At 54.3% G+C, this 230,686-nt stretch carries 204 protein-coding genes, 1 tRNA gene, 2 other RNA genes, 2 pseudogenes, 1 riboswitch and 2 other annotated features (1 of these 212 cut by a window edge); of the genes and pseudogenes, 108 read left to right on the forward strand and 101 right to left on the reverse strand.

Annotated features, from left to right (window positions below; genetic code table 11):
• Positions 1-69: 69 nt before the first annotated feature.
• Positions 70-1,169 (forward strand): IS3 family transposase gene (locus SB13_RS17000; protein WP_152545924.1). Its coding sequence is split into 2 segments (ribosomal slippage): positions 70-325 and positions 325-1,169, totalling 1,101 coding nucleotides; the frame shifts between segments, so codons are not numbered across the junction.
• A gap of 168 nt (positions 1,170-1,337) precedes the next feature.
• Here SB13_RS17000 and SB13_RS05075 read toward each other — a convergent pair.
• A complete protein-coding gene (locus SB13_RS05075) occupies positions 1,338-1,568 on the reverse strand; it encodes a DNA polymerase III subunit theta (protein ID WP_026739311.1) in 231 nt (76 codons plus the stop codon).
• A 317-nt stretch (positions 1,569-1,885) separates the two neighbouring features.
• On the opposite strand from SB13_RS05075, the gene ftnA reads away from it, so the two are divergent.
• The 4 genes from ftnA (at position 1,886) to SB13_RS05100 (ending at position 4,943) form a co-directional block, all read left to right on the forward strand.
• Positions 1,886-2,395, forward strand: a complete 510-nt coding sequence (ftnA, locus tag SB13_RS05085) for a non-heme ferritin (RefSeq protein ID WP_026739313.1) — start codon at positions 1,886-1,888, stop codon at positions 2,393-2,395.
• 172 nt (positions 2,396-2,567) lie between these two features.
• Complete coding sequence (locus SB13_RS05090) at positions 2,568-2,906, forward strand: YebY family protein (RefSeq protein ID WP_026739314.1); 339 nt, start codon at positions 2,568-2,570, stop codon at positions 2,904-2,906.
• Between the two features lie 996 nt (positions 2,907-3,902).
• A complete protein-coding gene (locus SB13_RS05095) occupies positions 3,903-4,598 on the forward strand; it encodes a hypothetical protein (protein ID WP_152545804.1) in 696 nt (231 codons plus the stop codon).
• 15 nt (positions 4,599-4,613) lie between these two features.
• Positions 4,614-4,943, forward strand: a complete 330-nt coding sequence (locus SB13_RS05100; RefSeq protein ID WP_026739315.1) for a zinc ribbon domain-containing protein — start codon at positions 4,614-4,616, stop codon at positions 4,941-4,943.
• A gap of 271 nt (positions 4,944-5,214) precedes the next feature.
• Here SB13_RS05100 and SB13_RS05105 read toward each other — a convergent pair whose 3' ends face one another.
• Both SB13_RS05105 and SB13_RS05110 read right to left on the reverse strand, forming a co-directional pair.
• A complete protein-coding gene (locus SB13_RS05105) occupies positions 5,215-5,592 on the reverse strand; it encodes a helix-turn-helix domain-containing protein (protein WP_026739316.1) in 378 nt (125 codons plus the stop codon).
• 570 nt (positions 5,593-6,162) lie between these two features.
• Entirely contained in the window at positions 6,163-6,342 is a 180-nt protein-coding gene (locus tag SB13_RS05110) for a DUF2158 domain-containing protein (protein WP_026739317.1), read from the reverse strand.
• A 255-nt stretch (positions 6,343-6,597) separates the two neighbouring features.
• Between SB13_RS05110 and SB13_RS17995 the strand changes: the two are divergent.
• Positions 6,598-6,862: pseudogene (locus SB13_RS17995) on the forward strand (hypothetical protein).
• Between the two features lie 41 nt (positions 6,863-6,903).
• Here SB13_RS17995 and SB13_RS05120 read toward each other — a convergent pair.
• The 5 genes from SB13_RS05120 to SB13_RS05140 all read right to left on the reverse strand — a co-directional run bounded on the left by SB13_RS05120 (position 6,904) and on the right by SB13_RS05140 (position 12,259).
• Positions 6,904-7,137: a hypothetical protein gene (locus SB13_RS05120; protein WP_026739318.1), complete on the reverse strand. Its 234-nt coding sequence runs from the start codon at positions 7,135-7,137 to the stop codon at positions 6,904-6,906.
• A 313-nt stretch (positions 7,138-7,450) separates the two neighbouring features.
• Positions 7,451-7,771 (reverse strand): phage holin family protein, encoded by a 321-nt coding sequence (locus SB13_RS05125; RefSeq protein WP_026739319.1) that lies wholly within the window; start codon positions 7,769-7,771, stop codon positions 7,451-7,453.
• 369 nt (positions 7,772-8,140) lie between these two features.
• Positions 8,141-9,991 (reverse strand): diguanylate cyclase domain-containing protein, encoded by a 1,851-nt coding sequence (locus SB13_RS05130; protein ID WP_051616436.1) that lies wholly within the window; start codon positions 9,989-9,991, stop codon positions 8,141-8,143.
• Positions 9,992-10,409: 418 nt separating this feature from the next.
• The gene (gene guaD, locus SB13_RS05135; RefSeq protein WP_026739320.1) at positions 10,410-11,720 is read right to left on the reverse strand and encodes a guanine deaminase; all 1,311 of its coding nucleotides are present in this window, start codon (positions 11,718-11,720) and stop codon (positions 10,410-10,412) included.
• 335 nt (positions 11,721-12,055) lie between these two features.
• Positions 12,056-12,259, reverse strand: a complete 204-nt coding sequence (locus SB13_RS05140) for an ogr/Delta-like zinc finger family protein (RefSeq protein ID WP_026739321.1) — start codon at positions 12,257-12,259, stop codon at positions 12,056-12,058.
• A 422-nt stretch (positions 12,260-12,681) separates the two neighbouring features.
• Between SB13_RS05140 and SB13_RS05145 the strand changes: the two genes are divergently transcribed.
• Positions 12,682-14,025 carry an MFS transporter gene (locus SB13_RS05145; protein WP_026739322.1) on the forward strand — a complete coding sequence of 448 codons (1,344 nt, stop codon included), beginning with the start codon at positions 12,682-12,684 and terminating at the stop codon, positions 14,023-14,025.
• A gap of 47 nt (positions 14,026-14,072) precedes the next feature.
• On the opposite strand, the gene smrA is transcribed toward SB13_RS05145, so the two are convergent.
• Both smrA and SB13_RS05155 read right to left on the reverse strand, forming a co-directional pair.
• Entirely contained in the window at positions 14,073-14,639 is a 567-nt protein-coding gene (gene smrA, locus SB13_RS05150) for a DNA endonuclease SmrA (RefSeq protein ID WP_026739323.1), read from the reverse strand.
• Positions 14,640-15,822: 1,183 nt separating this feature from the next.
• Positions 15,823-15,987, reverse strand: a complete 165-nt coding sequence (locus SB13_RS05155; protein WP_235202368.1) for a hypothetical protein — start codon at positions 15,985-15,987, stop codon at positions 15,823-15,825.
• A gap of 460 nt (positions 15,988-16,447) precedes the next feature.
• On the opposite strand from SB13_RS05155, the gene SB13_RS05160 reads away from it, so the two are divergent.
• Positions 16,448-17,317, forward strand: coding sequence for a phage repressor protein CI (locus SB13_RS05160; RefSeq protein ID WP_026739325.1), 870 nt, complete (start codon positions 16,448-16,450; stop codon positions 17,315-17,317).
• Positions 17,318-17,506: 189 nt separating this feature from the next.
• Here SB13_RS05160 and SB13_RS05165 read toward each other — a convergent pair whose 3' ends face one another.
• A complete protein-coding gene (locus SB13_RS05165) occupies positions 17,507-17,701 on the reverse strand; it encodes a YdfD/YebW family protein (protein ID WP_026739326.1) in 195 nt (64 codons plus the stop codon).
• Between the two features lie 117 nt (positions 17,702-17,818).
• Positions 17,819-19,267 carry a 16S rRNA (cytosine(1407)-C(5))-methyltransferase RsmF gene (rsmF, locus tag SB13_RS05170; protein ID WP_026739327.1) on the reverse strand — a complete coding sequence of 483 codons (1,449 nt, stop codon included), beginning with the start codon at positions 19,265-19,267 and terminating at the stop codon, positions 17,819-17,821.
• Between the two features lie 270 nt (positions 19,268-19,537).
• Here rsmF and SB13_RS05175 point away from each other — a divergent pair, with 270 nt between their 5' ends.
• From SB13_RS05175 to pepT, 8 genes are all read left to right on the forward strand, one after another.
• Positions 19,538-20,032, forward strand: a complete 495-nt coding sequence (locus SB13_RS05175; RefSeq protein WP_026739328.1) for a GAF domain-containing protein — start codon at positions 19,538-19,540, stop codon at positions 20,030-20,032.
• Positions 20,033-20,127: 95 nt separating this feature from the next.
• Positions 20,128-20,850 carry an RNA chaperone ProQ gene (gene proQ, locus SB13_RS05180; RefSeq protein WP_026739329.1) on the forward strand — a complete coding sequence of 241 codons (723 nt, stop codon included), beginning with the start codon at positions 20,128-20,130 and terminating at the stop codon, positions 20,848-20,850.
• 19 nt (positions 20,851-20,869) lie between these two features.
• Entirely contained in the window at positions 20,870-22,888 is a 2,019-nt protein-coding gene (prc, locus tag SB13_RS05185) for a carboxy terminal-processing peptidase (protein WP_026739330.1), read from the forward strand.
• 288 nt (positions 22,889-23,176) lie between these two features.
• Entirely contained in the window at positions 23,177-23,431 is a 255-nt protein-coding gene (locus SB13_RS05190) for a FeoA family protein (RefSeq protein ID WP_026739331.1), read from the forward strand.
• Position 23,432: 1 nt separating this feature from the next.
• Complete coding sequence (locus tag SB13_RS05195) at positions 23,433-23,660, forward strand: FeoA family protein (RefSeq protein WP_026739332.1); 228 nt, start codon at positions 23,433-23,435, stop codon at positions 23,658-23,660.
• Between the two features lie 24 nt (positions 23,661-23,684).
• A complete protein-coding gene (gene feoB, locus SB13_RS05200) occupies positions 23,685-26,006 on the forward strand; it encodes a Fe(2+) transporter permease subunit FeoB (RefSeq protein WP_026739333.1) in 2,322 nt (773 codons plus the stop codon).
• 36 nt (positions 26,007-26,042) lie between these two features.
• Entirely contained in the window at positions 26,043-26,291 is a 249-nt protein-coding gene (locus SB13_RS05205) for a FeoC-like transcriptional regulator (protein ID WP_026739334.1), read from the forward strand.
• 275 nt (positions 26,292-26,566) lie between these two features.
• On the forward strand, positions 26,567-27,835 hold the full coding sequence (gene pepT / locus SB13_RS05210) for a peptidase T (RefSeq protein ID WP_051616432.1): 1,269 nt from the start codon (positions 26,567-26,569) through the stop codon (positions 27,833-27,835).
• A gap of 101 nt (positions 27,836-27,936) precedes the next feature.
• Here the strand turns inward: pepT and SB13_RS05215 are convergent, their stop codons facing one another.
• The 8 genes from SB13_RS05215 to rluE form a co-directional block, all read right to left on the reverse strand.
• Positions 27,937-29,058 carry a ribosomal protein uL16 3-hydroxylase gene (locus SB13_RS05215; RefSeq protein WP_026739335.1) on the reverse strand — a complete coding sequence of 374 codons (1,122 nt, stop codon included), beginning with the start codon at positions 29,056-29,058 and terminating at the stop codon, positions 27,937-27,939.
• 66 nt (positions 29,059-29,124) lie between these two features.
• Positions 29,125-30,576 carry a two-component system sensor histidine kinase PhoQ gene (gene phoQ, locus SB13_RS05220; protein ID WP_026739336.1) on the reverse strand — a complete coding sequence of 484 codons (1,452 nt, stop codon included), beginning with the start codon at positions 30,574-30,576 and terminating at the stop codon, positions 29,125-29,127.
• 3 nt (positions 30,577-30,579) lie between these two features.
• Entirely contained in the window at positions 30,580-31,263 is a 684-nt protein-coding gene (gene phoP / locus SB13_RS05225) for a two-component system response regulator PhoP (protein ID WP_026739337.1), read from the reverse strand.
• A 187-nt stretch (positions 31,264-31,450) separates the two neighbouring features.
• Complete coding sequence (purB, locus tag SB13_RS05230; RefSeq protein WP_026739338.1) at positions 31,451-32,821, reverse strand: adenylosuccinate lyase; 1,371 nt, start codon at positions 32,819-32,821, stop codon at positions 31,451-31,453.
• A gap of 99 nt (positions 32,822-32,920) precedes the next feature.
• Positions 32,921-33,559 carry a high frequency lysogenization protein HflD gene (gene hflD / locus SB13_RS05235; protein ID WP_026739339.1) on the reverse strand — a complete coding sequence of 213 codons (639 nt, stop codon included), beginning with the start codon at positions 33,557-33,559 and terminating at the stop codon, positions 32,921-32,923.
• 137 nt (positions 33,560-33,696) lie between these two features.
• Positions 33,697-34,821, reverse strand: coding sequence for a tRNA 2-thiouridine(34) synthase MnmA (gene mnmA, locus SB13_RS05240; protein ID WP_268748136.1), 1,125 nt, complete (start codon positions 34,819-34,821; stop codon positions 33,697-33,699).
• Between the two features lie 88 nt (positions 34,822-34,909).
• Complete coding sequence (locus SB13_RS05245; RefSeq protein ID WP_026739341.1) at positions 34,910-35,362, reverse strand: NUDIX hydrolase; 453 nt, start codon at positions 35,360-35,362, stop codon at positions 34,910-34,912.
• Positions 35,355-35,981 carry a 23S rRNA pseudouridine(2457) synthase RluE gene (rluE, locus tag SB13_RS05250; RefSeq protein ID WP_152545803.1) on the reverse strand — a complete coding sequence of 209 codons (627 nt, stop codon included), beginning with the start codon at positions 35,979-35,981 and terminating at the stop codon, positions 35,355-35,357. The genes SB13_RS05245 and rluE overlap by 8 nt, the downstream gene beginning before the upstream one ends.
• 129 nt (positions 35,982-36,110) lie before the next feature.
• Here rluE and icd point away from each other — a divergent pair, with 129 nt between their 5' ends.
• The 12 genes from icd to ihfA all read left to right on the forward strand — a co-directional run bounded on the left by icd (position 36,111) and on the right by ihfA (position 49,657).
• Positions 36,111-37,364 carry an NADP-dependent isocitrate dehydrogenase gene (gene icd / locus SB13_RS05255; protein WP_026739343.1) on the forward strand — a complete coding sequence of 418 codons (1,254 nt, stop codon included), beginning with the start codon at positions 36,111-36,113 and terminating at the stop codon, positions 37,362-37,364.
• Positions 37,365-38,132: 768 nt separating this feature from the next.
• Positions 38,133-40,298, forward strand: a complete 2,166-nt coding sequence (locus SB13_RS05260) for a sensor domain-containing phosphodiesterase (protein WP_026739344.1) — start codon at positions 38,133-38,135, stop codon at positions 40,296-40,298.
• A 360-nt stretch (positions 40,299-40,658) separates the two neighbouring features.
• Positions 40,659-41,540 (forward strand): protease HtpX, encoded by an 882-nt coding sequence (gene htpX / locus SB13_RS05265; protein WP_026739345.1) that lies wholly within the window; start codon positions 40,659-40,661, stop codon positions 41,538-41,540.
• A gap of 221 nt (positions 41,541-41,761) precedes the next feature.
• Complete coding sequence (locus tag SB13_RS05270; RefSeq protein ID WP_026739346.1) at positions 41,762-42,034, forward strand: YebO family protein; 273 nt, start codon at positions 41,762-41,764, stop codon at positions 42,032-42,034.
• Positions 42,035-42,440: 406 nt separating this feature from the next.
• A complete protein-coding gene (gene thrS / locus SB13_RS05275) occupies positions 42,441-44,369 on the forward strand; it encodes a threonine--tRNA ligase (RefSeq protein WP_026739347.1) in 1,929 nt (642 codons plus the stop codon).
• Positions 44,370-44,372: 3 nt separating this feature from the next.
• On the forward strand, positions 44,373-44,915 hold the full coding sequence (infC, locus tag SB13_RS17195) for a translation initiation factor IF-3 (protein ID WP_072000210.1): 543 nt from the start codon (positions 44,373-44,375) through the stop codon (positions 44,913-44,915).
• 96 nt (positions 44,916-45,011) lie between these two features.
• On the forward strand, positions 45,012-45,209 hold the full coding sequence (gene rpmI, locus SB13_RS05285; RefSeq protein WP_026739348.1) for a 50S ribosomal protein L35: 198 nt from the start codon (positions 45,012-45,014) through the stop codon (positions 45,207-45,209).
• A 40-nt stretch (positions 45,210-45,249) separates the two neighbouring features.
• Complete coding sequence (gene rplT / locus SB13_RS05290; RefSeq protein WP_026739349.1) at positions 45,250-45,606, forward strand: 50S ribosomal protein L20; 357 nt, start codon at positions 45,250-45,252, stop codon at positions 45,604-45,606.
• A gap of 132 nt (positions 45,607-45,738) precedes the next feature.
• Positions 45,739-45,862, forward strand: a sequence feature (Phe leader region).
• Positions 45,744-45,788, forward strand: a complete 45-nt coding sequence (gene pheM, locus SB13_RS17730; RefSeq protein ID WP_123225455.1) for a pheST operon leader peptide PheM — start codon at positions 45,744-45,746, stop codon at positions 45,786-45,788. Its footprint overlaps the feature before it by 45 nt.
• 107 nt (positions 45,863-45,969) lie before the next feature.
• Positions 45,970-46,953 (forward strand): phenylalanine--tRNA ligase subunit alpha, encoded by a 984-nt coding sequence (gene pheS, locus SB13_RS05295; RefSeq protein WP_026739350.1) that lies wholly within the window; start codon positions 45,970-45,972, stop codon positions 46,951-46,953.
• Between the two features lie 15 nt (positions 46,954-46,968).
• A complete protein-coding gene (gene pheT, locus SB13_RS05300; RefSeq protein ID WP_026739351.1) occupies positions 46,969-49,356 on the forward strand; it encodes a phenylalanine--tRNA ligase subunit beta in 2,388 nt (795 codons plus the stop codon).
• Positions 49,357-49,360: 4 nt separating this feature from the next.
• Positions 49,361-49,657 carry an integration host factor subunit alpha gene (gene ihfA, locus SB13_RS05305; RefSeq protein WP_026739352.1) on the forward strand — a complete coding sequence of 99 codons (297 nt, stop codon included), beginning with the start codon at positions 49,361-49,363 and terminating at the stop codon, positions 49,655-49,657.
• 29 nt (positions 49,658-49,686) lie between these two features.
• Here the strand turns inward: ihfA and SB13_RS05310 are convergent, their stop codons facing one another.
• Both SB13_RS05310 and nadE read right to left on the reverse strand, forming a co-directional pair.
• On the reverse strand, positions 49,687-50,088 hold the full coding sequence (locus SB13_RS05310) for a nitrous oxide-stimulated promoter family protein (RefSeq protein WP_026739353.1): 402 nt from the start codon (positions 50,086-50,088) through the stop codon (positions 49,687-49,689).
• A 149-nt stretch (positions 50,089-50,237) separates the two neighbouring features.
• Positions 50,238-51,062 carry an ammonia-dependent NAD(+) synthetase gene (nadE, locus tag SB13_RS05315; RefSeq protein ID WP_026739354.1) on the reverse strand — a complete coding sequence of 275 codons (825 nt, stop codon included), beginning with the start codon at positions 51,060-51,062 and terminating at the stop codon, positions 50,238-50,240.
• A gap of 221 nt (positions 51,063-51,283) precedes the next feature.
• Here nadE and osmE point away from each other — a divergent pair, with 221 nt between their 5' ends.
• Positions 51,284-51,613: an osmotically-inducible lipoprotein OsmE gene (gene osmE / locus SB13_RS05320; RefSeq protein WP_026739355.1), complete on the forward strand. Its 330-nt coding sequence runs from the start codon at positions 51,284-51,286 to the stop codon at positions 51,611-51,613.
• 71 nt (positions 51,614-51,684) lie between these two features.
• Here the strand turns inward: osmE and SB13_RS05325 are convergent, their stop codons facing one another.
• From SB13_RS05325 to hxpB, 4 genes are all read right to left on the reverse strand, one after another.
• The gene (locus tag SB13_RS05325; RefSeq protein WP_026739356.1) at positions 51,685-53,076 is read right to left on the reverse strand and encodes an L-cystine transporter; all 1,392 of its coding nucleotides are present in this window, start codon (positions 53,074-53,076) and stop codon (positions 51,685-51,687) included.
• A gap of 114 nt (positions 53,077-53,190) precedes the next feature.
• On the reverse strand, positions 53,191-53,793 hold the full coding sequence (locus SB13_RS05330; RefSeq protein ID WP_026739357.1) for a metal-dependent hydrolase: 603 nt from the start codon (positions 53,791-53,793) through the stop codon (positions 53,191-53,193).
• A 206-nt stretch (positions 53,794-53,999) separates the two neighbouring features.
• Positions 54,000-55,016, reverse strand: a complete 1,017-nt coding sequence (gene adhP / locus SB13_RS05335) for an alcohol dehydrogenase AdhP (protein WP_026739358.1) — start codon at positions 55,014-55,016, stop codon at positions 54,000-54,002.
• 243 nt (positions 55,017-55,259) lie between these two features.
• Positions 55,260-55,925: a hexitol phosphatase HxpB gene (gene hxpB, locus SB13_RS05340; protein WP_026739359.1), complete on the reverse strand. Its 666-nt coding sequence runs from the start codon at positions 55,923-55,925 to the stop codon at positions 55,260-55,262.
• 206 nt (positions 55,926-56,131) lie between these two features.
• Here hxpB and SB13_RS05345 point away from each other — a divergent pair, with 206 nt between their 5' ends.
• Positions 56,132-56,680 (forward strand): YniB family protein, encoded by a 549-nt coding sequence (locus SB13_RS05345; RefSeq protein ID WP_026739360.1) that lies wholly within the window; start codon positions 56,132-56,134, stop codon positions 56,678-56,680.
• A gap of 40 nt (positions 56,681-56,720) precedes the next feature.
• Here the strand turns inward: SB13_RS05345 and SB13_RS05350 are convergent, their stop codons facing one another.
• The 5 genes from SB13_RS05350 to SB13_RS05370 all read right to left on the reverse strand — a co-directional run bounded on the left by SB13_RS05350 (position 56,721) and on the right by SB13_RS05370 (position 61,307).
• Positions 56,721-57,587: a fructosamine kinase family protein gene (locus SB13_RS05350; RefSeq protein ID WP_026739361.1), complete on the reverse strand. Its 867-nt coding sequence runs from the start codon at positions 57,585-57,587 to the stop codon at positions 56,721-56,723.
• Positions 57,588-57,797: 210 nt separating this feature from the next.
• Positions 57,798-58,637 carry a metal ABC transporter permease gene (locus tag SB13_RS05355; RefSeq protein ID WP_026739362.1) on the reverse strand — a complete coding sequence of 280 codons (840 nt, stop codon included), beginning with the start codon at positions 58,635-58,637 and terminating at the stop codon, positions 57,798-57,800.
• A complete protein-coding gene (locus SB13_RS05360; protein ID WP_026739363.1) occupies positions 58,634-59,494 on the reverse strand; it encodes a metal ABC transporter permease in 861 nt (286 codons plus the stop codon). Before SB13_RS05360 ends, SB13_RS05355 begins: the two co-directional genes overlap by 4 nt.
• Entirely contained in the window at positions 59,491-60,396 is a 906-nt protein-coding gene (locus SB13_RS05365) for a manganese/iron ABC transporter ATP-binding protein (RefSeq protein WP_051616430.1), read from the reverse strand. The genes SB13_RS05360 and SB13_RS05365 overlap by 4 nt, the downstream gene beginning before the upstream one ends.
• Positions 60,393-61,307 (reverse strand): metal ABC transporter substrate-binding protein, encoded by a 915-nt coding sequence (locus SB13_RS05370; RefSeq protein WP_026739365.1) that lies wholly within the window; start codon positions 61,305-61,307, stop codon positions 60,393-60,395. The genes SB13_RS05365 and SB13_RS05370 overlap by 4 nt, the downstream gene beginning before the upstream one ends.
• A 776-nt stretch (positions 61,308-62,083) precedes the next feature.
• Between SB13_RS05370 and SB13_RS17200 the strand changes: the two genes are divergently transcribed.
• The 3 genes from SB13_RS17200 (at position 62,084) to rlmA (ending at position 63,356) form a co-directional block, all read left to right on the forward strand.
• Positions 62,084-62,218 (forward strand): DUF2627 domain-containing protein, encoded by a 135-nt coding sequence (locus SB13_RS17200; protein WP_071999772.1) that lies wholly within the window; start codon positions 62,084-62,086, stop codon positions 62,216-62,218.
• Positions 62,219-62,240: 22 nt separating this feature from the next.
• Complete coding sequence (cspE, locus tag SB13_RS05375; protein WP_005968829.1) at positions 62,241-62,450, forward strand: transcription antiterminator/RNA stability regulator CspE; 210 nt, start codon at positions 62,241-62,243, stop codon at positions 62,448-62,450.
• A gap of 66 nt (positions 62,451-62,516) precedes the next feature.
• Entirely contained in the window at positions 62,517-63,356 is an 840-nt protein-coding gene (rlmA, locus tag SB13_RS05380; RefSeq protein WP_235202369.1) for a 23S rRNA (guanine(745)-N(1))-methyltransferase, read from the forward strand.
• A gap of 51 nt (positions 63,357-63,407) precedes the next feature.
• On the opposite strand, the gene mntP is transcribed toward rlmA, so the two are convergent.
• The 5 genes from mntP to manX all read right to left on the reverse strand — a co-directional run bounded on the left by mntP (position 63,408) and on the right by manX (position 67,559).
• A complete protein-coding gene (gene mntP / locus SB13_RS05385) occupies positions 63,408-63,983 on the reverse strand; it encodes a manganese efflux pump MntP (RefSeq protein WP_026739367.1) in 576 nt (191 codons plus the stop codon).
• A gap of 386 nt (positions 63,984-64,369) precedes the next feature.
• On the reverse strand, positions 64,370-64,828 hold the full coding sequence (locus SB13_RS05390) for a DUF986 family protein (RefSeq protein WP_026739368.1): 459 nt from the start codon (positions 64,826-64,828) through the stop codon (positions 64,370-64,372).
• 51 nt (positions 64,829-64,879) lie between these two features.
• Entirely contained in the window at positions 64,880-65,722 is an 843-nt protein-coding gene (locus SB13_RS05395; protein WP_026739369.1) for a PTS mannose transporter subunit IID, read from the reverse strand.
• Between the two features lie 13 nt (positions 65,723-65,735).
• The gene (locus SB13_RS05400; protein WP_026739370.1) at positions 65,736-66,536 is read right to left on the reverse strand and encodes a PTS mannose/fructose/sorbose transporter subunit IIC; all 801 of its coding nucleotides are present in this window, start codon (positions 66,534-66,536) and stop codon (positions 65,736-65,738) included.
• A 66-nt stretch (positions 66,537-66,602) separates the two neighbouring features.
• Positions 66,603-67,559 (reverse strand): PTS mannose transporter subunit IIAB, encoded by a 957-nt coding sequence (manX, locus tag SB13_RS05405; protein ID WP_026739371.1) that lies wholly within the window; start codon positions 67,557-67,559, stop codon positions 66,603-66,605.
• 596 nt (positions 67,560-68,155) lie between these two features.
• On the opposite strand from manX, the gene SB13_RS05410 reads away from it, so the two are divergent.
• Entirely contained in the window at positions 68,156-69,715 is a 1,560-nt protein-coding gene (locus tag SB13_RS05410) for a TerC family protein (RefSeq protein WP_026739372.1), read from the forward strand.
• 55 nt (positions 69,716-69,770) lie between these two features.
• On the opposite strand, the gene SB13_RS05415 is transcribed toward SB13_RS05410, so the two are convergent.
• From SB13_RS05415 to pabB, 3 genes are all read right to left on the reverse strand, one after another.
• Positions 69,771-71,132 (reverse strand): L-serine ammonia-lyase, encoded by a 1,362-nt coding sequence (locus SB13_RS05415; RefSeq protein ID WP_026739373.1) that lies wholly within the window; start codon positions 71,130-71,132, stop codon positions 69,771-69,773.
• 339 nt (positions 71,133-71,471) lie between these two features.
• Positions 71,472-72,086 carry a CoA pyrophosphatase gene (locus SB13_RS05420; protein WP_051616428.1) on the reverse strand — a complete coding sequence of 205 codons (615 nt, stop codon included), beginning with the start codon at positions 72,084-72,086 and terminating at the stop codon, positions 71,472-71,474.
• Positions 72,087-72,109: 23 nt separating this feature from the next.
• Positions 72,110-73,477 carry an aminodeoxychorismate synthase component 1 gene (gene pabB / locus SB13_RS05425; protein WP_026739375.1) on the reverse strand — a complete coding sequence of 456 codons (1,368 nt, stop codon included), beginning with the start codon at positions 73,475-73,477 and terminating at the stop codon, positions 72,110-72,112.
• A 150-nt stretch (positions 73,478-73,627) separates the two neighbouring features.
• Here pabB and SB13_RS05430 point away from each other — a divergent pair, with 150 nt between their 5' ends.
• Positions 73,628-73,825 carry a YoaH family protein gene (locus tag SB13_RS05430; RefSeq protein WP_026739376.1) on the forward strand — a complete coding sequence of 66 codons (198 nt, stop codon included), beginning with the start codon at positions 73,628-73,630 and terminating at the stop codon, positions 73,823-73,825.
• A 175-nt stretch (positions 73,826-74,000) separates the two neighbouring features.
• On the opposite strand, the gene SB13_RS05435 is transcribed toward SB13_RS05430, so the two are convergent.
• Positions 74,001-74,987 (reverse strand): hypothetical protein, encoded by a 987-nt coding sequence (locus tag SB13_RS05435; protein WP_026739377.1) that lies wholly within the window; start codon positions 74,985-74,987, stop codon positions 74,001-74,003.
• A 274-nt stretch (positions 74,988-75,261) separates the two neighbouring features.
• Here SB13_RS05435 and SB13_RS05440 point away from each other — a divergent pair, with 274 nt between their 5' ends.
• The 5 genes from SB13_RS05440 (at position 75,262) to rnd (ending at position 81,934) form a co-directional block, all read left to right on the forward strand.
• Positions 75,262-77,184, forward strand: a complete 1,923-nt coding sequence (locus SB13_RS05440) for an ATP-dependent DNA helicase (RefSeq protein ID WP_026739378.1) — start codon at positions 75,262-75,264, stop codon at positions 77,182-77,184.
• A 63-nt stretch (positions 77,185-77,247) separates the two neighbouring features.
• On the forward strand, positions 77,248-77,949 hold the full coding sequence (gene tsaB, locus SB13_RS05445; protein WP_026739379.1) for a tRNA (adenosine(37)-N6)-threonylcarbamoyltransferase complex dimerization subunit type 1 TsaB: 702 nt from the start codon (positions 77,248-77,250) through the stop codon (positions 77,947-77,949).
• A gap of 66 nt (positions 77,950-78,015) precedes the next feature.
• The gene (locus tag SB13_RS05450) at positions 78,016-78,630 is read left to right on the forward strand and encodes a Slp family lipoprotein (RefSeq protein WP_051616426.1); all 615 of its coding nucleotides are present in this window, start codon (positions 78,016-78,018) and stop codon (positions 78,628-78,630) included.
• Positions 78,631-78,876: 246 nt separating this feature from the next.
• Entirely contained in the window at positions 78,877-80,550 is a 1,674-nt protein-coding gene (gene fadD / locus SB13_RS05455; protein ID WP_026739381.1) for a long-chain-fatty-acid--CoA ligase FadD, read from the forward strand.
• 262 nt (positions 80,551-80,812) lie between these two features.
• Positions 80,813-81,934, forward strand: coding sequence for a ribonuclease D (gene rnd / locus SB13_RS05460; protein WP_026739382.1), 1,122 nt, complete (start codon positions 80,813-80,815; stop codon positions 81,932-81,934).
• A 193-nt stretch (positions 81,935-82,127) separates the two neighbouring features.
• Here rnd and minE read toward each other — a convergent pair whose 3' ends face one another.
• The 3 genes from minE to minC all read right to left on the reverse strand — a co-directional run bounded on the left by minE (position 82,128) and on the right by minC (position 83,918).
• Positions 82,128-82,397, reverse strand: a complete 270-nt coding sequence (gene minE / locus SB13_RS05465; RefSeq protein ID WP_026739383.1) for a cell division topological specificity factor MinE — start codon at positions 82,395-82,397, stop codon at positions 82,128-82,130.
• A 3-nt stretch (positions 82,398-82,400) separates the two neighbouring features.
• On the reverse strand, positions 82,401-83,213 hold the full coding sequence (minD, locus tag SB13_RS05470; protein ID WP_026739384.1) for a septum site-determining protein MinD: 813 nt from the start codon (positions 83,211-83,213) through the stop codon (positions 82,401-82,403).
• Between the two features lie 21 nt (positions 83,214-83,234).
• Positions 83,235-83,918 carry a septum site-determining protein MinC gene (minC, locus tag SB13_RS05475; RefSeq protein WP_026739385.1) on the reverse strand — a complete coding sequence of 228 codons (684 nt, stop codon included), beginning with the start codon at positions 83,916-83,918 and terminating at the stop codon, positions 83,235-83,237.
• 136 nt (positions 83,919-84,054) lie between these two features.
• On the opposite strand from minC, the gene SB13_RS05480 reads away from it, so the two are divergent.
• From SB13_RS05480 to SB13_RS05490, 3 genes are all read left to right on the forward strand, one after another.
• Positions 84,055-84,327: a YcgL domain-containing protein gene (locus SB13_RS05480; RefSeq protein ID WP_026739386.1), complete on the forward strand. Its 273-nt coding sequence runs from the start codon at positions 84,055-84,057 to the stop codon at positions 84,325-84,327.
• A gap of 341 nt (positions 84,328-84,668) precedes the next feature.
• Positions 84,669-85,325: a fumarylacetoacetate hydrolase family protein gene (locus tag SB13_RS05485; protein ID WP_026739387.1), complete on the forward strand. Its 657-nt coding sequence runs from the start codon at positions 84,669-84,671 to the stop codon at positions 85,323-85,325.
• A gap of 101 nt (positions 85,326-85,426) precedes the next feature.
• On the forward strand, positions 85,427-85,873 hold the full coding sequence (locus SB13_RS05490) for a YcgN family cysteine cluster protein (protein WP_026739388.1): 447 nt from the start codon (positions 85,427-85,429) through the stop codon (positions 85,871-85,873).
• A gap of 235 nt (positions 85,874-86,108) precedes the next feature.
• Here the strand turns inward: SB13_RS05490 and SB13_RS05495 are convergent, their stop codons facing one another.
• The 4 genes from SB13_RS05495 to dsbB all read right to left on the reverse strand — a co-directional run bounded on the left by SB13_RS05495 (position 86,109) and on the right by dsbB (position 88,792).
• Positions 86,109-86,672 carry a hypothetical protein gene (locus tag SB13_RS05495; protein ID WP_026739389.1) on the reverse strand — a complete coding sequence of 188 codons (564 nt, stop codon included), beginning with the start codon at positions 86,670-86,672 and terminating at the stop codon, positions 86,109-86,111.
• A gap of 384 nt (positions 86,673-87,056) precedes the next feature.
• Positions 87,057-87,311 carry a hypothetical protein gene (locus tag SB13_RS05500; RefSeq protein ID WP_026739390.1) on the reverse strand — a complete coding sequence of 85 codons (255 nt, stop codon included), beginning with the start codon at positions 87,309-87,311 and terminating at the stop codon, positions 87,057-87,059.
• A gap of 248 nt (positions 87,312-87,559) precedes the next feature.
• Positions 87,560-88,015, reverse strand: coding sequence for a cupin domain-containing protein (locus tag SB13_RS05505; protein WP_026739391.1), 456 nt, complete (start codon positions 88,013-88,015; stop codon positions 87,560-87,562).
• 246 nt (positions 88,016-88,261) lie between these two features.
• Positions 88,262-88,792 (reverse strand): disulfide bond formation protein DsbB, encoded by a 531-nt coding sequence (dsbB, locus tag SB13_RS05510; protein ID WP_026739392.1) that lies wholly within the window; start codon positions 88,790-88,792, stop codon positions 88,262-88,264.
• Positions 88,793-89,431: 639 nt separating this feature from the next.
• On the opposite strand from dsbB, the gene fadR reads away from it, so the two are divergent.
• Positions 89,432-90,151 (forward strand): fatty acid metabolism transcriptional regulator FadR, encoded by a 720-nt coding sequence (gene fadR, locus SB13_RS05515; protein ID WP_026739393.1) that lies wholly within the window; start codon positions 89,432-89,434, stop codon positions 90,149-90,151.
• A 66-nt stretch (positions 90,152-90,217) separates the two neighbouring features.
• On the opposite strand, the gene SB13_RS05520 is transcribed toward fadR, so the two are convergent.
• The 7 genes from SB13_RS05520 to SB13_RS05550 all read right to left on the reverse strand — a co-directional run bounded on the left by SB13_RS05520 (position 90,218) and on the right by SB13_RS05550 (position 100,372).
• Positions 90,218-91,750, reverse strand: a complete 1,533-nt coding sequence (locus tag SB13_RS05520; protein WP_026739394.1) for a SpoVR family protein — start codon at positions 91,748-91,750, stop codon at positions 90,218-90,220.
• A 321-nt stretch (positions 91,751-92,071) separates the two neighbouring features.
• The gene (locus tag SB13_RS05525; protein WP_026739395.1) at positions 92,072-93,835 is read right to left on the reverse strand and encodes an ABC transporter permease subunit; all 1,764 of its coding nucleotides are present in this window, start codon (positions 93,833-93,835) and stop codon (positions 92,072-92,074) included.
• Positions 93,832-95,352, reverse strand: coding sequence for an ABC transporter substrate-binding protein (locus tag SB13_RS05530; RefSeq protein ID WP_026739396.1), 1,521 nt, complete (start codon positions 95,350-95,352; stop codon positions 93,832-93,834). The genes SB13_RS05525 and SB13_RS05530 overlap by 4 nt, the downstream gene beginning before the upstream one ends.
• A gap of 2 nt (positions 95,353-95,354) precedes the next feature.
• A complete protein-coding gene (locus SB13_RS05535; protein ID WP_026739397.1) occupies positions 95,355-96,176 on the reverse strand; it encodes an ABC transporter ATP-binding protein in 822 nt (273 codons plus the stop codon).
• 4 nt (positions 96,177-96,180) lie between these two features.
• A complete protein-coding gene (locus SB13_RS05540) occupies positions 96,181-96,972 on the reverse strand; it encodes an ATP-binding cassette domain-containing protein (protein WP_152545801.1) in 792 nt (263 codons plus the stop codon).
• Between the two features lie 153 nt (positions 96,973-97,125).
• A complete protein-coding gene (locus SB13_RS05545; protein ID WP_026739398.1) occupies positions 97,126-98,400 on the reverse strand; it encodes a YeaH/YhbH family protein in 1,275 nt (424 codons plus the stop codon).
• A gap of 37 nt (positions 98,401-98,437) precedes the next feature.
• Positions 98,438-100,372 (reverse strand): PrkA family serine protein kinase, encoded by a 1,935-nt coding sequence (locus SB13_RS05550; protein WP_026739399.1) that lies wholly within the window; start codon positions 100,370-100,372, stop codon positions 98,438-98,440.
• A gap of 447 nt (positions 100,373-100,819) precedes the next feature.
• Here SB13_RS05550 and SB13_RS05555 point away from each other — a divergent pair, with 447 nt between their 5' ends.
• Positions 100,820-101,566, forward strand: a complete 747-nt coding sequence (locus SB13_RS05555; RefSeq protein ID WP_026739400.1) for a MipA/OmpV family protein — start codon at positions 100,820-100,822, stop codon at positions 101,564-101,566.
• A 141-nt stretch (positions 101,567-101,707) separates the two neighbouring features.
• Here SB13_RS05555 and SB13_RS05560 read toward each other — a convergent pair whose 3' ends face one another.
• Positions 101,708-102,592: a D-hexose-6-phosphate mutarotase gene (locus SB13_RS05560; protein WP_026739401.1), complete on the reverse strand. Its 885-nt coding sequence runs from the start codon at positions 102,590-102,592 to the stop codon at positions 101,708-101,710.
• Between the two features lie 422 nt (positions 102,593-103,014).
• Positions 103,015-104,010 (reverse strand): glyceraldehyde-3-phosphate dehydrogenase, encoded by a 996-nt coding sequence (gapA, locus tag SB13_RS05565; RefSeq protein ID WP_026739402.1) that lies wholly within the window; start codon positions 104,008-104,010, stop codon positions 103,015-103,017.
• A gap of 356 nt (positions 104,011-104,366) precedes the next feature.
• Between gapA and msrB the strand changes: the two genes are divergently transcribed.
• Together msrB and SB13_RS05575 are read left to right on the forward strand one after the other, a co-directional pair.
• Positions 104,367-104,783 (forward strand): peptide-methionine (R)-S-oxide reductase MsrB, encoded by a 417-nt coding sequence (gene msrB / locus SB13_RS05570; protein ID WP_026739403.1) that lies wholly within the window; start codon positions 104,367-104,369, stop codon positions 104,781-104,783.
• Between the two features lie 143 nt (positions 104,784-104,926).
• The gene (locus SB13_RS05575; RefSeq protein ID WP_026739404.1) at positions 104,927-105,208 is read left to right on the forward strand and encodes a YeaC family protein; all 282 of its coding nucleotides are present in this window, start codon (positions 104,927-104,929) and stop codon (positions 105,206-105,208) included.
• A 34-nt stretch (positions 105,209-105,242) separates the two neighbouring features.
• Here the strand turns inward: SB13_RS05575 and pncA are convergent, their stop codons facing one another.
• The 3 genes from pncA to sppA all read right to left on the reverse strand — a co-directional run bounded on the left by pncA (position 105,243) and on the right by sppA (position 108,866).
• Positions 105,243-105,893 carry a bifunctional nicotinamidase/pyrazinamidase gene (gene pncA / locus SB13_RS05580; protein WP_026739405.1) on the reverse strand — a complete coding sequence of 217 codons (651 nt, stop codon included), beginning with the start codon at positions 105,891-105,893 and terminating at the stop codon, positions 105,243-105,245.
• 14 nt (positions 105,894-105,907) lie between these two features.
• Positions 105,908-106,924, reverse strand: coding sequence for an asparaginase (ansA, locus tag SB13_RS05585; protein WP_026739406.1), 1,017 nt, complete (start codon positions 106,922-106,924; stop codon positions 105,908-105,910).
• Between the two features lie 91 nt (positions 106,925-107,015).
• Complete coding sequence (gene sppA / locus SB13_RS05590) at positions 107,016-108,866, reverse strand: signal peptide peptidase SppA (protein ID WP_026739407.1); 1,851 nt, start codon at positions 108,864-108,866, stop codon at positions 107,016-107,018.
• Between the two features lie 184 nt (positions 108,867-109,050).
• Between sppA and SB13_RS05595 the strand changes: the two genes are divergently transcribed.
• From SB13_RS05595 to SB13_RS05605, 3 genes are all read left to right on the forward strand, one after another.
• Positions 109,051-109,602 (forward strand): NAD(P)H nitroreductase, encoded by a 552-nt coding sequence (locus SB13_RS05595; protein WP_026739408.1) that lies wholly within the window; start codon positions 109,051-109,053, stop codon positions 109,600-109,602.
• A gap of 89 nt (positions 109,603-109,691) precedes the next feature.
• Entirely contained in the window at positions 109,692-111,623 is a 1,932-nt protein-coding gene (locus SB13_RS05600) for a DNA topoisomerase III (RefSeq protein WP_026739409.1), read from the forward strand.
• The gene (locus SB13_RS05605; protein ID WP_026739410.1) at positions 111,620-111,925 is read left to right on the forward strand and encodes a DUF1496 domain-containing protein; all 306 of its coding nucleotides are present in this window, start codon (positions 111,620-111,622) and stop codon (positions 111,923-111,925) included. The genes SB13_RS05600 and SB13_RS05605 overlap by 4 nt, the downstream gene beginning before the upstream one ends.
• A 40-nt stretch (positions 111,926-111,965) precedes the next feature.
• Here the strand turns inward: SB13_RS05605 and xthA are convergent, their stop codons facing one another.
• A complete protein-coding gene (xthA, locus tag SB13_RS05610) occupies positions 111,966-112,772 on the reverse strand; it encodes an exodeoxyribonuclease III (protein ID WP_026739411.1) in 807 nt (268 codons plus the stop codon).
• 232 nt (positions 112,773-113,004) lie between these two features.
• Positions 113,005-113,100, forward strand: a riboswitch (glycine riboswitch).
• Between the two features lie 19 nt (positions 113,101-113,119).
• On the opposite strand from xthA, the gene SB13_RS05615 reads away from it, so the two are divergent.
• Entirely contained in the window at positions 113,120-113,740 is a 621-nt protein-coding gene (locus SB13_RS05615) for a trimeric intracellular cation channel family protein (RefSeq protein WP_026739412.1), read from the forward strand.
• Between the two features lie 98 nt (positions 113,741-113,838).
• Here the strand turns inward: SB13_RS05615 and SB13_RS17205 are convergent.
• From SB13_RS17205 to SB13_RS05630, 4 genes are all read right to left on the reverse strand, one after another.
• A non-coding RNA gene (locus SB13_RS17205) (RtT sRNA) lies at positions 113,839-113,963 on the reverse strand.
• Between the two features lie 45 nt (positions 113,964-114,008).
• Positions 114,009-114,093 (reverse strand) — tRNA-Tyr (locus SB13_RS05620).
• A 151-nt stretch (positions 114,094-114,244) separates the two neighbouring features.
• The gene (gene purU / locus SB13_RS05625; RefSeq protein ID WP_026739413.1) at positions 114,245-115,093 is read right to left on the reverse strand and encodes a formyltetrahydrofolate deformylase; all 849 of its coding nucleotides are present in this window, start codon (positions 115,091-115,093) and stop codon (positions 114,245-114,247) included.
• A gap of 71 nt (positions 115,094-115,164) precedes the next feature.
• Positions 115,165-115,632 (reverse strand): YchJ family protein, encoded by a 468-nt coding sequence (locus tag SB13_RS05630; RefSeq protein ID WP_026739414.1) that lies wholly within the window; start codon positions 115,630-115,632, stop codon positions 115,165-115,167.
• A 128-nt stretch (positions 115,633-115,760) separates the two neighbouring features.
• Between SB13_RS05630 and rssA the strand changes: the two genes are divergently transcribed.
• The 3 genes from rssA (at position 115,761) to galU (ending at position 118,872) form a co-directional block, all read left to right on the forward strand.
• Positions 115,761-116,666 (forward strand): patatin-like phospholipase RssA, encoded by a 906-nt coding sequence (gene rssA, locus SB13_RS05635; protein WP_026739415.1) that lies wholly within the window; start codon positions 115,761-115,763, stop codon positions 116,664-116,666.
• 73 nt (positions 116,667-116,739) lie between these two features.
• Positions 116,740-117,756 carry a two-component system response regulator RssB gene (rssB, locus tag SB13_RS05640; protein WP_026739416.1) on the forward strand — a complete coding sequence of 339 codons (1,017 nt, stop codon included), beginning with the start codon at positions 116,740-116,742 and terminating at the stop codon, positions 117,754-117,756.
• A 204-nt stretch (positions 117,757-117,960) separates the two neighbouring features.
• Entirely contained in the window at positions 117,961-118,872 is a 912-nt protein-coding gene (gene galU, locus SB13_RS05645) for a UTP--glucose-1-phosphate uridylyltransferase GalU (protein WP_026739417.1), read from the forward strand.
• Between the two features lie 134 nt (positions 118,873-119,006).
• Here galU and hns read toward each other — a convergent pair whose 3' ends face one another.
• Together hns and adhE are read right to left on the reverse strand one after the other, a co-directional pair.
• Positions 119,007-119,414 (reverse strand): histone-like nucleoid-structuring protein H-NS, encoded by a 408-nt coding sequence (hns, locus tag SB13_RS05650; protein ID WP_026739418.1) that lies wholly within the window; start codon positions 119,412-119,414, stop codon positions 119,007-119,009.
• A 1,234-nt stretch (positions 119,415-120,648) separates the two neighbouring features.
• Positions 120,649-123,333 (reverse strand): bifunctional acetaldehyde-CoA/alcohol dehydrogenase, encoded by a 2,685-nt coding sequence (gene adhE / locus SB13_RS05655; RefSeq protein WP_026739419.1) that lies wholly within the window; start codon positions 123,331-123,333, stop codon positions 120,649-120,651.
• Between the two features lie 540 nt (positions 123,334-123,873).
• On the opposite strand from adhE, the gene SB13_RS05660 reads away from it, so the two are divergent.
• The 6 genes from SB13_RS05660 (at position 123,874) to oppF (ending at position 130,847) form a co-directional block, all read left to right on the forward strand.
• Complete coding sequence (locus SB13_RS05660; RefSeq protein WP_026739420.1) at positions 123,874-124,518, forward strand: YchE family NAAT transporter; 645 nt, start codon at positions 123,874-123,876, stop codon at positions 124,516-124,518.
• A gap of 796 nt (positions 124,519-125,314) precedes the next feature.
• On the forward strand, positions 125,315-126,919 hold the full coding sequence (gene oppA, locus SB13_RS05665) for an oligopeptide ABC transporter substrate-binding protein OppA (RefSeq protein ID WP_026739421.1): 1,605 nt from the start codon (positions 125,315-125,317) through the stop codon (positions 126,917-126,919).
• 81 nt (positions 126,920-127,000) lie between these two features.
• Entirely contained in the window at positions 127,001-127,921 is a 921-nt protein-coding gene (gene oppB / locus SB13_RS05670; protein WP_026739422.1) for an oligopeptide ABC transporter permease OppB, read from the forward strand.
• 12 nt (positions 127,922-127,933) lie between these two features.
• Positions 127,934-128,842: an oligopeptide ABC transporter permease OppC gene (gene oppC, locus SB13_RS05675; protein ID WP_026739423.1), complete on the forward strand. Its 909-nt coding sequence runs from the start codon at positions 127,934-127,936 to the stop codon at positions 128,840-128,842.
• Between the two features lie 11 nt (positions 128,843-128,853).
• Positions 128,854-129,846: an ABC transporter ATP-binding protein gene (oppD, locus tag SB13_RS05680; RefSeq protein ID WP_026739424.1), complete on the forward strand. Its 993-nt coding sequence runs from the start codon at positions 128,854-128,856 to the stop codon at positions 129,844-129,846.
• Positions 129,843-130,847, forward strand: coding sequence for a murein tripeptide/oligopeptide ABC transporter ATP binding protein OppF (gene oppF, locus SB13_RS05685; RefSeq protein ID WP_026739425.1), 1,005 nt, complete (start codon positions 129,843-129,845; stop codon positions 130,845-130,847). The genes oppD and oppF overlap by 4 nt, the downstream gene beginning before the upstream one ends.
• 162 nt (positions 130,848-131,009) lie before the next feature.
• Here oppF and SB13_RS05690 read toward each other — a convergent pair whose 3' ends face one another.
• Together SB13_RS05690 and cls are read right to left on the reverse strand one after the other, a co-directional pair.
• Positions 131,010-131,333 (reverse strand): HI1450 family dsDNA-mimic protein, encoded by a 324-nt coding sequence (locus SB13_RS05690; protein ID WP_026739426.1) that lies wholly within the window; start codon positions 131,331-131,333, stop codon positions 131,010-131,012.
• Between the two features lie 55 nt (positions 131,334-131,388).
• Entirely contained in the window at positions 131,389-132,849 is a 1,461-nt protein-coding gene (gene cls, locus SB13_RS05695) for a cardiolipin synthase (protein WP_026739427.1), read from the reverse strand.
• 202 nt (positions 132,850-133,051) lie between these two features.
• Here cls and SB13_RS17735 point away from each other — a divergent pair, with 202 nt between their 5' ends.
• On the forward strand, positions 133,052-133,228 hold the full coding sequence (locus tag SB13_RS17735) for a YciY family protein (protein WP_152545799.1): 177 nt from the start codon (positions 133,052-133,054) through the stop codon (positions 133,226-133,228).
• Here SB13_RS17735 and SB13_RS05700 read toward each other — a convergent pair.
• Together SB13_RS05700 and SB13_RS05705 are read right to left on the reverse strand one after the other, a co-directional pair.
• Positions 133,216-134,994, reverse strand: coding sequence for a methyl-accepting chemotaxis protein (locus SB13_RS05700; RefSeq protein WP_072000211.1), 1,779 nt, complete (start codon positions 134,992-134,994; stop codon positions 133,216-133,218). The genes SB13_RS17735 and SB13_RS05700 overlap by 13 nt on opposite strands.
• A 356-nt stretch (positions 134,995-135,350) precedes the next feature.
• Positions 135,351-135,647 (reverse strand): YciI family protein, encoded by a 297-nt coding sequence (locus SB13_RS05705; protein WP_026739428.1) that lies wholly within the window; start codon positions 135,645-135,647, stop codon positions 135,351-135,353.
• Between the two features lie 192 nt (positions 135,648-135,839).
• Here SB13_RS05705 and tonB point away from each other — a divergent pair, with 192 nt between their 5' ends.
• The gene (tonB, locus tag SB13_RS05710; RefSeq protein WP_026739429.1) at positions 135,840-136,574 is read left to right on the forward strand and encodes a TonB system transport protein TonB; all 735 of its coding nucleotides are present in this window, start codon (positions 135,840-135,842) and stop codon (positions 136,572-136,574) included.
• 70 nt (positions 136,575-136,644) lie between these two features.
• Here the strand turns inward: tonB and yciA are convergent, their stop codons facing one another.
• The 9 genes and pseudogenes from yciA to SB13_RS05760 all read right to left on the reverse strand — a co-directional run bounded on the left by yciA (position 136,645) and on the right by SB13_RS05760 (position 146,112).
• Positions 136,645-137,070, reverse strand: a complete 426-nt coding sequence (yciA, locus tag SB13_RS05715; protein WP_026739430.1) for an acyl-CoA thioester hydrolase YciA — start codon at positions 137,068-137,070, stop codon at positions 136,645-136,647.
• 41 nt (positions 137,071-137,111) lie between these two features.
• Entirely contained in the window at positions 137,112-137,684 is a 573-nt protein-coding gene (locus tag SB13_RS05720) for a septation protein A (RefSeq protein WP_026739431.1), read from the reverse strand.
• A 163-nt stretch (positions 137,685-137,847) separates the two neighbouring features.
• Entirely contained in the window at positions 137,848-138,600 is a 753-nt protein-coding gene (locus SB13_RS05725; RefSeq protein WP_026739432.1) for a YciC family protein, read from the reverse strand.
• Between the two features lie 112 nt (positions 138,601-138,712).
• Positions 138,713-139,087 (reverse strand): YkgJ family cysteine cluster protein, encoded by a 375-nt coding sequence (locus tag SB13_RS05730; protein WP_026739433.1) that lies wholly within the window; start codon positions 139,085-139,087, stop codon positions 138,713-138,715.
• Positions 139,088-139,544: 457 nt separating this feature from the next.
• The gene (gene trpA / locus SB13_RS05735; RefSeq protein WP_026739434.1) at positions 139,545-140,357 is read right to left on the reverse strand and encodes a tryptophan synthase subunit alpha; all 813 of its coding nucleotides are present in this window, start codon (positions 140,355-140,357) and stop codon (positions 139,545-139,547) included.
• Complete coding sequence (gene trpB, locus SB13_RS05740; protein WP_200872289.1) at positions 140,357-141,550, reverse strand: tryptophan synthase subunit beta; 1,194 nt, start codon at positions 141,548-141,550, stop codon at positions 140,357-140,359. Before trpB ends, trpA begins: the two co-directional genes overlap by 1 nt.
• Positions 141,551-141,559: 9 nt before the next feature.
• Complete coding sequence (gene trpCF, locus SB13_RS05745) at positions 141,560-142,948, reverse strand: bifunctional indole-3-glycerol-phosphate synthase TrpC/phosphoribosylanthranilate isomerase TrpF (RefSeq protein ID WP_026739436.1); 1,389 nt, start codon at positions 142,946-142,948, stop codon at positions 141,560-141,562.
• Between the two features lie 3 nt (positions 142,949-142,951).
• Positions 142,952-144,550 (reverse strand): annotated as a pseudogene (gene trpD / locus SB13_RS17915) (bifunctional anthranilate synthase glutamate amidotransferase component TrpG/anthranilate phosphoribosyltransferase TrpD).
• Positions 144,550-146,112, reverse strand: a complete 1,563-nt coding sequence (locus SB13_RS05760) for an anthranilate synthase component 1 (RefSeq protein ID WP_036150224.1) — start codon at positions 146,110-146,112, stop codon at positions 144,550-144,552. Before SB13_RS05760 ends, trpD begins: the two are co-directional and overlap by 1 nt.
• Positions 146,113-146,132: 20 nt before the next feature.
• Positions 146,133-146,232, reverse strand: a sequence feature (Trp leader region).
• A gap of 230 nt (positions 146,233-146,462) precedes the next feature.
• Between SB13_RS05760 and rnm the strand changes: the two genes are divergently transcribed.
• The 3 genes from rnm (at position 146,463) to rluB (ending at position 149,070) form a co-directional block, all read left to right on the forward strand.
• On the forward strand, positions 146,463-147,347 hold the full coding sequence (gene rnm / locus SB13_RS05765; RefSeq protein WP_026739440.1) for an RNase RNM: 885 nt from the start codon (positions 146,463-146,465) through the stop codon (positions 147,345-147,347).
• A gap of 77 nt (positions 147,348-147,424) precedes the next feature.
• Positions 147,425-148,045 carry an L-threonylcarbamoyladenylate synthase gene (locus tag SB13_RS05770; RefSeq protein WP_026739441.1) on the forward strand — a complete coding sequence of 207 codons (621 nt, stop codon included), beginning with the start codon at positions 147,425-147,427 and terminating at the stop codon, positions 148,043-148,045.
• A 143-nt stretch (positions 148,046-148,188) separates the two neighbouring features.
• Positions 148,189-149,070, forward strand: coding sequence for a 23S rRNA pseudouridine(2605) synthase RluB (gene rluB, locus SB13_RS05775; RefSeq protein ID WP_026739442.1), 882 nt, complete (start codon positions 148,189-148,191; stop codon positions 149,068-149,070).
• 88 nt (positions 149,071-149,158) lie between these two features.
• On the opposite strand, the gene SB13_RS05780 is transcribed toward rluB, so the two are convergent.
• Positions 149,159-149,920, reverse strand: a complete 762-nt coding sequence (locus tag SB13_RS05780) for a YciK family oxidoreductase (protein WP_026739443.1) — start codon at positions 149,918-149,920, stop codon at positions 149,159-149,161.
• Positions 149,921-150,239: 319 nt separating this feature from the next.
• Between SB13_RS05780 and sohB the strand changes: the two genes are divergently transcribed.
• Entirely contained in the window at positions 150,240-151,286 is a 1,047-nt protein-coding gene (gene sohB, locus SB13_RS05785) for a protease SohB (protein ID WP_026739444.1), read from the forward strand.
• Between the two features lie 87 nt (positions 151,287-151,373).
• Here the strand turns inward: sohB and SB13_RS05790 are convergent, their stop codons facing one another.
• Positions 151,374-151,631, reverse strand: a complete 258-nt coding sequence (locus tag SB13_RS05790) for a YciN family protein (protein ID WP_026739445.1) — start codon at positions 151,629-151,631, stop codon at positions 151,374-151,376.
• 434 nt (positions 151,632-152,065) lie between these two features.
• Between SB13_RS05790 and topA the strand changes: the two genes are divergently transcribed.
• On the forward strand, positions 152,066-154,663 hold the full coding sequence (gene topA / locus SB13_RS05795; RefSeq protein WP_026739446.1) for a type I DNA topoisomerase: 2,598 nt from the start codon (positions 152,066-152,068) through the stop codon (positions 154,661-154,663).
• Between the two features lie 183 nt (positions 154,664-154,846).
• On the opposite strand, the gene SB13_RS05800 is transcribed toward topA, so the two are convergent.
• Positions 154,847-155,191, reverse strand: coding sequence for a hypothetical protein (locus SB13_RS05800; RefSeq protein WP_026739447.1), 345 nt, complete (start codon positions 155,189-155,191; stop codon positions 154,847-154,849).
• 1 nt (position 155,192) lies between these two features.
• Entirely contained in the window at positions 155,193-156,569 is a 1,377-nt protein-coding gene (locus SB13_RS05805) for a pectate lyase (RefSeq protein ID WP_026739448.1), read from the reverse strand.
• A gap of 627 nt (positions 156,570-157,196) precedes the next feature.
• Here SB13_RS05805 and SB13_RS05810 point away from each other — a divergent pair.
• Both SB13_RS05810 and SB13_RS05815 read left to right on the forward strand, forming a co-directional pair.
• Positions 157,197-161,837 carry an AvrE-family type 3 secretion system effector gene (locus SB13_RS05810; protein WP_463605544.1) on the forward strand — a complete coding sequence of 1,547 codons (4,641 nt, stop codon included), beginning with the start codon at positions 157,197-157,199 and terminating at the stop codon, positions 161,835-161,837.
• Between the two features lie 33 nt (positions 161,838-161,870).
• Positions 161,871-162,302: a type III secretion system chaperone gene (locus tag SB13_RS05815; RefSeq protein WP_026739450.1), complete on the forward strand. Its 432-nt coding sequence runs from the start codon at positions 161,871-161,873 to the stop codon at positions 162,300-162,302.
• An 87-nt stretch (positions 162,303-162,389) separates the two neighbouring features.
• Here the strand turns inward: SB13_RS05815 and SB13_RS05820 are convergent, their stop codons facing one another.
• Complete coding sequence (locus tag SB13_RS05820; RefSeq protein ID WP_026739451.1) at positions 162,390-163,100, reverse strand: UTRA domain-containing protein; 711 nt, start codon at positions 163,098-163,100, stop codon at positions 162,390-162,392.
• Between the two features lie 268 nt (positions 163,101-163,368).
• Here SB13_RS05820 and SB13_RS05825 point away from each other — a divergent pair, with 268 nt between their 5' ends.
• From SB13_RS05825 to SB13_RS05850, 6 genes are all read left to right on the forward strand, one after another.
• A complete protein-coding gene (locus SB13_RS05825; RefSeq protein WP_026739452.1) occupies positions 163,369-164,430 on the forward strand; it encodes an ABC transporter substrate-binding protein in 1,062 nt (353 codons plus the stop codon).
• Positions 164,431-164,452: 22 nt separating this feature from the next.
• The gene (locus SB13_RS05830; RefSeq protein WP_026739453.1) at positions 164,453-165,271 is read left to right on the forward strand and encodes an alkaline phosphatase family protein; all 819 of its coding nucleotides are present in this window, start codon (positions 164,453-164,455) and stop codon (positions 165,269-165,271) included.
• Positions 165,268-166,110, forward strand: a complete 843-nt coding sequence (locus SB13_RS05835) for an ABC transporter permease (RefSeq protein ID WP_026739454.1) — start codon at positions 165,268-165,270, stop codon at positions 166,108-166,110. The genes SB13_RS05830 and SB13_RS05835 overlap by 4 nt, the downstream gene beginning before the upstream one ends.
• Positions 166,111-166,129: 19 nt before the next feature.
• Positions 166,130-166,915 carry an ABC transporter permease gene (locus tag SB13_RS05840; protein WP_026739455.1) on the forward strand — a complete coding sequence of 262 codons (786 nt, stop codon included), beginning with the start codon at positions 166,130-166,132 and terminating at the stop codon, positions 166,913-166,915.
• 2 nt (positions 166,916-166,917) lie between these two features.
• Complete coding sequence (locus SB13_RS05845) at positions 166,918-167,910, forward strand: ABC transporter ATP-binding protein (protein ID WP_026739456.1); 993 nt, start codon at positions 166,918-166,920, stop codon at positions 167,908-167,910.
• Positions 167,911-168,143: 233 nt separating this feature from the next.
• Positions 168,144-169,787, forward strand: a complete 1,644-nt coding sequence (locus SB13_RS05850; RefSeq protein WP_026739457.1) for a Na/Pi cotransporter family protein — start codon at positions 168,144-168,146, stop codon at positions 169,785-169,787.
• A gap of 97 nt (positions 169,788-169,884) precedes the next feature.
• Here the strand turns inward: SB13_RS05850 and dld are convergent, their stop codons facing one another.
• Positions 169,885-171,633 carry a D-lactate dehydrogenase gene (dld, locus tag SB13_RS05855; RefSeq protein WP_026739458.1) on the reverse strand — a complete coding sequence of 583 codons (1,749 nt, stop codon included), beginning with the start codon at positions 171,631-171,633 and terminating at the stop codon, positions 169,885-169,887.
• Positions 171,634-172,212: 579 nt separating this feature from the next.
• Here dld and dosP point away from each other — a divergent pair.
• The gene (dosP, locus tag SB13_RS05860) at positions 172,213-174,771 is read left to right on the forward strand and encodes an oxygen-sensing cyclic-di-GMP phosphodiesterase DosP (protein ID WP_051616418.1); all 2,559 of its coding nucleotides are present in this window, start codon (positions 172,213-172,215) and stop codon (positions 174,769-174,771) included.
• 320 nt (positions 174,772-175,091) lie between these two features.
• Positions 175,092-175,904 (forward strand): DUF6694 family lipoprotein, encoded by an 813-nt coding sequence (locus SB13_RS05865; RefSeq protein WP_026739460.1) that lies wholly within the window; start codon positions 175,092-175,094, stop codon positions 175,902-175,904.
• Positions 175,905-176,072: 168 nt separating this feature from the next.
• Here SB13_RS05865 and ychF read toward each other — a convergent pair whose 3' ends face one another.
• Together ychF and pth are read right to left on the reverse strand one after the other, a co-directional pair.
• Entirely contained in the window at positions 176,073-177,164 is a 1,092-nt protein-coding gene (ychF, locus tag SB13_RS05870) for a redox-regulated ATPase YchF (protein WP_026739461.1), read from the reverse strand.
• A 121-nt stretch (positions 177,165-177,285) separates the two neighbouring features.
• Positions 177,286-177,873 (reverse strand): aminoacyl-tRNA hydrolase, encoded by a 588-nt coding sequence (gene pth / locus SB13_RS05875; protein ID WP_026739462.1) that lies wholly within the window; start codon positions 177,871-177,873, stop codon positions 177,286-177,288.
• A 293-nt stretch (positions 177,874-178,166) separates the two neighbouring features.
• Between pth and ychH the strand changes: the two genes are divergently transcribed.
• Positions 178,167-178,439: a stress-induced protein YchH gene (gene ychH, locus SB13_RS05880; RefSeq protein ID WP_026739463.1), complete on the forward strand. Its 273-nt coding sequence runs from the start codon at positions 178,167-178,169 to the stop codon at positions 178,437-178,439.
• Between the two features lie 80 nt (positions 178,440-178,519).
• Here ychH and prs read toward each other — a convergent pair whose 3' ends face one another.
• The 3 genes from prs to lolB all read right to left on the reverse strand — a co-directional run bounded on the left by prs (position 178,520) and on the right by lolB (position 181,076).
• Entirely contained in the window at positions 178,520-179,467 is a 948-nt protein-coding gene (prs, locus tag SB13_RS05885) for a ribose-phosphate diphosphokinase (protein WP_139171474.1), read from the reverse strand.
• A gap of 112 nt (positions 179,468-179,579) precedes the next feature.
• Positions 179,580-180,452: a 4-(cytidine 5'-diphospho)-2-C-methyl-D-erythritol kinase gene (gene ispE / locus SB13_RS05890; protein ID WP_026739465.1), complete on the reverse strand. Its 873-nt coding sequence runs from the start codon at positions 180,450-180,452 to the stop codon at positions 179,580-179,582.
• Between the two features lie 3 nt (positions 180,453-180,455).
• A complete protein-coding gene (gene lolB / locus SB13_RS05895; RefSeq protein ID WP_026739466.1) occupies positions 180,456-181,076 on the reverse strand; it encodes a lipoprotein insertase outer membrane protein LolB in 621 nt (206 codons plus the stop codon).
• A 209-nt stretch (positions 181,077-181,285) separates the two neighbouring features.
• Between lolB and hemA the strand changes: the two genes are divergently transcribed.
• From hemA to SB13_RS06015, 23 genes are all read left to right on the forward strand, one after another.
• The gene (hemA, locus tag SB13_RS05900; RefSeq protein WP_026739467.1) at positions 181,286-182,542 is read left to right on the forward strand and encodes a glutamyl-tRNA reductase; all 1,257 of its coding nucleotides are present in this window, start codon (positions 181,286-181,288) and stop codon (positions 182,540-182,542) included.
• A 47-nt stretch (positions 182,543-182,589) separates the two neighbouring features.
• Entirely contained in the window at positions 182,590-183,672 is a 1,083-nt protein-coding gene (gene prfA / locus SB13_RS05905) for a peptide chain release factor 1 (RefSeq protein WP_026739468.1), read from the forward strand.
• Complete coding sequence (prmC, locus tag SB13_RS05910; protein WP_026739469.1) at positions 183,672-184,505, forward strand: peptide chain release factor N(5)-glutamine methyltransferase; 834 nt, start codon at positions 183,672-183,674, stop codon at positions 184,503-184,505. Before prfA ends, prmC begins: the two co-directional genes overlap by 1 nt.
• Positions 184,506-184,754: 249 nt before the next feature.
• Complete coding sequence (gene sirB1, locus SB13_RS05915) at positions 184,755-185,564, forward strand: invasion regulator SirB1 (RefSeq protein ID WP_026739470.1); 810 nt, start codon at positions 184,755-184,757, stop codon at positions 185,562-185,564.
• Between the two features lie 44 nt (positions 185,565-185,608).
• Positions 185,609-186,463, forward strand: a complete 855-nt coding sequence (kdsA, locus tag SB13_RS05920) for a 3-deoxy-8-phosphooctulonate synthase (protein WP_026739471.1) — start codon at positions 185,609-185,611, stop codon at positions 186,461-186,463.
• Between the two features lie 314 nt (positions 186,464-186,777).
• Entirely contained in the window at positions 186,778-187,326 is a 549-nt protein-coding gene (locus tag SB13_RS17740) for an SGNH/GDSL hydrolase family protein (RefSeq protein ID WP_026739472.1), read from the forward strand.
• Positions 187,307-188,475, forward strand: a protein-coding gene (locus tag SB13_RS05935) for an IS3 family transposase (RefSeq protein WP_152545785.1) whose coding sequence is annotated in 2 segments (ribosomal slippage) — positions 187,307-187,556 and positions 187,556-188,475 — 1,170 coding nt in all. Because the reading frame shifts where the segments join, the coding sequence is not laid out codon by codon here. The genes SB13_RS17740 and SB13_RS05935 overlap by 20 nt, the downstream gene beginning before the upstream one ends.
• A 1,127-nt stretch (positions 188,476-189,602) precedes the next feature.
• Positions 189,603-190,106 carry a type VI secretion system contractile sheath small subunit gene (gene tssB, locus SB13_RS05940; protein WP_026739475.1) on the forward strand — a complete coding sequence of 168 codons (504 nt, stop codon included), beginning with the start codon at positions 189,603-189,605 and terminating at the stop codon, positions 190,104-190,106.
• A gap of 30 nt (positions 190,107-190,136) precedes the next feature.
• Positions 190,137-191,615, forward strand: coding sequence for a type VI secretion system contractile sheath large subunit (tssC, locus tag SB13_RS05945; protein WP_026739476.1), 1,479 nt, complete (start codon positions 190,137-190,139; stop codon positions 191,613-191,615).
• A 6-nt stretch (positions 191,616-191,621) separates the two neighbouring features.
• Positions 191,622-192,056, forward strand: coding sequence for a type VI secretion system baseplate subunit TssE (tssE, locus tag SB13_RS05950; protein ID WP_026739477.1), 435 nt, complete (start codon positions 191,622-191,624; stop codon positions 192,054-192,056).
• Between the two features lie 2 nt (positions 192,057-192,058).
• Positions 192,059-193,825, forward strand: a complete 1,767-nt coding sequence (gene tssF, locus SB13_RS05955) for a type VI secretion system baseplate subunit TssF (protein ID WP_026739478.1) — start codon at positions 192,059-192,061, stop codon at positions 193,823-193,825.
• Complete coding sequence (gene tssG, locus SB13_RS05960) at positions 193,789-194,787, forward strand: type VI secretion system baseplate subunit TssG (RefSeq protein WP_026739723.1); 999 nt, start codon at positions 193,789-193,791, stop codon at positions 194,785-194,787. The genes tssF and tssG overlap by 37 nt, the downstream gene beginning before the upstream one ends.
• Positions 194,772-196,028, forward strand: a complete 1,257-nt coding sequence (gene tagH / locus SB13_RS05965; RefSeq protein ID WP_394296363.1) for a type VI secretion system-associated FHA domain protein TagH — start codon at positions 194,772-194,774, stop codon at positions 196,026-196,028. Before tssG ends, tagH begins: the two co-directional genes overlap by 16 nt.
• Entirely contained in the window at positions 196,028-196,543 is a 516-nt protein-coding gene (gene tssJ, locus SB13_RS05970) for a type VI secretion system lipoprotein TssJ (protein WP_026739480.1), read from the forward strand. The genes tagH and tssJ overlap by 1 nt, the downstream gene beginning before the upstream one ends.
• A 2-nt stretch (positions 196,544-196,545) precedes the next feature.
• Complete coding sequence (gene tssK, locus SB13_RS05975) at positions 196,546-197,880, forward strand: type VI secretion system baseplate subunit TssK (protein ID WP_026739481.1); 1,335 nt, start codon at positions 196,546-196,548, stop codon at positions 197,878-197,880.
• A gap of 19 nt (positions 197,881-197,899) precedes the next feature.
• Positions 197,900-198,676, forward strand: a complete 777-nt coding sequence (gene icmH, locus SB13_RS05980) for a type IVB secretion system protein IcmH/DotU (RefSeq protein WP_026739482.1) — start codon at positions 197,900-197,902, stop codon at positions 198,674-198,676.
• A 16-nt stretch (positions 198,677-198,692) separates the two neighbouring features.
• A complete protein-coding gene (gene tssH, locus SB13_RS05985) occupies positions 198,693-201,326 on the forward strand; it encodes a type VI secretion system ATPase TssH (RefSeq protein ID WP_026739483.1) in 2,634 nt (877 codons plus the stop codon).
• Positions 201,327-201,328: 2 nt separating this feature from the next.
• Positions 201,329-202,867 (forward strand): sigma-54 interaction domain-containing protein, encoded by a 1,539-nt coding sequence (locus SB13_RS05990; protein WP_026739484.1) that lies wholly within the window; start codon positions 201,329-201,331, stop codon positions 202,865-202,867.
• Positions 202,867-203,457 (forward strand): type VI secretion system-associated protein VasI, encoded by a 591-nt coding sequence (gene vasI / locus SB13_RS05995; protein ID WP_026739485.1) that lies wholly within the window; start codon positions 202,867-202,869, stop codon positions 203,455-203,457. Before SB13_RS05990 ends, vasI begins: the two co-directional genes overlap by 1 nt.
• 11 nt (positions 203,458-203,468) lie before the next feature.
• The gene (tssA, locus tag SB13_RS06000; RefSeq protein WP_463605543.1) at positions 203,469-204,878 is read left to right on the forward strand and encodes a type VI secretion system protein TssA; all 1,410 of its coding nucleotides are present in this window, start codon (positions 203,469-203,471) and stop codon (positions 204,876-204,878) included.
• 87 nt (positions 204,879-204,965) lie between these two features.
• Entirely contained in the window at positions 204,966-208,406 is a 3,441-nt protein-coding gene (tssM, locus tag SB13_RS06005; RefSeq protein ID WP_463605545.1) for a type VI secretion system membrane subunit TssM, read from the forward strand.
• A gap of 48 nt (positions 208,407-208,454) precedes the next feature.
• Entirely contained in the window at positions 208,455-209,870 is a 1,416-nt protein-coding gene (locus tag SB13_RS06010) for a VasL domain-containing protein (protein ID WP_026739488.1), read from the forward strand.
• Positions 209,871-209,941: 71 nt separating this feature from the next.
• Positions 209,942-211,321: a tetratricopeptide repeat protein gene (locus tag SB13_RS06015; RefSeq protein ID WP_235202371.1), complete on the forward strand. Its 1,380-nt coding sequence runs from the start codon at positions 209,942-209,944 to the stop codon at positions 211,319-211,321.
• Positions 211,322-211,559: 238 nt separating this feature from the next.
• Here the strand turns inward: SB13_RS06015 and SB13_RS06020 are convergent, their stop codons facing one another.
• Positions 211,560-212,672, reverse strand: coding sequence for a DUF1615 domain-containing protein (locus SB13_RS06020; RefSeq protein WP_026739490.1), 1,113 nt, complete (start codon positions 212,670-212,672; stop codon positions 211,560-211,562).
• A 150-nt stretch (positions 212,673-212,822) separates the two neighbouring features.
• Between SB13_RS06020 and SB13_RS06025 the strand changes: the two genes are divergently transcribed.
• The 4 genes from SB13_RS06025 to uhpC all read left to right on the forward strand — a co-directional run bounded on the left by SB13_RS06025 (position 212,823) and on the right by uhpC (position 217,274).
• Positions 212,823-213,590, forward strand: coding sequence for an HNH endonuclease (locus tag SB13_RS06025; protein ID WP_026739491.1), 768 nt, complete (start codon positions 212,823-212,825; stop codon positions 213,588-213,590).
• A 129-nt stretch (positions 213,591-213,719) separates the two neighbouring features.
• Positions 213,720-214,310, forward strand: a complete 591-nt coding sequence (uhpA, locus tag SB13_RS06030) for a transcriptional regulator UhpA (protein WP_026739492.1) — start codon at positions 213,720-213,722, stop codon at positions 214,308-214,310.
• Entirely contained in the window at positions 214,310-215,842 is a 1,533-nt protein-coding gene (uhpB, locus tag SB13_RS06035; protein ID WP_026739493.1) for a signal transduction histidine-protein kinase/phosphatase UhpB, read from the forward strand. The genes uhpA and uhpB overlap by 1 nt, the downstream gene beginning before the upstream one ends.
• 100 nt (positions 215,843-215,942) lie before the next feature.
• Complete coding sequence (gene uhpC / locus SB13_RS06040) at positions 215,943-217,274, forward strand: MFS transporter (protein ID WP_026739494.1); 1,332 nt, start codon at positions 215,943-215,945, stop codon at positions 217,272-217,274.
• A gap of 337 nt (positions 217,275-217,611) precedes the next feature.
• Here the strand turns inward: uhpC and SB13_RS06045 are convergent, their stop codons facing one another.
• The 9 genes from SB13_RS06045 to SB13_RS06085 all read right to left on the reverse strand — a co-directional run bounded on the left by SB13_RS06045 (position 217,612) and on the right by SB13_RS06085 (position 228,375).
• On the reverse strand, positions 217,612-218,139 hold the full coding sequence (locus tag SB13_RS06045) for a chorismate mutase (RefSeq protein ID WP_026739495.1): 528 nt from the start codon (positions 218,137-218,139) through the stop codon (positions 217,612-217,614).
• A gap of 63 nt (positions 218,140-218,202) precedes the next feature.
• Positions 218,203-219,402 carry an MFS transporter gene (locus tag SB13_RS06050; RefSeq protein ID WP_026739496.1) on the reverse strand — a complete coding sequence of 400 codons (1,200 nt, stop codon included), beginning with the start codon at positions 219,400-219,402 and terminating at the stop codon, positions 218,203-218,205.
• Positions 219,403-219,760: 358 nt separating this feature from the next.
• A complete protein-coding gene (locus tag SB13_RS06055; RefSeq protein WP_026739497.1) occupies positions 219,761-221,230 on the reverse strand; it encodes a SulP family inorganic anion transporter in 1,470 nt (489 codons plus the stop codon).
• Positions 221,227-221,862 carry a carbonic anhydrase gene (locus SB13_RS06060; protein ID WP_051616503.1) on the reverse strand — a complete coding sequence of 212 codons (636 nt, stop codon included), beginning with the start codon at positions 221,860-221,862 and terminating at the stop codon, positions 221,227-221,229. Before SB13_RS06060 ends, SB13_RS06055 begins: the two co-directional genes overlap by 4 nt.
• A 1,035-nt stretch (positions 221,863-222,897) precedes the next feature.
• A complete protein-coding gene (locus SB13_RS06065) occupies positions 222,898-223,425 on the reverse strand; it encodes a YagU family protein (protein ID WP_026739499.1) in 528 nt (175 codons plus the stop codon).
• A 563-nt stretch (positions 223,426-223,988) separates the two neighbouring features.
• Positions 223,989-225,200 (reverse strand): FAD-dependent 2-octaprenylphenol hydroxylase, encoded by a 1,212-nt coding sequence (ubiI, locus tag SB13_RS06070; RefSeq protein ID WP_026739500.1) that lies wholly within the window; start codon positions 225,198-225,200, stop codon positions 223,989-223,991.
• A 35-nt stretch (positions 225,201-225,235) separates the two neighbouring features.
• Positions 225,236-226,414 (reverse strand): 2-octaprenyl-6-methoxyphenyl hydroxylase, encoded by a 1,179-nt coding sequence (ubiH, locus tag SB13_RS06075; RefSeq protein WP_026739501.1) that lies wholly within the window; start codon positions 226,412-226,414, stop codon positions 225,236-225,238.
• On the reverse strand, positions 226,411-227,736 hold the full coding sequence (gene pepP, locus SB13_RS06080; protein ID WP_026739502.1) for a Xaa-Pro aminopeptidase: 1,326 nt from the start codon (positions 227,734-227,736) through the stop codon (positions 226,411-226,413). The genes ubiH and pepP overlap by 4 nt, the downstream gene beginning before the upstream one ends.
• Positions 227,737-227,793: 57 nt before the next feature.
• Complete coding sequence (locus SB13_RS06085) at positions 227,794-228,375, reverse strand: YecA/YgfB family protein (RefSeq protein ID WP_026739503.1); 582 nt, start codon at positions 228,373-228,375, stop codon at positions 227,794-227,796.
• Between the two features lie 190 nt (positions 228,376-228,565).
• On the opposite strand from SB13_RS06085, the gene zapA reads away from it, so the two are divergent.
• The 3 genes from zapA (at position 228,566) to SB13_RS06095 (ending at position 229,818) form a co-directional block, all read left to right on the forward strand.
• Positions 228,566-228,895 (forward strand): cell division protein ZapA, encoded by a 330-nt coding sequence (gene zapA / locus SB13_RS06090; protein WP_026739504.1) that lies wholly within the window; start codon positions 228,566-228,568, stop codon positions 228,893-228,895.
• 84 nt (positions 228,896-228,979) lie between these two features.
• Positions 228,980-229,162, forward strand: a non-coding RNA gene (gene ssrS / locus SB13_RS17215) — 6S RNA.
• A 38-nt stretch (positions 229,163-229,200) separates the two neighbouring features.
• Positions 229,201-229,818 (forward strand): 5-formyltetrahydrofolate cyclo-ligase, encoded by a 618-nt coding sequence (locus SB13_RS06095; RefSeq protein ID WP_026739505.1) that lies wholly within the window; start codon positions 229,201-229,203, stop codon positions 229,816-229,818.
• A 12-nt stretch (positions 229,819-229,830) separates the two neighbouring features.
• Here the strand turns inward: SB13_RS06095 and nadR are convergent, their stop codons facing one another.
• Positions 229,831-230,686, reverse strand: the 3' portion of a protein-coding gene (nadR, locus tag SB13_RS06100) for a multifunctional transcriptional regulator/nicotinamide-nucleotide adenylyltransferase/ribosylnicotinamide kinase NadR (protein ID WP_026739506.1). Its footprint extends 389 nt past the window's final position; only the last 856 of its 1,245 coding nucleotides appear in the window; its start codon lies beyond the right edge, outside the window — the gene reads right to left on this strand; it ends in the stop codon at positions 229,831-229,833.

Consider the following 230,686-nt stretch of genomic DNA (forward strand, 5'->3'; position numbering starts at 1 on the left):
CCTGAAAACAGTGCCAGTCTAAACTGAAGTATCCGGTCTTTCTTCCATTACCCAGAGAGGCTCATTGCCATGAAAAAGACCCGTTATACCGAAGAACAGATTGCGTTTGCGCTGAAACAAGCCGAAACCGGCACCCGCGTCGGGGAAGTCTGCAGAAAGATGGGGATTTCTGAGGCCACTTTTTACAATTGGAAGAAGAAATTCGGCGGGCTGGGCGTGACGGAACTACGACGTCTGCGGCAGTTGGAGGATGAAAATCAGCGGCTGAAGAAGCTGGTGGCAGATCTGAGCCTGGACAAGGAGATGCTTCAGGAGGTATTGAAGCGAAAGTTCTGAGGCCGGCTCAGAAGCGCCAGGCGGTGCATTTCCTGCTTGAAGCTTATCGTATCAGTGTCCGCCGCGGATGCGGCCTGCTGATGCAGAGCAGAACTGTCTACCACTGGCAGAGCCGGCGTGATGATCGGGCGATCACCCAACGCATCCGAGAGATAGCGGAAACCCGGATACGGTATGGCTGTCCACGTATTCATATCCAGTTACAACGCGAGGGCTGGCGGGTTAACCATAAGAAAACACATCGTATTTATTGCCTGGAAGGTCTCAATCTGCGCAGAAAACGTCCTCGCAGGCATGTCAGTGCAGCACGTCGCCAACAGCGTCCGGCCCTGACGCACGTCGATCAGTGCTGGAGTATGGATTTCGTGTCGGATAGTCTGTTTAACGGGCGGCGTTTCCGGATGCTGACTGTAGTGGATAATTTTAGTCGGGAGTGCCTGGCGATCTATGCTGGGAAATCACTGAAAGGTGAAGATGTGGTCGGCGTAATGGAGGCGCTGCGGGNGCTGGATAAGCGCCTACCGGTACGTATTCAGACGGATAACGGCAGCGAGTTTATTTCGAAAAACCTGGATAAATGGGCGTACGATCAGGGTGTTACCCTAGACTTCTCCCGCCCCGGAAAACCGACAGATAACCCGTTTATCGAATCATTTAACGGTAGTCTGCGGGACGAATGCCTGAACATTCACTGGTTTCTGTCACTGGACGATGCACAGGACAAACTCGACAACTGGCGCAGGGAATATAATCATGAGAGAACGCATTCGTCATTAAATGACATGACTCCGGCTGAATTCATTCGAAGTCTTCAGAAAGACAAAGATCTCTAGTTTATGCCTGCATTGATTTTGGGCCAAGGTCAGAAAGACAAAGATCTCTAGTTTATGCCTGCATTGATTTTGGGCCAAGGTCAGAGCCAATTAACTCTTAATCAATTGGTGCGTTGAGAAAGGGGAGAGGGATACCGTCATCCCGTGAGTGGTGACGGTATTGGCGGGTCATTTACTGTTGGGATCGTAGGGCAGTGTGGAGAATTGCAAAGAAAGTTGACGATAAAAGCTGACCCGTTCACGGAAATAATCGCGTAAATGCGCAGGCTGCTGTTGTTCGAGCACGTCAGGGATGACCGGCATGTTATAGCGCTCTTTGAAAGCGACACCGGAAGCGGCGAGATCGACGTTTACTTTTTCCATCTCTTCGAATGAGAGGTCGGCCAGATTATGTCCCATGATGTCCTCCTGTGTGTGGCGCGACAAACATAAAACAGCCCGGAACAAATGGCAAGCCATGCGCAGCCCCTTGCCCAAATCCCTTTTCTTAGGGCAACAAGAGAAATTGATGAATTCATTCGCCCAGAATGAACATTATTATCGAACGAAAACTGATGCCACCAAAAGCAATAAAAACCATTCTCATAGGTGAATGATAATACTTTGAATTTAGGATAAAAATATTGAGATCATTAGTTAATAGTATGTTTTTAATTTTAATATTTTTGTGCATAATGCCCTGCAAATAATCCCCTGCCAGTGGAAAAGGATTCAACATGTTAAAAAAAGAAATGATCCAAAAGCTGAATGAACAGCTGAACCTCGAATTTTACTCAGCCAACCTGTATTTGCAGATGAGCGCGTGGTGTGGAAATAAAGGTTTTGAAGGCGCATCGGCTTTCCTGAAGTCTCACTCTCAGGAAGAAATGGAGCACATGCAGCGTCTGTTTGACTACCTGGACGATACTGGCAGTATGCCGGTCCTCGGGGCTATTGAAGCTCCGCCGGTAGAGTTCGACTCTCTGACTGATATTTTCAAGTTAACCTTTGAACATGAGCAGCTCATTACTGGAAAAATCAATGAGCTGGCGCATGCTGCCATGACGTTGCAGGATTACTCAACCTTCAACTTCCTGCAGTGGTATGTAGCTGAGCAGCATGAAGAAGAGAAGCTGTTTAACTCTATCCTGGATAAATTGGCGATGGTGAGCACCTCCGAAGGCGGGTTGTTCTTTATCGATCAAGATCTTAAAAGAATGGCGACCACCACCACGCCTTCAGCCTGATAAGGCACAAAGGCGATGCTAATTCAGCATCGCCTTATCTATTGACTGCGTCCAATTCCCCTTGCTCGACTTCCCCCCAGTCTGTCGTTATGATTCTATCGTGGTTTATCCGTGACGGATTAAGTCAAGAAACCTCGTAAATACAATGGTCTGTTCTGCTGTGGAAATCAAAATGAAAAAATTAATCGGGTTCCTGTTAACAGCCTCTTTTTGCTCTTCAGCGCTTGCGACAGCGGGGATCGCGAATGTCAGCAAACTGCAATTTGGTGACAGCTGGGCGTTTACTCGCGAAGAAGTGCAGTTGATCTGCCGCCCCGGCCACGCGCTATATGTCATTAATCCCAGCACACTGATGCAATATCCGCTGAACGACGTTGCCTGGACACAGGTTCGACAGGGAAGAGTCAACGCTCAGCCGTTGGATATCATCCTGCTGGACGATCCAAAACAGCCCGGGCAGAAAAAAAGTTTGCAACCCTTTGTGACCCGAGCTGAACAACTGTGCCAGTAACGAAAGCGCCATTTCCCAAGGGTTATCAGGGATGGGGCAGTCACGCTGATTGAGTTCACGATCACAAATTGAGTCTATGGATGACGATGAAGTACTAAGTAGACTCATACATAGCTGGAAAAGGGAAATGCCTCGTCTACGCTTAAGGAGTGGGTTCCTTGGAACCTGCGTCAATGCCAACTTTTAGCGCACGGCTCATTCCCAAGAGCCATTTCCCTAGACCGAGCACAGGAATCGTACTCGGTCTTTTTTTTATCGATTAATTTGTAATGTTTATGTTTGCTAGACCTGCAAACCACGTCGTGAAACGATATCCAATCTTTTACTAGTAAGTCTATTATTGACCTCACGACTTCAGATATTTTCTATGAATTTGCGTATTCGGCTCTATAGTTTGTGAGGAATTAACTTCATCGAGTCCCCTATTATATAATTGGTAAACGTTGGCCAGATAAGAATGGGCTAGAATTGAACGGCAAAAGGTAATAGATATTGATTGGACCTCATGGGGACAAATGAGTGTGCTGATATGGGATGGTCAAATCCCTATTGATCGAGTTTTCCATTTTGAAATAGGATGATATTGATCTCTATAAAAACCCATTTTTATTTAATAATAAATAAACTTAAATTTAATTAGCTCAGTTCGCACCCGTATCTGGTTAGGGATAGCAGTCAAACTAATGACAAAGCGATTAAGCGAGCGTTTCCCTTTTTGGGTTATCGTTGACTCCATGTGGTTATTTATTCTACGCCATGTGTATGCAACTTAATCAACGGTAAAACTTTAATAACATTATGTTATTTTGCAAGTGACTTTTCTCATAAAAAGAAATATTGATTTGCCGTATTTATTTGGGAACCTTGAGAAATAGGTGTTTTTTGATTAGTTTCTCTAAGTGGTTATTGACATTACAAAATGTTTCTGTACGATAAGAAAAAATATCTAGTTATATTAATATGTTAGATTATTGGAACAAGGAAATTCCGAATAGTATGAAAAGTGAAAGCCTTTATCTACAATGTGGCTCTTGTGGTAATTTAAATAAAAAGAGTTTTGCATGTTGTTCAACATGTGGAAGTAAGCTAAAAAAATCCAAAAAGAAACTGTATGTCTGCCTTAGCGTACTGGTGTTATTTTTCGTTATTATTGTCTGTGCCAATGATAATCCTTCGAATGAAAGAACACCGACTATCTCCAGTTCAGTTGCTAAGGAAAAGGATGCCATAGAACTACCCAATAATGAGGCTGCTTTTATTGCTCTTTCCGATGAGGTAAGAGAAAAATATGTATCAGCAAAAAATGAACTGCAGAAATCTGTTTTGCGAGATGAAAGAAAAAAACAGCTGCAGAATATGCAATTAACAAAAATCACTGACTGGGTCGGAACGATATCAGAGCTTGATACTAATAATGACGGGAAAGGAATACTGTCGATTAAGCTTTCTCCGAACCTTTCAGTCGGCACTTGGAATAATGAACTTTCCGATATCCAAAGTAATACGTTAATTGAAAAAAACACCGTTCTATACAACTCATTACTAAATATGAACGTAGGACAGAAAGTTATTTTTTCAGGCATTTTTTTCCCCTCTGACGAGGATGCAGTACAAGAAAAGAGCATGACAATAAACGGTTCGTTATCAGATCCGGAATTTTTGTTCAAATTTAAATCTATCAAACCAATGTAAAAAAGGATGGTTAAAATGGCCCTAATCAGTTGCCCAGAATGTTCCAGTCAAGTTAGCGACAGTGCAGTTAAATGCCCATCTTGCGCAGTTCAGCTAAGAAAGCCCAAGCGAGGATTTTTTGGTAAATTAATCAAATTCTCTTTCATTGCCTTCAATATTTTGATGCTTGTCTGGATTATTGGTGGGTACAACTCTGCTTCTGAAGGTATTGAACAGTTATCGGGTGCGGAGCAAGCAGGTGCCGCAATCGGAACAGGGCTTGGGATAGCCATGCTTTCCAGTCTCTGGATCGTTGGGGACATTATCCTTGGCTTGTTTGTGCTGTTTACTCGTCCTAAAAGCTAATTTTCATACAAGGGTGGCTAGGGTCACCCTTGTTTGCATGAGCAAGACGGTTTTAGGTGTAAAAGCCTGGGATCAACGTTCTCTTTACCGTGTGAAATCATTAGGATTTTTGTATACCTATAAATCTGCTCAGAAAAATTCGGGATGCGACCAAAAAAACACACTGAGTGTACCGCATTATATATAGCTTTTCCGAGGGCATCCTATTGATCGCATAAAACTGTGTATCCAAAAAATCATCCTAGGATATGGTCAAAATAAAGGGCACCCTTTATTCCTGTTTCACTCTTCCACGCAAATATTTTTCGACGTAGTCATCAAGCTCCTTTAGCCGCCCCTGAAATAAGTCGATCATGTGATCTTGTTCGGGCTCAGGAAGTTGACGGAATAAATTTAGCATTTGTATTTCACGCTCTTTCAGGCCTGAGTCTTCGTCGACCTTTTTGCCAAAAAGCCAGGCGATGGAAACACCGCTCGCATCCGCTACGGCCAGCGCAGAGGCTTTGCTTATTGTTCCGGTTCTAAACCATCCGGTAACTGCTTGCTTACTGACGTTTGCTGCTCTGGCCATATCGGCCTTGGAAAAACCCTTTTCGTTAAGTTCGGCGAGTCTGGAAATAAGGCTGTTATCAACATCTTTCATTTGCATAGCGTTCATTTTAATCCGGAACCAAGTTCGGCATGGTTAATTGAAAATTGATTTTTTAATAAAGTAATTCTTTATATCACTGGCGATGTATTTAAGTTAAAGAGTGTTACGCGATGATTTAATTAAATATAGCAGTGAGTAAAGCTTAGTGTCATTCAATGGTTGATTCGCTTTTTGATGCTGTGTGTTGAAATGATGACACGCCGGTAATGTTTACTCTCCCTCTTAAATAGTTGGCGTCGTCGGCGTATAATTCATTTGAATCGAGTCTATATTTAACTAGGTTCACGTTTTGGGAGCAATAGTTATTAGTAATAAATTGAGTGAGAGAATAGTTTAATTCGGTATCAATGAACCTTTACCCGTTAATTCCTCATGGTGGAGATAACCATTCGTATTAGGGAATTAGAATGAGAAAGAGTGAAGTTTGCCGACTATTGTGTCTGGCCGGTTCATGGCATGACGGCGTGGATCAGAGCCATGTGATGCTGAGTGATCATAACCGGGAAGAAAATGAGAGCCAGCGAAGAATACGCGACATTTAGGCGGCATCGGAGGCCGCCTGGTGGGTTAGCAAACGCCGAAAGGCCCTTCTTCCCGGTAGTGTTCCACGGAGTCAGCCGCAACGATGACCTCTTTTTTTAATGAATCATCCACCCGGACGCACCAGAGGTTGTCGTCTTCTACTTTATGAATGACCATCTTGGGGCCCCCGGTTTTACTCTGGACAACATCACCTTCTTTAAACATGACCTATTCCTCAGCTGTGTAAATTATTTTCACTATAGCAGATACATCATTATTAGCCGTTTAAGTACGGTGAAATCATTCGATGAATAACCGTCGAACTGAGTCAATATTTTTGTGGTTCAACTTGATCCAGCGGGCGGGAGTAACCTGACAGATCGTTTTAAATCTCTATCAGAGGCTCTCATGACTGGACTTATATTGCATCCACTAAGGAAGTCAATGGAGATGAAATTAAGCGTAATAGTTAACATGAAAATGATTGCGCTCATGGCTTTATTCTTTGTGAATATATCAGCCGCGAAAACATCCCTATTGAACGATGAACAGGTAAAAAAAGCAATTATCCAGGAGTCTATCAGCAATTATCCGGGGAATTTTCCATGCCCTTATAACTCAGCCAGAAATGGGAGCCGGTGTGGCGGTCGAAGCGCATGGAGTCGGGCAGGGGGGATATGCCCCTATCTGCTACGAAAATGAAGTGTCAAAAGAGATGATCAAGACTTGGAGAAGTCAGCATTGAGCTGCGCGACCTACCCACGTCGCTATTTCTGCGTCACAGTTCTATATCCTGCCATGTATGCTCTGATTGTTTTTTAATACATCAATGGCGGTTTGCATGGCAATTTTATCATCACGCCGTTTTTGTCTGCCCTGCATCACTTGCAGAAACTCCAGCAGGGTGCGCGTATTGACTGGACGACCGACTTTGATGACTTCCAGAACGGCATTGCCTAAGATAATTTTGACAGGAGGGAGTTGGGCTGGATACCAGTTCAGGGCGTCTTCTGATTTCATACTAAAAATCTCTGGGAAGGGCAGTATAGCACGTTGCCGCGCCTCGAATCTTAACTCATCTGCTGCGTTTCGCGGCCTTATCGGTCGCTAAACGACGTCGCGCTGACTTTCATGGGGAATACTGAGCCAGGCGGTATCCTGCCTGCTAAATGAAGGTAAAGGAAAGGGGCTCTCGTGACGAATGGGGAGAGCGAAGGAAAGTTTTGGGCTGACTGAAAGACCTGCCGCGTGTATTAAGAATACATCCTGATAGCGTCATGGTGAGCCTTCATTGAAGTCAGCCCAGGGATGGGGAGCACCACGATCAGAACCGCTATTCCGTCCGATTATTATCATTTGTGTCGCTACTTTTATCCTTATCTCCCTGGTTGCGGGCGCGACGCTGTAGAAATAGCTCTATCGTTTGATAACCCGCAATCCCCAACGCTGCGCCAATCCCATTGATGGCAATCGGTGACAGCGTCGGAAATTGTATCAATGCGACTCCGGCAATCATCGACACAAAACCTCCCAGTAATAATCGACCGGTAAATTGCCCCAGGCTGATGGGTTTTCCGCTGATCAAAATCTTGCCGACGGCAATCAGCAGGCCGATCAGGAATAGCGACAAGACACTTTTATCTGTTTCACTCATTATCTTAACTCCTCTTGTAGGACGCTTGATGGGGATAAATTCTCTCCTTAGTTAACGCATCCCCCGTCCGAACGGTCATTCAAGCTGGATTTGTCCAGCTTCCATATGGTACGACACATACCACGAGGAAAATGAAATGCTGCTGTTACGCGGATCATTCCTCATTTGCAACGCTGCAATACCAGTCACGTTATGTAACCAGTTTACGGCCGTCGGGGGCTAGTGCTTGGGGTTGTATGAGCGTGGAGCAAACAGTGTGTCAGGAAAAGAGGGGAAAGGCCGGATTGCAGCATGCCGCTGAATACAGCGGCAACCGACAGGCAGTATAGACAGGCGAAATTTTTTTGCAGAATTTTTTTGGTGACGGTGTCACTTATTATCGTTTTCAGCGTCGTGTTTATGGCCGCGAGAAGAGTGAATACTCTGACGTTTAGCCTGATACATCGCCGTGTCCGCTTCGTGGATGAAGTGGTTGACATCCAGACGGTCATTTTTGCCTAAGATGGCGATCCCCACACTGGCGGAAAGAACGATGTTGTGGCCGCGGATGCGAATGGGCTTTTGGAAGCGTTCTTTCAGGGTGCGGCAGAGCTCACCCACTTCACGATCCATATCTTGATGCTCGTGTAACACCATGACGAACTCATCGCCCGACAGCCGCCCAATCAGATCTTTAGGGCGGGTATTTTGACCTAGGATGCGTGCGAAGGTTTTGATCACCCGATCGCCAAATTCGTGTCCGTAACGGTCGTTGTAATGTTTGAAGTTGTCCAGATCGAAGAATAGCAGCGCCAGACCGTTTTGCCTTTGCTTGATTGCGAGCTGGTTGAGGTAGGAGATCACGGCGCGGCGGTTGGGTAAACCGGTGAGATGGTCATGATTAGCTTCAAATTTCAGCTGATCGCGCAGGGACGTCAGGTCGGTGATATCGGTGGAGAATACGTATACTCCTTGCGCCGGCGGCTCAGCGGGCACCATCTGCGTGTGGTAGGTGATCCGGCCTCCTGATGGCAAGTCGACGGTATGTTCAATATGCAACGGTCGCCGATTTTTGCGCACCTTATCCAACAGTGGCGTAAACAGTTTGCGCTCTTTGGGACGCAAAACGGTGCTGATATTGCAGTTGATGGGCCCATCGCCCGTACTTCCCAGCAACAGCTTAAGATGACGATTGGCGAAGGTGAAGACATTGTCTGGGCTGATACAGGAAATCATCGCGGGGATATGGTCGGTAATATCCTGGATAAACTGATGGCTACGCTGCAACTCTTCGGTGCGCTGTTCAACTCGCTGCTCCAACTCCTTACTTAAGGTGAGAAGCGCGGCTTCCGATGCCTTCTGATTACTGATGTCGGTAATCGCCAGTAGCAGGCCGTGTTGGCTGCCATCGGGATTGTAGAGAAGCGCCACCGAGACCATCGCCCACATCAGTGAGCCGTCCATCCGACGATAGCGCTTCTGAAACGTCGAATTGCGATTGCCATTTTTCAGAAGGTGATCGTAGCGTTCTTTAGTTAACGAGAGATCGCCGTGGTACGTCACACTTTCCATCGTGGTCTGCAACAGTTCCTCTTCGGTATACCCCATCATTTTGCAGATCGTGTGGTTGACTCTGATCGGTTTTTTATCCGGCGTCATCAGTACAAGGCCAATTGCCGCCTGAGAAAAAATCTGACGGTTGACGTAATCTGCCCGGTGGAGCATATCGCGCGTGCTTTCAGCTTCGGCCTGCATCTCGACTCTTTGCAGGTAGGTTTGCACCACGTAAGCCATATCGCTCAGCTGTTCGAGTTTTTTACTGTCAAATTCAATGGGTTTGCTGTGATAGAGACAAAGCGCCCCCAAAGGGATACCGTAGAATGAACGTAGCGGATAACTCGCGTGAAATTGAACCTGTTGCTTGCCCGTCACCATCGGATTATCGCTGAATCGGGGATCGTTGCGCGCGTCGGGAACGATAAGCGGTTCGTTGGAAGCCACCGTGTGAACGCAAAAAGAAATNGATAGCGGCGTCTCCGAATAGGGGAAATTTCGCCGTGATAACGACCATTGGCGGTCGGTGTCGATTAATGAGATCACTACGCTATCGACCTCGAAAAAGGACTGGGTGATGCGGGTGATACGTTCCAATTCTTCGACCGGGCGCGTATCCAGGATGTTCATCATGCGCAGAAGGGCACTCCGTTGTTCCTTTGCGCCGGCATCGAGAGGCGGAATCATGGTTATGCCTTAAATAATTTGCTGTTATGGTCGATGCCCGGATGGCGTGTGGTTCAAAAAGAAGTGGCCATCCCGGCATGTATAAAGGTTGTAAGGCTGATTAATCCTGTACGCCATACTGGCCGCCAGTTCACCTTGTTCAAGAGGTAACAAGCTACAGGAGAAAGAACGCTCTGCTCCCATTTCAGCTTAATGCAATTTGTAGTGTTTTATTCCACAGCCGCGTACCGCCCATAGCGTAAGTGACTGTTGCTTAGTTGCATTATAGCCAGAAACTTCCCTGCGCCAGTGATTTCTCACCCGAACTCACTAATAAGAAAGAAAAATTATATGGAAAACGAGGCGTTTATGCCAATAAGACGCTCAGTGGTACTCGTGAGTTGATAAGCCAATGTCGCCCGCGATGGCAGCTTGCCGACTATTCCTGTGTGTGGACGCAAATTCCATTGACGTACGTTTCAGCCACATTTCTGTCATCACCTTGCATCATCAATGCAAACAGCTTCTCATCCAGCGTGGTCGCCTGCTCCTGCCGCAAGCGCTGCAATGGAGTGTTCGCCCAGTCGAGGACAACGAAATCCGCTTCTTTCCCCGGCAGGAAGTTTCCCAGCTTGTCATCCAACGACAGTGCGGCCGCGCTCCCTAACGTCGCCTGATACAAACCCTCTCGGGCGGATAGCTTCTCGCCCAGCAGCTGTTGCACTTTGTAACCCTCATTCAGCGTTTGCAGAAGCGACAAACTGGTGCCAGCCCCCACATCCGTGCCCATTCCCACGCGGATCCCTGCGGCCTTTAGAGAATGTAACGGAAACAGTCCGCTGCCCAGGAACAGATTAGAGCTTGGGCAGAAGGCGACGGAAGAGCGACTGTGCGACAGCATATCCACTTCGTCCTTTTCAAGATGAAGCGCGTGCGCAAACAGCGAGCGAGGACCGGTCAGCCCATGATGGTGATATACATCCAGATAGTGGCGATGCTCGGGAAAGAGCGATTTTACCCAGGCAATCTCCTGCTTGTTTTCGCTGAGATGCGTTTGCATATAGATGTCCGGAAACTCGCGTAGCAGTTCACCCGCCAGACTCAATTGTTCCGGCGTGGACGTCGGCGCGAAACGGGGCGTTACCGCATATAACAGGCGGCCATGATGATGCCATTTTTGAATCAGGGCGCGGCTGTCCTGATAGCTCTGTTGAGCGTCATCGCACAAGGCCTCTGGCGCGTGTCTATCCATCATCACTTTCCCGGTGATCAACCTCATCGCTTTTTCTGCCGCCGCGCTAAAAAGTGCGTCGACAGATTGCGGGTGCACTGTAGCAAAGACCATGGCGCTGGTGGTGCCGTGTCGTAGCAGCTCCCTGATAAATACGTCGGCCATTTGGCGGGAATAGTCGGCATCCGCGTATTTTTGCTCGGTCGGGAACGTATAGGTATCAAGCCATTCCAATAACTGTTCGCCGTAAGAGGCGATCATTTCAATCTGAGGGAAATGGACGTGAGTATCGATAAACCCAGGCATGATTAACCGGCCCCGATAATCTCTGAATGTCAGAGGAGCCAATTCGTTATCGGCAATGTCCCTATAGTTCAGCGCATTTAGTATCTTACCGTTGCGAACAATCAACAAGCCATCCTCAATAAAGTGGGTAGCTTCTGCGGGGTTATGCCGAGGGTCGGCGGTGAAATAAAGCAGGCTGGCGCGGTACGCCTGAGTGTCAGCGGCATCAATCATTCACACCTCCATGAAAGGCTAATACAGGTTTTATCCATAAATGAGACCTCTGAACATTCATTGATGGTGACGAATGGAGGGCATCAGCTGATTTTTGAGTGTGTTCTCCTGTGGCAGGAATTCGTCTGCTTGCTGGCACGGACCTAACAGAGGCCTTATGTGCAAGTGACTGAAAATCAGTAAAAGTCTTTTGATACTAAAAGCACGGTCCGGAGGACGTCAATATACAGTGGGCGAGTGAAAATGATAAAGCCATTAAGCGAGGCGGTTTTTCTGGAGAAAAAGAAAGAAAGGGAGGGAACGTTCCCCCTTACTGAGCAGGGGGAAGGTCGCGGTTAGGGCGGCGGGTTATCGGTAAGCGCTTCTACGGGATCTACTTTGCCTGGCACCATGATCGAGCGGGTTATGGCTTCCAATGTCACGAAGGTGTGCCCGCAGTTGACGTTAGTGCACTGATGGTAGCGCTCCTTGGCGCCATCCGACAGGTATCGGCTGGAACGCGCATGGGCGGCGTGGTGGCATAAAGGGCAATGCATCATGTTGGTATCTCCTCAAATATATTCATCGCTTCAACATAACTTTATGGTGGAACTTTTTATTCGAATTTGCAAATACATTTCGACAATAACATATATAATGAGTTTTATGTAAACGTGGGTTTGTTGGTATTTGACTGATATATAGTGATTTTATGTGTTTGCGTTAACGATTTACGGATGTGTTTTTAGTTGGCTTTTGTTCACTAAATGAGTTTTGCGGGGGGCGATTGAGGACGTAAAAAGGAGCGGGGGGCGGTTTCGTACTTTCATTGGTGGAGCGCGTTGGCTATCATTCGCGCGCTCTGTCACGGAATCCGTCTTGACAGCAAATTATTATGGTCGGGCTGTTTTACTGTCGGAAATAATTGTTTACAGTGTAAGCCTTAGTTAACAGCCCGCAGAAGAGTTATCGGAGAGTAAGCGTGACAGGTTCCACCCCTTTAGACGTTAGGCAGCTCATTAACGAACGTCCCCTTAGTGCCTATCAAAAGCTGATTGTCATCCTTTCATTCTGCATCATTGCATTGGACGGCATGGATATCGCCATCATGGGCTTTATCGGACCTTCGCTGAAAGCTGCCTGGGGAATCGGCAACGCTGAGCTGGCGATTGTGATCAGCGCGGCTCTGGTGGGGCTGGCTATGGGTGCGATGATTTCGGGACCGCTTGCAGACTGGCGTGGGCGCAAAGTGGTGATTATCACCAGCGTATTCCTGTTTGGATTATGGACACTGTTGGCGGCGTTCTCCGAAAACGTACAGCACCTGATTATTTTCCGTTTCCTGACCGGGCTAGGACTGGGTGCTGCCATGCCTAATGTAGGCACGCTGGTCGCGGAATACGCTCCGGAAAAGAAACGCTCCTTTATCATCACCATCGTATTCTGCGGCTTTAGCGTGGGCGCAGCGGCGGGCGGGTTTGCCGCTTCCTGGCTGATCCCAGCGTGGGGATGGCATACCGTACTCCTGATGGGCGGGATTCTACCGCTGCTGCTGCTGCCGTTCTTGATGGTTAAACTGCCTGAGTCCGTTAGGTTCCTGGTGGCCAAACGCGCGAATTCCGCGCGTATCCATCATATCGTCGAAAAAATTGCTCCCGGCGTCAGCCACAGCAGCACTCAGTTCGCTATGCCTGCCGAAGACAAAAAAGCCACATTTGCGGTACGTTTAGTCTTATCTAAAGAGTACCGTTTCGGCAGCTTCATGCTGTGGGGCGGCTATTTCTTTGGGCTATTCATGGTTTACTTGTTGGGCAGTTGGCTGCCTACCGTGATCAAAGACGCTGGCATGACGGTCACTCAGGCGACGGTCATCACGGCGCTATACCAGTCTGGCGGTGCTTTTGGCTCTCTGTTTGCCGGTTGGCTTATGGATCGTATTAATCCACACCTGGCGCTTGGCGTTATCTATGCGGCGGGAGGAGTGGCGACGGCGCTAATCGGGTTATCGGAATCTTATTTTGTTGTACTGGCCTTGCTGGCATCGATCAGCGGTTTTTGTCTCAACGGCGCGAATACGGGCATGAATGCGCTTTCCGCGCGCTTCTACCCGACGGCGGCGCGGGCGACGGGGTCAGGATGGATGCATGGCGTTGGACGGATGGGCGCGATCATGAGCGCATTTGCCGGCGCGCAGGTGCTGGGCATGGAATGGAGCTTCGGCATGATGTTCGCCGTTCTGGCGCTACCGGCCTTCCTGACGGCCTTGATGATATTAGCCAAAGGACAGCAAGGTCGTCGTCATCGCTCCGTCGCTTTCATTTATTGAATCACTACAGTATTGCCCTGAGTGCCGGGCAATACTGTTTCCTCGTTTTATCGGCTGCGTTTCGCATGCCGTTCCCAATTCTCTTGACGCGACTGTGCTGACTTTCTTAATGCGACATAACAGGCCCCGTGGCCGCCGTGTACAGGCTGCGCGACGCAGAATGCCTGTACTGACTCGAATTGAGACAGCCAACGGGCAAGATAGCTGCGAATGAGATTGGCATGAGATGCGTCGTCGCGTCCTTTACCATGGATAATCAGCAGATTGCGCAGATTATCGTGCTGTGCCTGCAACATAAACTGAAATAGGCTTTCACGGCAGACAGCCACCGGTTTTCTCATCAGATTCAGACTGGCATCCAACGCGTATTTTCCCTGACGCAGTTTATCCAGCACGCCACGCTGGATCCCATCTTGGGTATGCATCAAGGGTTCATCCAGGGGAAGTGTGTTGATATAGCCGCTGATCAGGAAATTAGACGGTTTGCTTTCTTCTACACGCTTTTTTCCCTTCAGCGCAGGTTTTTTTTGAAGGTGAACCTTCGTGCTACAGGAGGGCAGTGGAGTGACATCGCCAACCGCGTGTCTGAACAGAAATTTTTCATCAGGCGTCATGTAATTACCCTCAATTATCTATGGAGCAGGATGACTATAACGGGAGCTGAAAAAAATAGCATCGGGTTGGTTGAATCCAGCCACGAAAGCACGCCAACCCCCTAGGACACCTCGGGATATGACGATAAAGGTGTGCTCGATTATCCAAAATAAATCTACGTAAAGTCTATTTGTTTTCCCTTTTTTCAATGCCTTAAATTGACATTATATTATTGGATGTTCCATCGACATTTCAGCTTGGGGTTGCTTACATTTACCACTGGTGCTGTAGGAAAATCCTAAAGTAAAAACAGGTGTTTTTTTGTTCGGCATCATGTGGGTAAGTTATTAATTTTCAGATGAGCTGAGAAATAAAAAGGGCGGAGTTGACGAGCGATGAATACTGCTGTTTTTTATGCTGAGAAACATCGTGTATTCCCGGTAATTTCATTTTTTCTGATAAAACGGTGGCAGCGGCAGCAAAGAATACAATTCAAAAACAACGCTAGCTTCGAAGATTTGCTATGAGCGATTCTTTCATTGACACCATCTCCTTACGCCTAAAGTGAGTTAACCCGGCGATATGACAAACCGCACATGGCTGCTGACCGGAATGTTCTGGAGCGGTAGTGACGCACGTGAGGACGTTCATCGACTCATCGACTCTATCTGGCAGAGGTAAATAAGCGACAAGTGAAGGGCGTGTCTGCGCTGCAAATTAATGATAAACACAGTGATGTTGGGGCTTTCTAAAGGGCGGTTTTTCTGATGTGCGATTAATTACGGTATATCGTCGAACTTGATTGATTATTTATCTATTTGGACGCCTGAAAGATGGACAAATGAAATAATGATTCTTGACGATACGGGTATAAAATCATCGTTAAAGATCAAGCTCCACTCACAGGGATAATGAAGTGACAGTAGACATTTACATCAAAGGATCTGCCTTCGGAAATTGAAAATTATTTTCATCGGCATACCCAGGCGGTAAATAGACATTAAGTCAAAATGACACTATTTTTAGAGAACTCCCTTCTGGTGAGTGAGCGTTACAATGGAGCACTGGATGAGAATAGTTTTGTTAACTTCTTCGTTCACGCCGATAAATATCGAAAATGGCGACAAGATCATGTCTCTGGACGAGACGGTCAGTTTTACCAGAAGCTATCAGCCATCAAGGGATGTCGTGAGGGATCTTTGTCTACAGGGAATGCCGGTCTAACCAGGCTTTGAGCCGCTGAATGTCGCCGCTATCATGCAGCGCCTGCTGAAAGTCTTCCGCTTCTACCGCACCATGAGCCAGATCGGCAATCAACGACATCGCGACTTGCATCTCGTCAGGCCGGATTTGCGAGAGTAATGTCATATCCGCAATCAGCCTGATTCTGGCTAAGGTCAATTCTTGATTTTCGAGATGTTCCACAATAGTCTGCCTGTCTTCTTAACTGTATTTATATACAGTATTTTATAGAATGCCATATTCGTCAACCCATAACTGCCCATGGCGTTTTTAGAAATGGACTTCTTACCGCCACGCCAGGTGCTATGATTATAACTTATTGATTAAAAATGAGTCGTTGGTATGGTTCTGGTCTTGATAGATAAAAAACTGGGCTTGCGGCCTCATGTGGCGAATTTTTGATTAGTAAGTAAGTTAACTGAGGTTTTGCACTGGAAATTTGGGGAAAAGGCCGCAATATTTCCATCCTGGATAGCGGTAAAATTGTAATATCATCAGTTGTCGCGCAGTTTTTCTTCGATAATTAGAGCTGTGACGGTTTTTAGGGCGGTTAAGAGACATATCGTATCTATTTCATGCTCAAGAGGTGTTTTTGAACAGAGAAAGCAATACCACGGCAGCGGTTTCTGTGCTGGGGAGGATCCTGTCAAGCTATGGGGTGAAAACACAAAAGGAATTGAGCGAAGTGACAGGTATTCCTGCCAATACCATCAGCAACTGGGTTCAGCGAGGCAGTGTCCCTGGCAATATCATCCTGAAGTGCGCGTTGGATAACGGCGTTGATGCGGGGTGGCTGGTGACCGGCGAATTCGTTGACACGCCCGAAATGCTGCATCAAGACGTCAATCTCAAGGGCAAAGCGCTCTATGAGCAAATTTTGGCTTCTGGCGGTCGCGCCGTGTTGCGGCGAATGCTTGATGCCTATGGTTTTAGCACACAAAAAGAGCTGGGCGAGCTGCTGGATATCGCGCCCGGCACCATTAGCACCTGGATCCGCCGTGATTTTTTCCCCGGTGATGTCGTCGTGGCGTGCGCGCTGGATACCGGTGTATCGCTGGAGTGGCTGGCTATTGGCAAAGGCTCGCCCCATCACCCTGGGCATTCTGACGTCAGCGATGCGGGGGATACCGTTCTGGTGCCGCGTAAGACGCTCAAGGCGGGTAAGTTGCAGGTCGCCGGCGACTGGAAAGCGGATAACACCTTCCTGCCTGCAGGCGTTCACTCGCCTCTGTTAGTGGAAGGCAGTACGGCGTCATGGCTGGTGGATACAGGCGTCACCTGCCTAGGCAACGGCCGCTGGCTGCTGGACATTGACGGCAGAAACGATATCTATGATGTCTCACTGCTACCGGGTAAAAAAATCTCCGTGACCGGCACTGCCGCGCAATTCCAGTGCGGGGCTGATGAAGTCTCGCCGGTCGGACTGGTGGTTTTCACCATCACACGCAATGTCTGAAGGGGCGAAGCGCCTATCGCTTCGCTCTACATTAACGCCAGTAAAAGGGTTGTACCGTTTGGCTTGAATATAAATCTGCGGGATTAACGATGAGCGTTTGGTGGGTAAGCGGGATTGTGTTTTATAGCTCCAGTTCACCGTGTTATAGATTTATGTTGTCGCTTAGGCTGCATTGAGGTCAGCTGTAAGTTATCTCATATCTCGGTATTCCTGTGCGGGACGCCAGAACCCATCAATAAAGTCTTCTATGGGATAACATCCCCCATTGCGAATACGTTGCTCGCCCATGGTTTTCAAACACTGTGTTTCTGTCTCATAAACGCCCGTAACCAGGTCTTCACAACTCCCGCCCACGTAGCAGACAAAAATCACCAATACGAACATGCGATGCCTTCCTCTGCGGATGAATGAGGGCTTAAGAATTAACAGGCTAACGCAGGAAGTGTAGTTGAAAATGTGACAGAAGGGGGATGCCAGAGCAGCATCCCGGATGTCATATCATTAGTCGCCGCAAGGTGCGGCGCTGGCGCCATCGCGGACCAGATCGCGAGGAAGCGTGTTTTTAAACCGGCTGCCGATGCGTTTCGCGATCCCCAGTGAGGCGTTACGCCAAATTAACAGTGCTTCGCTGACATCGGGCAACGCTTCAGGGTAAACATCCTTCCCCTGAAACCACGCCTGGGCCTCTGCGGCATTCAGTTCAAACGCGGCGGAGGCGTTGACATCTCCCAATGCGACAATCGCCTCATGCTGCCAGCGATAGCCTTTGGCATAGCGCTCGGCTAGCTTGATTCCAACTCTGGAGAAGCGGACTTTCCCAAGTAACGGCGTCAACGCGACGGGGAATAACCAGATTTCATCATCGCGCTGCCACAATTGAAGTTGCTCTTCGCACCATTCGATGCCTTGATCACGAGCTGCGGCAGTGAGTAGCTGCGCCACTTTTCCCTGTAGCGGACTAAACGGAAACTTGCCCATTTTGAACCCTGGATGCGGCAATGGCGGCACGCTGGCGGTTTTTCTCAGGCGTGCGACAAAGAATCCCTCGCTATCGAAAATTTGAGGGAAAACGTGCAGAAATCCGTCCTCAGTCGCGGCTTGATGCGCGGTTGGGAACAGGTCGTTTAGAGGTTCAATCACACAGGCGTCAGGGAATTGCGCTAACAGCCAGCGGCAAACCTCCTGGTTTTCCTGGTGGTTAAGCGTGCAGGTGGAGTAGATCAGCGTCCCCCCCGGCTTCAACGCGTGGAACGCACTCATGATCAGCTCGCGCTGGGTTGCAGCGATGTTCACGATACTTTCAAGCGACCAGTGACTCATCGCCGCGGGATCTTTCCTGACAACGCCTTCGCCGGAGCAAGGGGCATCCAGCAGCACGGCGTCGAAGCTCTCCGGCAGCGCGCTGCCGAAGACGCGCCCGTCAAAATGCGTAAGCGCGGTATTACTGACGCCGCATCGGTGCAAATTGGCATGCAATACTTTTACCCGGCTGGCCGCATACTCGTTAGCGACGATACCGCCCTGATTATTCATCAGCGCTGCGATTTGCGTAGTTTTAGAGCCCGGCGCCGCTGCAACATCCAGCACTCGCTGTGGCTGCGCGCCACCTGAAAATAGTGCGCTGACGGGCAGCATCGAGCTGGCTTCTTGGATGTAGAACAAGCCGGCGAGGTGCTCAAGCGTATTGCCGAGCCGCACCGCTTCTTCATCCGCATTCGACAGCCAAAATCCCGTCTCACACCAGGGAATGGATTCCAGTGCCCACCCATGGGCTGCGGCAAGTGCACAGAAGTCCGCTACGCTAATCTTGAGTGTGTTGACCCGGATACTGCGACGCAGAGGTCGTTGACAGGCCGCAATGAAATCATCCATCGAGAGATGGCTTGGCATGATGCGTTGAGTGGCATCGATAAATTCGGCTGAGAGCGTTGCTGGGATAGGTTTGGCCACTGGCAATTTCCGGTTAGGACAAAAGCAAAGCGCGGATTTTAGCATAAAGTGAAGAGTTGCTGGCTCGGGGCGGTCTTTGTCTCCTGTTTCAGGGAATAGGAGCGTATGGAGACGTCAGTTGAAAAGTGAGACTGTCCTGAATTTTAACGGATCCGCATTTGCTGATTTTATGCGAATGAAGAAATCTAGTAGCATCCTGGTCTGAATACTTATTTAATGGCGCGTTGGTGTGAAACACTGAGCAGTTTGGAAAGATAATCTTACCGTATGATGAAAAAACAAGAATTTTACGAAGAGTTGGTGAGGGATTTATCGTCACTGATCGCGGGTGAAAACCGATTTATTACTATACTGGCAAACAGCAGCGCCTTGCTGTTCGAACGGCTGGAACACGTTAATTGGGCGGGTTTTTACCTGCTCGATCAGGATACGCTGTTCCTTGGTCCGTTTCAGGGGCGCGTCGCCTGCGTCCGTATTCCTGCGGGCAAAGGGGTATGCGGTCGGGCGGTATCGGAAAAACAGGTACAGCGGGTGGGGGATGTTCACGCATTTCCCGGCCATATTGCCTGTGATGCGGCAAGCAATGCAGAAATCGTATTGCCGCTGTTGGTCAATGGACAACTTATCGGCGTGCTGGATATCGATAGCCCGGAATATCAGCGGTTTGATGCCGATGATGAAGCCGGGTTGAGTGCCGTCGTTTCAACGCTGAATGCTCAACTGGAAAACAGCGATGTACTTAGTTTCATCAATTCTCTCAGTTGAGACACGGATAACGTAGCAATTGCCGATGACGTCATTATAATGACGCCTGTTCATGCCTGCGCCGGTTGGCGAACCCGTTGTAATCAGGAAATTTCATGGAAAATCAACCTAAGTTGAATAGTAGTAAAGAAGTCATCGCTTATCTGGCAGAGCATTTCCCGCTCTGTTTCTCCATTGAAGGCGAAGCACGACCGTTAAAAATCGGTATTTTTCAGGATCTGGCCGCTCGCGTGCCCGAGTCCGATAACATCAGTAAAACGCAGTTGCGTTCAGCGCTGAGACTCTACACCTCCAGCTGGCGTTATCTGTATGGCATCAAGCTGGGTGCGCAGCGTGTCGATCTGGACGGTAATCCTTGCGGAGAGCTGGAAGAGCAGCACGTAGAACATGCGCGCAAACAGTTGGAAGAAGCGAAAGCCCGAGTACAGGCACGTCGTGCTGAACAGCAGGCTAAGAAACGGGCTGAAGGGGGCGATGCAGCCGAACCGGCACGTAGACGTCCTTCCGCGGGTAAAAACGCGCCCCGCCGCGACAACGCCGCTTCCGCCGCACGTAAGCCACGCCAGCCTTCTTCTCGTACAGCACAAACTTCCTCATCTGATCAACCGCGCCAGTCTCGTGCGGCTCGTGAAGATCAGCAGGCGCCGCGACAGGCTGTGACGGACATCTCCAGCCTGCACATCGGCCAGGAAATCAAAGTCAGAGCGGGCAAAAGCGCCATGGATGCCACTGTGCTTGAAGTTGCCAAAGATGGAGTCAGAGTTCAGTTGGCTTCAGGAATGGCGATGATCGTACGCGCAGAACACTTGCAGTTCTGATACGGAGGCCAACCTCGGCATGAACAAATTCGTAAAATCGACCGTATTAAGCTGCCTTCTGTTGGCGGGCAGCAGCTTTGCCAATGAGAACATTACGCGCGTCGATCAGATTCCACAATTGCAGCCGGAAGCGCAAGATGCCACCGTTAGTGAGCGCGTCTCGTCACGGTTTTTGCGTTCCCATTACCGGCAATTCTTGCTGGATGAGCAGTTCTCAGACAAAATTTTTGCTCGCTACCTCAACATGCTCGACTACAGCCATAATGTGCTGTTAGCGTCTGATGTAGTGCAGTTCGACAAACAAAAAGGGCAGTTAGGTCAAGACTTGAATAATGGTCGATTGGATCTGCCTTATGCGTTATACAACCTGGCGCAGAAACGTCGCTTCGAGCGTTATCAGTATGCGTTGTCGCTGCTGAATAAACCGATGAACCTCACGGGCAACGACTACATCGACCTCGATCGAGACAAAGCGCCTTGGCCGAAGTCGCAGGACGAGCTGAACCGTCTGTGGGACGCCAAGGTTAAGTTCGACTGGCTCAGCCTGAAGCTGACGGAAAAAACCGACAGCGAAATTAAAGATATTCTGACCAAGCGCTATCAGGCGGCGATTCGCCGACTGGTTCAGACCAACAGCGAAGACGTCTTCCAGCTCGTGATGAACTCACTCGCGCGTGAGATCGACCCGCACACCAGCTATCTCTCCCCACGCAATACCGAACAGTTTAACACGGAAATGAGCCTGTCTCTCGAAGGCATCGGTGCCGTATTGCAAATGGACGAAGATTACGCCGTAATCAATTCCATGGTGCCGGGCGGCCCTGCGATGAAGAGCAAACGCATCGTGGTCGGCGACCGCATTGTCGCTGTAGGTCAGACGGGAAAACCGATGGTGGACGTTATCGGATGGCGATTGGATGATGTCGTCGCGTTGATCAAGGGACCGAAAGGCAGCAAGGTACGTCTTGAGATCCTCCCGGCCGGCAAAGGTACGAAAGCCAAAACGGTAACGCTGACGCGTGAGCGTATTCGCCTTGAAGATCGCGCGGTCAAAATGACCATCAAAAATGCCGGCAAGGATAAAGTCGGCGTACTGGATATCCCCGGTTTCTACGTAGGCTTAACTGATGACGTCAAAGTTCAGCTCCAGAAACTGGAAGCCGAGAACGTCAGTAGCGTCATCATTGACCTGCGGGGTAACGGCGGCGGAGCGCTGACTGAAGCCGTCAGCCTGTCCGGACTGTTTATTCCGAGCGGTCCCGTGGTACAGATTCGCGATAATAACGGCAAGATCCGTGAAGACAGCGATACCGATGCCACCCTCTATTACAAAGGTCCATTGGTGGTCCTGGTCGATCGCTTCAGCGCCTCAGCGTCGGAAATCTTCGCCGCCGCGATGCAGGATTACGGACGCGCGTTGATTGTGGGTGAACCGACCTTCGGTAAAGGTACTGTGCAGCAATATCGGTCGCTGAATCGCATCTACGATCAGATGCTGCGCCCGGAATGGCCAGCGCTCGGTTCGGTGCAGTACACGATCCAGAAGTTCTACCGTATCAATGGCGGCAGTACCCAGCGTAAAGGCGTGACGCCTGATATCATCATGCCGACTGGGTTGGAAACGATTGAGACCGGAGAGAAGTTCGAAGACAACGCCTTGCCGTGGGACAGTATCAAACCGGCTGATTACACCAAAATGGGTGACTTCACCGCGTTGTTGCCGGTCCTGAAGGCGGATTACGACCAGCGCATCGCCAAAGATCCGGAGTTCCAGTACATCCAGCAGGATGTCGCTCGCTTCAAGGCGCTCAAAGAGAAACGCGATCGTGTCTCTCTAAATCTGGCTCAGCGCCAGAAAGAGAATAATGACGATGAAGCAATTCGTCTGCAGCGAATCAATGAGCGGTTGACCCGTCAGGGCAAACCGACGCTGAAGTCTCTGGATGCGTTGCCGAAGGATTATCAGGAGCCCGATCCGTATCTGGATCAAACTGTGCAGATTGCTGAAGATTTAGCTCTGCAAAAACAGGCTAAATGATAAACCTCGCAGTATGAATAACAGGCCCTGGCGAATAACGCCGGGGCCTGTTTGTTTCTATCCCCCGTTTTTATCCCTCTTTTTACGCGATTCCAATGCGTCTGATTCTCAACAAATCGTCACATTTTCTGTTTTATAACGCCTACCTATGCCTGCTTTGATATGTGTCAAACGCCAATCTGCCGACTGAAATATATTAAGAATTATTCTTACTTGTCTTTTTATCCCACAAAAAGACAGCCGTTTAAGCACACTCCCGCATGATAGGGACAGATAGGAGGTCTGCGGATGACCTTACGTATTCAAACACTGCTCGATATTCCTCTTAACACGCATAGCGTGGTCGCGCGCATAAGGCTCGTGGGCGAACAGCAACAACGTTTAATGGATCTGGGGATACGCATCGGACGAGAGGTCCGAGTCATTCAACGCGAGGCTAACCAGCCGCTGATGCTGGCCTCGGGCGATAGTCGAATCGCCATCAACTGGGATATGGGTAAGCAGGTGTGGGTATCGCCACAGCAATCCGGAAGGAATGGATAACATGTCATTAGAAACACTGACCGCAGGAACTCACTGGAGAGTCGTGGGATATCAGAAAGGCGCCGCAGATTACCGTAAGCGCCTACTGGCGCTTGGCGTCACTCCGGGCGTCGAATTCACCGTGTCACGGGTGGCGCCGCTGGGAGACCCCATCGAGCTGCGCGTGCGAGGCTCCGCCATCAGCGTACGTAAAAATGAAGCCAAAATCATGATATTGGAACAGTGTTAATGCTGCTCAGCGAGTAAGGATGTTATGGATACGCAATCCGTTATTTGTGTCGTAGGAAATCCCAACTGCGGTAAAACCACGCTTTTCAACGCATTGACCGGGAGTAAGCAGACGGTCGGCAACTGGCCGGGCGTGACGGTAGAAAAAAAGGTCGGAGAATGTCGTCTTAAGGACCGTCGGATAACTCTCGTGGACCTGCCGGGCGTCTATTCACTCAACCCATCTTCCGAAAGTTCGGAAGATGAGCGCGTGGCGCGTGACTACATTCTGGCTGGCGAAGCCCAACTGGTATTAAACATCGTCGATGCCTCCAATCTGGAGCGCAACCTGTACCTCACCTCACAGCTGCTGGACATGAAGGTGCCGATGGTGGTGGCGGTCAACATGATGGATATCGCCGTGTCCCGTAAATTGGATATTGATATGGATGCGCTGCGACGAGAGTTGGGCTGTCCGGTCATCGCGATTACCGCGACGCAGAAGCGGGGGATAGGCTTGCTCAAGGAGATGTGTCAGGACGCGTTGATGCATCCCGCAGTACCTCCGGTTGAGGTGCCTTATGATCTGCCGCTGCATGAGGCCGCACTATCGATCGCCGACCTGTTGAAACATCAATCGCCTAAGGTGAATGCCTACTGGTCGGCGCTCCAGCTGCTGGAGCGCGACATCACGATGCGCAGCCACATCCCGGAAGATGTGCTGGCCGTTGCCGACGAAAAGGTTGCCGCGTTGGAAGAACACTACGGCGATGAGCTGGATATCTTTCTGGCTGATGCCCGTTATCGGTTCGCGGCGTCGATTGCTGACCACGCGGTGGTCCGTAGAGGCGAAATGTCGGCCACCTTGACGGACAAAATTGACCGAATTGTGTTGCACCGTTTTCTGGGGATCCCGATTTTCCTGCTGGTGATGTACCTGATGTTTATTTTCACCATCAACATCGGCAGCGCTTTCATCGACTTCTTCGACAAACTGTCCGAAACCCTTTTTGTTAAAGGATTCGGCGAACTCTTGCTGGCGCTCCACAGTCCTGAATGGCTGAAGACGCTGCTCGCCGATGGGGTCGGATCCGGTATTCAGACCGTATCCACCTTTATCCCGGTGATTGCCTGCCTGTACCTTTTCCTGTCCTATCTGGAAGACTCTGGTTATATGGCGCGAGCGGCATTCGTCATGGACCGCTTCATGCGGAGCATCGGTCTACCGGGAAAAGCCTTTGTGCCGCTGATCGTCGGCTTCGGCTGTAACGTGCCTGCCGTGATGGCGACGCGCACGATGGAAAAGCATAGCGACAGAATCGTCACGGTGATGATGGCGCCGTTTATGTCCTGCGGCGCGCGGTTGCCAGTGTATGTCTTGTTCGCGACGGCCTTATTCACCCAAGGCGGCCAGAACCTGGTCTTCGCTCTATACCTGATTGGTATTGCCGCGGCCATCGGTACAGGTTTTCTGCTGAAAAAGACCGCGTTGCAGGGCGATGCATCGTCTTTCGTCATGGAAATACCGCCATACCACTTACCCGGCCTGAACAGCGTACTGGTCAGAACCTGGGAGCGACTGAAAGGCTTCGTATTGCGGGCTGGCAAGCTGATCGTCGTGGTCGTGACGGTGCTGAGCTTCTTCAACTCTCTGGGGACAGACGGCACTTTCGGTAATCAGAATACCCAGAAGTCCGTACTCTCCGCGATTGGCCAGGAGATTGTGCCAGTCTTTAAACCAATGGGGATCTCGCAGGAAAACTGGCCGGCGGCTGTCGGCGTGTTTACGGGTATTTTCGCCAAGGAAGCGGTTGTAGGGACGCTGGATTCGCTCTACGGCACGATGGCGAGTCAGCAAAGCGGCACCAATAGCGAAACTGACGCGCCATTTAGCCTGTGGGGCGGCGTTCAGGAGGCGCTGGCGACGCTACCGGAAAACTTCGGCAAGCTCGGCGACGCGTTGCTGAACCCCCTTGGGATTGAAGTTGGCGATCTCAGTGATACGGCCACCGTCGCGAAGGACAATGAATTTTCCGTGACGTCGCTGACGGTCATAAGCCAACTGTTCGATGGCCGCTTGGGCGCATTTAGCTATCTGCTAATGGTGCTGCTATACGTGCCGTGTGTGGCGGCTGTCTCCGCAATTTGGCGTGAGGTCGGGACTGGCTGGACACTGTTCTGCGTTGCTTGGACGATTGAACTGGGTTATGGCGCCGCCGTGCTGGTGTATCAGGTTGGCCGCTTTACCCTGCATCCGTTGTACTCGACGGCTGCCATCGCTGGCGTCGTCATGATGGGGGGCGTCACCGTGCTGTTGCTACGTCATCGTGGGGTATCGCAGCAGCGGTTGGCTCACAATGTGCAATGACACGGCGTCTGCAAAAGGGGCGCAAGGGGGTAATGCATGACCTTGATAGAGTTACGCGATTTTGTTCGCGCGAAGCGTAAAGTCTCGGTACATGACATCAGCGTCGCATTTCATGTCGAACCCGGCGTGATTGACGGCATGATGAGCATTTGGGTTCGTAAAGGGCAGGTTCGCTTCCACGCGGCGCCCGTGAGCAGTCAATGCGGCAGTTGCTGCTCCTGTAACAAAAATATCAGCCAGTATTACGAGTGGCTGGAGACGCCCTCCGAGACCGCAACGCGCTGATCGTTCCTCTCTCATTTCCCGCTGAACTTGCATCAGGTTTAGCGGGTATTTTCTGTTCTTTTTATGTTATGAAAACACATCTTTGATGTTGCGGATTCGGCGGTCTCGCTACATGCATTTTCACATGCTTCTCCTTTTCCGGCTCTGAAGCGGCTTCGGCGGCCATTTATAGACTATCGTTATGTAGCGAAACTAACAAAAACTGATGTGACGCAATATCTACCCGGAGAGCCCTATTCATAATGCAACCTGCGGTCCATCCAAGGGAGTTAAAGATGGAAAAATTACTCGATCGTTTTTTGAACTATGTCTCTTTTGATACCCAATCCAAAACCGGCGTACGGCAAGTGCCGAGCACCGATGGGCAATGGAAGCTGGCACAGGTTCTACAACAAGAGCTGATGGCCTTGGGATTGGAGCAGGTAACGGTCGGAAATCATGGCTGTGTGACTGCGACGCTGCCGGGCAATGTCGCCTGGTCTGTGCCAACCATCGGTTTTATCGCCCATATGGACACGTCCCCGGACTACACCGGTAAACATGTCAATCCGCAGATTGTCGAAAACTACCGCGGCGGCGATATCGCGCTGGGCGTGGGGGAAGAAGTGTTGTCGCCGGTCATGTTCCCCGTGCTGCATCAACTGCTGGGGCATACGCTGATCACCACAGACGGTAAAACGTTGCTGGGCGCTGACGACAAAGCCGGTATTGCCGAGATCATCACCGCCATCGCTCGCCTCAAAAAGCGACAGATCCCGCATGGCGATATCCGTATCGCCTTTACGCCGGATGAGGAAGTGGGTAAAGGCGCTCAATATTTCGATGTGGACGGCTTCGGGGCCGAGTGGGCATACACCGTGGATGGCGGCGGTATCGGCGAACTGGAGTATGAAAATTTCAATGCGGCTTCCGCTACGGTCAAAATCGTCGGCAACAACGTTCATCCGGGCAGCGCGAAAGGCGTGATGGTTAATGCGCTGACGCTCGCGACGCGTTTCCACCAGTTGGTACCGTCTGACGAATCCCCCGAACACACCGAAGGCTATCAGGGCTTTTATCATCTTCACGGCATCAAAGGCACGGTCGAACGGGCGGAAATGAAATACATCATTCGCGACTTCGAACGTAGTGGTTTTGAAAAGCGTAAAAAAACCATGATGGATATTGCCGAACAGGTCGGCAAGGGGCTCCATCCTGAGTGCTATATCGAATTAAGCATGAACGACAGCTACTACAACATGCGCGAGCAGGTGGAACAGTATCCGCATGTCATCGCTCTGGCACAGCAGGCCATGCGTAAGTGTGGGATTGAACCGGTAATGAAGCCAATCCGCGGCGGTACGGATGGCGCACAGCTCTCTTTTCGCGGATTACCGTGCCCCAATCTATTCACCGGCGGCTACAACTATCACGGCAAACATGAGTTTGTCACGGTAGAGGGAATGGAGAGCGCCGTGTCTGTCATCATGAATATCGCCGAGCTGACCGCGCAGAATACGCGCGAATCATCGAGAACAAAGCACGATTATACCGTCAAGATCTAAACGCGTTTCCTTCGACGTCATGATGATGCACAAACAAGGTGCAGGGGAGACGTCACGCATCCTGTTATTCGGATGCGTGACCCCAATAGGCGTATCGGTGATTAGTCTGTGAAGTACCAGTAGCCGTTATTAATTAGCGCGGTCAGCTCTGCGAGGAAGGACGGATCGTCCAACGCGTCCTTCAGCATTTCGCCGTCGATAATAGGGTGTTCCGCTAGCGCTGACAGCGCATCCTGATGTGAACTGTTTAGCGCTTCGCCATTGACGAAACAACGTCCCTCCAGCCAGATCACCCGCAGGCCACCCAATCTACGCAGCGTTTCGCCCTGTTGCATCAACTCGTAGATTTCTCCCGACTGATAGGGCGGTTCCGCCGGCGATAGATCCAACTCGTGGCGCGACTGGGAGATAAACTCGCCGAACCACTGCCGGAACGATTCCGGCTGTTGCACCAGATCCAGCATCATCTGCTGAAGGCGATCCAGTTCTGCCGATTGCACGGTTGCGGGATGCTCGCGCGGCGTGATATCCGGATCGCTATAGCGATGGCTGCCTAATTCGCGTGCAAGGACGTAATCCGCAAAGCCGCTGACCAACTCACGCGCGCTGGGCGCGCGGAATCCGACGGAGTAGTTCATCGAATTTTCCAGCGCATAGCCTTCATGCGGGAAGGCGGGCGGAATATACAGGATATCGCCCGGCAGCAGCTCTTCGTCGATGATGGCTTCGAACGGAGCGACCTGGAGCAGGTCGGGATGCGGACAATGTTGTTTCATTGGCACCTTTTCGCCGACACGCCAGCGGCGTCGACCGGTCCCCTGAATGATGAAAACATCGTACTGGTCGAGATGCGGGCCTACGCCGCCGCCAGGGACGGAGAAAGAGATCATCAAATCGTCGATACGCCAGTCGGGAAGATGGCGGAAAGGGCGCATCAGCGCGGATGACGGCTCATGCCAATGATCTACCGCCTGTACCAGCAGCGACCAGTTGGTTTCACCTAAGTGATCGTAGCTGTCGAAGGGACCGTGGCTGACGGCCCAGCGTCCGTCCTGATGACTGACCAGGCGGCTGTCCACCTCGTTTTCCAACGCCAGGCCAGCCAGCTCGTCAGGACTGAGGGGATCGACAAACGACGTGAAGCCGCCTTTGATCACCACAGGACGTTTTTGCCAGTAGCGAGCCAGAAAATCCGGCCAATCGAGATTAAGTTGGTAGTCCATCGCGCATTTCCATTATCAAAGGGCTGAAGGCGATTATAGCGGAACCGCCGGGAGAGTGCGGACCTTTCAACGGTCGTTTTGATGGAGGTGCTGACGGCCGAAAATCGCTTCGACTTTGGCGCCGCCCAGCGGACTCTCACCGATGATAATCTCCCCCTGATATTGCTCGATAATCTCTACCGCGACGGCGAGACCGATGCCCTGACCGGGACGCATCGTATCCGCCCGCTGGCCGCGCTGAAAAATGACTTCCCGTTTGCTCGTCAGGATGCCGGGGCCGTCATCTTCAACGATCAGGTGCAGCATATGGCCTGAATATTGGGCGCTGATTTCGACGAATTCCAGACTGTATTTGCAGGCGTTATCGAGGATATTGCCCATCACTTCCATAAAGTCATTTTTCTCGCCGATGAACATGGTCTCTGGCGCGATATCGAGTGACAGAGAGACGCCTTTACGCTGATACACCTTATTGAGGGCGGAGCAAAGGCCGTCTAGCATCGCAGGCACCGACTGAACTTCCCGGGTAATGCTGAGGTGATCCGTATGAACGCTGGCGCGATGCAGGTAGTAGCCTATCTGCTGAGATATCCGACTAATCTGCGCCAGCATCTCGGGCTCCGCCTGCTCGATGGTGAGCTCTTTGCCCGTACGCAGGGCGCGCAGTGTGGTTTGCAGCACGGCCAGGGGCGTTTTGAGACTGTGGGTCAGGTCGGTCAACGCGGTACGGTACTTATGGTAGCGCTGACGTTCGTTCTTCAGCAGCGTGTTCAGGTTGCGAACCAGGCTGTTCAGCTCCTGAGGCGGCCGCTCATCCAAATTCTCGCGACCGCCGTTTTCGAGCTCCTGTATCTGATTGGCCAGACTCTTGATTGGCCGCAGACTCCAGTGGGCCGCCAGCCACAGCAGAGGGAGGACAAGGACAAGATGGGCAATGAAGACGTAGCGGAACCATTCCCAGACGACATCTGCCTGCTGCAGCTCCTGAGGGACGCGGTCAACGACGACGATGGTCAACGGCGGCAGGTGCTCGGTGGCGCGATAGACGTTGACGGCCACGGAGTGGGTAAAAGGTGTTTTGTCTTCCGAATGATAATCCCGCAGGCGATCCTGAATCGCCGGGCTGCCTTGCAACACGGCGTTGCTGGTGCCGGAGTCGGTATCCAGCTCATGATAATCGGTTTTCGACAGCCACTCCGGTTTGAACTGCGACTCCAGCTCGGGCACCGCGCGCTCGCGCCAGATTAGTTTGCCGTGTTGATCGTAGATGAATACCAGCGTGGGGTAATTAATATCGATTTCAGGCGGCGGGGCGATGGTCAGTTCATTATCCCGCCACTGGATCAAACTGTAGAACAGATTACTTTCGCCGCGAAGTAAGCGGAAAGACGTTTTATCAAAGCTGACGCTGTAGCCGATGATGGCCACGCCGCCGTAGGAGAGTGTCAGCGCCAATACCACGGCGGCAGTGGCGATTAAAAAACGAAAGCGCAACGATAGCGGCGATCTCTTGCTCATCTATCAGTCCTGGCGGGCATTAATATCGAAGCGATAGCCTTGACCGCGCACGGTCGTAATGACTTCATGTGAGTCTGCGGCCTGCAGTTTTTTACGCAGGCGTCCCATCAGGACATCAATGGTGTGGCTTTCGCGTAACTCGGCGTCGGGGTAGAGCTGTAGCATCAGCGACTCTTTACTGACGACCTTGCCGTGGTTGCGGATGAGCGTTTCGATAATCGTATATTCGAAGGCGGTGAGTTTTATCGGTGAATTGTTCACCAGCAGTTCACGTCGAGACAGGTCAACTTCAAACGGCGGCATGCTGATAACCTGAGACGCCAGTCCGCTGTTACGACGCATCAAGGCCTGCATTCGCGCCATGACTTCTTCCACATGGAAAGGTTTGGTCACGTAGTCGTCGGCACCGGCTTCCAGCACGATGACCTTCTCCTGCCAGCTTTCGCGGGCCGTTAATACCAGGATAGGTAATTTGATCTGCTGAGAACGCCAGCGGCGGATCAGGCTGACGCCGTCCTCGTCGGGCAGACCGAGATCGACAATAGCGATATCCGGCGCATGTTCATGCAAAAAATAGTCGGCTTCTTTAGCGTCTGCTGCCGCATCGACCTGATGGCCCATTTCGTTCATCTGAACAGTCAAGTGATGACGTAAAAGAACATTATCCTCAACAACCAGAATTCGCATAGTGTCTTCCTATGAAAAATGTTGATTAACCAAGCTTGTCCGAAGGTCGACGCGCTGCGGAGGGTCGGTTTAGCTGGTTTGATTGAAAAACATATTATTCACTACGGCAATAAACTTAGACTCAACAAACTGTGGGAATGAAGGGGGAGAAGGCAGGCGGAACGTGGTCCGCCTGCTCGATTGCCTGTTATTTCAGCTCGTCGACCATTTTAACGGCGCGTCCAATATAGTTGGCAGGGGTCAGTCCCTTCAGACGGACTTTCTCTGCTTCGGGAAGTTCCAGACCGTCGATAAAGGCTTTCATGCCTTCCGCATCAACGCGTTTACCGCGCGTCAGTTCTTTCAGTTTCTCGTACGGTTTTTCGATGCCGTAGCGACGCATTACTGTCTGAATCGGCTCGGCAAGGACTTCCCAGTTGTGATCCAGCTCATCCAGCAGACGGTCACGATTGACTTCCAATTTACTGATGCCTTTCAGTGTAGATTGATAAGCGATCAACGCATAGCCCAATCCTACGCCCAGATTTCTCAGCACGGTGGAGTCAGTCAGGTCTCGCTGCCAGCGGGAGACCGGCAGTTTGGCGGACAGGTGCCCCAGTACGGCATTCGCCAACCCGAGATTTCCCTCGGAGTTTTCGAAGTCGATGGGGTTTACTTTATGCGGCATGGTCGAAGAGCCGATTTCGCCGGCGATGGTCTTCTGTTTGAAGTGATTGAGCGCCACATAACCCCACACGTCGCGGTCGAAGTCGATCAGGATGGTGTTGAAGCGAGAGAGGCAGTCGAACAGCTCGGCGATGTAATCATGCGGCTCAATCTGCGTGGTGTAAGGGTTCCAGGTGATGCCAAGCGACGTGACGAACTCTTCGCTAAAGGTGTGCCAGTCGACGTCCGGGTAAGCAACCATGTGTGCGTTATAGTTGCCGACCGCGCCGTTGATTTTGCCCATCACCTCCACCTGTTGTAACTGGCGGAATTGCCGCTCCAGGCGGTAAGCCACGTTCGCAAACTCTTTGCCGATCGTCGACGGCGTGGCGGGCTGACCGTGCGTCCGTGAAAGCAGCGGAATGTCGCGGTACTCCTGCGCCAGCGCACCAATTGCATCAATGGTCTTGCGCCAGATCGGCAGAACCACGTCGCGTCGCGCCGTTTCCAGCATCAGGGCGTGAGACAGGTTATTGATATCTTCGGAGGTGCAGGCGAAATGGATGAATTCGTTAACCGACTGAAGGGCCGGTACAGCGGCGACTTTTTCCTTCAGGAAATACTCGACGGCTTTGACGTCATGGTTGGTCGTGCGTTCGATGGTTTTAATGCGGGCGGCATCTTCAACGCTGAATTCAGCGACGATTTTATCAAGGTAAGCGTTTGCGTCGGCGTCAAATGAGGGAACTTCTTTGATCGCCGCACACGAGGCCAGCTTTTGCAGCCACCGTACTTCCACCTGCACGCGAAATTTCAGCAGGCCATATTCGCTGAAAATGGTGCGCAGGGCGCTGACTTTATCGCCGTAGCGTCCATCAATAGGGGAAACGGCGGTCAGTGAGGTTAATTCCATCGCGAGCAACTCCTGGGATCGTTTTTAATGAAAGACAAAAGCGTGACTACAAGTATCTCATGATGGCGGACGAACCGGAATCGTCGTCCGCCGGTCTGTCTATTCGTCGCGGCAGCGCGACAAAATTTGCTGTGCCTGTTTGACCAACGTAGCGCGGGAAAACATAAGCTGCAGGCGTCCTCCGCCGATTTGCTGCCAAAGAACAGCGGCGCGGATACCCGCCAGCAAAATAGCGCGTACTTTAGCTTGAACCTGTGCGTTTTTGAGGACTTCCTGCGAGCCGGTAACCTGGATGCGCGGCCCCAGCGGACTGATGACGTCCACGTAGATGCCCGCCAGCACGTTAATCATCGGGTCGGATAATAACGCATAGTGCTCTAGCTGACGCCCCAACTGGTCGACACGGTTGCCAAGCTCGTCGAGGGCATTGCCATTTTTGTTCAAGCGACGTTCCAGCGCCATGAGACTAAAGGTATAGCGGGACTGATCGGCGCCGATTTTTTCGCGCGACGACGAACCGAGGACGCCAAGCAGCGTTTCAATGCCCAGCTTCAGATTGTTCTCGTCGTTACCAAAAATCTCCAGCGTGCTGGCGGCGTCCGTCACCAGAACGCTGTTAAGCGATGTCTGCAGCGCCGCCTCCGGGCAGGTTCCCGTTGTCGCGAGCTGCTGAACCAAACAGGCGGACTGACAAATTCCTGCCAGCGCCAGCGTAATGTCGTAATAGTTTTTGGCCACGATGGCTCCTGTATCCTCATTGCTCCATGACGTCGGCCGTCAGGAGTATGCAATCCGCGCTGAGCGCGTTAAACGGCGGGCGCGGGTATTCGCGTCTTATTGCTGTGGCAAGAGCGGGGGCTCTCGCGCGGACACCGTTATTTATCGCGCAGGCGCTCCTCGATAATCCCCCCGCCAAGACAGATTTCGCCCTGATAAAATACCGCGGACTGGCCCGGCGTGACGGCGGCAACCGGCTCATCGAAGCGAACTTCGATACGGTCCGCGTCCAGCGGCGTGACGGTGCAGGGAATATCAGCCTGGCGGTAGCGAGTTTTCACCACACAGCGGAAAGGTTCGGTGACGGTGTCACGATCGACCCAGTGCAACTGTTGCGCAATCAAACCGTCAGACATCAGGCGAGGGTGCTCATGGCCCTGAGCTACGTACAGCACGTTGTTCGCCACGTCTTTGTCCACGACATACCAGGGATCGTCGCCGCCTTCTTTTACGCCGCCGATGCCGAGGCCTTTACGTTGTCCAAGCGTGTGATACATCAGGCCCTGATGCTGCCCCATGTCGCTGCCATCATCCACGGCGATAATCGGGCCGGGTTGCGCTGGGAGGTAACGGGCTAGAAAGTCGCGGAATTTACGTTCGCCGATGAAGCAGATCCCCGTGGAGTCTTTCTTCTTGGCCGTGGCCAGATCTAACTGTTCAGCGATTTTACGAACTTCCGGTTTTTCCAGCTCACCGACCGGGAACAGGCTTTGCGCCAACTGTTCGTGACTGAGGGTGTACAGGAAGTAGCTCTGATCCTTGTTGCCATCCAAGCCGCGCAACAGACGGCTTTTACCATCGATATCCTGACGGCGCACATAGTGGCCGGTCGCGATGTAATCCGCGCCCAGATCTTCGGCGGCGAATTCCAAGAACGCTTTGAATTTGATTTCTTTGTTACACAGGATATCTGGGTTCGGCGTACGACCAGCCTTGTACTCTTCCAAAAAGTGTTCAAACACGTTGTCCCAATATTCCGCCGCGAAATTGACGGTATGCAATACCATGCCGAGTTTGTCGCAGACGGCCTGCGCATCGGCCAAATCGGCAGCCGCAGAACAGTATTCCGTGTCGTCGTCCTCCTCCCAGTTTTTCATGAACAGGCCTTCGACCTGATAACCCTGTTGTTGTAGGAGGTATGCGGAAACGGAAGAATCAACGCCGCCGGACATGCCGACAATGACTTTTTTCTGGCTGTTATCTGACATGACAGTCTCGCGAATAGAAAAGATTTAATGCAACAAATAAGGACAAATTGACAGGCCGCATAGGGTAGCACATTGCCCGCAGCGCCGCACCACGGGCAACGGGTTAGAGCTTATAGGGCCAGTTGAACGCGCCCAGTACGCTCAAGGGATACCGGGTGCCGCTTTGATAGCAGCGAATGCTTTCCGCGACCAGCGGCGAGCGCAATCTGTCTGAGTGGAGAATGTCTTCGGCTGTCAGCCAGTGACAACAATCGATATCGCTGTCCTGAGGCGCGGTGGCGACCTGCTGCGGCAAATCAATCGTAAAGCTGAAGCGCAGGAATGGCGTGCCGTCCGGCGCCACCCACTGGTGAAGCTGAAGGAAATGCTCAGGCTGCGCTTTAACGCCGGTCTCTTCATACAGCTCGCGGCTGGCGGCTTGGATCAGCGTTTCTTCGGCTTCGAGATGACCGGCAGGCTGGTTCCAGAGACTTTTACCGTTAACGGTTTCTTCGACCACCAAAAAACGGCCTTCCGCCTGGACGATGTTGGCGACGGTGACATGAGGTTTAAACATGCGAGATTTCCTTCCATTCCCCGGGCGATAACCCGGCCAGAGTCTGATTAGCCATACTGTAGCGGATTAGGCGCAGCGTTGGGAAACCAATGTGAGCCGTCATACGACGAATTTGCCGGTTGCGGCCTTCCTGCAACGTAATTTTCAACCAGCTCACCGGGATGCTTTTTCGCTCACGAATGGGTGGATTCCGCGGCCATAACCAGTCGGGTTCGTCCACTAATTCGACCCCCGCGGGCAGCGTGATGCCGTCGTTGAGCGTCAAGCCCGCACGAAATCGCGCCAGTGAGTCTGGGTCGGGGATACCCTCTACTTGCGCGTAATAAATTTTGGCTGTTTTCTTTCCCGGCTGAGTCAGTCGCGCTTGCAATGCGCCATCATTGGTGAGCACCATGAGCCCTTCACTGTCGCGATCCAGGCGTCCGGCGGCATAGATGTCGCCGATGGGAATAAAGTCTTTTAGCGTGGCGCGGCCTGAGTCATCCGTAAATTGGGAAAGCACATCGAAAGGTTTGTTGAACAGGATGATTCGACGCGGTTTCGGCGCTGTGGTTTTTTTTGCGGTTGAACGTGAACTGAATCGTTTAAGTTTGTGATTTCTAACAGGGATTTTCTTCATTTTATTCATGGCTGAGAGTGACAAAGCCATTATACTCGAAAGGGTTGCGGTTGGCGCGGGTTTGATATTCCAGTAGTATTGACACGCATATTACATCTCATTAACAAAATGCGCTCTAAGGAGAGGTTAATGGAAAGCAAAGTAGTTGTACCGGCTAAAGGTCAGAAAATTACGGCAGATGTAGAAGGCAAACTAATCGTGCCGGATAACCCGATCATCCCTTTTATTGAAGGGGACGGGATCGGCGTTGATGTCACGCCAGCAATGATTAATGTGGTTGATGCCGCAGTCAAAAAGGCCTATTCAGGAGAACGCGCCATCTCCTGGATGGAGATTTACACCGGCGAAAAATCGACCCAGGTCTACGGCAAAGATGTGTGGCTCCCGGAAGAAACGCTGGATCTCATCCGCGAGTACCGCGTCGCCATCAAAGGCCCTCTGACCACGCCTGTCGGCGGTGGTATTCGCTCGCTCAACGTCGCCCTCCGCCAGCAGCTTGACCTTTATATCTGCCTTCGTCCGGTGCGCTACTTTGACGGCACGCCAAGCCCCGTAAAACACCCTGAACTCACCGACATGGTGATCTTCCGTGAAAATGCCGAAGATATTTATGCCGGCATTGAGTGGAAAGCCGGCTCTGCGGAAGCGGACAAGGTCATCAAGTTCCTGCGCGATGAGATGGGCGTGTCCAAAATCCGTTTCCCTCAGCAGTGCGGCATAGGGATCAAACCGTGTTCCGAAGAGGGCACCAAGCGCCTGGTGCGCGCGGCAATTGACTACGCCATCACCAACGAGCGCGATTCCGTGACGCTGGTGCACAAAGGCAACATCATGAAATTCACCGAAGGCGCTTTCAAAGACTGGGGTTACCAGTTAGCGCGGGAAGAGTTTGGCGGTGAGCTGATTGATGGCGGTCCGTGGGTAAAAATCAAGAACCCGAATACCGGCAAAGATATTGTCGTCAAAGATGTGATCGCAGATGCGTTTTTGCAACAGATTCTGCTGCGCCCAGCGGAATATGACGTTATCGCCTGTATGAACCTGAACGGTGACTATATTTCTGACGCATTAGCGGCACAGGTAGGCGGTATCGGTATCGCTCCCGGCGCGAATATTGGCGATGAATGCGCCTTGTTCGAAGCGACGCACGGCACCGCGCCGAAATACGCGGGCCAAGATAAAGTGAACCCAGGCTCCGTTATTCTCTCGGCTGAAATGATGTTACGTCATTTAGGTTGGTTCGAAGCGGCGGATTTGATCATCAAAGGCGTAGAAGGCGCGATTAAAAATAAAACCGTGACCTATGATTTCGAACGTCTGATGGATGGGGCGAAACTGCTGAAATGTTCTGAGTTTGGCGACGCTATCATCGAACACATGTGATAACGACAATAACAGATAATTCAAAGGGGGCCTGTGAGCCCCCTTTTTTGTGCTCCTGACCGCCACCGCACTCACTCTTTGCTGACAGTGCTCCTCGCCATCTCGTCACAACAATAGCGACAAATCGGCGTTGACTCGCTGCAACCGCATGGGGTGGTGTCGTGAACCCGCCGTTCAATGAAAATTTTAATTGTCATCTCATTGTGCCGGGATAAGGCTTTCGACAGTGATGAGTCTTCTCTATTTTAAATGATCTTTGCCGTGAGGATGGGTAGCGGCTAGCTATAGTCAAAAGAGTTCATCTGGTGAATATTAGTCCTGCATGAGTATTATCGTTTGATTTCCGAAGTCCGCTCGCAAAGCCGTGTTGCGCACTTCATATGAATATGACTATTGGCCTATTATCGACTCAACATGAAATACCTGCGGGTAATACCAGAACAAACTTCGATCAATATTGGTGATATTTTGCCGGGATTTAGGGAATAGACACAAATTCTTAAGGCGCCACTCACTGAGTGACGGTGATTTGCTATTCTTTATTGAGAGAACAAGAATTCTATATATGAAGCAGAACGTTTTTTGCCAGAAAGGAAATAGAACCGGGCTGGTAAGAAACCCTGTTTCAGAGACACTGTTTTGGTTTGAGCGACGGATGAGCTCGCTTTATCAAACTGCGTTCAGGAGCGCTAGTTTATCCTATTATCGCTCACCGTGATGACCGGTATTGACGACAGTAACAACAATGGAACAGTAAGGGGAACCCCCATGAGTCGAGCCCCAGTGAACAAAAAAGATGTGAACAGCCGACTTGACGCGGTGCGTGAGTATGGCATCGACGGCCCGTTATCTGATGACTCCGATCTGGAGAATCTGATTAAGCTGGCCGCGAATGTATTCAATGTCCCCATCGTTGCTATCTCCATTCTAGATAAAGAGCGTCAACTCTTCGTGGCAAGCGTGGGTTTTTCCGTTTGCCAAATGGCACGGGAAGATTCCTTTTGCAACTATGCCATTCAAAAGAAAGGCATCCTGGTCGTGCCGGATGCTCGTCGAGATCCCCGATTCAAAAATAATCCAATGGTGACCGGTGACCCTCATATTCGGTTTTATGCCGGCATACCGTTACGATCGCCTCTAGGTCAAACTATCGGCACGCTCAATATTGTCGACCTCAAGCCGCGCATCGGTTTGAGTGCGCGCGATGCTCACAATCTGCAGGATTTGTCTACGTTGGTCATGGATAAGCTGGAAATGCGGCGTCTTGATGTGGCCAGAAAAACGGACCAGGCAAGCTTCGAGCGGGTGGCGCGGCTGTCTCCCGACGCCATCCTGTGTGTGAATCATCAGGGCATTATTACTTTCTGGAATGAGGCCGCCGAAAATCTGTTGGAATATTCCAGAGAGCAGATAGTGGGGCAACATATCAGCAGCGTCGTGCCGGATATGTTTATTGTGCAGTTGCACCATTTGTCTACTGATGAAACGGCGCGGTCGAAGGGCAGCCGAATTGAGCTTGATGCTGCGACTCAAAGTGGCGCCCTGCTGCCTATCGAGCTGTCTGTAGGGGTATGGCAACAAGAAGAGGGAGACAGTTACAGCTTGATTTTGCGCGATACCTCTGAACGCAAGCGTTACCAGGAAAGACTGTTCTTGCAGGCGCACCGGGATCCTCTTACGGGGTTAATCAACCGCACGTTGTTGGCCACCTCGCTGAATCAGCTTCTCAAGCAGCATCCTTCTGGTTGCCTCATGATCGTCGATCTGGATGGTTTCAAGGATATCAATGACAGTCTGGGCCATGCGAGCGGAGATGAAATTCTCGTCAGCGTGGCGCAAAAACTGTTGGCCAACGTCAGGCAAGGCGATTTGGTGGCGCGTATGGGCGGCGACGAATTCGCGGTATTACTTCCTCAGTTGGAAGACCTCCAGGTGGCGGAAAAAATGGCCCGGCAGATCAATCATGATATTTCTCAAACGGTTGTCGTCGGCGACAAGCAGGTGAATACCAGTGCCAGCATCGGGCTGGTTATGTTTCGTTCTCAAGGCGCTACGACTCAGGAGCTGTTGACCAGTGCAGATTTAGCCCTCTATCAGGCGAAGGCCGATGGACGCAACTGTTACCGTTTCTTCACGCGTGAACTGCGCGAAATCTTCCAGGCCAAACATGCATTCCAACTGGAATTCATTCGTGCTTATGAAAAAAATGAATTTGAGGTGTTCTATCAGCCTCAAGTGAATTTGATGAACAATGAGATCGTCGGCGCCGAAGCATTGCTGCGCTGGCAGCATCCCTATAAAGGACTGCTGGCGCCCGCCGCCTTCTTGACCGCGCTGGAAAAAGGTCCTTGGGCTGAGCGCATCGGGGATTGGGTTGTGCAGGAGGCTTGTCAGCAAGCCGCGGAATGGCGGAAAGCGGGGGCGGAAAATTTCCGCATCAGCATCAACTTGTTCGCGGCCCAGTTCCGCTCGGGCATGTTGTCGCAGAAAATTAGGTCCGTGCTGGAAAAAACCGGGTTGCCTCCGAGCGCATTGGAGCTAGAGATCACCGAGAACATCATCATCCGATACGATGAGAATATGCTTAACCCGCTTAATGAGTTACGTAGCGAAGGTATCAGCATCGCCTTTGACGACTACGGCACCGGATATGCGTCGTTGAGTATGCTGAAGAACTATCCGGTTACCCGCCTGAAGATCGATCAAACATTTGTGCGGGCCATGTGTGAGTCTCCGCCGGATGCAGCCATCGTCAGAGCTATTCTGTATCTGGGAAAAAGCTTCAGGCTGGATGTTATTGCTGAAGGTGTGGAAACGCAGGAGCAGTGTGAGCGGCTGAGAAATAAGGGGTGCGAACAGGCGCAGGGCTATCTGTTTGGACGTCCGATGCCAGCGGCCGACTTTGCGCGCCAATTGGGCGTGGCGCAGGTCTGATTTGCCTATTAATCATTTATTGGCGCATGGGGTTAGGGGACATGTGGGCGATAAGGGAAGCGTTATGTTCTCGGTAACGCCTGGCATCATGTGTCGGACGGATTGACGGCAATATCTATTCTGTGTGCGGTGGTCTTGAGCCGGTGGGAATTCCGTTTGTCCGACCTCTATTTTTGCGTCACGTACCGATTTTCCGCGGATTGATGCGCTTTTACGCGATGCCGAGACTCGAAAAACGTAAAGTTATGTTGATTCGGTAACTTAGATGTTAAGAATGCTTGAAAAAGCCATTGCAGCCCATACCATGTAAGCATTGCATCCCAATTGTAGTTTTTGCCTGAGAGAGGAAATCAGACTTATATGATGCGTATTGCGCTTTTCCTAATCACCAACTTGGCGGTGATGTTGGTTTTTGGGCTAGTACTTAGCTTAACGGGCATTCGGCCCAGTAGTACTTACGGCTTGATGATTATGGCCGGTCTGTTTGGCTTTGGCGGTGCGATCGTTTCATTGCTGATGTCAAAATGGATGGCGTTGCGCTCCGTCGGTGGTGAAGTTATTGAGCAGCCGCGTAACGAAACCGAGCGTTGGTTAGTCGAAACGGTACGTGCGCAGTCTCAGCAGGTGGGGATTGCTATGCCGCAGGNGGCGATCTATCAGGCGCCGGATATCAATGCCTTCGCTACCGGGGCTCGTCGGAATTCGTCTTTGGTGGCCGTGAGCTCTGGGTTGCTCCAGAATATGAGCCGCGATGAGGCGGAAGCGGTTATCGCACACGAAATCAGCCATGTGGCTAATGGCGATATGGTGACCATGACCCTGATCCAGGGCGTTGTTAACACCTTCGTGATCTTTATTTCGCGCCTGCTTGCACAAGTCGCGTCGGGCTTTCTGTCCGGTAATCGCGATGATAGCGAGAGCAGCAACGGCAACCCGCTGATCTATTTCGCCGTGGCGACCGTGCTGGAATTGGTCTTCGGTATTCTGGCCAGCATCATCACGATGTGGTTCTCCCGCTACCGGGAATTCCATGCGGATGCCGGGTCCGCCAAGCTGGTAGGTCGGGAGAAAATGATTGCGGCGTTGCAGCGGTTGAAAACCAGCTATGAGCCTCAGGAAGAGAGCAGCATGATGGCGTTTTGCATTAACGGCAAGTCGAAGTCATTTAGCGAACTATTCCTGTCGCATCCTCCGTTGGACAAGCGTATTGAGGCGCTGCGCAGCGGGGCTTACCTGAAGTAATCTCTGCTTGATTTGAATCTTGAACAAAGGCCCTGCGGGGCCTTTGTTATTAGTGTGCATCATCGCCGATACGTTTTTCTTGCCGGGGTGCGGATTGTATATCTCCAGGGATAAACATGTGACGCTAACCGTTTGAGCGATAAATTATCGTGCTGTTATCGAATTGCTGAGGAGCTCAGTGGTAAAATGCTCCTTTAGTCAAAACATCCTAGGTTTTAAGCATGAGTGGGGCGGTATCAAACATGTTAGAAATGGTTTTGGTGATGCTGATTATTTTGCTGGCGCTGGTGGTGTGGTTCTTCGTGAACCGCGCGAGCGTGCGGGCAAATGAGCAGATTAGACTCCTGCAGGAAATCGTCAAACAGCAAAAAAAACAGCTTGCTTTGATGCAGGCCCTCATCCCTGTACCTCCGAGCGCTGAGCCTGTGCAAGAGGTTAAGCAGGAAGACGACGATACTGACGTTTACTTTAGAAACGTTATCCCCGAGCGTTGATTATCGATGTGTCATCGGCTGTCCGACGTTGAAGTAGGGTGGATAGCCTTTGATTTTGTCTTTTTATCGCTTAAACAGTATCAAGAACCTCGTTAGCATCATCGTACTGTCTGCTTATTCCTCTTAACCCTGTCAGATTGCCGAATACGCCACTGTTTTATCAGCCCATTTCCCGCCGCGGGTGGCATGTGAGGGGTCATGATGGTACTCTACGCCGTCAGGTTAATAGGGTTTGCTGCAAACATCGTTAACGATGTTGCCGTCTTTGTTATACCGCTATGAATCACTGTCGTGGCAGCGTTTTAACAATTGTGGGTTAAACACGCTGCCGACAACTGAAATAAACACAATTATCTTTTGTATGTGATCTTGCGTGTGGGTCACCACTGCAAATAAGGGAATTATCATGCCTGTTATTACGCTTCCCGACGGCAGCCAGCGTCATTATGACCACGCCGTCTCTCCTCTTGATGTCGCCCTCGATATCGGTCCGGGTCTGGCCAAAGCCTGTATCGCCGGCCGAGTTAATGGCGAGCTGACCGACGCAACGGATTTGATTGAATCTGATGCGCAACTGGCGATCATCACGGCAAAGGATGAAGCGGGTCTTGAAATTATTCGACACTCCTGCGCGCATTTGCTGGGTCATGCGATCAAACAGCTATGGCCGGACACTAAAATGGCTATCGGCCCGGTGATTGACAACGGTTTCTACTACGATGTCGATCTGGACCATACGCTGACGCAGGAAGACGTGGAAATGCTCGAAAAGCGCATGCACGAGCTGTCCAATAAAGACTACGACGTTATCAAGAAGACCGCGAGCTGGCAGGAAGCGCGAGATACTTTCGTATCGCGCGGCGAAGTCTATAAAGTCGCCATCTTGGATGAAAACATCAGCCACGACGACCGTCCGGGCCTGTATCATCATGAAGAATACGTTGATATGTGTCGTGGGCCGCACGTTCCCAATATGCGTTTCTGCCATCACTTCAAACTACAGAAAACCTCGGGTGCTTATTGGCGTGGCGACAGCAGCAATAAAATGCTGCAGCGTATATACGGTACCGCATGGGCAGACAAGAAACAGCTCAATGCCTATCTGCAGCGGTTGGAAGAAGCGGCTAAGCGCGACCACCGTAAAATCGGTAAGCAGCTTGACCTGTATCACATGCAGGAAGAAGCGCCGGGTATGGTGTTCTGGCACAACGACGGGTGGACGGNTTTCCGCGAGTTGGAAGCGTTTGTTCGTCTTAAGCTGAAAGAGTACCAGTATCAGGAAGTAAAAGGTCCGTTCATGATGGACCGCGTGTTGTGGGAAAAAACCGGACACTGGGACAACTACAAAGACGCGATGTTTACCACCTCGTCTGAAAACCGCGAATACTGCATTAAGCCGATGAACTGCCCGGGTCACGTACAGATATTCAATCAAGGATTGAAGTCTTACCGCGATCTGCCGCTGCGTATGGCTGAGTTTGGTAGCTGCCATCGTAACGAGCCTTCGGGGTCTCTGCATGGCCTGATGCGTGTCCGCGGGTTTACTCAGGATGATGCTCATATCTTCTGTACGGAAGATCAGGTTCGTTCTGAGGTCAATAACTGCATTAAAATGGTTTATGACATGTATAGCACCTTCGGTTTTGAAAAAATCGAGGTGAAACTGTCAACCCGTCCGGAAAAACGTATCGGTTCCGATGAAACGTGGACCCGTGCGGAAGAGGATCTGGCGGCGGCGCTGGCTGAAAATGATATTCCATTCGAATATCAGCCGGGAGAAGGGGCCTTTTATGGTCCGAAAATCGAGTTTACCTTACATGACTGCCTGGATCGTGCGTGGCAGTGTGGTACTGTACAGCTCGACTTTTCATTGCCGAACCGTCTAAGTGCGTCTTACGTTGGCGAAAACAACGAACGTCAGGTCCCGGTAATGATTCACCGGGCTATACTGGGCTCAATGGAGCGCTTTATCGGTATTCTTACCGAAGAGTTTGCGGGATTCTTCCCGACCTGGTTGGCTCCGGTACAGGTGGTGATTATGAATATCACCGACAGTCAGTCTGATTATGTCAGCGAATTGACCCAAAAACTGCAAGAAGCGGGCATTCGCGTCAAAGCAGACTTGAGAAATGAGAAGATTGGCTTTAAAATCCGCGAGCACACATTGCGGCGTGTTCCCTATATGCTGGTCTGTGGCGATAAAGAAGTGGAAGCAGGTAAAGTTGCTGTCCGCACTCGCCGCGGCAAAGATTTGGGGAGTCTGGATGTCAGCGAAGTTATCAGTAAGCTGCAACAAGAGATTCGCAGCCGTAGTCTTCATCAATTGGAGGAATAAGGTATTAAAGGCGGAAAACGAGTTCAACCGGCGCGTCCTAATCGCATCAACAGAGAAATTCGCGCACAAGAGGTACGCCTGACAGGCGTCGATGGCGAACAGATCGGTATTGTCAGCCTGAATGAAGCGCTAGAAAAAGCCGAAGAAGCAGGCGTTGATTTAGTAGAAATCAGCCCGAACGCCGAACCGCCGGTTTGCCGAATCATGGATTACGGCAAGTTCCTCTATGAGAAGAGTAAGGCCACTAAAGAGCAGAAGAAGAAACAAAAAGTTATTCAGGTCAAGGAAATCAAATTCCGACCTGGTACCGATGATGGCGACTATCAGGTCAAACTACGCAACCTGATTCGCTTTCTGGAAGATGGTGACAAAGCCAAAATCACTCTGCGTTTCCGTGGACGTGAAATGGCGCACCAGCAGATTGGTATCGAAGTGCTTAACCGCGTTCGTGACGATCTGAGTGAACTGGCAGTCGTCGAATCCTTCCCATCGAAGATCGAAGGCCGTCAGATGATCATGGTGCTTGCACCGAAGAAGAAACAGTAAGGCATTCAAGTAATCGAGTCCGCGCTATGTTTGTTTAGCGCGGTTTCGTTCGCCTTATCTGATTCGTTTTATTAACAATGCGAAGTGGAAATAACAATGCCAAAGATCAAAACAGTACGTGGCGCCGCTAAACGCTTTAAGAAAACCGCCGGCGGTGGTTTTAAGCGTAAGCATGCTAACCTGCGTCATATTCTGACGAAAAAAGCGACTAAACGTAAACGTCATCTGCGTCCTAAAGCTCAAGTTGCCAAAGGCGATCTGGGTCTGGTCATCCGTTGTCTGCCTTACGCATAAGTTACCTTTTCATTCAGAATAAGATTTTAGGAGAGAGCATATGGCTCGCGTAAAACGTGGTGTGGTTGCTCGTGCACGTCACAAGAAAGTATTAAAACAAGCGAAAGGTTACTACGGTGCCCGTTCGCGCGTTTATCGTGTTGCCTTCCAGGCAGTAATCAAAGCTGGTCAGTACGCATACCGCGACCGTCGTCAGCGGAAACGTCAGTTCCGCCAGCTGTGGATTGCACGTATCAACGCAGCAGCCCGTCAGAACGGTTTGTCCTACAGCAAATTCATCAATGGCCTGAAAAAAGCCTCTGTTGAAATTGACCGTAAGATTCTGTCTGATATCGCAGTTTTCGATAAAGTGGCCTTCAGCGCACTGGTAGAAAAAGCGAAAGCAGCTCTGGCGTAAGCCGGTTAGAAGAGGGAGCTTGCTCCCTCTTTTGATTTTTTAGCTCATGAGCCTCGTCAATTTCTTTATAAGCTTTGAAAGAGTTGAACGTAGCGCTTAGCCCTCTATGAGATAAATAACGACAAGGTAACGCAAGTATGAAAACTGCTATTTTCCGTTTCTTTTTTTACTTTAGCGCCTGAACTCAGGAGGCTTTGCGCGTAAGAAAAGAAACGAAAAGTAGCGCCTAAGCCTCCCTTGCGGAGGCTTTTTTTATTGGTCAGGGAAAGGCCCGGGACCATACAAGTCGTGTTATCAGATGCACTGAGAATCATACTTTTCCAATTATCACCGTGGCCGTACAGGCAGAAGAAGAGGAATGTAATGCAACATCTCGCAGAACTGGTTGCCAAAGCCAGAACAGCCATAGAAGAGGCGCAGGATATCGCCGCATTGGAAAATGTGCGCGTGGAATACCTGGGCAAAAAAGGTCACTTAACCCTTCAGATGACCTCGCTGCGCGAGCTGCCTGCTGAAGAGCGTCCTGCAGCGGGTGCCGTAATCAACCAGGCCAAGCAGGAAGTACAGGAGGCGTTGAATGCCCGTAAGCAGGCAATGGAAAGCGCTGAACTGAACGCTCGCCTTGCTGCGGAAACCATCGATGTATCAATGCCGGGTCGCACCATCGAAAACGGCGGCCTGCATCCAATCACTCGCACCATCGATCGCATTGAAACCTTCTTTGGCGAGCTGGGTTTCTCCGTTGTATCGGGACCCGAGATTGAAGATGATTATCATAACTTTGACGCGCTAAACATCCCTGGTCACCATCCTGCTCGCGCCGACCATGATACGTTCTGGTTTGATGCCAAACGCCTGTTGCGTACACAAACCTCCGGCGTGCAAATCCGCACGATGGAAAAGCAGCAACCGCCTATTCGCATCATCGCGCCGGGCCGTGTTTACCGTAACGATTACGACCAGACCCATACCCCGATGTTCCATCAGATGGAAGGGCTGATCCTGGATAAAAACATCAGCTTTACCCACCTGAAGGGCACGCTTCACGATTTTCTGCGTAACTTCTTTGAGGAAGATTTACAGGTTCGTTTCCGTCCTTCTTATTTCCCGTTCACCGAACCGTCCGCCGAAGTGGACGTCATGGGTAAAAACGGTAAATGGCTCGAAGTGCTGGGCTGTGGGATGGTGCATCCTAATGTTCTGCGCAATGTTGGCATTGATCCGGACGTGTATTCCGGTTTCGCGTTTGGCATGGGGATGGAACGACTGACCATGTTGCGTTACGGCGTGACCGATCTGCGCGCATTTTTTGAAAACGATTTACGCTTCCTCAAACAGTTTAAATAAGGCAGGAATAGCATTATGAAATTCAGTGAACTCTGGTTACGGGAATGGGTTAACCCAGCTATCAGCAGCGAAGCCTTATCTGAACAAATCACTATGGCCGGTCTGGAAGTTGACGGTGTAGAACCTGCAGCCGGTGCGTTTAACGGTGTGTTTGTGGGTGAAGTGGTCGAGTGCGAACAGCATCCTAATGCCGACAAACTGCGCGTCACCAAAGTTAATGTAGGCGGTGAACGTCTGCTGGATATCGTCTGTGGCGCGCCTAACTGCCGTAAAGGTCTAAAAGTTGCGGTTGCGACCATCGGCGCGGTGTTGCCGGGCGATTTCAAGATCAAAGCCGCCAAGCTTCGTGGTGAACCGTCTGAAGGGATGCTGTGCTCCTTCTCCGAATTGGGTATTGCCGACGACCATAACGGGATTCTGGAACTGCCCGCTGATGCGCCGATTGGTACCGACCTGCGCGAGTATCTGAAGCTGGATGACAACATCATCGAGATCAGCGTAACGCCTAACCGTGCCGACTGTCTGAGCCTGCAGGGCGTCGCGCGTGACGTCGCCGTGTTAAATGGTGTTGCCTTCAACGGGCCGGAAATCACGCCCGTCGAACCGACAATCGCTGACACTTTCCCCATCGGTGTTGATGCCCCGGAAGCTTGTCCTCGTTACCTCGGCCGCGTGGTGAAAGGGATCAACGTGAAAGCGTCCACACCGCTGTGGATGCGTGAAAAACTGCGTCGCTGCGGCATTCGCTCCATCGATCCGGTTGTTGATGTTACCAACTACGTTCTTTTAGAACTGGGCCAGCCGATGCACGCGTTTGATCTTGCCCGTCTGGACGGGAATATCACGGTGCGCACCGCTCAGGAAGGCGAAACGTTGCGTCTGTTGGACGGTAACGATGCGAAGCTGAACGCAGAAACGCTGGTGATTGCCGATAGCAGCAAAGCGCTGGCAATGGCCGGTATTTTCGGTGGTGAGCACTCGGGTGTGAATGAAGAAACGCAGGACGTTTTGCTGGAATGCGCCTTCTTCAATCCATTGGCAATCACCGGTCGCGCGCGCCGCTACGGTTTGCATACGGATGCTTCTCATCGCTATGAGCGTGGCGTTGACCCACAGCTGCAATCTCAAGCCATGGAACGCGCCACGCGTCTGCTGCTGGATATTTGCGGCGGCGAAGCCGGTCCGGTAGTTGATGTAACGCACGATAAAAACCTGCCTGCTCGCGCTACGATTGCACTACGTCGCGAAAAATTAGATCGCCTGATCGGCCATCATATCGCTGACGACAAGGTGAGCGATATTCTCGAACGTCTGGGCTGTCAGGTAACGCGTATCGCCGACGGCTGGCAAGCCACCGCGCCGAGCTGGCGTTTCGATATGGAAATTGAAGAAGATCTGGTTGAGGAAGTCGCTCGTATCTACGGCTACGACAATATTCCTAACGAAGCTGCGCTGGCCCCGTTGAAAATGACGAGCCACCGTGAAGCTAATCTCTCTCTGAAACGCGTGAAGACCATGCTGGTGGACCACGGCTATCAGGAAGCAATTACCTACAGCTTTGTTGATCCAAAAATTCAGGCACTGGTTCATCCTGGCGAAGAAGCGCTGATTCTGCCTAGCCCAATTTCGGTTGATATGTCCGCTATGCGCTTGTCGTTGTGGACTGGTTTGCTGGGCGCAGTCGTTTATAACCAGAATCGTCAACAGAGTCGTATCCGTATTTTTGAGAGTGGCTTGCGTTTTGTGCCCGATAGCGACGCGGAGCAGGGTATTCGTCAGGAAATGATGTTAGCAGGTGTGATCACGGGTTCACGATATGAAGAGCATTGGGACCTGGCACGACAGCCAGTTGACTTCTATGATTTAAAAGGTGATTTTGAAGCTGTGCTGGCTTTGACGGGCAAACTTTCTGCCGTCGAGTTCAGGGCTGAAGCGAATCCTGCGCTACACCCAGGTCAAAGCGCCGCGATCTATCTGGATGACCAACGCATTGGTTTCATTGGGGTTATTCATCCAGAACTGGAGCGGAAGTTGGATTTGAACGGTCGCACCGTCGTATTTGAAGTGCTTTGGGACAAAATTTCAGACCGTGTTGTGCCCGAAGCGGCGGATGTTTCTCGCTTCCCGGCTAACCGTCGCGATATCGCCGTTGTGGTCGCTGAAAACGTGCCTGCAGGAGATATTCTGGCTGAGTGCAAGAAAGTTGGCGCAAATCAGTTAGTTGGCGTAAACTTGTTTGATGTGTACCGAGGCAAGGGCGTAGAGGACGGATATAAGAGTCTGGCTATCAGTCTGGTATTGCAGGATACCGCTCGTACACTGGCAGAAGAGGAAATTGCCGCCACAGTCGCGAAATGCGTGGCAGCACTGAAACAGCGATTCCAAGCATCCTTGAGGGATTAAACCTATGGCGCTTACAAAAGCTGAAATGTCAGAATACCTGTTTGAAAAGCTTGGGCTGAGTAAACGGGATGCCAAAGAGCTAGTCGAGTTGTTTTTTGAAGAAGTTCGTCGTGCCTTGGAAAATGGCGAGCAAGTCAAGTTGTCAGGGTTTGGCAATTTCGACCTGCGAGACAAAAACCAACGGCCGGGACGTAACCCAAAAACAGGCGAGGATATTCCGATTACGGCGCGCCGTGTGGTCACATTCCGTCCGGGGCAGAAGTTAAAAAGTCGGGTTGAGAATGCTTCACCTAAAGACTGAGTAAGTTGTAAGTTAACGAAAAGGCCGCTTTAGCGGCCTTTTTCTTTTGCGGAATCGTCTGAAAAGTTGTCTTGAAAATGCGGTGTATTCGTTTTGGCGGGCGGGATTTCCGGTACCGGACGGCGATCGTCCCAAAGGTGTTGGAGGGCAAGCACGGGATGATGCAGCAGCATTCTCGGTCCTGACCAACGCATGATGAGTTTCATCATTTCGCGTTTGGTCGATTGATAACAGTGGATTGGACACTGTTTACAGGCCGGTTTTTCTTCCCCGAAATAACATTTATTAAGACGGTTTATCGCGTAGCGAAACAACACCGTGTAGTGGTCGTCGCCATCGGAAACGGGATGAGATTTCGCATACAGTTTGATCATCTGTTCGACAGTGCGAATCTCGCGCTGAATTCGTTTACCCGGAGGAGGGCGGCGCATCATAGTCATCTCACGTTAGTGCTTTGACTCACAGTGTAGTCGGAATTGCATGACTTGAAGCCCACGGTACGCACAGAAAAGAAAACGGCAGCCAGGCTGCCGTGAATGTTTAAGAGAGGACGCTGATTAGAGCGCAGGTAAAACGCCGATCATTTCCAGAAATCGTCGAAAACGGTGATCGGCGGACGGCGTTTATGCTCCGTTTTGCGGTACCACTCCTCAATGATCGCCGCGTCGTGCTGATCGATATTTTTACCTTCCAAATAATCGTCGATACTCTCGTAGGTGACGCCCAGCGCAACCTCGTCTGGCAACGCGGGACGATCTTCTTCCAGATCCGCGGTAGGCGCTTTGGTATAGAGATGAGAAGGGCAGCCCAGCCATTTAAGCAGCGCCTTACCCTGACGTTTGTTCAAGCGGAAAATTGGATTGATATCCGTGCCGCCATCGCCGTATTTGGTGAAAAAGCCGGTGACCGCTTCTGCAGCGTGATCCGTCCCTACGACCAGTCCGGCATTCATTCCGGCGATGCTGTATTGCGCTTTCATACGTTCTCGCGCTTTTTCGTTGCCCTTCACAAAATCAGATAGCTCAATACCGAGTTCACGGAGGGTAGCTTCGCTGGCATCTACGGCGGGTTTGATATTGACGGTTAAGACGCGGTCCGGCTGGATAAACTGAATGGCATCCTGACAGTCCTGCTCGTCGGCCTGCACGCCATAGGGAAGGCGAACGGCGATAAACTGATAGGCGGAGTTACCGGTCTCTGTGCGAAGTTCGGTGATAGCCGTTTGGCAGACTTTGCCCGTCAGTGTTGAATCCTGACCGCCGCTGATGCCGAGCACCAGGCTTTTGACGAAAGGATGGGCCTTAAGATAATTCTTCAAAAAATCAACGCTGACACGGACTTCCTGGGCGGGGTCGATCGTGCTTTTGACGCCGAGTGCCTGAATGATGCTCTGCTGTAATGACATTTCGCCTCTCCTGAACCTATTGATACGGCAGCATAATTAGAAGGATTGTCTCAGTTTAACGTGACTTCCCACGGAGTAAAAGGATAAGTGAGTGGGGTAAGATTGCCCAGGGAGGCCTATTTTCTTACCCATTATCAGTTCATTAAAGCATTGACGTCGGGTTGAAAAACCGCCTTTTGCCATCTAGCCTTAACCTAACTCATACCAAAAGAGGTAATGCAATGAACAAGAATCGATTATTAATGTGTATTGCTGCAGGGCTGGTGCTCCTTTCTGGTTGTACGGCATATGACCGTGCAGAGAATTATTTCACCAAGCCGGTGGTAAAAGACGTCAAAAAGGGGATGACCAAACAACAGGTCAATCAAATCGCAGGTCCAGCCTCTACCCAGGCCACGATGATTAATGCACGTGGTACCTGTAACACCTATATCCTGGGGACAAAAGACAAGAAAATACAGTACTACTTCGTCAGCTTCGATGAAACGGGTCATGTCCTGAATAAAGGCTTCCAGAGCTGTCAGGAATACGATACTCATCCTCAGAGCTAACTTGGATCGAGCAACAAAAAAAGCCGAACATCTTGTTCGGCTTTTTGGTTTTTAAATGCGAGAGATCAGACTTACTGTTGCTTTAATTCCACGTCTTCCCGCGAATTAAACACCTGTTTGTCGGTTTGCTTGAGTAACTGACTGGTCACCGTCCCCGCCGTCATCGAGCCGCTGACGTTCAACGCGGTACGCCCCATATCAATCAGAGGTTCGATTGAAATAAGCAGAGCCACCAGCGTGACTGGAAGCCCCATCGCGGGCAGGACGATCAATGCCGCGAAGGTCGCGCCGCCGCCCACGCCAGCAACGCCGGCGGAGCTGATGGTCACGATGCCCACCAGCGTGGCAATCCAAACCGGGTCCAGCGGGTTGATGCCAACCGTAGGCGCGACCATCACCGCCAGCATGGCCGGATATAACCCCGCACAACCGTTTTGGCCGATGGTGGTACCGAACGAGGCGGCGAAGCTGGCGATAGACTCCGGTATGCCCAGACGTCGGGTTTGCGCTTCAATACTCAGTGGGATAGTGGCCGCACTGGAGCGGCTGGTAAAGGCAAAGGAGAGGACCGGGCCAACTTTACGGAAGAAGCGAGCCGGGTTGATGCCGGTCAGCGAGAGCAGCAGGGCGTGAACGACGAACATCATGGCCAGTCCCAAATAAGACGCAACCACGAAGCTGCCGAGCTTAATAATGTCCTGCAGGTTTGAGCTGGCCACCATCTTGGTCATCAACGCAAGCACGCCATAAGGTGTCAGACGCATGACCAATCGCACCAGCTTCATCACCCACGACTGAAGAGTATCGATGGCGATCAAGACCCGTTGGCCTTTTTCAGCGTCGTCTTTCAGCAGTTGGAGCGCGGCGACCCCCAAAAACGCGGCGAAGATGACCACGCTGATAATAGCCGTCGGACTGGCGCCGGTCAGATCCGCGAACGGGTTCTTGGGGAGAAGAGACAGGATTAACTTCGGTACGGAGAGATCGGCGACCTTACCGGCGTAGTTGCTCTCAATTGCCGACAGTCGAGCCGTTTCCTGAGCGCCTTGCACCAGGCCTGAGGCATTGAGTTCAAACAGGGTGGTGACAAAAACCCCGACCAGCGCGGCAATCAGCGTAGTGAAAAGCAGCGTACCGATGGTCAGCAGGCTGATTTTTCCCAGCGACGAGGCATTATGCAACTTCGCGACCGAGCTGAGAATAGACACAAAGACCAGCGGCATGACGACCATTTGCAGCAGTTGGACATAGCCATTGCCGACGATATTGAACCAGGCAATCGACTGTGCAATGACCGGTGCGTTATTGCCGTAGACCAGGTGCAATCCCAAGCCTAACAACACGCCGAGCACCAGACCCAGCAGCACTTTCTTCGCTAGGCTCCAGCGTGCGTTGCCGCAGTAACTCAGCGCAATCAGTAGCAGGGCGAAAACAATGACATTCAGTATGAGCGGAAAATTCATCTCCACTTCTCCCTCGTTGGTTATCTTTTATCTTGCTCCCCGGCCGGGGAGACAGGCGCGCTAGAATAGCAGGTCTTATCGGCGGGTGTTACCGGCAAACAGGGCAGGCTGCACCTAAAAACGCAGTAAGGTGCTGCGTTGCGGGGTAAGTAATTGATGGAGTTGTAAGCTAAGACCCTGAAGCCATTTCGTTGGTTGAGGATAGTTCCAGCTTTCCAGCGATCTCTGGGGCTGCCATAACGAGAGCACAATCAGCCCCGAACATAGCATCCGTTCGAGCTGATTGCCTTTTTGGCTTTGTAATATAGGAAAGCGGAATCGCCAGCGGCACGGCCATAGTAGCGGTACGCCTGCTGACGTCAGCATATCCGCTACGATATGGCTGAGATAGCCCACAATCATCGCGTGGTAGACGTCGCCGGGGATCGGCCAACTCACAGGGAGCTGAGTGTGAATAAAGTACAGCCCGGCGATGATTGCTAACAGGCTGTGAGTGAAGCCGCGATGTCCACACAGGCGCGCTACCGGGACAGAGATCCACTTCAAACGTTGTCCTAGTACTGATTTAGGATGGTCGATATCCGGCAGTAGTGACGTCAACATGGCCGCAGGGATAATGTGCCACCAGTCTCCGGCCGCAAGCGCGGGAGAGAGCTCTGCTTTTTTGGCGAAAATGGCGCTGGCAACAGCGAATAGAAGGTGGCCTTCGGCGGTCATGCGATATCTCTGGAGGCTGTCATTTTATACAGTATAAAATAATGTGACGGGAGGGGAAAGACGTGACGGCGTAACTCTTTGTGACATTAGGCCCCGCCAACAGGCGGATTTAAGCGGTTATCGCACGGTTGACAAGCCGTGATGTGAAATTAATCGGGNGGCGGGAAAAGAAATATCCCCGTGGTGAAGCCACGGGGAAGAGGCGATTACAGCGACAAATCGACGACGATACGGCCTTCAATCTTACCGGCATGCATGCGAGCGAAAATGTCGTTGATATTTTCCAGTGGTTCAACGGCGATATTCGCTTTCACTTTGCCTTTGCTGGCGAAGTCCAGTGACTCCTGCAGGTCTTTACGCGTCCCAACAATGGAGCCGCGAACGGTAATGCCGTCCAGCACCATGTCGAAGATCGACAGGTCGAATTTACCCGGCGGCAGGCCGTTCAGAGCGATGGTGCCGCCGCGGCGGGCCATACCGATGGCCTGTTCGAATGCTTTCGGAGACACTGCGGTGACCAGTACGCCATGCGCGCCGCCTATTTCTTTTTTCAGGTAAGCCACCGGGTCGGTGTTTTTCGCGTTGACGGTGACGGTCGCGCCCAGGCGTTTGGCGAACTCCAGCTTGCTGTCGTCGATATCGACGGCCGCGACGTTCAGGCCCATCGCCTTCGCGTATTGAACGGCCAGATGACCCAGACCGCCGATACCGGAGATAACGACCCAATCGCCCGGTTTGGTGTCGGTCATTTTCAGACCTTTATAAACGGTTACGCCTGCGCACAGGATCGGGGCGATTTCATTAAACTCGACGTCGTCCGGCAGAATACCGACATAGTTAGCATCGGCGAGGCAGTATTCTGCGAAGCTTCCGTTGACGGAGTATCCGGAGTTCTGCTGTTTTTCACACAGCGTTTCCCAACCGTCCAAACAGTACTCACAGTGTCCACAGGCGGAATACAGCCAAGGAACGCCCACGCGATCGCCTTCTTTCAAGTGAGTGACGCCCGCGCCGACTTTCACCACGTGTCCCACACCTTCGTGGCCCGGAATAAATGGCGGATTGGGTTTGACCGGCCAGTCACCTTCTACGGCGTGGAGATCGGTGTGGCATACGCCGGTGGCGGCAATTTTAACCAATATCTGACCTGGACCCACTTCCGGTACCGGCACCTGCTCGATAACCAGAGGCTGTCCGAAGGCTTTTGCAACTGCTGCTTTCATCATCATGAAACCATCTCCGTTGTATTGGTGATATATCGATAGTAAGCGTAGCATATCGGCGGGATAAAAAATGTGAAAAGAGAAGCAAATTTGTTCTCATTAACAGTTTGATATACTTGTTAAAATCATTTTTGACGATGAAGATAACGTCCCTGTTTTCTGTAAGGAAAAAACCGGCAAGGGAAGGATAAAGAGGTACAGGATTAACGGGTGCTCCGGGTTGAGGGAGCACCGCAAAGTTGTTCAGGAAATGTGGGCGGCGGTGAGCTCTTCCAGCGATTCCAGTTTGACGTCAGCTAATGCCCAGCGCGGATCGTTGCGCATCTCTGCCGCCGGAACGACGATAGAACGCATGCGGGCGGCTTTGGTCGCGATCATGCCATTGACTGAATCTTCCAGTGTGACGCAGGCGAGCGGCGAAACGTCCAGCGCTTGCGCCGCGCGCAGATAAACTTCGGGATGAGGCTTGCTATAGGGGAGTTGGTCGGCGGACATCAGCGTATCGAAATAATCCCGCAGATTAAACATCTCCAGCACCTGCTCCAACATAAACAGCGGGGAGGCGGAAGCCAGACCGATCTTCAGATTTTGACTGCGGCACAGTTGCAACGCCTGCTCCACGCCGGGTAACAAAGGACGGTTTTCTTCCACGCACTGAATGGTGCGTTTGATAATGCGGGTAGTGACCTCTTCTTTGCTGGGGCCTTTCCAGGGGGAGTGCTGATACCAGAGTGCAACCACCATATCGATGCGCAGGCCCAGCAGGTCCGGCATACCGTCTGTTGAAGACATATCCACGCCCAATCCGCTGATGACTTCATGTATCGAACGCTCCCAGAACGGTTCTGAGTCAATCAGCAAACCGTCCATGTCGAAAATGGCCGCGTTAATAGGGTATATAGCAGGCATAGGGCTGGGCTCCTGTGATGGGGACAATCAAAAAGAGTTGCAATTATAAACCAGTTATACGCTAAATCATTGCTTCAAAAGGCCATCCCTCAAGAAAACGTTGACTCGTTGGAAACCTGAAGTACCCTGCTAACGGTTTTTATGTGTCTACACTATGTGTTATCTCATTGGGATATTTAGTCTGCGTCACTCATCAAGGGGAACTCATGACGTATCAACAGGCAGGCCTCATCGCCGTGGTCAAACGTATCGCGGGATGGATCATTTTTATTCCGGCCGTGCTTTCTACGATCATTTCGCTGGCGAATGTCATTTATGACTTCACCGAGAGAAAGCAGGGGATTAATGGGGTCATGCAGGACTTTTTGCATCTGGTCGTGGAAGTGCTTCGCTTCAATACGCCGTTTCTCAATCTCTTCTGGTATAACTCGCCGGTGCCGGACTTTAGCCGCATATTCTCTTCACCGACCCTGATGTTCTGGCTGATTTATATGCTGATCTTCGTCGGGTTGGCAATGCAGGTGTCCGGCGCGCGCCTCTCTCGTCAAGTGAAGCATATCCGCGAGGGGCTGGAGGATCAGATGATCCTGGAACACGCAAAAGGCAACGACGGCAAAACGCGTAACGAGCTGGAAACTCGCGTCAAACTTCCGCGTCACACCATTCTGTTGCAGTTCTTCCCGCTGTACATATTGCCGATTATCGTCGGCGTCATTGGCTATGTCGTACTCAAAGTTATCGGTTTGATCGCCTGATTGCGCGAGTCGGGGAGCCGCCCGACTCACGCCATACCCGCTAGTCCGCCGCCTGCAGCTGCGCATCGATCGCCTGCTGCGCCGCGGCAATGCACTCGCCGCCGAACAAATTCGCCCGATTGAGCAGGGTGTAAATCTGGTAAATCGGCTGCCGTTCCACAAACCCTTTCTCAAGCGGCCAGACATTCTGGTAACCGTCATAGATTTGCGGCGGCAGTTCCGAATAGAGCGGCAGCATCGCCAGATCGCACTCCCGATCGCCCCAATAACAGGCTGGGTCGAATAAATACACGCCAGCCGCGCTGTTCCCCCAGTTGTTAGACCACAAATCGCCGTGCAGCAGCGAAGGCTGCGGCTGGTGGCCGGAAAGTTTCTGTTCTGCTACGGCCACCAACGCATCGATATCTCCGAAAGACATCCCTTTTTCTGCCGCCAATTGCAGTTGCCAGCCGATTCGTTGTTCGGCAAAAAAACTGGACCAGCGGCGGCGCCAGGCATTCGGCTGCGGAGTGGTGGAGAGGTCGTTATCGAAGTCAAAGCCAAACAGGAGTTGTTCGCTCCATTGGTGCAGGCGCGCCAGCTGTTCGCCGAGACGCCAAGCGCCGTGCGCATCCAGGGGTTTGAATTCAATATATTGCAGGAGAAGAAAGCTGACGTCTCGGTGGCTGCCGACGCCATATACCTTGGGAACATGCACCGTTTCGCTGCGGGCCAACAGCTCAAGTTGTTCTGCTTCCGCCCGGAATTTCGGCAGCATCTCCCGTGAGTCACTTTTGATAAAAACGTCGTGCTTGCCATAACGGAGATACCATGCGGAATGAATTTCTCCGCCCGGCAGTTCCCTGCGATCCCGTAATTCTCCCGGCCCCAAATGTTCTGCCAATAATTGACCGATCGAGTGCCACATAGAGAAACCTCCTGTTGGAATGACGCGATATATCATTACGTTAGCGGTTTATGTCCTCTGGAATTCGTCACCGTCGCCGTCCATCGATAAGATACGTTCAGACTAGCGGCGGGTAGGGTATGAAGGCTTTTTGGTTAAAAAAACGGCGATGACTTCACCATACCGCCAACCGTCATCTCTTGTCACGGTCGGCGGTCTGATTTTTTGCGGTTAAACGCTGATGCGCGGGCGACGAGACTTCAGTTGGTGGTAGCTCAACGTGACGGCAAACAGACATGCCTGAATAATGACGATGCAGGGACCGGTTGCGCCATCGATATAGAAGCTTACCAACGTTCCGGACACGCACGATAGAACCGACACGCCTGTGGCGACGAGCAGCATGCGATCAAACGTCTTGCAGAGCAGATAGGCGATGATGCCGGGCGCGATCAGCATGGCGACGACCAGAATGACGCCGACAGCCTGCAAAGACGCGACGATAGTCAGCGACAGCAGACATAACAGCCCGTAGTGCAACCCTTTTACCGGCAGTCCGATCACGCGGGCGTGGTTGGGGTCGAAACAGTACAACATGAAGTCTCGGCGGCGCAGCAGCACTATCGTTAACGTGATGGCAGCGATCACGGCGATTTGCCAAAGGTCCGCCTGAGAAATTCCCAGCACGTTGCCAAACAGAATGTGGGTGAGGTGCTGATCGCTATCGACGCGGGCGAACATCACCAGCCCTAGCGCGAACATACCGGAGAAAATAATTCCCATCACGGTATCCTCCTTCACTCGGCTGTGGGTCTTCACATAGCCCGTGGCGACCGCGCAGAACAGGCCGGAGGCGAATGCGCCTATCGCCAGTGGAATGCCCAGCGAGAATGCCAGCACAATCCCCGGCAGCACGGCGTGGGAAATCGCGTCTCCCATTAACGACCAGCCTTTGAGCACTAGATAGCAGGACAGGACGGCGCAAACAACGCCGGTAATGACCGCTGCCAGCAGGGCGCGTTGCATGAACGGATAGCTCAGCGGGTCGGTCATCCAGTGAACCAGAATCATGCGGTCTCTCCTTGCCTGGCGCGTCGACGTTGGCAACGCGCGGCCAGCACGCCATGTTTCGGCGCAAAGACAAAGGTCAGCAGAAAGACCAGCGTTTGTAACGTGACGATAATGCCGCCGGTGGCGCCGTCAAGGAAGAAGCTGATATAGGCGCCCATCGCGCTCGTTAGCGTTCCCACAGCGATAGAGATCACAATCAGATAACCAAATCGGTCGGTCAGAAGATAGGCCGTTGCGCCCGGCGTAATGACCATGGCGATCACCAATATCGCGCCCACGGTCTGAAGCGCGGCGACGGTGCAGGCGCTCAGCAGGGTGAAGAACAGTATTTTCAGCCTCAACGGCGATAGTCCGATCGAGCTGGCATGGTTTTCGTCGAAGAACACGGCGAGTAAATCTTTCCAACGCAGGCACAGTATGATGAAGGTGACGCCGCTAATGACTTGCACTTGCAGGACGTCTTCATCGGCAATGCCCAGAATATTGCCAAAGATGATCGACTGTACATTGATGGAGGTCGGGTTCAACGAGATGATCAACAGCCCTACGGCGAAAAAGGTCGAAAAGATAAAGCCGATAATGGCGTCTTCCTTTAAACGCGTCATCTGTCTGACGAAGGTCATGGCCAGCGCGGCCAGCATTCCGCTGAAAAACGCGCCTGCCGCGTAAGGCAGCCCCAGCGCGTAGGCGCCGGCGACGCCGGGAACGACTGAATGGGAGAGGGCGTCTCCCATTAAAGACCAGCCTTTGAGCATCAGATAGGCCGAGAGAAAAGCACACACGGCGCCGACCATAGCACTGACCCAGATGGCTTTCAGCATGTAGTCGTAGTTAAAGGGAAGGAGTAATTCACTCATGGCGTTTTTTTCTCCCCCGGCAGTTGGCTGAACGTCGGAGGATCGCTTTTGGTTGAACCGTAGAACACGGCGGGACGCTCGTCATCCGTCAGCACCGTCACGCAGCGACTATCGTCGTCGGCGTGCAGATGGGATCCCCCTAAGTTGATGTGACGGAGTACGCCGCCGAAGGTTTTCTCCAGGTTGGACTGCGTAAACGTGCTATGCGTCGGGCCTGCGGCGAGCACGGTGCGGTTGACCAAAATGACCTGGTCGCAGAACTCCGGTACGCTGCCGAGATTGTGAGTGGCGACAAGGATGAGATGTCCTTCCGTCCGTAAAGCGCGCAGCAGGTCGACGATGGCATTTTCCGTTTGAACGTCCACCCCGGTAAACGGTTCGTCCAGCAATAGAACCCGCCCCTGTTGAGCCAGCGCTCTCGCGAGAAAAACACGTTTTTTCTGACCGCCGGACAGTTCGCCGATTTGACGATCGCGCAAGCCAGAGAGCCCGACACGCTCCAGCGCCTCCGCCACGATGTCTTTATCTTTCGCCGCCGGTATTCGCAGGAAGTTCATCTTGCCGTAGCGTCCCATCATGACGACGTCGGAAACCCGCACAGGGAAATTCCAGTCCACGTCTTCAGTTTGCGGCACATAGGCGATCTGGTTTTGTTTCAGTGCGGCAGCGATAGGTTGCTGGTTCAGCCGTACCTCGCCGCTGGTGGGTTTTACCAGTCCCATGATGCTTTTAAATAGCGTGGATTTACCGCTGCCGTTGACGCCGACCAGCGCGCAAATCGTGCCGTCAGTCAATGAAAAGGAGGCATCACGGATGGCTTGATGACCATTATTGTAAGTGACGGAAACCGACTGTACATCCAACGACAACGGATTGCGCGCTGCCTCTGCTGATTGGGTCATAGCTCGAATCCTTTAGCGATGGTGTCCACCGTGACCCGAAGCAGGTCCAGATAACTGGGTACGGGGCCGTCCTGAGTTGACAGTGAGTCGACATACAAAATGCCGCCGTATCGGGCTCCGGTTTCCTTACTGACCTGACGCGCGGGCTTATCTGACACCGTGCTTTCGCTGAAGATGACCGGAATGTGCTTCTGGCGGATCTGATCGATAACTCGTCGAACCTGCTGCGGCGAGCCCTGTTCATCGGCATTGATGGGCCACAGATAGATTTCGCCTAAATGATAATCCTTGGCGAGATAGCTGAATGCGCCTTCGCTGGTCACCAACCAGCGCTGAGCCTCTGGAATGCGAGCTAGGCGCTCGCGCAGCGGAGCGTCAATGACTTTGATTTTTTCGGCATAACGGCGGGCGTTCTCGTTATAGGTGGCGGCATGGGCGGGATCATACTTCACCAGGCCTTGTCGAATGTTCTCGACATAAATCAGTGCGTTGGCGGGGGACATCCACGCGTGAGGATTCGGATTGCCGTTATAGGCGCCTTCGCGGATTGGAAGAGGCGTGATGCCTTCGGTCACCACGACGGCAGGGACGTTTTTGATGTTTTCGAAAAAACGAGTGAACCAGCGCTCTAGATTCATCCCGTTCCACAAAATCAGCTGGGCCGACTGAGTTTTGACGATGTCTCGTGGAGTAGGTTGATAATCATGAATGTCGGCGCCGGCTTTGGCAATGGAGACGACCGTCGCGGCATCGCCGGCAACGTTTTGCGCCATATCCTGAATAATCGTCGAGGTCGTCACAACCTGGAATTTATCAGCGGCGTGCGCGGACGCTAAGGTTAATACACTGAAAACTAACCAGACGAAGGTATTATAGAAAGAGACGGAAAGAGAGTGTCGACACGGATTCATTCAAGTTCCTCGAAAGCTGACTATGTTATTTAAATGATAATCGTTATCATTTGATTGATGGTATGATGCACACGAATAGGTGTCAATCGCTTCAATTTCTTCAAATTTTGAACAACAGTCTGTCAGCCATAACGAGCAGGGCGTTCGACGCAGATAAGCTCCGTATTGGTTAGTAGGTTAATGAAAGATTAGTTAACATCATCAAATGTTACAATGTTTGTGTGGTTGTAGTGGCTAAAGCGGCCTGTGAGGCATACGCATCACGCTGTGTTCCAGGATGAACAACGCGTTACAGGCGTTAGACGAGCCTATTAACGCTTCATTTTGTTACGGCTGGAAAACGCGACGGTGCTGGTTTTAAGAGCACTGATTGTTGAACAGGTAAAATTGCATGGCTGAGATGAAAAGAAAGAAAAGACATGATGTTTGTCACATAAAAGAAAAGGCATTTTGTTTTAGCGCTTTCACATCGCTGATGTTTTGAAGTTCAATCACATTTCGTGGTAATGCCCAATAATAAAAAATTAATTAATCAGGAGGGTGGCGACCCGACGGTAGGGTGCCATAATAATGTTATCCAAAGTAAGGTTATGTCGTGTATTCATTTTTATCATCAAACTGCGCACTAATAATGCCAGCTATTAGAAATAGATATGCGAATAAAGCATGAAATATACGAATTTGTGCGTCGTGCCGGCCATTGGTAAAAAATGGCTTGCCAAGGATCACAGAGTATGTGATAACGCATTTGGATGAAACGAGGTTCAGTTCTGTATATGAATGGCATTTTCCGTAAAGAAGTCTTGAGTACTAACGTTCACGTTGAATACCACTTCTCTGTCGATCCTTACTTTGGTGCCTCTAGCAGCAACGACTCAAATTTATCTGTACAACGCCTTCGGGCGGTCTAGAACGTTTAAAGGAAATATTGAAATGGCAAAGATTAAAGGTCAGGTTAAGTGGTTCAACGAGTCTAAAGGTTTTGGCTTCATTACTCCGGCTGACGGCAGCAAAGATGTATTCGTACATTTCTCTGCAATCCAGGGTAATGGCTTCAAAACTCTGGCTGAAGGCCAGAACGTTGAGTTTGAAATTCAGGATGGCCAGAAAGGTCCTTCAGCAGTAAACGTAACTGCACTGTAATTTACAAATTCTGCGTAATAAAACCCGCCTCGATGCGGGTTTTTTGTTTTTGTCGTCAGCTGAAGTATGCAACAAAAAGGTAACAAGATGTCGTCTGCGCTGTACCAATGCCCCCTGTGTCATCAGGCCCTTCAACCCGAACCCTCCCGCTGGTCCTGTGGACAACACCATTTTGATCGTGCGAAAGAAGGGTACGTCAATCTGCTCCCGGTGCAGTTCAAGCGCTCAAAGCAGCCCGGAGACAACACGGAAATGATGCAGGCCCGTCGTGCATTTCTGGATGCGGGCCATTATTTGCCTCTACGCGATCATCTGTGCGCGGCGCTAAAGAGCCAATTGACCGGACAGGCTGAGGCGGTATTGGACATTGGTTGTGGCGAAGGGTATTACACGGACGCATTGTCATCATGTCTGGCGGATGCTGGCGTACAGGTTTGTGGTTTAGATGTTTCTAAAGTGGCGATCCAACGCGCCGCACGGCGGTATCATCGTGTGGATTTTTGCGTTGCCTCTAGCCAGCGTCTGCCGTTCAACGCGCACTCATTGGATGCGGTATTGAAGATTTACGCTCCTTGTAACGATAAAGAGTTGGAGCGCGTTGTGAAGCCGAACGGTCTGGTGATGACGGTTTCTCCCGGTCCGAGACATTTATATCAGCTGAAAGAGCGCATTTATCGAGAGGTAAAACTGCATCCGATAAAGGAAGAAACGCTGGTAGGATTTAAGCTGGAAGACACGAAGACGCTTCGCTATACCCTGTCGCTAACAGGCGAGGAGGCGGCGGCGCTATTGCAAATGACGCCTTTTGCATGGAAGGCGACGCCGGAGGTGATGGCGTCTTTAACTGCGGAATCGCTGTTTGAATGTGAAACTGATTTTCTGATTCGAACGCACCGCAAGCTGTAGTGGTGATATAGAGGCAGGCGAGAGAAAGGTCCGCTTCGCCTGCCTAATGAATCAGGCCAGACTGGATAGATGGCTGTAGAGGATATTACACCCGATACCAATCAACACTACACCGCCCATGATCTCCGCTTTTTTACCGAGCAGCGGTCCGACGTAACGGCCAATCATCATACCAAAGGTCACCATAATCATGGTGGCGCATCCAATCACCATCGCAGTGTGAACAATATTGACCTGCAGGAAAGCGAGTCCCACTCCTATCGCCATGGCGTCGAGACTGGTGGCGATAGCGGTGCAGACTAACGTAAATAGACCGTGTTTGCGGATTTTCCCGTCCTGAGTGGATGTGTCCTCACCCTTGAATCCTTCGACGATCATACGTGTGCCGAGGATTAACAGCAGGCTGAAAGCGACCCAGTGATCCCATTCGATGATGAAGCGACTAGCGTAAAAACCGAGTCCCCAACCGATCAATGGCGTGATGGCTTCGATGAGACCGAAAATAAGTCCGGTTCGGATAGCTTCGCTGAAGCGAGGCTTGTGTAAGGCGGCGCCTTTACCGATTGAAGCGGCGAAAGCATCCATGGACATGCCAAAGGCAAGAATTAAAGTTGCAGATAGGTTCATTGTAAATAGCCTCGGCGGGGCGTTTCTCCATATCACACGATCTATCCCCCCAACCAGATAATAGATCGTGTGCATATGGTCTCGCCTGCCTGTCTGGCCGTTCGCACCACGTTTTTAGAAAAAACGAGCATGTTGACACGAACATTCCTGATAAAAAAAGATCAGGAATTGGCTACTCCCCAAATGACCGCGCAACCTTAACATATTATTTCTGAGCTAAACAACAATAAATATATTGAGGAAAACAAATGCAACTGATAATTATTTTCACCTTTGACATCTGTGAAACATGCCAGGAGTGACAGCATAATTCGCGTGGATAAAAAATGGAGAAAATATCGCTGATTATCCTTTAGCCATTATGCATGTAGGAATGGCGTTTCAATTCATTGATTTTCAATCATAAAATGATAGATTCTTTCCAGGTCATCTAATTCACGGACGCTGATTTTTAATGATTTTTTCTCCAAGGAAATAACCAGAACGCCGTCCTCGGATAAATTAATATTTTTTATTCTTGCATAAGGAATATAAATATTTTCATAAAAGAAACCTTGCGGTTTAAATAGCAATTTGGGGTATCTGATAAAGGAAAGATAAATAACCATCAACAATAGGGAGAATAGTAATACCGTAGTCATTGTGGTGCCATAACTTGCAATGTTTTTATAAATTAGAATCCCGATCAACCCGATATAAATCAACGCATCTAAATGACTACGGCGACGTAATAATATTCGCAGGCGTGTCGGACCCTTAAGTCGATCCATTAAGAATTCATCATAAACGGCGTAGATGAGGGNGAGGGCGATACAGAGGATGATGACGATATCGGTGAAACTCATGACGACTCCACAAACGGGCCGGGGACAGCAACTATCCCCGGCAGGAGAGTGTTACAGCCCCAGCAGGCCAATCCAGTAACCGAAGATGCCGATGGCGAAGAAGCCCATGATCAGCCAAAGCGCGTTTACTTTGCGGCGGAGCAGCCACATACAGCCGAAGGTCAGCAGCAACGGCACCAGACCCGGCATGAGCTGATCGAGAATGGATTGCACGGTCGTCACCGTGGTGTGCCCATCCTGACCGGTCACGCGTGACACCACCATGGGGATATTGACGTGGGTCCATTTGTTAACCAGCGCCCCCATGACGAACAGACCGAGAATTGATGCCCCCTCCGTCATTTTTTGCAGGAAACCGCCGCCCATATCACTGACGATGTCCGCGCCTTTACGGTAGCCGTAGGCGACGCCGTAGTAGCGCACCAGCAGACGTACCAGATTGAACAGCACGAAGAACAGAATCGGGCCGAGCAGACTTCCCGTCATGGCGATCCCGGCGCCGAGCGCGGCAAATACCGGGCGGGCGGTTCCCCAAAAGATAGGGTCGCCGACGCCGGCCAGGGGGCCCATCAATCCGACTTTAAGGCCGTTGATGGCGCCATCGTCGATGGGCGCACCGTTTGCCCGCTGTTCTTCCATCGCCATCGTCACGCCCAGAATCGGAGCGGCGACAAAGGGATGGGTATTGAAAAATTCCAGGTGGCGCTTGATCGCCTGTTTGCGTTCTTCCGAATTTTCCGGATATAAGCGGCGGATGACGGGCACCATCGAGAAACAGAAGCCGAGCGCCTGCATACGTTCGAAATTCCACGATCCCTGGAACAGGTTAGAGCGAATAAACACGCCTCGTACGTCGCTGGCAGTGAGTTTTTTTACTTGGGTTGAATCGGTCATGATTTCACTCCTGTTAATCCAGTTCGTTGTCGAGATCGTTGTTGCCCTGAGCGGGAGCCGCTGCGCCTTGAGCCTTGTTGTATTTCGGGCTGACCTGGATATACAACACGGCCATGACGACGCCAATCACACCCAGTGCCACCAGGTTGAAATTGGTGAAGGCCGCGGTGACGAAGCCCAGATAGAAGAACGGCATCAAATAGCCGGCGCGCATCATATTGATGACCATCGCATAACCGACAACGACTATCATACCGCCCGCAATATTCAGGCCGTTGGTGACGACGTCCGGTATAGAGGAAAGCAGGGTATGCACCACTTCGGTCCCGACGGAAATAGCGACGAGAACGGCCGGGATGGCGATACGCATGGCCTGCAACAGCAGAGCGGAGATATGGAGCCAGCTGATCGCCGACAAATTGCCGCGCTCAGCCGCACTGTCCGCCGCATGCTGGAAAGCCACCGTGATGGTGCGAACGATGATGGTCAGCACCTGACCCGCCGCCGCCAGAGGAATAGCCAGCGCGATCCCCGCGCCGACGCTCTGTCCGCCCGCGATGACCAGGATGGTGGAAATAATGGACGCCAGCGCGGCATCGGGCGCCACGGCGGCCCCGATATTCATCCAGCCCAGGGCGATCATTTCCAATGTCCCGCCGATAATAATACCGGTCTTGATATCGCCGAGAACAAAACCAATCAAGGTACAGGCCACCAAAGGGCGGTGAAATTGGAACTCATCAAGAATGGAACCCATCCCTGATATACAAGCTACGATAAATATCAGCACAATCTGAAGCGTGGTGATCTCCATTGTACTTCTCCTGTATGAATAGCATTCTGAGTCTTTAAAGGGTTACGCATCACTATTTTTGGTGTATTAGCGAGCCGCCTTGTTAATTAAATCCATCATATTGATTTTGCTGTCGCTGGATACTTTACGGACCTCCAACTCAATACCGCGATCGGCCAGTTTACGAAATGCCTCAATATCTTTTTCATCTATGGACACGGCGTTATTGACCTGTATTTTCCCTTGTCGATAGGCCATGCCGCCTATATTGACCGACGGCAAATCCACCCCGGCTTCAACCAGCGTTTCGACATCGGTTGGATTGGTAAACAGCAGCATGACGCGGTCGCCAGCATATTTGGGGTTGTTGTAGACACGAATGGCTTTCGCGACGTCCACCACATGCGCGCTGACGCCGGGAGGCGCCACCTGCGTCAGCAGCGTCTTGCGCACATTGTCCGCGGCGACTTCATTACTGACGACAATGATGCGGTTCACGTTGGTTTCTTTGGTCCAACGGGTCGCTACCTGACCATGAATCAAACGGTCGTCGATACGGGCAAGACCGATTTTCATATGCCCGCCGGAGCCTGGGACGGCCGCGGGTGCGGCGACAGGTTTCGCTGCAGGTTTCGCGGGGGCCGGGTCAGCCGTTTTGAGCGCTTTGACGCCAGCGCGGCCCGCTTCAAGGGCGATAGCCACCAAGTCAGCAAAGCTTGGGTCGTCGTCACGTGCCATAAAGGTTTCAACCAACATGGGGATGTTGGCCCCGGTGACCACTTCGTGGTTTTCTTTATCCGTCACCAGACGACTGGCTGCGTTGAAAGGGCTGCCCCCCCAGGTATCGACCAGAAAGAGAACGCCCTGAGCCGTATCCAGCTCGCCGAGTTTGGTTTGGTATTTTTCCAACAGCGTTTCTGCATTTTCGCCGGGAACAAAATCAATCCAGCCGACGTTGTCCTGTTTTCCCAGGATCATTTCAGCTGTATTGAGTAGGGGCCCGGCAGTGGCACCGTGAGTGCATAAGATAATTGCGATACTCACTTGCTACCTCCTCGTTTAACACCCTTTATAAGGTGTGCTGTGTACAGAGAGAACGGGGAGCCGCATCTAAACGAAAGGTTTCCCGTCTTGTTGACAATAGTTCACAAAATGCACGTTTGAGTCTGCTTCATCAGATAAGCGGAGCCGGCCTGGAATGAACTGTGAATCGATTCAATCTGTTCAGAAATATCTGATCCAGCCGTGAATTATTTTATGTTGCGAAAAAATAATTAGTGTGACGCTGGTCCCTAATCCTTGGGGGCAAAATGTGATCTATTATACGAATCCTGAAAAGTGTGCTCTTGTTATCAATATTGACGAAGAAAGTACGTCTATAGAAAAACTTTGTTAAAACCAGAAACAACCTGCTAGAGTTAACTTTCTTTCAATTAAAGAGGAGTTACAGGCGGACGCCTTTCCTATGGACTGTCATCGACGATTCATTTCTATTACACCGGCTGCGGCAGGTGATTGGTACTTCTTAACCGGCCATTCCGGCCCACATCAGCCTCAAGCCGATCGTGCACACACTTCAACCTTATTCAAAAACGCTGTGGCATTAATGTCATTAGTTCGTTCATTTTTCGGAGTCTGACATGGAATTTTTGCTAGATCCTTCAATCTGGGCAGGCTTACTGACGTTGGTGGTACTCGAAATTGTTCTGGGCATCGACAACCTGGTGTTTATCGCCATTCTGGCGGACAAACTCCCGCCAAAACAGCGTGATAAGGCCCGTGTCATCGGCCTGTCGCTCGCCCTGTTGATGCGTCTGGGACTGCTCTCGTTAATTTCCTGGATGGTGACGCTGACGCGTCCGCTGTTTCACGTTGGCGACTTCAGCTTCGCAGGCCGAGACCTGATTTTGCTTGCCGGGGGGATCTTCCTTCTCTTTAAGGCGACCATGGAACTGCATGAACGGTTGGAAAACCGTCCGCATGATCCCAATGCCAGTCGCGAACACGCTAATTTCTGGGCGGTCGTGATTCAGATCGTCATTCTGGATGCGGTTTTCTCTCTGGATGCGGTGATTACCGCCGTCGGGATGGTCAACCACCTGGGCATCATGATGACCGCGGTGGTCATCGCAATGGGCGTGATGCTGCTGGCATCGAAACCGCTGACGCGATTCGTGAACGAACACCCTACGGTGGTGGTTCTGTGCCTGAGCTTCCTGTTGATGATTGGGCTTAGCCTGGTTGCCGAAGGGTTTGGTTTCCATATTCCTAAGGGATACCTCTACGCGGCGATTGGATTCTCTATCGTCATCGAACTGTTCAACCAGATTGCGCGCCACAACTTCGCGAAGCACCAATCGCATCGCCCCATGCGTGAGCGGACCGCCGAAGCGATTTTGCGCCTGATGGGCGCGCGGGCGAAAACCCGCGAACAGGATGACGAGGAAGAACCTCAGCAGCGCATCGAAGAGACGTTCGCCGAGGAAGAACGCTATATGATCAGCGGTGTTCTGACGCTGGCCTCGCGTTCACTCCGTAGCGTCATGACGCCGCGGACGGAAATTTCCTGGGTGGACAGCGAACGTTCCACGGAGGAGATCCGTATTCAGCTGCTGGATACCCCGCATAGCCTGTTCCCGGTCTGCCGCGGGGAGCTGGATGAGCTGGTGGGCGTCGTGCGCGCGAAAGATCTGCTGGTGGCGCTGGAAGAAGGGCAGGATGTGGAAACCTTTGCCGCGGTGACATCGCCTATCGTGGTGCCGGAAACGTTGGACGTCATCAACCTGCTGCCGGTTCTGCGCCGAGCGAAAGGCAGTCTGGTTATGGTGACCAACGAGTTTGGCGTCGTACAGGGGCTGGTGACGCCGCTGGACGTACTGGAAGCGATTGCCGGTGAATTCCCCGACGAGGATGAAACGCCAGAGATCGTTGCCGACGCCACAGGCTGGCTGGTGAAGGGCGGGACCGACCTGCACTCGCTACAGCAGGCGCTGGACATGCAAGATCTAGTAGACCCGAAAGAGGATTACACCTCGCTCGCCGGTCTGCTGCTGGCTCACAGCAATGAGTTCCCGCATGTGGGAGAGGTGCTGGAGTTTAGCCGCCTAAGATTTACCATCATGGCGGCCAGCGAATACCGCATCGAACTGGTGCGTATCGAACGCATTGTCGACCAGCCGGATCACGACGAAGAAGCGTAATTCCTTTACTCTCGGCTGTGCGCATTCGCGCACAGCCTTCTCAATTCAGCGCCGCCTAATCACACTGTACTTTAATCGCCAATCCGCCGCGCGACGTTTCCCGGTATTTCGCATTCATATCCTTTCCGGTTTCATACATCGTTTCGATGACTTTATCCAACGACACCCGAGGTTCTGAGGTGCGTCGTAATGCCATGCGCGATGCGTTAATCGCCTTGACGGCTGCAATCGCATTACGCTCGATACATGGCACCTGTACCTGACCGGCGACGGGATCGCAGGTCAGCCCCAGATTGTGTTCCATTCCAATTTCCGCCGCGACGCAGACCTGTTCGGGGCTGCCGCCCAGCAGTTCGGTCAGACCGGCGGCAGCCATTGAACACGCCACGCCGACCTCGCCCTGACAGCCGACTTCGGCTCCCGAAATCGAGGCGTTCATTTTGTACAAAATGCCGATAGCGCCAGTCGTCATGAAATAGGGCAGGAACACCTGTGGGCCGACGGGTTCAATGAAGCGATCGTAGTAGGCCAGCACGGCGGGAACGATACCGCAGGCCCCGTTGGTCGGCGCCGTGACAACGCGCCCNCCCGCCGCATTTTCTTCATTGACGGCCAGAGCGAACATATTGACCCAGTCGACCACGGTCATCGGATCGCGAGTCAAGGCATCGGACGACATCAGCATACGTCGCAGTGCGGCGGCGCGGCGAGGAACGCGCAACGGCCCGGGCAGCACTCCTTCGGTATTAAGACCGCGGTCGATGCACTGACTCATCGCGCGCCAGACATGCGTAAAATAGTCCTCGATCTCGGCCTGCGGCCGGATGGCCCGTTCATTGCGCAGCATCAATGCGGAGATGGAGAGACCATTCGTTTTACACAGCGCAAGTAACTGCTGCGCCGAGTGATAAGGATAAGGCACGTCCACGGGGTCTAACACGGGCTGGCCGAAGTGGGCCTCATCGACGATGAAGCCGCCGCCGATAGAGTAGTAAGTCTGGCGGTAAATCAGCGCATCGCCCGCGTAGGCGCTCAGCGTCATGCCGTTTTCATGCCGTGGTAGGTTCTCCGAATGGAAAGTCAGGCCATCGGTCTGGGAAAACGTCACGTCATGCTGCCCGTTCAGCGGCAAACGCTGATGGCACGCGACATCCTGAATAAATGTCGGGATAGCATCAATGTCGACAGTGTCCGGCTGATTGCCGGCGAGACCTAAGATGATCGCGATATCCGTATGGTGGCCTTTACCGGTAAGCGCCAGCGAACCGTACACATCGACTTTCACACTATCGGTATTGGCGAGAAGGCCGACCTGCTCCAATTCATCGACGAACTGTTTACCGGCTTTCATCGGGCCGATGGTATGAGAACTGGAAGGCCCGATACCGATCTTGTACATGTCGAAAACGCTTATCACGCACCACTCCTTTGAACGTCCGTCGAACGCCTTTGTTAGGCGGCTAAATATTGGCGCTATTGTAGTGGGATTAAGGGGGGCGAAGGGGGCTTTTCGCATGAAATAAACTTATTTCACCAGGCTATCCAGACCACAAAAATCTAATGTCGGACAGGGGGCGATGGCAATCGGCATAGCGGTTGTGCGAGCAGGCACGATGAAATGTCGCCATAACGTCAAGTGGGGCAAAATGATACGGATTGCCATTGAACGAGAGCGGCGGTTACTGTTGCGAAGGTCATCGGATGGAGGGTTGGGGTGAGGGGGGAGCCGTGCAAAATAACGGACGCGTTTGGATGCTTAAGAGGCCGAGACCTGCAACGCCAGTTGACGAATAATTGTCGCGGTCAGCCCCCATACCCACTGATGCTGAAAGCTGCGCAGATAAACGCGATGCTGGCGATGCTCGCGCTCGAATTCCAGTGAATGATAACGGTGCAGGGCAAGGGCTTCTCGCAGCGGCATTTCGAACACCGCGGCCACCTCGTCCGCCTGCCCCCTCAGCGCCAGGTCTGGGGGCAACAGTCCGAGGACCGGGGTAACTTGAAAGCCGCTAACGCTGTCCTGCGAGGGCAGCGTGCCCAGCACCTGCACACGGGGTGAGGGGATCGCCACCTCTTCATACGCTTCTCTCAGCGCAGTGGCGATCAGGGATGAGTCTTCCGGGTCGGCGGCGCCGCCGGGAAAGGCCACCTGACCTGCATGTGTGCGAAGATTTGCTGCGCGGCGGGTTAACAGCAACGTGGGTTCGCGACGACGAATAATCGGCACCAGCACGGCGGCCTGCCGCTGATAGCGGCTGGGCGGCGTCTTGTCCTGCGCCTGCAACTGGAAACGGGTGATGAACTGGGCCAGGTCGAAAGGCGCTACGGTTTCCGCGTCCGTCGCACGATTTTGTGTGGTGAAATGAGTCATGCCAGCTCCTCGTCGAATCGTTATCAAGAGTGAGACACCAGCAACGGCAAAATACGGCCGACCTTATCAAACGTTTCCTGATATTCCGCCTGCTCCTCGCTGTCGGCGACAATCCCGCCCCCGGCCCAGCAGTAGATCGAACCTCGGTCGGTGACGAGCGTACGGATGGTGATATTGGTGTCCATGGTGCCGCAGACGCTCAGGTAGCCGATGCTGCCGCAATAGGCGGTCCTGCGCTGCGGCTCTAGCTCTTCGATAATCTCCATCGCTCGGACTTTTGGCGCGCCGGTGATGGAGCCGCCGGGGAAACAGGCGCGCAGCAGGTCGGCCGCATGCAATTCAGCGGGCAATTGGGCCTCTATAGTGCTCACCAGATGGTGTACCGCCGGAAAGGCTTCAACCACAAACAGCTCGGGGACGCGGACGGTGCCGGGCGAAGCCACGCGGCCAATATCGTTGCGCAGCAGGTCGACGATCATCAGATTCTCCGCGCGATCTTTGGCTGAGGCAGCCAGACGTTCCGCTTGCCTGACATCATCTGCGGCATCGGGCAGGCGGGGCAGCGTGCCTTTGATTGGGCGGGTCTGAATATGATGGTCGTTCAGCCATAAGAAGCGCTCGGGCGACACGCTGATGACCGTATTATGCGGCAGCCGGATAAAGGCCGAAAAAGGTGCGCGATTGCTGGCGGAAAGACGCAGGAATGCCTGCCATTCGCTGCCTTCATATTGTGCCTGAAAGCGTTGCGCCAGATTGACCTGATAGCAGTCGCCGGCGCGCAGATAATCCTGAACCTGACGAAACTTGGCGCCGTACTCTTCACGCGACATGCTCGCCTGCCAGTCGGAGGTCAACGCAAAGGCGGCGGTGGACGTCGAAGCGCTCTGCGCTTTCAGCCATGCCAGTCGCGGCGCCGGGTCGCCCTGCGTGATCAACGTCAGCCGCCGCTGATGATGGTCGGCAATCAGCGCCCAGTCATACAGGCCCACGGCCATATCGGGGATCGTCATATCCTGCTCAGCCAGTGTCGGCAGCCGCTCCACGCGTCGGCCCAGATCGTAGCCGAACAGCCCGAGCGCGCCGCCTTGGAACGGCAAATCCGGCGTGGGGGTGGCGGTCAGACCTAATCGTTCAAGCTGGTGCTGTAACAGCTGAAAGGGATCTGCAGGCGAAGCCTGGACCTCGTCGCCTTCGGCTATCTCCGTGATGTCTCCGCGTGTTTGCAGTGTGACTCGCGGATCGGCGACCAGAATATCGAACCGGTTATGCGTGTGCTCAGCGGTGCCGGAGTGCAGCAGCATCGCCCAGGGCTGTTCGGAAAGCGGGGCGAACTGGGTTAACAAAGCGTCCGGTTGATACGGCAGAGCATGGTAGACTAACGACATTGGCATATAGATTTTCGGGCGATCTCATACGGGTATTGACCGGAAGTATACCGGTCGCGTGGACATGAAGGCATCACAAAATGCAAGCGTACCACACTCGTGAGCCGTGCGACGTCTATGATGCCGGGATGACCCCGCCAGATTCAGGAGAGAGAAATGTTTGCAGGTATTCCGTCGCTTACGCATGAACAGCAGCAGCAGGCCGTAGAAGAAATTCATCGATTGATCTCGGAAGGGCTCAGCAGCGGCGAAGCTATCGCCCGTGTCGCGGAGGCGCTCCGTCAGGGACATCAGGGAGAGCGCGTTGTCGCGCGCTTTGAGGATGACGAAGATGACGAAACGCGGCAGGAGTAACCGCTGCGGCCCCCTGCCAACGGAGGCTAATTATTCGCTGGCAGGGGCGAGATGTGTCCCGTGACGCTGGAGTTTTTGCACGTTGGTTCCCCATTGGATTACTGCGTTGAAGGGGAGTGAACCTTTCGCATTCCTGCTCGCCAATTGACCCCTTTAATGTTGTGTGGTCGGCACGTCAGGGAGTGTATTGCCCCTGAGGAGAGAGCGTACAGCGCTCAATGATATTAGGTCTGATACCGAGAACGCCGGCGCCACGAAGGCGATAGGCACTCCCCTCCGTCATGTTAATCAAGCTAATGACCTTATGCGTTTGGCTCGGTAATCGCTGTGCCAAAATGGATTTCTTTTCTTTGTTTTCATAAAGACAACGAACATGGTCGTTGATGGCCATAAACGGCGGCGCGCACGTCAAATGCACGGGGTTGTGTATGGAAGAATCACCCCGGTTCCAGCACATGATCAGAGAGCGATGACTACAGGTAAAGAAGAAAGCTTTGTAGTGGACTTCATTCTCTCCTTTCCTTGCACTCCATGACATGTCCTGTACGTGATTCACATTGCCTTCCAGCAGGAGATCGCTGTCTTTTACCTGACTACGCCACTGCTCATCGAGTTCTTTGACGACGGGATGTGTCGTGTTAGTCGGCGGCGAAGTAAAAAAACGCATGTCCCGGCTCTTCACTCGGGCGAGATATTTCAACGACAGGGTATTGAACGGATGATAAAACGCGAACAGGTTGGGAAGCGTGACTGACGCTCCTATCGCCGCGAATATGCCGACCATCGCTGCGATCGTGGCAACGGCGGGGGAAGGATGAAAAAAAACGCAAAACGCGATGGCGGCAAGCAACGTTATCAATGACGACACGATGCTCTGAATCAGTATCGGTCCCGCTTTCTGAGACGCGTTTTCAGGTTCGAGTATCAAACCGCTGTCATCGGCTATCCAGTGTATCCAATAGCTCCCGTCATAGAGTTGATGGGCGCAAAAATACCAGTTGCCCGTGGTGGATAAGCGGTCGAATTGCTCGGGATGTGCATAGTTTAGTTTGTGGGTATAAAAAACGTTCCCTTGATAAATGACGCGCAGATAATCGCCGAACCGGTCTCCGTTGGGGGTGAATGACGTGCTGGGGATCGTAAAGGTGTGAAGCTGATTCAAAATGAAAATCCCTGTTCTCTAAGTGTTTAGCGTCGCCATTTTAGCTTGCGCCCCCCGAGGATAAAACCTTGAACCGGCTCAGTCCTTTTGGCCCTGACCATTCGGCGCCGCCCGGCTGTAGGCGTGTTCCGCCGTTCAACTCGTCCTTTTTGCGCGTCTCCAAAAGCGGCTGTCGGGCATATTAAGGTGGAGGCCGGGGAGCGAGCTTGGCATAATCCTCCCACTCGCATCGGCGCCGCCGGTGCCGAACTAGCCTCCAGCAAAGAGAGAAAGCGTGTCTGCAGCAGCAAACGAGATTGATGATTTTGCCCCTGAGGGCGCATTGGCAAAGGCCATCAAGGGATTCAAACCTCGAGAGCCGCAGCGGCAGATGGCGGCCGCCGTCGCCGACGCCATTGCCCGGCAAAAGCCGCTGGTGGTCGAGGCGGGAACCGGAACGGGCAAAACCTACGCTTACCTGGCGCCCGCGCTCCGGGCCGAAAAAAAGGTGATTATCTCCACCGGCTCTAAAGCTTTGCAGGACCAGCTCTACAGCCGCGATCTGCCGACCGTGGCGCGTGCGCTCAACTATCCCGGTAAACTGGCGCTGCTGAAAGGGCGCTCCAACTATCTGTGCATTGAACGGCTGGAACAGCAGTCGATGACGGGGGGCGATCTTTCCAAGGATAACCTGCGAGAGTTGGTCAAGCTGCGGGGCTGGTCCTCGCTGACCGAAGACGGCGATACCAGCGCCTGCCGCGACGTGCCGGAAGACAGCCACATCTGGCCGTTGGTTACCAGTACTAATGACAACTGCCTTGGCAATGACTGCCCGCACTATAAAGAGTGCTTCGTGGTCAAAGCTCGCCGCCGGGCGATGGATGCGGATGTCGTAGTGGTCAACCACCATCTGTATCTGGCCGACCGGGTTGTTAAAGAGAGTGGTTTTGCGGAGTTGATCCCCGACGGTGACGTCGTAATTTTCGACGAAGCCCATCAAATTCCCGATATCGCCAGTCAATATTTCGGTCAGCAGCTGAGCAGCCGACAGTTGTTCGATTTGGCGCGCGATATGATCATCGCCTATCGCACAGAAGTGCGCGATGCGGCCCAGTTGCAGAAAAGCGCGGACCGGCTGTCGCAAAGCACGCAGGATCTTCGGCTGGCGTTGGGCGATCCCGGTTATCGCGGCAACCTTCGTGACGTTGTCACTGACGCCGGGCTGCAGCGAGCGCTGCTGCTGCTCGATGATGCGTTGGAACTGTGTTATGACGTCGCTAAGCTCTCTCTCGGGCGCTCCACACTGCTGGATGCCGCATTCGAACGCGCTACCCTTTACCGCCATCGGCTAAAACGGCTGCTGGATGTGCAACAGCCTGGTTACAGCTACTGGTATGAATGCACCAGTCGTCATTTCGTGCTGGCGTTAACGCCGCTGTCGGTGTCCGACCGTTTTCATGAAGTGATGAAAGAGAGAGCCGCGAGCTGGATCTTTACTTCCGCCACGTTATCCGTGAACGAAAAAATGGATCATTTCACCGCCCGATTGGGACTGGAAGAAGCGGAAACGTTGCTGCTGCCGAGCCCCTTCGACTATGCCCGCCAGGCGCTGCTGTGCGTCCCGCGTTTCCTGCCGGAANCCGCGCGTCGGGGCAGCGGTAAGCAGCTGGCGCAGATGTTGACGCCGCTGATTCAGGCGAATCAGGGACGCTGCTTTATGCTGTGCACCTCGCATTTGATGATGCGTGAGCTGGCGGCGGAGTTCCGCGCCAGCCTGACCCTGCCGGTATTACTGCAGGGCGAGACCAGTAAAACCCAATTGCTGTCGCAGTTTCTGGCGGCGGGCAACGCGCTGCTGGTGGCGACCAGCAGTTTTTGGGAGGGGGTGGACGTACGCGGCGATGCGCTCTCCTGCGTCATCATCGATAAACTGCCGTTCACCTCGCCGGACGATCCGCTACTGAAAGCGCGGATGGAGGATTGCCGCCTGCGCGGGGGCGACCCGTTCAATGACGTGCAACTGCCAGACGCGGTTATCACCCTGAAGCAGGGCGTGGGACGGCTGATCCGCGACGTCGACGATCGCGGCGTACTGGTCATCTGCGACAACCGTCTGGTGATGCGACCTTACGGCGAAGTCTTTCTCAATAGTTTGCCGCCTGCGCCGCGCACGCGAAGCCTGCCGCAGGCGGTGGATTTCCTGACGCGCAAAGCGTAGCGGCGTTCCGACTCTGTGCTATCATGCGCGCCGTTATACGTTTATTTCCCGCCTGAGGTTGGCATGTCTACGCGAATTTTAGCGCTTGATACCGCAACGGAAGCCTGTTCCGTTGCCTTGTGGAATGAAGGTGAAGTCCACGCATTGTTTGAAGTTTGTCCCCGCGAACATACCCAGCGTATTTTGCCGATGGTTCAGCAGATCCTGAGCGAACAGGGCCTGACGCTGAGCGATATGGATGCCCTAGCGTTTGGTCTTGGCCCCGGCAGTTTTACCGGCGTGCGTATCGGCATCGGCATCGCGCAGGGGCTGGCGCTAGGGGCGGACCTGCCGATGATCGGCGTGTCTACGCTGGCTACGCTGGCGCAAGGCGCCTTTCGACTGACCGGCGCCAACCAGGTCCTCACGGCGATAGATGCCCGCATGAGCGAAGTCTACTGGGCGCAGTATCGCCGCGATGAGCAGGGCATCTGGCGCGGTGAGGATACGGAAGCCGTGCTTGCGCCCGCGCAGGTGCAGACGCAGACGGCGGCGCTCAACGGTGAGTGGGCGACGGCTGGCACCGGCTGGCAGACATACCCCGAATTGACCCGTCCCGCCGATGCGGCGCTGCAAGATAGCCTATATCTGTTGCCGCAGGCGGAAGATATGTTGCCGCTGGCCTTACAGCACTGGCAATCGGGCGCGACATTACGCGTTGAGCAGGCCCAGCCGCGCTATCTGCGCAATGAAGTCGCCTGGAAAAAATTGCCGGGCCGTGAATAACCAATAACCGCAACTTATTGCATGACTTATAGTCAAATCATCAGGCTATTAAATAAGGTACATGCTATGTCGAGTGAACGGCAGTGGAGTCGTCGAGTGAAGCGCGTTGTCTGCAGGTCGGGCCGCTATGGGCTGCTGCTGCTTTCGCTGGGCGCGTTGACCGCGTGCGTCACCGTCCCCGAGTCTTTGCGTGGGACATCGGAAACGCCGCAGATGGATTTAGTCCGGGTGATGAGCGCGCCCGCGGTTTACGTGGGTCAGGAGTCACGCCTGGGCGGACGGGTGGTGGCGGTGAGCAACGAGGCGAATCGCACCCGCCTCGAAATTAGCAGCATGCCGTTGGATGCCGGCGCCCGACCAATTTTAGGGGTGCCATCGGAAGGTCGTTTCGTCGCTTACGTCAACGGTTTCCTCGAGCCGACGGATTTTAACCAGCAACTGGTCACCGTCGTAGGGCCTATTACCGGTTCCGAACAGGGCAAGATAGGCAATCGTCCTTACCATTTTGTCGTGGTGCAGGCCGACCGATATAAACGCTGGCGTGTCGTGCAGCAACTGGCGCCGTCCGCGGGGATGTACGATCCCTGGTGGGGATATCGCGGCCGTCCCGGTTGGGGACCGCGCTGGGGATGGGACGACGGGTCGGGACCGGCCAGACTGGAAACGATCGTGACGGAATAGCCGTGCTGCAACCAGTTGTCCTTCCGCATGACGATGTAAGGTGCGTTTCGCGTGTGGAGGGGGCTAACCGGTTGGCGAGTTCCGGCGCACTGATGAACTAGGGTGACTGCGGTCGCCTTATTTTTTGTGAATGATGGCATAGGCGATTACCTATTTACCGAAGGACGAGTACGTCGCTTGTGGGAGTGATGTGACATCTCGAACACCGTCCCGTTCGCCGCCTGAGAAGACCTATGGAGTGAAGTCTTGGAAAAAATTTGGTTAGCGCGCTATCCGACCGATGTTCCCGCAGAGATCGATCCGGATCGCTATTCGTCATTGATGGAACTATTCGAAAATTCGATGGCGCGAAATGCCGATCGTCCAGCGTTTATCAATATGGGCGAGACGATGACCTTTCGTCAGTTGGAACAGCGCAGCCGGGCATTTGCCGCCTATTTACAGCACCAGCTCAAATTGAAGAAGGGCGACCGCGTCGCGCTGATGATGCCTAACCTGCTGCAATATCCGATTGCGCTATTCGGCATCCTCAGAGCAGGTATGGTCGTGGTGAACATTAATCCGCTATACACCCCGCGTGAGCTGGAGCACCAGTTAAACGACAGCGGCGCCAGCGCGATGGTGATAGTGTCCAACTTTGCCCATACGCTGGAAAAAGTGGTGTTCAACACCCCGGTGAAGCACGTGATCCTGACCCGTATGGGGGATCAGCTTTCGGCCGCCAAAGGCACGCTGGTCAATTTCGTCGTCAAATACATCAAGCGGCTGGTGCCGAAATATCATCTTCCCGACGCCATCTCCTTTCGCAGCGTGCTGCAACAGGGCAAACAGATGCCCTATGTCCGTCCTGAACTGGATCGCGGCGATTTGGCCTTCCTGCAATACACCGGCGGAACCAGCGGCGTGTCCAAGGGCGCTATGCTGACGCATCGCAACCTGCTGGCTAATTTGACTCAAATCCGCGCCGCCTATGGTTCGTTGCTGCACGAAGGCAACGATTTGGTGGTGACGGCATTGCCGCTGTATCACATTTTTGCGCTCCTCGTGAACTGCCTGTTGTTCATCGAAATGGGCGGTCAGAACTTGCTCATTACCAACCCGAGAGATATTCCAGGGATGGTCAAAGAGTTAGCCCGTCATCCGTTTACCGTTATCAGCGGCGTCAATACGCTGTTCAATGCACTCTTGAACAACGACGAATTTCATCGGCTGAACTTTTCGACGCTGCACCTCTCCGTGGGCGGCGGCGCGTCGGTACAGCAGGCGGTGGCTGAACGCTGGGAGGCGCTGACCGGCAACCATTTGCTGGAAGGATACGGACTGACGGAAAGCTCGCCGCTGGTCACCGGCAATCCCTACGACATGCAGCAGTACACCGGCAGCGTCGGGTTGCCTATTCCTTCAACGGAGGTTCGCATCGTCGATGAAAACGCGAATGATGTGGCGCTGGGTGATGCGGGAGAGCTATGGGTTCGTGGGCCTCAGGTCATGAAGGGCTACTGGAATCAGCCGGAGGAAACGGCGGCGGTGCTTAAAGACGGATGGCTGGCTACAGGTGACATTGTCACGTCGGACGAGCAGGGGTTTTTACGCATCGTCGACCGTAAAAAAGACATGATTCTGGTTTCGGGGTTTAACGTCTATCCGAATGAGATTGAAGATGTCATCGTCCGTCATCCTGACGTGGTGGAAGCGGCTGCGGTTGGTGTGCCGAGCGAGATATCGGGCGAAGCGGTGAAGGTGTTTGTCGTCCGTCGTCCCGGCAGCGTGCTGGAAACGGAAGCGCTGATTGCCCACTGCCGTCGCTATTTGACGGGTTATAAGGTGCCTCGTCAGTTCGAATTTCGCGATGAATTGCCGAAATCTAACGTCGGCAAAATTTTGCGGCGTGAACTTCGGGATCAAACCAAACCGTCCTAGGCTATTGTTATATCAGATTGTTTACGGGTCGTTAGCAGGTTATGGTTTACCCCGTCACGTGTGCATTCAGTCATCCGCGATGGACGCCCCGAATTAACCTGAATATGAATGCACTGCGCGGCAACCTTGAGTCATTGGGGTTGCCGATGTTTTGTCTTCGTACGATTTGCGATTTTACGCTCTCATGTCAGGCGCGCCGGCCTTCTCCGACGCGCCTTTTATCGCCATGACCATTGTTGGACATAACCAAGAGAATGATGTTTTGAATTATCAGTTGATCACTACCGATGCCGGGTTATCACAGGTTTGCGCGCAGGCGCGCGCTACAACGCAGGTGGCGCTGGACACCGAATTTGTCCGTACACGCACTTATTATCCGCAGTTGGGACTGATTCAACTGTACGACGGCGAAACGCTGTCGCTGATCGACCCCCTCCCGATCGAAGACTGGACGCCGTTTAAAGCGTTGCTCGGCGACGCCAATGTCACCAAATTTCTGCATGCGGGCAGCGAAGATCTGGAAGTGTTCCTGAACGCGTTTGGCTGTGTGCCGACGCCGTTTATCGACACGCAGATTCTGGCTGCGTTTTTAGGTAAGCCGTTGTCCTACGGGTTTGCTGCGCTGGTGGCGGATTATCAGCAGGTGACGCTTGATAAAAGCGAATCCCGCACGGACTGGATGGCGCGTCCGTTGAGCCAGAAACAGTGCGACTACGCGGCGGCCGATGTGTTCTATCTGCTGCCGATGGCCAAAACGCTGGTGGAGCAGACGGAGGCAAGCGGCTGGATGGAGGCGGCGATGGATGAGTGCCTGCTACTGTGCCGCCGACGTCAGGACATTCTGGCGCCGGAACTGGCTTACCGCGAGATAAGCAACGCCTGGCAGCTGCGAGGCCGACAGCTGGCCTGTCTGCAGCGTCTGGCCGACTGGCGTCTGCGCAAAGCGCGCGAACGCGACAGCGCGGTCAACTTTGTCGTGCGCGAGGAGCATCTGTGGCAGGTGGCACGTCATCTGCCGACGTCGCTGGGCGAGTTGGATTCGCTGGGGCTGAGCGGACCGGAAATTCGCTATCACGGCAAAACGTTGCTTGCACTCGTCGCGGAAACGGCTGCATTGAATGAGGCCGACTTCCCGCCGCCGGTGGCGAATCTGCTGGATTACCCCGGTTACAAGGCGGTATTCAAAGAGATCAAAGCGTTGATACAGGCGACCAGCGCCAGCAGCGGATTATCCGCAGAACTGCTGGCTTCCCGCCGTCAGATTAATCGTCTGCTCAACTGGTACTGGAAACTGTCCATCGGGGGGAATACGCCCGAACTGGTCAGCGGCTGGCGCAATACGCTGTTCGGCGATGCGCTGCGGGCTATTTTGAACCGCGATTAAGACTAAAGGCGTTGCAGGCGTTGGCGTTGACTGGCGTTTGCAATGTCCTGACACCGCAGGAAAGGGCATTACTCGCTTGATCTCTTGGCAGGGGGCGTGCTGAGAATGCGGGGAACAAAGACGAGAAAGGCGAATCGCCGCGAACCGCCCCGAATATGCTTAGCACGTATCGGACGCGGCCGCGGCGCGATGGTTACTTCGGCGTTTCTTCCGCTTCCGGCAAGGTGACGTTAAGTTCCAGAACGGAAATATCGTCGCCTTTTTGTTCCAGTTGGACGGACACCATTTGCGGGTCAATCTGCACGTATTTGCAGATCACTTCCAGAATGTCTCGTTTCAACTGTGGCAGATAATGGGGTTCGCTGTCCCCACGGCGCCGCTCCGCGACAATAATTTGCAGCCGTTCCTTGGCGATATTGGCTGTCGCTTTTTTGCGGGACAGAAAGAAATCGAGTAAGGCCATGGTTTACCCCCCAAAAAGTCGTTTGAGGAAGCTCTTCTTCTCTTCCTCGATAAAGCGGTAAGGGCGTTCTTCACCCAGTAAGCGATCTACTGTGTCGGCATAGGCTTTACCAGCATCGGCCGAATCATCCAGGATTACCGGCTCGCCCTGGTTNGATGCGCGCAATACCGACTGATCTTCGGGAATGACGCCCAGCAGCGGAATCCGCAGAATTTCCAGTACGTCCTCCATGCTCAGCATATCGCCACGGCTGACGCGGCCTGGATTGTAACGGGTCAACAACAGATGCTCTTTGATCGGTTCTTCGCCGCGTTCGGCGCGGCGTGATTTGGATGACAAAATGCCAAGAATTCGGTCGGAGTCACGTACGGATGAGACTTCCGGGTTGGTGGTAATCACCGCTTCGTCCGCAAAGTAGAGTGCCATCAGCGCGCCGGTTTCGATCCCCGCCGGCGAATCGCAGACCACGAAGTCGAAATTCATTTCATTCAGGCCGTCCAGCACTTTTTCGACGCCTTCACGTGTCAGCGCGTCTTTGTCACGGGTCTGAGAGGCGGGGAGGATGTACAGATTTTCAGTGCGCTTATCTTTAATCAGCGCCTGATTCAGCGTCGCATCACCTTGAATGACATTGACGAAATCGTAAACAACGCGGCGCTCGCATCCCATGATCAGGTCAAGGTTGCGCAGGCCGATATCAAAGTCGATGACAACTGTCTTTTTGCCTTTTTGGGCTAAACCGGTAGCAATGGCCGCGCTTGAAGTAGTCTTGCCAACGCCCCCTTTACCCGATGTAACAACGATGATGCGTGCCATAAATGATTCCTTGATAAGGGCTTAGTCTAGAGTTTGTATGTTCAGAACATTGTCCAGCAGGTTGAGATTTACCCGTGCAGCCTGCCCAAAAAAATCTTGCGGTATCTGGTCACTGAGCCAGTATCGGCCCGCGATGGATACCAACTCTGCGGCCAGATGGGTGCAGAAGATCTGACTGTCAACATCGCCAGAAACACCTGCCAGGGCTCGGCCCCGCATCATGCCGTAAATGTGTATATTGCCGTCTGCGATAATTTCGGCGCCCGCACTCACGCTGCTGGTGACGATGAGATCGCAGTTACGCGCATAAATCTGTTGCCCGGAACGAACGGGCGCGCTGATCACCTTGGTTTTCACCGGCTCCGGAGGCGGGGCGGCGGGTTCAGTGGCCCGGCGCTCTTTACCTTCGTTCAACAGTGGGAGACCCGCGCGGACGATAGCTTGTTTGAGCTGCTCGTCCTTGCAGCCGCTCACGCCGACCACGCGCAGACCAGAAGCGGCAACGGCTTGCTGTAGCGTCACCCAATCGGTGTCGGCGGTCAGTGTTGAGACATTGATGACAACGGGCGCGTTTTTAAGAAACGCGGGAGCCTGTTCGATTTTTTCCTGCAGGGCTTGATAAATTACCTCGGGTTGAGATTCATGCAAATGAACCACCGATAAGGTAAAGCTGCTGCCTTTTAACTCAATTGGCGATTGTGACATCTATCCTGACTCAGTTTCGGCATCTTTAAACCCCCAGAGTAACATTTAACTATGATATTCCAGAGCGCTATAAGCATGTTATAGTCACCTGTATATACAGGCAATACACGATACCCATTTAATTTAGAGTAAAAATATGTTTTGTGCGATCTATAGAAGTAACAAACGGGATCAGACATATCTCTATGTCGAAAAAAAAGACGATTTTTCGCGCATTCCTGAAACGCTGATGAAAAGTTTCGGCGCGCCGACTTTCGTGATGCTTTTACCGTTGGATGGACGGAAAAAACTGGCTTCGGCTGATATCGACAAGGTGCGGCAATCGCTTAAAGAACAAGGATTTTATCTTCAGGTGCCCCCGCCGCCGGAAAACCTGCTAAATATACATCATGGGTCGGTTGAAAAATAATAGGGTTATTATTTTCGGACAATACCTTATCGCCACGAGATATTAATCAGCTCGTAACGAAAAATAGTCAGGTCGCAAATTAATCTCTGTACTGACTTTTATTCGGGCTGCATTTCATTCCCTGATTTTATATACAGTAATTTGCCGGTTTAATTGTTTATCCGTCCTTATTGGGCTTCTCTGAGGGACTTTTTTTCCTTAAGGATAAAGACGGACTCCGACGACATTTTCGCTCACGTTTGTGTGCTTATCTTTTTGTCATCACTATCGGTATGATGGGGAGCCTGGCGCCGCGGGCGTGCCAGGGTCAATATCTCAACAGACAGGTCAGGAGATGATGCATGTATCAGCACAGAGACTGGCAGGGGGCGTTACTGGACTTCCCTGCGAATAAAGTAGTGTGTGTCGGCAGCAACTATTCCGAACACGTCCGGGAAATGGGCAGCGCCACTTTTCCAGAGCCGGTGTTGTTTATCAAACCGGAAACGGCGATCTGCGATCTACGTCAGCCCTTAGCGATTCCCGGCGACTTGGGAGCGGTACACCATGAAATCGAACTGGCCGTTCTGATCGGCACACCGCTAAAGCACGCGAATGAAGACCGTGTCGCTCGGGCCATCACTGGCTATGGCGTGGCGCTGGATCTGACGCTGCGCGAACTACAGGCCTCCTTTAAGAAGGCCGGTCAGCCGTGGGAAAAGGCGAAGGGCTTCGATGGGTCTTGTCCGATATCCGGTTTCATTCCTGTTGCAGAATTCGGGGACCCGCAGAATACCGATCTGACTCTGAGCATCAACGGCGAAGTGCGGCAGCAGGGAAATACGCGCGACATGATAACGCCGATTTTACCGTTGATTGCCTACATGAGCCGCTTCTTCACCCTGCGGGCAGGGGATATTATTCTGACCGGGACACCGCAGGGCGTCGGGCCGCTGCAGTCGGGCGATGCGCTGAAAATTACCTTGAATGATAAAGAGCTGGAAACCCGCGTGATTTAATCAACATCAGGCCATCTGTCCTGTGCGGCAGGTGGCTTCTCCTTATTACCTCGTTAAACATGTTAGACGGGCCGTTTCCCGTCACCTTGGATACTATTGCAATGAATCAATCACCTTTTTGGCAACACAAAACGCTGGCGGAAATGTCTGATGAAGAGTGGGAAGCCCTCTGCGACGGCTGCGGCCGCTGTTGCCTGAATAAGCTTATTGATGCGGATACTGAAGAGCTTTACTTCACCAATGTCGCCTGTAATCAGCTGAACATAAAAAGTTGCCAATGCCGCAACTACGCCCGTCGGTTCGAGTACGAACCGGACTGCATCAAGCTGACAAGGGAAAATCTGTTGTCCTTCGAATGGCTGCCAGAAACCTGTGCTTACCGCCGGATCCATGAAGGCAAAGGTCTCGCGAGTTGGCACCCCCTGATTGCCGGTTCAAAACAGGCAATGCATCAGGAACGTATCTCGGTGCGCAATATCGCCGTCCGCGAGCGTGACGTCGTCGACTGGCAAGACCATATTCTGAACAAACCGGATTGGGCGCGGTAACCTTAAGATAACGATGGGGACAGCTGCTGCGGGGGGCATGCATGTGGCACCTGTGGGGCAATATCCGGCAGGTTTGCGGGCAGGATGTGGCGCTGACCCGCGCAATGACGAGTCCTCTTTGCTCCTAAAACGCTAGGGCACTGTGAGCAGATTTCTGGCCGATGCGTCGTCCAACATGAGAGCGCGTCCGATGCTGCCGGCGTTCGCATTAGGGCGCATTAACGCGAGCGATTGATCATACTTTCGCGCTGTGTTGGGCGTGTTGACCGATTGACTTCAGCATCCTCAATCTGATCAATCCGCTTACGGGTCTGATAAGGTACCAGTAAGGAGCAAATTTACGCTGTGCGTTTTTATCCAGGCAGAGGATCCGTGTCTCTGTTCTCAACCGAGTAGACCTGTTGCCTAATCGCTCAATGGAGAAGCTCAGGGCGAGTTTGGCTGAGGCTGGCTCGCTGAAGGCGAAAAAATCGTCTGCATCAACGAGTGGGGTTTGACCGTAATCCGATCTCCAAAATTTCCCCGCCAATCCAAACACAATATCCTGATCGCTTCTTTGTTCTAAAATCGTGAAATTTTCCATATTGAAGGGTTTTCGTGACGCAAAATCCTTGCCCTGTAGCCGGTCAAGTAGTCGTATTGGCAGTTCGCGCAGAGTAATGGCACTCCGGAATAAATAATCGTTATCGGGTCGGTAGTTAAGCACCGCTGCCATCACATGTTCAGGTGTTGAAGAGACGTTCAATGCGTGTCTTTCGCTGAAATGATAGGTAGGTAAGTACGCATCAATTAAGTCCATGTTGATTTCCCAATGAAGACGTTGGTGGAGGGGGAATGTTTCGTGCTGTGAAACATGTGGGCATACCTGCAGGTGGTCAGATCCGACGCCCCGAATAGAGCACATAAGGATAAAGCGCAGAGTATACCAGTACTCAGATCACGAATATCCCTGAATCAACCTTGCGGATTATGGGGCGCCGTCGGCGCTGTTGGCAGAATGCCTGGGCATGGTACGGAATACCCCCGTGGTTGACGTCACAAACTATGGAAGTATTCATAACTGATGTGCGGGTTCGTGTTTTGATGTTGTGGGGCATGCCTTGAATGACACGCGTATCAACACGGTTTAGGCTTGCCCCTCGGCTATGACGACATTAAGTGCGGCAAAATGGGCCGCGCGCTGTTACTCCTCGTCGGTTTTCTTGACCGTCCCCAGTTTGATGGTTTCAACAATCATATCGTTGATATCCTCCGCCACCGCAGCGGCATCCTCATCGTCCAGCTTGGACAAATGCTCATAGTCAGATTTCACCACCCGTGTTTCCGCAAGCTTTCTTAGGCTCTCTCTTTGCTCGTCGTTCATGATGGAAATCATGAATCCAATGACGGTTCGCAGCGCGGTGACTTCTTTTAAAAGATAGAGATCGGCAGTAATCATGGTTGGTATGTCCCATTGAATGGCGATGGAGTGTAACCCTCAATATAGCGCATAAATTCAAGGGGTATTAATGCGCAGAGGAACAGCCGTCAGCGGTAATAAATGCGTGCGGTGGACCGCGTGAAGGTGAAGCGTCAGGCGGCGAAGAGACTGGGGGGAGGTGGAAAACGCGCAGCGCCTATCGTTTTAGCGCTCGCGAGGTCGCAATAAAAAGCCCTGAAAAACAGGGCTTTCATCACTAAGAAACTTTATTTGTCGGACGTAAAGTAGTCTTTGTCGCCTTCCATCGGAATGTAGGCGCGGACCCACTCATTGCCGTCAATGATTTCCCAGCTATGGCCAGGACCTTTCAGATCTTCCGCCAACAGGACAGTACCCGGCGCGATGATGAAAGTAGAGCCGTTGCTGACTTTAAATTTCAGCGTGCCTTTCAGCGTGATCACGTACTGCTTTCTCGGGGCGGCATGGGTATTTTTTTCCCAGTCCTCGGTCGAGTTGCTGATCCAAAATTTTTGTGTCGGGATCTTTTCCAGCGCAGGAATACTGCCTTTAACAAAGCTGGAATTGTCGCCTTCGACGTTGATAAGTTTGATTGCGGGGATTCTGACTTCTTCTGCGACTGTGACCTTGCCAGATTCACAGTAGCCTTTCAGGGACACGGCCAAAGCTGCAGCCATAAACAGGAACGCTTTTGCTTTTTTCATCTACTCGAGCCTAAAAAGATAATGGTTTTATTAGCCTGAATATAGTCAGGCTGGCGGAAGATGTTAGAGGAAAGCGATAAAAACGCCATCAATCGCTGCCAGTGGTAAAACCGATGAAACGGCGGTCGGTCTAAGACCTGAGAAGGGCAGTTGAAAGACGAATCGGGGGGGAAGAGGAATGTGGTTTGGGACGAAGACGGCCCGGCTGAGCGTTGACAGGCAGCCGGGCGGTAGAGCGAAAGGGGATTAGTGGAACAGGTCGCGGCGTTTGGGTCTGAACAGCTGAGCAATCAGCACCAGCGCGCAAACCAGCAGATAGGCGCCGAAGATCACGATCATCCACTGCGGCATTTCCAGTCCCATAAAGTGCCACTGACGTTCGGCACAGTCACCCGAGGCGCTGAACACGGCCGGGACCCATTTGTCCAAAGGCAGCCATGAAGGGAAGTTGACGAAAAAGTCGCAGGTGGCGAAAGGCGAAGGGTGAAGCTGAATATCGGTATGTTTCAGCGCCAGCAGCAGTCCTTCGAAAGCGCTGTAAAGCCACAGTGCGATGGCCGGTAAACGAATCACGACGCTGCCTGGCGCAATAGCGCCGACAAGTCCGGCCGCCATGACGCCAAACAGCGCGTTACGTTGATAAATGCAGAGAACGCAGGGCTTCAACAGCATCACATGCTGAAAATAGAGCGCGATCAGTTCGAAGATTAGGCTGGTCAGCGCCAGAAGCAGCCAGGCCGCCCGGCCATGTGAGCAACGGTTTAAATATCGCAACATCAGCAGCATAAAAGTATTCCATGCAAAACGTTCGAATTATAACAGCGCTATCAATTTCGCTGTCCTCACAAAGAGTGATGCTCTCAGTAATAACGACTGTCTGAGAGAAGAAATCATCTTTTCTTCAGGGCGGGAATTTTTCGCCGTGCAGCGCATACTCTTTTGTTTTTAAAGGTGATATCAGCAAGAAACGGATGTTTTCACCTGAGAGTTACTATACACGATATAGGCGGGTGGATGGACTGGCGCGGCAGGTTATATCGGCAGCGATCACAACAAATATGTGTCAGGCTGTAAATTGTCAGGCGAAGGCGGCGTTATCGTAGCCCTTTACCTTCAAGGCATGACGAATGACCCCGATAAATCAACCCTGAAGACCCACCAAAAAAGAAAAGCTGCCCAGGATGTGTTCCACGTCATAACTCGGCATTTTTCTCCCCCTTAAAACTTCTTACAATATAAAATAAGCCCCTAATAAGAATTTCTCGGTGATGTGAGCCTCAGTGTCGCTGTCTGAGCCGGTGTGCGGGGGTTCGCTACTGGATTGTTTTGTCACTCCCGGAAACTATGTGATGGTAAAGGGGTTTGTTATGATGATGTTTACTTTCTTAGGTAAGCATCGCTACGGAATATAAACTTATGGTTATAAAGGCGCAAAGTCCGGCGGGATTCGCGGAAGAGTATATTGTTGAAAGTATATGGAATAATCGTTTCCCCCCTGGAACCCTCCTGCCAGCAGAAAGGGAATTATCCGAGCTCATTGGCGTAACGCGTACCACGCTGCGGGAAGTGTTGCAGCGTCTGGCTCGTGACGGTTGGCTGACCATACAGCACGGAAAGCCGACCAAGGTAAATAACTTCTGGGAAACCTCCGGTCTGAACATCCTGGAAACGTTGGCACGTCTCGACCATGATCGCGTGCCGCAGCTCGTCGACAACCTCCTGTCTGCGCGAACGAATATCGCGGGCATTTTCATTCGGACCGCGGTGCGTCAGCATCCCGAACAGGCGCTGGAAATTCTTCAGCAGGCCGATACCGTGAGCGATACACCGGATGCTTTTGCAGAACTGGATTACACGATATTTCGGGGACTGGCGTTTGTTTCGTCCAACCCGATTTATAGCCTGATTCTAAACGGGTTAAGAGGGTTGTATATTCGGGTCGCTCGCTACTATTTTTCCAATCTCGACGCTCGCGAGCTGGCGCTTAAGTTTTATCGCCAACTCGGTGTCCTGTGCCGTGAAGGTCGCTACGAACAGGTGCCGGAAACCGTGCGCGAGTACGGTAAACAAAGCGGCGCCATCTGGCATGGTATGCAGAACGCCATTCCGCACGATTTGGCCGGGGGCGGCCGCTGATCTGAGCGAATAAAAAAACGGGTAACCCTGTCAAAGCGGTTACCCATTTTTTTATCTGTCGGACGGCTAGGGCTGATTACGAGGCGGGCAGCGGTCGATCAATTCTACGCTGCCATCTTCATTCAACTGCTCCATAAATACTTCAAATCCCCACAGTCGATACACGTGTTTCATGACCTCATGACTGCTCTTGTCGAGTGGGGCCCGGTTTTGCGGGATATAGCGTAGCGTCATTGAGCGGCTGCCGCGCAGATCAACATTCCAAATCTGTATGTTGGGTTCAATATTGCTCAGATTGTACTGCGCGGAGAGCTCCTGACGGATCTTCTTGTAGCCTTCCTCATTATGGATCGCCGCAATCTCCAGATAGTTATTGCTGTCATCATCCAGCACGGTGAACAACCGGAAATCACGCATCACTTTCGGCGACAGGAACTGGCTGATGAAGCTTTCGTCTTTGAAGTTCTGCATCGCGAAATGCAGCGTATCCAGCCAGTCCGCACCGGCGATGTCCGGGAACCAATGGCGGTCTTCCTCCGTGGGTTCCTGACAGATACGTTTGATATCCTGAAACATGGCGAAGCCCAGCGCATAGGGGTTGATGCCGCTGTAATAAGGGCTGTTGTAGGGCGGTTGATAAACCACGTTGGTGTGGCTGTGCAGAAACTCCATCATAAAGCGATCGGAGACTTTGCCCTCGTCGTACAGATGATTAAGGATTGTGTAATGCCAGAAGGTGGCCCAGCCTTCGTTCATCACCTGCGTCTGCTTCTGCGGATAAAAGTACTGACTGACCTTCCGCACGATGCGCAGCACTTCACGCTGCCAAGGTTCCAGCAGCGGCGCGTTCTTCTCCATGAAGTAGAGCAGGTTTTCCTGCGGTTCTGCCGGATAACGCGGCGTTTTTTCCGGCGCGGATTCGAGTTCGCGCCGTGGCAGGGTCTTCCAGAGGTCGTTCACCTGACTTTGCAGATAGGCTTCACGACTTTTCTGCCGTAGCTGCTCCTCTTCGAGCGAAATTTTCTGCGGACGCTTATAACGGTCCACGCCGTAATTCATCAAGGCGTGACATGAGTCGAGCAGGCGTTCCACTTCGACCACGCCATAGCGCTCTTCACAGCGTGCGATGTACTGGCGGGCGAAAATCAGGTAATCGACGATGGAGCTGGCGTCGGTCCAGCTGCGGAACAGGTAGTTGCCTTTGAAAAAGGAGTTATGGCCGTAGCAGGCGTGCGCGATGACCAGCGCCTGCATGGTCATGGTGTTCTCTTCCATCAGATAGGCGATACACGGGTTGGAATTGATGACGATTTCATAAGCCAATCCCTGCTGCCCGTGCTTATACAGTTGCTCGGTCTCGATAAACTTCTTGCCGAACGACCAGTGGGTATAGTTGATGGGCATGCCGATGCTGGAGTAAGCATCCATCATCTGCTCGGAAGTGATAATTTCAATCTGGTGGGGGTAGGTGTCTAACCGATATGACTTGGCAATCCGGTCGATTTCATCCAGATAGACCTGAAGCAAATCAAACGTCCAGTCTGGCCCATCGCTCAGACATTGTGGGCTTTTCACCCGATCATCAATTGATACAGCCATCTGCGCGCCCTCACAATTACTTGTCACCACATTATCGCGTGACACTGTTTAATCGTAGTTCAATCTGAAAAATCAGTGGCATGGATGTGTATTATCCGGTTGGCGAGTGATTCATCTTACGACGACGCCGCTTCACCCGCGTAATAAATAAAAGCTATATCAAAGAGGTTCCTGTCATCGGGGAAATCTGTCGGGATGTGGGGCGACGCGGGTCGTTGCGTGCCGGTGCCGGTTAAACGACGATGCTGGTTGGTGGAGTCTCACGACCCGGCCAGGGTATCCACCGGGCCGGACGCAAAATGAAGCTACGCTCACGAACCGTCAACGACGGGAGAGATGGCTGAGCGAGACCATGAGCACGGAGAGCAGAATCAATGCGCCGACCGGGGCAAGGACGCTCCAGGGCGCGCGTTCGACATACGGCATGCCTTCCGCCAGAATTCGGCCCCACTCCGGCGCGGGCGGCTGTTGCCCCAGCCCCAGAAAACCCAGTGAAGCCAATGCCAGCGCGATGCCGGGAAGGCGGAGCATGGCGTGGCGCACCAGCGGCCCCAACAGGCCCGGTAAGGTGTAACGCAACAGGCATTGACGGCGACCCATACCCAAAACGGGAGCGATGCGCACATAGGGACGCGCATGAATTTCGGTCACCAGCGCGGCGGTATGCGCGGCCAGCGGCGCCCAACTGACCAGCATGACGGCGACCGCCGCGCCGGTGATGGAGGGGCCGTACAGCGCGGCCACCCCCATTCCCGAAATGACCGGCGGCAGGGCGTTCGTCATTTCAATCGGTCCGTTAAACAGCCGGGGAAATAGGCCGATGCATAACCCGATCGCCAGACTCCCCAACGTGACGACCAGCGCGGTCGCCAAAGTGACGATCGCGCCGTGGGCGACGCGAGCCAACAGGTCGCGCCCGGTGGCGTCTGCGCCGAAAGGCAGCATGAGCGAAGGTGTTTGCAGGCGCATCAAGTCTGAAGAGAGCGGATCGCGCGGCAGCCCGGCGACCAACAGCAGCGCAAGCAAGCCTCCCGCCAGCGCAGGGATCCCGTAAGCGCCCGGACGAATAGGGCCTGAGTTTATCGGCACCGGCAGTGATGCTGTAGCGATCGCGCGGCCCAGCAGCGTCCGGCGCAGCAGCCCCATGCCGCCGCCCGCCGCCGTGGCGATCAGTAGCAGGAGTAGCATGCCGCACTGTAACGCAGGCAGATCCTGCGCGGCCGATGCGCCAAGCGTAGCGCGTCCCAAGCCGGGGATAGCGAAGACCTTTTCGACGGCAACCGCGCCGCCGGTCAATCCTACCAATACCAACCCGACCTGAGGCAGAACCGCAGGAAGCGCACGGCGCATCACCGCCAGCAGACACGCGGTGCGCGAGAATCCGGCGACGCTCCAGGTGATCAACCAAGGCTCGGCAAAGGTCGAGCTTAGTGTATCGCTGAAGAGCTTTCCAAGCAGACCTCCGGCGGGCAACCCCAACGCCAGCGCGGGCAGCACGGCGTACTCCCAGCCTCGCCAGCCGTAGGGCGGAAACCAGTGCAGCCACACGGCCCCGGCGAGCAGCAGAAAGGCCGCCAATAAAAACTCCGGCATGGCGGTGAGTGCGATGGCAATAAGCCCGCTGCCGCTCCGATTGTCGCCGCGTAGCCCCCTGATCACGGTGGGAGCGCACAGAAGCATCGTGACTAGCAGGGCGACGAATAGCGCGCAGCTCATCAGCAGCAACGAGACGCCGGCGGCTGCCAGCATGCCTGGCAGCACCGGGTTGCCGGAGACCCAGGAGACGCCAGCGTCGCCATGCAGCAGGCCGATGAGCCATTGCCACAATAGCTGCAACGGGCCTTGATCAAGCCCGTAATGCTGGCGGATTGCCGTTAGCGCTTCTTCCGTCGCTTCCTGCTCGCCGGAGCGCGCGCGCAGCAGGCTTAGCGCCGGATCGCCGCCGGAAAGCCAGGGCAAAAGCCCGATCAGCGTCACAATAGCCACGGCCGTCGCCAATCGAGACACCAGTGCGATCGCGGGTCTCGCAAGAAAAACGCGAGCAGAAGTGCGAGCGCAGGTCCGACATACTATCGGTTCGATCATGGCGTCGACGGCGCCTGATTGACCGTGGTCTGGCTGGTAATCAGCTCTCGCTCTCGCGGGTCGCGTATAACTTGACGCACCCGGTCGGACTCTCCCTGAATGACCCGCTCATGCAAGAGCGGTATGGCGGCATCGGTGGCGAGGATGCGCCTTTCGGCGCGCATGATGGCCTGACGACGGGCTTCGCCCGCAGGTATGCCTGCGGCCTCCTGCAATGCCTGATCGACGTCGGGGTGGCAGAGCTGCGAGAGGTTGAACGAACCGTGACAGGCGAAGTCGCTGTACAGGTAGGCCACCGGGTCGCCGGAGTCCAATACCGTCGCGCGGGACAGAATGAAGGCATCAAATTTCCCAGCGAGCGCATCGGACTCAATCTGGGCGTACTCGCGCACCTCCTGTTTAACGGTGAAACCGGCCGCGCTCAGTTGTTGCGCCAGATAAACGGCGACTTCCGGCAGTTCGGTACGGTCGCTAAAGGTCGCCAGCGTAATGGTCGCGCCATGCGGCGCCCCGGCGGGCGTCGGCGAGGTAATAGGTTGACGCAGCGGCGCCGCCCACTGCAACGCAGGTCCCAGCAGTCCGACCGCCGTATCCGCCCGCTGTTCGTATACGCCGTTAACCAACTCCGCGCGATTAATGGCGTCGCGTGCGGCGGCCCGTAGCGCCGGATCGCTAAACGCGCCCCGGCGGGTATTCAGGTATAGCGTGTTGGTGCGCGGCATCGGGACTTCATGCACGCGGGTCGGGTCCAGTAACGGCGCCTGAGAGACAGGGATCGCCTCGACGACATCCGCTGACCTGGTACGCAACGCGGCGGCGCGCGCCGCGCCGTCCGGTACAAAATCAACGTCAATCCCAGGCGCAGCGGCGGTCGTTCCCCAATAGCGATCAAAGCGATCGAGATGTGCGCTGGAGGTGCCGTTGACGCGGGTTAGCACAAACGGGCCAGTTCCGGCTTTGATGGGATTGACGACGCCATTTTTCCCGTAGGCGGCGGGCGACAGAATAGCTAACTGCGGACTCGATAAGCGCTGAGGCAGCAGGGGATCGCGGCGAGCGGTTTTGATGATGACGGCGCGATCGCCATCGGCGCGGATCGTCAGTTCGACGCCGTCCAAAATACGCGGTTTGGGAACGGCACGCGTCGCCGCCGTTAGCGCATTGACCACCGACGCCGCATCCATGGTGCGATCATCATGAAATTTAACGCCGGGACGCAACGTCAGATGCCAGGTCGTTTCGTCCAACGGGCGCCAGTGTGTCGCCAGCGCCGGCTGCGCGTCTCCGTTGGCATCAAGTTTTATTAGCGCTTCAGCGGTGCTCCAACGGGAGAGCTTAAAGGCGTCATCGCTGAAAGGCGACAAACCGGAGCGAGGCGGCAGCAGCATGGCCACCCGAATGCGCGGCGAGGCGGCGCCGTCTGCGGTCGGCGTTTCCCGATCGAAGCAACCGCCCAGCAGCAAACTGCCAATCAGTATGGTAGAGGCGGGACGTGGGAGAGGTAAAAGGAGGTTCATACTCAATCCTTCTTGTTTTCATCGCGCGTGGGCGACAGGTCGGTCGATAGCACGGGAACGGCGGCCAGCAGCGCGGCACTCTGGGCGTGAGCAGGGTGCGTCAAGAGCTGAGCGAGAGGACGATCTTCTACGATGCGGCCTTGATGCATCACCAACACCCGCTCGCATAGCGCTGCAACAGCGGAGATATCGTGCGAGACGATCAACAGGCCCATCTGGTGCTGGCGGGCAATCTGAGCCAGTAATGTGATGATCTGTTGGCGGAGCGGGAGGTCCAGTCCGCTGACCGGTTCATCGGCCAGCAGAAAGCGGGGTTTCAGCGCGATAGCGCGGGCAATGGCGACACGCTGGGCCTGTCCGCCGGAGAGTGCCTGCGCGTTTCTGGTCAGTAACTCCGGCGACAACGCCACCTGTTCACACGCCTCCTGCACGGCATCGGCTATCTTTCCGCGATAGCCTAGCCGTCGTAGCGGCTCGGCTATCAACTGGAATACGCTAAGATGCGGCGCCAGCGATCCCGCCGGATCTTGCGGGATGTACTGCACCCGCTGGCGATACCAGCGCAGGGCTGACGCGCGGCCGGGACGAACGAGTCGTCCCTCGCAGTAAATTTCGCCCTCGGTCAGCGTCTCCAGCGCCAGCATCGCTTTCAGCAACGTGGATTTACCTGAGCCGGAAGCCCCCACCAAACCCACGCGTTCCCCCTCGTCGAATTGCAGATTGATATCGCTCAGCGCCTGAGAGAAGCGCGGACGCTGAAGCCATCGACCGGGCTGCGGGTATTGGTGAGCCGCCCGCGACACCTGAAGAAACGGCGTGTTCATCGGATTAGCTCGCCCATTGCAGTGCTGGTGGCGATGGGATTGCCACCATTGGGTGCTGTTGCCGTGCGGCGTTAACCAATGCTCGCGTGTAGGCATGCCGCGGGTGGTCAAGTAGCGTACGGGTATCACCTTGTTCAACGATCTGACCGTCCATCATCACCAGCAGGCGATGACATAGTGCGGCGGCGACGGCAATGTCATGCGTGATAAACAGCAGCGCGGAATCTGAGTTGTCGCGGCTATAGGCCTGTAGCGTGTTCAGTACCTGTGCCTGTGAAATGACATCGAGCGCGGTGGTGGGTTCATCGGCAATCAACAGAGGACGTTGGCAGAGCAAGGCCAGTGCGAGGCATATGCGTTGACGCTGACCGCCAGAGAGTTCACCGGGGTAGCGTGAAAGCATGACGTCGGGATCGTCAAAGCCAACGGAAAGCAGTAGGGCGCGAAGCGGCTGAGGCGAGAGGTAGGGCGAATGCATGGCCATTCGCAGCTGTTTTTCGACGGTTACCAGTGGATTGAGCGCCGTCGAGGCGTCTTGAAAGATAGCGGCAGGGCGACTCTGGGCTGGACGACGCTGTATCGGGCTTTGGGCTATTTCCTCACCGCAGAGTCGAATGCTGCCGCAAACCTGGGTGCCGGCGGGGAGCGCGCCGAGCAGCGCCCGGGCGGTGAGCGACTTGCCGGAACCGGAGGCGCCCAGCAGGCCGACACTTTCGCCTGCGGCGACGGAAAAACTGACGCCGCGAACTTTGGTCTGGCCCTGAATCGCTAATTGCAGGCGGGTAACTTTTAGCACAGGTCGATCTCGCATCGCTTATTATTGATATGTGATAACATAACAATAATATCGTGAAAGATAAAGCTGCGCGTGGGCCGGGATAGACCGGATGGGGGGAAGCGTCGGCGTGATTAAAATCAGCCAGCGCGGGAGCGGCTGGCTGAAGAAGGGTCAACTGTTGACGGTTTGCTTGTGAAACAGTTCGCGGAACACGGGATAAATATCGTCCTGATCGCGAATGTGTTGCATGGCGAAGTTCTCGTACTTCTCCTGCAGACGCTCATATTCGCGCCACAACGTTTGATGAGAGCGCCGCGTTATCTCGATATAGCTGTAATAGCGCACAAAGGGCAGCAAATGACTGGCCAGCAAATCGTGGCACAACGGCGAGTCATCCGCCCAGTTATCGCCATCTGACGCCTGCGCCGCATAAATATTCCACAGCGCGGGATCGTAGCGCTCCTTAACCACTTCCTCCATCAGCTTCAGTGCGCTCGATACAATCGTACCGCCGGTTTCCTGCGAATAGAAAAACTCCTCCTCGTCGACTTCTTTGGCTTGCGTATGGTGCCGGATATAGACGACTTCTACGTTTCTGTAAGACCGGCTGAGGAACAGATATAGCAGGATGTAGAAACGTTTGGCGATATCCTTGGTCGCCTGATCCATCGAGCCGGAAACATCCATCAGACAGAACATTACCGCCTGGCTGGAAGGCTCCGGCCTGCGTTCAAAGTTCTTGTAACGCAGGTCGAACGTGTCAATAAACGGCACGCGCGCAATACGCTGCCGCAGTTCGGCGATCTCCGCGCGCAGCCGTTCCTCTTCCAACAGCTGGGCGGGCTCGGAGTTCTCCAGTAACGCGAGATGTTCCTCCAGCGCGTTCAATTCGCGGCGTTTTCCCGCCGTCATCGCCATGCGGCGGGCGAGGGAGTTTTGCAGCGAACGTACGACGCTGATGTTGGCGGGCACGCCGTTGGAGGTGTAGCCCGCACGGTGGTTTTTGTACTCCGTCATCTGCCGATGTTCGGTTTTTTTCAGGTTAGGAAGCGCCAGGTCCTCGAACAGCAGGTCGAGATATTCGTCTTTAGATATCTGAAAAACGAAATCGTCCTGGCCTTCGCCGTCCTGACTCGCTTCGCCCTGACCGGAACCGCCGCCACCGCCTCCCTGCGGTCGCTCGATTTTATCATTCTGCACGAAGTGGTCGTTGCCAGGGTGAACACGGTGGCGTACGCCACCGCGGCCCTGATGGAACATCGGCTCACTGATATCCGAATTAGGAATCGTGATCGACTCCCCATTATCCACATCGGTTACCGAACGCTTGTTAATGGCATCGGCGATCGAATGTTTTATCTGCGACTTATAGCGGCGTAAAAAACGCTGGCGGTTAACCGCGCTTTTGTTTTTACCGTTTAGCCGGCGATCGATGAAATAAGCCATGTTTCCCCCAAACGACGTTGCCTGTCGGTCTGTCGCATTAAGACGACTTTCTCACGCGCAGGTACCATTCGCATAACAATCGAACCTGCTTGCGGGTATAGCCTTTTTCCATCATACGGTCGACGAAGTCATCGTGTTTTTTCTGCTCCTCGGTTGAGGTCTTGGTATTGAATGAAATCACCGGCAACAGCTCCTCAGTGTTGGAGAACATCTTCTTCTCAATCACTGTGCGCAATTTTTCATAGCTGGTCCAGTTTGGATTGCGACCGTTGTTGCCCGCGCGAGCACGCAACACGAAGTTGACGATTTCATTACGGAAGTCTTTAGGGTTGCTGATGCCTGCCGGTTTCTCGATTTTTTCCAGCTCGCTGTTAAGCGCTTCGCGGTCGAACAGCTGACCGGTATCGGGATCGCGATATTCCTGATCCTGAATCCAGAAGTCCGCGTAGGTGACATAGCGATCAAAGATGTTCTGGCCGTATTCCGAATAGGATTCGAGATAGGCGGTCTGAATCTCTTTGCCGATAAATTCCGCGTATTTAGGAATCAGATAGCCTTTCAAGTGCTCCAGATATTTTTCCGCCACGTCCTGCGGGAACTGTTCGCGTTCAATCTGCTGCTCCAGAACATAGAACAGGTGTACCGGGTTGGCAGCGACTTCGCTGTGGTCGAAGTTGAACACGCGAGACAGAATCTTAAAGGCGAAACGCGTGGACAATCCCTGCATGCCTTCGTCGACGCCGGCATAGTCCCGATATTCCTGGTAGGACTTGGCTTTCGGGTCCGTATCTTTCAGGCTTTCCCCGTCATACACCCGCATTTTCGAATAAGTGCTGGAGTTTTCGGGGTCTTTCAGACGCGACAAGATAGAGAAGCGCGCCAGCGTTTCCAGTGTGCCTGGGGCGCAAGGCGACTGGCTCAGCTCACTGTTTTGCAGCAGTTTGTCGTAAATCTTGACCTCTTCCGACACGCGCAGGCAGTACGGGACTTTGACGATATACACACGGTCGAGGAAGGCCTCGTTATTCTTGTTGTTGCGGAACTGCACCCATTCCGATTCGTTGGAGTGAGCCAGAATGATGCCGTTGAACGGCAGGGCGGCAATACCTTCCGTCCCGTTGTAGTTGCCTTCCTGTGTCGCGGTCAGCAGTGGATGAAGCACCTTGATCGGGGCTTTGAACATTTCCACGAATTCCATGATGCCCTGGTTGGCGCGGCAAAGTGCGCCGGAGTAACCATAGGCATCGGGATCGTTCTGGGCGAAGTGCTCCAGTTTGCGGATGTCCACTTTCCCGACCAGCGCGGAAATATCCTGGTTATTTTCATCGCCGGGTTCGGTCTTGGCGATGGCCAGCTGCGCCAGTATGGAGGGCCAGACTTTTACGACGCGGAACTTAGTGATGTCCCCGCCGAACTCCTGAAGCCGCTTGGCCGCCCACGGCGACATGATGGTGCCGAGATAACGACGCGGCACGCCATACTCTTTTTCCAATATGGCGGCGTCTTCATGTGGATTGAACAGGCTAAGCGGATGGTCGTTCACCGGGCTGCGTTCGCCGTCGGCGCTGAGTACGTAGATGGGCACGAGCTGCATCAGGGCTTTCAGGCGTTCGGCAAGAGAGGATTTCCCCCCGCCCACCGGACCGAGCAGATACAGAATCTGTTTCTTCTCTTCCAGACCTTGAGCAGCATGACGGAGATAAGCGACGATTTGCTCGATCGCTTCTTCCATACCGTAAAACTCTTCGAAAGCAGGGTAGCGGGCTATGACCCGGTTGGAAAATAAACGGGAAAGACGCGGTTCTTGCGCGGTGTCCACCATGACCGGATCACCGATAGCCATCAACAATCTTTCGGCAGCATTCGCATAAGCACTGCGATCCTGCTGGCAGATGTTAAGGAACTCTTGCAGAGTGAACTCTTCGTCTTTGGCAGCGTCGTAGCGCTGACGGTAATGATCAAATATGTTCATAGCGATGCCCGTCCTTCGTCGATTAACAACACAGAATAAGAGAGCGAGAGTATGAATACCGCCTATATAATGGTTGGCTCTCCTAAAGAAGAATTCCCCTTCAGAGTACAGCAACCCTTATGCCAACTTGTGACGCGCTGCGCAGGTTCAACATCAATCTGTGCGGCAAGGGAATGTTGTCTTCACTTTAAAGCGTAGTTTGCCTCGGTGAAATTTCCTCTAATCTTCCTTGGGCTTTTTAAGATATTTCAATGACTCAGTCCGTTGCTGCAGGGGGGATCCCCCTTTGCAACAGGTCTGAACGAGTATGCCAGTGCTACCTTCCGTCACTAGAAAAAATGGTTATAAGTTATCCGTTTCAGTCTGTAGTGGCGTTATTTCTGCGCCATGACCATAATGGCAGCCTACTCCCACGGGAGGTTCGATCGGAACAGGAGAAAGTGAGCAGTGAAAAAACTTCAATCAGTAGGTGTCGCGTTGGCGCTGAGCGTGACGGCGACGTTATCCGCACAGGCGGAGACCTTTTCTCTTGGGGTGGGCGCCGTCGGCGAAACGTCGGTTTATCGCGGTGACGATAACCACATCTATCCCTTCCCGCAGGTGGTGTATGAGAGCGATAACTTCTATTTCCGCGGGTTGGGCGGCGGCTACTATCTGTGGAATGACGAGCAGAACAAACTCTCGTTGACCGCCTACTACAACCCGTTCGGATTTAAGCCGGGAGACAGCGACGACGGCAGCATGAAACAGCTGGATAAGCGTCGAGGCACGCTGATGGGCGGGGTGGCTTACCGCCACGATGCGCAATGGGGAACAATCCGCAGCGTCCTGGCCGCCGACACGCTGGGCAACAGCGATGGCGTCGTATGGGATACGGCCTACCTCTATCGCATTGATGCCGATCAGTGGCATTTCACGCCGGGGATTGGCGTTAACTGGTCGAGCGCTCGACAGAACCGCTACTACTATGGTGTGAGCAATAGCGAGTCAGCGCGTTCGGGCATTCAAAGCTATCGGCCGGGAGACAGTTGGGATCCGTATCTGGAGCTAAGCGTCGGGTATACCATTACGCCGCGTTGGAACACCTGGATTATCGGTCGCTACACCCGTCTTAGCGATGAAGTGAAAAGCAGCCCGATGGTTGAGAAAAGCGATAGCCTGATGCTGGGCGGCGGAATCAGTTACGCCTTCTAAGCAGGAATGCACTATCTTAGTGCTTTGAACGCACCGTGAACGTCAGTTAACGGTGCGTTTGCTTTATGATGAAGCACATCAGCTCAGAAGGCCCGGCACGCCGACACGATAACCGTACCGGCCCTCCACTCAAAAATAGAATTATTTTGCGTTCGTGGAATGAACGCGTATCGAGGTCGCCAATTTAGCCGGCGCATGCCGGGTGATGTTAACTGGTTGACTGATACGGGCAGTTTCCACACACACGAACGTTTTGTAACCCTCATCGGTGAGATCCGACATCGTTTTTGACAACTGCTCCCCTGGGTTCCAGGCTACGACATCGCTATGGTTATGGTGGTGCACTTCTATAGTGCGCTCAAGAACAGGATCGTGGATCACGCTGATCGCTTCAGGTTCGGTATAGATCCGGTCGGTGCGGTTGGGGAATGAGAGGTCGCCTTGCTGGAGGCCGGGATTTTCCGGGTCGACCTTATCGATAAAGCGCTCACCCAGCCCGCTGACGCGCACGCGGCTGATGTCCCCGATATTGAAATAGGTGTGCAGGGCGCTAGTCACGCTGTATTCCCCTTCGAACTCCAACGCCACATCGCAAGACGTTTTAGTGAGTACGAAACGTGCATCCACCTTAAACGCTTGCGGCCAGATGGCGCGCGTTTCCTCATTGTCGCGAAGCGTGAGAGTCAGCGTAACGCCGTCCGCATCATCGATATGGGATGAGAAGGCCCAAGGCATACTGCGCGCAAAGCCGTGACTGGGTTCGGCCACGGGACCAAACCAAGGGAAGCAGACAGGAATGCCGCCACGAATGGCTTTCCCTTCCTTGAATAGCGTGTTGTCGCTGAGCCAAATTACCGGCGCAGCGCCGGTGGGCTGCCAGGCGATTAAATGGGCCCCTTGCAGTGCGACGGCGGCTTTCAGCTGCGGATGGTCGATGACCACAATCGGCAGTTGGTCCTGCTGACGCAACGTAATGTGGGGGGAAATCGTTTTGCTGACGGGAAGGGAAAACAGGGCATCAGTCATGGGCGGGCCTATTCATCTATGAGTAGAAATCAATGATGAATATTGTGGCACTCATGACGTCATTCCCCAATAGGAATTCGCCGTCTCGTCGACCCGCGTCAAAAAATAGCGTTATTGGTTTCCTCGTTATTTTCCAAGGGGCGTTGGCGTGTAGAGCTCTGTTAGGTCAGGAGAGGTCGCTGCAGACAGAGACCATCGTAACTTAGCGAGAAAAGACGGGAATAGACGTCATGATGCGGATCAGAACGACGAGTCGGTCAACGAGTTGGAAGGGGGTATAAACCGTTGTGTGGGGTGGGGGCATGGCACTCAATGGCGCGAGAGAAGCCATCGCGCAGTAAAAACCGCCGTGCATCAAGATCATCGTGCATTAAAAAGGGCGACTTGCGTCGCCCTTGAATCAGTTACCGATCTTCAGCTCATTATTTGGAGATGTGAGCAACCAGATCCAGAACCTTGTTGGAGTAACCTGTTTCGTTATCGTACCAAGCAACCAGTTTCACGAAGTTGTCGCTCAGAGCGATACCAGCTTTAGCATCGAATACGGAAGTCAGTTTTTCACCGTTGAAATCGGTAGAAACAACTGCGTCTTCGGTGTAGCCCAGAACGCCTTTCAGTTCGCCTTCAGATGCTTCTTTGATTGCAGAGCAGATAGCGTCGTAAGAAGCGCCTTTTTCCAGACGTGCAGTCAGGTCAACAACGGATACGTTCGGAGTCGGAACGCGGAACGCCATACCAGTCAGTTTACCGTTCAGAGCCGGGATAACTTTACCTACAGCTTTAGCCGCACCGGTAGAAGACGGGATGATGTTCTGAGATGCGCCGCGGCCGCCGCGCCAGTCTTTGTGAGACGGGCCATCAACGGTTTTCTGAGTAGCGGTAGTCGCGTGGACAGTGGTCATCAGCGCTTCAACGATACCGAATTTGTCGTTGATAACTTTAGCCAGCGGTGCCAGGCAGTTAGTGGTGCAAGATGCGTTAGAAACGATATCCTGACCAGCGTAGTCTTTATGGTTAACGCCCATAACGAACATCGGCGTGCTGTCTTTAGAAGGACCAGTCAGTACGACTTTCTTGGCGCCAGCCTGGATGTGTTTACGTGCAGTTTCGTCAGTCAGGAAGATACCTGTCGCTTCTGCAACAACGTCAACACCCGCTTCGTTCCATTTCAGGTTAGCCGGATCGCGTTCTGCGGTAACACGGATGGTTTTGCCGTTAACTACCAGATGACCGTCTTTAACTTCAACAGTACCGTTGAAGCGGCCGTGAGTGGAGTCATACTTCAGCATGTAAGCCATGTAGTCCGCATCTAACAAATCGTTGATTGCAACGATTTCAACGTCTGAACGCTCCTGGGCAGCGCGGAAAACAATACGGCCGATACGGCCAAATCCATTGATACCTACTTTGATAGTCATATATTCCACCAGCTATTTGGTTTGTGAATAAAAGGTTGGCTGTAAAATTACAAAAACCTTCCCGAGGGTCAAGCGGAATCGTGTCAATAGTTGCTGTATGTCAAAACTATGGGCAACCCTTGCACGATAAATCATCTATTCGGTCATTTCAGTTGTTGGACAACATGATAGGAGCATTGGCCGGGTATGAGAACACCCGATGGGGGTATTATTGTGACATGGATCACAATTAGCACCCCGTCAGGCTCTAGCCTATCGCAATAACAGGCCAAATAACGTTTCGAGTGTTAATTTTTTGTAGTGCTTACGGTCTATACTCTTTAACACGGGTATTAACTTCTTTTGTGAGCAAACCGATGAACAATGACCTTCCAGACTCTTCTCAGCGCGATAACCTGACGGAAATACAACGATATGTCACCCAACAGCGGGGGACTGAACCGCCGTTTTCCGGCAAATTGCTGCATAACAAGCAGACCGGTATTTACCACTGTTTATGTTGTAAGCAACCCCTGTTTTACTCGGATAACAAGTTTGACTCCGGCTGCGGCTGGCCCAGTTTTGATCAGCCTGTGTCTGCGGAGGCGATTCGTTATCTGGATGATAATTCGCATAATATGCATCGGGTGGAAATTCGTTGCGGCAATTGCGATGCTCATCTCGGGCATGTATTCCCTGATGGCCCCAAAGAGACGACCGGTGAGCGTTATTGCGTCAACTCGGCCTCGCTAAGCTTCATCGATGCGGAAAATAATCAAGAAATAGACGGCTAGAAGTCTATTTAATTGAAACGTTTCAGCTAAAAGTGACTTTACTCGGGGCGGCGGTACGTGAAGGCACGGTAACGCGGGCATTCATTTTGTGTGTCGGGGACCTCAACAGTCATCTAGATCGTACGAATCAAGGAATGTGGGCTATGCAGATTGAGGATGTATTAAAAGCGATGACGCCGGAGATCTATCAGCGGTTGGTGACGGCGGTGGAATTGGGTAAATGGCCCGATGGCGTGGCGCTGACTGCGGAACAGAAAGACAACGCCATGCAGATGGTTCTACTCTGGCAGTCACGCCATAACGTAGAGGCCGACCACATGAGCATCAACCAGCTGGGTGAAATCGAAATCAAAAGCAAGCAGGCGCTTAAACAGCGGTTTGTTGCGGCAGCTGAGCCAATTAGGGTGCTGAAACCGCAGGATTGATGGCGTTGACCTTATTGTCTTCGCCACCGGTTATCTAGCTTTGCGAGGAGGAGAGTGCGGTGATGAAAGCCTGAGACTCCGTCAAAATCGCGCCCTGCGCCTGCATCTCCTCGAGTGCCTTCTCGCTGTCTGCCGGCTGTAGATTGACTCCGCGACAGCCGTCCACCAAGACCTCAGTACGATATCCCAGCGCCAACGCATCCAGCACCGAGTACTTCACACAATAGTCCGTCGCCAATCCCATAATGACGAGCGAGTCGATCTGGTGGGCGCGAAGCCAGTCGTCCAGTTCGGTTTTTACCCGATGGCCGTTATCAAAGAAGGCGCTGTAGCTATCGATATCGCTGGCGGTTCCTTTATGGACGACCCAGTCAATGGCCTGCTGATTGAGCGCCGGGTGGAACTCGGCGCCCGGTTCGCCTGCGACGCAGTGCACCGGCCACCATACCTGAGGCAGTCCGTCCAGCATGCCGAGTTCGCCGATCGTCGTGCCGGAATTGGCGGCAAAGCTGCGATGATCCGCCGGATGCCAGTCAAGGCTTGCCACTACGGCGATCTGCGCGTCACGACAGGCGGAAATCGCACGGTTAGCCACCGGGATGACACTATCGCCCTCGTTGATGGCCAATGCGCCGCCAGGACAAAAATCATTCTGCAAATCGATCAGTAACAGCGCTTTCTTCATGACGCCTCCGAATTTTAGCTATTGCTGAGTTCACCCCGCAGATCCTGCTGCATCAGACGGCGGATATCATCAGGGGACAGGTCTTCCCGGCTCAGCAGATAATGCAGCTTGGTGAGCGTCGCTTCAACGGTCATATCGAAACCGCTGATCACGCCGGCCTGCGACAGCGCGTTGCCCGTCGCATAGCCTTCCATGTTGACACAGCCGGACATGCACTGCGTCAAGTTGACAACAATAATGCCGCGATCGGACGCTTCCCGCAGCTCTTGTAGAAACGCTTTGTTCTGCGGGGCGTTGCCGACGCCGTAAGAGCGCAGAATCAACGCCCGAACAGGTTGAAGCAGGAAATTGCGCACCACGTCCGCGGAAATACCGGGGTAAATCGTGATAACGCCAATAGGCTGAGGGGTAATGTCATGAACAATCAGCGGCTCGGTCGACTCTACCAGCGGCGCCGAGGAGAGGCGGCGAATGTGGATGCCGGTTTCCAGCAGCACGGGGTAGTTGGGAGAGGAGAACGCATCAAAGCCGTCGGCATGAGCTTTGGTGGTGCGGTTGCCGCGCAACAGCTTGTTGTTGAAGAACAGGCTGACCTCGTTAATAGGGTGGTTGGCCGCCACATACAGCGCGTTCAGCAGGTTGGTTTGTCCATCGGAACGCAGTTCTGCCAGCGGGATCTGTGACCCTGTCACTATGACGGGTTTGGCCAGATTCTCCAGCATGAACGAAAGCGCCGACGCCGTGAAGGCCATCGTGTCTGTCCCATGCAAAATCACGAAACCGTCATAGTCGTCGTAATGCTGCCGTATGTCGTTGGCGATGATCTGCCAGTCTTCCGGCGTCATGTCCGAGGAGTCGATCAGCGGCGTATATTCATGAATGGTAAAAGACGGCATTTCCGGCCGATGAAACTCGGGCATCTGCGCCAGCTGCTGCTGGAGATGGCCTGAAACCGGGATATAGCCCTGAGCGGAGTGTTGCATGCCGATCGTGCCGCCCGTATAGGCGACATAAATGGATTTCTTTTGCATGGATGTGATTACGTCAAAATCAAAAAATGGATTATAGAGCGAAGCGAGGGGAAAAGCAGCCCGGCGATTGTCCGCCGGGCGGGTAAAGCGATTAGCGAACGTTGCCGCAACTTAGACAGATAACATAGCGATGTTGCGGGTCAGTCAGTTTAGTCGACAGAGACGGTTGAGCACGAAGCATCTCGCTCAACTCTGTGACGGGCGCGGGAAACAGTGTCTGCAAAGCGTCGGGAAGCGTGGCGTAGACCGAGCTCCGAACCTGATTGAAGAGCACATCCATCACTCCTTCATCTTCTTCGAACCAGACCAGTTGATGATGATCCAACTTGGCTAACTCTGCCGCTTTCTTCACCGCGTCGTCGAAGTCGCCGAGCGTATCGACCAGGCCGTTGGCTTTTGCGTCGCTGCCGATCCAGACGTGGCCCTGCGCGATTTCGTCTACCTGTTCAGGGGTCTTGTTGCGAGACTTCGCCACCAGAGAGAGGAAGTTTTTGTAGCCGCGCTCAATGTTGACCTGCATCAGTTGGCCGAATTCGGGCGGCAGCGCCTTGGTCATAGACAGATCGGCCAGCGGCGAGGTGGCGACGCCGTCGGTATGAACACCGACGCTGTCCAACGTATTTTCGACCGTGTTGATCACGCCGAAGATACCGATGGAACCGGTGAGCGTACTGGGGCTGGCGACAATGGCGTTAGCTGGCGTGGAGATCCAGTAACCGCCTGAGGCGGCCATGCCTCCCATCGAGACCACCACCGGTTTGCCAGCCTGGCGTGCGGCGGCCAGCTCGGCGCGGATTTGCTCGGACGCGGTGACGCTGCCGCCCGGGCTGTTCACGCGCAGGATGATGGCTTTCACCTTCGGATCGAGCCGGGCATCGCGGATTTGTCCGGCCGTCGTATTACCGCCGACATAACCGGGCGCCTCATTACCATCGACGATCATGCCGTTGGCGAAGATCACGGCAATCTGGTTGTTATCCGGCTGGGGATCGGTCAGCGCATAGTCATAGAAAGAGGTGTAGTTAAAGTCTTTGCTTTTGGCATCCCATCCGAAGGTCTTGATCAGCTTCTGTTCAATGACCGTGCGGGAAGCCACTTCATCCACCAGTTTGTTATCCAGCGCATAGCGTGCGGTGTCGCCGTCCGCCGCGCGCAGGGCGGTGAGCAGGCCGTCGGCGCCGGGGAAGAGCTGCTGAGGCGTAATTTCACGATTCGCAGCGATCGTCGTCAGGTAGTTTTGCCACAGACTGTTGACCCAGCGGCCGTCGGCATCTCGTGCTGCGGGGGACATGTCATCCCGGATGTAGGGCTCGACGGCGGATTTGTAGGTGCCGACGCGGAAGATGTGAGTCGTCACCTTCAGCTTATCCAGCAGCGTTTTGTAGTAGAGGTTGTTGGTGGCGAAGCCGTGTAGGTCGATGCCGCCCTGTGGCGTCAGGAAAATCTTGTTAGCGTAACTGGCCAGATAGTACTGCGACTGGTCGTAGTTATCGCCTACGGCGTAAATCGGTTTGCCCGTGTCGCGGAATTCACGCAGCGCTTTGCCGATATACTGCAACGACGGCTGATCGGCGCCGACGAAGTCGGACAGATCCATCACCATGCCGGTAATGTTGCGGTCGTTTTTGGCCTGCCGAATCACGTCAATGACGTCAAATAGCGAGTTCTCCTGATTGCGATTGGCGGACACGCCTAGAAACTCGCGGCCAAACTGCCGCAGCTTATTGTTCACTGAGGGTTTGTCGACGACGACGCCGGTGATGTTCAACATCAGCGCGCCTTTCGCGGTTTCAGGCGGAGTCGCCTTGAATTGACTGTAAATACCCACGCCAACCAGGATCAGCATGATAAGAAAAATATTGAGGATGAATTCCCGGATGAAGTTAAGCAGGCGCCACCCCCACTTAAAGAATCCGCTGAAAATCCGCCACATCGTGCGCATGATAACTCCGAAAATGGGAAAAACAGTTTAGTATCCTAATGAGCGGACAGGTAAAAGTCAGCTTTTTATCTTGCCCGGCGCGGCGCCACAGGTTGTTAACTTGTAACAAAACTTCTGGCTGTGCTACCGTTGCGCGCGATCTCGTCTCAACCCTTGCTACCTGATGAATTACAGGAGATGTGTGATGGATGCCCTGGAACTATTACTGAATCGTCGTTCAGCTTCCCGACTGACGGCACCGGCCCCTGCTGGCGCTGCGTTGGAAAATATCATTCATGCCGGTATGCGGGCTCCCGACCACGGCGCATTGCAGCCGTGGCGCTTCTTCGTCATTCAGGACGAGGGACTTAGTCGCTTCAGCGATGTATTGGTTGAAGCGGCGCAGCAAAATCATCTGGATGAGTCGGCTATCGAAAAGGCGCGTAAGTCGCCGTTTCGGGCGCCGCTGATTATCACCGTCATCGCGCATTGCGAAGAGAATCACAAAGTCCCTGTATGGGAGCAGGTGGTGTCGGCGGGCTGTGCGGTTCATGCCATGCAGATGGCGGCGCAGGCTCAGGGATTCAATGGCATCTGGCGCAGCGGCGCCTGGACGCACAGCGAACGCGTGCGCGAAGCCTTCGACTGTCGTCCGCAGGATGAAATTGTCGGATTTCTTTACTTGGGTACTCCTCAGCTGAAAGCCTCCTCGACGCTGACGCCGATCGACCCGGATCGGATCGTCCGCTATTTCTGATGCGATTGGCCATTTCGAATCGCTATCTCGCTCCCTCTATACCAATATAGAGGGAGCCTCAATAACAACTGCCGGTAGTGCGGTGAATCATGCGACTTTTTATTGCCGAAAAGCCCAGCCTGGCGCGGGCTATCGCCGATGTTTTGCCTAAACCCCATCGGCGGGGTGAGGGNTATATCGCCTGCGGACAGCACGATGTCGTGACGTGGTGCGTGGGCCATTTGCTGGAGCAGGCTCAGCCGGATGCCTACGACCCCCGTTATGCGCGTTGGGCGCTGGACGATCTGCCGATTGTGCCGCAGAAGTGGCGGCTGCAGCCGCGTCCTTCCGTGAGTAAGCAGCTCAATGCCATCAAAAAACTCTTAGCGCAGGCGGACGACGTCATTCACGCCGGCGACCCCGACCGCGAAGGTCAGCTGTTGGTTGATGAGGTGTTGGAATACCTCGATCTTCCCAATGAAAAACGTCAGCGCGTTCAACGTTGCCTGATTAACGATCTCAACCCGCAGGCGGTCGAGAGAGCCGTGGCCCGTCTGCGTGAAAACCGTGAATTTATCCCGCTGTGCGTTTCTGCGCTCGCGCGCTCGCGCGCGGATTGGCTGTATGGCATCAACATGACCCGCGCCTATACGCTGCTGGGCCGCCATGCCGGCTACGATGGCGTGCTGTCGGTGGGAAGGGTGCAGACGCCCGTGTTGGGATTGGTGGTTCGGCGCGACGAAGAGATCGAAAACTTCGTGCCTAAAGACTTTTTCGACGTCAAAGCGCATATCGTGACGCCGGCGGATGAGCGCTTTACGGCGCTGTGGCAGCCCAGTGAATCCTGTGAACCTTATCAGGACGAAGAGGGGCGTTTGCTACACCGTCCGCTGGCGGAGCATGTGGTGACCCGTATTGCCGGACAGCCTGCTCGGGTCACCGGCTATAATGATAAACGGGAATCAGAAATCGCACCGTTGCCTTATTCGCTGTCTACGCTACAGATCGAAGCCGCCAGACGGTATGGTTTGAGCGCCCAGCAGGTTCTGGATACCTGTCAGCGGTTGTACGAAACCCACAAACTGATTACCTATCCTCGTTCGGACTGCCGCTATCTGCCCGAAGAGCACTTTGCGGGGCGACAAGCGGTATTGCAGGCGATCGGGGTGCATCAGCCGGATTTACAACCGCCCGAACCGATTTTTGACAGCGAACGCCGCAACCGATGCTGGGATGACGGTAAGGTGGATGCTCACCACGCGATCATTCCTACGGCGCGAACAGCGAAGACGACGCTGACGCAGCACGAAAGTCAGGTGTATGGGCTAGTCGCACGGCAATATCTGATGCAGTTCTGCGCCGATGCCGTCTTTCGCAAATGCGTGATCGAACTGGATATTGCCGGGGGCAAATTTGTGGCCAAGGCCCGTTTTCTGGCGGAAGCGGGCTGGCGCACGCTCCTCGGCGGTAAAGAGCGCGACGAAGAGAACGAAGGGACGCCGCTGCCCGTTGTCAGCAAAGGCGATGAACTTCTGTGTGAACGGGGAGAAGTGGTCGAGCGCCAGACTCAGCCGCCGCGCCATTTTACCGATGCGACGCTACTTTCTGCCATGACGGGAATTGCCCGGTTTGTGCAGGATAAAGAACTGAAGAAAATCCTTCGTGCGACCGATGGTTTAGGAACGGAAGCGACGAGAGCCGGCATTATCGAACTCTTGTTCAAGCGTGCATTCCTGGTGAAAAAAGGGCGTTACATCCATGCCAGCGAAACCGGGCGAGCGCTGATCCATTCATTGCCGCCCAGCGCCGCGCATCCGGACATGACCGCGCATTGGGAGTCCACACTGACCAAAATCAGCGAAAAACAGTGTCGCTATCAGGATTTTATGCAGCCATTGACGGCGTCTCTGTGCGACATCATCCAGCAGGTCAGGCATCGTGGCAGTATGCCGTTATTGCGTGGCCTACCGCCCGCGCCTGGCAAATCGAAACCAAAAAAGCGGCGTAAGTCGCAGCCTAAGGTGAAGGAGCAAAATTCATGACGGTAAAATGGGGACAGATTCTGGCGGCAACGCTGGTGATTTTCCCTCTCTGGGGGCAGGCAAATCCAGGGAGTCACACGAATACCGATATTGTCGTGCCGGTTCCGCCGCAGGTGATTTGGGGCAATGGCAACCATTCAGGCCAACAGGATAACGCTCAGCAATGTATCCGTTGCTGTACCTATCAGAACAAGCAGTATTCCGAAGGGGCGGTCATCAAGATGGAAGGCGTATTGTTGCAATGCTCTGAGGATAAGCAGAGGCTCAGCACCAATAATCTGGTGTGGAAAATGGTCAAATAAGCCGTGGCGGGGCTGAGATGCGGCCCCGCCGACAAGCGCGTTAAAGCGCGAATTCTGCCCAGATAGGCGCGTGGTCCGACGGCTTCTCCATCGCACGGATCGTATAGTCGATGCCGGTTGCGGTGCAGCTTTCCGCCAGAGACGAGCTTGCCAGAATCAGGTCGATGCGCAGGCCGCGATTAGTATCAAAGCCTTTGGACCGATAGTCGAACCAGGAAAATTGGTCTTTGCAGGAGGGATTGGCGGCGCGGAACGTGTCCACCAGCCCCCAGTTTTGCAGTCGGGCCAGCCACTCACGCTCTTCCGGCAAGAAAGAGCATTTACCGGTGCGCAGCCAGCGCTTACGGTTCTCTTCCCCAATCCCAATATCCAGATCGGTCGGGCTGATATTTAGATCGCCCATGATGACCAGCGGTTGCCCTTCTGGGTGATGGTGTTCGATATAGTTCTGCAGATCCTGATAGAAACGCGTTTTTGCAGGAAATTTAGTCGGATGGTCGCGGCTTTCTCCCTGAGGAAAATAGCCGTTGATGACGGTCAACGGACCCTGAGGGGTTTCGATATCCGCCATGATGATGCGTCGCTGCGCGTCTTCCTCATCGGTCGGGAATCCGCGGCGGACCGCCAGTGGCTCTTTCTTCGTCAGCAACGCTACGCCGTAATGGCCTTTCTGGCCGTGGAAGAACACGTGATAGCCATGCTGCGCCACGTCTTCCAACGGAAACATGTCGTCGTGCACTTTGGTTTCCTGTAAACCAATGACGTCCGGCTGGTGTTGTTCGACCACTGCGGCTAGTTGATGAGGCCGCGCTCGCAGGCCGTTGATGTTAAAAGAAACAAACTTCATGTTCGCTGCCGATGTAATGAAAATGTGCCGTGATGGTAGCAGAAATGACGGCGGCGAGTCACGGTCGAGACCCTGCATAAACGCCGATAGTAACCATCGTTGTGGCAGGGNTGATGGCGGTCCTGAGAGCCCGTATACTCCGCGTCTCGCAGGAGAGAGGAGGCCATTACAGGCCATCCCGCCGAAGGCGCAAACTCCCATAATCGCTCAGGCCACCTTACTGCAGATTCTATCCACGCCAACTGGAGAGCGGTTGCCAGACAACCCACCGAAGGGGCAAGCAGCAACTGCTGCACAAACTCTCAGGTAAAAGGACAGAGGGAGGGGCACAACCACGAGAGGCTCGTGTGCTGACCTATATCTATCTTATTGCCATAACCGCAGAGGGGATGTCCGGCGCGTTGGCGGCAGGCCGCCGCAATATGGACATCTTCGGCGTTTCCTTGATCGCCTTTATTACCGCGCTCGGCGGCGGCACTGTCCGTGACATTCTCCTCGGCAATTTCCCCATCGGCTGGACTCAACATCCGGCTTACATCTATCTCACGGTCGGCGCGGGTCTGTTTACCGTCATTATTGCGCGCTTCATGCAGCACCTGCATCGGCTGTTTCTGGTACTCGATGCCATGGGGCTCATTGCGTTCACGATTATCGGCTGCAACGTGGCGCTGCACCTCAATTACTCGTTGACGATCGTGGTCATCGCGGGGGTGACGACAGGGATTTTCGGCGGGATCTTGCGGGATATTTTCTGCAACCGCACGCCGATGGTGCTGCGTAAAGAGCTGTATGCCTGCGTCTCGCTGCTGGTGGCGCTGCTGTACCTCGGTTTTCGGCACGTCGGCCTTAACCACGATATCAACCAACTGCTTTCCTTCCTGATTGGACTCTCTGTGCGCCTGGCAGCGATTCGCTGGTCATGGCAACTGCCGGTATTTACCTATATGCCCGGACGGTGGAAAGGATAAGCGAAGGGGATTGGCGCCTAGGGAGGCAATTGTCGGATGTAGTTAAGAACAGGCGACTTCAGCGTGTTGAGTTTATTTGGGGAGAGATTTTTAGAAGATGGTGGTGGGGGAAGGATGATTCGTCACTTCGTTCCTCACCCTTCGGGCCGTGCTGCGCACGTTGTCTCGCTACGCTCGACTCGAACCTTGTCGAAGGTTCTCATCTTCCCCCTACGGGAACAGGCGACTTCAGCGTGTTGAGTTTATTTGGGGAGAGATTTTTAGAAGATGGTGGTGGGGGAAGGATTCGAACCTTCGAAGTCTGTGACGGCAGATTTACAGTCTGCTCCCTTTGGCCGCTCGGGAACCCCACCACTGGCCTGAAACGTGTTTTGCGTTAAGCGGGGCGCATCATAACAAATGCCGCGCCCCTGTAAAGTCTGAACCGGCAAATTTAGATTCGTTTGCCGGTTTTTTATGCCATGTGACGCTGTCTTGAGCGGCGCGATGACATTGGGTTGAACGTTACAGGATGATCGTGCGATTCCCATAGACGAAAACACGCTGTGCCAGCACTTGATAGAGCGCTCGGCTGAGGACGTTTTTCTCGACGTCGCGACCCGCACGCATCATGTCGTCCGCGGTATACGTATGATCAACATGGATAACGTCCTGCATGATGATGGGGCCTTCATCCAGACTGTCGTTCACATAGTGAGCCGTAGCGCCGATGATTTTGACGCCACGCTCATAAGCCTGGTGGTAAGGACGGGCGCCGATAAATGCAGGCAGGAACGAATGGTGAATATTGATGACCTGATTCGGGTAATGCTGTACGAAGGCCGGGGTCAGGACCCGCATGTATTTCGCCAGGACGACATAGTCCGGCTGATACTGGTCGATCTGCGCGATCATTTTTTGATCGTGTTCGTCGCGGGATAAGCCTTCGTGGCTGATCAGATGGAAAGGAATATCAAAACGTTCAACCAGCGTGCGCAGCGTTTCGTGGTTACCGATCACCGCGGCGATTTCGACATCTAAGCCACCATAGGCGTTTTTCATCAACAGATCGCCGAGGCAGTGGGCTTCTTTGGTCACCAGAATCACAATGCGACGACGACCAGCGTTGCTGAGTTCACGCACGGAGCCTACCGGTAAGGCGCTGTCCAGATCTTCCAGCAGCGTATTATCGTTGAAAATGCCTTCCAATTCGGTGCGCATGAAGAAACGCCCGGTGCGATGGTCGACATACTCAGAGTTTTGCACGATGTTCAGCTCGTGCTTGTAGCAAATATTGGTGATTTTTGCGATCAACCCTTTAGAATCAGGGCAGATAGTACGAAGAACTTTTCTTTGAATATTATGGGATTGCATGGGGGTGTCGATCCTGTCCAAAGCAAATATCAATCATTTTATTCAGCACGCCGGAATTGCGGGCTGTCACTCTATTGTCCGCAGCACTTTTTGTATTTTTTACCTGAGCCGCAGGGACAGGCTTCATTTCTGCCGGTCGGCAGATGAACGCCGTCGACATAGTACCAGCGATCGTGATGGCGAAGGAAGCGGGAGCGCTCTCTCATCAACACGTTGCGCTGAGGCGTGTCCTTGTCTGCATATCGTGCCGCAAACTCGACGAATCCTTCATCGGCCACTTTTCCTGCACTTGTCGTCAATACATTAAGGCCCCGCCATTCAGTGTTGCTGCAGGTGGAAGCGATATCTGCTCGAAAGTTTTCGGCCTGACAGGTTGGATGCCATGTGGCGATCAGGTAGTCAATGTCTTGCCGAACGTAGGCGCTATAGCGCGATCGCATCAGCGATTCTGGGGACGGTGCGGCCTCAACCCCCTGAATATAGGGCTCACAGCAGCGTGAAAAGGGTTGTTGATTGCCGCAAAAGCAACATTCGGACACAATATCTACCTTAATAATTTTTTAATGAATTAAATAGTTGAGACGTATCTTAAAAACACTTCATATAGTACCCAGCGAGTTTGACGCATGGCAATGTAGTCTAGAATAAAGCAGGCAGGGGGGAAACCATGCGTAAGGTCAAGGTCGGATTGGCTTTGGGGTCCGGTGCAGCAAAGGGATGGGCACATATTGGCGTCATCAATGCGTTGAAAGATCTCGGCATTGAGCCTGAAATCGTCGCCGGATGTTCGGTTGGCTCGCTGGTCGGCGCAGCTTATGCGACCAATCAGTTGGACAACATGGCCCGTTGGGTCAGTGGTTTCGGCTATTGGGATGTGATCCGACTGATGGATTTGTCGTGGCGGCGGGGAGGGTTACTGCGGGGCGATCGCGTTTTCGAACATGTTCGTCAGCTGTTACGTACCCAGCGCATTGAGGATTGCGCCATTAAGTTTGGTGCGGTAGCCACCAACTTGAGTACAGGTCGAGAGCTCTGGCTGACAGAGGGAGACCTGCACCTGTCTATACGCGCTTCATGCAGTATGCCGGGGTTGTTATCTCCGGTCTCGTTCAACGGCTACTGGCTGGTGGATGGCGCTGTCGTCAATCCCGTACCCGTGTCCTTAACGAGGGCCATGGGTGCGGATGTCGTGATTGCCGTTGATTTACAACATGACGCGAGCCTGAAAAGTCATGATTTGCTCTCCGTGAAGCCGCCTCAACCGGCGATGGAAGTCGTGTCGGTAGGCGGGTGGTCGCAGCGAATACGCGAGCGACTTCACCTGAGAGGACGGCAGCCAGCGGAAGTCAGACCTACGGCGATGGAGATTATGAGCACCTCGATTCAGGTGTTAGAGAACCGTCTGAAAATGAGCCGTATGGCCGGGGATCCGCCGGATGTACTGATCCAACCCTACTGCCCGCAGATAGCGACGCTGGATTTCCATCGCGCGCAGGAGGCCATAGACGCGGGCAGACGGGCGGTAGAAAAACAACGAGAGATGTTATTGCCATTGGTTCACCGGGCTACCTGAGCAACATTCGGGTAGCCTGAATTACAACATCAGCATGATGAATATGAACAGACTGAGTTTTAAGGGGTAACTGATGGCACGACCATTAACGGGGAAAGATATTTTAATCGTTGAGGATGAAGCTGTTTTCCGTTCGGTGCTGGCTGGTTATCTGACCTCATTGGGTGCCAACGTCATAGAAGCGGACAACGGCCAGAACGCCTTTGAAATGATTACTCACCAGCAGCCGGATCTCATCATCTGCGATTTGAATATGCCTACTATGGGCGGATTTGAGTTTGTCGATCGATTCCGCCAGCAGAATACCGACACGCCCATTCTCGTCATATCGGCAACCAGTCATATGGCTGATGTGGCGAAAATATTACGGCTTGGTGTTCAGGATGTCCTGTTGAAACCGGTCAATGATTATAACCGATTACGTGAAACGGTAATGTCATGTCTTTACCCCGACATGTTTACTTCACAGGTTAGTGAAGTCGATAAGTTAATGCATGATATGGAATCGCTGAATCAATGCCCGGCGGATGCAAACAAACTGCTGGAACAATTACAGCCGCCTGTTAATCAAACGATTGCACAGTGCCGCATTAATTATCGGCAACTCACCGTAGCTGATCATCCAGGGTTAGTATTAGATATCGTTGCCTTATCGGAAGATGAACTGGCGTTTTACTGTCTGGACGTTACACAGGCCGCTCATAATAACGGTGTCGTAGCCGCATTGTTATTACGCGCATTATTCAATGGGCTATTACGTGAGCACCTCGCCAATCAGCAGCGCAAACAGCCCGAATTATCCATGTTGTTAAGACAAGTAAATCAACTGTTACGTCATGCCGGCCTTAAGGGGGAGTTTCCATTGTTGGTCGGGTATTACCACCACAGTGTGAAAAAACTGATTCTTATTTCTGCAGGATTACACGCGACGCTTAGCGTAAAAGAAAATCAGTTGATGCTACATAGCGGAATTCCGCTCGGCGCAAAGGATAGCGCTTATCTGAATCAGCTCGGTTATCAGTGCGAATCGTGGCAGTGTCAGATATGGGGAAGTGGTGGGCAGCTACGTTTGATGGTTTCTACGGATTAATCTGATGGTCACCGGGATAAGCATACTTCAACCTGTAGAGACGCATTGTAATTATTTGGATTTCTACAATTTGAGGGGTAATGCGCTTTCTTTTTCCAAGTATGGGTCTGTACCGAGCAATGCGTATCGGAACTGATATACTTAGTACTTATGGGTAGAAGATAAATAAAGCTCATTATTTGAACGAAATATACGAGGTTGTTTATGTCAGCTGTCAATAAAAAAGTAAAAAAAGCGGTCATTCCTGTGGCCGGGCTGGGTACGCGCATGCTGCCGGCCACCAAGGCTATTCCAAAGGAAATGTTACCGCTGGTTGATAAACCTTTAATTCAATATGTAGTCAATGAATGTATTGCGGCAGGCATTAACGAAATTATTCTGGTAACGCATTCCTCCAAAAACTCGATTGAAAACCACTTCGATACCAGCTTTGAACTTGAAGCTATGCTGGAAAAGCGTGTTAAGCGACAGCTATTAGATGAAGTTAAATCCATTTGCCCTGAGCATGTCACTATTATGCAGGTACGTCAGGGCGTGGCTAAAGGCTTAGGGCACGCAGTATTGTGCGCCTACCCGTTGGTGGGCGACGAACCTGTTGCGGTTATTTTGCCGGACGTCATCATCGACGAATACGAGAGCAACCTGAAGAAAGATAACCTCAGTGAAATGCTTCAACGCTTCGAGGAAACTGGGCATAGCCAGATAATGGTTGAGCCCGTTGAAGACGTTAGCAGCTATGGGGTCGTTGACTGTCAGGGAAGGGAACTGAAACCAGGTGACAGCGCGCCTATGGTTGGCGTCGTTGAAAAACCGAAAGCGGATGAAGCGCCGTCTAACTTGGCCGTGGTTGGCCGCTATGTTCTGTCGGCTCAAATCTGGGACTTCCTGAAGAAAACGCCTCCGGGCGCGGGGAATGAGATTCAGCTCACCGATGCTATCGCGATGCTGATGGACAAAGAGACTGTTGAGGCTTACCACCTCAAAGGTATTAGCCACGACTGCGGAAATAAGCTGGGTTACATGTCAGCTTTCGTGGAATATGGATTGCGTCACAAAACGTTGGGATCTGAGTTCAACCAGTGGTTAAAGACGGCCGTTCAGGAAGAAAATAGCTAATTAAGATCAGCCTTCTGTTCTATTGCAGAGGGCTTTCATCCCATCCCGCCTAACGTGTTTCTCCCTTTAAATTAAATAAAAAAATACCCCCTGCGAGCAGGGGGTATTTCATAAGTCTTGATTATTTGATGCTATTAAAGCAGGAAGTCATCCAGAGATTTACCCTGTTCTTCGATCGCCTTTTTGATCACTGCCGGAGTACGGCCCTGACCAGTCCAGGTTTTGACTTCGCCGTTTTCATCAGTGTACTGATATTTAGCAGGACGGGCAGCACGTTTGCTTTTACCGGCAACTTTAGTAGAGCCTAAAGACTGAAGCAGTTCATTCGGATCGATACCGTCTGCAATTAACATATCGCGATACTGCTGCAATTTGCGAGTACGTTCTTCAATTTCTGCCTGAGCTTGGCTTTCTTCTTCGCGGCGTTCATTAACCACGACTTCCAGTTTTTCCAGCATTTCTTCCAGGGTTTCCAGACTACATTCTCTTGCCTGGGCGCGCAGGGTACGGATGTTGTTTAGAATCTTTAGTGCTTCGCTCATTGTATTAGTCTCAAAATATATTTAATTAGTGGCTGTACGAGAGATAATAGAGCTCTATTTTATTTTCTGCAATAGGTAGATTTGTATTATCGACAAAAATAACAAATCTAATACAGCCATCACGTATCTGCAGACAGATATAAATCTTTCAGGATTGCTAATACATTTGGTTACGTACAAGACGCTGAATTATGGTCTGACCTGTTGCCGCGGTTTGTTTATCCGACAATTAATCGCAAATTGTCCCGTTCTACAAGCCCAATTACCTGTTACCGCTACATCCCTGTAGGGAATAGCATAAATGATGCTCGCGTTAGTGAGATGGCGAGATTGTTACAATCATTTCCAAAGCATGACAGGTGAAGTGGGGAACTACGCTGTATTTGATATCGGTCGAATTTATTTTAAGGCTAACCAGAGCCCACAGAGTTGTTTTGGCATAAATAAACGCGAGTCGCATGAGGGTACGTCTATTTCTAATACTTCGGTGAAAATGCAGTACAGACGTGTTTCCTCGCCTGATGAGAAACGTATCGTGAACCCAATGATGGTCTATTTTAAATCCAATATGGAAAGAACATCTGGCGGGAACTATTCACGTATAAATTATATGTCGGCATCCTGCCATCCTTCATTAAGAAGACTACTATCCGTCATTACCCTTAATTTATCCATATTATTTGCGATGCATATGAGTCCGGAAGTTAACGGTTTTATGGAGAAAATGATGAGATAATTGATTAATCTTACGACATGCTTACTTTTGTAACTATTGATATAAAGAAAATTTTATCCCGCTTACACGTTGCCTCTAAGTCATATTAATAAGTCCTATGAATCTTTGCCGTTCCTGACAGTGAGGCGTTTTTACTCCACGCGATGAGGAGGGGTATAACATGTCAGAACCCGTTTGAACGGTGTTGCTTCAGGTATTAACCTCAATGCGCCTATAAATAACTGCGTACATAAAGTGCCAATCACGAAGCATACAGGCGTCTTTATTCGCAAAAGAGGGAAGTGTCGCCGATTGATTAGGTAAATAACGCGTTGTTGCGCTTACCTCACATAATCCATCCCAACAGCGGCTTCAGACGGCGTTGGCGCGATTCTCGTTAAAGAGGAGACTTCTGATAACCCTGATGCGTCATCGGCTTGTGCGGGCCTTCTCTGAAGGTCAATAAAAAACCCCGCATCAATGACACGGGGTTTGAGCTTAACAAAAGGGGAAGTTGACTTAACTTACGACTTTACCGCCTTTTTGCTTTTTAGTCGGTGCTTTCGCTGGTTCACTGGCAGGCGCAACATCGTCCTGCTCTGAGAATGTGCGGCCATAGTAACAATCCAGCAGGATTTGCTTCACTTCGACAATTAACGGGAAGCGCGGATTGGCCCCGGTGCACTGATCGTCCAGCGCATCTTCAGACAGCTTATCGACTTTCGCCAGGAAGTCAGCTTCCTGAACGCCGGCTTCTCGAATGGACGCAGGGATGCCCAACTCTTTCTTCAGCGACTCAAGCCAAGCCAGCAGCTTCTCAATTTTCTGCGCCGTACGGTCGCCTGCCGCACTCAATCCCAGGTGATCGGCAATCTCCGCATAGCGACGACGCGCCTGCGGACGGTCGTACTGACTGAATGCCGTCTGCTTGGTCGGAACGTCGTTGGCGTTGTAACGGATAACGTTGCAGATCAGCATGGCGTTAGCCAGGCCATGTGGAATGTGGAACTCTGATCCTAACTTATGGGCCATGGAGTGGCACACGCCAAGGAAGGCGTTGGCAAACGCGATACCTGCGATGGTGGCGGCGTTATGCACGCGCTCGCGGGCCACCGGATTTTTGGCGCCTTCGCGGTAGCTCGCCGGCAGGTTTTCTTTCAGCAGTTTCAACGCTTGAAGCGCCTGTCCGTCCGAGTATTCATTAGCCAGTACTGAAACATAAGCTTCCAGCGCATGTGTGACCGCATCCAAACCGCCGAACGCGCACAGGGACTTCGGCATATCCATGACAAGGTTGGCGTCGATAATGGCCATGTCCGGCGTCAGCGCATAGTCTGCCAGCGGATATTTCTGACCTGTCGAATCGTCGGTGACCACAGCGAATGGCGTGACTTCTGAACCCGTACCGGAAGTGGTCGTAATGGCCACCATCTTCGCTTTGATCCCCATTTTCGGGAATTTATAGATACGTTTGCGAATATCCATAAAGCGCAGCGCCAGGTCTGCAAAATGCGTGTCCGGGTGTTCGTACAGCACCCACATGATTTTCGCCGCATCCATCGGAGAACCGCCGCCCAGGGCAATGATCACATCAGGCTTGAACACGTTCATCTTTTCAACGCCGCGGCGTACCACGCTCAGTGTCGGATCGGCTTCCACTTCGAAGAAGACGTCAACTTCCATGCCATGACGTTTCAATACGCTGGTGACCTGGTCGACATAGCCATTATTGAACAAGAACGGGTCCGTAACGATGAATGCGCGTTTAGCGCCTTCCGTCGCGACTTCTTCGAGCGCCAGCGGCAGGGAGCCCCGACGGAAATAGATAGATTTGGGAATTTTGTGCCACAACATATTTTCAGCTCGCTTCGCTACCATTTTACGGTTGATCAGATGTTTCGGCCCGACGTTTTCTGAAATCGAGTTACCGCCCCATGAGCCGCATCCCAGCGTCAGTGACGGCGCAAGTTTGAAGTTGTACAAATCACCAATCCCGCCCTGAGATGCCGGGGTGTTGATCAAAATACGCGCGGTTTTCATCTTATCGCCGAAGGTATTAATGCGCGCTTTTTCGTTGTCCTGATCGGTATACAGGCAGGAGGTATGGCCGATACCGCCCATCGCCACGAGCTGTTCCGCTTTCACCACTGCGTCATCAAAGTCTTTCGCGCGATACATGGCCAGCGTGGGAGACAATTTTTCATGGGCGAACGGTTCAGATTCGTCAATTTTGCTGACTTCGCCGATCAACACCTTGGTGTTTGTCGGTACGCTGATGCCTGCTAGTTTGGCGATATCCGCAGCCGTCTGGCCGACGATCGCGGCGTTGAGCGCACCGTTTTTCAACAGGACGCCCTGAACGGCTGTCAGCTCCTGACCTTGCAGCAGGTAACCGCCGTGGGTGGCGAAGCGCTCACGTACGGCGTCATAAACTTTATCTACCACGACGACGGACTGTTCTGATGCGCAAATGACGCCGTTATCGAAGGTTTTGGACATGAGGATTGAAGCGACGGCGCGCTTGATATCCGCGGTTTCGTCAATCACTACGGGGGTATTGCCCGCGCCAACGCCGATAGCCGGTTTACCCGAGCTGTAAGCCGCTTTCACCATGCCGGGGCCGCCTGTCGCCAGGATCAGGTTGATATCCGGGTGATGCATTAATTGATTGGACAGCTCGACGGAGGGCGCATCGATCCAGCCGATGATGTCTTTCGGCGCGCCCGCAGCAATGGCGGCTTGCAGCACGATATCAGCCGCTTTATTCGTAGCGTCTTTAGCGCGTGGGTGAGGGGAGAAGATGATGCCGTTACGGGTTTTAAGACTGATTAATGCTTTAAAAATCGCGGTGGAGGTCGGGTTGGTCGTAGGGACGATGCCGCAGATCAGGCCGATAGGCTCTGCAATCGTGATAGTGCCGAAGGTATCATCGACGGACAACACGCCGCAGGTCTTTTCATCCTTATAGGCATTGTAGATATATTCGGAAGCAAAATGGTTTTTAATCACTTTGTCCTCAACAATCCCCATGCCAGATTCGGCAACGGCCATTTTCGCCAGAGGGATACGCGCATCTGCGGCGGCCAGGGCTGCGGCGCGGAAGATGGTGTCCACCTGCTCTTGAGAGAAGCTGGCAAACTCGCGCTGAGCGTTTTTCACACGTTCGACCAGAGCGTTAAGTTCTGCCACATTGGTTACGGCCATAATGATCTCCTGTAATTATTCAAACTCTTTCAGTCAATAGTTGCCGCTTCATGGGCAGTCGCGTCGTTTGACACGCTGGTATTACGGGGGGCAGTGGTGTGGCATCTGTCCGCGCCCCATTGACTCAAAGAGCTCGCGCTATACTCATTACCGAGGTCAACATCAGTCGTTATTGGCTGCGTCTCTGCTACCCTCTAAGAGGGTCTAAAGCGAAATACTTTTTTGGCTATTTATTCTGCGGGTCTCGTTTTAGCGATTGGACTCAGGTTACAGGGTTATCAATCGCTTTTTTGTGATCCTGGTCCAATATTTAGCTGGCTGACACCATTCAGCATTTTCTTATCGATAGTTTTAACCTATCAAAAATGAAGGCTTATAAAAAATGGGTGTTTTTTGTTGAAAAGTGTATTTATCTGTTTATTTGCCTTACAAAGAAAAAAACAGAGGAATATTCGATTATCGAGAGGGACGTATCGTCTTCTTTTCATTACAATGCGCCCGTAATTCTCTTATCTCCCTGAAGACTGTCTGAGGTGCGGTGTGATGCATTCTGTGCTGGATATTTCCAGCTTTATAAAATTTTTCGTCGGCTTATTCGCCCTCGTCAACCCTATCGGCGTTTTACCTGTATTTATAGGGATGACCAGTTATCAGGATAATAAGGAACGCGACAAAACGAATTTAACGGCGAATGTTTCGGTTGTACTTATTCTCTGGGTCTCATTATTTTTCGGTGACGGCATTCTGCGAACATTTGGTATCTCCATTGATTCTTTTCGCATCGCCGGAGGGATTCTGGTGATGACGATTGCCATGTCGATGATTAGCGGGAAGTTGGGTGAGCATAAGCAGAACAAACAGGAAAAAACGGAAAATGCCAACCGCGAAAGCGTCGGGGTCGTCCCTTTGGCTTTGCCGTTGATGGCAGGACCGGGGGCAATCAGCTCTACGATTGTCTGGAGCTCTCGCTATCATGGGTGGCCGAATTTGGTGGGGTTGTCATTAACTATCGCGCTATTTTCATTTTGCTGTTGGCTGTCATTTCGTGCCGCGCCGATGATTGTTCGACTACTGGGTCAGACGGGTATTAACGTCGTCACCCGTATCATGGGCTTATTACTGATGTCGCTTGGCATTGAGTTTATTGTGACCGGCCTGAGATCGACGTTCCCCGGATTATTATAAGCACTGCCCATTCTCTACTATTGCTTCATGAGTCCTTACGGCTGCCGTGACCGCGTCAGCCGTTTTTTTATGTCAAAAATATAAAGATTGCTGATGATTCTTTAATCGCGGCGGAAGGAATAACTGTATTGGCAATGTATTATTCCGCGCATAGGGAGCAGTCCCTAAAGCTCCTCTTTTGTGATCTCTCCCACAGTCAGTGATGACAATCTTTCAAAACTCATACACCGTGCAGATGAAAGTAAATACCTAAAATAGGTATAAAGTTTTCTTATGGCAGGTTTATCTCCTGTTCAAGATAAAAAATAACATATATCAGGCTATTGTTTTAACGAGGTAGTCTGAGCGTGTCGCGCTGGTTTAAGCCGGATTTTCTTGTGAAAGAAAATTAAGTAACAGCGCGTGAATTCTATTGGCGAAGCGTAATTCTTTTGCTACGTTCGCCTTGATTAGGCGTTTAATCATTACAAAAGGTAAGTTAATTTTAACTTGCGATGCGGTTTCTCTTTAGCCGTGATTTCTCGGGGAAAGGCTGTATGCCCGTCGGTATGGAAAACCGTGGCGTTTCCCCGTGAGTGGCGAGGTTAGGGTGAATGCATAACAGAAACTCGATTGGCCGGATTTCGTTTAGGGTGACACGGAGTGTGCTTTCTCGAGGACGTGCCTGGCCTGGCTTGTGGTGACAATCAGACTCGTTCCCTGAAAGCGCCGTGAGCCTGAGTCGACGTTGTGCAATGAAAAAAAAACAGGAGCAAAAACAACAATGGCAAAACACAAATCAAAACCGCGGTGGGTGATGACGGCACTAGGAATTTTTAGCGCATCGATATCCATGTCAAGTTGGGCTGCCGTGATTCCTCCCGGTGTGCAACTGGCGGAGAAACAGGAGCTGGTGCGCAATAACGGCGCGGAAGTTGCGTCGCTCGATCCGCATAAAATCGAAGGCGTGCCAGAGACCAACGTGTCTCGCGACCTGCTCGAAGGGTTGGTTAACACCGATCCGGATGGGAAGATCATCCCAGGCGTGGCGGAAAGCTGGGATAACCAGAACTTCACGGTCTGGACCTTTCATCTGCGAAAGGATGCCCGTTGGTCAAACGGCGACCCGGTTACAGCCGAGGATTTTGTGTATAGCTGGCGTCGAGTGACCGATCCTAAAACGGCATCGCCTTATGCCTCGTACCTGCAATTTGGTCACATTGTGAATATCGACGATGTGGTTGCCGGTAAAAAACCGACAGAGACGTTGGGCGTTAAGGCGATAGACGATCACACCCTGCAGGTTACGTTGAGTCAGCCAGTGCCGTATTTTTATAAACTGCTGGTCTACCCTGCGACTTTTCCGGTATACAAAAAAGCCGTCGAAAAATTCGGCGAAAAATGGACGCAACCTGCGAATTGGGTGGGTAACGGCGCCTATAAGCTGAAAGAGTGGGTGGTGAATGAGAAGCTGGTTCTCGAACGAAATCCCAATTATTGGGACAACACGCACACCGTCATCAACAAGGTCGCCTATCTGCCTATCACCTCCGAAGTGACCGACGTCAATCGTTACCGCAGCGGTGAAATTGACATGACGTACAACTACCTTCCGATTGAACTGTTCCAAAAACTGAAAAAAGAGATCCCGAACGAAGTCCACGCCGATCCTTATTTGTGCACTTATTATTTTGAAATCAATAACCAGAAGGCGCCGTTTAACGATGTCAGAGTGCGTAATGCGCTCCGTCTGGGACTTGACCAGGTCATTTTGACCAACAAGGTGAAAAATCAGGGCGATATCCCCGCCTATGGTTATACCCCGCCTTACATTGACGGGATCACGATCGCTAAACCGGAGTGGGCGAGCTGGTCCCAGCAGAAACGTAACGAAGAAGCGAAAAAACTACTGGCCGAAGCCGGCTACAGCGCGCAAAAACCCCTGACGTTCACTCTCTTGTACAACACTTCCGATTTGCATAAGAAAATGTCGATTGCGGCGGCGTCCATATGGAAAAGCAACATCGGCGTTAACGTAAAACTAGAAAATGAGGAATGGAAAACCTTCCTTGATAACCGCCATCAGGGCAATTATGACCTGGCGCGGGGCGGCTGGTGTGCGGATTACAACGAGCCCTCTGGGTTCTTGAACAGCATGGTATCCAACAGCAGCAGTAATACCTCCCACTACAACAGTCCGCAGTTCGACCAGTTGATGGATAAAGCGCTGGCGGCGAAAACCGATGCCGAGCGAGCTGCGTTTTATCAGCAGGCGGAGCAACAGCTGGATAAGGATGCGGTAATCGCGCCGATCTACTACTACGCCAATCTGCGGTTGGTCAAACCGTACGTTGGAGGACTGACCGGGAAAGATCCGCTGGACTATGTCAAAGTCAAAGATCTGTACATCATCAAACATTAAGTTCATTGCTGCCGCGCCAGGTTGGGCGGCAGTCTTGCAATAATAAGAACCGCTTTTTGACCGGTTTGATAGGTAAGATCCATGCTTAAATTTATTCTGCGTCGGTGTCTGGAAGCGATACCGACACTCTTCGTGCTGATTACCCTCTCTTTCTTCATGATGAGGCTCGCGCCCGGTAGTCCTTTCACCGGCGAACGCAACCTTCCGCCGGAAGTGATGGCCAATATTGAGGCTAAATACCATCTGAACGATCCCATCCTGACGCAGTATGGCCACTATTTGGTTCAGCTGGCGCACGGGGATTTCGGGCCTTCGTTCAAGTACAAAGACTATTCAGTGAATGACTTGGTGGTTCGCGCCTTTCCTGTGTCGGCCAAGCTGGGCGCCGCGGCGTTTCTGCTGGCGGTCATTCTGGGCGTCACCGCCGGTGTGGTGGCTGCGTTAAACCAGAACGGGAAATGGGACTTTACGGTGATGGGATTTGCGATGACGGGCGTGGTAATCCCAAGCTTCGTCGTTGCTCCGCTGCTGGTACTGGTTTTCGCCATCACGCTTCAATGGTTGCCGGGCGGCGGCTGGAACGGCGGGGCGCCCAGATACCTCATTTTGCCGATGGTGGCGCTTTCACTCTCTTATATTGCCAGTATCGCCCGCATTACACGCGGCTCGATGATCGAAGTTTTGCACTCAAACTTCATTCGCACCGCGCGCGCCAAAGGATTGCCCATGCGCAAGATCATCTTGCGCCACGCCCTGAAACCGGCGCTGCTGCCGGTGTTGTCATACCTGGGGCCGGCATTCGTCGGCATCATCACGGGATCGATGGTCATCGAGACGATTTTCGGCCTGCCCGGCATCGGTCAGCTATTCGTGAATGGCGCGCAGAACCGAGACTATTCGCTGGTGCTCAGCCTGACCATTCTGGTTGGGGCGCTGACCATCCTGTTTAACGCGATTATTGACGTGCTGTACGCGGTAATCGATCCCAAGATTCGCTATTAAGTCGAGGCGCAGATGTTTTGGAATAAAAAAAATCGGGACGCGTTGGACCGCTTTAGCGAACAGCTGGACGTCGAAGGCCGCAGTTTATGGCAAGACGCGCGTCGTCGCTTCATTCACAACCGCGCAGCGCTGAGCAGCCTTTTGTTACTGCTGCTGATCACGCTGTTTGTGGTCATCGCACCGCAGTTTTCCTCGTTTAACTATGCCGATACGGATTGGAACATGATGTCGGCCGCGCCAGATATGGCGAGCGGACACTATTTCGGTACAGACTCTTCAGGGCGCGATTTGCTGGTCCGCGTGGCCGTCGGCGGTCGGGTATCGCTGATGGTGGGTGTGGCTGCAGCGCTGGTCGCGGTAGTCGTGGGCACGCTGTATGGGGCGTTGTCCGGCTACATGGGCGGTGCCGTTGACTCGGTCATGATGCGTATTTTGGAGATTCTTAACTCATTTCCTTTTATGTTTTTCGTGATCCTACTGGTGACGTTTTTTGGGCAGAACATGCTGCTTATCTTCGTGGCCATCGGTATGGTGTCTTGGCTGGACATGGCGCGTATCGTCCGGGGTCAGACGCTGAGTCTCAAACGCAAAGAGTTTATCGAGGCGGCGCTGGTCGGCGGAGTGTCGACGCGCGGCATCGTTCTCAGGCATATCGTTCCGAACGTTTTGGGCGTGGTGGTGGTGTATGCCTCGCTGCTGGTGCCCAGCATGATTCTGTTTGAATCCTTCCTGAGTTTTCTGGGGCTGGGGACGCAAGAGCCTATGAGCAGCTGGGGCTCGCTCTTGAACGACGGCGCCAATTCGATGGAGGTCGCGCCCTGGTTGCTGTTCTACCCGGCAGGTTTCCTGGTGGTCACTTTGTTCTGTTTCAACTTTATCGGCGATGGCTTACGTGACGCCCTCGACCCGAAAGACCGCTGAGGAGAGGCGCGATGACGATAACGACACAACCCCGCGAACCGCTGCTAAGCGTAAACGACCTGCGGGTTGTCTTTAATACGCAGGATGGCGCGGCCACGGCCGTGAATGATCTCAACTTCTCACTCTCTGCGGGCGAAACGCTCGGCATTGTGGGCGAATCTGGCTCAGGAAAGTCGCAGACTGCTTTTGCCCTCATGGGGCTGCTGGCGGCCAACGGAAAGGTGAGCGGTTCCGCGCGGTTTGATGGCCGCGAGATACTGAACCTGCCGGAACGCCAGCTCAATCGCCTGCGCGCCCGAGAGATCGCCATGATCTTTCAGGACCCGATGACATCCCTTAACCCTTATATGCGCGTAGGCGAGCAGCTAATGGAAGTCCTGATGCTGCACAAAAAACTGAGTAAAAGCGATGCGTTCGCTCAGTCTGTAGCCATGCTGGACGCGGTGAAAATGCCGGAAGCGAAAAAGCGAATGCGTATGTTTCCGCACGAGTTTTCCGGTGGGATGCGCCAGCGCGTCATGATTGCCATGGCCTTACTGTGTCGCCCTAAACTGCTGATCGCCGATGAGCCGACGACGGCGTTGGATGTCACCGTTCAGGCGCAGATCATGACGCTGCTGGGTGAGCTACAGCGAGAGTTCAATACGGCTATTATTATGATCACTCACGATCTGGGCGTGGTTGCCGGGATCTGCGACAAGGTGTTGGTCATGTATGCCGGGCGAACAATGGAATATGGTTCCGCGCGCGACATTTTTTATACGCCCACGCATCCTTATTCAGTAGGGCTGCTGAATGCAATTCCTAGGCTGGACGTGGAGAATGAGGTGCTGGCGACAATCCCCGGTAATCCGCCGAACTTACTCCGTTTGCCGCAGGGATGTCCTTTCCAGCCGCGTTGTCCATACTCCCAGCCGGATTGTGAGCAAACACCGATGTTGACTGAGTTTGAGAAAGGGCGGATGCGCGCCTGCTTCCGTCGTGTTGAGGAGGTGGCGCTATGAATTCGATGGAACAACGTAAAACGCTGCTTGAGGTCGAGGACCTGAAAGTCTATTTCGATGTGCGCAGCGAACAACAGTGGTTCTGGCAGCCGCCCAAAAAATTAAAAGCGGTGGACGGCGTCTCTTTTCGTCTCTATGAAGGAGAAACGCTGGGCATCGTGGGGGAGTCCGGCTGCGGCAAATCGACGTTAGCGCGGACCATCATCGGGCTGGTCAAGGCCCGAGGAGGCAGAATCAGCTGGCTGGGTCAGGATCTCCAAGGATTCAGCGACAAACAATGGCATGACGTGCGCAGCGATATCCAGATGATATTTCAGGACCCGCTGGCGTCGCTGAACCCTCGTATGACGGTGGGTGAAATCATCGCCGAACCGCTGAAAACCTATCGTCCAGGGCTTTCGCGAGCTGAGGTCAAAGAGCGGGTCAAGGCGATGATGAACAAGGTCGGACTCCTGCCAAGTCATATCAACCGCTATCCTCATGAGTTTTCCGGCGGGCAATGCCAACGCATCGGCATTGCCCGGGCGCTTATTTTGCAGCCGAAGCTGATTATCTGCGATGAACCGGTTTCCGCGCTGGATGTGTCTATTCAGGCGCAGGTTGTGAACCTGCTGCAGCAATTACAGCGGGAAATGGGGCTAGCGCTGATATTCATCGCTCATGACCTTTCCGTGGTGAAGCATATTTCCGATCGCGTTTTGGTCATGTACCTGGGACATGCGGTGGAACTGGGGACGGACAGTGCGTTATATCGCAATCCGCTGCATCCCTACACCCGGGCGCTGATGTCTGCTGTGCCGATCCCGGATCCGGACAAAGAGCGCAATAAGCCGATTCAATTGCTGGAAGGGGATCTGCCATCGCCCATCAATCCGCCGTCAGGCTGCGTATTCCGTACACGTTGTCCGATGGTCGGTCCCGAGTGCAGTCAAACACGTCCGCAATTAGAGGGCGGGAGCGAGCACGCGGTGTCTTGTCTGAAAGTGGAACCGTTGCCGTAACACGGCATCCATCCCGCATCTACTCCAGACTCTCCTTGCATATGAGGAGAGTCTGGAACCCTACGACAGTCTGCCATGACACAGAACAGGCTAGGGGGCTTACTTAGCCGCGCGGCGATGTTGGCGGCCGGGTTCAGGCCGGAAAGACAACTGAAGAGTGAATTACGCTTTCCACAGGATGTGGCAAAGCTTATGGTCTTTTTCGCGGCAAATCAGCACTCGGGCGAACACATCATTGATTTCCGCATCTTCGCTCTCGGCCAGACCAATGACGACTTCGCAGAAGAAGTCTGGATTCAGATCGAAATCGACGTGGTCCTGCCAGTCTTCCGCCGGGTCGAACAGTTCGGCGCCGCCGCGCTCTTCAAACTGCAGGTTAAACAGCAAGACGTCGGCGGGGTCGAGATTATCCGGCGCTAACTCTAGAAAGATGTCGTATGCCTGTTCCAGCGCTTCATCTTCGGTCAGGCGGTTATTTAAATCCATGAGACAGTCCTATTCATCCACAAGGCGTGTTATTAGACCATGAAGGACACGGGGTTTACAGCAGCGGGCTGAAAAAGTAGAACAGACGCTCCACAATGCGTTGCCAATAGGGCCTTCTTTGCCATTTTCCTTCATCCAACAGGCGTGAACGGGCGATATAGTCGTCCTGAACACAGGCCAAATCGTTGCCGAAGTCCGCATCGTCAATCACCATCGTAATTTCAAAATTGAGCCACAGGCTACGCATGTCGAGATTGACGGTGCCGACCAAACACAGCTGATCGTCGACCAGCACGCTCTTGGTGTGTAGCAGTCCGCCCTGGAACTGATGGATTTTCACGCCGGCGCTGAGCAATTCGCTGAAAAAGGCCTTGCAGGCCCATCCCACCAGCACCGAATCGTTTTTATGCGGCACGATAATATTGACATCGACCCCTCGCTGCGCCGCGGTACAGATGGCATGCAGCAAATCGTCGCTCGGTACGAAGTAGGGCGTCGTCATGATCAGTCGGCGGCGCGCGGCGTACACCGAGGTGAGAAGCGCCTGATGAATCATATCTTCTGGGTAGCCAGGCCCGGAGGCAATCACCTGAATGGTATGACCGCTCTCTTGCTCAAATGGCATGATGTTAACGTCCGGCGGCGGCGGAAGCACGCGCTTGCCGGTTTCCATCTCCCAGTCGCAGCTGTAAATCACCCCCATGGTGGTTGCGGCAGGCCCCTCGGCGCGCACCATCAGGTCGATCCATTGGCCGACGCCGGCATCCTGCTTGAAGTAGCGAGGATCGACCATGTTCATACTGCCGGTATAAGCGATGCGGTTATCGATCAGAATCACCTTACGGTGCTGGCGCAAATCCATCCTGCGCAGGAACGCACGAAAAATATTCACCCTCAACGCTTCGACCACCTGGATCCCGGAGGTGCGTAGAATGTCTGGATAGGCGCTGCGCAGGAAGGTTCTGCTGCCAGCGGAGTCCAGCAGAATGCGGCAGTGGACGCCACGTTTTGCTGCCGCCTGCAACGCAGCCATGACTTCATCGACAAGTCCGCCCTGTTGCCAGATATAAAACACCATTTCAACGTTATTACGCGCAAGTTCGATGTCGCGCACCAGCGCTTTGATGGTGTCTGGAAATGAGGTGATGAGCTGTAGCTGGTTGCCTTTGACGCCAGCAATGCCCTGGCGACGCTCGCAGAGTTGGAATAAGGCGTTCGCCACTTCGCTATTTTCCGTGGCGAAAATACGGCTGTAGCTCTTGAGTTCTTGCAGCCACTTGGCGGTGGAGGGCCACATTTTGCGTGCGCGCTCGGCGCGTTGTTTACCCAGGTGCAATTCGCCGAAAGAGAGATAGGCGACGATGCCGAAAAGCGGAAGGATATAAATGACCAGCAGCCAGGCCATGGCGGAGGGAACAGCCCGTCGTTTCATCAAGATGCGCAGCGTGACGCTGGCGATTAATAGCCAATAGCTGAATACCAACATCCAGCTTAGTACCGCATAAAAAGTTGTCATGGCAAAGCGCACCGTTCCCTTCAGCGAATGCTTATCAGCAAAGTGTACGCATAGTTTACCGAAAGAGGAAATGTCTTGCGTCTGAATAGAATAGGCGACGTATGACGGCAATAGGGGCCTAAAAACGCAAAGGCGACTTGGATGCTGTGGACAGGGAGGTATAATGTGCGGCGTTCCGCTTCCTGACAAAAAGAGTCTCTCCATGAAACGCAGCCCTAATGAAGTCAGCCGCTGGCGTATGCAGCGCCAGGTTCAGCGCCGCCGCCGCCGCTGGCTCGAGGCCCAATCCCGCAGCTATCGTCATATCCACTCCGCCCGGTACTTACAGCAAAAGAAACAGCGCCGAGCGCTGCTTTATGCTGTCACTTATGAATGGTAATCCACTGACGCAATTGGTTTTTTTACCGACACAACGCCACCCTTAAGCCGTAGTTTTGACGCATCGTTGGCTATCTTCACGCTGGCGCGAGACGGAATCTCAACGGCGTTTGACAATAAGGAGGCGATAGGGACGGAGGCTCCGTCCTCATTCCGCGAGGACTCGGGCAGTTGGAATAGGGAAACCGCACTGTTCAACTGCGCCGCCTGTTGTAATAACAACGAGAAGGTGTGAGCGGATGCGGTGACCTGGCCGGCATTCTGCTTTACCGATTCATTTAACGAGCCGATACGATGGGTGACTTGGTGAATGCTGTGGTTTTGCTGCTGCGCAATCGCCGTTATCTCATTCAGAAAGGCGCTCGTCTCTCTCGCGGCGCAGAGAATATTCTGCAAACTGTCGTTGAGTTGATTTACCCGTTGCGCCCCGCTGGCGACGCTCTGATCTGACTGACTAATCAGGGCGTTGATGTTCTGCGCCGAATGGCTGCTTTGTGACGCCAGCGTGCCGATTTCACGTGCCACCACCGCAAAACCTCGCCCTTGAACGCCCGCCCGCGCCGCCTCGATTGCCGCGTTCAGCGACAGAATATGTGTCTGGAAGGCGACGTTGTCGATCAGGCTGATGACATCGGTCATTTGCTGACTGCGTTCGGATATCGCGCGCATGGCGTCCTTGACGTCGCTCATCATTTTTTCGCCTTTCCCTGCGATATGACTGGTCTCTTCGGCGTGTCTGCTGGCTTGTTGTGTCTGTCGCTCGTGGTTTTCCAAGTGTTGGTTGAGTTCTTCGACGTGCTCTGTTGCCGCGCTCAGTGCTTTGAACTGGTATTCGGCCTGTATCGATAGCTTTTGGTTATCGTCATTGGCCTGAGCAACGTGAGCCAGCATGGTTTCCATGCCCTCGCGCACTTGACCGACCAACGTTACAAGCCCGGATTGCATCACGGTGATGCTTTGGCTCAACTGGTGAACTTCTCGTGCGGTGCGATCGTTTTGCGTCAGCGGTTGAGAGAGGTCACCCGCGGCAATGCGTTGGAGATGCTGGTGGATATGGGACAGCGGCCGGACGAACAGGCGAGTCACGCCGATCCATACCAGCGCCGCAATCACCAGGAGGGCGGCAAGCACCGCGACGAACACGGTCTGCGTACGGTCTAACTGACTAATCAATCGCAGGGAAGTTTGTTGCTGGCGCCGATCGCTGTCCTTGAGATAGCGGGCATAACTCTGGGTAAACATATTCTGGTAGGCCTGAATCGGCACCGCGAAGAAGATATCAATTTCATTGGTCTGTTTGATGCCTTGCGCCAATTCAACCAGGCCGTCGTAAAGCTGCTGGTAGTGAGCGGTCAACTCGGAAAAAGCGGAGTCTCGTTGGTCGGAAGGTACGACGCTCAACAACTGTTGGTAGTGCGATTTCGCGAGTTTTAATGAAGTTTCGGCTTCCTCCATCAGGCTCTGCCAGCTGCCGACAGAGCCGCTCTCCTTGTCATAAAGCAGATAAATGCCCGCCCGATTGAGTTTATCGCTGGCGTTCATGATCTCCATCCGCGTTTGATCCATCAACGCTTGCTGTTGCCCCTGAACTACCTGAGTGTGACTGCCTTGTTTCACCTGAGTCACGGTTTGCGAAAGAGCGCCAATGGACAGCAGCTGCAATATCGAGAATAAGCCGATGATAAAGATTAAGCCGGAAAGAAAACTGGGTCGGAACTGGGACAGTGTCCGGAGAAGCCCAATACGTTGCGATAGGCGCGCTGCCATGATGAACGATCTCTTCAATCAAACATGATAAGTCTCGCCAACGTACCATTGATTAATGACCAAATTATTTCAGAAAGTTAGCCTCGGCGGGGGCGTGATGCACCGGCTTTTGTCGATGGGATGGGCCTGCTTCTGCGGTAAATTCGAATGCGGAGAATCATTCTTATAACGCAGTTCGTGACGCTGTCACTTATTGATGTGCTTAACGCCGCGCGGTGGCGAGCAACTGGAATATTAAAAGCGTGGAGAAGAAAGATGAGAAAGGAGGTATCCCACAGGCTGGATTGCGTCGGCTCGGAGCCGTTGTTCATCAGCGTTGTGGGATTTTTATCTTTTATGTGAGATGCGTTAGCCGATTAGAACACCTGTTTAAACGGTTTCACGATAACCTGCTGATACACGCCGGCGGCGACATAAGGATCGGCATCTGCCCAGCTTTTGGCTTCCGCCAGAGAAGGGAATTCGGCAATGACGACCGAGCCGGTAAAACCGGCGCTGCCCGGATCGTTGCTGTCTATGGCCGGTAGCGGCCCTGCGGTCAGCAGACGGCCCTGATCGCGCAATGTTTGCAGGCGAGCAAGATGGTCCGGACGCGACGCCTGACGTTTCTCTAAGGTGTTTGCTGCGTCAGTTGCAAAGATAACATAGAACATATTGACCTCTATCATTGTCGGGAAGCGGTTTGTTTGTTCATCTTACGATATGTCAGGAGAAGGGCAACCCCTTGAGTTTGCAAATGAATGTTTCTGGATTTGGGTTTATTTTTACAATTGGAAGGCTTCATGTTGAATATGATTGCTATTTGCATTTAAACTTGATGCGGCCTGAGAGGACACCGTAATACTATGCCGCAAAAAAAGAATTTCCTTACCCGCCGTTATTCATGGCCTGTGATCGTTTCCGTGGCATTTCACGGGTCTTTAGTCGCAGCCATACTTTATGCTTCGCTTAATCGCTCGGCGACAGTGCAGCAGGCGCAGCAACCTATCACTATGACCCTGGTCGCACCGGCGCCGGTCGATGCCGCTCCTGCGCCCCAGCCGGAAAGCGCGCCGGAGCCGCAGCCTGAACCCGAGCCAGAGCCCGAAGTTCAGCCGCCGGAGCCTGTGCCGGTTCCCGTCGCGGTGCCTGAACCTAAGCCACAGCCTAAACCGAAGCCCAAGCCGCAGCCGAAACCCAAGCCGGTGAAGAAAAAGGAAAACCCGAAGCCTGTCGAAGAGCCGAAGGCGTCGCCTTTCACCAGCAACGAACCCACGAAGGCGCCTAATAATGCGCCGGTGCGTCAGGCGCCCGTCGCCAGCGCGCCCGCAAGCGGCCCGCGGCCTCTGAGCCGCTCTCAGCCGGAATATCCGGCTCGGGCCTTTGCCCTGCGCGTGGAAGGCCGGGTGAAAGTTCAATTTGATATCGATGGTTCAGGGCGCGTCAGCGATATCCGTATTCTGTCGGCTGAACCGAAGAATATGTTCGAGCGTGACATTCGGCAGGCAATGCGGAAATGGCGATATGAAGAGAACAAGCCATCGAACAATCTTGTGGTGACGATCGTCTTTAAAATTAATGGCGGGGCGGCGATGGAGTAGTGCAAGAACTGATATCTGCACGTCGCGAGAGGTTATGCAAAACGGGCACCTGAGGGTGCCCGTCGTTTAACTAAAGGTTTTCTGCTGTAAAGTAGCTTTTCCCTTCGGGCAATTCCCGTGATTTTCCCGCCTCATCCACCGCAACGTAGGTAAATGACGCTTCCGTCGCGCGATAACGTTGTCCGATAGGTTCGGAAGATACTTTCTTTATCCAGACTTCAACGTTGATGTTAATGGAGCTACGCCCGGTTTTTAGGCAGCGTGCATAGCAGCAAACCACATCACCCACCGCTAACGGTTTTAAAAAGGTCATGCCGTCGACACGTACGGTAACCACACGTCCGTGAGCGATTTCTTTAGCCAGAATGGCGCCGCCGATATCCATCTGCGACATAATCCAGCCACCGAAAATATCGCCGTTGGCGTTGGTATCGGCAGGCATCGCCAGGGTGCGTAGCACCAGCTCCCCATGGGGCAAAAAGTCTTGGTTGCTCATAAATGGTTCAATACATCATCCAGGTAAGGTGTTGTTAAAATTCAAGGATGGTGGTCGTTCTCGCTATTATCTTCCGCCGCTTTCTTGTCTGCGGGTAAATGGCGGTAGAGGTAGACCCCGCAGAGTAAGGTAAATACCAATGTGGCACCGGTCAATCCAAAAACTTTGAAGTTTACCCAGGTGCTTTGCGGCAGCCTGAAGGCAACATACACATTCGCGAGTCCGCAGAGGAAGAAAAACACGGACCAGGCGACATTGATTCGCGCCCAGACCTGTTGCGGTAAGGTGATCTCTTTTCCCAGCATTTGTTGAATCACGTTTTTCTTCATGACGAACTGGCTGACCAGCAGGATCAATGCAAACAGGGTGTAAATCACAGTCACTTTCCATTTAATGAACTCGTCATTATGGAAGACCAGCGTAAGCGTCCCGAACAGGGTCACCATCGCAAACGTGACCAGCATCATTTTTTCAATTTTGCGGTAGATAAACCAGCTGACTACCAGAGCCAGGGCCGTTGACGCAATCAGCGCGCCGGAGGCGACATAGATGTCGTAAAGCTTATAAAAAACGAAAAAGACGACCAGGGGAAGAAAATCAAGAAGTTGCTTCATCAAGGGATTCCATACTTAAGGTGCATTGATGAAAGCCAGCCTGAGGCTGGCGCTCAATGCGTATTATCGCCGCTCCCGATGTGAATACGTCTGTCAGATCGTAATAATTTGCAGAAAATTACAATCGTACGCAGAGGCGGGTCGCCGAGAGGACGGGCCGGTCTCAGTTACGCAGCAGCATATAGAGACGGAACAGATAAATGAGCAGCAGTGCGGAGATAAAGTTGCTCAGGCCATTGATGACGATAGCCATCACGGTAGGCGCCGCCAAGGGCAAGCGCGCAACCAGCAGCAGCAATACCACTTTAGCGACCAGCCACAGCAGTACGGCCGGGGCGGTGACGCGGAAGTTGGCGAAGACCAGTTTGCTGCTTTGGCGCATGGAGGTGAATACACCGCGCTTTTCCGTAGCGCTGATCACCGGCGATAAACTGAGGACGATGGCCAACAAAACTCCCGGTACGATCAGAAACAGCATGCCTAACTGAATCAGCAGCGTGCAGATGAGGATCAATAGCAGGAGCCGAGGCAAGATCGGCAGGGATGCGCCGATCGCCCGCAACGCGCTGGTGGGCGTGCCAGCGGACACCATCTGAATCAGCAGCAGCAATCCACCCACTAGCAGCGTATTGCCGACCAGCGAGGCAAACGTGCCCGCCGCGGACGCTTTCAGCAATACGATCTGCTGTTCGGGAGACATTTGCTGAATGAGATCGCTAAGCCCCAGCTGTTCGCCCGCGGAGAGATCGATATTCGAATCGTTGAGTATTTGCAGTTGTTCACTTCCCGGAGTAAACAGATGCCCCAAAACCACGGTAATAAGCGAGGCCAACAGCGACAGCAGCAGGATGCTGACGAATTGGTTACGCGTGAAATTCATTGTGTCACGGTACAATGCACTGGCCGTGATAGGCATGACAACTCCTTGGCAAAAAGGTTAGCGATAAAACTCAGTCGTTAATCGCTAATTGTAACCGGTTCGGCAAGACAGTGGCACCCCGACAGCGACCTCAACTATCTAATTCTTTTTATTCCAAACTTTCTTCCGCTTGCGGGATGACATCGCTAAGTGTCAGCGGCGGCATGCCGTAGTGTGCTCGCGCCCGATCGCAAGCGTCATTCGGGCGCTGATTTTCGCCGGAAGCCGCGAATTCACGGCAGGGAGAAGGGCGATTGGCATAGATGCGACAGCTAACGGACTCGCCGATAGCGCCGTCCAACGCCGAACAGCGCGGGCTCTTGCTGTTGGTGCCCTGCATGCAACGCAAGAACGGCGTCAAAGGCTCAGTCAGCTCAACCGGAACCGGCCCCCCGGCATCATTGCCTTCGGCCCAATAAAACGACACGCGAAAATAACCGCAGCAGGCGCCGCACTGCATACACGGATTCACGCTTTCTACCATCGAATCTGCCATCGAAGGACCCCACGGTCTTTGACCGCTGAAATTTGGGTTAAGAATAAAAATCTACTGCAGAATCGGGTCGTTGGGCAGGGGGATTTTTGTGCAAAGCACGTTCTGTATCTGCACGATATCAGCAGCTCAGTGGGCGCCCGGACGGGGGCGGGTGAAAGCATCGCTGCCGTTGGCAGGGCATTGGAACTCATCACCGCTGGCCTTCAATGTAGTGTTTAGCAAGGCGAAAAAGTAAAGAAAGCCGAGAAAATGCAGTATCTGTTTTTGCGGCTATCGCTGTTAATCCGTTTGGGTTCAGCATCATAACGGTCAGCGAATCAAGCGATTGGTGATGGGGTGATTGGGCGAAGGTCCCAGGAGGGCGTGTTTAAGGAATAAAATCAGGGCGACGTATTTAACGTCGCCCTGGCGTCAGGCTTACCCGCGGAGGGAAATGCGCTGTCGCTTAACCCGGCAGGCGAGTCGCTGCTTTCATGCGGCTGACAAATTCGCCCAGGTGTTTCAGCATCGCTTCCGGTTGCTGCTGGTGTTGTTCGATGATTTTCACGATGGCGGAACCGGAAATCGCCCCGGCGGCGCCGGCTTTGAGCGATAGCTCCACCTGAGCAGGCTCAGAGATACCAAAACCCTGCAGAGGCGGCGCCGCATGATACTCGGTTAATTTGTCGATGAGATGATTTAGCGGTAGCTCAGCCCGATTTTCCGAACCGGTCACGCCGGCACGCGAAAGCAGGTAAGTATAGCCGCGACCGAACGAGGCAATCTCGCGCAGCAGATCGTCATCCGCGTTAGGCGGACAGATGAAAATCGGCGCGACTTCATGGCGCATCGCCGCAGTGCGGAACGGCGCCGACTCTTCCAGCGGGACATCCGCCACCAGTACGGAGTCCACCCCGGCCTGCGCGCAGCGCTCGTAGAAGGCTTCGATGCCGTTATTGAACACCAGATTGGCGTACATGAGCAGCCCGATGGGCAGATGCGGATACTTCTGTCTCACCGCCGCCAGAATATCAAAACAGTGATCCGGCGTGACGCCCGCTTTTAATGCGCGCAGATTCGCGCCCTGAATGGTCGGGCCATCCGCCAGCGGGTCGGAAAAGGGGATCCCCAACTCCAGCGCATCAGCGCCGGATCCCACCAGCGTATCGATGATGCGCAGAGACATCTCAGGGGAGGGATCGCCGAGCGTAATGAAGGGAACAAAAGCGCCTTCTTTTTTCTCTGCTAGACGTCGAAACAGTGCGTTATAGCGTTCCATTACACCTCTCCCCGAGCTTTCAAAATGTCGTGTACTGTGAAAATGTCTTTGTCGCCGCGGCCTGATACGTTGACGACCAAGATTTGCTCTTTGTCGGGATCGGCCTGGATGATTTTCAGCGCTTGAGCCAGCGCATGGGAGGATTCCAGCGCAGGAATGATGCCCTCATGACGAGACAGCGCTTTGAACGCGTCCAGCGCTTCATCATCGGTAATCGACACGTAGTCGGCGCGGCCAATGCTATTGAGGTAGGCGTGCTGAGGTCCGACAGACGGGAAGTCCAGCCCGGCGGAGATAGAGTAGGACTCCTCAATTTGGCCGTCCGCCGTCTGCATCATCGGCGATTTCATCCCAAAGTAAATGCCGGTACGCCCATGTTTCAGCGGCGCGCCGTGCTCTCCGCTCTCGATGCCATGCCCGGCGGGTTCGATGCCGATGAGTTTAACGGACGGTTCGTCGATAAAGTCGGCGAACATACCGATGGCGTTGGATCCGCCGCCCACGCAGGCCAGCACGACATCCGGCAGCCGTCCTTCACGCTCCAGCAGCTGCGCTTTGGTTTCTTCACCAATCATGCGCTGGAATTCACGCACGATGGTCGGGAACGGGTGCGGACCGGCCGCCGTGCCTAATAGATAGTGCGCCTTGTCATAATTACCGGACCAGTCGCGCATCGCTTCATTACAGGCATCTTTCAGCGTGGACGAGCCACTGTGCACCGGGATCACTTCCGCCCCCATCAGCCGCATGCGGAACACGTTGGGGGATTGACGCTCGACGTCTTTGCCGCCCATATACACGCGACATTTCAGGCCCAGCAGCGCGCAGGCCAGTGCTGTCGCCACGCCATGCTGTCCGGCGCCGGTTTCCGCGATGATCTCCGTTTTGCCCATGCGCTTGGCCAGCAGCGCTTGACCCAGCACCTGATTGGTTTTGTGCGCGCCGCCGTGCAGCAGATCTTCGCGCTTTAAATACAGTTTGGTGCGGGTGCCTGCCGTCAGGTTTTTACAAAGGGTCAGCGCGGTCGGCCGCCCCGCATAGTTTTTCAGTAAGTCGACGAATTCCGTCTGGAACTCGGGATCGCGCTGTGCGCTGACGAAAGCCTCTTCAAGCTGACGCAGGGCTGGGACCAAAATCTGAGGGACGTATTGCCCGCCGAACTCACCGAAGTAAGGATTGAGTAATGTCATAATCAGCCTGTCTTATTTATGCAATGAAGTACGATTCTGTTGCGCTGTGCCTAGCGTTTTGAATATCGCCTGGATTTTCCGCGCATCTTTGATGCCTGGCTGTGACTCCACGCCGGAGTTCATGTCCAGCCCGGCACAGCCGAACGTGGCGGCCCGATCAGCGTTATCAGGGGAGATCCCGCCGGCCAGCAGCACGTTATCCAGCTTAGCGCCTTCCAATACTTGCCAGTTGAACGCCTTACCGCTGCCGCCTTGCGCGTTATCCAACACAATGCGATCAACATGGGGGCGGTCAAGGGTGGGCAGGGATTCACCGACGCTGACGGCCTGCCAGATCTGACAGTCGGTCGGCAGTTGTTGACGCAGCGTCGCGATGTAAGCCGCATCTTCGTCGCCATGCAACTGTACCGCCGTTAGTCTGAGTTCGTGGGCTGCGGTGGCGATGTCGCTTAACGGCGCATTGCGGAATACGCCGACATAGCGCAGCGGCGCACCGGCCATCACGTCAGAAGCTTGCTGTAAAGTGATGCTGCGCGGCGACGACTCGACGAAGATTAAACCGCCGTAGACGGCTCCAGCCTGATAGGCGGTCTGTGCGTCTTCCGCCCGGGTCAACCCGCAGATCTTGTTGTCGCCCAGAATCACCCGGCGAACGGCCATGGCGAGGTCGGACTCCGACATCAGCGAACTGCCGATGAGGAAGCCGTCGGCATAGCGGCTCAGCGCCTGAATCTGCGCATAGCGACTGATGCCGGATTCGCTGATAACGGTGACGTCCGGCGGAAGCTGCGGCGCCAGCGTTCGGGTGCGATTAAGATCGATGGACAGATCGCGCAGATCGCGATTATTGATGCCGACGACCTGAGCCTTCAAGGCAATCGCCCGCTCCAGTTCTTCCGGGTTGCTCACTTCGGTCAGAACGCCCATTTTCAGGCTGTGCGCCACCTCGGCCAACGTCTGATATTGGCTGTCGTCCAGCACGGAAAGCATCAGCAGGATCGCATCGGCCTGATAATAGCGAGCTAGATAGATCTGATAAGGATCGATAATAAAATCTTTGCACAGCACGGGCTGGTGAACAGCGGCGCTGACTCGGGTCAAAAACTCGACATTGCCCTGAAAGTATTTTTCATCCGTTAAAACAGAAATCGCGGACGCGTACTCTTTATAAACCTGCGCTATCGCCGCCGGATCGAAATCTTCACGAATCAGTCCTTTCGAGGGCGAGGCTTTTTTGCATTCCAGAATGAATGCCGGTCGTGTTTGCTTCAGCGCCTGATAAAAGCTGCGCTGACTGGGTACTATCTGTGACTGAAAGTCCGCCAGCGGCTGCTGCTGACGGCGTTGTGCAAGCCATTCAGCCTTGTCGCGAACGATTTTGGTTAACACGGTATCCTGCATTTTTTACTGTCCTCTGGCCGCCAGATCTTTCACACGCTGATAAACCTGACCGCTGTGTATCACTTCCAATGCCTGCTGCGCATTTTGCACCAGGTTCTCCTGCCCAAATACTTTTAACAGCAGTGCGACGTTGGCTGCAACGGCGGCGTTGTGCGCCGGTGCCCCTTTCCCTTGAAGCAGGCGAGCGATCATGTCCCGATTTTCTTCTGGGGAGCCGCCGGTCAGCGCCGAAATCGGGTAGGTTTCCAGCCCGAAATCCCGATGAGTCAGCTCGTAGGTGTCAATATCACCGTCACGCAGCTCCGCTNCCTGAGTCGGTCCGTGGATCGCGACTTCATCCATCCCGCAGCCGTGAACGACGGCGGCGCGCTGGTAGCCGAGCAGCTTCAGCGTTTCCGCGATAGGTTTCACCAGGTCCGGACTGTAAACGCCGATCAGCGCCAGCGGCGGACGCGCCGGGTTGCTCAAAGGGCCCAACACATTGAACAGCGTATGCGTCTTCAACTGCTGGCGAACGGGCGCCGCATGACGAAAGCCTGAGTGGTACTGCGGCGCGAACAGGAAGCAAACGCCCAGTTCGTCCAACGCGTTGCGCGACGCTTCCGGCGACATATCCAACTGAATGCCGAAGGCGGCCAGCAAATCAGAAGAGCCGGAACGGCTGGTGACGCTGCGGCTACCGTGTTTGGCCACCTTTGCGCCACAGCTGGCGGCGACGAAGGCGCTTGTGGTGGAGATATTGATGCTGTTGGTGCCATCGCCGCCCGTCCCAACGATATCGGCAAACGGATAATCCGGGCGCGGAAATGGCTGCGCGTCTTGCAACAGCGCGCTGGCTGCGCCAGCGATTTCATCCGGCGTTTCGCCGCGAATTTTTATGCTGATCAGCGCGGCAGCCAACTGAGAAGGTTCCAGCTCATTGCGGATGATTGCCGCGAACAGCTGCTGGCTTTCCTCTCGGCTCAACGTTTTTGCAGAGTAAAGCTTTTGAAGTAAGGTTTGCATTGTCCTGTCCTTGCTAATTTATGCCAGAGCCCATTCCAGCGTTTGATTCAGTAAGCGGGCACCATGGGCGGTAAGAATAGATTCCGGATGAAACTGGAAGCCGCAGACGCGATCCTGATCGTGGCGAACGGCCATGACCATCTCGTTAAAATGTGCGTTAACGGTCAACGTTGCGGGAATATCGCTGCCCACCAGAGAATGATAGCGGGCAACCGGCAGCGGGTTACTCAATCCGCTGAACATGGCCTGTCCATCGTGTTCGATGCTGGACGCTTTGCCGTGCAAGATTTCTCCGGCCTGACCTACGTGGCCGCCGTAGGCTTCGACGATCGCCTGATGCCCCAGGCAGATGCCGATAATCGGTAAATGACCCCGCAGCCGCTGTAGGAGTTCCGGCATGCACCCGGCATCGGCAGGGGTGCCCGGTCCCGGGGACAGCATCAGCACCGGCTGTTCCATCAGTTTTAAGCGATCGACAATCGTATCCGCCGACATGATGTTGCGATACACCACCACATGATGGCCGCTGGCACGCAGTTGATCGACCAGGTTGTAGGTAAACGAGTCGATATTATCGAGTAACAGGATATCAGCCATCAGAACACCTCCTTGGCGTGATGGGCGCTGGCGATGGCGCGCAAAACGGCGCGAGCTTTATTGCGGGTTTCATCGGCTTCAGCCTGAGGGTCGGAATCCAGCACGACACCGGCTCCCGCCTGTATGGTGGCGATGCCGTCTTCTACATAGGCCGAGCGGATAACGATGCAGGTATCCAGATCACCGCGGGCGGTGAAATAGCCGACGGCGCCGCCGTAGCTGCCGCGTCGCGTTTTTTCGCTCTCGGCAATCAGCTGCATGGCGCGGACTTTAGGCGCGCCGCTCAACGTACCCATATTCATGCAGGCGCGGTAAGCGTGCAAGACGTCCAGGTCGGCGCGCAGCTCACCTACCACGCGGGAGACAAGATGCATGACGAAGGAGTAGCGGTCGACTTTGGTGAGGTCGGCGACATAGCGGCTACCAGGTTCGCAGATGCGCGCCAAATCATTACGCGCCAGATCGACCAGCATCAAGTGTTCCGCCAGCTCTTTATGGTCGGTACGCATTTCCAGCTCGATGCGGCTATCCAGGTCCCGATCCAGCGATCCATCAGCGCGGCGGCCGCGCGGGCGGGTTCCCGCGATGGGATAAATTTCAATCTGGCGGCTCGCGGCATCATATTTGAGCGCGCTTTCCGGCGAGGCGCCGAACAGCGTGAAGTCCTGATCCTGCATATAGAACATATAGGGACTTGGATTGTTTTCTTTCAGCGTCTGATACGCCGCCAGCGGGGAAGGGCATGGCAGAGAAAACCGGCGCGATGGCACCACCTGAAAAATCTCGCCCAGTTTGATGGCTTGCTGCATCTGTCTGACGACATCGCCGAAATCTTCGTCGCTCTGATTACAATCGAGCGTCATGCTGTCAACGTGCTGGCGAGGCAGCGCAGGCGCGGGCTGGGTCATCTGGTGCTGCAACTGTTCAAGACGCTGTTCCAAGCGCTGACGCTCGTCGCCATTCGGCGTGAACAGACTCGCCTGCAAATGAGTCGTCTGATGCTGGTGGTCGACAATCAGCAGGGTCTCGGCGAGATAGAAACAGTAATCCGGGCAACGCTGCTGCTGGTTAAGCGGGGGGAGCGTCTCGAAGCCGGCCACCAGGTCATAAGCGAACAAGCCGCCGAAGAACATGGCGTCACGTTCATTGTCCGGACAACTTACCAGCGTCAGCAGCTGCCGTAATGCATCAAAAGCGGATAACGAGCGCAGGCGAGCATCTTCATCCTGCATCGCGTTGATATCCGGAAAGGTCAGCTCGCGGCTGTTCGGACGAGCTTCAACGATAACGTCCTGCGGCAGCGCGCGATCCAGTAACGGCAGGAGTGATGCGCCATTGGCGGTCAGCGCCTGAACCGAAACCTGCGTTCCCAGGGCGGTGATACGCAGGGCGCTGTCTACGATCAGCAGACTCTTCAAATTCAGCTTACTGTCGACCTCGGCGGACTCCAGTAACAGCGTGGCGGGCCTGGCGCCGCACAGCTGATGAAAAATCGCGCTCGGATCGTTTCGGTATTCTGACTTGGCGCGCAGTAATTCAATTTCTGGTTTTGTCTTTGGCATGATGGTCACTCTTTTTATCCATAAAAAAACCCGCTTTGAGCGGGCTTAAGGATGCTGCATATCAGATAATGGGTATGCGCGATCGATTCGCCCTCAGAGGGATAAGCGCCACCAACCTGCACTGTATTTTTTCGATTGCATCACCATTTGTCTGCCTCTATACCGTTACTGAACTTGCGTACTAGTTAACTGGAGCGCTATAGGTAAGTCAACCCAAAAAAGAAATTATTTGTCGTGAAGCCTGCGGATTTGGCGACCATCGCCATGATTATCTTTCTTACCTTTTTATGGCTATTAATGGCATCATGCCATCTGAACTTATCTTTGTCCGACGAGATGGATACCACTGAGTGTCAGAAGAAACTTCCCTCCTAGCTTCATTCCCACTGTACGACCTGCACAGTCATACCCAAGCTTCAGACGGTGGATTAACGCCCGCCGAACTGGTGCGCCGCGCCGTGGCTATGCGGGTTGGCGTGTTAGCCATTACCGACCATGACACGACCGCTGGCCTGCCAGAAGCGCGAGAAACCATTCGGGACGAGGCGCTGCCGCTGAGACTGGTGGCAGGCGTCGAGGTGTCAACGCTGTGGGAAAATCATGAAATCCATATCGTCGGGTTGGGGATCGATCCCCACCATTCCTCGATGGTGGCGCTGCTTGCTCAACAGGCGGACTATCGTCAGCAACGTGCCGAGCAAATTGCGGCCCGGCTGGAAAAAGCACAGGTCGCCGGGGCGTTGGAAGGCGCTACCCGTCTCGCGGCTGGCGGCGTGATTACGCGCGGGCATTTTGCCCGTTATCTGGTTGAGCAGGGGAAGGCCACGGCGATCAATCAGGTGTTCAAGCGCTATCTGGCAAAGGGCAAAACCGGCTATGTGCCACCGCAGTGGTGTACAATAAAAGAGGCCGTCGACGTCATTCACCAGTCCGGCGGGGTGGCGGTTATGGCGCATCCCGGCCGTTATCAGCTTAGCGCCAAGTGGCTAAAACGGCTGCTGGCGCACTTTGCCGAATGTCAGGGCGACGCGATGGAAGTCGCGCAGTGTCAGCAGGCGCCCGATGAGCGTACGCAGCTGGCACGTTACGCGCAGGACTATCATTTGCTGGGATCACAGGGCTCGGACTTTCACTCTCCCTGCGCCTGGATAGAACTTGGGCGCAAATTGTGGTTGCCTGGCGGAGTGGAACCGGTGTGGGAACATCCGGCATTGAAAGACGGGCTGACGGCGTGATGGTCAGCCGCACGTGAAACGCCGGGCGCGGAGCGCCGCTGTAGCGGATTTCACGTTTTGAAGAGATGAGGTGGTACATGAGTCAATTTTTCTATATTCACCCCCAAAATCCGCAGACGCGGTTGATCGCTCAGACGGTCGACGTCTTGCGCAAGGGCGGGGTCATTGTTTATCCGACTGACTCCGGCTATGCGTTGGGCTGTCAGCTGGAGGACAAATCGGCGATGGAGCGCATTTGCCGCATTCGTCATCTGGACAGCAGTCACCACTTTACGTTGATGTGCCGCGATTTGTCGGAACTGTCCACTTACGCACACGTGGACAATGCGGCGTTTCGGCTCATCAAGAACAACACGCCGGGTAACTACACGTTCATTCTGAAGGGCACGAAAGAAGTCCCGCGGCGCCTGATGAATGAGAAGCGTAAGACCCTTGGCCTGCGCGTTCCGGCAAACCCCATTGCGCTGGATCTGCTGGCGGCGATGAACGAGCCGCTGATGTCCACCACGTTAATGTTGCCGGGCAACGACTTCGCCGAGTCCGATCCGGAAGAGATCCAAGAGCATCTCGGCAAGCAGGTCGACCTGATTATTCACGGCGGCTTCATCGGGCAACAGCCCACGACGGTTATCGATCTCACCGGCGATGCGCCAGAGGTAATTCGTGAAGGCACCGGCGACATCACCCCGTTTCTTTAACGCGTTCCACATCGGCAACATTCAGCATACATTCGGCGCGAATGCGGTTATAATCGCGCCGCAAATTTTCTTGCGCGGGCGTATTTGACGCCGGTGCATCTCTCCCCCCGACGCCTGTGAAGGCGACACTCAGAGGTTGCTCAATGAGCGAAAAGCTACAAAAAGTACTGGCGCGTGCAGGACATGGTTCACGCCGGGAAATCGAAACAATGATTCAGGCAGGGCGCATTAGCGTCGATGGTAAAATCGCCACGCTCGGCGATCGCGTCGAAGTGACCCAAGCGACCAAAGTGCGCATCGACGGTCACGTGGTGACGGTGCGCGATACCGAAGAGACGGTATGCCGGGTCTTGATGTATTACAAACCGGAAGGCGAACTGTGTACGCGCAGCGATCCTGACGGTCGTCCGACGGTGTTTGACCGCCTGCCTAAAATGCAAGGATCCCGCTGGGTCGCGGTCGGTCGACTGGATGTTAACACCTCCGGTCTGCTGCTGTTCACCACCGACGGCGAGTTAGCAAACCGTTTGATGCACCCTAGCCGCGAAGTCGAACGTGAATATGCCGTTCGTGTCTTCGGCTCGGTTGACGACGATAAAATCAAACAGTTGAGCAAAGGCGTACAGTTGGATGACGGCCCCGCGTCGTTCCGCACTATCCGCTATCAGGGCGGTGAAGGCATGAACCAGTGGTACAACGTAACGCTGACAGAGGGGCGTAACCGCGAAGTGCGTCGCCTGTGGGAAGCCGTCGGGGTTCAGGTTAGCCGCTTGATCCGCGTACGTTACGGCGACATCCAGCTGCCGAAGAGCCTGCCGCGTGGCGGCTGGTCTGAAATGAAGTTGGAAGACGTCAACTATCTGCGTGAATTAGTCCAGTTGCCGCCCGAAACGGTGAGCAAACTGCCGGTTGAACGTGAACGTCGTCGGATGAAAGCTCATCAGATTCGCCGTGCGGTGAAACGTCACAGCCAGGTGAGCGCTGCGCCAAGCCGCCGTAATCCGCCTTCCAAGCGTAACGGCTGATTTATCACGGGATACCCAGCGCAATACGGTATCCCGTTTTATTTTTCTGAAACGTCTTTCTTATACACACCGCCTCAGTCTGCCTGCGTTATTCCGCCGCTCCGGGTTTCCTTCTCGGTTGGGCATCAAAACTCATTCCCGTCTTACGTCGACTGTCATCGCCCATCAGATACAAATAGAGCGGCATGATATCCGCTGGCGTTTTCAGTTTTTCCGGATCTTCGTCAGGGAAGGCTGAAGCCCGCATTGATGTTCTCGTACCGCCAGGATTGATACAGTTCACCCGCAAATTACGATGGCGATACTCTTCGGCCAGCACCTGCATCATGCCCTCGGTGGCGAATTTGGAGACGGCATAGGCGCCCCAGCCAGCGCGGCCTTCGCGCCCCACGCTGGAGCTGGTGAAAACAAGTGAAGGGCTGGACGATTTAAGGAGCAGGGGAAGTAGCGCCTGCGTCAGCATAAAAGTGGCGTTTACGTTGACCTGCATCACCTGTTGCCAAACGTCGATCGACTGTTCCGTCATGGGGGCGATCTGCCCCAGCAATCCGGCGTTGTGCAGGACGCCGTCCAGACGCGGCATCGCCTGGCTCAGCGCATCCGCGATCTGATGAAATTGATCCGGCGTAGCCGTTAGCATGTCGCACGGAATGAGATAGCTGTGGGCGCCGCACTCTTCCTGGATCTGCCGCTCCACGGCGCGCAGTTTGCTTTCGGTTCGGCCCAGCAGCACCAGGCGGGCGCCGTAGCGGGCATAGGTCAGCGCGGCTTCGCGTCCGATGCCGTCGCCCGCGCCGGTCACCAGAATAATGCGTTGTTTCAGCAGGTCGTTTTTAGGTTGATAGTACACGTCAATGTCCTCTTTCCGTCGTCAAATCAGACGCTGAACGAAGGGGGATTGCTGGCGGCCACGTCAGGCGGCCTGAATCCGAAATCGATTTAGGAAGGNATAAATAGAGGATTTATGCCTGAAACGATAGGCATTTTCAATCAGACTGGGCGATTTCCGGGCGGGGCGTTGGAAAAAACAGCGAAAGTGTGAATTTCATTGCTGAGGCATCGCCATTACGTATGGCATACGCTACGTTATGACACTGATGTTATGCAACCCAAGCAGGAACGCTGGCAAAGTCAGTTTCCTGCTCGTCACAGAATAAGAGGCGGTATTCGTGGAATTAGTGGCTTTATATGGATTATTTCTGGCAAAGACGTTGACCGTGGTGGTCGCCATCGGCGCGCTGGTGGTGCTGACCGTCGGCCTGTCTCAGCGAAAACGTCAGCGAAGCGGCGAGCTGCAGGTGATCGACCTCGGCGAGCAGTACCGCGGCGTGCAGCAGGAAATGGAAAGCGCAGCGCTGAGCGACGCGGAACGCAAAGCGCTGGAAAAAAAGCATAAGAAAGAGGAAAAGGCGAAAGCCCGGCTTGAGAAGCAGCGCACCCGGCGCGGCGAGGAGGCGCACGGCAAACCTAGCCTGTATGTGCTTGACTTCAACGGCAGTATGGACGCCTCAGAAGTCAGTTCGCTGCGCGAAGAGATCTCCGCCGTGTTAGCCGTAGCCCGCAAGAACGATGAAGTGCTGTTAAGACTTGAAAGCCCGGGCGGCGTGGTGCATGGCTATGGTCTGGCGGCCTCCCAGCTCCAGCGTCTGCGCGACAAGGGGATTCGTCTGACGGTGGCGGTGGATAAAGTCGCGGCCAGCGGGGGGTACATGATGGCGTGCGTGGCGGATCGCATTGTGGCGGCGCCGTTCGCCATCGTCGGTTCCATCGGCGTGGTTGCGCAACTGCCGAACTTTAACCGGTTGCTGAAAAACAACGATATTGATGTCGAACTTCATACGGCGGGTGAATACAAACGCACCCTGACGCTGTTTGGTGAAAACACCGATGCCGGACGGGAGAAATTCCGCGAAGAGCTGGATATCACGCATCAGCTGTTTAAAAATTTCGTCAGTGAAATGCGTCCTAGTCTGGATATTCATGCGGTGGCGACGGGCGAGCACTGGTTCGGTACTCAGGCGAAAGCGTTGGGGCTGGTGGACGCGATTGGCACCAGCGACGATTTGCTGATAGCGGAGATGAATACGTATAACGTTCTGTCAGTGCACTATTCGCGCCGTAAGCGTCTGATGGATCGCTTCACCGGCAGCGCGGGTGCGACGCTGGAACGTCTGATGCTGCGCTGGTGGCAAAAAGGGCATCAGCCTCTCCTGTAACCTGCCAGACATAGCCCGCTGCCATGGCGGGCTATGTCTGAATCAAACTTCCTGCTTTACGCCTCTCTACGCTTCTCCGCTGGCTGACTAATCCTGCAGGCTGTATTTATCAGACAGCTCGTGCGCCAGATATTTGAACATATTGAATACGGCGGTAGTTTTGCGCGAGGGAAGCCCTTCGTCGTCAAGAAAGTAGTCGCCGCGGAAAACCAGCACGCCGTTTTTTTGTTCGACGTCGGTGGCTTCAATACCTTGCAGATAGTCGTCGTGATTTTTGATGAGGGTGTTGGCTTCAGCCAGCAAGGTGGCGCGATCGATTGGGGTCTTTTCTTTATTAGTGTGCATAACGCCTGTGCTCCTGCGGATAAAATTCTGCCGCATTGTACTGCCTGACGCCTTTACACGGCAAATTACCAGATTTTTATCTTACCCGTTTAAGTTCTCGCGGGGCGATCGGTGGCGAAAACCGCCTTTACATGCTAATTAAGTTGCGTGGTCGCATTTATCAGGTAGAGTGTGGGATTTTCCATAGTCAAGCAGAATAATTTATTTACGCCGTGGATGATAACCGTTAACTATGGTTACAATGCGGTAAATGACTATTCCCACGGGATCATAGAGTTGCGACGGATCAGCGGTGCCTGCGAGCCCGTGAAGACAAGAACAGAACGATGTTCCTCGCAGCCGAAAGCGAATAGAGCTGGGGTGATGACGGTTATCATCCCGTGTTGGTAAAGATTTTTTCTTTTCTCAAAGAATTCAGTAGGTAACAATAAATTATGGGTAAAGCTCTCGTCATAGTTGAGTCCCCGGCAAAAGCCAAAACGATCAATAAGTATCTTGGCAATAACTATGTGGTTAAATCCAGCGTCGGTCATGTGCGTGACCTGCCGACCAGCGGCTCTGCGAGTAAAAAGAGCGCGGATTCTGCACAGGGAAAAACCAAAAAAGCGCCTAAGAAAGACGAGAAGACCGCACTGGTCAATCGTATGGGCGTCGATCCTTATCATGACTGGGCGGCGAATTACGAGATCCTGCCGGGCAAGGAGAAAGTGGTTGCCGAGCTGAAAACGTTGGCGGAGAACGCTGAACACGTCTATCTCGCAACCGACCTTGACCGCGAAGGGGAGGCCATTGCATGGCACCTGCGGGAAATCATTGGTGGAGATGAAACACGCTTCAGTCGCGTCGTGTTTAACGAAATTACCAAAAACGCGATCCAGCAAGCGTTCGAAAATCCGGGCGAACTGAATATCGACCGCGTTAACGCTCAGCAGGCCCGTCGATTTATGGACCGGGTCGTGGGTTACATGGTTTCGCCGCTGCTGTGGAAAAAGATCGCCCGCGGCCTGTCCGCCGGACGCGTTCAGTCCGTCGCGGTGCGGCTGGTGGTGGATCGCGAACGTGAAATCAAAGTGTTCGTTCCTGAAGAGTACTGGGAACTTCACGCGGACCTGCTGGCGTCAAGCGACGTCGCACTTAAAATGCAGGTCACGCATCACAACGGCAAGCCTTTCAAACCGGTCAATAAAACGCAGACCCACGCGGCGGTTTCTCTGCTGGAGAAAGCCCGCTATGTCGTCTCCGATCGCGAAGATAAACCGACCAGCAGCAAACCCGGCGCACCTTTTATTACCTCCACGCTGCAACAGGCGGCCAGCACACGTCTCAGCTTCGGCGTGAAGAAGACCATGATGATGGCGCAGCGCTTGTATGAAGCGGGTCACATCACCTATATGCGTACCGACTCCACCAACCTGAGTCAGGATGCGCTGGAGATGGTTCGCGGCTTTATCGGCGACGAATTTGGTCAACGTTACCTGCCGGACGCGCCTAATCACTACAGCAGCAAAGAAAACTCCCAGGAAGCGCATGAAGCGATTCGTCCTTCCGACGTCAACGTGCAGTCCGAACAGTTAAAAGATATGGAGCCGGATGCGCAGAGGCTGTATCAGCTGATCTGGCGTCAGTTCGTCGCCTGTCAGATGACGCCGGCGCAGTACGACTCAACTACGCTGACGGTCAGCGCGGGCGACTACCAGCTGCGCGCCAAGGGCCGCACGCTGCGTTTCGACGGCTGGACTAAAGTGATGCCTGCGCTGCGCAAGAATGATGAAGATCGTTCTTTGCCAGCGGTCGAAGTGGGCGAAGCCCTGACGCTCGATAAACTGTTGCCGAGTCAGCACTTCACCAAGCCGCCTGCCCGCTACAGCGAAGCGTCTCTGGTGAAAGAGCTGGAAAAACGCGGGATCGGTCGTCCTTCTACCTACGCTTCCATCATTTCAACCATTCAGGATCGTGGCTACGTCCGCGTCGAGAACCGTCGTTTCTACGCGGAAAAAATGGGCGAAATCGTCACCGATCGCCTGGAAGAAAACTTCCGTGAACTGATGAGCTACGATTTTACCGCGCGCATGGAAAGCAGCCTCGACCAGGTCGCCAACAATCAGGCGATGTGGAAAGCCGTACTGGATGAATTCTTCGACGAGTTCACTAAGCGTCTGGAAACCGCCGAGCTGGATCCGGAAGCGGGCGGTATGAAGCCGAACCAGATGGTGCTGACCAGCATCGACTGCCCGACCTGTAGCCGCAAAATGGGGATTCGTACCGCGAGTACCGGCGTGTTCCTGGGCTGTTCCGGTTATGCGCTGACGCCGAAAGAACGCTGCAAGACGACGATTAACCTGATCCCGGAAGAGGAAGTGCTGAATATCCTCGAAGGGGATGAGGCCGAAGCCCATGCGCTGCGCGCTCGCCGTCGTTGTCCGAAGTGTGGTACGGCGATGGACAGCTATCTGATTGATAATCAGCGCAAGCTGCACGTCTGCGGTAACAATCCGTCCTGTGACGGGTATGAAATCGAAACGGGCGAGTTCCGCCTGAAAGGCTACGACGGCCCGGTGGTTGAATGCGACAAGTGCGGCGCGGAAATGCATCTGAAAATGGGGCGTTTCGGTAAATACATGGCGTGCACCAACGACGACTGCACCAACACGCGTAAGATCCTACGCAGCGGCGAAGTCGCTCCGCCGAAAGAAGATCCGGTGCCGCTGCCTGAACTGGCTTGCGAGAAGTCCGACGCCTATTTTGTACTGCGAGACGGCGCGGCCGGCGTGTTCCTGGCCGCCAATACGTTCCCGAAATCGCGTGAAACGCGAGCGCCGCTGGTGGAAGAGCTACTGCGCTTCAAGGATCGGCTGCCGGAAAAACTGCGCTATCTGGCCGATGCGCCCGTCAACGACGGTGCGGGCAACAAAACATTGGTGCGTTACAGCCGCAAAACCAAACAGCAGTATGTCTCGTCTGAAAAAGACGGTAAGGCAACCGGCTGGTCCGCCTTTTATGTGGATGGCAAATGGGTTGAAACCAAGAAATAATCTTTACCCCGGCGGCGGGCGTTACGCCGTGCCGTTCGACCGGTAAGAGGATGATAACGAGGCCGTCTATGACGGCCTCGTTTTTTACTGAACGTCCGCACTATTTCCCGCACTCCTGAAGTGAAATGGTCGCCGTCATTGCGCACGGCTGACAGCCCATCGCACCGACCTAAGAGAGTGCAGTCAATCCGAGTGACGCTGAGCCTGAAGGGCAATCAGATGGTCGGCAATAGCCCGGATGACCCAGAATGCCGTCTGCCCGATATCGCTATTCAAGTCAGGCGCCAGACGCCCCGCCGAGGGCTGCAGAAAGTCCGATTCCAGTGAATCCACGAAGGCGTCGAAGTCAAACAGGCCTGTCCGGGGGTTATCCTTCTGACCTAATACCTGATGCATTCGCAATGACACCAGCTGGATCGCCTTATCGAACGCATGTCGTTCGGCGGGCGACAGAGAACCGCCTGGCGTGACGCGGTCACGCCAACGGGCGGAGGAGCCGTGGGGTAAAGAGGGCGTTCTGCTAGTCATATCAGCTCACTTGTAGGGCGGCCGAGGTCGGCACCTTGAATGGATTGTTGACGTTACTCAGGCTGTTGTTCTGGGCGGTGACATTGAGCCCTTCGCTGTCGCTTTTAACGAAGGCAAACTTGCCGTTCTCCGCATCAACTTGGCTGAGATTAAGATTCCAATTTCCTTGCTGGCCGCCGTTGGTTCTCACGAAGGTGCCGAAGTCTTTAACCTTAAAATTATCCACCGTGAAGTTGGCGTCCGCATTCAGCTGGAAGACCTTGTCGGAAGCGCCCTGCGCACTACTGTTGGTGATCGTGACGTTGGCAGGATTGCCGGTGTTCTCCTTCACCGTTAACGCATCCTCGCCGACGTTGGTCCAGTGAACATTATCGATCGTGGCGTCGCCGTGCAGGTGAATGCCATCCGCGGCGTTATCGCCAAAAATGACGTTTTTAACGGAGCCGCCGTCTGCGACTTCAAACAGCGGTTTCTGTCCTTCCGTTTGGCTGCCGTTGCCCAGCCCAGCTCCGGCGACATAGGTTTTTCCCTGACCGTCGAAGGTTTCCCCGGCACCGACTTTGATCGGCTCGTTGACGACAACCGCATTGGCGTTATCGGCCGTTGGGAAACTGACGGCTCCGCTTTGACCGGTGGCGGACGGCGTGTCGTCCGAAGGAACCGGAGAATTCGTCGATGGCGGGCTGCTACCATCGGTTCCCCGCAGCGTTGTTCCTCCCGGCGCTGAAGGCGCCGACTCCGTGGGTTGGGGCGACTCCACCGCAGACCCTGACGTGCGATTGATCGGCTGCGAGCCTGGCACGGCTGATGCGCCGCCGCCGCTGGCGCCATCTTCTTGTGGTTGGCCGAACTGGCTCTTTTGGTTATCCATCAGCATAGCGATCAGTCGCATCAGCGTTTGAGACAGTGGGTCGCTGCTAAGCTGCCCACCGCCGTCCTGTGTCGGCGAGAGGCTGTCTTGCAGCGCGTTGCTTCCGGCATTCTGCAATGTGTCGCGGCTCAGATCCTGTGGATGCGCTGCAGCTGACGTACCGCTCTGCTGCGGACTTTGCCCATTTTGCGGCATCAGCGTATCCAACAGTTTACCGAGCATCTCAAGCAGGTTTTGCTGATTCTGTCCGTCTTGGCCGCGAATACCGCCTGCGCGACTGTCATCCGTGGGGCGAGCGCCCTCAGATGCCCCTTGACTGGCGGCTTGCAGGGTCAGCAACAATGCCGCCAACAGTTTGGCCACGCTGTCTAGTGACGTTTGATGTTCTGTCGTACTGGCGCCGGCATTCTGCCGTTCCGTTGACAGGTTTTGGGAAGTAATGCTGTCCAGGTTGGCATTATTCATGCCGGAACCGGGCAGGGTCAGCGTGATGTTCAGGTCTGACATAGCGAGTGCCTCATAAGATGTTGTTGAGTGAAAAATAGGCTGTGGCGAATTTTGAATCGACGGTTCGCCGTTATGTGGGTGGTTCAAATAGTCGCCGGGTTCCTGTTTCTCCGGTGCGCGAATCAAAAGCCGCACGCGTTCATCCCCCGTTTTATTTCCGGGCGGAACCTAATGCCCTTTCCCAGCCACTTACTCGGCAATTACCTACATCAACAACATCTCTGGGAGACGGCTATGTTGGGCAATATCAGACACATTCATCAGAAGACGGTGGCGGAAGTCCATACGCCGACCGTGTCCGGAGAGGGGCGCGCGGTCTCTCAGGGGCACGCTTCCGTTGCCGGACAGAAAGCGACGGGGTCGTTGGCGCAGGAAGGAATGCGTCTGGCGGCAACCCCTCACGTCAGCCAGCCCGCGATGCCGCCTGCCTCGCTGGGATCGCAGGTAGGGCGCTCTCCCAATCTCCGCGACATGAGAGACGCCATCGATCGTGCGATGCAGGACACTGCCGGAACCTCGTCGACGGCTGAAACGCCGGTGAAAACCGTCACTACACTACGGGATCTGCTGCAACGATCTCCGTCGCGTGAGACGGTATCCAGCGCGGGGTCATCCCGCACGTCAAGCATGCATAGCGCGGTTTCTCATTTCGATGGGGCGACGAGCACGAATGCCAGTCACGCCCCTGCGGCGGTGGGGCTGGGGCTTTCGCTGGATAAAAAAGGCAAGGTCATCTTGGGCGACGATGTGCCAGCCCCGTTGAAAACGGTGCTGTCGCAAACGCTTGGTAAACACGATCTGCCGTTTGTGGCGCATCACAAGAACTCGAACGGCACCCATCATCTGTTGATGGACAAAATAGGGCGACTGTTCAGCCTTCATCACGGCAAACACGGGCTGGTCGGTTTGCACAGCAGCGCGCCCTCACGGAAAGAGAGCGAATTACTGCACAGCAAGGCGTCGGCAGGCTATTCATTGCATGCGTCTGACACACAGGTGCATACCGAAGCGAAGCTTAACGGTAAAGACGCCGGATCGCAGTCGCTGCCTAACCCCACCGGCGGGCTCCAGTCTCAACTGTCCGGGATTTTTCTGGACGATCATGACGAGGCGCTGCGCCTCCACGACGGCAAGCTGTTCAGCCTGAGCCCGGAGGGCGTCTGGCAGCCCAAAGACGACCGCAAGCACGCGCAATTATCCCGACAGGCCGACGGTAACCTGTATGCGGTGAAGGAGAGTCACTCGTTAAGCAACCTGTCGACCGGCATGGAGTCGACCGCCTTTAAAGACAAAATTACCTCGTTCTCCTCCAACCTTGACGGGCAGACGGTGGTGTTGACGACGCCTGACCACGGCGCGGGCAAGCTGCATTTGTTGCCGACGCTGAATGCTCCCAAGAGCGAGCACCGGGCGCTGCAACTGACTCTGAACGGCACCAGCGCGCTGGAGCGTGGCAGCGAACAGGTGGATGCCAAAGCCGTAGGACTCGATCGGCAAAAGCTGCTGGTGGCCGATCGTGAGGGGCAGGTGTTTGTCGGGACGTTGCCACAGGGAGACGGTCATCGCGTCGAACTGNCCCCCTTGTATAGCCCGGATCTGGAAGGGTCACTGGGGAAAGGTCATCACACGGAGGGCTTTGTCAGCAACGGCGAAGGCAGTCTGCATGCGGTGGTCAAGGACGCGCAGGGGCATAAACATCTGGCTGCCCCTGCGGCGGAAGGCGGCGGCTTCAAGCCGGGCTGGAACCTAAGCGATTCGCTGGTGGTGGACCACAAAATGGGGTTGCTGCACGTCGCTCCGCCGTCGTCATCTGTCATGAATATGGGTCGCTTCGGCATGATGGCGCTGCACGAAGGCAAAGTGCATTACGTGGACAGCGTGACCCGCAGTTGGACGCCGACGACGATGTCCGCCGATCGGCTCAAACGCGGTTTGGATAACCAGCCCTATGTCCTGCATGACGGTCAGCTCAAAGCGCTGTCGATCAATCAGAAAGCGGACAGTGTCGTGCATGGGGACAGCAACGTCTTTGCCCTTAGCCACGCGCGCAACGCGCCAAAATCCGGCGATGCGTTGCCGGGACTGGGAAAAGACAGTGGCGCTGTCGCGGTTGCCGTGCTGAATGCCAATCGGTTCATCTCTGCCAACAAAGAGGGGGACATCCAGCTGCATCAGGTCCGCCCCGGCACCCAACGTGAGTCGGTTCCCGCCTTGGGGTTGCCGAAGGACGGACTCACGGGCGAAATTCGCGATCTGGCGCTGGACCGCGAAAGCAACCTGTTCGCGCTTAACAAAGAGGGCGCCTTATTTACCTTGCCGCGTGAGGCCTGGCAAAACGACCGCGCGGAGTCCAGTGGAACGCGATGGCAACCGGTGGAAACGCCGCAGGGCGGCAAGGTTGATCGGCTGGATACGACGCCGGAGCATGAGCTGCTGGTGCATCAGGACGATCGTCATCAGCGTCTGACCCAGGGCGGCTGGACGGAGCATCGGCCGAACACGGAAATCACCGCGCCTCAGCTGCGAGAGGCGGAGACGGTTTACCAGCACTTAGGCGGCGCGACCAAAGCCGTATCTATCCTTGGAACAGGATTAACCGCGAAGCTGGATACGCAAGTGCTGGGACAAATGGCGCAGGAAAACAAAAAGACCAGCAGCGGTTTTGTCGATCGCATGCGCGCGAATGTCATCAAGCTGCCGGCTGAGCTCGGCAAAAGCGTGGGCGATGGCATTCAGCATCACTTCAAAGGTCGTGCCGGGCTGCATCCGCTCTATTCGGCCCAGGCCTCGGTCTTTAAACGGCTGGAGGTGCTGAATACGCAACGTCAGCAAAGTTCGCAGGCAAACAGCACCGATCTGAAAACCAAGTTGAGCCAGCTGAATCTGGGAGAGGCCGGCAAGCCGCTGATGGCGGCGCTGCATCAGTTCCACCAGGATCTGGAACGCAGCTCGGGCAACGCGGCGCTGTTGCTGGGTAAACATCAGGGGCTGATTAACGCCAAAGGCGAGATCAATCACCAGTTCACCCCGTCGGCGCTGAAGTCCGCCATTCAAGGCATGAACTCGCATCGTTCCGGGAAGAGTCTCAGCGACGCGTTAATGACGGCGACGCTGGCGCATCCTTCTTCGGCGGACAGCAAGGCGAGCGCGCTGTTGAAGCAGTTCGTCATGAAAAAGGTGGATATGAGCTACCAGAGCGACAAGGTGGTTCAGGGCGCGCATCGCGACGTCCATGATGAGATGGCGCTGACGAAGTCGCGGCTGGCGCTGGACACGCTGACTATCGGCGATCTGCACGGCATCGTGGATAAGCTGGCGGGATTCTCCGGCGCCTCGCCGACGAAAGCAGATCTCAAACCGATGCAGGAGGCGTTGACGCTGCTGCGGGATCATCAGTATGGCGATCACAACGTGAAGCGCGCCACGGACATGGGATTCACCAGTTTTTCAGCGCTGGAGGCGGATTATGACGCTGTGAAAACCTTCACCCGCGCCTTCAAAGATGAACGGCATGCCGTCAGCGTGACCTCGCGCACGTCGCTGCAGGCGGAGGACCAGGGGCAGTTAACCCAAAAAATGAAAGACACCGTTCTGTCGCTGAATGCCGGCGAAAGTATCAGCTTCAACCGAAGCTATAACGCGGGCCTGAGCTCGGTCTATGTCATGCCGACGCAGCTGGCCAAGGTGACCATCAACCACATCCCGTCGCCGCTGATCGCCAGCGGCGGCGTAACAGGCGAGCGGGGCTACAGTCTAAGTTTCAGCCGGGGAGACAACGGCATTAATGTCAGTTTTGGCCGCACCGGCGGCCTCAGCGCCAAAGCCGGTGTGATCGTCGGTCATGAACCCAAGGCGACGAAAGAAAATCTCATTCTCGATGATGACCATACCCTGACGTTCGATCTGAGGATGGGCGTCAGCGGCTCCGCCACCATTGGCGCGACCCGCCAAAACGGCCTCAGCTTCACGCTAAGCGAAAAAGAGCTGCCGTCGTTTATTGATGAGCTGACGCAGGGGAAGATCAATCCGCTGGATCTCATGAAAAAAGGCACTGAACACCAGGTCAAGCAGGGGCTTTCTGTGAATTTCGATGTGGACGGCGCTTTCACGCTCGACGGACGCGCCGCGGTCAACATGACGGACAACGACAACAAAACCTTCTCCACCACGACCCGAGCTTCGCTGGGCGTCAGCGGCGGCGTCAACGTGTTGTCCGCCAGTCACGATCACAGCACGGTCCGGGGCGAACTGAATGAGAAAAACACGACCAGCAACAACCGAGTGCGATTCTTCAACCAGGCGTCCGTAGGCGCGAATGCCGCGCTCTGGGCCGGGATGGCGACAACGCAACCCGGCAAGGGGACGCTGCCGGCAGGATTTGGCACCGGCGCTTCGGCCACGCTGTCTGTCGATACCAAAACCAGTCACAGCATCTCTCTCAATGTCAAGGTGGCGGAGCCGCTACAGAAAAGCGACATCGAAGAACTGACGGCTTCGCTTGAGAAACACTTTGGCGATGTGGAAACCCAGCAGCTGCTAGGCGGCGTGAACAAGCTGGATGATATCGACGAACAGCTGGCCATCATGAATCGGCACTTCGACGCTAAAACGCCGCAGAACGATGGGCAATACAGCGCAATGCAGTCGCTCGGCAAAGCGGTTCGGCAGCAGTCCGCGGCGAAGCATCAGGCGGTGACGCTATCGAGCGTCAGCCATAGCGCCAGCTACGCCAACCTGTCGAAGTTGGACAGCAATGGCGTGCTGCATGCGTTGCGCAAGCTGGTGAACGATAACTTGCCGCCCACCAATGCCGAACGTATCCACGCTTTCATGAATGCCGACCCGGCGTTGAAAGCGGTCATGACCCATTTACAGTCGTTGCCCAACGCCTCCGCCAGCGTGAGCCTGGAACCGAAGGACGCGGTGAAAGAGCAGGTGGAAAAAGGCATTCAGAACAACAGCCTGAGCAAACAAGCCATCATCGACCTGTTCAAAGACAGCAACAATCTGCGCATTGGCTCGATCAGTTTTACCGAGACGGTGAAGAAGAAGGAGGGCTTCACGTTCCCGACGCCTATCGTCGGGGCGTCCAGCAGTGTGGACGTCAGTATGAGCAAGTCGCTGGGAGAAATTCACTTCTCCTACGGACAGAATCAGGACACGCCGAGACACTTTAGTCTGGAAGGCGAGATCGCGCGGGCTAATCCTACCCTGGCGCAGGCGCTGGACAGCCTGCATCAGGAAGGCATTACGCTGGCGAAACACTAATTCACGATGGCATAGGGCAGAAGGAGCTTCACAATGCATTCCCAACAACAACACGTCACCCGTTTACTGCAAGCGTTTGGTCGGGCCACGCAAACCCCGCTCAGGCTGGATAATGGGATTTGCGTGCTGAATGACGAAAACGGCGAAGAAGCGGCGGTCATTGACGTTCCGGCGCACAGCGAACAACTTTTACTGCACTGCCGGATAGTCGCGCTGGACGGGCTGGAGGGGTTGGACGAAGCGGCGATTTATCGTCTGATGCTGCAGCTTAATTTCGAGATGGCGGCAATGCGCGGTTGCTGGCTGGCGTTGGATGAATTTAATCAGCTACGACTGTGCTTTCAGCACTCACTGAGTGCGCTGGATGAAAACCGTTTCAACGCCATGCTTTCGGGATTCATCCAACAGGTGAAAGAGACCCGGGACTTTATTATCTCACTGCTGGGGCAGATACAGGCGGCGTAACCGCACGCGACCGTCATGGCTTCATGCGCAATACGCGACGGTGGCGCGCCGCCGCGTATTGCGCCGTAGCCAACGCTTTCAGCGCCGTTAAACCGCTTCGACGTCGATGTGAATGGCGTCGTAGCGCCAGTATTCGTGGTCGCAATCGATGATCCGATCGGACTGGTCCCGGTTGATGCGGGTGATAAATAGCGCTGGGCTGCCTGAGGCGACGTTAAGCGCAGAAGCGGCCAGAGGCGGAACCGGCGTCGGCAACATCGTGAAACGCACCCGGCCATAGCAGACGCCATAGCGCGTCTCATAGATATCGGTCAGGGATTGCGTCAGATCGGACGCCAGAATATTCGGAAAAAAAGCGGGATTCAGGTAGTGCTCCACATACAGCACTGCGCGTGCGTCAATGCGTCGCAGGCGGCGGATCTGGTAAACCTTTGCGCCGACCGGCAACGTCAGTTGCTGACTGATTTCGTCGCTGGCGGCGATCTCGCGAGCTTCCAGTACCTCTGTGGCGGCACGGCGCCCCTGTTGTTCGACCATCGCGTGAAAATGGCTGCGCTGCAAGGGGTTATAGACGATCCGCGGCGGCGAAATAAACCATCCGCGGCGCGGCTCCCGGTATATCACTCCCTCAGACTCCAACTGCAACAGCGCTTCCCGCAGGGTAATTCTGGTGGTGGAAAACTGTTCGCTCAACGTTCTTTCCGAGGGCAGACGCGCCTCGTTTCGCCATGTTCCGTCATCAATTTGCGTCCGCAGCGTCCGGCAGATCAGCGCCACGGTTGTCGAGGGTTGTTGCATGAGTTCATCAGCCTATTCTGGAGCACGCCGTGCACCACCGTGGGTACACCGCCATTCATGATCAGAGCGCCATATTGCCACGCAGCCGTCGAAACGTCTCGCTCGGGCCGCCATGGGGAGGCGGGATTATCGAGCGTTAATTTCCACACCGTACNCCCAGCAGGCGATAAGGCGCGACTGACATACAAATTTCATCTTTAGGGCGTAGATTGGCGTGGATTTTGCTGGACTAGACCAGCGCTTATTCCTACCACCAGGAGCACTTACGATGAACATTAAGGTTGCATCCCTATTCACGACAGCCGTCGTGCTGTCGCTTTCATCCGCTCACGCGGCCGAAGGTTCCGTCGCCGAGCTAGCGCAAGCGGCACGAGCAGAAGGACAGGTTAACAGCGTGGGCATGCCGGACAATTGGGCTAACTGGAAAGATACCTGGAAGGATCTGAATGAAAAATATGGCCTGCGCCATACGGACACCGACATGAGTTCGGCTCAGGAGATCGCCAAGTTCGCTGCCGAGACACAGAATGCCAGCGCGGATATCGGAGATGTCGGCGCGTCGTTTGGCCCCATTGCGATGCAAAAAGGCGTCACCCAGCCCTATAAACCAACCACCTGGTCGCAGATCCCCGACTGGGCCAAAGATAAAGACGGACACTGGGCGCTGGCGTATACCGGCACTATCGCCTTCATCGTCAATAAGCAGCTGGTCAAAGACGTGCCTCACAGCTGGGCCGACCTGAAAAAAGGAAGTTACACCGTCACGATTGGGGACGTCAGTTCGGCGGCTCAGGCCACCAACGGTATCCTGGCGGCGGCCTATGCGATGGGTGGCGATGAGCACAACCTCAAACCGGGACTGGATCTGTTCGCCGACCTAGCCAAGGCCGGTCGACTCGGGCTGACTAATCCGGTCATCGCCAATATCGAGAAAGGCGAAGTGCAGGTGGGGGTGGTCTGGGATTTCAACGGCCTCAACTACCGCGATCAAATCGATAAAAACCGCTTTGTCGTGCTGATCCCCTCGGACGGCTCGGTGACGTCTGGCTATACCACAATAATCAACAAATATGCCCAGCATCCTAACGCCGCCAAGATGGCGCGCGAATACATCTTCTCGGACGCCGGACAGATTAATCTGGCGCGCGGCTACGCCCGCCCGATTCGTGCGGAGCATTTGTCGCTGCCGGATGATGTGAAAAACAAGCTGCTGCCGGCGGAACAATATCAGTCAGCCCGTCCAATCGCCGACCCGGCCGCCTGGGAGAAAAGCGCGCGTCTGCTGCCGCGGCAGTGGCAGGAATCCGTCATGATCAACATGCAGCAGTAATCACTCTGGGAGCGAACGAAGCATGAAATGTATTCTGGTCGTGTTGGACGGTCTAAATTATCAGGTTGCTCGCGATGCCATGGGATATCTGCAGGCGCAGTGCGACGCGGGACGAGGTCGGCGCTATGCGCTGACCTGCGAATTGCCCTCTCTCTCCCGGCCGCTGTATGAGTGCATCCTGACCGGCGTCACGCCTGTGCAAAGCGGTATCGTCCACAATGAGATGCAACGACTGTCGAATCAGATGAGCATTTTCCATTATGCCCGTAAAGCGGGGCTGACTACCGCGGCGGCGGCTTACCACTGGGTGAGCGAGCTGTATAACCGGACGCCTTTTGACCCGCCGCGCGATCGGCATACCGCGGATACCCATCTGCCCATCCAGCACGGTCATTTTTACTACGAGGACGACTACCCGGATTCGCACCTGTTTATTGACGCCGAGAGCTTACGTCGGACACATCAGCCGGACTTTCTATTAGTGCATTCGATGAACATCGATGATGCGGGTCATCAGTACGGCCTGTCGTCGCCGCAGTACCGGAACAAGGCCAGACGGGCGGACGGCTTCCTCTCGCTACGGTTGGCGGACTGGTTGTCGGCGGGGTATCAGGTGGTAGTGACGGCGGATCATGGTATGAACGACGACCGCAGTCACGGCGGCGTGCTGCCGGAGGAAAGAGCGGTGCCGCTGTTTGTTTTCGGCGATGCGTTTTCTCTTGGCGATGCCTCGCCGCGTCAGACGGATTTGTGCGGTACGATCTGCGATGTCCTGAGGGTTCCGCACGATAAATCCCGCTGTTCGGCGCTGCTTGCTGACGGAGTGGGAGCGAGCCAATGAAGAAAAAAGGGTTGGCGATGCTTTGCCTGCTGCCGTTCGCTGTGTGCTTCATTGCTTTTCAACTGGTGCCGCTCGGGTGGATCGCGGTCAATAGCTTTTACAGTGAAATTAACGCCCGCTGGGGGTGGGATAACTATCGGGACATTCTGACGTCGCCGTTCTATCTTCAGGCGATACGGTTTTCTCTGGATATTTCGCTCTACTCCAGTCTCTACGGTTTGTTGATCGCGCTCCTCGGTAGTTACTCGCTGAGTCAGCTTCGAGCGGGGCGACTGCATCGCTGCGTCATGGCGTTCACCAACATGACCAGCAATTTCGCCGGTGTGCCGCTGGCGTTCGCTTTCGTCATCCTGCTTGGGTTGAACGGCTGCCTGACGCTATTGCTGAGGCAACTGGGTTTCGCGGAGACCTTCAATCTCTACTCCCGTTCCGGGCTCATTATCCTCTACACCTATTTTCAGATCCCGCTTGGCGTTCTCCTGCTGTATCCCGCGTTCGACGGCCTGAAGGCGGAGTGGCGCGAGTCTGCGGCGCTGCTTGGCGCGGGGCGTTATCGCTATTGGCGGTACATCGGGCTGCCCATCTTGATGCCGGCGCTGTTGGGCACTTTTGTGATCCTGATGGCGAATGCGCTGGGCGCCTATGCCACGGTGTATGCGCTGACCAACGGCAACTTCAACATCGTGCCTGTGCGGATCGCGGCGCTGGTCACCGGGGACATCTCGCTGGATCCTCATCTCGGCAGTGCGCTGTCCATGCTGCTGGTGGTATTGATGACGCTGATTACGGCGCTTCATCAGTGGCTGGTTCGTCACAGCTACCTGAATGTGAAACGTTAACTCATCGCGGAGAACCGCTATGTCTCTTTCTGAACGCGTCTACCACCGTTTTGTGGTGGGAACGCTGTTGTTCGTGTTGGTGCTGCCGCTGGCCGCTACGCTGGTCTATGCCTTCGCCACCCAGTGGGCCGCCACCGTATTGCCGGAAGGTTTCACGCTGAAGTGGATGAAAAGTCTATGGCTGGATCCGCGCTTTCTGACGGCGTTATGGCACTCTTTGTTGATCTGCGGCGCTTCGCTGCTGCTGTCGCTGGTATTGATTCTGCCGGCGATGTTCGTCATCGCCTATCAGTTCCCTCGTCTGGACGGGGTGATGAACATCCTGATTTTGCTCCCTTTTGCCGTGCCGCCCATTGTTTCTTCCGTGGGGCTGTTACAACTGTACTCTTCGGCGCCGCTGATGCTGACTGGTACGCCGTGGATCCTCATCGGCTGCTATTTCACCATCGCGCTGCCGTTTATCTATCGGGCCATCACCAACAATCTGCAGGCGATTAATCTGCGCGAGCTGATTGATGCCGCCCACCTGTTGGGCGCCAGTACCTGGCAGGCGGCATGGCGGGTGGTGCTGCCCAATTTGCGTAAGGGCGCTTTTATCGCCGTCCTGCTCTCTTTTTCCTTTTTGATCGGCGAGTTCGTTTTCGCCAATCTTCTGGTCGGAAGCCGCTATGAAACCCTGCAGGTATACCTGTTCAACATGCGTAACGGCAGCGGACACTTCACCAGCGCGCTGGTGATCTCCTATTTCTTCGTCGTGCTGCTTGTGACGTGGCTGGCGAATTTGCTTAATAAAGACAAGGGGTAAACATGGCCTATCTGCAAGTGACGCAACTGACTAAAAGTTTTGGGTCGACCTCTGTTTTCAACCAAATCGACTTTGTGGCGGAAGAGGGCGAATTCGTGACGCTGCTGGGCCCGAGCGGCTGTGGGAAATCCACATTGTTACGCTGTATTGCCGGTCTCACCCCGGTCGACAGCGGACAGATCCTGCTACAAGGGCAGAATATCGTGCCGCTATCGCCCCAGAAGCGCGGGATTGGCATGGTCTTTCAGAGTTACGCGCTGTTCCCCAATATGACGGTGGAAGGCAATGTCGCTTTCGGATTGAAAATGCAAAAACTGTCGGGTGATGAAGTGCATCGCCGCGTGGCGGAGGTTCTGGCGTTAGTGGAACTCGACACGTTCGCCCGGCGATATCCGCATCAGCTTTCCGGCGGTCAGTGTCAGCGAGTGGCGCTGGCGCGATCGCTGGTGACGCGACCCCGGCTGCTGTTGCTCGACGAGCCGCTTTCCGCGCTGGACGCCCGGATTCGCCGCCACCTGCGAGAGCAAATTCGCAGTATTCAGCGCGAGCTGAAGCTGACGGCGCTGTTTGTGACCCACGATCAGGAGGAGGCATTGACGCTGTCCGACCGCATCGTACTGATGAATAAAGGCGAAATCGTGCAGAATGGNGACGCGGTGCGACTGTATACGCAGCCGGTTAATGCATTCGCGGCTGGCTTCATTGGCAACTACAATCTGTTAAGCGCGGAACAGGCGTCCCGTCTGACCGGGCAGACGTTTACGCAGCAGGTGGCTATCCGCCCTGAGTCGATCTCGCTGACCCACCCGCAGCAGGGCGTGCTGGCGACGATCGTCAGCCATAGCCTGCTCGGCAATGTGATTCGCTATCGGGTGATGACGCAGGGCATCGAACTGCAGGTGGATACGCTCAACCGCTCGATGGAGCAGGCTTACAAAGAGGGCGCTCAGGTGGGATTAAGTCTCGATCTGGCGACCGTTCAGGAGGTGGCCTGACGTTATCCCTTTGGATGGACAGAGAGTCTCACAAAAGCCTGACCTGAACTTTGTTAACCGCATCTGAGGGCAACTCACGCCTAATTCGGGGCCGCCGCCGATAGGTTTCACCGGCGAGAGGGCGGTAACGGAGAGCGGAAACCGGATGGCCGTTTTGCTGCCACGCCACGTTTATTGGCTACATCACTTGCGATAAGGAACGTTGATCGCTGACTGTTAAGGAGCTCTCTGTTTTGTTGATATTGCTGCATTTGTTGTCCGCCGTGTCGTTGCTGGTGTGGGGGACTCACATTGTCCGCACCGGCATCATGCGAGTGTATGGCGCAGGATTGCGTCGTATGCTCAGCAAAAACGTCAGCCACAAGCCTCTGGCCTTTATGGCGGGGATTGTGGTCACCGCGTTGGTGCAGAGCAGCAACGCCACCATGTTGTTGGTCACGTCGTTTGTCTCTCAGGGCTTGATTGCCTTGGCCCCGGGGCTGGTGATCATGCTTGGCGCGGATGTCGGCACCGCGCTCATGGTGCGAATTCTGACCTTCGATCTCTCGTGGCTCTCTCCGCTGCTGATATTCAGCGGCGTCTCGCTGTTCCTGAGTCGTAAACAAGCGCGCATCGGACAGATGGGGCGTGTGTTGATCGGTCTCGGGCTGATTCTGCTGGCGCTGGAGCTGATCGTGAATGCCGCCACGCCGATCACGCAGGCGGCCGGGGTGAAAGTCCTGTTTTCTTCGCTGACGGGCGACATCTTGCTGGATGCCCTGATTGGCGCTTTATTCGCCATCGTCAGCTACTCCAGCCTGGCGGCCGTGTTGTTGACCGCGACGCTGACGGCAACCAGCGTGATTTCGCTCAAGGTCGCGCTCTGTCTGGTGGTCGGGGCCAATTTGGGCAGCGGCATGCTGGCGATGATTAACGCGAGCAAACAGAGCATCGATGGTCGCCGGGTCGCGTTGGGTAGCCTGCTGTTCAAACTTACCGGCTGCGTGGTGGTGCTGCCCTTCGTCGAGATGTTGGCGGTGGAAATGGAAAAGCTGCCCGTCAGCACCGAGAATCTGGTCATCTACTTCCACGTGGTTTACAACCTGCTGCGTTGCCTGCTGATGCTACCGGTGACGGGGCGCATGGCGGAATGGTGCCAGCTGCTGCTCCGCGATAATCAGGAAGAAGACCCGCGTCTGCGTCCGCGACATCTGGATCTTAGCGTGCTGGATACCCCGGCGCTGGCGCTGGCCAATGCCGCCCGGGAGACCTTGCGGATGGGGGACATCGTGGAAAATATGCTGATTCTCACCCACGAAATGATGCACGGCAATTATTTGCAGGAGAAAACCATTCGTCGTCTGGATGACGATGTGGACGTGCTCTACACCGGGATCAAACTGTATCTGGCGCGGATGGCCAAAGAGGATTTGGGTGAAAGCGACTCGCGCCGCTGGGCGGAGGTCATCGAAGTCACCATGAATTTGGAGCAGGCGGGCGATATTCTGGAAAAAATGGCCGGAGACATTCGCGCGAAGGCGCAGGCATCGCGCCGGGCGTTTTCCGCCGAAGGGCTGGAGGAGCTGGATGCGCTCTATTCCCGACTGCTCGACAACCTGCGGATGAGCCAGACCGTGTTTTTTAACAACGATCTCGCCAGCGCGAAACGTCTGCGTCGTTCCAAGCACCGCTTCCGGATCATGGATCGCCGTTTTGCTCATGCGCACGTCGAGCGCCTGCGACAGAAGAACGTACAGAGCCTGGAAACCAGTTCGCTGCATTTAGGGCTGTTGGGCGATATGAAGCGTTTGAATTCGCTGTTCTGTTCAGTGGCCTACAGCGTGCTGGAGCTGGAAGATCAGGACGATGACGACCGTGACGCGGTAGAAACCAGCTAACGGCGGGCTCGCTGTCGAAAGAGTGGGTGCGGGGGACGCTCGGAAAGCCGGGCTTCGCGAATGTGTGCGAAGCCCGAACGGTGAGTTGGCCGGAGGGTTAGTGGTGTGAACTGTCGTTGCAGCCGCAGCCCCAGTTTTTCAGCTTACTGGTTTTCCCGATACCGGGATTGAGAGTATTGGTCGGGTCATTCTGCTGATAAAACGCCTTAAGCTGTGGCTTGGCCTGATATAAATGGCCGACGTTGTGCTCTGCAGGGTATTCCGCGCCTCGCTTGTCGAGGAGTTCCAGCATCTGCTCTTTCAGCTTATGGGTGTCGACGCCTTTTTTCACGATGTAATCCTGATGGAAAACGTGGCACATGAAGTGTCCGTAGTAGAGGCGATGCACCAGCTGATCGCTGATTTCCGGCGGCAGGCGCTCAAACCACTCCCGATCGTTACGACGCAGCGCGATATCCAGCGGCAGGATGTTCTCGACCTCGCGGCTATGCACCGCGTGATACCGAATAGCGGCCCCGGCGGCGGCGAACCGATGCAAGAACGCTTTATTACCTTCTTCTGGCGTACACGCGAAAAATTCACCGTCTGCCTCGCGGAAATAGCTTTCCAACCAGCGATGCGCCTCTTCAATTCCATCTCCCGCCATCTTCAGCATCAGGTGATGCTCGTAGCGGTCGCGATAGGCCCGCATCCGCTCAGGTAACTGAGAGGGCAGCAAACGACTAAGTAGCTGCATGGTGCGATCCACAAGGTGCGACGGGAGGAAGGGAATTTTATCGAAAATGGCGTCCATTCGACCTTTGAGGTTGAAGAACATGGGCATTTTATCGGTGCCCAGCTTGTCGATCATAACGAAGGTGTCTTTGCCGTAGACCTCGGCCATGTTGAACATATCCCGGTGAAGATATTCCCCCGCGACCGGCAAATGAGTGAAATTCGCCAGAATATGGCGACGAAGTTCGGTCAGCACCTCAGGCTGATTCGTGCCGATGTAGAAGACCTGCTGAGATTTTTGCGCCGGAAAGGTATCCAGGCGGACGGCAAAAACGGCCAACTTACCGGCGCAGCCTGCGGCTTCAAACAGGCGACGTTCGTCGGCATTGAAGCGGGAAGGGGTGTCGGCATCCACGTCTCGGACACGGTCGGCGTACTCGTGATCGGACGCCTGTCGCTCGTCATTGACCACGTCCGTCTCGGTATACTGACGTTGTTCCAGGCGGATCAGAATTTGCTCCGGCGTTTCGCCCAAATGAATCCCCAGATGATTGACCAGCTCTACCTTGCCCTGATCGTTCACTCGGCCATACAGCGCCATCTCCGTATAAGCGGGACCGCGATGCACCAGCGAACCGCCGGAGTTATTGCAGATCCCCCCAATTACCGATGCGCCGATACAAGATGAGCCAATCACCGAGTGCGGTTCACGACCTAATGGCTTCAGCACGCGCTCCAAATGCCATAGCGTGCTGCCGGGCAGTGCGACGATTTGTCGCCCCTGGTCCAACAGTTGCACCTTATCCAGCCGTAGAGTGTTGATGATAACGATTTCACGGTCGTAGCCGTCGCCGCTAGGAGTAGAACCTTCAGTCAGACCGGTATTGGCGGCCTGCATAATCACGATGCGATCGGCTTCCACGCTGGCTTTAAATACTTTCCACTGTTCCAGTAGCGAGCCCGGAAAGACAACGGCGAGCGCCTCTCCTTGACCGGAGCGGAATCCTTTTCGATAGCGTTCAGTTTTGTGCGTATCCGTGAGGATATGAGATTTACCGACGATATGGGTGAGGGTGTCTATGAGTTCCTGGGCGTTTTCGCTAAACGTGGTTGAAGTTGCATGATCCTGCATGAGAGTCCGTCCTGTTAATTAATCTTATGATTTCTTTGAAAGGATAGTGCTTATTCAGATTTTTGCGCGTATCCCAGGAATGCTCGGTAAGCTATTGTAACGGCCGTTCATGTGGAGCTCCGAGAGCGTTTTTTAACCGTTCCTGAACGTGAGCAACATGTTAATGGATAAGTTAAATTCATCTAATTATCACCACAAAAAAGACGTGCTTCGATGGCATACTGGACGACTGCGATTGAGCGTGTGGAAAGAGCATGAAGGTGGTGAAACTGGCAGGCAAACTGTGTAAACGTTTTCTTATCTGTGCCTGTCACTGGCCGTAGCAAAAGTTCAATGTTTACTCCGTTGTGCCGATAAGACAAAAACCCCAGGCCAGAGTTTATGTTTCCCGCCATTTCTGGTTTTCCTGATGAAAACCCCTGACATGAGCACTGTCGGTGACCGGCCAGGACGGAGGTGTAATATCCATTCGTGTACCCATGCAGTCAAACCTGGTGCCTAGGGCTGCTTAAATCGAGATTGCTGCAGATGGACTTATCGAAAAAGGAACGATAACCCGTCTGCATGGAGGAAATATTAATGAAGATGGAAGGCCCGGGCGCTGATTACTATCACATATTGCTCCCCGCTTTGGAGCAGACGATGCTAGCCGTCGTCCTAATTGATGAATGCGACCGCGTCCTGTTTTTCAATGCGGCCGCAGAAAGGCTGTGGGGTTACACTCGCGACGAAGTGCTGGGACAACACATGCGCCCGCTGTTGCCCAAGGCCATGCGGGAGGTACATAGCCGCTACATCCGTAGAAACCGGCAGCCAAACTTACCCCGGCCAGAAGCGATGAGTCGCGATATCCTCATGGAAAAGCGGGATGGACAACAGCTATGGGCGAAGTTTTTCCTGTCTAAGGTTGATGTCGGCGGACGCATCCATTTTATGGCGATCGCCCGCGACGTTACGGATGAAGTCGCCCGTCGGGAAGAAACCCGACTGCTGCTGCTGGCGATTAACAACACTGACCGCGTCGTCTGCGTGTTGGATGCGAATCGTCGAATCGTTCAAATCAACCGTGCTTTTACTTCGCTGTTTGGCTATACGGCTGAAGAGTCCATCGGCAAAGGTCCGAGCGAGCTGCTGGCCAGTCCCCGCACAGACAAATCGTTATTAGACAATCTACGCACTAAAACCCAGGACTGGCTCGGCGTCCACGGCGACATTCTGACGCTGACCAAAGACGGTCGAGACGTCTGGGTGCGCTTTTCCGTTAACCCAATCTTTGACGAGAGAAATCACGAGCAGATCAAAAACTATGTGGTCGTGTTGTCGGATGTGACCGAAGAACGGCTGATCCAGGATTTGGAGCGAGATGCGCTGGAAGCGCTGACCAGCAGCCTGTCGTTTAACGAGCTCGGCAATTTCCTGTGTCGTCGCATCGAATCGATTGTTCCCGATGTTTTGGTCTCCGTCTGCCGGGTTGAAGACAACAAACTGCGTCCTTGGGCTGCCCCCAGTTTTCACGACTCCTACGGCCCTGACTGGGAAGGCGTAGAGATCGGTGAAGGCGTTGCGGGCTGCGGAACGGCCGCGTTCAGAGGCGAGCAGGTGATGGTGGATGACATCGAAACCAACCCGCTTTGGGCGCCTTACAAGCATCAAATATTGCCGCACGGCCTGCGGGCCTGCTGGACCTATCCAATCAAACAGCGCGACGGTCGGGTTTTGGGCACCTTCGCCTTCTATTTTCGGCAGGGGTTGAAACCGAACACTTTTCTTGAACATATCGCCGACGCGAGCATCCACCTGTGTACGCTGGCGATTGAACGAGAAGACAATCGTCGGCAGATGGCGAGAGTCGTTAGATTCGATGCCCTCACCGGATTACCGAATCGCAGCTACATGCATTGCCATGTGGATGATCTGCTCGCCTCGTCCAGCCAGAAGATCGGTTTTTTCAATCTCGATCTGGACCATTTCAAAGATATTAACGACATGTTTGGGCACGCGGCGGGCGATCAGGTGCTGGTGGCGATGGCGAACCGACTGCAGTCGTGGATACGTTCGGATGAGTTCATCAGCCGCACCGAGACCGATCAGTTCGTCATCGTCATTCCAAATTTTGATGTTTCGCGGGCATCGACGCTGGCGAGTCAGGTTCTCAGTATTGTACGAGAGCCGATCAAAATCAGCGGCCATCGGTTGAGCTTATCGGCCAGTCTCGGTATCAGCCAGTATCCCGAAGGCGGCACTACGCGAGAAGTGCTGTTGACGAATGCCATGAACGCCATGTACAAGGCCAAGAAGTCTGGCGGCAACGTGTTCAGATTTTTCAGCGCAGAGATGAATGTGCTGGCGCGGGAGCGACTGTTGCTCGGCGCCGCGCTCAAGTCTGCCGTGGCGCATCGGCAACTGCATCTGCACTATCAACCTCAGGTATGTACGCGTAGCGGAAAACTGTTTGGCGTCGAGGCGTTGGCTCGCTGGCATCACCCCGAATTCGGCGATGTGCCGCCCGACCGGTTTATCCGTCTGGCGGAGGATATCGGCGAGATTGACGGCATTGGACGCTGGGCGCTAGAAGAGGCCTGCCGGCAAATGGCCGCGTGGCGGGCGGAAGGCATTCATGTACCGGTGGTGTCGGTGAACCTCTCTTCGTATAACTTCAATCACTCGGATCTTCCGGCGTATGTGGCTCGCCAGCTGCAGACCTACGGGCTCGCGGGGTCGAATCTGACCATTGAGATTACTGAAAGCCTGATGATGGCGCTGACGGATGAAACGCTCGATATTCTCAATCGCATACGCGCATTGGGCGTCGGACTGTCGGTGGATGACTTCGGCACCGGCTTCTCCAGCCTCTCCAGCCTCGCCAATCTTCCGGTCACGGAAGTTAAAATCGATCGCAGTTTCATCGACCAGTGCGGAAAGCAAAACCGGCTGCGTTCGGTGGTGCATGCCGTCATTGGTATTGGACGCAGCCTGGATTTAATGGTGGTGGCGGAAGGGGTGGAAACGGACGATCAGCGCAACGTATTAATCGCGCTGGAATGCCCTGTGGTTCAAGGCTATTTATTCTCAAAACCGCTGCCGCCGAACGGTTTGAACCAATGGATGGCCTCTGCAATACCTAGTCAACAGCATTGATTCGAGTGATTTGCGGGGAAGGGCGGATCTGACGTGAATACGTCGATGTTCACTCATCGATAGCCGTTTTTCCTGCCCTGTTACCGATGAATTGAAACGGACATCCGGAGTAATCGGATGCTGGATGTCCGTCTTCTGATGTTATGACACTTAGCGTCCAGTCCCCTTATTAGGACGAGCTAAAATTTTCAATTTGAACGTACTTACGATCTCCGTTGTCACTTAAAAATATTTACTCCAATGCACTGATAATGCTTCACAATAATTGATTTGATGTTTAGGATTTGTCTGGGTCACATATATTCTCAATAAGGATTTTTATGAAAAAAATAGGAATAGCGTTTGTAATTGCACTAGTTCTTTCAGGGTGTGATAAGCCGAAAATCGATACCTCTAATGAAGCGACGGTAAAAGAATCGATTAAAGAAGTGCGAGAATCTTTACCCGAAGACAAACGCGCAGCTTACGATAATGCATTGAAAGTCATTGCTTTCAGCAATGTGAGCATGAAGGATTTGATGCATGCCGAAATGGCTAATAATATGTCTACGGTAAAAGACAAGATGATGAGTAACCTGTCAGGTAAGACTGGCGAAGAAATACTCGTTTATGCGGATCAGATCAGAAAAGAAAAAGCTGAAAAAGAGAAAAAGCAGGCGATTCAAGAAATTCAGGAGCTAGAGGAAAAACAAAAAAAAGCTGAATTAAGTCTCGATAAAAAGAAAGAATTCGTTATTTCTCGTTCTCGCTTTTATTTTAAGAAAACAGAATATGGCAAGGATCAGCCGGTTATTGAATTAACTATAGAAAATAATACAGGTAAAGCAGTCTCTCGGGCTGAATTTAAAGGTGTTATCTCTAGTCCTGACAGGCAAGTTCCTTGGTTCACTGATACCTTCAGAAGTACTATTCCCGGTGGTTTAGAGCCAGGTGAAAAGGCTGATTTAACCCTGCCACAAAACCCTTACTTGAAGTGGGGAAACGTCGATGCACCTTCGGATGCCGTGTTTACAGTCACTATTGTTAGCATTGATGACGCACAGGGAAAACCTATATTTTCCGATGAAGAGTTCTCTGATAAAGACGCGGATCGCCTTTCCTCGCTAAAAGCCAAATATTCAGACATTGATTAATAGTAGAGTACCGGTGACTTACCCGTAGGCAAGTCACCGGTATTATTTTGGAACAATCACCGCCTTTCTATAAGGTTGTAATAAAAAATCCACGCAATAGCGTGGATTTTATAATGTCTTCTGGTTTTCATGAGATTCCGTGAAACCTCATGAAACAACAGAACCAAATCAGACGTTAAACAAGAAGTTCATAATGTCGCCGTCTTTCACGATGTACTCTTTACCTTCTGAACGCATTTTGCCGGCTTCTTTGGCGCCTTGCTCACCTTTGTAGGTGATGAAGTCTTCATAAGCGATGGTTTGGGCACGAATGAAGCCTTTTTCGAAGTCGGTGTGGATCTTACCGGCGGCCTGTGGGGCAGTGGCGCCGACAGGGATGGTCCATGCGCGTACTTCTTTTACTCCAGCGGTGAAGTAGGTCTGCAGGTTCAGCAGTTCGTAGCCTGCACGAATCACGCGGTTCAGGCCCGGTTCTTCCAGTCCCAGCTCCGCCATGAACTCGTCGCGTTCTTCATCATCCAGCTCGGCGATATCCGCTTCAACGGCGGCACAAACGGCAACCACGACAGAGCCTTCTTTCGCTGCGATTTCACGCACTTGATCCAGGTATGGGTTATTTTCGAACCCGTCTTCGTTTACGTTGGCGATGTACATCGTCGGTTTCAACGTCAGGAAGCTAAGATAACGGATCGCGGCTTTTTCTTCGGCGCTTAGGTCAATCGCGCGCAGCATACCGGCGTTTTCCAGCTGCGGCAGGCATTTTTCCAGTGCAGCCAGCTCAGCTTTAGCGTCTTTATCGCCGCCTTTGGCTTTTTTCTGGATACGGTGAATAGCGCGTTCGCAGGTATCCAGATCCGACAGTGCCAGCTCGGTGTTGATGACGTCGATGTCATCAGCGGGATCGACCTTGTTATTTACGTGAATGATGTTGTCGTTTTCGAAACAACGAACGACATGGCCAATCGCTTCGGTTTCACGAATGTTGGTCAGGAACTGGTTGCCAAGACCTTCACCTTTGGAAGCGCCTTTAACCAGCCCGGCAATATCCACAAATTCCATCGTGGTAGGCAGCGTACGCTGCGGTTTGACGATCTCCGCCAGTTTGTCCAGACGCGGATCCGGCATCGGTACTACGCCGGTGTTCGGTTCGATGGTACAAAACGGGAAGTTGGCCGCATCAATACCTGCTTTAGTCAACGCGTTGAAGAGGGTGGATTTACCCACGTTAGGCAGCCCAACAATACCGCATTTGAATCCCATGTTTATATCACCTTAAATAACTTGTTAATCAGACTGTTAATGCAACAGCCCGTTTGAATATGAAAATGACGCCCAATTATACACACATGCAGGAGCGTTATGCGATTGACCCCGTCAAAGCTTATGACGCCTTAAAGGCATGCAGCCGATTCATGGCCTTGACCATGCCTTCGCCCAGCATTATTTCGGTGCAGCGTAGCGCTTCATCAATGGACTGATCGATCAGGGTTTGTTCACTGACAGGCGGTTTGCCCAGAACGAAACCGACCACTTTGTTTTTGTCGCCCGGATGGCCGATGCCGATACGCAGTCGGTGGAAGTTCGGGTTATTCCCCAACTTGCTGATGATATCTTTCAACCCATTGTGACCCCCGTGGCCGCCGCCCAGTTTGAGTTTGGCGACGCCGGGCAACAGGTCTAGTTCATCGTGTGCGACCAGAATTTCATCAGGTTGGATGCGGTAAAAGGTCGCCATTGCCGCCACTGCCTTGCCGCTGAGGTTCATAAAGGTCGTCGGCACCAGCAATCGAACATCCTGGCCAGCGAGTGTCAGGCGCGATGTGTAGCCGAAAAATTTGCTTTCTTCTTTGAGCGGCTGGCGGTGGGATTCAGCCAGACGGTCGATATACCAGGCGCCCGCATTATGGCGGGNAGACGCATATTCAGCACCCGGATTCGCCAGCCCCACAATCAGTTTGATACTGCTCACGATACTTTTCCAGATAGGGCGTTACGCCAGTAACGCTGATGTCAGAGACAAATAACAGGCCCGCTAGTTTACACGCAGGGAGGAGGGATCACCAATATCACTCCGGCCCGGAGAGGTATAAAGCCGCCATTTCACCGGACTATGAAAAGAAACTGTAGGTGAGGTGACTATTTTTTATTCACTTTCTGTGATCGCTTACGCAACGGTGATTGGCGCAGCACCTATAATTTTAACTGATAAGAGGGCGTGCTACGACATCCCCGTTATCTGTTAAACCTTTTCAGGAGGTGGGTATGAAACGCAAACATGCAGTGATGACAGGAAATCTGCTGATGAGTGTCGGCCTTGTGCTGATGGTCGCCAGCGTCGGCTATGCCATCATCAGCCAGTTGCCGGGATGGCATCTGCCAGGATCGGGCCGCTATCTGGATCTGATGGGAATATTTTCCGGCGCGATCGTCTGGCTTATCGGCGCACGGCTTGGCGGTAGAGATACGGTATCGGACCGCTATTGGTGGGTTAAACATTTCGATAAACGTTGCCGTCGCACAGAACGTCTTCCCTAACGGTTCGTCAACCCAGGTCGAACCCACAAAAAAGCCATCGGAAAACCGATGGCTTTTGCTGACATCACTGACGTGAACGATTAATGCTCGAACATGGCAGAGATGGATTCTTCGTTGCTGATGCGGCGAATGGCTTCAGCCAGCATGCCTGACAATGTCAGCGACCGCACATTCGGCAGTGCTTTAATATTCTCAGCCAGCGGGATGGTATCGCAGACAATCACTTCATCGATCTGAGAGTTCTTGATGTTGTCGTGGGCATTGCCGGAGAAAATCGGGTGAGTGGCGTAGGCGAACACACGTTTCGCACCGCGCTCTTTCAACGCTTCCGCCGCTTTACACAGCGTACCGCCGGTATCAATCATGTCATCCACCAGGATGCAGTCACGACCCGCGACGTCACCAATGATATGCATCACCTGAGAAACGTTGGCGCGAGGACGACGTTTATCGATGATGGCCATATCCGTATCGTTCAGCAGTTTCGCAATGGCACGTGCGCGAACGACACCGCCAATATCCGGAGAAACAACGATCGGGTTATCCAGATCTTGCTGAAGCATGTCTTCCAGCAGGATCGGGCTACCAAACACGTTATCTACCGGCACATCAAAGAATCCCTGGATCTGCTCAGCATGCAGGTCAACCGTCAGAACGCGGTCAACACCAACGCTGGAAAGGAAGTCAGCGACAACTTTTGCCGTAATAGGCACACGAGCGGAGCGGACGCGACGGTCCTGGCGTGCATAGCCGAAATAGGGGATTACCGCGGTGATTCGTCCAGCAGAAGCACGGCGCAGAGCATCAACCATGACAACCAGCTCCATCAGGTTATCGTTAGTCGGTGCGCAGGTGGACTGGATGATGAAAATATCACCACCACGGACATTTTCGTTGATTTGCACGCTGACTTCGCCATCGCTAAAGCGACCGACGGCGGCGTCACCAAGGCTGGTGTACAAACGGTTGGCAATACGTTGTGCTAGTTCCGGGATGGCGTTACCAGCAAAAAGCTTCATATCAGGCACGAGAAGAACCTCAAGCTTGCGTCCAGAGAAATACTCGACCCACTGGGGTAGGAAGAATATGCATACGGGTATGGGTAAAGAGCGTTAAAACACCACTGATGCCGGTGGTTTTTTAGCGACCCTCGGGTAGTCCGGAAAGCGTTCGTTGCAAGGGGGATACATTAGCACCGCGAGCAATAAAACCATTTAAATTTTCCGGGGCTTGGTCGAGCACCTGACGAGCAGCAGACTCGGTGTCGAACTCTGCAAACACACAAGCGCCTGTGCCGGTCAAACGCGCCGGGGCGTATTCTAACAGCCATGAAAGTAGCTGTTCAACCTCACGAAAACGTTTTCTTGCTACAGGTTCACAATCATTGGCGAAGGGATAAGCCAATAACGATTGCAATGTGCGCACCGGTGAATCACGTTTCAGATCGGGATCGTTGAAGATCTCGGGCGTCGAAATGCTGATGCCGGGGTGGGCGACTAGATACCATTTTTCTTCCGGTTCGACGAACGTCAACGCTTCGCCGACGCCTTCCGCGAACGCGGCATGACCACGAATAAACACCGGCACATCGGCGCCCAGTTGTAACCCCAGCTCAGCCAGTGTTTCGGATGACAACCCGCATTGCCATAAATAATTCAGCGCGACCAGCACGGTGGCGGCGTTTGACGAACCGCCCCCGAGACCGCCGCCCATCGGCAATCGTTTATCAATGGCAATTTCTGCGCCGAAAAAGGGAAGGCCCTGTTGGCGGCAATGCACTTGCAGCAGTTTGGCCGCTCGAACGATGAGATTTTGCTCAACGGGAACGCCCTTCATCTCCGTCAGTAGCGTGATCGCTTCATCCGCACGCGGCGTGATGGTCAACGTGTCGCCGTAATCCAGGAACTGAAACAGCGTCTGCAGATCGTGATAACCGTCTGCCCGGCGCCCGGTGATATAGAGAAACAAATTCAGTTTGGCTGGAGACGGCCAGCTCATTTTATTCGTAGACATGGCTTACTGAACCTTCCAGTTATCCATTCTCAGTTTGATGCGCTGTTCGCCCTGACTCAGCTCTAAGCTTTTCGGCATCGGCATGATGCTATCGGTGTACTGCTGATATTTGACGTTCCAGCTCTGACCGCTTTGTTGATAGGTCACGGTGTGCAACAAATAGTGTTGGTCGAGCGTGAACTGCTGGGCGTCGCCGGGCAGGCCGACAATCCATTGGCGCAGGTTATTCATCGGGATATCCATACCGGTTAACTGGCGGACCATGTCTTCGGCATCTTTACCTACGTAACGTTTGCCCTGACCGTCGGTAATCTGAACGCTATCCGGCTGCGCTTTTAACTCCAGTTCGGTACTGCCGAGAGGGTTAGTCAGGAGCAGGCGATAGTTCTGCTCAGAGGTTTGTTGCCAGAAAAAGCGGGCATAAAGTTTTTGCCTATCTGAAATATAGGCAAAGGATCCCCGCGTTTCGTATTGGCTTAAATGTTGTACTTTCTGCTCATGCTGTCGCCACTGCGGAGAGGTCGGGCTTTGCCCTGGCAATTCGGGCTGTCGCGTACTACAGGCTGTAAGTAAAAGACCCGCGAGAGGCAGTAATTGCAGGCCACGGACAAGTTTTTTCGACATGGATTTGGCGTCCTCAGAGACAGAGATGATGCGGGATAAGGTGTCACGCTAGCGGGCTTCCTGTTCATCGTCAATCATTGTTATTGCCGTCGAAAAATGACCAACCGCCGTATTTGGGGCATATTCCGTCACTTTTCTTGAATGGTGGCTTCAAGTAGAATGCCCCCACAGATGAAGTCCATACTAATATCGGTATTACTCGAAGACTCATGACCCTGCTCGCGCTTGGCATCAATCATAAAACGGCTCCGGTTTCTTTGCGTGAACGCATTGTGTTCTCGCAGGATTCTCTCGGGGCAGCGCTGCACAGCTTGTTACAGCAACCGCTGATACAGGGCGGGGTGCTGCTATCCACCTGTAATCGTACTGAACTCTACTTGAGCGTGGACGCCGAAGAGAATCGGCGCGAACAGCTCATCCACTGGCTGTGCGAGTATCATCATCTTAGCGCGGACGATGTACGTAAAAGTCTCTATTGGCATGAGGGCAACGCGGCCGTCAGCCATCTCATGCGTGTCGCCAGCGGGCTGGACTCTCTCGTCCTTGGCGAGCCTCAAATCCTAGGGCAGGTCAAAAAGGCGTTTGCCGAATCGCAGCGTGAACAATCGCTATCAGGCGATTTGGAACGGTTGTTCCAGAAATCCTTCACCGTTGCGAAACGCGTCCGTACCGAAACGGATATCGGCGCCAGTGCCGTATCCGTCGCCTTTGCCGCCTGTACGCTGGCGCGTCAGATTTTCGAATCGTTGGCCGAGGTCAATGTCCTGCTCATTGGCGCTGGCGAAACGATCGAGCTGGTGGCGCGCCATTTACGCGAACATCAGGTCAAGCGTATGTGGATCGCCAACCGAACACGTGAGCGTGCACAGGTATTGGCCCGCGAGGTCGGGGCGGAGGTGATTGCGCTGAGCGAACTGGACGGTCAGCTAGCGCAGGCCGATATTGTCATCAGTTCCACGGCCAGCACGTTGCCCATTGTGGGGAAAGGGATGATGGAGCGCACGCTCAAAGTGAGGCGTAACCGCCCGATGTTGATGGTGGATATTGCGGTACCACGGGATATCGAGCCGGAAGTCGGCAAATTGCCCAACGTTTACCTGTACAGCGTGGACGATCTCCATGCGATCGTGCAGCAGAATCTCGCTCAGCGCAAAGCCGCCGCCGTGCAGGCCGAATCTATCGTGCAGCAGGAAAGCTCGGAGTTCATGGGCTGGATGCGTGCGCAAACGGCGGTGGAAACCATCCGCGATTACCGTTCTCAGGCGGATACCTTACGTGAGGAAATGACAGCCAAAGCGCTGGCGGCCATTCAGCAGGGCGGGGACGTGGAAGCGATTGTGCAAGAGCTGACGCATCGGCTGACCAACCGCCTGATTCATGCCCCAACCATCTCTCTTCAGCAGGCTGCCCGCGACGGCGATCACGACCGTTTGCAAATTTTGCGTGACAGCCTCGGCTTGAACTAGCATTCTTCTCACCCTTTTTCGATTAACGACAGGATATAACACCACGCATGAAGCCTTCTATTGTTGCCAAACTGGAAGCACTGCAAGAACGCCATGAAGAGGTCCAGGCGCTGTTGGGCGATCCCGGCGTCATCGCCGATATGGACCGTTTTCGTGCGTTGTCCCGGGAGTATGCTCAGCTGACCGACATTACCCGTTGTTTCCAGCGCTGGCAGCAAACGCAGGAGGATATCGCCACCGCGGAAGCGATGCTGGACGATCCTGAAATGCGCGAAATGGCGCAGGACGAGCTGAGCGAAGCCAAATCCGCAGGCGACGAGCTGGAACAGCAACTGCAGGTTCTCCTGTTGCCGAAAGATCCTGACGACGACCGTAGCTGTTATCTCGAAATTCGTGCCGGCACTGGCGGCGATGAAGCCGCGATTTTCGCCGGCGATCTGTTCCGCATGTATAGCCGTTATGCCGAGTCTCGACGTTGGAAGGTGGAAGTGGTCAGCGCGAGCGACGGCGAGCATGGCGGTTACAAAGAAGTCATCGCTAAAGTGGTCGGTGACGGCGCATACGGGCAACTGAAGTTTGAGTCCGGCGGCCATCGCGTGCAGCGAGTGCCCGCGACTGAATCTCAGGGGCGTATCCATACCTCCGCCTGCACTGTGGCCGTCATGCCGGAAGTGCCAGAAGCCGAACTGCCGGAAATTAATCCGTCAGATTTGCGCATCGATACCTTCCGCTCATCCGGCGCGGGCGGTCAGCACGTCAACACCACCGATTCCGCTATCCGTATCACGCATATTCCAACCGGCATCGTCGTTGAGTGTCAGGATGAGCGCTCGCAGCACAAAAACAAAGCCAAAGCGCTTTCCGTGCTAGGTGCGCGCATTCGTGCCGCAGAAGTGCAAAAACGCCAGCAGGAAGAGGCGTCAACGCGCCGTAACCTGTTGGGCAGCGGCGACCGTTCCGACCGTAACCGTACTTACAACTTCCCGCAGGGGCGCGTGACTGACCACCGTATCAACCTGACCTTGTACCGTCTGGATGAAGCGATGGAAGGCAAACTGGATATGCTGATCCAGCCGATTGTGCAGGAATACCAGGCTGACCAGTTGGCTGCACTGTCCGAGCAAGAGTAATGGATTATCAACGCTGGTTGCATCAGGCCATTCAACGGTTGCAGGACAGTGACAGCCCACGGCGCGATGCGGAAATCCTGCTCGAGTTTGCGACGGGAAAAGCGCGTACTTTTATCCTGGCGTTTGGTGAAACCTTGTTGTCAGAGACAGAGCGGCTGCAACTGTCTCAACTGCTGGAACGGCGTATTGCCGGTGAGCCGATCGCCTACCTTATCGGCCAAAAAGAGTTCTGGTCGCTGCCGCTGACGGTCTCTCCCGCCACGCTCATACCGCGTCCGGATACGGAGTGTCTTGTCGAACAGGTGCTGAAGTTTCTTCCCGCTGGGCCTGCCGACATACTGGATTTAGGCACTGGCACGGGGGCCATCGCATTGGCTATCGCCAGCGAGCGTCCGGATTGCCGCGTGCAGGGAGTTGATGTCCAGCCTGATGCGGTGACGCTGGCGAGGGAAAATGCGCAACGACTCGGTATCAGCAATGTTTCTTTTACTCAGGGAAGCTGGTTTTCCGGAGTGACAGGCCAGCATTTCTCTGCCATTGTCAGCAACCCTCCCTATATAGACCCTGAAGATATTCACTTGTCGCAAGGCGATGTGCGTTTCGAACCGAGTAGCGCGCTGATCTCTGGCGATGAGGGCTTGGCCGATCTGCGCGTGATTATCACTGAGTCTGCCCAGTATCTGCTGCCGGGAGGCGGGTTGCTGTTAGAGCATGGCTGGCAGCAGGGCAGCGCCGTCCGTGAACTGCTGAAACAGCAGGGTTTTATTCGGGTTGAAACCTGTAAAGACTACGGTGGCAACGAGCGAGTCTCTCTGGGTTTTCGGCCTGAATGACCTACCTTTGTCACTAGACGCCGACAAAGTGCTACACATCGCGCATTTTGCCTGTCTCTCACCGTGGAATGCTGGCTGAGAGAGGACCCGTTTGGCATAATTACTTACATTCTGCCTCGTGTCCGGGGGTTGTGACACCCGTGACGACGACAGTAAATTAGCAGGATAGCGTTACTGTTTGACCTTGGTGGGCCTGCTATCAATTAAATGCTGGATTTTCACCAAGTTACCTATGCTGATGGAATACCTATGAGTGCTATTGCCGATTTCGAATTCAACCGCTCACCGTTGAGTGAAGGGGTAATCTTAGTTTCCCAGGAAATACGCTGTGACTTCTCCGCGACGGAAGTACGACGAAATCTGCAACACCTTGTCGATGAGGCTCGCTTGGCCATCCCGACTCNTCTTGGTCCGGAACAAAAGCTGGAAAAACTGATTGCGCTGTTTTTCGGTGATTGGGGTTTCGGGGGCGCCAGCGGCGTGTACCGGCTGTCAGACGTGTTATGGCTCGATAAAGTCCTCTCTACACGTCAGGGAATGCCGGTTTCACTGGGCATAATTTTCATGCATATCGCTCAGCAAATTGATCTGCCGTTAATGCCTGTCATTTTCCCCACCCAGTTCATTATCCGCGCCGACTGGCTGGATGACGAAATGTGGCTCATCAACCCGCTTAACGGCGATACATTGAGTGAACACGTGCTTGATGTCTGGCTGAAAGGGAACATCGGCCCTTCAACGCGCCTGTTGGATGAGGATCTGGACGAAGCGGAAAACGTGATGATTGTCCGCAAACTGCTGGATACGATGAAAATCGCACTGATGGAAGAAAAGCAAATGGAGCTTGCGCTGCGCGCCTGCGAGGCCGTGCTGCTATTCGACCCGGAAGATCCTTACGAGATCCGCGATCGGGGGTTGATCTACGCTCAGCTCGATTGTGACCACATTGCGCTGTCTGATCTGAGCTACTTTGTAGAACACTGTCCGGAGGACCCCGTCAGTGAGATGATCAAAGTGCAAATACACTCCATCGAACAGAAAGACATTGTGTTGCATTAACTGCGAATTTGGTTTTTTGATTTATCCGACATTAAGGTAACTGTATGAATAACAAAGTGGTAAACGTCGGGGATATCCCGGTTGCCAACAATCTTCCCTTTGTACTGTTTGGTGGTATGAACGTACTCGAATCACGCGATCTGGCTATGCGGGTTTGCGAGCATTACGTCACCGTCACGCAGAAGCTGGGTATTCCCTACATTTTTAAAGCATCGTTTGATAAAGCTAACCGTTCTTCCATCAATTCTTACCGTGGTCCCGGTCTGGAAGAGGGGATGAAGATTTTTCAGGAGCTGAAGCAGACTTTCGGCGTGAAAGTTATCACCGACGTCCACGATGCACAGCAGGCTCAGCCAGTATCAGAAGTCGTTGACGTTATTCAGTTGCCGGCATTTCTGGCGCGTCAGACTGACCTAGTTGAAGCGATGGCCAAGACCGGCGCCGTTATCAACGTGAAAAAGCCTCAGTTCATCAGCCCTAGTCAGGTTGGGAATATCGTTGATAAATTCCGCGAGGGCGGTAACGAGCAGGTTATTCTGTGCGACCGTGGCAGTAACTTTGGCTACGACAATTTGGTGGTCGACATGTTGGGCTTCAACGTGATGAAACAGGTCTCTGATGGCTCGCCGGTTATTTTTGACGTCACTCATGCCTTACAGTGTCGCGACCCGTTTGGTGCCGCATCCGGCGGACGCCGCGGACAGGTAACCGAACTGGCGAGGGCTGGGATGGCTGTCGGTTTGGCCGGGCTGTTTATCGAGGCTCATCCTGACCCGGATAACGCCCGTTGTGACGGCCCTTCGGCGCTACCGCTGAGCAAGCTGGAGCCATTCTTGAAGCAAATCAAAGCTATTGACGACCTAGTGAAAAGTTTCCCGGAACTCGATACGAATCATTAAGTTATCATTATATGCCTTCAACGAAGCCCGCCGATTAGCAGCGGGCTTTTTACTTTCTAAAAACAAACATTCTTTAGTTACAACATGCTATGTGCTGTAATTAAAAAAACTCACCTAAACATCAGTGTATTAACTTATTCAGGCAGGATGAGAAAGGTGCGATGCTCACCCTTCGTGCGAGGAATACATAAGGAAAATCACTATACGCTATATCAGACCTAAGAAATCAAGGTTAACGACGGTTTCGCAAGAACGACGGGGTTCTTTATGTGATTCATCCATCAAAGACATTCTATAGATAAATGAGGTGATAAATGTCGCTGAACATCGGCAATGGTCTCTTATCTGCGCACATTAGCGGCGAAAGATTACATGCAATCGCCAACAACAGCACACCTCCTGAAATGAGTTTGTGGGAAAAAATCAAAGAATTTTTCTTTTCTACTCATCAGAAAGAAGCTCTTGAATGCATTTACAAGCTATACCATCACGCTAACATCCAGATATCCGCAGAGGAGGTTCACGGTGCATTTATTAGACTCTGTGAATTAGCTTCTCCAGGCTGTAAAGAGCAATTTAGTTATAGCTATGTCTGTGATCCATGCGGGGGGATGCAATACACCATTATAGGGAAAAGCGGTGAGACGCTGTTGTCCGTTACCATACACGCAGAAGAGAACGAGCAAAGAGCGGATGCCCCCTTAACCCCCTCTCAATATTGCCGGGTTGATCCGCCTACATATCTGCTTTTTCATCTCGCAGAAGCAATACTGAAGTGGCACACTGAATTTGGCCACCTGCACAGAGGTGATATGCTCACCTCAGAACAACACAGGTGCTCCAATGAAAAAAAGAAATTTTAGTGCAGAGTTCAAACGTGAAGCGGCTCAGTTGGTTGTCGATCAGAACTACACCGTTGCTGAAGCAGCAAAAGCCATGGATATTGGCCTTTCAACAATGACCCGATGGGTCAGACAATTACGGGACGAACGACAGGGAAAAACACCGAAAGCGTCCCCCATTACCCCAGAGCAAATTGAAATACGTGAGTTGAAGAAAAAACTACAACGTATTGAAATGGAAAATGAAATATTAAAAAAGGCTACCGCGCTCTTGATGTCAGACTCCCTGAACAGTTCTCGTTAATCGGAAAACTCAGGGCGCGTTATCCCGTGGCTACACTCTGCCACGTATTCGGGGTTCACCGCAGCAGCTATAAATACTGGAAATGTCGTCCTGATAAGCCGGACAGAAAGCATACCGTGTTGCGCAGTCAAGTCCAGGAACTATACAACATCAGCCATGGCTCTGCTGGGGCAAGGAGTATCGCCGCAATGGCAACGCTCAGAGGCTTCCGGATGGGGCGCTGGCTTGCTGGCAGACTCATGAAAGAACTGGGGCTGGTCAGTTGTCAGCAACCCACACACAGATATAAGCGTGGTGGTCAGGTGCATGTTGCCATCCCGAACCACCTTGAGCGTCAGTTCGCTGTCACAGAACCAAATCAGGTGTGGTGTGGCGACGTGACGTATATCTGGACAGGTAAGCGCTGGGCATACCTCGCCGTTGTTCTCGACCTGTTCGCGAGGAAACCGGTGGGCTGGGCAATGTCGTTCTCACCGGACAGCAGACTGACCATCAAAGCGCTGGAAATGGCGTGGGAAGTTCGCGGCAAACCAGCCGGAGTGATGTTCCACAGCGATCAGGGCAGCCATTACACAAGCAGGCAGTTCCGGCAGTCACTGTGGCGGTACCGGATCAGGCAGAGTATGAGTCGTCGTGGAAACTGCTGGGATAATAGTCCGATGGAGCGCTTCTTCAGAAGCCTGAAGAACGAGTGGGTGCCGGTGACTGGTTACACAAGCTTCAGCGATGCTACCAGTGCAATAACGGACTATATCGTTGGGTATTACAGTGCGCTCAGGCCACACGACTATAACGGAGGGTTACCACCAAACGAATCGGAAAACCGATACTGGAAAAACTCTAAAGCGGTGGCCAGTTTTAGTTGACCACTTCACCAAAGAGGCCTCCGAGCCATGGAGCTTCGTGTTGTTCGACGAGTCACGGCAGTGCATGGGGCGTATAGAATCGCAGCAGTTGGCTAAATCGATCACCGTCTTTTTCTGTCATCTCGTTGGTTGATTTTTGCGCCATTACCGTTTTTGTTTTTATAACGGACAATTATCAGTCTCAAAAAAATATTTATCCCAAATTGCAAACCGATTGTATGGCATATCTAATTTCTTGTTCCTTAATGGTATTAAAATAACTGGGGTTTATAAGATGGGAGTTAGAACCACCTTAAGTCATATTGTCAGGACATAATCGGTTTTCGATGAGTTATCGATTCTTTGTTATTCTCTTGAAGTGAGTGATAGAGATGTTAATGGTGTTGCGAGGAATGCCGTGTTTAATAGAATCACTAAGCTTGGGAACTCAACTGGTATTATTAGATAACAATCATGATGACGGCGGTAGGCTGTATTTGCCGAATTCAATGTTCTTGGTTTTTCATCTTATTCTGATGTTCTTTTGCGAACAATCGACATCCCCATGTGAAGAGCATATCGATGCCTCAAACCCCGCCCCAACCTGATAAACATTACTGTTTACGGTTCAATGTGTGCATTTTTGTGTGATAAACCGCAGTGGCATTAACCATCGCGTTACAGTAACTATGGTGACTATTATCATGTCAATTAAAATTTAAGCCGCATTATTGTGCCTTTTTCTTATGTTTGAAAAACTTGATTTTTTATTGATTTGTTTCCCTTTTTGAATTTGGATTTTTTTTTATATCCATGATTTTATAGGTATTTTTGTTTTAGTAATGCAAAATAATATTATTATTGACCACTTGTAACAGGTGTGTGTATCATCGCCTCGTCAGTATTTAGTTCTAATACCGCTCAATTAACTCGAAGCTAACTGCTTTTTTACTATTTGGTAATGGATATACCAAGCGGAAGTAATATTGGTTATATCCAGTTACTTAGGTAATATCACCGGTCGATAAATGGGAAATAGTTTATTTTTCTTATCCGAACAGTGTTGTTCTAATTAACGTCGGACGTACCCTGGAAGGAATCGACCATGTGTTTTCTGGCCAGTCAGGGCCTAAACCTGGTATGCGAATATGGGAAAAGGAATTGATGGTGCATCCGTTGCACCAAAGGAACGTATTAATATCAAATATGTACCCGCAACTGGGGGACAGCAGAGCGAAATTGAACTGCCGCTGACCCTGATGGTCGTTGGTAATATGAAAGGTCGTACGGAAGAAACGCCGATTGAGGAGCGTTCTACTGTATCGATCGATAAGAACAATTTTTCTTCCGTCATGAAAGAATCCAAACTGGAACTCAATTTCAGCGTGCCTAACCGCCTGGAAGAAGAGAGCCAGGATGACCTGCCTGTAAAGCTGAACATCGAATCGCTAGCCGATTTCTCCCCCGATCGTATTGCTCAACAAGTGCCTGAATTGCAAAAACTTCTGGAACTCCGTGAAGCGCTGGTTGCGCTGAAGGGCCCGCTTGGCAACATCCCTGCATTCCGTAACCGTCTGCAGGATCTGCTGGCCAGCGAAGATGCGCGGGAACAGCTGCTTAAAGAGCTGGATCTGGTGAAACCTGCTGAGTAATACGTTGGATTGACGAGAAGGGAAACAAACATGTCAGTAGTAGAAGAGAAAGTACAGGCGGGCGCAGAAAGTGCCGCACCTTCCTTGCTTGATGAAATCATGGCCCAAGCCCGACTCACGCCTGTCGATGAAGGCTATAGCGTCGCCAAGCAGGGTATCGCCGCACTGATTTCAAATATTCTGGACAGTGGCGATACGAGCGAGCCGGTCAACAAGGCGCTGGTAGATAGCATGATTGTTGAGCTGGATAAAAAGCTCAGCAAGCAGGTCGATGTCATTTTGCACGCCGATGAAGTTCAGGAGCTGGAATCCTCCTGGCGTTCGCTGAAGCTGATGGTCGATCGCACAGATTTCCGTGAAAACATCAAGATCCTGCTGCTCCATGCCACCAAGCAGGAGCTGTTGGATGACTTTGAGTTCGCGCCTGAAATCACCCAGTCCGGTTTTTACAAGCACGTCTACTCCAGCGGTTACGGCCAGTTCGGCGGACAGCCGATCGGCGCGGTTATCGGTGACTATGCCTTTACGCAAAGTTCTCCGGATATCAAGCTGCTGCAATACACGAGCGCAGTGGGCGCTATGGCCCATTCACCGTTCATTTCCTCGGTTGACCCGACGTTCTTCGGTGTTGACAGCTTCACCGAGCTGCCGACCATCAAAGACCTGAAATCCGTCTTCGAAGGCCCGGCCTACACCAAATGGCGCTCTCTGCGCGAATCTGAAGATTCCCGCTATCTGGGCCTGACTGCACCGCGTTTCTTGGCGCGTCTGCCGTACGATCCGGTAGAGAACCCGATCAAAGGGTTCAACTACAAAGAAGATATCAGCGTCGACCACGATCACTACCTGTGGGGCAACACCGCTTATCTGATGGGAACAGCGTTGACGGACAGCTTTGCGAAATATCGCTGGTGCCCGAACATCATTGGTCCGCAGAGCGGTGGCGCTATCACCGACCTGCCGGTACACGTTTATGAAGCCATGGGTCAGTTGCAGGCCAAGATCCCGACGGAAGTTCTGATCACCGATCGTCGCGAATACGAAATGGCAGAGGAAGGTTTCATCACTCTGACCATGCGTAAAGACAGTGATAATGCTGCATTTTTCTCTGCCAATTCGGTGCAAAAACCGAAGGTGTTCCCGAACACCAAAGAAGGGAAAGAAGCGGAAACTAATTACAAATTGGGCACACAGCTCCCATACATGTTCATTATCAACCGTCTTGCTCACTACATCAAAGTGCTGCAGCGCGAACAGATTGGTTCCTGGAAAGAGCGTCAGGATCTGGAACGTGAACTGAACGGCTGGATCAAACAGTACGTTGCCGATCAGGAAAACCCGCCGGCAGATGTTCGTAGCCGTCGCCCGCTGCGTGCCGCTCAGATCAAGGTTCTGGATGTTGAAGGTGAACCGGGTTGGTATCAGGTCGCGATGTCCGTACGTCCTCACTTCAAGTATATGGGGGCGAATTTTGAACTGTCGTTGGTGGGACGTTTGGACAAGGAGTAATCCCTGATGGCCTCTCTCTCTTCGTGGGATAGAGGGAGTGCCGCCAGCCTGTTCGATCGTATCCGGGGCGAAGAACGTCGAAGTTCTTCGCCTCAGGACGAGCTGGAGTGCCTGATTGAGTCGGTAAAACGCAAACTCGATCAGGTGCTCAATACGCGTCCGGGAAGTTGTCGCAGTGCGCCTGATCTCGGCGTCATTGATTTTAATGACGCGACGCAGGGCGGAGCAGATATACGTGGTCGGATACGTGAGGCGATACGGCAATGCATTTGCCAGTATGAACCCCGCATTGTTCACGTCGAAGTCAGTTCCAACGACTATCAATCTAGCCCGCTCGAAATGGCGTTTCAGGTGACAGCTCACGTACGGTTGGAACAGCTGGAGCAGGTCACTTCCTTCAATATCCATATGGACAGTCACCGACATTATAGAATGACGTAACTATGCTTCTGGAACACTACTTCAGGGATGAAATAGCTTACCTGCGTTTGCAAGGACGCCAGTTTGCCGATGCCCACCCTGAACTTACCCGTTTTCTATCAGAACAAACCACCGATCCGGACGTCGAAAGGCTGCTGGAGGGGTTTGCTTTTCTGACGGGAAGTTTGCGGGCAAAAATTGAGGATGAATTTCCTGAATTGACCCACGGGCTGCTGGGCATGCTGTGGCCGAACTATCTGCGTCCGGTTCCCAGCATGACGATTATGCAGTTCTCAGTGATCCCTGGAGCCATTGCGCGACCGGCCTTAATCAGCCGCGGCTGTATGCTGGATAGCCAGCCAGTCGACGACGTTGTGTGCCATTTCCAGACCTGTCATGACGCCTGGGTGTATCCTGCGGATATCCGCGACATCAGCGTACAAAGCGGTAACGACCTCTCCAAAATCAGCCTGGACTTTAACCTCCACGGACCCATGCTGCTCACCGAGCTGCAGCTGGACAAGCTGCGGTTTTATCTGGGAGGCGACAGCTATACCGCCTATGAGCTCTATTTCTGGCTCTCCAGTAAGCTCTCCCACATCGAGCTTGAAATCGATGGGACACGATTCAGACAAGAAGCCAGTACATTAAAAACCATCGGCTTCGAACGGGAAGACGCACTGCTGCCTTATCCGAGCAACGTCTATTCCGGCTACCGAATTCTGCAGGAATTTTTCTGCTTCCCGGAAACCTTCCTGTTCTTCCAGCTTTCCGGTGCGGACTGGCCGAACCAGCCGCTGTCGGTCACTGATTTCAAAATCCATTTCTGTTTTGCCTGCCCGCTGCCCGCGGAACTCAAAATCCGTCCTGACTCTTTCATGCTGAACTGCGTACCGGCGATCAACCTGTTCCAGCATGACAGCGAGCCGATCAACCTCAACGGCCGCCAGACGGAGTACCCGCTCAAGGCCAGTTATCGGCATGCGGACGCCTACGAGATTTTCTCGGTGGACAAAGTCGAAGGATGGATCGAAGGCCACATCGGCCGCGCTCGCGGCGAGCCGCGCCAGTATCAGCCGTTTGAAAGCTTCCAGCACCAGATTGAGCGCGCTAAAGGCCGTCTGGCGTTGTACTACCGCAGCCGCGTGCGCGAGGCGGTCAGCGGCGACGGTTTCGAACATGCCCTGTCGTTCGTGCGCGGCGATGAAACCGAAGCGGTGGATATGGACGAGTCCATTTCAGTATCGCTGACCTGTACGAACCGCTCCAAAGCGTCTCAGCTGCCTGTCGGCGCGGTCTGCATGCCGACCGGCAGCTCCCCGTCGTTCGCGACGTTCAGAAATATTATCCGACCGACCCGGCCGCTGCGTCCGGCACTGGACGGCAGCCTGCACTGGACGCTGATCTCCAACCTGTCGCTGAACTACGTCTCGCTGCTGCGCCGCGATGCGCTAGTGCAGATCCTGCGGACGTATGACTTCCCGGCACTGCACGACAAACAGGCGGAGCAGGCGTCCCGCAAGCGTCTGGCTGGGATCGAATCGATTGAAACCACGCCGATAGATCGGCTGATCCGCGGCATGCCGGTGCGGGGGCTGAAGTCGGTGCTGTCCGTGTATCAGTCCGCCTTTGCCAGCGAAGGCGAGCTGTATCTGTTCGGCACCGTACTGGCGCATTTCTTCTCGCTTTACGCCAGTGTTAACGCCTTCCATCTATTGGAAATCATCAACCTTGATAACAAGGAGCGCTACAAATGGCCAGTCCAGATAGGTCAGCACTCCATGATGTGATGTTTCGGGATGATGCGCCGCGCTTTAATTTTTTCCAGCTGGTTGAACTCGTCAATCGGCTGGAAGGCGTGGATCAGGAGCGGGGGCTGGACTACCGCCCCGAACAGGAGCGCATAAGGTTTAAATCCACCGCGTCCCTGGGGTTCCATAGCAGCGACATACAAGGCATTACGCAGGACGAAACGCAGGGCCATGTGCTGGAAGTCGCGTTCATGGGCCTGCACGGCAGTCAGTCGCCGATGCCCGGTTACTACCTGGACGATCTTGCCTGGGAGTATGCGCAGGGCGAACAGAAATTGGGCGCGTTTCTGGATTTCTTCCACCACCGCCTGCTGACGCTGCTGCACCGCCTCTGGCGCAAATACCGTTACCACGTCCGCTTTCAGGACGAAGGGGAAGACGGATTCTCGCGGCTGATGTTCGCGCTGGTGGGCCTGGGCAATGACGCCGTGCGCGAAAGTCTGCCGGTCAACCGGGCCAAAATGCTGTCGTACGCCGGGATGCTGGCAAGCCCGAGTCGCTCGCCGGAAGTGGTGGCCGGGCTGGTCGCGCACTGCTTCGACCTCGACATGGTCGATGTCATCGCGTGGCAGGCGCGCAAAGTGCCGATTCATGCGGACCAGCAAAATCGGTTGGGAATGGCCAACTCCACGATGGGCAACGATTTTGTCATCGGTGACAAGGTGAATGACTGCGCGGGGAAATTTTTGCTGAAAATCAACAATCTGAGCTTCGCGCAGTTTTTGCAGTTTCTGCCTAACGGCGAACATTTCGAGCCACTGGTGCGCTTTGTTTCCTTCATCCTGCGCGACCAGTGCGCGTGGGACTTGCGGCTGGGGTTTGGTTTAGGAGAAGCGAAAGGGCTTCGCCTGGGAAATGAACAGAGCGCTCGTTTGGGCTGGAGCAGCTTTCTCGGCGAGCCGCCGAGCGAGCCTGATGTGACTATTTGCGTGCAGGAGTAATCGTGAACGAACTCAATCAACAACTTTCTCTGGTTGTGCTGAACAGCGAACAGCTCGAAGGCAACTCCCAGGTTCAATACCAGTTTCATCAAAGCGGCGGCACGCTGGGCTCCTCGGAGCAGGATAGTTGGAAGCTGAAAGATCGGCTGGGTGCGGTGCTGCCTGAACATGCGCGCATCGAAGTGCATGACGGGCGCTTCTGCCTGTGCGATCTCAGCGGCCAGACCTTCATCAACGGCGCGACGTCGCCCATTGGGCGTTCAAGAAAAGTCTTTCTGGATCAGGGCGACGAACTGACGGTCGGACCGTTCAGGCTGCGGGTGTATATGGGCAAGGTCAGCGCGGAGCCGGAACTGGCGCAGATCATCGGCAACCGCTCGGACAATGAACTGGATGACTGGCTCGCGCAGGAAAAAGCCGCCGAGAACAACGAACAGACGTCTTCGCCGACCCCGGCCAGCGACCCGCTGTTGGCGTTGCAGCAGGAGCAAACCGGCGCAAATGCATTCCTTACTCAGGAGACGCGGGGAACGCCCGAATTCTCCACCACGACTCGTGTTTCATCTACTTCTTCTTCAGCCGTTGAGGGCACCATGGACCAGGAATTTCTCGAGCTACCCGCTATTCAGGACCGCTTTGATTCGCTGACTGCCGGCGACAACATCGATCAAAACGCGCTGGCCCCGCTGATGCGCGGCCTCGGTCAGACACTGAACATCGGCAACAATCAGCATCTCAGCAACTTCCTTGAGGAAATGGGAAAAACGCTGCGCGCGATGATTGAAGGGCTGTTGAAGCTGCAGGCCGATCAGGCGGCGCTGTCGGACAAGCACCTGCGTCCGATTGAAGACAACCCGCTGCGTCTGAGTCTGGACTACCACGACACGCTGTCGCTGCTGTTCGCCGAAGAGAAAAGCCCGGTGCACCTTTCCGCGCCTGCCGCCGTCGACGAAGTCCTGCGCAACGTGCGTATTCACCACGTCGCCAACGAACAGGCCATCGCGACCGCGCTGGACAGCATTTTGCAGGCGTTCTCCCCTGACGTGCTGCTCAAGCGCTTCGAACATTATCGCCGTGCCGGTGAGCAGAACCCCATGGACGACGGCTGGGCCTGGTCCATGTACCAGCACTATTTCCGCGAGCTGACGTCCGAACGCCAGCAGGGATTCCAGAAGCTGTTCCAACAGGTGTATTCCCAGGCCTACGACCGCGTCGTCCGTGAGCAACAGGAGTTAATCTGATGCTGCGGACATTCTTGCTTTCCGGGGTATTACTGCTGCTTTCAGGCTGTACCACAATGGGCAAGATGGCTGACGTTGCGATGAACCCGGATATTCAGGTGGGGAGCAACGATAGCCAGCCCTCGACCGCCGGGTTCAGTCTGCTTGCCGAGCCGGACGTGAACCCCAACGAGAGTGGGGAAGCGGCGCCGATTGAGTTTCAGATCGTCATGCTGTCGGAGGATTCCAAGCTGCTGGCGACGGACTACGACCAGGTGACGGCCGATCTGGAGAAATCGCTGGGCAAGAATTATATCGACCACCAGGACTACACCTTGCTGCCAGGGCAGTTCAAGTATCTGCCGCCGGTCAAGCTGGATGAGAAGATCCGTTATATCGGCGTCGTCGCGCGCTATGCGGATCCCGACAGCGCCGAATGGCGCAAGGTCATCAAAGTGAAAAATACCGGACGGGCCTATCAGATTCTCGTGCATCTGCGTCTGGATGAAGTCGAACTCCAAAAAGAAGAAGAATAGCTATGTCGAGCCGAAATCGGATTATTTGGCGTGAAGGTTTATTCATCAAACCTCAGCATTTTCAACAGCAGCAAAGGCATACGGATTACACCCTGCATGCGCGTCTAAGCGCGATGGGCGATTTTTTCTACGGCCTGCAGTCGCTGACCATTAACGAAGAGTATCTGAACTTCGGGCGCATCGCGCTGGTGTCCGCTACCGGGATCATGCCGGACGGCACCGTCTTTAACATTCCGAGCGATGACATGTTGCCGCAGCCGCTGGAGATCACCGATGCGTCGGTCGTCAATCAAAAGGTCTATCTGGCAATCCCCCTGTCCGTCAGCGGCGTGAGCGAGGTTAACCACGGCGGTCAGCAGATTGCGACGCGTCTGCATGCACACCGTCACGACGTGCGCGATCTGCACAGCGAAGGCGGCGATGTGGTCTCGCTGGAAGTGGGGCAGGTCAGCCTGCGCCTGATGCTGGAGCGGGACGACCGCAGCGCCTACGCCTCGCTGGCGATTGCCCAGATTCTGGATAAACGCCCGGACGGCGGCCTGGTGCTGGACCCTAACTTCATGCCATGCAGCATCAGCATCTCGGCGATCCCGACGCTCAAGCGCTTCCTCGGCGAGTCCGCCGGGCTGGTGGCCGAACGCGCCCGCAGCCTGGCGCAGCGCATCGCCGCGCCGGGACAGCAGGGCGTCGCCGACGTCGCCGAATTCATGATGTTGCAGTTGCTCAACCGCGCGCAGCCGCTGCTGTCGCATCTGGCGCGAATGGGCACGCTGCATCCGGAGCGTCTGCATGAAGCGTTGGTACAGGTCTGCGGCGAATTGATGACGTTCACGGACGAATCCCGCCTGCCGCCAGAGTTTCCCGCCTATCGCCATGACGACCAGCAGAGCAGCTTTGAGCCGCTGATGATGGCGTTCCGTCAGGCGCTGAGCACCGTGCTGTCGCCGCGTGCCGTTTCGTTGCAGCTGCGGAAGCACCAGTACGGCGTGATGATTGCGATGGTCGGCGACAGCGAACTGATGGCGAGCGCCGACTTCGTACTGGCGGTTCGCGCCAGAATGCCGCAAGAGCAGTTGCGCAAACAGCTGTTGCAGCAGACCAAAGTGGCGTCCAGCGACAAGATCCGCGAACTGATCAGCCTGCAGCTGCCGGGCGTTCCGCTGCTGCCGCTGCCGGTAGCGCCGCGTCAGCTGCCGTACCACGCGGGCTACAGCTATTTCCAGTTGGATCGACAGAGCGCCGCCTGGCAGATGCTGGTGGGCGACAACACGCTGGCGTTTCATATTGCCGGGGACTTCCCGGATCTGGATATGCAGCTTTGGGCTATTCGTAGCTAATTACCGGGGGAAGAGCTAGATGACGATCGATGTTATCCGCAATGAGCTGCTGGGCGACTTACTGTACGACCATGCCCAACAGCTGGATATGGACTCAGACTATTGGTTTCGGCTACGCGGCCAGAGCATCAACCCCATGATTGACGCCGTGACGCCGCTGCTGGGCATGGTGGAACGCGTGCGTCATCTGACGGCGTATGACCAGGTTCCCGATCTGTACCAGAAAGTGGTGTCGGAAATTCAGGCCATTGAGCAGGAGCTGATTACGCACGGCTATGAAAACGGCGTCATTTTGTCGTTTCGCTACATCCTCTGCACCTATATCGACGAGGCCGTCATGGGCCGCGAATGGGGCAGCCAGAGCGTGTGGTCGGAGCATTCGCTGCTGACCCGTTTCCACAACGAAACCTGGGGCGGAGAGAAGGTCTTTGTCCTGCTGGGCAAATTGCAGACCGATCCGGTCCATTACCGGGACATTCTGGAGTTCATCTATCTCTGTCTGTGCCTGGGATTTGAGGGCCGCTACCGTGTGATGACGCAGGGCCGCGACGAATTCGAAGGTATTGTCCGCAAACTGCACAACATTTTGCATCCGGAACCGGCGGAGACGCCCTCGGTTTTCCATCTCGATTTGGGGCAGCAGTCCTCCGGCTACCGGATGCGCAGGCAAATTTCGCTCTTCACGCTGTTTTTATGCGTCAGCGCGGCGTTAGCGGCGATCTTCGGTCTTTATCACTATCAGCTCAGCAATCAGACCCAGGACGTACTTCGTCAGCTGGGGGAATTATTACAATAAGATAGGAGATCACACGATGATTCGAATAGAACTGCCGGTGTTGGTTGAACGGCTCAATCCGATTTGTCGACACATGCTGGAAGAGGCCGCGGCCCTGTGTGTGAATTGCCAGGGCGCGGAAATCCGGGTGGAGCACCTGCTGCTGAAAATGCTGGATACGCCGCTTTCCGACGTCCGTCAGATCCTCAAACGCGCCGACGTGGATGTGGATGAACTGACGCAGTTGCTGCAGCCGTCCGGCGTGGATAAAGAGTACGATCAGGGCTATCCCTCGTTTTCGCCGCTGCTGATTGAGTGGCTGCAGGACAGCTGGCTGCTGGCATCCGCCGAGATGCAGCACGCCACGCTGCGCAGCGGTGTGCTGCTGCTGGTCCTGCTGATGACCCCCAATCGCTACCTCGCCGGGGCCGTTACGCGCTCTCTGGCGAAAGTGAACCGTGAGCTGCTGCGTCAGCAGTTCGACGAGTGGGTGAAAGACTCCGCGGAAACGGACGTCTCGTCTGCGACCGCCGGCAACGCGAGCGGCGGAGCGGCTGCGCCTCAGGGCGATGCGTCGCTGCTGGCTCGCTTTACTGACAACATCACCGAGCAGGCCCGCGCGGGCAAGCTGGATCCGGTGTTGTGCCGCGATAAAGAGATCGATCTGATGATCGATATCCTGTCGCGCCGTCGCAAGAACAACCCGATCGTGGTGGGTGAAGCTGGCGTGGGTAAAAGCGCGCTGATTGAAGGTCTGGCGCTGCGCATCGTGGCGGATCTGGTGCCTGAGAAAATGCGCAACGTCGAGCTGCTGTCGCTGGACTTGGGCGCGATGCAGGCGGGCGCCGCCGTCAAAGGCGAATTCGAAAAACGATTCAAAGGGGTGATGCAGGAGGTGAAAACCTCGCCTCAGCCCATCATTCTGTTCATTGATGAAGCCCACACGTTGATCGGCGCGGGTAATCAGGCCGGCGGACTGGACGTGTCCAACCTGATCAAACCGGCGCTGGCGCGCGGCGAGCTGCGGACCATCGCCGCCACGACCTGGAGCGAATACAAGAAATACGTCGAGAAAGACGCCGCGCTGTCGCGCCGTTTCCAAATGGTCAAAGTGGGTGAGCCGGACGCGGAAGAGGCCACCGTCATCCTGCGCGGTCTGCGCAGCATTTACGAGAAGGCGCACGGCGTTCTGATCGACGAAGCGGCGTTGCATGCCGCGGCCCAGCTGTCATCACGCTATATCTCGGGCCGACAGCTGCCGGATAAAGCCATCGACGTGCTCGATACCGCCTGCGCTCGCGTCGCCATCAATCTGACTACGCCGCCGCGCGCCATCAGCCATTTGCAAAATCAGCTGCACCAGCGCGAGCAGGAAATTCTTCAGCTTGAGCGTCAAACCCGAATCGGTCTGGGCGACAACGCGGAACGACTGGCGTTGCTGCGCGACGCTCAGCAGGCCGATGAAGCGGAGCTTACCGCCGTGAACACGGACTGGCAGGCGCAGCAGGCATTGGTCGGCGAGGTGATCGCGCTGCGCGCGGCGCTGTTGGCCGATGAACTGACCGACGAGGTCACGCTGGACGAGGAAACCCTGTCGCTGACGGACGCCACGCAGCGTCTGTCCGAGCGCGAACAGGCGCTGGCCGCCTTGCAGGAAGACGCCATTCTGGTCTCCGCGCACGTGGATAAAGCGCAGATCGCCGCGGTGATCGCCGAGTGGACCGGTGTCCCGCTGAACCGCATTTCCCAAGGCGAACTGGATGTGGTCACTCAGTTGCCGACGCACCTCGGCGCCAACATCAAAGGGCAGGATCTGGCGATTGCCCAGCTGCACAAACATCTGCTGACCGCCCGCGCCGATCTGCGTCGTCCGGGCCGTCCGCTGGGGGCGTTCCTGCTGGTCGGCCCGAGCGGCGTCGGCAAGACCGAAACCGTGCTTCAGATTGCCGNCCTCATGTTCGGCGGCCGTAACTACCTGACGACCATCAACATGTCGGAATATCAGGAGAAACACACGGTGTCTCGCCTGATCGGTTCTCCTCCGGGCTACGTTGGCTTCGGCGAGGGCGGTATCCTGACGGAAGCTATTCGTCAGAAACCGTACTCGGTCGTGCTGCTGGACGAAGTCGAGAAAGCGCATCCTGACGTGCTCAACCTGTTCTATCAGGCTTTCGATAAAGGGGAGCTGGCGGATGGCGAAGGTCGGCTCATCGACTGTAAGAACGTCGTCTTCTTCCTGACTTCCAACCTGGGCTTCCAGACCATCGTGGATTACGCCGACCGGCAGGACGATCTGCTGGATGCGCTCTATCCCGAACTGGCGGGCTTCTTCAAACCGGCGCTGTTGGCGCGCATGGAAGTTATTCCTTACCTGCCGCTGGCTCAGGATACGCTGGTCGATATCGTCCATGGCAAGCTGTCTCGTCTGGTCAATCTGCTGAAAGCCCGCTTCGGCGCTGACGTGGCGATCGATGACGATGTGCCGGTCGAGATCTTGCGGTTGGCTAACCGCAGCGAAAACGGCGCGCGTATGCTGGAGTCCGTGATCGACGGTCATCTGCTGCCGCCGGTGTCGTTGCAGCTGCTGCAACGGATCTCCGCAGGCGAAGCGATCGCGCGTATTCGCTTCAGCGTGAATGACGGCCAGTTCGTTTCAGAGGTGGAGGGCTGAGGATGCAGCAAGCCCTCGAATTCGCGCTTTCGCTGACCCGGCCTCATGACGAGGCCGAACTCTGCGACTGGTTGCTGGATACCCTGCGGGACCACTGGCGGCCGAGCGGCGCTCTTCTGGGATTGGTGGATATCAGCGGGCGGCAGTTTACCTGTGAGGGATGGATTCACGGCAAGCAGGTGTCGTTGACGCTGGACGTTGACGACTTCAGTCATCCCCTGGCTTACGTGCTGCATAAAAATCAGGTGAGAACCTGGGACTCTCTGTACGGCGGCGCGCGCGTAGAGCACGCCGCATTTCGCGGACTGCTGGCGGAAGCCGGAGCGCAGTGCGGTCTGCATGCCTTGCCGGTTAATGGTGAGAACGGTAAGTCGGTCGGCGTTCTGGCGCTGTTCGACAGCGGTGTCCGGCTGCGGGAGTGGCACGAGCAAAATGAGTTGCCGCTGCTGGCGCGCATTTTCACTCATCAGCTGACCCTGCTGCGGGATTTGGGCCGCAGCCGCCGCGAACAGACCGTGCTGCGCGACTCGCTGCGTCAGATCAAGGGCAAAGACGCGCAGCTGCGGCAGCAAGAGCAACTGCTGGAGGCCTCGCTCATCGGTCAGTCTGCGGCGATCCGCCGACTGCATCAGCAGATCGGTCAGGCGGCTCAACATCATCTGGCGGTGCTGATCCAGGGCGAAACCGGCGCGGGCAAAGATGTGGTGGCGCGTCTGCTGCATCAGTGTTCGGTCCGCGCCGACAAGCCGTTTATCGCTATCAACTGCGCCGCTATCCCCGAAAATTTGATTGAAAGCGAGCTGTTCGGCTATCAAAAAGGGGCGTTTTCCGGCGCGCAGAGCAATAAAGACGGCCTGGTGGCGCAGGCCAACGGCGGTACGCTGTTCCTGGATGAGGTCGGCGATATGCCGATGATCATGCAGGCCAAGCTACTGCGCGTACTGGAAACGCATGCCTTCCGTCCGTTGGGCGGCGATAAAGAGTGCCATTCCGACTTTCGCATCATCGCGGCGACGCATCAGCCGCTGGAGCAGTACGTCAGCGAAGGTCGCTTCCGGCAGGATCTGTACCACCGCCTCTGCCAGTGCGCGATCCAGGTCTCTCCGCTGCGTGAGCGGCCGGATGACATCGCGCTGCTCTGCGAACATTTCATCGCGCTGTTCGGACGTCAGGAAGGCAAGACGTTCGGCGCGTTGCCGCGCGCCGTTCTCAAACATCTGATCGATTACGACTTCCCCGGCAACGTCCGCGAACTCAAAAACCTGCTGGAAGTCGCTTGCGCCAATACCCCAGCGGGACAGGAAATCAGTCTGGACGCGTTGCCTCCGGAGCTGAAAACGCGCCTCGACGATCAGCCTATCGTGCTGGAAGACGGCTACAACCATATCCGGGATTTGCGTCTGGCGACGCAGCAGTACGAAGCGGCGGTGATCGCCGAGCGTATGCGCTATTTCCAGGGAAATCGCTTACTGGTAGCGGAAAGTCTCAACATTCCCAAACGGACGTTGGACCACAAGTGCCAGAAGCTGGAGGTGAACTGATGAGTATTTTATCCCTGTTGCCGTTGCTGGTCTCGGCGTCGACGGCGCCCGACCCTCACTGGGAGCGGCTATTGCAGCAGTGCAGCCAGGAAACCGTGCCGCAGGTGCGATTGGCCTGCTACGACGCCATCGGCAGAGCGTCGGCGCCGTCTGTTGGCGCGTCTGCGCGCCCGGCGGACTGGCGAGACCTCGTGGCGAATAACGCCGATCGCGGTCGCGATGGGTTTGTCCTGAATCGCGNCGGCGCCTCGGACAGCCAGACGCTGACGCGCCGCGCCGTCGAGGGCGGGACGTTGACCATCTCCTGCTCCAGCGCCATTACGCACTTGCGCTTACAGCTGGATAACGCGTGGCCGGGTGAGCAAATTCAGGCTCGCATCGACGGCGAACCGACCGCGGACAACTGGTTCGTCCGCAACCGCGGGATGCTGCTGGAGTTCGGGCGCGGTCTGCCCGCTATCGAAGAGCTCAAACGCTGGGTCGGTCATCGCGAGCTGCTGCTGTCTGACGATCGCGGCAGAACGGTGCAGGTTGATCTCTCCGGCCTGGGCGNCGCCCTGAAGCCGCTGCGTCAGCAATGTCGTTGGTAGGAGAACCGTCGATGGCAATCCACTCTCATCCCTGGTGTCAGCGGCTGCTGACGCCCCTGCCGGTAGACCGGGTCAGCGGCGCGGTTCCGTCGGACGATCCGCTCTGGGAAGACATCGAAACCGAGATGGTGAAACTGGGCTCGCTCGCCCACAGCCAGGTGGATATCAACGCGGTGGCGGAGCAGTGCATGACGCTGCTGGAAAGCCGTACCAAAGACATGCGCGTCGTCGTCCAGCTGCTGCGCTGCTTACAGCATCCGGCGAAGGCGACGCCATTCGCGGCCGCATTGATGCTGCTGGACGACTGGGTGAACGTCTACTGGACCACGGCATGGCCGCAGAACACGTTGCAGAAAACCCGGTTGATGACGCAGGCGGCAAAGCGTTTCGACAGCGTGTTGCCGCGCGTCGCCGAGAGTGCCTCGGTGGCCGAACTGGGTCAGCTGTTGACGTTGTCGGAGCAGTTCGCCCAGCGTTGGTCCGCCGTCGCGCCGGACAACACGCTGTTTGACGAATTGACGGTCAGTCTGCGTCGTGCGCAGAGTCGGCGCGCGGAGCAGGTCAAGGCAAATGAAGCGCCTCCGCGCGTGCAGGCGAGCGCCAGCGTCGCATCGCCTTCGTCCGGTCAGGCGGATCCGAAACCGTCCGTCGACATCAACCATTCGGATGACCGCGCCTGGCGGCAAACGCAGCTCAAAGTGGCGGAACTGCTGGTGGAACAGCAGGTGGATACCCCGGTGGGATACCGTCTGCGTCGGCACGCTATCTGGTCCGGCATCACCACGCCGCCGTTGACCGCAAAAGGTCACGCCACCCAGTTGGCCCCCATGTCGGCGGATATGGTGGACGACTACAAGGCGGCGATGGGACAGGCGGACAAGGCGCTGTGGGCGCGGGTGGAGCAGAGTCTGGTATTGGCGCCCTACTGGTTTGAAGGGCACATGTTATCGGCGCAGATCGCCACGCAGTTGGACTGTAAAGCGACGGCTTCGGCTATCGCCGATGAGCTGCACGCCTTTCTGACGCGTCTGCCGACCCTGCGGGAACTCACGTTCAATGATGGAACGCCGTTCCTGACCGACGCCTGCCGAGAGTGGGTGGATGCCGGACAGGCGAACAGCGCGTCGTCGTCCGGGCAATCCGACGATCTGGCGGGCGAGGCGGCGAAATGTCGGGCGGAGAAGGGCCTGAACGCCGCCATGACGCTGCTGGATAAGAAAATGGCCAAGATGAAAGAGCCCAGAGGCCGTTTCTACGCCCAGCTGATCTTAGCGGATTTGTTGGCGGAGGAAGGAATGAAGACGTTAGCAACACAGCATTACCACGCTTTGTGGCAAGAAACCCAGCGATTGGGACTGTCGCAGTGGGAGCCGGGACTGGTTAGCCGCCTTGAGCGCTTTGCAACCTCGTGGTCAAAATAAGACATTCGGAGTGAATGGTCACTTATGTTTAAAACAATAATTACCTTTTTGCGGCAACAGCTGCCGAAGCTAAAGCTCTCCTGGGTCATGCTGGGGATTGTGCTCTGGATTGTCGTGTTGGCGCTGGCCTGGTGGCTTGGTCCGCGACTGACCGTGTTCGACACGCGGCCGCTGGATACGATCTGGTCACGCATCGTCTTCACGCTACTGTGGCTCTGGCTGGGCTTCAGCATCAGCGCCTGGCGACTATGGCGTCGCGTACGCCATATCCGGGCTGAACAGCAGAAGCAGAAGATCGTCGAACACGATCCTCAACAGATCTTCGTCGACAAGCAGCAGGCGTTTCTGGATCGCTGGCTGCTGGCGCTGCGCGAAAATCTGGGGACGGGCATCCTCTACAAGATGCCGTGGTATTTGACGATCGGTTTGCCCGGTAGTGGTAAAAGCAGCCTGATCCACCGCGCCAACGAGGCGAACAAGCTCAATCCGCATCTGGATGCCGAACTGCGAGACTTTGCGGCGGGTCAGGAAGTGGAGTGCTGGGTGGGCGAGAGCGCCATTATCTTCGATCCCGACGGTCAGATGATGGCGCCGTCGAATCCGGATCTTGAGCCGGTGGAGCGTAAACACGAACGTCTGTGGACGCATCTGCTGCAATGGCTGAGCCAAAACCGTAAGCGTCAGCCGCTGAACGGTCTGGTGCTGACGTTGGATCTGGCCTGGTTGTCTCATGCCAGCGTGCCGGAACGCCAAGCTTACGCGCAGCTGATCCGCGGCCGCATTCAGGAAATCGCCACCACGCTGAACACCCGCCTGCCGATCTATGTCGCGCTCACCAAGCTGGATATGCTGCGCGGCTTCGACATCGCCTACCGTCAGCTGGATAAGGAAACCCGTCAGTCGATTCTGGGGGTGACCTTCGACCTGAAAGCCAGCGCCGGGAAAGGCTGGCAGGAAGAGCTGGATGCCTTTTGGGATAAGTGGGTTTCCGCGCTCAACGATAATCTGCCTGGCAAAATGCTCTCCAATCTCACCAGCGAGCAGCGCAGCGCCCTGTTCAGCTTTACCCGCCAGCTGGCCGGCTTGAAGGACTATGTCGAAGAGATCCTCGCCGCCGCCATTACGCCGGAAGAGTACAAACCGCTGTTGGTCCGCGGCGTTTATGCGTGCTCTGTCTATCAACAGGGCGTGCCGTTCGACGCCTTCGCGCAGGCGGCCACCTTCCGTTATCAACTGCCGGAGCCGGTCAATTCGGCCCTGAAGGGCGAGTCCAACACCTTCTTCGTGAAACGCCTGTTTTCCGGCGTCATCTTCCCCGAAGCGCATCTGGCCGGGGAGAACCGTCTGCACAGTCTTTACCGCCGCCGCCGGATCGGCATCGGCATGGGCTGCATGGGCGTGCTCGCCGCGCTGTTGGTGATCGGCTGGCATCACTACTACCGGCTGAACGAAGAGGCCGGGCGCAACGTACTCAACAAGGCGCAGGCGTTTACGGACACCACCGAACTGGCAGGGCAGCAGAATCAAGGCTTTGGCTATGGACAGCTGCCGCGTCTTAACCTGATCCGCGAGGCCACGCTGTCGTTCGGCGACTATCGCGAAAAAACGCCGGTGCTGTCGGAAATGGGGCTGTACCAAGGCGATAAGATCGGTCCTTTCGTGGAAGGCACTTATCTACAGCTGCTGAGTCAGCGCTTCCTGCCGGCGGTTATGCAGGGACTGCAAGACGATCTCAATCAGGCCCCCAAAGGCAGCGAGCAGAAGCTGGCGATCCTGCGCATCATGCGGATGATCGACGATGCGTCCGGCCGCAACAAGTCGGTGGTTGAGCAGTATATGGGACAGCGCTGGCAGCGGGCGTTCCCCGGTCAGGGCAAGGTGCAGGAACATCTGATGCAGCATCTGGACTATGCGCTGGAGCACACCGACTGGCATCAGGCCCGTCAGCAGAAGGATGCGCAGGCGATCGCCGCCTTCGAACCGTTCCGAACGCCGATCGCCGACGCACAGCGTGAGCTGAGTAAACTGCCGATGTTCCAACGTATCTACCAGAGTCTGGTGACCAAGTCGCTGGACGTACTGCCGCCGGATATGATGATGCGCGATGAAGTCGGACCGGTGTTCGATACCGTCTTCGCGCTGCGCAACGACAAAGCGGGCACGGTGCCGCGGCTGCTGACCAATGCGGGCTTCAGTGAATACTTCGTCAAGCAGGATAAGACGCTGTTCGATCTGGCCGCGCTCGATGCATGGGTGCTGGGCCAGCGTGAGAAAGTCTATCTGAGCGAGGAAGACCGAAGGGAGATCCAGCGCCAGGTCAACGATCGCTACATCACCGACTACGTCAACCAGTGGCAGAAAGTGCTCGCCGGTCTGGATGTGCAGCCGCTGGAAACGCCGGAGCAGGCGCTGGACGTGCTGACGGCCATCACCGGTAACGATCAACCTTTCCAGCGTGTGATCGCCGCCCTTAACGACAATACCCGCGCCCGTAAGCTGTCGGATAACGACAACGATCCGGCGCAGCTCATGAATGCGCGCATCAGCCGCACGTTTATGACCACCAACTCGACGCTGAGCGGTCGCGGCGATCAGGTCGCGCTGATCCAGGAAGTGAACCAGAAGCTGACGGAGTTCTACCACAGTCTGGAACAGATCGTGAATGCGGGCGATCCGGGGCAGGCGGCGCTCAAAGCAATGCAGCTGCGCCAGACCAACCGCTTCGCCGATCCGGCTTTCGCACTGCAGCAGTACGCGCGCAGCCTGCCGACGCCGCTGGACCGCTGGGTCGGGCAGATCGCCGAGCAGAGTTCGCACCTGGTGATGGATCTGGCGATGTCTTCGCTGAATCAGGAGTGGCAGGACAAAGTCGTGACGCCGTTCAACGATCAGCTGGCGGATCGCTNCCCGTTCAATCCTGAGTCGGACAAGGACGTGGCTCTGTCGGAAATGGAGCGTTTCTTCGCCCCCGGCGGCACGCTGGACAGCTTCTATCAGGCCAACCTGAAGTCCATCCTGAACGAAGGTCAGGGGAGCGGCGATGTGAACACGACGTTGCAGACGGAGCTGGTCAAGCAGCTGGATCGCGCCGATCGCATCCGCAAAACCCTGTTCAATGCGCAGGGCGGACTGGAGGTGCATTTCGTGCTGGAGCCTATCGAACTGACTGCAAACAAGCGCCGCAGCGTGCTGAATCTCGACGGACAGCTGTTGGAGTATTCCCACGGCCGCCGTCAGAAAACGCCGCTGGTGTGGCCGAACAACATGCGGGACGGCGCGGAAAGCAAAATCACGCTGGTGCCGGACAACCGCGAGCGTTCGCCGCGTAGTCTGGGCTACATCGGACCGTGGGCGATGTTCCGTCTGATCAATACGGGCGAGCTGAGGCAGGTCAACGAGAACACATTCGACGTGCAATTCGCCGTCGACCAGGGATCGATGTCCTATCGCGTTTACACCGACGCAAGCCACAACCCGTTCGCCGGTGGTCTGTTCAGCCAGTTCCAACTGCCTGAATCACTGTATTAATGTTTGAGGGGGCGCTAATGGCGCCCCCGTTGAATGGATTTCATCACTATGCAAGACGCACAGCAGGCTCTGACAGTCGGCCGCGATCCGCGAATGCTGCCCGAATATGAAACTTTACGCATCGAAATCAACAAGCTGAGCCATGCTTCCCGGCCGGAAGTGGACTGGTCATTGATCCATAAAATGGCGGGGATCATTTTTGAAAAGCACGGCGTGGATTTACAGACCGCCGTCTATTTCGTCCTCGCGCGGTCACGGCTACAGGGGCTGAACGGTTTTACCGAAGGCTGCGAATTTCTCGCCAACCTGATCGTGACGCAGTGGGACAACTTCTGGCCGCCGGTGCACCAGGATCGCGCTCGCATCGAAATGATCGACTGGTTTATCGCCCGCGTCAGCGAGGTGATCCGCGGCTATGCCATCAGTCAGGAAGATCGCCGGCTAATCTACCGTTGCGAACGTTCGCTGCAGCTGATCAGCGAGAAGCTGCATAACGTCGGCCTCAGCCGCGTGCCGCGCATCGAGAATCTGGTTCATTTCATCGAAGGGTATACCCACCTGTTCGATGAAACGGAAATCGTGATCGTCTCCGACGATCAGGAGATCAGAAAACAGGATATGCAGATCCCGCCGATGGTGTACTTCAAGTCGGACGGCGACGCCTCGACGAGCGCGGGCGATCAACCGGCGCTGCCGACCGGCAGCATTCTGGTCGGGCGAGAAAAAGGCGAGGTCAAACCCACCGTGCTGAAAATCGAGGCGCGGCGTAAGCATAAACCGGCGTGGTTTTGGTTTGCCTGTGGTCTGCTGACCTGCGCGCTGCCTGTTGCGGCGGTCTTCGGCTGGCAGATGATGCAGGCGCGTGAAAACGCCGCGGTCGAACTGCTGATGCAGCCTGCTCAGGCGCTGCCGGACACGCTCGATTACAACGATATTCGTCAGGTGCGCATCTCGTTGGGCGAACAGACGTTGCAGGGGATGGAAGGCCGCGTCATCGCGCGCTATCAGGCGCAGCTGGACCAGGTCAAACACGCTTCGCCGCTCGCGGTTTATCAGTACGGCGAGAATCTCAAGAACTCCCTGCAGATGCTCTATCCCGACTCGCTGGCCGTCAAAGAGATGGGGCGCCAGTGGCAGGAGTCGCTGACGTTGCGTCAGGATGTACCGACGTCTTCACCCGCGTATCTGGAGGCGCAGGCTCGTGTGGACGGTATGCTCAAGCAGCTGCAGGAACTGGAGCAGCAGAGAAAAACGGTCAGCATCTCCTATCTGAAATCCCAGTTTTACGAGATCCAGAAAAGCCTGCTTTCCGGCACGCCGTTCACCCAGAGGCTAAAGCAGCTGGAAACGCAGAAGGCGGAGCGAGGTTCGGTCAACCCCGGAGAACTGGAGCGGATGGAGAACGAGCTGGATGCGCTGAGTATCCGGCTATTCAAACTCAAGCAGAAAACGACGGGCAACTGACGGCTCACAGCCATTGAGGCCGCGTCGCATGCGGACGCAGGACGCGGCAATCTATTGACGGTAAAGACGAAATGATGATGCGTAAAACAGCGGTTCTACTCCTGACGGCCGGGTGTCTTACGGCGTGCGGCACCCCGGTGTCGTCGCTGTCCGAGCAAGACCTGACGCGCGTCGCTTCCGAGGGCAACGGGACGGCGCAATATCAGCTGGCGAGACGACTGGCCGCCAAACCGGACTATCCGGCCGCGATGCGCTGGATGCAGAAGGCGGCGGAGCAAGGGGGGAGACTGAGCGCGAGCAGCGACGTGCGCGGCGCCGCGGCGCTACAGGTCGCCGACTGGTATCAGGAAGGGCTGGGCGAACCCAAAAATATCCCCTTGGCTGAACGTTGGTGGCACAAATCGGCGTATTTCGGCAATAGCGAGGCCAACTATCGTCTGGGGATGCAGTGCAAACTCCGTCATCAAAACACGCTGGCGCCGGAGTGCATGGACGCGTTCGAAGCGTCTGCCGGGAAACGTCATGCGGGCGCTCAGCTAGCGATGGCGGAGTGGTACGCGGCGCACGCGGACTCCGCCAAAGAGGCGATTCGCTGGTTTGAACGCTCGGCCGAACAGGGCAACCGGGATGCGCAGTATCAGCTGGCGCTGCGCTATGAAAAAGGGCAGGGCGTCACGCAGCGTAGCGACATGGCCGAGCGCGGGTACTACAAAGCGGCGCAGGCAGGCCAGCCGCAGGCGCAGTATTGGATGGCGCAACACACGCAAGGCTCGGAGTCGCTCGAATGGTATCGCAAGGCGTCGCAGGGCGGCGAACCGCAGGCGCAGCTGTGGCTGGGAATGGCGTATTTGACCGGCAACAGACTACCGCTTGATCAACCCCAGGGCGAGACGCTGCTGAAAAAGGCGGCGGCGGGCGGTTCGGCGGAGGCCAACTACCAGCTCGGTCTTTTGTCACAGACCGCAGACCAGAAGGTGGCGTACTTGCAGACCGCCTCGGCGAAAGGTTTTCTCAAAGCGCAGTACGAGCTGGGTCTTTATTATCAGCAAACGGGCGATCTGGTTCACGCTCGGATCGAGTTCGGTAAAGCGGCCGCGCAAGGCGATGTTCTGGCGCAGCTCGCCTATGGCGAGATGCTGCGTTTGGGGCTGGGCGGCAAGGAGGACTACGCTGAAGCTGTTAAACAGTATCGTCAGGCATCTTCCGCCAACAACCGCATGGCCCAGTATCGTATGGGCACGATGCGTCAGGAAGGGTTGGGCGTGCCGCGCAACCGCATTCATGCTTATGCTTGGTTCTCGCTGGCGGCCACCGAAGGTATGGTGAACGCCATCAATGCCCGTAACGCGCTTGAAGAGGGCATGCAGCCGGATGAGGTGAAGGCGGCGCAGAAGCTGGCGATGCACTGGTCTTCCGGCAAAGGCATGGCCAGCGAGCGGGACAGCCAGTAACCTTCCCCGCCAACACGTTCGACGTTGCGTCAGGCCCGGCAAGTAAGAGGGCTGGCGCATTTTCCCTCAGCCTGAGCGTAGGTGAAAGCAGTCGAAGGCGGGCGGCGATGTCGTTTCTCGATAGCTGGCTGAGTTATCGCGCGGATCACTCCGACCGCGCCCATCGCCGGGTTGGATCACCCCATGGCGATGGCGTGATGCCGTCTCTTGGCTCAGGCTACGTTCACTGTTTCCCGACTCATTTCACCCGACGCAGACACTGCTGGCGTCGCTCATCCACCCGTTTGGCGAACCACGCCGTGGTCAGCTTACGGGTGATTTTAGGGCTTTCCAGCGAAATTCCCGGCAGTATCTCGCGTGGCGATTTTCCGCCTGCCGAGCGGTCCGCCAGCGTGTAGATGTGTTGATACAAGTCGGTTTTTTCGAAGGCGGCCGTATCGCCTTTCTCCAGATCCCGACGGATCGCGCTGTCGCTCAGTTTCAGTCGGCTCCCGAGGGAGCGCACCGCGAGTTCAGTTGCGCCCGCCTTGTTTGAACCGTAGTTGATCAGATCGCCGTCCCGCGCCAGAGAAATGCCGCTCAGGCGACTGACGGCCTGTTGAAACGCTGCGTTGCGGCTGGCGTACCAGCCCGCGTTAAAGTCGGCGAAGCGGTAAATCGACTGGGTATAGCTGGCCGGATAGCCCAGCAGATGCATGATGCCGAAGTACATGCCGCCGCGACGGCTGAAGACTTCCCGACGCACGGTGCCGTCGATGGGATAGGGGTAGCCTTTGGCGTGGGCTTCGGCGAACGCGATGCTGACCTGCATCGGGCCGCCGGTGCGTACCGGGTTCAGGCGGCCGAACAGTTGCTGTCCCATCGGCACCATCTCAATGAAGTCGTCAAAGATCGCGCTCAGCTCTTTCTCGCTGCGTACCTTATCTAAGCGTTCGCTATAGGTTTTGCCGTTAGGCGAGGTGATCGACAACGCTGTACGTACCAGAAACGCCGGAATATGCAGCGGTTCGGCGCGGCGATTAATCTCCTGCCAGGCGATTTTTGATAAACCGGGCACCTGCGGGTCGGCTTTGAATGTCGACTCATGCTCGGTGACGGCGAGGACGGAACATAGGTTTTCCGGGCTGGGGTCGAGCTGCTGCGCGGTAAAGGCGGCGGCGATATCTTCCGCCCAGCCCTGTCGATCGCTAACGTTGGCAGGCATCAGCGTCAGCAGTTGCGCGCGGACATCCGCCGGGCGTGGCGCAGGCGTTTGGGCGACTTTATCGGCGCAGCCGGCCAGCGCCAGTACGGCGAGCAGGCCCAGTGCGTGCAGCGGGGAGCGAAATGAAAAACGGTGCAGATTCGGCATGTTATCTCGGGTCGGCGGGTAAAGGGCTGACATGACGTTAGCGCAGCGCACGATGATGATCCAGCGCGGCGACGCATGCTTTTTCTCGTTTGACCTGGCATAGTTGGCGTTACGCGTAACTTGATACCTTCATGAACTGATGGAACGCCGATGGCTGCTGCCCAACCCTGGACCCGAGACCAACTGCTGGTCGCCTTCACACTGTATAGTCAATTGCCGTTCGGCAAGCTGCATTCGCGCAATCCTGACATCATCCACTATGCCACACTGCTGAATCGCACCCCTTCGGCGTTGGCGATGAAGCTGGTCAATCTGGCGAGTCTCGATCCGTTTATTATCGCCTCCGGGCGTATCGGCCTGCGCGGCGCGTCCAATGCTGACCGGGCGATGTGGCAGGAAATGAACGCCGATCCGGCGCGCTTCGAACAGCAGTGTGAGCAGGCGATGGCACGCATTGCATTGCCGGCGATTACGCCACAGGCGCAGGAAGCGGCGGAGGATTTCCGGGGCGGGGAACGTTGGACGCCGGTGAAAACGCGTATTGGCCAACAGCTGTTTCGCAAGCGCGTGCTGGGCACCTACGGCGAACGCTGTTGCGTCACCGGTCTGGACGAACCGATGCTGCTGGTCGCCAGCCATATTCGGCCGTGGAAAACGGCGGAGGAGCACCGGCTGAATCCCAGCAACGGCCTGTGCCTGTCCAATCTGCACGACAAAGCCTTCGATACCGGGCTGATCACCTTTAACGAGGCATTAGAGCTGCAGCTTTCCCCCAGAATCAAAAAGCTGAAAAGCCCGGTCAGCGAGATCTACTTCGCGCAGTATGAGGGGCGCCCGCTCCGCCTCCCTAGCGAGTTTCCGCCGGACATGGCGCAAATGGCCTACCATCGACAGCATATCTTTCAAGCCAGGGGATAAGCACGAGGGCGGGTGACGGCGCGCGAAGACGGGACCCCGCTCTCCTGACGTTGAGGCGAGCAGGGACTGTGGCCTGCGCCGGGCATTATGTATAATCCCCGCCTTGCCGTTCATTCCCCGGAGCCTGATATGACTTACCGTGTTGTCTTCATTGATGACCACTACATCGTGCGTTCAGGATTTGTGCAGCTGTTGGCGCTGGAAGAGGATATCGACGTCGTGGGCGAGTTCAGCTCGGCCGCCGAAGCGCGCAAAGGATTGCCGGGGCTACAAGCACACATCTGTATTTGCGATATCTCCATGCCCGACGAAAGCGGGCTGGATCTGTTGGCCGATCTGCCCTACGGGCTGGCGGTGATTATGCTGTCGATGCACGATAACCCGGCCATGGTCGAACTGGCGCTGGAGCGTGGCGCGCGCGGATTCCTGTCCAAGCGCTGTCACCCGGAAGATCTGGTGACGGCGGTACGCACGGTGGGTCAGGGCGGTGTCTATCTGATGCCGGAGATCGCCCGTCAGCTGACGCGTTCGCAGGTCGATCCGCTGACGCGGCGCGAGGGCGAAGTCGCCATGCTGCTGGCGCAGGGACACGACGTGCGTGAGGTCGCGTTGCAGCTGGGACTCTCCCCGAAAACGGTACATGTCCATCGTGCCAATCTGTTCGCCAAACTGGGCGTGAGCAATAACGTCGAGCTGGCGCACCGCATGCTGGGGTACTGATGCAGCGCGTCGTTTTTGCCCTATCTATTTTCTTCCTGTATGCCGCCGCCTGGTTTTGCCTGTGGGGGATCGGCACCGCGCTGGTCGCCAATCCGCTTGAGGCCGTGATGTTGTTTCCGTTCGGGCTGCGGGTCGGCGTGCTGTTGCAAACGCCGCGTCGGTGCTGGAGCGGGATCTTGTGCGCGGAAGCCGTCATGCTATGGATGCTTTATCTCCAGTTCGGCGCAAGCGCCGAACTGGGAGCGCTATTGTGTGCTCTGCCGGCGTGTCTGGTGCTATTGCATCTGACGGCCGGGTGGTTGCAGCGATCCCTGCAAAGCGAAGCCGAGTGGCAGTGGCCTTTGCAGCAGGGGGCCGTCGTCGTACTGGCGGCGTTGCTGCAGGCGGTGATCTGGTCGCTGGTCACGGGCGTCGCCCCCGTACAACCGCTGCTGCTGGGGCTGAGTGGCGGACTGACGGTCGCGCCGACCTGCCTGCTGATCTGGCAATATTTGTCCCGGCAGCGCTGGGCGCCGCTGGAGCCGGGGTTGATTCACCAGCCGTTGAATATGCGGTTGCACCATCTGGGCGGATATCTGGTGCTGTTCGCCTTTAGCGTCTGGCTCCAGCGCCAGGCGGACGACGTCGAACTGCGGCGCTTTGCGCCGTTTTGTTTGGCAATCCCCATTGTTTTCATGTCCTACCGCTATGGCTGGCAGGGCGCGCTGCTGGCGACGTTGCTTAACGGCGTGGTGCTGATTGCGTCCGAACCTCACGGCATGGGACCCCATCGCGACCTGCTGTTATCGCTGCTGGCGCAAAGCCTAACCGGGATGCTGCTGGGCGCGGGCATCGAACGTCAGCGCCATCTGAATCATCAGCTGGCGCTCCGGCTGGAGGAGAACCGACGGCTGGCCCGTTCGCTGGTGACGGCGGAAGAGGACACCCGGCGCAAGATTGCCCGCGAGCTGCATGACGAAGTTGGGCAGACCATCACCGTGATCCGGACCCACTCGGGCATCATCAGCAAATTGACGCAGGAGCCTCGGGTGCTCTCCAGCGCATCGGCGATCGAGTCCTACGCCCTGCGGGTGTACGACGGCATTCACGATCTGCTGGCACAGCTGTGGCCCGCCGCGCTAAGTGCGCTTCCCCTGTCGGCGGCGCTGGCGGCGTTGCTGCGCGATCTGGTGCCGCCCGATCAGGGGATAACGACGTCGCTGGACTGGCAAATTCCGGATGCGCATCTGGACGATACGCTGAAGATCATCCTCTACCGGCTGTGTCAGGAAGGCGTAACCAACGCGTGCCGTCATGCGGAGGCGTCGCACATTAGCGTCAGCGGCCAGCGCAATGCCGCCGGGCAGTACTGCGTCAGTATTCAGGATAACGGACGGGGCGTGGATGTGGAGAGCGTCAAACCGGGCTATGGGCTACGCGGGATTCAGGATCGCGTGCGCGCCATCGGCGGCGAATGCGCCCTGCGTAATGAAGGTGGAACGCGTCTGGTTGTGATCCTCCCCGCAATTTTCGGAAAAAACACTCAAAACTAGGAAAAAGTCTTAGTTTCTATGCGCCATTGGCTTGGTCGGATCGGGCGCGCGCGAGGCACCATAAGCGCCACTAACGCTACAGCAGTATAACGAGGTTTTCATGTGGTTCATTTTAAAAAGCCGTCCTGACGCCCCTCAGGTGCAGGACAGCGCCCAGATCGATGCGGCCTATAAATATTGGCGCATTCAATTGATGTGGGTTATGTACGTCGGCTATGCCGCCTTCTATTTCACACGCAAGAGCTTCAACTTCATCATGCCGGCCATGGTGGCGGATCTCGGTCTGAGCATGTCGGATATCGGCATCCTGGGCACGCTGTTTTACATCACCTACGGTTGCTCCAAATTCATCTCCGGCATGATCAGCGACCGTTCCAATCCCCGCTACTTCATGGGGATCGGTCTGATTATGACCGGGATTATCAACATCGTATTCGGACTCAGCTCCTCGCTGCTGGTGTTCGGTGCGCTGTGGATGGTCAACGCCTTCTTCCAGGGCTGGGGATGGCCGCCGTGCTCCAAGATCCTGACCAGCTGGTACTCCCGCTCTGAGCGCGGCAGCTGGTGGGCTATTTGGAACACCTCTCATAACTTCGGCGGCGCGCTGATCCCTCTGCTGGTGGGCTTTATTTCCCTGCACTTCAGCTGGCGTTACGGCATGATTATCCCTGGCATCATCGGGATCACGCTGGGTCTGCTGCTGTGCTGGCGGCTGCGCGACAAGCCGAACACGATGGGCCTGCCGAGCGTCGGTAAATGGCGTAATGACGAAATGGAGCTGGTGCAGGAGTCTGAAGGTCAGGGCCTCACTAACCGTCAGATCATCAAGCGCTACGTGCTGACCAACAAGTACATCTGGCTGCTGGCGGTATCCTACGTGCTGGTGTACATCGTCCGTACGGCGTTGAACGACTGGGGCAACCTTTACCTGACGCAGGAAAAAGGCTACTCCCTGATGACGGCTAACTCGGCGCTGGCGCTGTTTGAAGTGGGCGGATTTATCGGTTCACTGGTGGCGGGTTGGGGTTCCGACAAACTGTTCCGTGGCAACCGGGGGCCGATGAACCTGATCTTCGCCATCGGCATCTTCCTGTCTGTGGCCGCGCTGTGGCTGATGCCGGGCATCAGCTATGTGCTGCAGGCGGGCTGCTTCTTCGCCATCGGCTTCTTCATCTTTGGTCCGCAGATGCTGATCGGTATGGCGGCGGCTGAGTGTTCTCATAAAGATGCTGCCGGCGCGGCGACCGGTTTTGTCGGTCTGTTCGCCTATCTGGGCGCGGCGCTGTCCGGTTATCCGGTGGCGCAGGTAGTGGAAAAATGGCACTGGTCAGGTTTCTTCGTCGTGATCTCCATCGCGGCCTGCCTGTCCGCACTGTTCCTGCTGCCGTTCCTGCGTGCGCAGAATCAGGATAACGTGAAAAAAGCGGTCTGATCCGAGCGACCGCGAAGCCTGCCGGGCGGCCTATGACCGAGGTCGACGTCGTCCCGGCGGGCGGCGAGGATCGGATGTCCTCGTCTGATCTCGCCGAGTTGATAGAACGCCGCCGACGGCATATCGTCAGCGCGTGATGCAGCGCCCCCGTAGAGAAATGGCAAAGCGGTTTCCCGCCCCATTTTCTTCTGCGGGGGCGCTGTTTTGCTTTCTGGGGGAATATCAGCGGGCGGTCCCGTTGGTTTCACGTTCTCGCTCTGGGCGTGTGATCGCTACGTGACAGAGTGACGAAGAGAGGGGAAATGGCGCGGCGATGTGTTGCCGCGCGCCTGACCGATCAGTGATGCAGGTGGATTTGCTGCAGGGTGGTGTAGAGGCGTTTTTTATCGCCGACGCTCAGTTTTTTATCCGTGAGAGACTGCGCGAATTGAGCATAGGACAACCGATGCAGATTCCCTTCCCGCTGCAAAATAACGGCAATTTGTTGCAGCAACTGCATGTTGATGTCGGTTAAACGCGCGCGTACCGTTTCCAGTGGAAGAGGTTGGTAGTTCAGCTCGGGAGAGGAGAGCCAGTCCGCGCGATAGCGATACTGCACCGCCTTGGCCGCGTCCATCTGCGCCTGTACGAAAGGGGCGGTAGAGGCGCAGTCCAGGCCAGATTTTTCCGCCTGACGGAGGCTGATTTCAAGGACATTGTGTTCTTGGTTTGAATCTTCAATTGGTCGCTGATGCGCCATCTTATCGGCGGCGACGTCCTTCATGTAGCTGAGGCGTTGATTGATGAGATCGGCGACCGGCGATGTCCCCGCGGCGATGGCGTTGCAACAAAATACGAGGGTGAGAAGCATCGTTTTCCGTAACATGGCAGCTCCTTGCTATGTCTACCTGGATGAGGTCCATACTCTCGTCACGATAAACCTGTGGCGCTATTCGGTCTGCGATGACGAGAGGTGCGCTTGTTGCTGTATCTTACGCATTCCCAGCACGATCCCCAACCCCGATAACAGCGAGATTGCCACGGCGGTGTACATAAAACGCTGAATAGGCAGGTGATAATGTTCGGCGATAAACAGAAACAGCCACATGAACGGCAGGATAGACTGGTTCAGCATCACGATCAGCGAAGAGGTGCAGGCCAGTTGTCGGGAAGGGATCAGATTGATGCGCAGCGTTCGCATGACGTTATCGGTGAAAACTTTTCCTGCAATGCACAGAGAATAAAAGATCAGGAACGGTATCAGCCTGTCCATCGTATGAGAGAGCGCAAACGACGACAGCGTGATAATAAGAACACCGAACGCCAGCTGCGCCTCTTTCCCGAAACGTTGTCTCCCTGCGCCATAAATAAAGGTCGTGACCATGCCAGCTGTCCCGGCAAAAATCTGAATCAGCCCGAAATATTCGATGGGCAACGCCATTTTTGTCTCGATAATAGCCGGGCCGCTTGAGGCAATTAATCCAGCAAAGAAATTATTTCCCGCCGCCAGAAGTATCATAAAAATAATAAGCGGGCTTTTTAATAGGTCCCATAAAGGAATTAAATCGGGCGGAGTAAAATAGGCGGATTTCGTGGCGGGAGTGAGATGCTGTGTCGTCAGAAAATAATAGGCATTGATTAAATAACCGGTGGCAGCAATAAATAAAATCGTCATGTAGCCCGAGTCGTAAAATAGGATGCCCAGCAACGGGCCCGCAATAAAACCGGTCAAATCCGCACGGGTCAGCAGGTTGGCGTCTTTATTCACATCCTGGCTGAAGGTGGCGATCAATTTCTCAAAGGCCAGTGTCGTTTGCGCATTGCCCGCAGACACGACGGTGCCGAAAAGGCCCGCGCAAAGGGAGAGGACCAGCGGGTCCCGCGTAAAGTGCAGCACCAGACAGAGCAGCAGGCAAGACAGCGCTTTAACCGAATCTGAGGCGATGGAAAGCGTTCGCACGCCCCAGCGGTCGATGCCAGCGCCCAGTAATGGGGTCAGTACGATGCGGGGCAACCACCACAATGCGTAGGCGAGCCCCGAATAGGTCAGACTTTGGGTTTCCGCGTAGACCAGTATGGGGATCAAAAACACCATCAGGCCGTCTGCAATAAAGACTAAATAAACAAAAAAAAGTGGGATAGGATTCATGTATTACTTCATCCTGAACAATATTACGGCTGTTTTTTAAATTAAAAAATTTTTATTAAAACACTCGTAGGGGGAATCCGTGCCGAAGCGTAATGATAAATAAGCCTAGAGCCTATGACGCCCCAATATAATGATGTGGTCGACATAAAGTAAACCCTAATCTATTTTTTCCCCGCTCGTTGTCAATGTGTTCAGGGATAATTTGCGGACTTATTGTTTTTTTCCATTTCGTTGGGAAATCGCCGTTGAAACGGCGGTGAGGAGACGGTTGAGGGGGACGGAGACCGGGCCGTCAGAACGGCCCGGGTTTTAAGATGAAGCCTTGGACAGAGGTGGCACGACTCGAAACTTCATCGCATCACAGTGGCCACTGCGCCAGACGAATGCCGCGTTGCGTCGCCTCTTCGCGAAACTCTAGCAGCATGTTTTTGACATCCGCATCGATGTAGTCCGCATTGTCATGCTCGACGATGACCACGCTGTGCGCGGGGATCTTGTTGAGTAACGACTGTAGGTGCGGATTGTGCACGAACGTTAGGTTCTTCTGAAAGCGCAGCACGAAATGGTTGCCGTAGCGCGTGAGTTGCAGCGCATTGCGATGGCTCTTATAGCTGCTGATGGCGAGCTGAGACGCTATCCCCAACCCGATCCCCGCGAGCATACCGAATACGATAATACCGGTGATCGTGATGATGAACGGGGCAAACTGCTGCCAGCCATTTTTCCACTGAGAGACGAACAGAGCGGGCGCCGCCAGCTTATATCCGGTATACAGCAATACCGCCGCCAGGCTAGCCAGAGGAATAATGTTCAGCAGCTGACTCATATAGCGCACGCTCAGCAACAGCAGGACGGCGTGCAGCAGAATGGAGATTTTACTGCGACCGCCTGCGTTTACGTTGACGGAGCTACGCACGATCACGGCTGTGATGGGAAGGCCGCCGACAAATCCGCTAAGCAAGTTCCCGACGCCCTGAGCGCGCAGCTCTTTATCCGGGGATGGCGGCGGCGTCTGCGGCTTGATTTTCTTCAGGGCCTCCTGACTGAGCAGCGTTTCGAGACTGGCGACCAGCGCCAGCGTGACGGCGACAATATAAACGGTGGGATTGTTCCAAACCTGCCAGTCGGGACGGATGACTTCGGCAGCTAACTGACCGAGATTATCGAATTCCGGTAGCTGAATGCGCGGCAGCGTGGCGGCGAAATCGGGGATGATACGATCTCCGAAAAGCGCGCACAGGCCGCCAAAGAGAACGGCAACCAGTGGTCCGGGGAACCAGCTTAAGATTTTATGTTGTTTGATGGCGGGATGGTCCCAGCACCAAAGCAGCAGCAGTCCGGAGATTGCGACGAAGGGCGCGCTGAAAGACGGTAGCGAACCGAGATCGCGCCACAGCGAACCGATCTGCTTTGGATCGGCTAAACCCAGCGCCAGCGGGATCTGCTGCATGATCAACAGGAGACCGATGGCGGCCAACATGCCGCGGATCACGCTGCCAGGCACCACCGAAATGAAACGACCGACGCGGGCCATGCCCATAAGGTATTGCAGTACGCCCGACAGCATGATGGCGAACAGCAGAGCGGCAAAAGAGCCCAGTGATTCGATGGCCCCGGAGACGATCGTAACCAGTCCCGCGGCCGGGCCGCTGACGGCATAGCGCGACGGGCTTAGCAGCGTCACCACCAGACCGCCGATGACGCCGGTGACCAGGCCGACAAACGGAGACAGCCCGCTAGCCTGCGCAATCCCTAAACAGAGCGGCAGCGCGACGAGAAAGACGACAATACCCGCGGGTATATCTTGACGAAGCGTTGAGAGGTTCATGCGGCGCCCTCCCCGTTGCTTTGATGAATCAACTCCTTCAGGTGACCATTATGCAGGTCGTAGACGCAGCCGAACACGCTCAGTTCCATACCGTCTTCCCAGGCTTTGATAACCGGAGGTGCATGGACCAGCCGGGTGAACTGTTCACGAACGTTGGCTTCGACCAGACGGTTTCTTTGTTCATCCGGCGTTTCCTCGCTTTCCTGACGCTGATGATCGGACAGATGGGGGAGCAGCGTTGAACGCAGCGACGTAATCCGTCGAGACAACGCCGAATTCTCCTGATCCAGCGCCATCGTCGGCAGTTCGATGGCTGCCTGCACGCCGCCGCAGCAGTAGTGGCCGCACAACACGATGCGCGAAACACGAAGGTACTCCAGGGCATATTGCAGCACGCTCATGAAGTTATCGTCTTCATGACTCACCATATTGGCAATGTTGCGATGAACGAATAGCTCTCCAGGGCTGGAGCCCGTCAGCACTTCGGCGGGAACGCGACTGTCTGAACAGCCGATCCACAGCGAGTGTGGCTTCTGGACCGAGACATGCTGCTTGAAGTAGTGCGGGTGCCGTTGGCGGCGTTGCAGCGCCCAACTGCGATTTTTGGCGAGCAAGGGTTTCAAAGTCGTCAAAATAGGTCTCTCCTGTGAAAAAAATTGAATATCAGTTGAGCTTGTGGACACGCTTTCACTTCCCCTAGTCATACTCGATCCAAAAATAAAAAATATGGGTTAATTGACTGATTATGAATATCGTCTGAACTCTGGGGATGGCACGGATGAAAATAAATAACTCGTTGTGATTGTAAGAAAAAAAGAATTATTCACCAGTCGAAAAAACATAAATCAGATTAATTACCTTAACGGCTATAACGTAACATAGCGTTGTGCCTCAGACAGTGGCTATTAATTTACTTAATTAAGGTGAATGATGTTGTCATTATTCTATTGCTGTGTGCGGAAAAGGGCTGTATACGCCGCTGTAGGGTGCGGAGACCGTTTTTTATGGATTGATTTTATTTTAATTGATTGATTTTTATTGTTTTTATTATTATTCCATCGAGATGTCAACTCCCTGCCGAGTCTGCGAATCCTGATATCTCAATTATTTTTTAAATTTGCTCCATTTTTTTAATGGCTAGAGAACGAGTCCCGTTTTTCCCCATGAGGGAAAAATGCATTCGGTATTAATATATCTATAGCAATGTCCCGCAGTTTTGCCAGTTTAATAAGACACGGAAAATACCCTGACAATAAGTTGGGTTTTTATGTAATAAAAATGAAATAAAAATATCATGAAAATCAAAATACATCATGACGGATATTCAGCGGCCGAACAGCGGAAATCGACAAAATGGAGCGCTTCTGACCGCGATTTTTTCGGCGATAGGGTAATTATTGGGGACCGTCATGCAGTCGGTGGCCCTTTTTATGTAAATTAACGTCAATTTTTTTCAATAATTTTGAGCGTTAGCGATATCGAACGTGCTGCTGTGGCCGCTTTGCGTGAGTCAAGCCGCCCAAGGCCAATGGTCATCGGCCATAGAATAGCGGCGGCTTTAACACAGCGTATGAAGGTCGAAAGGAAGACGTTGAAAGGGGCGAGGTAAAAAAATGCCGCTACCCAGTGCAGGCAGCGGCAGAATCGTGCGGGTTTTTAACGGCGAATTAGCGCGTTTCGCCGGCGTCTGGCAGGTGAGTCATACGGTTGCGCAGGTCGCGGCGGGCAAGCTCGGCCACCCAGAAGCAGAACATATGACCAAACAGTTCGGAGAAGTGTTCAGCGAACGGTTGATCCCACGGCGCGGGCACGGTACCAAACAGCGGCAGCAGAACCACGTGGAAAACCACCCACAGCACCAGGCCGTAGAATGCGCCCTGCCACAGTTTGATTTTGGTGCAGAATTCGGCAGCGATGCAGTACAGCACGGTGAAGGTGATTGAAAAACCGAAGTGCATGATGAAGCTCATGATCGGGCGCGGGTTGCCGTTGAACAGGTAGCTAATATGAGAAAGCTGAAAAGACATGCCCAGCTGTTGCAGCAATTCTTGTGGCGGGTTAGTGAGATCGCGTGCGGGTGTTCTGGGCGGAAAAGGAATTTCCCAACCGAATTTTGTAATGGCACAAATAATGCCCGCAATAATACCGACCAATATGGCCAATAATACTTTTTCTTTAACGGTACGCGCTTGCAGCATGTTATTTTCTCCTCAATAACGGTGCAAAAAACAGGGAACAAAAACGGCAGATCCCCCCGCTGGTAATATCCGGCAGAAACTGAAGATCTGTGATTATATGTGGTTGCAATCATATACCTACCTATGAAAGGTGTCGACAGGATCTGCTTGCCGTCACGCTTTAATAGTGTAGCGGAAATGCTAATGGAAGGGCGCAATAGGGTTAGCGTAATGCAGCACTTGAGAAATATAACCGCTATTATTTTATAGCCGAATATTTTAAGTTAGAAATATCATGTAAATAGCTTTTTTATATTATTTCGCCAATGAGAAATAAGCGAGATCGCTTTTAACATCATGTCGGAAATGATTCGCCGCTTTATTGTGCGGTATTTTTATTTTGGCTTTATCTCCGCCATGTCATCTTCGATAAAGCGTGACTCTGTTATCTGCCCGTTGAGGAGTCATAGCTAAAATGTGTGGGCGAGCGCATGTGCTGAGGGATGTGCGGTGAGGGGGATCAATGAAGCGGGGGAAGCGATCAGGAGCGTCGAAGACGCTCCTGATGATAAGGCGGCGGGTTAGCGTTGCTCCTCCAGCCATTTGGGCATGTCGTGGAACCCCATTGCCTGGCGGACCAGCGTCGGTTTGATGCCGGGCAAGGTATCTGCCAGCTTCAGCCCCACGTCGCGCAGCAGTTTCTTGGCCGGATGTGAACCGGCGAATAGATCGCGGAAGCCCTGCATGCTGGCGAGCATCATCGCGGCGCTGTGTTTGCGACGACGCTCGTAACGGCGCAAATAGAGATACTGGCCGATGTCTTTGCCCTGAGCCTGTAGGCGTTTTAGCTCGGAAATCAGCTCAGCCACATCCATAAAGCCCAGATTCACGCCCTGACCCGCCAGCGGATGAATGGTGTGCGCCGCATCGCCCATCAGCACCAGACGGTGTGCGGCGAAGCTGCGGGCGTAGCGGGCCGTCAGCGGGAAACTTTGGCGCTCGCTCTCCAGTTCGCACAATCCCAATCGCATATCAAACTCGGCGGCCACCTGCGAATTGAACGTCGTCGCGGGGGCTTCTAGCAGGGTCTGCGCGCGTTCCGGCGGCAGAGACCAGACGATGGAGCAAAGGTGCGGATCGCTGAGCGGCAAGAACGCCAGCATGCCGTCGCCGTGAAATACCTGCCGCGCCACGGACTCATGCGGGCGCTGGGTGCGAATATTGGCGACCAGCGCATGATGGCCGTAATCCCAGAAGGTCAGCGGAATATCGGCATGCTGCCGCAGCCATGAGTGCGCTCCATCCGCGCCCACTACCAGCCGCGCGGTCAGCATGCTGCCGTCTTCGAGCGTGATAAAGGCTTCGTTTTCACCCCACGCCACCTGTTTCAACGCGGCGGGGGCGATGAGGGTAACGTCGCGCGCGCGTTCCGCATGTTGCCACAGCGACTGTTGGATAACGTCGTTCTCAATGATGTGGCCGAGATGGGAAAACCCGGTTTCTTCGCCGTTGAAGCTGATGCTGCCGAAGCTATCCCGATCCCACACCGACATCGCGTTGTAAGGACTGATGCGCTGGGCCGCGATGGTTTGCCACACGCCGAGCTTTCGCAACAGCTGTTCGCTGGCGGCGTTGATCGCTGAAACGCGCGGCGCCAGTTCCAGCAGGGAAGAGGGCGCATTGACCGGCTGTTTTTCCAGCACGGCGATACTCAACCCGCTGCCCTGCAGCCCGCAGGCGAGCGCCAGACCGACCATGCCTCCGCCGGCAATGACCACGTCGAATGATTGCATAAAGCGTGAATTCCTGTTGTTGCCGTCGGCGACGGTTATCGTTCCACCCAGCCCAGCGTTCTGCGGGCCAGACTATCCCGCAGCACGGGCAAACTGTTCATGGCCATTAAGCCCAGATTGCGCGCCACTTCCATTGAGAGATACGCGTTGGCGAAGATCCGCACCAGTCCGTCGGTGATGGCGACGGTCGTTTGGCGATCCGGCTGACGCCGTTGCTCGTAGCGATCCAGCACCGGATAGCTGCCGGGATCCTCTCCGCGAGACACGGCGTCTACCAGCGTTTCCGCCAACGTCATCACATCGCGTAGCCCAAGGTTGAAACCCTGACCGGCGATAGGATGGAGCGTCTGTGCCGCGTTACCGACCAGCGCGAGTCGGTGGCTGATGTGGCGCTCTGCGGTGCGCAGCGCGAGTGGATAGCTGTGGCGTTCACCGACGTGCGTTATTGCGCCCAGTCGCCAACCGAAGGCGAGCTGAAGCTGACGCCGGAACGTGTCGTCGTTCCAATTATCCACCTCGGCCTGCCGCGCCTGCGGGTGGCACCAGACCAGGGAGCTGCGCCCCTGACTCATTGGCAACAGCGCCAACGGGCCATGCGGCGTGAAGCGTTCGTAGGCGCGTCCGCAGTGAGGTTCCGAGGTGACGACGTTGGCAATGACCGCCACCTGATCGTAAGGATGTTCTTGCCAGCGTATCCCCGCCGCAAAGGCGAGCTGAGAGTGGGAGCCGTCGGCGGCGATCAGCAGCTGGCCGCGTAACGCGTCGCCGTTGTCCAGCGTCAGCGTGGCGCCGTCAGCGTCGCGTTCGACGTTGACCACCGTCGCCGGGCAGTGGAGCCGTACGCCCGGCGCGTGCTCCAGAAGTGAAAACAGGCGTTTGCCGGCTTCATGCAGCTCAACGACATAGCCTAAAGCATCAACGTGATAGTCCCGGGCGTGCAAATAGACGTAGCCCGCGTGCCCGCGATCGCTGACGTGGACGGTGGTGATCGGCGTGGCGGCATCCGCCAGAGCAGGCCAGATACCAATCGTCTCCAACTGCTGGCGGGTGCCTTCCGATAGGGCAATGGCGCGAGCGTCGAATCCGGGATGCTGGCGATCCTGCGGGTCGCGGGATTCGATCAGATCGACGGCGATCTTCCCCTGAGACAGGGNGGAGATCGCGAGCGCCAGCGTTGCGCCGGCCATGCCTCCGCCGACGATCAGGATACTCATGAAGCGTTGCTCGCCGCGGCGGCCATCAGCGCTTCGATATCGTCCGGATCTTTGACCACGCCTGCGGTCAGCACCTCGTTGCCGCTGGCGGTAATGACGATGTCGTCTTCAATACGTATGCCGATGCCGCGGTATTCCGGCGGTACGTCGGCGTCTGGGGCGATATAAAGGCCCGGCTCGACCGTCAGCACCATGCCCGGCGCGAGGATGCGACCGCGATCGCCCGACCCGTAGTCGCCGACGTCATGGACGTCCAGCCCCAGCCAGTGGCTCAGTCCGTGCATATAGAAGTCGCGATGCGCTTCTGCGGCATAGAGTTCGTCAATATCGCCTTGCAAAATACCGAGGTCCAGCAGCCCCTGCAGCATGATGCGGACCACTTCTTCATTCACTTCGCGGATGCTGCGCCCTGGACCATACAGCTCGATGGCACGTTCTTCGGCGGCCAGTACGATGTTGTAAATCTCGCGCTGAGGCGCCGTGAATTTTCCGTTGACCGGGAAGGTTCGTGTGATGTCGCCGGCATATCCTTGATACTCGCAGCCAGCGTCGATCAGCACTAAATCGCCATCCTGCATCTGGCTCTCGTTCTCGGTGTAATGAAGTATGCAGCCGTTTTCACCGCTGCCCACAATCGTGTTGTAAGACGGGTAGCGAGCGCCGTGACGGGTGAACTCGTAGTGAATTTCCCCTTCCAACTGATACTCATACAGGCCGGGACGGCAGGTTTGCATTGCCCGGGTATGAGCCAGCGCGGTAATTTCTCCGGCGCGTCGCATCAGGTCGATTTCGACCGGTGACTTGGTCAGGCGCATTTCGTGCACCCATGGGCGCCAGTCCGTGATCGTAGACGGAGCGGAATAGCCTCTACGGGTGCCCTCGCGCAGTGTTTCCAGCGCGTTGAATACCAGCTTGTCGGCGTAACGGTACTGGCCCTGAGCGTGGTAAACCACGTCCAGGCCGTTCAGCAGGAGATGCAGCTGTTCGCCCATTTCGTCGAACGGCAGCGCGCGATCCACGCCCAGCTTGGCGGGTGCGGCGTCTTGTCCCAGACGGCGTCCGAACCAGATTTCGGCGTTGATATCGCGTACCCGGTTGAACAGGACGCTGTGATGATGATTTTCGTCGCTCTTGATCAGCAACAGCGCGGCTTCTGGTTCATTGAAGCCGGTGAAGTACCAGAAATCGCTGCTCTGCCGATAGGGGTAGTCGCTGTCGGCATTGCGTTGCGCTTCGGGGGCCGCAAAAATAATCGCGGCGCTGGCAGGCGCCATTTTTTCCAGCAGAGCCTGCCGTCGACGGAGATATTCTTGTTGATTCATCACCTGCTCCTGAATTGTCAGCGCCGTGCGCTGACCTGTAAGGCGGATAGCCGAACGTTAGTGCAGCGTCGGCTTTTGTTCGGGGGCGGTTACCACCGGATGCGTGAACTCGTTATGACACATTATGGCAGCAACCCGCACATATTCGACGACTTCTTCCAGCGACTGGGCCAGCTGGTCCTGATCTTCGTCTTCGTCATAGCCCAGCTGGGCGATGTTGCGCAGATCGTCAATCGCCTCTTTCAATTCGCCCTGCGTTTTATCCAGACGCGGCTGCACCACGCCCAGTCCGAGCAGGAAGTGGTTGACCCAGCCGGCCAGACCGTCGGCGCGTTCGAACACGGTCACGTTGTCTTGCGTGTCGTCCGGCAGGTACAGTTGAAACATAAAGCCTTCATCTTCCAGCGTATTGCGGGTGATCTGATAAATCTCCAGCAGCGGCTGCGCGAGCGCCTGCGGGAAAGAGAGGCCATCGTTGGTCAGTTCCGACACCAGCGTTTTCCAGCTGTCGTCGTGATTGCCGCCGCACAAAATGCCGCTAATCAAGCCGTGCATTTCCGCCGTCGTCAGGGCGACCTGGTGCTGTTGCAGTAGTTGTTCAGTGGCTTCATAGCCAGGGAGTTTGTTCTCTATAGACATGCGCATTCATCGTCGTTGCGGGGAGTTCGTGTTATGCTACCACCAAGCTCCGTTGCTATACCAGAAAGGGCTTGTATCTTCTATTTGGGGTATATATAGTAGCGCCCGCTTTTTACCTGGAAGGGCTGCCAGGCAGCGCCAGGTAATCAAACTGCGCGGGCGCGAAACGACACAAGGGCAGGAAGGTGGCATGTCTGCACAACCGGTAGATATTCAAATTTTTGGCCGTTCGTTAAGAGTGAATTGTCCGCCAGAACAACAGGATGCGTTGAATCAGGCTGCGGAAGATCTTAACCAGCGGTTGCAAGATCTTAAAGTTCGCACTAGAGTCACAAACACAGAGCAGCTGGTCTTTATCGCCGCGCTCAATGTGTGCCATGAGCTGGCGCAGGAACGGACAAAAACCCGTGACTATGCCTCCAATATGGAACAACGGATTCGCATGCTGCAGCAGACCATCGAACAGGCGCTGTTGGAGCAAGGCCGCATTACCGACCGTCAGGATGCCCAGTTTGAATAAGCGCGCATTTAGGTAAAAAGGTCGTGGATTGCGGGTAACAAAACGCTGTTATACATGTTAGGGTAACAGCGAGTAACGAATAAAATTTCTCTGAGATGTTTGCCAGCGGGCCAGTCCCCTGAGCCGATATTTACAACCAACAGAATGTTGTGCTTGTGGTTGGTGCGCATGCTCGGTCCGTCCGAGAAGCCTAAAAACTGCGACGTGACGTTCACCTTGAACCAAGGGTTCAAGGGTTACAGCCTGCGGCGGCATCTCGGAGATTCCTTCCTCTTATATCCTTTTCCTACAGGCTGATAATCGATATGCAGACGCCCGATTCTTCTGCCGATCGCTCCGCCGATCTTGACCGTCAGACCCTTCGCCAGCGTATACGCCAACGGCGCCGAGCGCTCAGCGCCGAACAGCAGGCGAGTTTCTCTCAACAGGCGGCGCAGCGCATCATCGCTCACCCTCGCATTCAGCAGGCCCGACATATAGCGGCGTATCTCTCATTTGACGGCGAGCTGGATACCGCTCCGTTAATTGATGCGCTCTGGCGGCAGGGCAAACAGGTCTACCTGCCCGTCTTGCATCCGTTCAGCGCCGGTCATCTGATGTTTCTGCGCTATGAACGTGACACGGAGCTGACGCTCAACCGGCTCAACATCTTAGAGCCGCGATTGGACGTACGTCAGGTATTGCCGACGCGCCAGCTGGATATCCTGTTTACGCCGCTGGTGGCGTTTGACGACAGGGGACAACGATTGGGCATGGGGGGCGGATTCTACGATCGTACGCTGGAACATTGGCAGGAGCGCGGGCCATATCCCATGGGGCTGGCTCACGATTGTCAGCGGGTCGAGCAGGTGCCGGCCGCCCACTGGGACGTACCGCTCCCGGAAATCCTCACGCCGTCCTGCGTATGGCAGTGGCCGGCGTGAAGCGCGCTGAGTTTAGTTCATGCTGCGACTGTCATGTCCCAGCATGTTCTGAACCAGTTCCACGCAGCGCAGGAAGCGGCTGTCATAGTCTGACTCCGTGACATAGACATAGTCGACGTTATTCTGCGCCAGCATCTCTTTCAGGAGATTTTGGAATTCTGAGCGGTCCGCCGTGCTGCCCAGGCTTCTCAGACCGTCCGCCACCCACGGCGTGTTGTTTTCCAATAAAATCACCAGATCGAAGCGGTACTCCTCAATCAGCGCCTGCACGAACGGGTGCTCGCGCCCTTCATATTTTTTACAAAAGGCCTGCGTGGTGATGAAATCGGTATCGATGAACGCCACTTTATTGGCATATTTCACTGAAAAATCAATGTACTTAGCCTGTCCTAGCGCGATTTTGTCGTAGTCGGAGTATTGCAAGGCCATTTCGTCGCCGCCCAGATGTGAAAACACGTAGTCACGACCGTATTCCCAGGCGCTAGTGGTGTTGAAGATATTGGACAACTTATTGACCAGCGTCGATTTTCCGCTGGACTCCCCCCCCAGAATCGCGACGGTGCGCACGAAGAAGGGTTTCACTTCCGTAGGAATATATTCCCAGTAGCGGAACGGATTCTGTCGGATCTGCGAGCCGCTGATATTCATGAACGAGCGCTTCGGGTCGACCAACACGGCGTCGATCCCCAGATGCGGTGCGTACTGCGGCGCGTCCTGCTCTTCGCTGGTGTAGACGAAGTTAGGTTCGATGCCTTTTTCCGCCATGAATTTTTTAATGCCCTGGCTCCAGACGTCCCAGCCATGCGGGTAGGGTTCCATGCCTTCTTCGTTAAAGGCGTGAATATGAATATTTTTCTGATACTTGAAG

It is taken from the genome of Lonsdalea quercina subsp. quercina, assembly GCF_000688695.1.
Lineage (GTDB): Bacteria > Pseudomonadota > Gammaproteobacteria > Enterobacterales > Enterobacteriaceae > Lonsdalea > Lonsdalea quercina_D.

Bases quoted from the DNA above. Each gene is read 5' to 3' on its own strand.
- SB13_RS05075 (WP_026739311.1), bottom strand. From the start codon at position 1,568: ATGGGACATAATCTGGCCGACCTCTCATTCGAAGAGATGGAAAAAGTA.
- ftnA (WP_026739313.1), top strand. From the start codon at position 1,886: ATGTTAAAAAAAGAAATGATCCAAAAGCTGAATGAACAGCTGAACCTC.
- SB13_RS05090 (WP_026739314.1), top strand. From the start codon at position 2,568: ATGAAAAAATTAATCGGGTTCCTGTTAACAGCCTCTTTTTGCTCTTCA.
- SB13_RS05095 (WP_152545804.1), top strand. From the start codon at position 3,903: ATGAAAAGTGAAAGCCTTTATCTACAATGTGGCTCTTGTGGTAATTTA.
- SB13_RS05100 (WP_026739315.1), top strand. From the start codon at position 4,614: ATGGCCCTAATCAGTTGCCCAGAATGTTCCAGTCAAGTTAGCGACAGT.
- SB13_RS05105 (WP_026739316.1), bottom strand. From the start codon at position 5,592: ATGCAAATGAAAGATGTTGATAACAGCCTTATTTCCAGACTCGCCGAA.
- SB13_RS05110 (WP_026739317.1), bottom strand. From the start codon at position 6,342: ATGTTTAAAGAAGGTGATGTTGTCCAGAGTAAAACCGGGGGCCCCAAG.
- SB13_RS05120 (WP_026739318.1), bottom strand. From the start codon at position 7,137: ATGAAATCAGAAGACGCCCTGAACTGGTATCCAGCCCAACTCCCTCCT.
- SB13_RS05125 (WP_026739319.1), bottom strand. From the start codon at position 7,771: ATGAGTGAAACAGATAAAAGTGTCTTGTCGCTATTCCTGATCGGCCTG.
- guaD (WP_026739320.1), bottom strand. From the start codon at position 11,720: ATGATTGATGCCGCTGACACTCAGGCGTACCGCGCCAGCCTGCTTTAT.
- SB13_RS05140 (WP_026739321.1), bottom strand. From the start codon at position 12,259: ATGATGCATTGCCCTTTATGCCACCACGCCGCCCATGCGCGTTCCAGC.
- smrA (WP_026739323.1), bottom strand. From the start codon at position 14,639: ATGACGCCTGATGAAAAATTTCTGTTCAGACACGCGGTTGGCGATGTC.
- SB13_RS05155 (WP_235202368.1), bottom strand. From the start codon at position 15,987: ATGACATTACTCTCGCAAATCCGGCCTGACGAGATGCAAGTCGCGATG.
- SB13_RS05165 (WP_026739326.1), bottom strand. From the start codon at position 17,701: ATGTTCGTATTGGTGATTTTTGTCTGCTACGTGGGCGGGAGTTGTGAA.
- SB13_RS05175 (WP_026739328.1), top strand. From the start codon at position 19,538: ATGAAAAAACAAGAATTTTACGAAGAGTTGGTGAGGGATTTATCGTCA.
- proQ (WP_026739329.1), top strand. From the start codon at position 20,128: ATGGAAAATCAACCTAAGTTGAATAGTAGTAAAGAAGTCATCGCTTAT.
- prc (WP_026739330.1), top strand. From the start codon at position 20,870: ATGAACAAATTCGTAAAATCGACCGTATTAAGCTGCCTTCTGTTGGCG.
- SB13_RS05190 (WP_026739331.1), top strand. From the start codon at position 23,177: ATGACCTTACGTATTCAAACACTGCTCGATATTCCTCTTAACACGCAT.
- SB13_RS05195 (WP_026739332.1), top strand. From the start codon at position 23,433: ATGTCATTAGAAACACTGACCGCAGGAACTCACTGGAGAGTCGTGGGA.
- feoB (WP_026739333.1), top strand. From the start codon at position 23,685: ATGGATACGCAATCCGTTATTTGTGTCGTAGGAAATCCCAACTGCGGT.
- SB13_RS05205 (WP_026739334.1), top strand. From the start codon at position 26,043: ATGACCTTGATAGAGTTACGCGATTTTGTTCGCGCGAAGCGTAAAGTC.
- pepT (WP_051616432.1), top strand. From the start codon at position 26,567: ATGGAAAAATTACTCGATCGTTTTTTGAACTATGTCTCTTTTGATACC.
- SB13_RS05215 (WP_026739335.1), bottom strand. From the start codon at position 29,058: ATGGACTACCAACTTAATCTCGATTGGCCGGATTTTCTGGCTCGCTAC.
- phoQ (WP_026739336.1), bottom strand. From the start codon at position 30,576: ATGAGCAAGAGATCGCCGCTATCGTTGCGCTTTCGTTTTTTAATCGCC.
- phoP (WP_026739337.1), bottom strand. From the start codon at position 31,263: ATGCGAATTCTGGTTGTTGAGGATAATGTTCTTTTACGTCATCACTTG.
- purB (WP_026739338.1), bottom strand. From the start codon at position 32,821: ATGGAATTAACCTCACTGACCGCCGTTTCCCCTATTGATGGACGCTAC.
- SB13_RS05245 (WP_026739341.1), bottom strand. From the start codon at position 35,362: ATGTTTAAACCTCATGTCACCGTCGCCAACATCGTCCAGGCGGAAGGC.
- rluE (WP_152545803.1), bottom strand. From the start codon at position 35,981: ATGAAGAAAATCCCTGTTAGAAATCACAAACTTAAACGATTCAGTTCA.
- icd (WP_026739343.1), top strand. From the start codon at position 36,111: ATGGAAAGCAAAGTAGTTGTACCGGCTAAAGGTCAGAAAATTACGGCA.
- SB13_RS05260 (WP_026739344.1), top strand. From the start codon at position 38,133: ATGAGTCGAGCCCCAGTGAACAAAAAAGATGTGAACAGCCGACTTGAC.
- SB13_RS05270 (WP_026739346.1), top strand. From the start codon at position 41,762: ATGAGTGGGGCGGTATCAAACATGTTAGAAATGGTTTTGGTGATGCTG.
- rpmI (WP_026739348.1), top strand. From the start codon at position 45,012: ATGCCAAAGATCAAAACAGTACGTGGCGCCGCTAAACGCTTTAAGAAA.
- rplT (WP_026739349.1), top strand. From the start codon at position 45,250: ATGGCTCGCGTAAAACGTGGTGTGGTTGCTCGTGCACGTCACAAGAAA.
- pheS (WP_026739350.1), top strand. From the start codon at position 45,970: ATGCAACATCTCGCAGAACTGGTTGCCAAAGCCAGAACAGCCATAGAA.
- pheT (WP_026739351.1), top strand. From the start codon at position 46,969: ATGAAATTCAGTGAACTCTGGTTACGGGAATGGGTTAACCCAGCTATC.
- ihfA (WP_026739352.1), top strand. From the start codon at position 49,361: ATGGCGCTTACAAAAGCTGAAATGTCAGAATACCTGTTTGAAAAGCTT.
- SB13_RS05310 (WP_026739353.1), bottom strand. From the start codon at position 50,088: ATGCGCCGCCCTCCTCCGGGTAAACGAATTCAGCGCGAGATTCGCACT.
- nadE (WP_026739354.1), bottom strand. From the start codon at position 51,062: ATGTCATTACAGCAGAGCATCATTCAGGCACTCGGCGTCAAAAGCACG.
- osmE (WP_026739355.1), top strand. From the start codon at position 51,284: ATGAACAAGAATCGATTATTAATGTGTATTGCTGCAGGGCTGGTGCTC.
- SB13_RS05325 (WP_026739356.1), bottom strand. From the start codon at position 53,076: ATGAATTTTCCGCTCATACTGAATGTCATTGTTTTCGCCCTGCTACTG.
- SB13_RS05330 (WP_026739357.1), bottom strand. From the start codon at position 53,793: ATGACCGCCGAAGGCCACCTTCTATTCGCTGTTGCCAGCGCCATTTTC.
- adhP (WP_026739358.1), bottom strand. From the start codon at position 55,016: ATGAAAGCAGCAGTTGCAAAAGCCTTCGGACAGCCTCTGGTTATCGAG.
- hxpB (WP_026739359.1), bottom strand. From the start codon at position 55,925: ATGCCTGCTATATACCCTATTAACGCGGCCATTTTCGACATGGACGGT.
- SB13_RS05345 (WP_026739360.1), top strand. From the start codon at position 56,132: ATGACGTATCAACAGGCAGGCCTCATCGCCGTGGTCAAACGTATCGCG.
- SB13_RS05350 (WP_026739361.1), bottom strand. From the start codon at position 57,587: ATGTGGCACTCGATCGGTCAATTATTGGCAGAACATTTGGGGCCGGGA.
- SB13_RS05355 (WP_026739362.1), bottom strand. From the start codon at position 58,637: ATGATTCTGGTTCACTGGATGACCGACCCGCTGAGCTATCCGTTCATG.
- SB13_RS05360 (WP_026739363.1), bottom strand. From the start codon at position 59,494: ATGAGTGAATTACTCCTTCCCTTTAACTACGACTACATGCTGAAAGCC.
- SB13_RS05365 (WP_051616430.1), bottom strand. From the start codon at position 60,396: ATGACCCAATCAGCAGAGGCAGCGCGCAATCCGTTGTCGTTGGATGTA.
- SB13_RS05370 (WP_026739365.1), bottom strand. From the start codon at position 61,307: ATGAATCCGTGTCGACACTCTCTTTCCGTCTCTTTCTATAATACCTTC.
- SB13_RS17200 (WP_071999772.1), top strand. From the start codon at position 62,084: ATGAATGGCATTTTCCGTAAAGAAGTCTTGAGTACTAACGTTCACGTT.
- cspE (WP_005968829.1), top strand. From the start codon at position 62,241: ATGGCAAAGATTAAAGGTCAGGTTAAGTGGTTCAACGAGTCTAAAGGT.
- rlmA (WP_235202369.1), top strand. From the start codon at position 62,517: ATGCAACAAAAAGGTAACAAGATGTCGTCTGCGCTGTACCAATGCCCC.
- mntP (WP_026739367.1), bottom strand. From the start codon at position 63,983: ATGAACCTATCTGCAACTTTAATTCTTGCCTTTGGCATGTCCATGGAT.
- SB13_RS05395 (WP_026739369.1), bottom strand. From the start codon at position 65,722: ATGACCGATTCAACCCAAGTAAAAAAACTCACTGCCAGCGACGTACGA.
- SB13_RS05400 (WP_026739370.1), bottom strand. From the start codon at position 66,536: ATGGAGATCACCACGCTTCAGATTGTGCTGATATTTATCGTAGCTTGT.
- SB13_RS05410 (WP_026739372.1), top strand. From the start codon at position 68,156: ATGGAATTTTTGCTAGATCCTTCAATCTGGGCAGGCTTACTGACGTTG.
- SB13_RS05420 (WP_051616428.1), bottom strand. From the start codon at position 72,086: ATGACTCATTTCACCACACAAAATCGTGCGACGGACGCGGAAACCGTA.
- pabB (WP_026739375.1), bottom strand. From the start codon at position 73,477: ATGCCAATGTCGTTAGTCTACCATGCTCTGCCGTATCAACCGGACGCT.
- SB13_RS05430 (WP_026739376.1), top strand. From the start codon at position 73,628: ATGTTTGCAGGTATTCCGTCGCTTACGCATGAACAGCAGCAGCAGGCC.
- tsaB (WP_026739379.1), top strand. From the start codon at position 77,248: ATGTCTACGCGAATTTTAGCGCTTGATACCGCAACGGAAGCCTGTTCC.
- SB13_RS05450 (WP_051616426.1), top strand. From the start codon at position 78,016: ATGTCGAGTGAACGGCAGTGGAGTCGTCGAGTGAAGCGCGTTGTCTGC.
- minE (WP_026739383.1), bottom strand. From the start codon at position 82,397: ATGGCCTTACTCGATTTCTTTCTGTCCCGCAAAAAAGCGACAGCCAAT.
- minC (WP_026739385.1), bottom strand. From the start codon at position 83,918: ATGTCACAATCGCCAATTGAGTTAAAAGGCAGCAGCTTTACCTTATCG.
- SB13_RS05480 (WP_026739386.1), top strand. From the start codon at position 84,055: ATGTTTTGTGCGATCTATAGAAGTAACAAACGGGATCAGACATATCTC.
- SB13_RS05485 (WP_026739387.1), top strand. From the start codon at position 84,669: ATGTATCAGCACAGAGACTGGCAGGGGGCGTTACTGGACTTCCCTGCG.
- SB13_RS05490 (WP_026739388.1), top strand. From the start codon at position 85,427: ATGAATCAATCACCTTTTTGGCAACACAAAACGCTGGCGGAAATGTCT.
- SB13_RS05495 (WP_026739389.1), bottom strand. From the start codon at position 86,672: ATGGACTTAATTGATGCGTACTTACCTACCTATCATTTCAGCGAAAGA.
- SB13_RS05500 (WP_026739390.1), bottom strand. From the start codon at position 87,311: ATGATTACTGCCGATCTCTATCTTTTAAAAGAAGTCACCGCGCTGCGA.
- SB13_RS05505 (WP_026739391.1), bottom strand. From the start codon at position 88,015: ATGAAAAAAGCAAAAGCGTTCCTGTTTATGGCTGCAGCTTTGGCCGTG.
- dsbB (WP_026739392.1), bottom strand. From the start codon at position 88,792: ATGTTGCGATATTTAAACCGTTGCTCACATGGCCGGGCGGCCTGGCTG.
- fadR (WP_026739393.1), top strand. From the start codon at position 89,432: ATGGTTATAAAGGCGCAAAGTCCGGCGGGATTCGCGGAAGAGTATATT.
- SB13_RS05520 (WP_026739394.1), bottom strand. From the start codon at position 91,750: ATGGCTGTATCAATTGATGATCGGGTGAAAAGCCCACAATGTCTGAGC.
- SB13_RS05525 (WP_026739395.1), bottom strand. From the start codon at position 93,835: ATGATCGAACCGATAGTATGTCGGACCTGCGCTCGCACTTCTGCTCGC.
- SB13_RS05530 (WP_026739396.1), bottom strand. From the start codon at position 95,352: ATGAACCTCCTTTTACCTCTCCCACGTCCCGCCTCTACCATACTGATT.
- SB13_RS05535 (WP_026739397.1), bottom strand. From the start codon at position 96,176: ATGAACACGCCGTTTCTTCAGGTGTCGCGGGCGGCTCACCAATACCCG.
- SB13_RS05545 (WP_026739398.1), bottom strand. From the start codon at position 98,400: ATGGCTTATTTCATCGATCGCCGGCTAAACGGTAAAAACAAAAGCGCG.
- SB13_RS05550 (WP_026739399.1), bottom strand. From the start codon at position 100,372: ATGAACATATTTGATCATTACCGTCAGCGCTACGACGCTGCCAAAGAC.
- SB13_RS05560 (WP_026739401.1), bottom strand. From the start codon at position 102,592: ATGACTGATGCCCTGTTTTCCCTTCCCGTCAGCAAAACGATTTCCCCC.
- gapA (WP_026739402.1), bottom strand. From the start codon at position 104,010: ATGACTATCAAAGTAGGTATCAATGGATTTGGCCGTATCGGCCGTATT.
- msrB (WP_026739403.1), top strand. From the start codon at position 104,367: ATGAACAATGACCTTCCAGACTCTTCTCAGCGCGATAACCTGACGGAA.
- SB13_RS05575 (WP_026739404.1), top strand. From the start codon at position 104,927: ATGCAGATTGAGGATGTATTAAAAGCGATGACGCCGGAGATCTATCAG.
- pncA (WP_026739405.1), bottom strand. From the start codon at position 105,893: ATGAAGAAAGCGCTGTTACTGATCGATTTGCAGAATGATTTTTGTCCT.
- ansA (WP_026739406.1), bottom strand. From the start codon at position 106,924: ATGCAAAAGAAATCCATTTATGTCGCCTATACGGGCGGCACGATCGGC.
- sppA (WP_026739407.1), bottom strand. From the start codon at position 108,866: ATGCGCACGATGTGGCGGATTTTCAGCGGATTCTTTAAGTGGGGGTGG.
- SB13_RS05595 (WP_026739408.1), top strand. From the start codon at position 109,051: ATGGATGCCCTGGAACTATTACTGAATCGTCGTTCAGCTTCCCGACTG.
- SB13_RS05605 (WP_026739410.1), top strand. From the start codon at position 111,620: ATGACGGTAAAATGGGGACAGATTCTGGCGGCAACGCTGGTGATTTTC.
- xthA (WP_026739411.1), bottom strand. From the start codon at position 112,772: ATGAAGTTTGTTTCTTTTAACATCAACGGCCTGCGAGCGCGGCCTCAT.
- purU (WP_026739413.1), bottom strand. From the start codon at position 115,093: ATGCAATCCCATAATATTCAAAGAAAAGTTCTTCGTACTATCTGCCCT.
- rssA (WP_026739415.1), top strand. From the start codon at position 115,761: ATGCGTAAGGTCAAGGTCGGATTGGCTTTGGGGTCCGGTGCAGCAAAG.
- rssB (WP_026739416.1), top strand. From the start codon at position 116,740: ATGGCACGACCATTAACGGGGAAAGATATTTTAATCGTTGAGGATGAA.
- galU (WP_026739417.1), top strand. From the start codon at position 117,961: ATGTCAGCTGTCAATAAAAAAGTAAAAAAAGCGGTCATTCCTGTGGCC.
- hns (WP_026739418.1), bottom strand. From the start codon at position 119,414: ATGAGCGAAGCACTAAAGATTCTAAACAACATCCGTACCCTGCGCGCC.
- adhE (WP_026739419.1), bottom strand. From the start codon at position 123,333: ATGGCCGTAACCAATGTGGCAGAACTTAACGCTCTGGTCGAACGTGTG.
- oppA (WP_026739421.1), top strand. From the start codon at position 125,315: ATGACGGCACTAGGAATTTTTAGCGCATCGATATCCATGTCAAGTTGG.
- oppB (WP_026739422.1), top strand. From the start codon at position 127,001: ATGCTTAAATTTATTCTGCGTCGGTGTCTGGAAGCGATACCGACACTC.
- oppC (WP_026739423.1), top strand. From the start codon at position 127,934: ATGTTTTGGAATAAAAAAAATCGGGACGCGTTGGACCGCTTTAGCGAA.
- oppD (WP_026739424.1), top strand. From the start codon at position 128,854: ATGACGATAACGACACAACCCCGCGAACCGCTGCTAAGCGTAAACGAC.
- oppF (WP_026739425.1), top strand. From the start codon at position 129,843: ATGAATTCGATGGAACAACGTAAAACGCTGCTTGAGGTCGAGGACCTG.
- SB13_RS05690 (WP_026739426.1), bottom strand. From the start codon at position 131,333: ATGGATTTAAATAACCGCCTGACCGAAGATGAAGCGCTGGAACAGGCA.
- cls (WP_026739427.1), bottom strand. From the start codon at position 132,849: ATGACAACTTTTTATGCGGTACTAAGCTGGATGTTGGTATTCAGCTAT.
- SB13_RS17735 (WP_152545799.1), top strand. From the start codon at position 133,052: ATGAAACGCAGCCCTAATGAAGTCAGCCGCTGGCGTATGCAGCGCCAG.
- SB13_RS05700 (WP_072000211.1), bottom strand. From the start codon at position 134,994: ATGGCAGCGCGCCTATCGCAACGTATTGGGCTTCTCCGGACACTGTCC.
- SB13_RS05705 (WP_026739428.1), bottom strand. From the start codon at position 135,647: ATGTTCTATGTTATCTTTGCAACTGACGCAGCAAACACCTTAGAGAAA.
- tonB (WP_026739429.1), top strand. From the start codon at position 135,840: ATGCCGCAAAAAAAGAATTTCCTTACCCGCCGTTATTCATGGCCTGTG.
- yciA (WP_026739430.1), bottom strand. From the start codon at position 137,070: ATGAGCAACCAAGACTTTTTGCCCCATGGGGAGCTGGTGCTACGCACC.
- SB13_RS05720 (WP_026739431.1), bottom strand. From the start codon at position 137,684: ATGAAGCAACTTCTTGATTTTCTTCCCCTGGTCGTCTTTTTCGTTTTT.
- SB13_RS05725 (WP_026739432.1), bottom strand. From the start codon at position 138,600: ATGCCTATCACGGCCAGTGCATTGTACCGTGACACAATGAATTTCACG.
- SB13_RS05730 (WP_026739433.1), bottom strand. From the start codon at position 139,087: ATGGTAGAAAGCGTGAATCCGTGTATGCAGTGCGGCGCCTGCTGCGGT.
- trpA (WP_026739434.1), bottom strand. From the start codon at position 140,357: ATGGAACGCTATAACGCACTGTTTCGACGTCTAGCAGAGAAAAAAGAA.
- trpCF (WP_026739436.1), bottom strand. From the start codon at position 142,948: ATGCAGGATACCGTGTTAACCAAAATCGTTCGCGACAAGGCTGAATGG.
- SB13_RS05760 (WP_036150224.1), bottom strand. From the start codon at position 146,112: ATGCCAAAGACAAAACCAGAAATTGAATTACTGCGCGCCAAGTCAGAA.
- SB13_RS05770 (WP_026739441.1), top strand. From the start codon at position 147,425: ATGAGTCAATTTTTCTATATTCACCCCCAAAATCCGCAGACGCGGTTG.
- rluB (WP_026739442.1), top strand. From the start codon at position 148,189: ATGAGCGAAAAGCTACAAAAAGTACTGGCGCGTGCAGGACATGGTTCA.
- SB13_RS05790 (WP_026739445.1), bottom strand. From the start codon at position 151,631: ATGCACACTAATAAAGAAAAGACCCCAATCGATCGCGCCACCTTGCTG.
- topA (WP_026739446.1), top strand. From the start codon at position 152,066: ATGGGTAAAGCTCTCGTCATAGTTGAGTCCCCGGCAAAAGCCAAAACG.
- SB13_RS05800 (WP_026739447.1), bottom strand. From the start codon at position 155,191: ATGACTAGCAGAACGCCCTCTTTACCCCACGGCTCCTCCGCCCGTTGG.
- SB13_RS05805 (WP_026739448.1), bottom strand. From the start codon at position 156,569: ATGTCAGACCTGAACATCACGCTGACCCTGCCCGGTTCCGGCATGAAT.
- SB13_RS05815 (WP_026739450.1), top strand. From the start codon at position 161,871: ATGCATTCCCAACAACAACACGTCACCCGTTTACTGCAAGCGTTTGGT.
- SB13_RS05820 (WP_026739451.1), bottom strand. From the start codon at position 163,100: ATGCAACAACCCTCGACAACCGTGGCGCTGATCTGCCGGACGCTGCGG.
- SB13_RS05825 (WP_026739452.1), top strand. From the start codon at position 163,369: ATGAACATTAAGGTTGCATCCCTATTCACGACAGCCGTCGTGCTGTCG.
- SB13_RS05830 (WP_026739453.1), top strand. From the start codon at position 164,453: ATGAAATGTATTCTGGTCGTGTTGGACGGTCTAAATTATCAGGTTGCT.
- SB13_RS05835 (WP_026739454.1), top strand. From the start codon at position 165,268: ATGAAGAAAAAAGGGTTGGCGATGCTTTGCCTGCTGCCGTTCGCTGTG.
- SB13_RS05840 (WP_026739455.1), top strand. From the start codon at position 166,130: ATGTCTCTTTCTGAACGCGTCTACCACCGTTTTGTGGTGGGAACGCTG.
- dld (WP_026739458.1), bottom strand. From the start codon at position 171,633: ATGCAGGATCATGCAACTTCAACCACGTTTAGCGAAAACGCCCAGGAA.
- dosP (WP_051616418.1), top strand. From the start codon at position 172,213: ATGAAGATGGAAGGCCCGGGCGCTGATTACTATCACATATTGCTCCCC.
- SB13_RS05865 (WP_026739460.1), top strand. From the start codon at position 175,092: ATGAAAAAAATAGGAATAGCGTTTGTAATTGCACTAGTTCTTTCAGGG.
- ychF (WP_026739461.1), bottom strand. From the start codon at position 177,164: ATGGGATTCAAATGCGGTATTGTTGGGCTGCCTAACGTGGGTAAATCC.
- ychH (WP_026739463.1), top strand. From the start codon at position 178,167: ATGAAACGCAAACATGCAGTGATGACAGGAAATCTGCTGATGAGTGTC.
- ispE (WP_026739465.1), bottom strand. From the start codon at position 180,452: ATGTCTACGAATAAAATGAGCTGGCCGTCTCCAGCCAAACTGAATTTG.
- lolB (WP_026739466.1), bottom strand. From the start codon at position 181,076: ATGTCGAAAAAACTTGTCCGTGGCCTGCAATTACTGCCTCTCGCGGGT.
- hemA (WP_026739467.1), top strand. From the start codon at position 181,286: ATGACCCTGCTCGCGCTTGGCATCAATCATAAAACGGCTCCGGTTTCT.
- prfA (WP_026739468.1), top strand. From the start codon at position 182,590: ATGAAGCCTTCTATTGTTGCCAAACTGGAAGCACTGCAAGAACGCCAT.
- prmC (WP_026739469.1), top strand. From the start codon at position 183,672: ATGGATTATCAACGCTGGTTGCATCAGGCCATTCAACGGTTGCAGGAC.
- kdsA (WP_026739471.1), top strand. From the start codon at position 185,609: ATGAATAACAAAGTGGTAAACGTCGGGGATATCCCGGTTGCCAACAAT.
- SB13_RS17740 (WP_026739472.1), top strand. From the start codon at position 186,778: ATGTCGCTGAACATCGGCAATGGTCTCTTATCTGCGCACATTAGCGGC.
- tssB (WP_026739475.1), top strand. From the start codon at position 189,603: ATGGGAAAAGGAATTGATGGTGCATCCGTTGCACCAAAGGAACGTATT.
- tssC (WP_026739476.1), top strand. From the start codon at position 190,137: ATGTCAGTAGTAGAAGAGAAAGTACAGGCGGGCGCAGAAAGTGCCGCA.
- tssE (WP_026739477.1), top strand. From the start codon at position 191,622: ATGGCCTCTCTCTCTTCGTGGGATAGAGGGAGTGCCGCCAGCCTGTTC.
- tssF (WP_026739478.1), top strand. From the start codon at position 192,059: ATGCTTCTGGAACACTACTTCAGGGATGAAATAGCTTACCTGCGTTTG.
- tssG (WP_026739723.1), top strand. From the start codon at position 193,789: ATGGCCAGTCCAGATAGGTCAGCACTCCATGATGTGATGTTTCGGGAT.
- tssJ (WP_026739480.1), top strand. From the start codon at position 196,028: ATGCTGCGGACATTCTTGCTTTCCGGGGTATTACTGCTGCTTTCAGGC.
- tssK (WP_026739481.1), top strand. From the start codon at position 196,546: ATGTCGAGCCGAAATCGGATTATTTGGCGTGAAGGTTTATTCATCAAA.
- icmH (WP_026739482.1), top strand. From the start codon at position 197,900: ATGACGATCGATGTTATCCGCAATGAGCTGCTGGGCGACTTACTGTAC.
- SB13_RS05990 (WP_026739484.1), top strand. From the start codon at position 201,329: ATGCAGCAAGCCCTCGAATTCGCGCTTTCGCTGACCCGGCCTCATGAC.
- tssA (WP_463605543.1), top strand. From the start codon at position 203,469: ATGGCAATCCACTCTCATCCCTGGTGTCAGCGGCTGCTGACGCCCCTG.
- SB13_RS06010 (WP_026739488.1), top strand. From the start codon at position 208,455: ATGCAAGACGCACAGCAGGCTCTGACAGTCGGCCGCGATCCGCGAATG.
- SB13_RS06015 (WP_235202371.1), top strand. From the start codon at position 209,942: ATGATGATGCGTAAAACAGCGGTTCTACTCCTGACGGCCGGGTGTCTT.
- SB13_RS06020 (WP_026739490.1), bottom strand. From the start codon at position 212,672: ATGCCGAATCTGCACCGTTTTTCATTTCGCTCCCCGCTGCACGCACTG.
- SB13_RS06025 (WP_026739491.1), top strand. From the start codon at position 212,823: ATGGCTGCTGCCCAACCCTGGACCCGAGACCAACTGCTGGTCGCCTTC.
- uhpA (WP_026739492.1), top strand. From the start codon at position 213,720: ATGACTTACCGTGTTGTCTTCATTGATGACCACTACATCGTGCGTTCA.
- uhpB (WP_026739493.1), top strand. From the start codon at position 214,310: ATGCAGCGCGTCGTTTTTGCCCTATCTATTTTCTTCCTGTATGCCGCC.
- uhpC (WP_026739494.1), top strand. From the start codon at position 215,943: ATGTGGTTCATTTTAAAAAGCCGTCCTGACGCCCCTCAGGTGCAGGAC.
- SB13_RS06045 (WP_026739495.1), bottom strand. From the start codon at position 218,139: ATGTTACGGAAAACGATGCTTCTCACCCTCGTATTTTGTTGCAACGCC.
- SB13_RS06050 (WP_026739496.1), bottom strand. From the start codon at position 219,402: ATGAATCCTATCCCACTTTTTTTTGTTTATTTAGTCTTTATTGCAGAC.
- SB13_RS06055 (WP_026739497.1), bottom strand. From the start codon at position 221,230: ATGAACCTCTCAACGCTTCGTCAAGATATACCCGCGGGTATTGTCGTC.
- ubiI (WP_026739500.1), bottom strand. From the start codon at position 225,200: ATGCAATCATTCGACGTGGTCATTGCCGGCGGAGGCATGGTCGGTCTG.
- pepP (WP_026739502.1), bottom strand. From the start codon at position 227,736: ATGAATCAACAAGAATATCTCCGTCGACGGCAGGCTCTGCTGGAAAAA.
- SB13_RS06085 (WP_026739503.1), bottom strand. From the start codon at position 228,375: ATGTCTATAGAGAACAAACTCCCTGGCTATGAAGCCACTGAACAACTA.
- zapA (WP_026739504.1), top strand. From the start codon at position 228,566: ATGTCTGCACAACCGGTAGATATTCAAATTTTTGGCCGTTCGTTAAGA.
- SB13_RS06095 (WP_026739505.1), top strand. From the start codon at position 229,201: ATGCAGACGCCCGATTCTTCTGCCGATCGCTCCGCCGATCTTGACCGT.